Genomic DNA, 219,603 nt, shown 5'->3' with positions numbered 1-219,603 from the left:
TGGGGCGAGCGCACGCCCTCGGTGCGGCTGGAGTTCGACGAGGCGCGCCTCCGGCTGCTGGGTCTCAACCCCGCGAGCGTCTCCCAGCAGGTCGGCGCCCTGATGTCCGGCGTCACCGTGTCCCAGATGCGCACCGGCGACCGGACCGTAGACGTCGTGGTCCGAGCGGAGGAGGCGGATCGTCAGGGTCTTCAGGCCCTCGACAGTTTGGTCATCACCACGGCTGACGGCCGGCCTATCCCGCTCAGCGGCGTCGCCCGCCTTGTGCCGGTCTTCGAGGATCCGATCCTGCTGCGCCGGGATCGCCAGCCGACGATCACGGTGCGAGCGGATATAACGCCCGGCGTTCAACCGCCTGTCGTCACAGCCGCCATCCTGCCCAGGCTTGCTGAACTGAAGGCGAGCCTGCCATCCGGCTATGCGATCACCACCGCGGGATCGGTGGAGGAATCCGGCAAGGCGAACACTGCGCTGGCTCCGCTCTTCCCGCTCATGATCGTGCTGATGCTGACCGTCATCATGGTCCAGACGCGGTCGTTCAAGATGACGGGCCTGGTGTTTGCGACCGGACCGCTGGGACTGATCGGCGCCGTCCCGGCCCTGCTGATCACCGGCGCGCCCTTCGGCTTCAACGCCATCCTGGGCCTGATCGGTCTGGCGGGGATCCTGATGCGCAACACCCTGATCCTGGTCGATCAGATCGAGGCGGAGCGCGCGAGGGGGCTCGATGAGATCGACGCCGTGGTCGAGGCGACCGTCCGCAGGGCGCGACCCGTCTTGCTGACCGCCCTCGCCGCCGTGCTCGCCTTCCTGCCGCTGACGCTCTCGACCTTCTGGGGCGCGCTCGCGATCGTGCTCATTGGCGGCACCCTGGTCGGCACCTTGCTGACCCTGTTCTTCCTGCCGGCGCTCTACGTCCTCTGGTTGGTGGGCCGCAACGTCAAGACGCCGGTCGGCGCGGCGCCGACCCGTCAAGGGGCTTGATGATGATGATATGCTGGAAGCCTCCGCTTCGCTCATCTGACTCGGCAGCGTAGTGGCGGCGGGACGTTGTCAATACATGTCGAAAGGTGTCGTGATCACGCGGTTTTTATTGCTTCGAATTTCTCCAATACTTCCGTAGCTCGAAATGTATTCGGTAGGTGGATCGGCGCTGGCCGCAAGATCGCCGATAAAAACGCTCAAAAACAGTAACTTATGGATAGTTGTGCAATCGGGTGGGAATAGTCCGGGCCGGCTGCCCCGGAGAAACGCCCTGGCCGTTCGCCGGACCGCCGCGACGGAGAAGGGCGGGCGCGGCTGCCCCGCGTTAGCGCGCGGCCCGGCCGAGCAGCTCGATCAACTCTGTCGCCTTCGCCTTGCGCTCGGCCGGATCGTCGCCGGTCATCGCGCCCATGACGCAATGGTCCAGGTGATCCCTCAGGACCTCGCTCTCCACCCGCAGCAGCGCGGCCCGCACCGCCTGGAGCTGGGTCAGGACATCGACGCAGTAACGGTCGTCCTCGACCATGCGGGCGATGCCGCGCACCTGGCCTTCGATCCGGTTCAGGCGGTTGATGATCTTCGGCTTTGTCCGGGCCTGCATCCCAAATCCCCTTTCTGATGGCTCCATATACCCCGGGACGGTATCTTGCGCTATACCCCATGTGGGTATAAACGGCGGGGAAGATGAGAAGGAGAGGCGCCATGTCCGTGATCCCCGAGTCCCACGCGCCCGGCCACAGCGGCTCGACCAGGGCCGAGGCTGACGGCGGGGCGGCCGTCGATCCCGTCTGCGGCATGACTGTGGATCCTGCGACCGCCGAGCACCGCGCGGCGCATGACGGCGAGGACTATTTCTTCTGCTCGGCCGGATGCAGGACGCGGTTCGTCGCCGACCCCGACAGATTTCTCGGCTCGGCGCCTCCGCCCGAACCCGTGGTCCCCGGCGTGATCTACACCTGCCCGATGCATCCGGAGGTGCGCCAGGAAGGGCCGGGAGCGTGTCCCATCTGCGGCATGGCGCTGGAGCCCGAAACGGTCACGGCCGAGACCCCGGTCAATCATGAACTGATCGACTTCACCCGCCGCTTCCGGATCGGCCTGGTGCTGACCGTTCCGGTGCTGGCCCTGGAGATGGGCGGGCACCTCACCGGACTGACGATGCGGCTGCCGGGCCAGACCAACAACTGGATCCAGTTCGCCCTGGCGACGCCCGTCGTGCTTTGGGCCGGCTGGCCGTTTTTCCAGAGGGGCTGGGCCTCGATCCGCAACCGCAGCCTCAACATGTTCTCCCTGATCGCCCTGGGAGTCGGCGCGGCCTGGATCTACAGCATGGTCGCGGTTCTGGCCCCTGGCCTGTTTCCCGCGGCGGTCCGGCGCATCGACGGAAGCGCGCCCGTCTATTTCGAGGCGGCGGCCGTCATCATCGTCCTCGTCCTGGTGGGCCAGGTCCTCGAGCTGCGGGCGCGAGAGCGCACTTCCGGCGCGATCCGCGCCCTTCTGGACCTCTCGCCGAAGACCGCGCGACGCGTCCGGGACGACGGGACCGACGAGGACGTCACCCTGGATCTCGTCGCGGTCGGCGACCGGCTGCGCGTCCGGCCGGGCGAACAGGTGCCGGTCGATGGCGAAATCCTCGACGGAAGGGTGTCTATCGATGAGTCGATGGTGACCGGCGAGTCCATGCCGGTGACGAAGGAGGCCGGGTCAAACGTCGTTGGCGGGTCGCTGAACAAGACCGGCTCATTTGTCATGCGGGCCGACAAGGTCGGCGCCGACACCCTGCTGTCGCGGATCGTGCAGATGGTGGCCCAGGCGCAGCGCAGCCGCGCGCCGATCCAGCGGCTGGCCGACAGGGTGTCGGGCTGGTTCGTCCCGGCGGTCATCGTGATCGCCGTTCTGGCCGCTGTCGTCTGGGGCCTGGTCGGCCCCGAGCCGCGCCTGTCCTACGCCCTCGTCGCGGCCGTATCGGTTCTGATCATAGCCTGTCCCTGTGCGCTCGGCCTCGCGACGCCGATCTCCATCATGGTCGGGGTGGGACGCGGCGCCCAGGCCGGGGTCCTGATCCGGAACGCTGAAGCCCTGGAGCGCTTCGAAAAGGTCGACACCCTGGTGCTCGACAAGACCGGCACCCTGACCGAGGGAAGGCCTTCGGTCACGGCGGTCCGGCCCGCGGCTGGCTTCGGGGAGGGGGAGCTTCTGCGATTGTCCGCCAGCCTCGAACGCGGCAGCGAACACCCCCTGGCCGACGCGATCGTCCGCGCCGCGATGGAACGGAAGCTTGTCCTCTCCGAGGCGTCGGAGTTCGACAGTCCGGTTGGACGCGGCGTCGCCGGCGTGGTCGACGGGCGCCGCGTCGCGCTGGGCAACGGCCGCTACCTGAAGGAACTCGGCGTCGATGCCGCCGCCGCGGAGGTCGAGGCCGAAGGGCTTCGCCATGACGGCGCCACGGCCATCTTCGTCGCCGTGGACGGCGTGGCGGCCGGCGTCCTGGGCATCGCCGATCCGGTCAAGCCGACGACCGCCCAGGCCATCCGCGATCTGCAGGCGGCGGGAATGCGCCTTGTGATGATGACGGGTGACAATCGCACGACAGCGGAGGCGGTGGCGCGGGGGCTCGGCATTGACGACGTTCAGGCCGAGGTCTTGCCCCAGGACAAGGCCGCGGTGGTCGAACGCTTGCGGGCGGAAGGCCGGATCGTCGCCATGGCCGGAGACGGCGTCAACGACGCCCCGGCCCTCGCCGCGGCGGATGTCGGCGTGGCCATGGGCGCCGGCTCCGACGTCGCCATCGAGAGCGCCGGCGTGACCCTGCTCGGCGGCGATCTGCAGGGCCTCGTGCGGGCCCGCAAGCTGTCCCGGGCGGTGATGGGCAACATCCGTCAGAACCTGGTGTTCGCCTTCGGCTACAATGCTTTGGGCATCCCGATCGCGGCGGGCCTGCTGTATCCGGTTTCCGGTCAGCTGCTGTCGCCGGCTCTGGCGGCTCTGGCCATGGCGCTGTCGTCCGTCAGCGTCATCGGCAACGCGTTGCGGCTGAGGGCGGTGAAGCTTTGACCCCGGGCGCCGCGGGCAGGCGCTGGAGACCGGTGTCCGCCATACGTCACTACGTCGCGGGGAGCGGCTTTTCTCGCGAGTCCGGAGAGCCCCGGGCTTTATTGGACGGAGGCGGAACCGGGTCGCCGACACCGGATTACGCAGGCGGTCAGGGCAGGCGCCGGCAATTCACGGCCGGAACCGCACAGCGGACGTGGGCGCCGGGAGTGCGGGACCGCCCCGTGCTTGTGAAAGGATGCAGACATGCAGGAAGGGGCCAATCCACACGATACGAAGACCATGAAGGGGAGCTACCGATCCCTCGCGATCGAGCTGATCCTCGACTTCGTCATCATGTACCTGGTGATGTACACGATGATCGCGTCGTTCGATCACTTCCACTTCAATCTGAACAACGTCTACATGACCCTGATGATGGTCTCGCCAATGGCGATCCTCATGCTGGTGTTCATGCGGTCGATGTATCCGGCCAGGCGCGCCAATCTCCTGATCGGCGGGGCGGCGGCGCTGGTGTTTGCGTTCAGCTTCTACGGCATGCGGACCCAGGCGGCGGTTGGGGATGCCGAATTCCTCCGCTCGATGATCCCGCACCACTCCGGGGCGATCCTGATGTGCCGGGAGGCCTCGCTGACCGACCCGGAGGTTCTCGCGCTCTGCGACGAGATCATCAGTTCCCAGACACGGGAGATTGCCCGGATGAAGGCCATCCTGGCGCGCCGGTGATCGCGGACCGTGGGAGTCCCTCCGCGCCATCCCGTCGGAGCGGCCGCGCCCGGGCCTGCGGCGAGGGGCGCGCGCGCCGCCTGCGTAAACCCCTAGAGATCCCCGCTGCAGAGCGGCGGGGCGACCGCCAGCATTTCAGGAGTGTCCCATGAAGCTCGATCGTCGAGGACTGCTGCGCGGAGCTGTCGCCGGAGGCGGTCTCCTGGGACTGCAAGGACTGCTGCCCGCCTGGGCGCAGACTGGAACGGCGGGCCTGCGGTCGGACCTGCCGACGCTGACGGGACCGAACATCGACCTGACGGTCGGCCGGACCCCCTTCACCTTGAACGGACGGACGGCGCTGGCCACGACGATCAACGGCGTGCTCCCGGCGCCGGTCCTGCGGCTGCGCGAAGGCCAGAACGTGCGCCTGGCGGTCACAAACGGGCTGGATGAAGACACTTCGATCCATTGGCACGGCATCCTGCTGCCCTTCCAGATGGACGGAGTTCCCGGGATCAGCTTCCCCGGCATCCGGCCGCGCGAGACCTTCGTCTACGAGTTCCCGGTCCGCCAATCAGGCACCTTCTGGTACCACAGCCACTCAGGGCTGCAGGAGGCGCTTGGCCACTACGGCCCCATCGTCATCGATCCGGCGGGCGTGGACCCGATCGGCTACGATCGCGAGCATGTCCTGGTCCTCTCGGACTGGAGCTTCATGCATCCGCACGAGATCCTGACGAAGCTGAAGAAGAGCCCCGGCTATTTCAACCGCCAGCGCACCACCCTTGCCGGGCTGCTGGACGGCAGCGACCGGATGACGCTGGAGGAACGCCGCATGTGGGGCGGGATGCGGATGGATCCCCGCGACATCCTCGACGTCAACGGTTCGACCTACACCTATCTGATCAACGGCCACGGGCCGGCGGAGAACTGGACCGGCCTGTTCCGGCCGGGCGAACGGGTGCGGCTGCGCATCATCAACGCGTCGGCCATGTCGATCTTCAACGTCCGGATTCCCGGCCTGCCGATGACGGTGGTCCAGGCCGACGGCGAGAACGTACGCCCGGTCGAGACCGACGAGTTCCAGATCTCGGTCGCCGAAACCTATGACGTGATTGTCACCCCGACGGAGGACCGGGCCTACACCATCGTCTCCGAGGCGATCGACCGCTCCGGGATGGGGCGGGCCACCCTGGCGCCGCGCCCCGGGATGACGGCGGACGTCCCGCCGCTGCGCGAGGTTCCCAACCTGACCATGAAGGACATGGGCATGGGAAACATGGGCGGCATGGATCACGGTTCCATGGGGGCCCACCCGGCGGCGGGCATGGACCATGGCGCCATGGCCGGCATGAACATGCGGGATCCGGACAACGCTCCCCCTGACATGGCGGTGGGCGTGGGCGTGGACATGATCTCCATGGACCCGCAGAACCGCCTTGGCGAGCGGCCGACCGGCCTGACCGACGTCGATCATCGCGTCCTGGTCTACACCGACCTGGTGTCGCTTCAGCCCAACAGGGACCAGCGCGCGCCCTCGCGGATGATGGAAATCCATCTGACCGGCAACATGGAACGGTTCATGTGGGGTTTCGACGGCCGCAAGTTCAGCGACGGCGTGGAGCCGTTCCGGTTCGAACTCAACGAACGGGTGCGGGTGACCCTGGTCAACGACACCATGATGGCCCACCCCATCCACCTGCACGGCCACTTCTTCGAACTGGTGACCGGCGGGCCGGCCGGTCACCAGCCGTTGAAGCACACCGTGAACGTGCCGCCCGGAGGCAAGGTCACCTTCGATCTGACCGCCGACAACCCAGGGGACTGGGCCTTCCATTGCCACATGCTGATGCACATGCATGCCGGCATGTTCAACGTCGTCACCGTCCGCCCGATGGAAGGAGCGTCGTCATGATCCGCCTGTCCGTCGGTCTCATCCCGCTGCTTCTCGCCGCCTCGGCCGGCCCGGCGTTTGCGCAGAGCCACGCGGGGCACGCCCCCGCGCCCGTCACGGCCCGGCCCGCCGCCCCGCTGCCTGCCGGCTGTGTCCGGCGCGGCGCGCCCACGGCGGCCCCCGCCCGGGCCGGAACACCCGGCGCGCCAGCCTGTCCGGCGGGCTCCGTGCCGGAGCGGGCGCCGGCGGCGGATCCGCACGCCGGGCATGACATGTCCGCCATGGGCCAGGCCGCGCCCTCGCCGGCGGGACACGACATGTCGACGATGCAGGCCGGCCAACGGCCCGCGTCTACGACCGGGGCTGATCCTCACGCCGGACATGGCATGCCGACCATGGGCCAGAACAGGCCGACGCCGCCCGATCCCCATGCCGGCCACGACATGTCGACCATGCGAGCCGGCCCACAGTCTGCGCCAACGACCCCGGCCGATCCTCACGCCGGACATGGCATGCCGACCATGGGCCAGAACAGGCCGGCGCCGCCCGATCCCCATGCCGGCCACGACATGTCGACAATGCGCGCCGGCCCACAGTCTGCGCCAGCGACCCAGGCCGATCCTCACGCCGGCCACGACATGTCGGGCGCGGCCATGCCGCCTGAGGCGCCGACCAGCGCCGACAATCCCGGGCGGCCGCCGGAAGCCGCCCCTCCGCCCGGCGCGGCCCGCGGCCCGTCCCACGCGGCCGATCTGTTGTTCGACCCGGTCGAGATGGCGGCGGCCCGCGAGCAGTTGCGGGTGGAGAACGGCGATGTGCGCACCACCGCCGTGATCATCGACCAGCTGGAGGCGACGGCCGCGGAGGGCGAGGAAGGCTACGCCTGGGACGCCCAGGGATGGAGCGGGGGCGATATCAACCGGTTCTGGTGGAAGTCGGAAGGCGAGGGGGCCTTCGGCGACGAGGTGGAGGAGGCGGAGATTCAGGCGCTGTACAGCCGCGCCATCCGGCCCTTCTTCGACCTCCAGGCCGGCCTGCGACAGACCTGGCGGCCCGAAGGCGACCGGACGGATCTGGTGGTCGGCGTCCAGGGGCTGGCGCCCCACTGGTTCGAGGTGGATGCGGCGGCCTTCCTGTCCAGCGAAGGCGACCTTACGGCGCGGGGCGAGGCCGAATACGACCAGCGGATCACCCGGCGTTGGATCCTGCAGCCACGGGCGGAGGTGGTGCTGTCCGCGCAGGACGTTCCTGAACTTTCCATCGGCTCGGGGCTGTCGTCCCTCCAGATCGGCGCGCGACTGCGCTACGAGATCCGCAAGGAGTTCGCGCCCTATATCGGCGTCGAATGGACCAGGAGCTTCGGCGCCACGCGGGACTTTCTGGAAGCGGACGGCCGAAGCGCCGAGGATACCCGGTTGGTGGCGGGGATCCGGGCCTGGTTCTAGGCGATGCGACAGGGAAGATCATCGCCCGCGAGCGCCCGCGAGCGCCGGCAGGGCGGCCCGAGCGGCGAGGGTCGTACGGTTCATCGAAGAATTCCGGTGATTCAATCGCACTATTGCCCGGGCGGCATGGTCATGCCCTCCATCCCGGACATGTCGTGTCCGGCGTGGGGATCGGCGGGCGGAGGCGTCGGGGCCGGCTGCGGGTCCGGTTGCGGAGCCGGAGTAGTCGGCGCGGGCCGCGACGACGGGGGCGTCGAAGCCCGGGGAGGCGTCGCGGGGCCCGCCGGGGAGACCGGGCGGGCCGGAGCGGAATCGGGCGCCGCCGCCGGATCGGCTTCCACGGAGGCCGGCGTCTCGACCGCGGCCTCGACGGGCTGGGGCTCGGCGGCGGGCTGGCAGGCCGCCAGGGCGACCGCGCCGGCGAGCGCCGGAAGGATCGAAATTCTCATTTGACAAGCTCCTGAAAGGGGATCGAGGGCCGGTGCCGGATATGGCGTTGCCGGCGGAAACGGTCGGCCTCCGGCCGCCCGTCGAGAAACGCGACGTCTCAATACCGAATACGCAGGCAAGGCGCGGACCCCTCACGCCCGCCCGCGGGCAATGCTTGCGATTGCCGTCACTCCGGAGCGGGAGCCGCCGGGCGGTCGCCCAAGGCGTCGGACAGCTTGCGGCGCGCGCGAGCGACCCGGGTCTCGACCGCCTTGACCGAAACGCCGAGAATGCCCGCCGCCTCCGCCTGGCTGCGGCCCTCGATCGCGGTGAGCAGAAGCGGCGCCTTGAGGTGCGGCGGCAGGCGGCCGATCGCGTCATTGAGGCGGGCGAGCCGGCGGCTGGACTCCATCTGTTCGTCCGCAGGCTCGGCGCCGTCCGGCACGGCCAGGGCTTCGGGCGACGACAGCTCGACACCGCTCCGGACAAGCCGGCGGACGAACCGGCGCCGGCTCCAGTCCCGGCATTTGTTGAGGGCGATCGTCCGGATCCAGGCTTCGAACGGCCGGTGCGGATCGTACCGGCCGATGCTGATCCAGGCCGCCGCATAGGTGTCCTGCAACAGATCCCAAGCCTCCTGTTCGTCCCCGACATAGCGCCGGACCATGCGGAACAGGGCGGTCTTGCTCAGCCGCATCAGCTCGCCGAAGGCCGCACGATCACCCGCAGCGGCGCGGCTTGGCAAATCGTCGGGGTTCGCCACTCCGATGTTAGGTTTCGTCCGGGGCGAGGGCTGCGACGATGCGGTCGTCGAAGATCTCGGCCTGGGCGGGCGTCAGCACGGACCGCATTTCGAAGACGTGGGCGATCGTCTCCTTCTGCAGCGCGCCCATGGCGACGTGGAAATGATCCACCGCGGCCTGCACCTCGGGACTGTCGCCATCGCTTTGCTCGATGGCGCGGGCCAGTTCCAGGTTGGCCGCGCGGACGTCCGCCTCGAGCGCCGGCCGGCGGCCCGCGAAGCGGGCCTCGACCACCTCGATCCGGGTCAGTTGGTCGGGGGAAAGTTTCAGGTCGTCATGCACGATATCGTGCAGCGACGGCGGTTCGCGGCGGTCGAGCACCCAACTGGCGCTGATCCAGGTGCCCGCGCCGCTGGCCAGCGCGGCCAGCACAGCGGTCAGGGCGATGGCGCGCCAGCCGCGCATCATTGGCCAGTTTCCAGTCTCATGAGCGGCGACAGGTCCGCATCGAGCGAGAAAATCGCCATGTCGCCAGGCGGCGTCGGCGCGGCGACCGCGCCGACGCCGCCGACGGTCAGGCCGGTCGCGAGCGCCATCGCCACCGCCCCGAGGCGCAGTTGCGAGACGAGCCTGTCGCCGCGGAGGGCGTCGACCCGCCGCCAGACGAGGGGCTCCAGGCCGTCGAGCGGCCGGGTCGGGGACGCCGCCGCCGACCGCGCCAGAAGATCCTCCAGATCATGCGTCATCGAACACTCTCCTTGCCGCCCTGAACTCTAATACGCGATCGGGCCCGCAATCCCTCGCGCGAGGGGGCCGCCGCTCCGGTGCGTAGTTGACAGAAGGGCGGACTGGAGAGGGCGATGAGATTGCGGAAATGTCTACGGGGACTCGCCGTCGTTCTGGCCCTTCTGGTCAGCGCCCCGGCGTTTGCGCACGAAGATCACGACAAGGCCTCCGCCGCACGCACCCAGGTCGCCACCGGACCGAAGGCGGGAATGGCGGCCGCGCCGGGCCCGACCGGCACGGTCGAGGACATGGATCACGGGGCCAGGATGGCCGGTGCGGCGCCGGCTCCGATGCCCCGGCGCCTCTACCGCTGGTTCGGCGCGATGCATCCGGCGGCCGTGCATTTTCCCATCGCCCTGTTCCTGGTCGCCGCCGTGCTCGAGATCGCTGCGCTGACGCTGGGCCGTCCAGTGCTGACCCAGGGCGCGCGCGTCATCATCGCCCTGGCGGCCCTGTCCGCCGTCGTCGCGGTGATGCTGGGGTGGTTCGCCATGGGCCCTCCCGGCAAGGACGACGCAACCCACGCCTACCACCGGTGGCTCGGCACCTCGATCGCGGCGCTGGGGCTGCTGAGCTGGTGGGCCAAGGAGCACTGGGTCCGCAATCCCGGGCGTGGGCGCGAGCTGGTCTATATCTCCCTGTTGACGATCACCGCCGCCGCCGTCGTTCTCAATGGCCTGCTGGGCGGCATGCTGACCCACGGCCTGAGACATCTGATGCTCTGAACGCCCGGGCGGCTAAACCTGCCCCATCACCTCCAAGGACGCGGTCCGGGCGCCGATCGAGCGCCGCGGGGTCGCCACGAGCGTGCTGCGCAAACGGGATGACGAGTGGCGCATCGGCATCTATCACTCCTCAGCCCGGCCCTTCCGCCCCGCGTCCTGACCGCGCCGCGGCTCATCACAGGATACCGAGACCAATGCCTACCCCGTTTTCACGTCGGACGCTGCTCGCCGCGGGCGTTGGCGCGGCCGCTCTGGCGGCATGCGCGTCGGGCCGTTCGGCGACCGGGCTCGCTGTCTACAAGACCCCGGGCTGCGCCTGTTGCACGGCCTGGGTCGACCACATGCGCGCGGCCGGGTTCAAGGCGGAGGTCCATGAACTGCCCGACCTGGGGAGCCTGCGCACCAGTCGTGGGATATCCGACGACCTGGCCTCCTGCCATACGGCCCTGATCGGAGGCTATGTGCTGGAAGGGCATGTTCCCGCCGCGGACGTGCGCAGGCTGCTGGCCGAGCGGCCCGAGGCCGTCGGTCTGGCCGTGCCCTCGATGCCGTTGGGATCCCCCGGGATGGAGACCGCCGATGGCGCGCGCGAGGCCTATGAGACCCTGCTGGTGCTGAAGGGCGGCGGCACGCGCGTCTTCGCGCGTCACGGACAGGCGGCGTCGTGAAGATTCTCAAGCTTTCCACCCAACTGCACAAATGGATCGCCCTCGTGGTGGGCCTGCAGGTCCTCTTCTGGGTCGGCGGCGGTCTGGTGATGACGGCTATTCCGATCGAGACGGTGCGCAGCGAGCATCGCGCGGTCGAACTCAAACCGGCGCCTGTGGATCTCGGGAACTTGCCGGCGCTCGGCGAGATCGTCCGCCGGGCGAGGGTCGCGCCCGTCCAGGCGGAATTGCGCCCGACGCCGCGGGGTCCGGCGTGGATCCTGAAGCCGGTTGAGGGCGAGCCGGTCACGGTGTCGGCCCTCACCGGACGGCCCTTCGGGCCGCTGTCGGCCGCCGAGGCGTCGGCGCTCGCCAGGAGCGCCTACCGGGGCGAGGCCGGGGTTTCAGGCGCCGTCCTTCTGAAGACGGCGCCTGGGGAGACGGGCCGGACCGGACCCCTCTGGCGCGTCGACTTCGCCGATCGTGAGAAGACCAGCTTCTACCTCTCGCCGGCGACCGGCGAGGTGGTGACGCGCCGGTCCGGCGTCTGGCGGTTCTACGACTTTTTCTGGCGTCTCCATGTCATGGACTGGAACGACGGCGAGGACTTCAATCACCCCCTGATCATCATCACCACCGCGCTGACGTTGAGCATCGTGATCACCGGGTTCGTCCTGCTGTGGATCCGGCTGGCGCGGGATCTGAAGGGGTTCCGCGCGGCCAGGCGGGCGGCCCGGCCCGACTGACGTTCGCATCACCCTGGAGGACTTCCCGGCGCCGGCGACCGGTCAGGATCAGCGAAGTCCGGTAGCGCGGCGAAGGCGGCAAGGGACGGACCCGCGCCACGAATCCGGCCGAGCGGAGATCAATCGGGGCCAGGCGCGGCGTGACTCGTCTAACGGAACGCATTTCCCGGACGAACGCCGAGGCGACGGAACAGCTTCGCGGCCGGGCAGAAGCCGGTGATGGAGGCTTGCAGCAGGTTGGCCCCCACAAACACCGTCAGCCACACCCACGCCGGGTGGACCCAGTGGGTCAGCGCCAGGCTGAGAAGAACCATGAATCCGGCGAACATCATGACGGCGCGGTCGAGGTTCATGACTGCTTTTCCTGAACTGCGGATGGGGTCTGGCGCAGCTTGTGGGCGCCGATCAGATCAAGGGCCAGCTTCTCGTAGAGCGGCTCGGCCTGGCCCTTGCGGATCTTGTGGAGGAAATAGCTTTCGAAGGCGACCTTGGCCGTATGCACCCAGCGGCCGCTGGCCGACCAGTTGATGTTACGCGGTGGAATCTGCGGCTGGGCCATGAAGGCCACGCCGCCATCACCGAAATCGGCCAGGCAGATGGCGTTCCAACTGGCCTCGTTGGTCGGCGCCTGACCATCGAGAATCTGTTTCAGATTGGCCGCGATGGCCGTGACCATGCTTTCGATCATGAAGCCGGTCTTGGGCACGCCCACAGGCACCGGCGTCGGGCCGGTCGGGGGTATGGCGATGCAGACGCCCAGGGCGAAGATCTCTGGCCAGGCCGGATTGCGCTGGTGCTTGTCCACGAGGACGAAGCCGCGGGGATTGGTCAGGTGCTCAACGCCGCGCACCGCCTCCACGCCGCGGAAGGCCGGGAGCATCATCGACCAGGCGAAGGGCAGATCGTGGCTGGCCTTGACGGCGCCGTCCTCCGCGATCTCCTCGACGTGCATCAGGCCGGCCTCGACGCTCTTCACCTTCGCATTGGTGATCCATTTGATGTGGCGCTGGCGCATCTCGCTTTCCAGCAGACCCTTGGTGTCGCCGACGCCGTCGAGGCCGAGGTGGCCGATGTAGGGCTCGGAGGTGACGAAGGTCATCGGCACCTTGTCGCGCAGCTTGCGGCGGCGCAGCTCGGTGTCGAGAATCATGGCGAACTCATAGGCCGGCCCGAAGCAGGACGCGCCCTGGACCGCGCCAACCACGATCGGGCCGGGGTTCTTCACGAATTCGTCGAAGGACACGGCCGCGTGCACGGCGTGGTCGACATGGCAGATCGACACCGTATGGCCGTCGGGTCCCAGGCCCGGGATCTCGTCGAAGGCCAGGTCGGGGCCGGTGGCGATGACCAGATAATCGTAATGCAACGCCCGGCCGTCGGCGAGGTCGACGCCCTTTTCGGCGGGCCGGATGCGACTGGCGCCGACGTTGATGAACTCCACGCCCTTGCGCTTCATCACCTCCGGCAGGCTGACCTCGATCGCCTCGCGTTTGCGCCAGTGCACCGCCACCCATGGATTGGACGGGGTGAAGTGGAAGGTGTCGCCCTTCGACACCATGACGATCCGCGCGCGATCACCCAGGACGTGGCGCAGTTCATAGGCGGCGATGGCGCCGCCCAGGCCTGCGCCGAGGATGACGATGGTGGGCCGGTCCATGCGCGATCTCCATTCCAGAACGGTTTCCCGGAAGCCCGATCCTGCACCGCCCCGATCGCCGCGCCTTGATCCGTATCAAGGCCCGTCCGCCAGGCCGGGAGGACAGTCCTCAAGCTTGCATTCATATTAGCAGTACCTAATATTAGCGCAAGCTTACATAAGGACGCGCCCATGACGAAACCCACGGCCCTGTTCGCAGCCCTCGCCGCCGCCACGTTTCTGGTCGGCGGTCTGTCGGCCTGTGGCGGAGAGCCAGAGGTCGTGGCGACCGCGCCGGCCCGAGGCGAACGTCTCGCCGTGACCGAGGCCCTGATAGACGCGGTCAAACCAGCCTCGGCCGTCGTCTCCTCGCGCGATCTCGGCGAGGCGCGGGCCCGCATTCCGGGCACGCTCACGCAGTTGAACGTCCGCGAAGGCGACATGGTGCGCCAGGGCCAGGTCATCGGCATGGTCGTCGACAACCGGGTCGGTCTCGAGACGGCGGCCTACGGCGCCCAGGTCGCGGCGGCCGAAGCCGAGGCCGCGCGGGCCCGGGCCGACCTGTCGCGCATCCAGACCCTGTTCGACAAGGGCATCTACGCCCAGGCCCGGCTCGACCAGGCTCTCGCCGCCTCCCAGGCCGCCAACGCCCAGGTCCGGGCCGCCCGGGCCGTGCGCTCGGCCAGCGCCGAGACCGGCGCCCAAGGCCGGATTCTCGCCCCGACGTCAGGTCGGGTGCTCGCCGCCGACGTGCCGGCCGGCTCGGTTGTCAGCGCCGGGCAGTCGGTCGCCACCATCACCGCTGGCCCCCTGGTCCTGCGCCTTGAAGTGCCCGAAGCCCAGGGCCGGAACCTGCGTGTCGGCCAGACTGTCGCCCTGGAGGGCGACGATCTGCCCGGCGTGACCAGCGGCGCGATCGCCCAGATCTACCCGGCCTCCACCGCGGGACGGACGACCGCCGACATCGCCGTGGACGGCCTGGCCAGCGACCGGGTCGGACAGCGGGTCATCGTGCAGGTTCCGATCGGCCAGCGCCGCGCCCTGGTCCTGCCGCAACGCTTCGTCGCGACGCGCTTCGGCATCGATTTCGTCCGCACCGTCGACCGCGCCGGCCGCGTCAGCGAGGCGCCGGTCCAGTTGGGCGGCTCGGTGCCCGGCGATCGGGTGGAAGTGCTGTCGGGCCTGAGGGCGGGCGATGTTGTCCTCGCCCCCGCAGGCGCCCCGCCGGAGCGCGCCCGATGAACCTCGGCCTCTCCGGTCGCCTGACCCGCGCCACGCTCAATTCGCCGCTGACGCCCCTGATGCTGCTGGCGGCGATCGCCGTCGGCCTGATGGCGGTGCTGTCGATCCCTCGCGAGGAGGAGCCGCAGATCAGCGTCCCGATGGTCGACATCATGGTCGCGGCCCCTGGTCTGGGCGCCGCGGACGCTGCGGAACTGGCGGCCAAGCCGCTGGAAGCCATCGTACGCAGCATCGACGGCGTCGAGCACGTCTATACCCAGGTGCAGGACGACCAGGTCATGGTCACCGCCCGCTTCGTGGTCGGCTCGGACCCCGACGACGCGGCGGTTCGGGTGCATGAGAAGGTGCGCGCCAACTACAGCGCCATCCCCGTCGGCGTGTCCGAACCGCAGATCGTCACCCGCGGCATCAATGACGTGCCCGCCGTGGTCCTGACCCTGACGCCGCGCGCTGACGCGGCCGGTCGCTGGAGCGATCAGGCCCTGTACGACGTCGCCGCCCGACTGCGCACCGAGATCGGCAAGGTCGAGGACGTCGGCCTGACCTTCATCGTCGGCGGTCGCCCGTCCGAGATCCGGGTCGAGCCCGATCCGGCCCGTATGGCCGCGCGCGGCGTGGCCCTCTCCTCGGTGCTCGAAACCGTCGCCCAGGCCAACCGCAGCTTCCCCGCCGGCTCCTTCCGTGATCAGGGGCAGGCCGTAGCGCTGCGCTCGGGCGAGCGCCTTGCCACGCCCGAAGACGCTGCCCTACTGACCGTCAGCTCGATGGCGGGCGAGCCCGTCTATCTGCGCGACGTGGCGACGATCGTTCAGGCCCCGCGTGAGGATCAGGCCCGGGCCGCCCACTACGCCCGCGCCGGCGACGGCTGGAGCCGGACCCCGGCCGTCAGCCTGGCCGTCGCCAAACGCCAGGGCGCCAACGCTGTGGTCGTCTCTCACGGAGTGATGCAGCGGGTCGAGGCGCTGAAGGGGACGCTGATCCCTGACGGTCTCGAGGTCGTGGTCACCCGCGACTACGGCGAGACGGCCAACGAAAAGGCCAATGAGCTGCTGATGCACCTCGGTCTGGCGACCATCTCCATCGTCATCCTGATCGGCTTCGCCATCGGCTGGCGCGAGGCCGGCGTGACGGCGGTGGTGATTCCGACAACCATTCTGCTGACTCTCTTCGCCTCCAACCTGATGGGTTACACCATCAACCGCGTCAGCCTGTTCGCCCTGATCTTCTCGATCGGCATCCTCGTCGACGACGCCATCGTGATGATCGAGAACATCGCGAGGCACTGGGCCATGAACGACGGCCGCAGCCGGGCCCAGGCGACGGTCGAGGCCGTGGCCGAGGTCGGCAATCCGACGGTGGTCGCGACCTTGACCGTGGTCGCCGCCCTGCTGCCCATGCTGTTCGTGTCGGGCCTTATGGGCCCCTATATGGCGCCGATCCCGGTCAACGCCTCCGCGGCCATGGTCTTCTCCTTCTTCGTCGCCGTGGTCATCGCGCCATGGCTGATGATCCGCCTGGCGCGCAAGACGCTGGCGGGGGGACATGGACATGACGAGGGGGAGGGCGCCCTGGGCCGCCTCTATCGCAGGGTGGCCACGCCGGTGATCCACAGCCGCCGCAGCGCCTGGACCTTCCTGATCGTCGTCGGCCTGGCCACCCTGCTGGCCATGTCGATGTTCGGCTTCCGGGCGGTGCCGGTGAAGCTGCTGCCGTTCGACAACAAGTCCGAGCTGCAGGTCGTGCTGGACATGCCTGAAGGAACCAGCCTCGAGGCCACCGAGCGCACCCTGGCCGGCGCCGCCGCCGTGGCGGGAACTCTGGCCGAGGTCGAGTCGCTGGAGAGCTACGCCGGAACCGCCGCGCCGTTCAACTTCAACGGCCTGGTCCGCCATTATTTCCTGCGCTCCGGCGCCGAACAGGGCGATCTTGCGGTCATGCTGGCGCCCAAGGGCGAGCGCAGCCGCAGCAGCCACGCCGTCGCTCTCGATCTGCGCCGCCGTCTGGCCGAGCTGCCGCTGCCGGCGGGATCGTCGATCAAGGTGGTGGAGGCCCCGCCGGGTCCCCCGGTGCTGGCTACCCTGCTGGCCGAGGTCTACGGCCCGGATCCGGCGACCCGCCGCGCCGTGGCCGCCGAACTTGAGGCTCTGTTCCGCGCCGAGCCCTCGGTGGTCGACGTCGACAACAGCTATGGCGTCCGCCGACCGGTGCTGCGTTTGATCCCGGACCGCGAGAAGATCGAGCGCTTCGGCCTGTCCGAGCGCGAGGTGCACGACTCCATCGCCGCCATCATGGGCGGTCAGGTGCTCGGCTACGCCTTGCGCGACGACGAGCGGACCCCGGTGGAGATCGCCGTGCGTCTGCCCCAGTCAGCCCGGACCTGGAACGAACAGATGGCCGTCATGCCGGTGGCCGTGACCACGATCGACGGCGGCCGGCGGCTGGTCGAACTGGGCGAGGTCGTCGAGGCTCGCAACGAACTGGCGAGTTGGCCTGTCTACCGCCGCGACGGCCGCGCCGCTGAAATGGTCACCGCCGAGCTGGCCGGCCAGTTCGAGGCGCCGATCTACGGCATCCTGGCCATCGACGCGGCGATCAGGGCCCACGACTGGAAGAATCTACCGCGGCCCGAGGTCCGCCTCAACGGCCAGCCGACCGACGAGACCCGGCCCTCGGTGCTGTGGGACGGCGAATGGGAGATCACCTGGGTGACCTTCCGCGACATGGGCGCCGCCTTCGGCGTGGCCCTGCTGGGAATCTATGTTCTGGTCGTCGCCCAGTTCAAGGATTTCCGCATCCCGCTGGTGATCCTGACGCCCATCCCCCTGACGCTGATCGGGATCGTCATCGGCCACATGCTGTTCGGGGCGCCCTTCACCGCCACCTCGATGATCGGCTTCATCGCCCTGGCGGGGATCATCGTGCGAAACTCGATCCTGCTGGTCGACTTCATCCGCCACGCCCGCACCCCCGGCCGACCCTTGCGCGAGGTCCTGCTCGAGGCCGGAGCGATCCGCTTCAAGCCGATCCTGCTGACGGCGCTCGCGGCCATGATCGGGGCGGCGGTGATCCTGTTCGACCCCATCTTCCAGGGTCTGGCCATCTCCCTGCTGTTCGGCCTGATCTCCTCGACGATTCTGACGGTGCTGGTGATCCCGGCCATCTATATCGCGTTGAAGGACGACGGCCGGCCTCTTCCCGGGCCTGTCGCTGACGGAGACGCCCGATGACCCAACCCCTCCCGCTCCCGAGCCCGGCGGCCCTCGCCGGACTGGAGGCCCAGGCGGCGTCCGCCGCGGCGCTGATGCGCCTGTTCGCCAATGAGCAGAGGCTGATGTTGATGTGCCGGTTGAGCGAGGGCGATTGCGCGGTCGGTGAACTGGCGGCTTTCGCCGGCCTGTCCCAATCGGCCTGTTCCCAGCACCTCGCCCGGCTGCGGCAGGAGGGAGTCGTCGCGTCCAGACGCGAGGCACAGACCATCTACTACGGCGTGGCGGACCCGGCCGCCGCCCGAATCATCGCCCTGCTTTGCGAGATTTACCGGGAGAAGCCGAAGGAGCCCTCCCCATGACCTACTACCATGCCCGCGCCGTCGAAGGCGACTTCGAGGCCGTGCTCGAACGCACCCGCGCCGCCTTGCAGCAGCACGGCTTCGGCGTCCTGACGGAGATCGACGTGCAAGCGACGCTGAAGGCGAAGATCGGCCAGGATTTCCGGCCTTACCGGATACTCGGCGCCTGCAATCCCGTCATGGCGCATGAGGCCCTGCAGATGGAATCCCATGTCGGGGCGATGCTCCCCTGCAATGTCGTGGTGCAGCAGCTGGACAGCGGCGTGGAGGTGTTTTCGATCGATCCGGCCGCCTCGATGCGGGCCATCGACAACGCCGCCCTGCTTGAGCACGCCGGGACAGTCGGCGCCCGCCTTCGGGCGGCTGTCGACGCGATCTGATCCCCGTGACGGACAGCTTGATCCAGATCGCGCGCGCCTGAGTGATTCCGACATCCTTCCGATCTGCTCGCCGAGGAGCGCCGCGCCCGGCCGGAAAGTGCCCACCCCGGTGCTCCTCACTGTTCAAGGCGGGCGTCGGTCTATCTGTATGCGGCGAGCGTGGCAGGGCCTGCGGCCCCGTCATTGTCGATGACGGCCCCTCGCGCGGCTTCCGGGACGTGGGAGAGCAGCAGGGGATGACGCGCGGACGCCAGCAAGGATCGGGTGACGCCCCCGAACCACCGTTCGACGGAGGGCGAGCGGCTATAGCCGCCCAGAACGACCAGGTCCGCCCTCGCCGCGTTCGCCGCCGCGGTGATGGCCTCCGCCACGCCGTCTCCGTGCGAGTCCGCCCGCTGCACGGCGGTGCGAACGCCGGCCGCCCCAAGGGTCCCGGCCAGCTCGACCGCGCTTTCGGCCGCCGCCGCCTCATCGACGATCAGAATCGTCACGGCGGCGTCGGGCCCCATCAGCCCCAGGGCCTGATCGACCGCCTGTCTGGCCGCCGGGCTGCCGTTCCAGCCGATCAGCACCCGGCGGCCCAGATCCTCGTCCCAGTCCTCGGGGACCACCAGCACGGGCCGGGACGCCTTAAGGAGCAGGCGTTCGGCCGTCAGGGCCTCCGGCAGGCCCGGAAGGCGCGGGCGGCCGAGAACGACGAGGTCGCCGTCGGCGGCCCGTGCGATCGCCTGCGGGTCGTCGTTCCAGACGGGGCGAAATTCCGCCTCCACGCCGAAGGGCCGCACGACTGCGGCGAACGCGTTCCGGGCCGCCAGGACGAGGGCCTGCTCCTGCGCCGCCTGATGCTCCAGCACTTCGTGAATCGCGCCCGTTCCTCTTGCAAAGGTTTCCGGCGGGGACGGGGAGGGACGTTGCAGGCTGCGCAGGCCGATCAGTCCGGCGGGGAGTCGCCGCGCCAGGGCGGCGGCCTGTCGGACCAGCGCCTCTCCCTGAGGCGAGCCGTCCAGACAGACGGTGACCCGACGGACGGAACGAGGCATGGCGATCTCCCTGGATTCGCCGGCAGCCTGCCGTCTTCGTTCGTCCCCGGCATTGATCGAGCGCAAGGCGCCGGGAGCCGGATTCCGCCGCGCGTCCGGCCGCCGCCCCTTGAAGGCCGGTGGTCCTCGATCCGTCCCTCCAGGGACTCCGCCAGCCTTGCTTTGGATCAAGGCGACCGGATCGTCCCCGTGCAAGTCTGATGGCCTTCACTCCGGAGCATTTCATGGTCGCCTCAGTCCATCATCCCGCTCGGCCGTTTTCCCGGTTCTCCATCCTGATGCACTGGCTGATGCTGGCGCTGCTGGCCGCGGTCTATGCCTGCATGGAACTCCGGGAAATCTATCCGCGCGGCAGCGGGATCCGGGAAGGATTGAAGACCTGGCACTACATGCTCGGCCTCTCGGTTTTCGCCCTTGTATGGGTCCGGCTGGCGGCCCGCGCGCTCGCGCCTGCCGGACCTTCTCCCCGCACCTGGTCAGCCGTCCCGGCGGCGGTCGTGCACGGCGCCCTCTATCTCCTGATGGTCGCGATGCCGGTCATGGGCTGGGTGTTGCTGAGCGCGGAAGGCGACCCGGTTCCGTTTTTCGGTCTCACCCTTCCCCCGCTGGTCGCGCCCGATGAAGGGCTGGCCGGCCGGATCGAGGATATCCACGCGACCGTCGGCGTGGTTGGGTACTGGCTCATCGGCCTCCACGCCGCGGCGGCGCTGTTCCACCACTATGTGCTCAGGGATTCGACCCTTCGTCGCATGGCGCCGGGTTTTCCCCGATGAAGACGGTCCCGTTTCTTCGGCGTAGGTTGCGTCGCTTGCCCGGAGTCGCCGCATGAGCCGTCTCGCCCTGCATCCCGAGCGTCACCGCGTCGCCCGCATCGGCTGGTTGCGGGCCGCGGTCCTTGGCGCCAACGACGGACTGGTGTCGACCGCCAGCCTCGTGATGGGCGTTGCGGCGGCCCAGGTGACGCGCGAGGGGATACTGATCGCCGGCGTGGCGGGCCTTGTCGCCGGGGCGATGTCCATGGCGGCGGGAGAATATGTCTCCGTCAGCTCCCAATCCGACACCGAAAAGGCTGACCTTGCTCGCGAGACGGCGGAGCTGGCCGACGATCGCGAGGCGGAGGTCGCGGAACTGGCCGGGATCTACGCCGCTCGGGGCGTCGAGCCCGATCTGGCCCGGCAGGTGGCGCTCCAGCTCATGGCCAGGGACGCGCTCGGCTCGCATGCGCGGGACGAACTGGGGATTTCGGAGATCACGACGGCGCGTCCGGTTCAGGCGGCCTTGACCTCCGCCCTGACGTTCGCGTGCGGAGCCCTTGCACCGCTGGTTCTTGTCGCCCTGGCCCCGTTGCAGGGCCTGATCATCTGGGTTGGCGTCGGCGCCTTGGCGGGGCTGACGGGACTGGGCGGCCTCGGCGCCCTGGCGGGCGGAGCGAATGTCGGCCGGTCCGTTCTGCGGGTGGTCTTCTGGGGCGTGCTCGCGATGGGGGCCACGGTTGGCATCGGCCGGCTCTTTGGAACCGTCCTCTAGATGAAGGCGGCGCGACCCGGCCGGCCCGGGCCCGAAACCGTCACAGTTTCGCTGTTTGTTTTCGCCCACGGAGACCTGACATGACCCCGACGCCGGCGCCCGCCCTCAATCTTGGCACAGTTCAGAAGGTCCGGAAGGTCGCCGTCGGCGTCGCACTCCTGGGCTTGATCGCCCTGTCCGTGGTCAGCCAGTCCATCGGCGGCGTCGACGGGCCCTGGCACGAGTCGGTCGAGGCTGTCGGTCTTGGGGCGATCGTCGTCGCCATCGTCGGCCGCGCCTGGTGCACCCTCTATATCGGAGGACGGAAGAAGGCGGAGATCGTCGACCGGGGTCCCTATTCGATCAGCCGGAACCCGCTCTATGTCTTCAGCTTTATCGGGGCGTTCGGCATCGGCGCGCAAAGCGGCAGCCTCATTATCGGCGCTGCATTCCTGGGGGCCGCGGTCCTGGTGTTCCATTTTACGGTTCTCCGGGAAGAAGCCTTCCTGCTCCGGGAATTCGGCGAGAGCTATGCGAGGTATGTCGCCCGCACACCCCGGTTCTGGCCGCGGTTTTCGCTGTGGCGCGATGCGGAAGAAATAAGCGTCCGCCCGTCTCTCTTCTTGCTCACCATCCGGGACGGACTGGTGTTTCTGCTGGCTATCCCGCTGTTCGAACTGATCGATGCAGGCCAGGCGGTGCACTGGCTCGGAGTGGTGGCTCACCTTCCCTAGGGGGAACGGCGGCGGCCTACCGGCTGTCGCCCAGCGGTTCCGCCAGTCCGACGAGGATTCCCTCGGGCCCGCGGATGTAGCAGAGGCGGTACGCGGTTCCGTACTGAACCACCTCGCCGACCAGCTGAGCGCCATGCTTGCGCAATCTGGCGACGGTGTCGTCGATGTCGCTCACAGCGAACATGGCGCGCAGATAACCGAGGGCGTTCACCGGGGCGTTCCGGTGATCCGAGACGACGGACGGGACGAGGAAACGGCAGAGCTCAAGACGGCTGTGACCGTCAGGCGTGACCATCATGGCGATCTCCACGCGCTGATCGTGGAGTCCGGTGATGCGCCCGGCCCATTCCCCTTCGACCATGCCGCGCCCCTCCAGCGACAGGCCCAGTTCGGTGAAGAACGAGATGGCGTCATCGAGGGATTCCACCGCGATGCCGATATTGTCCATGCGCAGCAATTTGCTTTCGGTCATGATTTCGATCCTGTTCCGATGTGGCGTCGAGCAACCTAGGGAATCATGGCGTGGGAGTGAAAGGTCCAATCACGGTCGATCCCGACCACGTCCGCGAGTTCGCCGACGCCCGGGCCTTTTACGTCTGGCTCGGCAAGCACCACGCCAGCGAGAACGAGGTCTGGATAAAGATCCACAAGGTGGCCTCGGGCCTGCCGTCGATCACGCCGAAGGAGGCCATCGATGTCGCCCTGTGCTGGGGCTGGATCGACGCGGTGCGCAAGAGTTTCGACGAGACCAGCTATCTGCAGCGCTACACCCCGCGGACGAAGACCAGCATCTGGAGCCAGATCAACGTCGACAACGTCGCCCGCCTGATCGCCGGGGGGCGAATGACGGAGCACGGCCTGAAGGAGGTCGAGGCGGCCAAGGCCGACGGCCGATGGGCGCGGGCCTATGGCGGCAGCAAGGACATGGCCATCCCCGCCGATCTCCAGGCCGCCATAGACGCCGAGCCGAAGGCGAAGGAGATGTTCGGCAAGCTCAGCGCCCAGAACCGTTTCGCCCTGGCGTTCCGCACCCACAACATGAAGACCGAGGCCGGGCGAAGGAAGAAGATCGCGGACCTGGTCGAGATGCTGAAGCGCGGCGAGACCCCGCATCCCCAGAAAGAGCGCTGATGGCGTCGGCCCTGTCCGGAGACCTGTTCGGCGCGCCCGCCGCCGCGCGGATCGAGCGCCTGTTCGTCGGCCTCATGCTGCCGCCGGACCAGGCCGGGGCGGCGTCGAAGGCGCTGGAGGAGGCGCGCCTTGATCACGGGCTGAGGGGCTCTCCCATTCGCTCCGACCGGCTGCACATCACCCTGATCCACGTCGGCGACTATGAGAATTCGCTGCCGCGGAGCGTGATCACGGACATCCGGAACGCCATGGACGGCCTGTCCGAAGCCGCCTTCGACGTGACCTTCGACCGCGCCGCCAGTTTCGCGGGTGCGCCCGGAAAACACCCGTATGTCCTGCTGGGCGGGGAAGGTGTCGAGGCGCTGGGCGCCTTCCGGAGCCGGCTGTTCAGGGCGCTGTTGCGCGCGGGCGTCCGCACCCTGTCGCGAGAGGCCTTCACCCCGCACCTGACCCTGACATACGGGGACCGCCAACTGCCGGAGCGCATCATTGAACCGGTCGGCTGGCGCGCGGCCGACTTCCTGCTGATTCACAGTGAGGTCGGGCGATCGATCTATCACACACTCGGCCGCTGGCCCCTGCGCGGCTGAGTCCCTAGGCTTCGCCGGGAATCGCGCAGACGCGCGGTCAGAGGGAGAACGGCATGGCGCGCAAGCCGACGACATCCGGTACGCCGCGCAAGCGCTCGCCTCGCCCGGTGAAGATCGCGCCCGGCGTCGCGGTCGAGGCCGCGCCGCCTTCCGCACCCGCGAAGAAGCCGATCTGGAGCCACCTCTATTTCCAGGTCCTGACTGCCATCGCTCTCGGCGCCCTGATCGGCCATTTCTGGCCATCGTTCGGGGAAGGGCTGAAGCCGCTGGGGGACGCCTTCATCCGGCTGGTGAAGATGATCATCGCCCCGGTGATCTTCCTGACCGTGGCCACCGGCATCGCCCATCTGCGCGACCTGGGGAAGCTGGGAAAGGTGGTGAGCAAGGCCTTCGCCTATTTCCTGACCTTCTCGACCCTGGCGCTGATCGTCGGCCTGATCGTCGCCAATGTCGTGCGGCCCGGCGCGGGCATGAATGTGGATCCCGCGACGCTCGATCCGGCCGCGGTCGGGACCTATGTCCAGAAGGCGCACGAGACCGACATCGTCGCCTTCCTGATGAACATCATTCCCGAGACCGTGGTCGGCGCCTTCGCTGGCGGCGAGATCCTGCAGGTGCTTTTCTTCGCCATCCTGTTCGGGGTTTCGCTGGCGATCATCGGCGACCGGGCCCAGCCGGTAATGACGGTGCTGGAAAGCGTGTCCGAGGCCTTCTTCAAACTGGTCGCCATATTGATGAAGGCGGCGCCCATCGGGGCCTTCGGCGCCTTCGCGTTCACCATCGGCCGCTACGGCATCGGATCGGTGATCAATCTCGCGGCCCTGGTGGCGACCTTCTACCTGACCTCGGCCTTCTTCGTTGTGGTGGTGCTGGGCGCCGTGGCGAGGGTGAACGGCTTCTCGATCTTCAAGCTGATCCGCTATCTGAAGGAGGAACTGCTGCTCGTCCTCGGCACCTCCTCGTCCGAGGCGGCCCTGCCCAGCCTGATCGAGAAGATGGGCCGCGCCGGCTGCGACAGGTCGGTGGTCGGGCTGGTCGTGCCCACGGGCTATTCGTTCAATCTGGACGGCACCAACATCTACATGACCCTGGCCGCCCTGTTCATCGCCCAGGCCTGCGGCGTCGATCTGTCGCTCTGGGATCAGCTGCTTCTGCTGGCCGTGGCCATGCTCAGCTCCAAGGGAGCGGCGGGCGTGACGGGCGCCGGCTTCATCACCCTGGCCGCCACCCTGGCGGTCGTGCCCTCGGTGCCGGTCGCCGGCATGGCCCTGATCCTCGGAGTCGACCGGTTCATGAGCGAATGCCGGGCCCTGACCAATTTCACCGGCAACGCCGTGGCCACCATCGTCGTGGCGAAGTGGGAAAGGGGTCTGGACCGGGAGGCGCTGGACCGGGCGCTGTCTGGAACGTCCGGCCCGATAGCCGTCGGAGCCAGGCAGGCGGACGAGGACTGACCGGCGGTCAGGTCTTTCGCGCCGCCTGCTCGCGTCGATACTGATCGACCGGGAGTCCGCCGACGCCCCAGTCTTCCAGCGCGGTCTCGTCGATGACCACGAAGGTGGTGGCCGGGTTCTTGTCCAGCACCTCGACCAGCAGATCGGTGACGCCCTTGATCAGGCGGGCCTTCTGTTCGGGCGTCGCGCCCTCGCGTGTGATGCGGATGTTGACGTAGGGCATGGGGTCAGGACTCCTCGATGAGGTCGAAATGGAAGACCTTGGCGATGATCCGCCACTCGCCGTCCAGACGGATGAAGGTCAGAAAGTCCGTGAACCGCTTGGGTCCGATGGCGCATTCGGCGCGGACAAGGGCGGTGACCGGTCCGGCGAGTTCGATCGAGATGATCCGGTCGGCGCGTGGCTCCGACCGGCTGGCGGGGGAGGGGCGGGCGTCCACCATGGGAAAATACTCCTCCATCGACAGCCGCGTCAGCGTCCCGCCCGAGGCGCAAACGTACTGCGCCTCAGGATGGAAAACCCGCCCCAGCCGGACAGTGTCGCTCAGATACAGTCCGTCGAAATAGTCGGTCATCGCCGCCGCGATTTCAGCAAAGGGTGCTGGTCCGTTCATGGTGCGACCAGGCCTTCGGCCGCCATGGCCTCGCGGACGGCGGGGCGTCCCGCAATCCGGGCGCCGTGCGCCTCCAGCCGCGGCCAGCGATCCAGGCCGATGCCGGTCGGCTCGGCCCAGCCTGCGATGACGAACAGATGGGCGTCGGCCACCGAATAGGCCTCGCCCAGCACAAAGCTCCGGCCGTCGGCGAACAGGGTCTCGATATGATCCAGCTTTGCGGCGATCCGGGTTGCGGCCGCCTCGCGGTTCTGTGGCGAAGTAGCCGAATTGAACAGCGGGCTGAAGGCGCTGTGCAACTCCGAAGCGATGAAATTCAGCTGCTCCTGCAGCCGGGCGCGGGCCAGAAGATCGTCAGGAACCAGCCCCGCGTCCGGCTTCAGTCCGCCGACGTATTGCAGCAGTGCGGCGCTCTCGGTCAGGACCTGGCCATCGTCCAGCTGCAGGGCGGCGACCTGACCCTTGGGATTGATCGACCGGAAGTCCGCGCCTGTTTCCGTGCGTCCGGTCTTCGCATCGACCCGCTCCATCTCGAACGGAACGTCCAGTTCGCGCAGGACGATGTGGGTCGCCAGCGAGCAGGCGCCGGGGCTGTAGAAGAGTTTCATGGCAAGCGGCCTTTCGAACCGGAGGGGTGCGCCCCACAGCTAGCCACGGCGGTATCCATTGGAAACCCGGTAACTTGAGGTTACCTGCTGTTTGCGGTATCTGCGCGGTAACCCGCCGGACGAAACCATGCCGCTCAAGATCAGAAAGAACCGCTCCGGCGCGCCGCCCCCGGGCTGCCAGCTGGCGCAATGCATGTCCCTGATCAACGGCGCATGGACGCCGCATGTGATCTGGCATCTACGAGCCGGCCCGCGCCGGTTCAGCGAACTGCGAATCGACATCCCGGCCGTTTCGGCCAAGGTGCTGACCACCCGTCTGCGGGAACTGGAGGCGAAGGGCGTGCTCACCCGCGCGGTTCTGCCGACCTCGCCTCCATCCGTCGAATACGCCCTGACCGCGCTGGGCCGTGAACTGGGCCCCGTTATTCAGGCCATCGTCGATGTCAGCGACCGCCTGAAGGCGGCGGCCGACTGACGTCTGCGATCAGCCCCGCGCCGCGCGCTCAAGCTCGGCGACGTTCAGCCGCTTCATCTGCATCATCGCGTCGAACACGCGCTTCCGGACGCCCGCGTCGGGGTCGGCCAGCAGGCGGTTCAGGGCATAGGGCACGATCTGCCAGGACATGCCGTAGCGGTCCTTGACCCAGCCGCACTGCTCGGCCTCGGGCACCGCGGACAGGGCTTCGGTCAGGCGGTCGACCTCGGCCTGGTCCTCGCAGTCGATCTGCAGGGAAACGGCCTCGTTGAATTTGAAGATCGGGCCGCCATTCAGCGCCGTGTAGCGGCTGCCGGCCAAGGTGAACTCGACCAGCAGGACATCGCCGGCCTTGCCGTCAGGGTAGTCGCCCGGGGAGTGGACGACGGCGTCGATGCGCGAATCCGGAAGCAAAGAAACATAGAAGCGGGCGGCTTCCTCGCCCTGTTTGTCGAACCACAGGCAGGGAATGACCTTCTGGCGGGGAGGGAGGGCGGTCATGGGGCGTCTCCTTTTGCTGACAGGGCCTTATATTAAACTAATCGGTTAAATGCAAACGCCGGCGGCGGCTTGCGGTTCCGGCGCGGCGTCGCCACACAGGCGTCATGACCCCGACTCTCTACGGCATCCCCAACTGCGACACCGTCAAGAAGGCCCGTGTCTGGTTGGCGGAGCACGATGTCGCCTTTGACTTCCACGACTACAAGAAGGCCGGGATCGACCGCGCGCGCGTCGAGAGCTGGGTGGCGGAGCATGGCTGGGAGACGGTCCTGAACCGCGCCGGGACGACTTTCAAGGCGCTGCCGGCCGCCGCCAAGGCCGACCTCAATGCGGCCAAGGCCGTCCACCTGATGCTGACCCAGCCGTCGATGATCAAAAGGCCGGTGCTGGATCTGGGCGGCCGGACGCTGGTCGGTTTCAAGCCCGACCGCTACGCCGAAGCGGTGATCTAGCGGATCAGGGTGAAAGTCGCCGGCTGCCCGCTCTGGGCGTCGGCGCTCAGCCAGACGTCGAACAGGCCGGGCTCGGTCGTGGGGCGCAGGTCCGCACCGAGGAAGCTGAGCTCCGCGAACGTCAACGGCAGGGTGACCTCCAGCGAACCGCCCGCGGGTACGGTCACGCGGCGGAAGCCCTTCAACAGACGGATCGGCTGGGTGATCGAGGCGGCCTTGTCGCGAATGTAGAGCTGGACGACCTCGGACGCCGCCCGGGCGCCCGGATTGGTCAGGGTCACGCTCGCCGTGATCGTGCCGTTCCAGGCCATGGTCGGAGCGGAAAGGCGGACGGCCGAGTAGCTGACGGTCCCGTAGGTCAGACCATGTCCGAACGGGTAGAGGGCCAGATGCGGCGCCTCGCGGAATTTGGCGGTGAACTCGGTGTCGGTCGGCTGCGACGGCCGGCCGGTGGTCTTGTGTGCGTAGTAGAAGGGCGATTGTCCCGACCGGTACGGGAAGCTGACGGGCAGCCGGCCGGTCGGGGCGTGGTCGCCGAACAGGACGTCGGCCACGGAATTCCCCGTCTCCGAGCCGAGGAACCAGGTGACCAGGATGGCGGGGGCGTCCTTCACGGCGCCGGCCAGTTCCATGCCGCGGCCGTTGCGCAGCAGAACCACCACGGGCTTGCCGGTCGCCGCCACGGCCTGCGCCAGCGCCAGCTGCGGCGCGGGCACGCCGATGTCGACGCGCGACTTGGACTCGGCCGACATCGCCTGCGACTCGCCGACGGCCAGCAGCACGACGTCTGCCTGCGAGGCGGCCATCACCGCCGCCTCGATCCCGCCGGCGATCGGCGCCTCGACGTCCGAACCCTTGACCACGGTCAGGCTGGAGCCTTCGCCCAGCGCCGTCCGGAGCCCCTGTTCCAGCGACACCGCCAGCTTCGGATCCTTGAAGATCGACCACGGCCCGAACAGGTCGGTCGTATCCGCCCCGAACGGCCCGATCAGGGCGTAGCGTTTGCCCGTCTTCGGCAGGGGCAGCAGGCCGCCCTCGTTCTTCAGCATCACGATCGACTTGCGGCCCGCCTCGCGCGCGAGAGCCAGATGCTCACGGCTGCCGTGGACCCGGCGCTCCGTGCGCACGTCGGAGCCGCGGTACGGATTTTCGAACAGGCCCAGCGCGGCCTTGGTCATCAGCACCCGCCGCACGGCCTCGTCTACCCGCGCCATCGGCACGTCGCCGGACTGGACCAGTTCCGGGATGTGTTTGAGGTACAGTCCGCTCTTCATCGACATGTCGACGCCGGCCATCAGGGCCAGACGGGCGGCGTCGCGTCCGTCGGCGGCGTAGCCGTGAGCGATCAGCTCCTGCTCCGAGGTATAGTCCGAGACCACGAAGCCGGCGAAACCCCACTCGCCGCGCAGGATGTCGGTCAGCAGCCATTTGTTGCCGCTGGTCGGGACGCCGTTCAGGTCGTTGAAGGCGCTCATGGTCGACAGGGCGCCTGCGTCGAAGGCGGCCTTGAACGGCGGCAGATAGACCGAGCGGAGCTCCAGCTCGCTCATGTCGGTGGAGTTGTAGTCCATGCCCGCCTCGGCCGCGCCATAGGCGGCGAAATGCTTGGGACAGGCCAGTAGGGACGACCAGGCCTTCAGGTCGTCGCCCTGGAAGCCACGGGTCCGGGCGGCGGCGAACAGATTGCCCAGCAGCACGTCCTCGCCCGCGCCCTCGACCACCCGGCCCCAGCGCTGGTCGCGGCCTATGTCCACCATGGGGGCGTAGGTCTGGTGCACGCCCGCGGCCCCGCCCTCGACGGCCGCCGCCCGGGCCGTGCGCATGGCCAGATCCGTGTCCCAGCTGGCCGTCTCGCCCAACGGCACCGGGAAGGTGGTGCGCAGGCCGTGGACGATGTCGGCGGCGAACAGCAGGGGAATGCCCAGCCGGCTGTCGCGGACGGCCATGTCCTGCACCATCCGCGCGCCCTGCGCGCCGACGCCGTTGAACAGGGCGCCGACCCGTCCCGCGCGGATATCGGCGGCGACGGCGGCCTGGTCCGGATTGAAGTCGCCGGGATTCACGCCCTCGGGCCGCCAGCGGAAGGGGTCGTTCAGCAGGTTCAGCTGGCCCGCCTTCTCCTCGATCGTCATGCGGGCGATCAGGGCGTTGACCCGGTCCAGGTCCGCCGCAGCCTGCGCCGCCGCGATCCGCGGCGCCATGACCATTCCGGCCGCCATCGCGCCTCCGGCCAGAAGCGTGCGGCGGGTCGGGGCGGGGAAGGGGGCGTGACGCATGTGTAACCGGTTCCACTGGCAGACAGGTCAGACCTAACGGCCGGGCCGGTCCGCGCCTAGCCCGCGGCGATCACAACCGGTTGCGGGAGGCCTCGCTCGATCGGCGCAACCAGTCGATCAGCGCCCTTCTCTCCGCCGCCGAACCGCCCTGATAGGGCATGGTGGTGCCGGGCACGACGGCGTCAGGGTCGGCCAGGAACCGTTCCAGCGTGGCCGCGTCCCACACCAGACCCCGTTGGCCGGCGGCCTCCATGGCGTCGGAATAGGCGAAACTCCGGACGGCGCCCGCCCGCCGCCCCAGCACGTCGCCCAGCCGGGGCGCCGACTCCTCGTTCGACCGCAGGGAATGACAGGCCGCGCACCGCTGGAACGCGCGCGCGCCGGGGTCGGTCTGTGGCGGGGGCGGGGCGGCGAAGACCGCGAGCAGCAGCCAGATTGCGGTCACGCCTCAGCCGCCGTACCGGATGACGACCAGCCGGTCCGTGCCGGACTCCGCGCCCCAGACCTCTCCGGGACGGCCCAGCATCTGGCGCACATTGGCCCCGGGGCGGTCGCTCGGGAAGCTCTGGAACGTCTCGGTCGTCGGGTCGAAGCGGACGATGGCGTTGGCCGCGAAGTCGGTCAGCCAGACCTTGTCGGTCTCGTCGACATAGACCGAGTAGGTTTTCGGGGCCTCTCCGGGCAGTTTCCAGGTCCGCCAGCTGTTGTCGCGGGGATCGTGGACGCTGACGTTGCCGCTGTTCCATTCGCTGACCCAGATGCGGCCCTGACTGTCCGACCAGACGCGCCGCGCGCCCTGGTTCGGGGTCGGCGGCTCGACGATCGTGGCCTCGCCGGTGTCGAGGTCGATCTTCGCGATATGGCTGCCGGCCAGCGAGGCGTACCAGACGTCGCCCGAGGGCGTGGTGGTGATCCCGTAAGGCCCGCGGCCGCGAGGGGCGGCCCAGACCTTCATGTCGTCCGTCGCGGGATCGAGCCGGCCGTAGAAGCCCGTCTGGCCGGTGAACCAGATGCGGCCGCGGTGGTCGAAGGTCGCGGTGTTCATGTTCACCGGTCCGGTCTCCGCCGGCAGGGGCCAGACCCTGACCTCGCGTGTGGTCCGGTCGACCCGCACGATCGCGTTCTGGCCGCCGTCCGTGATCCAGGCGTTTCCGTCGGGCCCGACAATGACGCCATGGGGCGCCGAACCTTCGCCCAGCGGCACGATCGTGGTCTCGCCGGTGTCAGGATCGAGGATGCCGTGGGCGCCGCCGCGCTGGACTGTCCACCAGACCTCCTCGCCGTCGGCGGTGACGGCGATGTCATGAGCCCGCCCGCCCGGAGGCGCCTCATAGTACCGGACCTGCTGAGCCGTCGCGGGAGCGGGCAGGGTGCAGGCGACCATGGCGCAGGCGGCCATGGGGGCGGCAAGGGCGATCCAGAAACGGTTCATGGCGCTGACCTCCTCGGTTCGACGCGGGATCATAGCGCAATAGCGCGCGTTCAGCCCTCGACGTCGACCTCGGGTCGGTCGTGGCCGTCGGCGCGCTCTGTGATCCAGCGGCCCGAGGCGTCGGCGTATTCGATCAGCGTGTCCTCGTCCGGCACCTTCTGCTCGCGGGCCACGGCGACGGCGGCGGCCCGCGCCGCGTCATGGGTCGGATAGGTCTCGGAATAGGTGCCGCCCGACTGGTAGGCCCAGCCTCCGTCGTGTTCGACGATGCGATAGGTGATCTGGACCATGGGGAGGCTCCGGTGAGGGGCTGAGTGTCGGCCAGCGAACGCAAGGCCGCAAGATGGGTTGCGCCGCCGGTTCGGGGCGGGCCCGCAATTCGTTCGCCCGGCCGCATCCGCTGGCGCGGTTGGCGACGACTACCCTATGAAAGCGCGGGCAAGGCGTCCGCCGAATGGGGAGTGAAGACCATGGAAGACCTGTTCCGTTCGTACTGGTGGCTGCTGTTCCCGCTGGCCTGGTTCATCTACGGCGGCTTCAACAGCCTGCTGAACTACCGGCGGCAGAAGGATACGCTGGACCTGATCAAGACCTATGCGGCCAAGGGCCAGGAGCCCCCGGAGGCCCTGCTGAAGGTCTTGGAGCGTCCGATCGACGCTGATGACGATTCCTGGCATTCGCGGCGGGGCGAGGGCAGCCGCATGAACGACGGCAACTGGTTCTCGGTGGTGCTGTTCGGGGTCATGGGCGCGGGTTTCGCCTACGCCAGCTGGGCCGACATCTACGGCGCCGGAGAGGCCTTCCTGATCGTGGCCTTCGTCCTGGGCGCCCTGTGCCTGGCCAGTCTCGTTTCGGCCCTGATGGGACGCCGGCGGGGCTGATGCCCGACCGGGACCGGGGGCATGGACGGACTTGTGACAGACGCCGAACTGGTCAGCCGCGCGCTGAACGGCTCGGACTCCGCCTTCTCGCGGCTGGTCGAGCGGCATCAGGCGGCGGTTCGGGGCTTTCTGCGCCGGGCCCTGGGCGGGGGCTGGGCCGAGGCGGACGATGTGGCCCAGGACGCCTTTCTGGCCGCCTGGCGGTCGCTGCGGTCGCTCAGGGATCCCGGCGGCGTCCGCGCCTGGCTGTGCGGCATCGCCTGGCGCAAGGCCCAGGACCGGATCCGCAGCTCGCGCCGCGGCGCGGTTCGCGACAGCCTCTGGCTGGAGACGGCCGAAACGCCGGCGGGCGTTTCGCACGAGGACCGGCTGTCCATGATCGCGGCGATGGCCGAACTGCCGCCGGACGTACGGGCCTGCGTCGCCCTGTGTCTGGCCGACGGCTGGTCGCACGGCGAGGCGTCGGCGGCTCTGGGCTTGCCTCTCGGCACGGTGAAGTCGCATGTTGCGCGCGGTCGGGCGCGGTTGCTGAAAGCGCTCGGAGGGTCCGATGACGCCTGAACAGAAACTCCACGCCCTGTTCGCCGCGGAAACGCCGCCGGCGCGGGACTACGCCTTCCAGGCGCAGGTCGCGCAGCGCATCGCCCTGCGCCGCGCCTGGATGACGGTCGCGGCCCTCGTACCCTGGGGCGTGGCCGCTGTGGCCATCCTGTGGGCCCTGACGCCGGTCGTCGGCCCGCTGGGTCAGGATATCGCCGCCCTGATCCCCGCCGCCGGTATGCTGGCGGGCGTGGCGGTCAGCGCCGGCGCCGCCCTGTGGCTGTCGCGGCGGTTCAACGCAGCCTGACGGTCGCCGCCACGCCGAAGTGATCGGACGGATATTCCCCGCCAGTCGGCTCGGCGCCGATCACGGCGGCGCGCACCGGGGCGAACCGGGCCGCCTCGGCGAAGATATGATCGATGACGCGCGGGGGATGGTTCTTCGCCGGGTTCAGGGTCGTCGGGGCCGAGCCGCGGGGCAGGGCGCTGAAGAACCGTTCGCCCGTCAGCGCCGCCAGACCGGCGTCTTCCTGCACCGCATTGAAGTCGCCGGTGGCGATCAGCGGCGTTCCGTCCTTCGGCAGCCAGCCCATCAGATCCGCGATCTGGCGCGCCCGCACGGCCTGGGCGTCCGCCTGCCACGCCAGATGGGTGTTGACGATGTCGACGGCGCGGCCGCGCAGGTCGACGCGCACCCGTACGGCGGTCCGGTAGTCGTCCAGCGGCTCCAGCTTCTTCCAGTCGTGCGCCAGCACCGGCAAGCGGCTCAGGATCGCATTGCCGTACCGGCGCGGGGCGTCCTCGGGGTCGGTGGAGACGAAATGCATCTCATAGCCGCCCAGGGCGTCCGCCACGGTGCGCGCCTGGTTGGGCAGGCCGACGGCGGCGTCTTCCAGCACCTCCTGCAAGGCGATGACGTCGGGATTTTCGGCGCGAATCGCGGCGATCAGCAGCGGCTGCCGCGCGGCCCAGTCGCCCTGATTGTGCCAGATGTTGAACGTGACCAGCGTCAGCGTCGGCCCCGACGCACCGGTCGCCACGCCCGTTCCGGCCGCGCAGGCGGTCAGTGGTGCGGCGGCCAGTCCGGCCAGAAGGATGCGGCGGTCGATCATCGGCGGGTCTCCGGTCGGTTTGTTTCCCCGCCTTACGAAAGTTTCACCTCGCCGTCCGCATCCATGCGGTCTCTTCACAGCCTCTTGTCGTCAGAAGGCCGAGGCATCACGCTCCGGTCTGACAAGAGAAGGGGATACCCACATGGAAGATTTCATCCCGCTGGTGGCCATTCTGTCGGTCTTCGGCACCATCACCGCCATCGCCTTCGGGCCGAGCTACCTGAAGTTCCGCGAACGCCGCGAAATGCAGGAAACCGTCCGCCGCGCCATCGACAAGGGTCAGGACCTGCCGCCCGAGGTTATCGACGCGATGACCAAGGACGTCACCAAGAACCTGCCCTCGCGAACCCGCGACATTCGCCGCGGCATCATCTGGCTGGCGGTCGGCATCGGCATCGCAGCCTTCAGCCTGATCAACAACATGGGCTGGCAGGGCGGCGACGACTGGCACGGCAATGTCGGCGACGGCCTGCTGGGCATCGCGGCCATCCCGGCCACCATCGGCCTAGCCTATCTGGTCCTGAGCTTCTTCAACAAGAACAAGGACTGAGCCGGGTCGGACAGGGGGACTGATCATGACCCAACCTCTGATCGACCGACACGACGTCGAGCTCGCCGCCCTCGCGGCGGCGGGCGGACGGCGGGAGTTCGGCGAGCTGGTTCGCCGCCACGGTTCGGCGGTGCGCGGCCTGCTGAGGCGGATGGGGGCGCAAGCCTCGCTCGCCGACGACATCGCCCAGGACGCCTTCATCCAGGCGTTCGAGCGGTGCGCGGAGTTCCGCGGCGAAGGCACCTTCGCCGCCTGGGTCAAGCGGATCGCGGCGCGCCTCTATATCAAGCGTGTTGCGAAGGAAGCCCGCTACATCGCTGAGGTCGAACAGGAAGATGTCGCTCCCGCCGCCGATCAGGCGGGCCTGATGGATCTCGACGAAGCCCTCAAGGGCCTCAGCGAACCCGAACGACTGTGTGTCTCCCTTTGTCACGGGGCCGGCATGGCGCATCCCGAGATCGCCGCCGCCCTGAATTTGCCACTCGGCACGGTGAAGTCTCATGTCAAACGTGGTCTGGATAAACTCCGCGCGCGGCTACAACCGCAATCCGCGCAGCCCCTGGGAGGAACGCAGCATGTCGGCTGACGAGTTCGATCCCGAAATCGAGCGCCTGTTCGCGCGCTCCCCGCATCTGGCGGATGCGGCGCTGTTCACCGCCCAGGTCGAACAGCGCCTGCAGAAGGGCTCGCGCGTGCGCTTCTTCGCCCTTGGTCTCGCCGGCGTCATCGGCGGCGTCGTGGCCGTGCGCGAGACGATGAGCGTGAATTTCGGCGGCGGCGACGGTGTCGTCGCGGGCGACGCGCTGGGGCAGGGCATCCGCTCCACCTCGCTCAGCGTCCAGAGCACTGTGCAGGGCGGCCTCGACCAGTTCGGTCTCGGCAGCCTGGAGCTGGGCTCCATGGGCGGCATGCAGATGTTCTGGATCGCCGCGGGGGCCCTGATCGCCCTGGCGGCGGCCGGGGTGATGAAGCTGTCGCAGGAAATGTGAACCCGACCCCGTTGTCCTCAGGGATGGCGTCCCCAGGGATGACGGGGGCGGGCCTCATCGCTATCTAGGTCTCCGAACAGGAGGACCGCCATGTCCAGCCAGAAGCAGGAAACCGTCCGCCGCCTCGCCGCGCCGGATATCCGCAACCGCAAGGGTGGCGAGCCCATCGTCTGCCTGACGGCCTATGACGCCCCCACCGCCGCCCTGCTGGACGATCATTGCGACCTGCTGCTGGTCGGCGACAGCGTCGGCATGGTGGTGCACGGCCTGCCCAACACCGTTGGCGTGACCCTGGAGATGATGATCATGCATGGCCAAGCGGTCATGCGCGGCTCGAAAAAGGCCATGGTCGTCATCGACATGCCGTTCGGCAGCTACGAGGGCGGCAAGGAGCTGGCCTATGAAAACTGCGCCCGTGTGATGAAGGAGACGGGGGCCCAGGGCGTGAAGCTGGAAAGCGGTCCCACGGTCGCAGAAACCATCGCCTATCTGGTCCAGCGCGGCATTCCGGTCATGGGCCACGTCGGCCTGCGTCCGCAGGCCGTGCTGACGGACGGGGCCTTCAAGGCCAAGGGCCGAACCGACGAGGAGCGGCTGCGCGTCATGTCGGAAGCCGAGGCCACGGCGGACGCAGGGGCCTTTTCCATCGTCGTCGAAGGCGTGGCCGAGGGTCTGGCCCGCGACATCACCGCCGCCGTCGACAAGCCGACTATCGGCATCGGCGCCTCGTCCGCCTGCGACGGCCAGATCCTCGTGACGCCCGACATGCTGGGCCTGTTCGACTGGACGCCGAAATTCGTGCGCCGCTACGCCGACATGCGTGGCGAGATCGACCGCGCCGTCGCCGCCTACGCCGCCGACGTGAAAGCCCGCCGTTTTCCTGCCGAAGTCGAGACCTACTTCTCGAAAAAGCCCGTTACGCCCTAAGGGCTGCGTTGCGGCGGGCAGGCTGACCCTCTAGGGTCCGGCCGGATTGAAATTCAACGGCCTGAGCGCCGTTTTCCGGGGGCGACGTATTCGTGGTTGATGTTTTCGAGCAGGTCGAGGAGGAGCTCCGCTCCGACCGCTACAAGCGGCTCGCCCGCACCTGGCTGCCCGTCGCGGGCGGCGTGCTTCTGGTCGCCCTGATCGCCGCCCTGGCCTTCTGGGGCTGGGACAGCTGGCAGACGTCGAAGGCCGACAAGGCTTCCATCGCCTATGACCGCGGCATGCAATCGATGCAGGCCAACAACCCGGTCGGCGCCGACGCGGCCTTCACCCAGGCGGCCAAGGAAGGCAACGGGGCCTACAAGGCCCTGGCCCTGATGGCCCGCGCCGGCATCGCCGTCGACGCCAACCGCATTCCCGACGCCATCAGACTGTTCGACGAGGCGGCCAAGGCCTCGCGCGATCCGCTGTTCCGCGACGCCGCCGTCCTCAAGGCCGCGTGGCTGGCCATGGACAGCGAAACCCTGCCCCAGATCGAGGCGCGGCTGACGCCGATCGCCGAGGACGGTCGTCCGTTCAGCCCCTTCGCCCTTGAGGCCCTCGCCATGGCCCGGCTCCAGCATGGCCAGGCTCCGGCGGCCCGCGAGGCCCTGGTGTTGCTCAAGAATGGTCTGGATACCCCCGAGATCGTCAGCCAGCGCGCCGACCTCGCAATCGCCGCCATCGATTCCGGCGCCGCCGCCAACCTCTCCGCCATTGTTCGCGCCCAGGCCGCCCTTCCGGCGCCCTCGCCCGCCGCCGCCGCCACCCAGTCGGGCGCGCCGCCCGCCGCCGCTCCGGCCCGCCCGTGATCCCCGTTTCCAGGACGTCCGCCATGAATCGCGTGCTCAAAGTCGCCCTCCTGGGCGGTCTGGCCGTCTCCCTCGCTTCGTGCAGCACCGTGCGCAACGCCCTGCCGTTCGGTCTGGGCGGCGACAAGGAACCGCAGGCCACGGCGACGGCGGGTCAGCGGATCTCGGTTCTGGAGTTCGAACAACAGCTGACCCCGTCCGCCGCCCTGTCGGGCCGCGACTTCTTCATTCCCGGCCCGCAGGCCGCGACGGCCTGGACCCAGCCCGGCGGAAACGCCGAGAATTCCGTCGAGCATGTAATCGCCGCGCCCGAGTTCACGGTGGCCTGGCGTCGCGGCGTCGGCGCCGGCTCGTCGCGCACGCGTCAGGTCATGGCGCCGGTGGTGGCGGACAATGGCCGCGTCTTCGTGCTGGATGGCGAATCCACGGTGTCGGCGCTCGACGCCGGCACGGGCGCCCAGGCCTGGAAGGTCAATATCAAGCCGGATGAACGCGAAGGGGCGAACCGGGGCCTCTTCAGCTTCAGCCTCGGCGGCGGCGGAACGACCGGCGGCGGCTTCGGCGGCGGCGTCGCCGTGGGCGGCGGCAAGGTGTTCGTCTCGTCCGGTTATCGCACCATGACGGCCCTCGACCAGGCCACCGGCGCGGTCCTCTGGACCACGCCCGTCGACGTGCCGATCCACGGCGCCCCGACCGTCTCTGGCAGCCGGGTGTTCGTGGTCGACGTCGAGAACCAGATCCAGGCCTTCGACACCACCAGCGGCGCCCAGGTCTGGTCCTATCGCGGCATCCCCGAGCCGGCCCGGATCATGCGCGCCTCCAGCCCGGCGGTCATCGGCGACACCGTGATCGCGCCCTTCTCATCGGGCGAGGTCGTGGCCCTGCGCGCCTCCACCGGGCAAGCCGTCTGGCAGCAGGTCCTGTCGCGAACCAGCCGGACCAGCGCCCTGTCCGAAATCCGCGACATCGCCGGCCGCCCGGTGATCAGCCGCGGCACGGTCTACGCCGTCAGCCATTCGGGCGTCCTGTCGGCCATGGACATCCGTTCGGGCCAGCCCAAATGGGCTCCCCTGCCGATCGCCGGTGTCAATGCGCCCCTGCCGGTCGGCGACGTCATCTATGTCGTGTCCAAGGACGGCGAACTGACGGTCATCAACCGCGACACCGGCCAGATCTACTGGAGCCGCGACCTCAACGAGGGCCGCGTGCGTCAGGAGGGCGGCTATTTCGGCCTGTGGGACCGCACGGTGCGGCCGGAATGGTCGGGCCCGCTGCTGGCCTCGAACCGTCTGGTCCTGACCAATTCGGATGGCGAACTGGTGGCCTTCGATCCCAAGACCGGCGCCCAGACGGCCTCGCTCAGACTGGGCGGCGGCGCGGTTTACCTGGCCCCGGCCGCCTACAATGGCGCGCTGTATGTCCTCACCGACAACGGCGACCTCGTCAGCATTCGCTGACGCTGGACCTCAATCTGCGTTAGAAGGCCGACATGGCTCTCAAAGTCGCCATCGTCGGCCGCCCCAACGTGGGCAAGTCGACACTATTCAACCGTCTCGTCGGCAAGCGCCTCGCGCTCGTCGACGACCGTCCGGGCGTGACCCGCGACCGCCGCTATGCGGACGGCAATATCGGCGACATGGACCTGACGCTGATCGACACCGCCGGTTATGAGGACGTCACCGACGACAGCCTCGAATCCCGCATGCGCGAACAGACCGAGGCGGCGCTGGAAGACGGCGACCTGATCCTGTTCATGATGGACGCCCGCGAGGGCGTGACCTCGCTGGACAAGATCTTCGCCGACCGCCTGCGCAAACAGCACAAGCCCGTCATCCTGCTGGCCAACAAATCCGAGAGCCGCGAGAGCGGCGGCGGCATCGGCGAGGCCTATTCGCTGGGCTTCGGCGAGCCGGTCGCCATCTCGGCCGAGCACGGCGAGGGCATGGCCGATTTGTACGCCGCCATGGCCGCCGCCAGCGCCGACATCTTCGTTGAGGAGGTCGATGAGCCCGACAAGCCGATCCGCATCGCCATCATCGGCCGTCCCAACGCCGGCAAGTCGACCCTGATCAACCGCCTGATCGGCGAGGACCGCATGCTGACCGGCCCCGAGGCCGGCATCACCCGCGACTCCATCTCGGTCGACTGGGAATATGAAGGCCAGAACATCCGCCTGGTCGACACCGCCGGCATGCGCCGCAAGGCGCGGGTGCAGGAGAAGCTGGAGAAGCTGTCGGTCGCCGACACCATCCGCGCCATCACCTTCGCCGAGGTCGTCGTGCTGGTCATGGACAAGGACGACGCCTTCGACACCCAGGACCTTCAGCTGGCCGATCTGGTCGAGCGCGAGGGCCGGGCGCTGGTCTATGTCGCCGCCAAATGGGACCTGGAGACCGAGCCCCAGTCGAAACTGGCCAAGCTGACCCAGATGGCCGAGGACAAGCTGCCCCAGCTGAAGGGCTCGCCCTTCGTGGCCCTTTCCTCGCACAGCGGCCGCGGCGTGGAACGACTGATGCCCGCCGTGCTTCAGGCCCACGCGACCTGGTCGGTCAAGGTCAAGACCAAGGACCTGAACACCTGGCTGGCCATGGCGACCCAGAGGCATCCGCCCCCCGCCGTCGACGGCAAGCGGATCAAGCCCAAATACATGGCCCAGACCAAGGCCCGCCCGCCGACCTTCGTGCTGATGGCCAGCCGCGCCGAGGCCATGCCCGAGCAGTACAAACGCTATCTGGTCAACAATCTGCGCGAATCCTTCGATCTGCCGGGCACGCCGATCCGCCTGATCGTCAAGTCCGGCAGCGAGAACCCCTATGCGCCGGGCGGCTCCAAGTCGGGTCCGGAACGCTACAAGGGCGACGCCAAAACCGCCCCTCGCAAGGTCATCAGGAAGGCCGAACGCGAGGAGATGCTGTCCAACCTGCCCGGCAAGGCGCTGGAGCAGAAGAAGGCCGGCAAGACGAAGCTCAGGCCTCTGGCCGGGCTGAAAGCCAGCGCCAGCAAGAAGGCCGGCTCCTCCGTAGCGGTCCAGAAGGGCGCGCGGGGCGGCGCGCGGCAGGTCTCGCGGTCGGGCCGGGTGCGCACGGGTCAGAAACACCCGCCGAAGAAGTAGGGGGCCGCGTTCGAACGCGGTTCTTTGACGGGAAGCCGACTGCGCGGTTAGGCTCCGGAACCTCGGGAGGGTTCCAGATGCTCAGACCCATATTGTCCGTCGCCGGCGGCGTGATCATCGCCTTCGTCATCGTCATGGCCGGCGACATGATTTCACAATCGCTGGCGGCGTCTGCCGGGGCGGCGCCGACCGACATGAACGACCGCGCCGCGATGGAGGCCTATGTGGCGGGCCTGCCGACGGCGGTGCTCTTCGCCATGCTGGCGACATGGACGGTCGCCGCCTTCGCCGCCGCCTTCGTCGCCGGCCGCTTCGGCCGCCGCGGGGCATGGCCGGGCTGGGTCGCGAGCGGCCTGTTCCTTTGCGCGACCGCCGCCAATCTGCTGATGATCCCCCATCCCGGGTGGATGGCCGTCGCGGGCGTCGTGCTGGTCGTCGCTGCCGGATGGTTCGGCGCCAGGGTGGGATCGCGCGGCGTCGCTCGCGTCTAGATCAGCGCCGCCACGTTCGGCCCGCCGTTCCAGTCGCCGAGCTTCACCTCCAGCGCCGGCTCCAGATCGCCGCGCGGCAGTTCGGACCATCAGCGGGCCGATGGCGGACGGATGGATGACGTCGTCGGGATCCTCGCCCGGATGGGCCGGGCCCCGCATCCTGTGGTAAGTTCCTGATCTCCGCCTCCGGCCGCCAGCCAGCGGCACGGCGGATAAACGCGACCGTTTGGAATTTCATCCACCCGGCCCGGCCTCACCGGGCCCAGCAGGGACGTCTGAACCATGCCGACAGTCATCACCCGGGACGGGACCGAAATTTTCTACAAGGACTGGGGCTCCGGCCAGCCGATCGTCTTCTCGCACGGCTGGCCGCTGTCGGGAGACGACTGGGACGCCCAGATGATCTTCTTCCGGTCCCAGGGCTTTCGGGTCATCGCCCACGACCGCCGCGGCCACGGGCGGTCGGCCCAGACCGACGCCGGCAACGAGATGGACACCTACGCCGACGATCTGCAGGCGCTGTTCGAGGCCCTCGACCTGCGTGGCGCGGTCCTGATCGGTCACTCCACCGGCGGCGGCGAGGTCACCCGTTTCCTCGGCCGTCACGGGACCAGCCGGGTCGCCAAGGCCGTTCTGATCGGGGCCGTCCCGCCGGTCATGCTCAAGTCGGACAGCAATCCCGGCGGCCTTCCGATCGAGGTCTTCGACGGGATTCGGGCAGGCGTCGCCGCCAACCGGGCCCAGTTCTATCGCGATCTGCCCAGCGGCCCCTTCTACAGCTTCAACCGGCCGGGCGCGGCGGTCTCTCCCGGCGTCATCGACAACTGGTGGCGCCAAGGCATGATGGGCGGGATCAAAGCCCAGTACGACTGCATCAAGGCCTTCTCGGAGACCGACTTCACCGAGGATCTGAAGAAGATCGACATCCCGACCCTGGTGATGCACGGCGACGACGACCAGATCGTGCCCATTGACGACTCGGCCCGGATCTCCTCGACCCTGCTGCCGCAAGGAACGCTGAAGGTCTATCCGGGCCTCCCGCACGGCATGGCCACGACGCACGCGGACCAGATCAACGCCGACCTGCTGGCCTTCATCCGCGCCTGACGCCCACGGTCAGTTGAGCGCCGCGAGCGCGTGTTCGGTGATCAGGGCGTCCGCCAGTCCGTGCGGATTGCGCACGCGGTAGTTGGTGGTCGTGACCACGACGACGGCGTTCAGCTCAGGGACCACGACGACCTTGTTGCCGCCCGTGCCGGCCATGGACCAGGCCTTCAGCGGCCGGCCTCCGACCGTGTAGGTGGGCAGCCAGGTCAGATAGCCGTACTCGCCCCGCTGCTCGTCCACCCGGGCGTGGGGCGTCGTCATCGCCGTGACCCAGGCTTCGGGCAGAACGGCGCGCCCGTTCCAGCGCCCGCCGTCGAGCAGGAGCTGGCCCAGCTTCAGCAGGTCGCGGCTGCGCAGGCCCAGGCCGCCGCCGCCCTGCGCCAGCCCCGTCGGCGAAAACTGCCACTCCTCGCCCTCGATCTGCAGGGGACCGAACAAGGCCCCCCGCGCGAAGTCCTGCAGCGGCTCTCCCGCAGCCGACTGGATGGCGGCCCCCAGCGTCGTCACACCGGCCGTGCAGTAGCTGAAAGCGCGTCCGTAGGGCGACGCTTCAGGGCGGGGGATCCAGCCCGGGAAGCCGCGCACGGGCAGGTCGAAGGCGAAGCCGACCCAGTTCTCGACGAGATACATTCGCTCCTCGTTTCCGCGCGAGAACGAATTGTCGTCATCGCACTCAAGCAGCGAACTCATGGTCAGCAGGTCCTCGACCGTGATCGCGTCCTTGCGCGGATCGGGATTGTCGAACGGCCCCCAGGACGCGATCAGCGGCGCGACTGGCGTCGAAACGCCCCCGATGTCGCCGCGGGCGATGGCGGCGCCGGCCAGCATGGCGGTGACGGTCTTGGTCACCGAGCGGGTGTTGCGCCGCGCCTCGGCCCCGCCGTCGTCGAAATAGGCCTCGTGGATCAGTCGGCCGTTCCGGCTGATCAGCACGCTGGTGATCTGCTGGAACGTCCCGGCGCGCACGGCCGCGTCCATGGCCGCCAGGGCCTCGGCGGAAGCGTCCTCGGCCTCCGGCGCGGCGCGGCGCCAACCGTCCGCCTGACGGGCCTGCGCGGGCAGGGCGATGAGCAGCAGGGCGGACAGAACGGGAAGGACGATGCGCACGGTAAACCTCGCTTGGGGACAGGTCGCTCCAGATGTCTGAACTCCGCCGGGCCGTCTTGAACAGATGAAACCTGCTTTCAGGCCGCGGCGGCCCGGAAGGCGCCCGGTGTGAGGCCGAAGATGCGGACATACTCGCGCGTCATATGGCTCTGGTCCGCATAGCCCGCGCCGGCGGCGACCTCAGCCAGCGGGATCCCGCGCGCCATCCGGACCGCGGCCTGATCGGCCCGGCGGTGGCGGATGGCGGTTCCCGGCGACTGCCCGAGATGGCGCCGCCAGGCACGGGCCAGATGCACTGGATGAACCGCGACCCGGGCGGCGATCTCGCGGATTTCCAGGCCCGGCGTGGTCGCAAGATCGGCCACGATCTCGGACGCGACCTTCAGCCAGTCGGGCGCATGGCGGGACCGGTCGTTTCCGTCGACCACGGCTCCGGTCAGGGCCAGGGCCGCGTCCTCGACCTGAAGGCCTTCGCCTTCGCCGGCTGACAGACTCAGCCCGACCAGCCGGCGCATCGCCGTCTCGGCCGGACCGCGCAACAGGGACGGATGATCAAGCCCGCCCGGCAGGTCAACCGGCACGCTCACCGACAGGAACAGGCCGCCGGCGATGTCGAAACAGTCCCGGTGCACCACGCCCGGCGGGTTGTAGATGGCGCTGCCGGCCTCGAACACCTTGCGGGCCCTGGCCAGCGGATCACGGGCCAGGCTGCGATAGCCGTCAGCCAGCGGAAGGATGAAATGGGCGGCCTCGTGCGAATGTTCCTCGACCGCCTCGGGCGGCAGGGTCGCCACGCGCAGATCCACGTCGAAACCGCCGGCGCGGACCGACCGGTTCAGGGTCCCCAGGAACTCACCATGCAGGAACCGGCGGCTCATCGGACAGTCAGATCAGGGCCTGGACGGACGGACCTTCGCTCCAGTCGCTGAACTTCACCTCAAGCGCCGGCTCCAGATCGCCGCGCGCCAGTTCGACCATCAGCGGGCCGATGGCCGAGGGATGGGTGACGTCCTGCGGATCCTCGCCCGGATAGGCCTGGGCCCGCAACGCCGTGCGCATCCGGCCCGGATCGACGATGGAGACGCGCACGGGCGTCGATTCGATCTCGTCGGCCCAGCATTTGACCAGCGCCTCGGCGCCCGCCTTGGACGCGGCGTAGGCTCCCCAGAAGGCCTTGGGTGCGCTGGCCACGCTGGTGGTCACATAGATGGCCCGGCCGGCGTCCGACGCCTTCAGCAGCGGCTCCAGCGACCGGATCAGACGATAGACGGCGGTGAAATTGGTTTTCTCGACCTTGGCCCAGACGCGCGGGTCGGCGTGGCTGACCGGCGTCAGGCCCGAGGCCCCCATGGTCGCCGCCGCCTGCACCCAGACGTCCAGCCGTCCGAACCGCTCATAGATCGCCCCGCCCAGCCGGTCGATGGCGCCGCCATCGACGAGATCGAACGGGATCAGGGTCGCATGCTTGCCCGTGGCCGCATGGATGGCGTCGTCCAGCTCCTCGAGGCCCCCTTGCGTCCGCGCCGTGGCGATGACGTGCGCGCCGGCCTTCGCCAGCGCCAGGGCGGTCTCATAGCCGATGCCGCGCGAGGCTCCGACGACGAGGGCGATGCGGTCTTTGAGGGGAAGGTCGGTCATGCGGGGCTGATAGCCCGCCCGCCGGCCCGGCGAAAGTCAGAAGCCCGGGGCCGGTTGCCACAGGCTGAAGCTGACGCCCTGATCGTCGCTGACCACGACCGAGCGGCCGGTCGAGCCGTCCGCGGGAACCGCCGCCTTGCCGCCAAGCTCGACGACCTTGCGGCAAAGGGCGTCGACGTCATCGACCCGGAAATACATATGGGGAAACTGGCCCGGCCGCTCGGCCTTGGTGAAGCCGAACGCCGGCTTGCTGCCGGCGACATGGGCGTAGGTCGGGCCCGATTCCGCTTCGTTGAAGGTCCAGCCGAACAGGGCCGAATAGAAGGCTCGCGCCTTGGCGACATCATGGGTGTCGATGGTGAAATAGCCGAGCTGAACCATGCGACGCCTCTGAAACGGATCGTATGATCCCTAAGCGCTGACCAGCAGCGAAAGTTGCCGCGCCGCCACTTCGCGTCCGCCTTCCTCGATCTCGCGATCCAGCAGGCGGGTCGGGTATTCGCCAGTGAAATAGTGGTCGGTGAATTGTGGATTGTGCGGATCGCGCGGCCCCGCCTCCATGGCGTCGTACAGGCCGTCGACCGACAGGAAACCGAGCGAGTCGACCTCCAGATGGGCCCGCATCTCCTCCAGCGTCATGTTGGCGGCGATCAGCTGGTCCCGCTCGGGCATGTCGATGCCGTAGAAGTCAGGCCACAGGATCGGTGGCGAGGCCGAGCGCAGGTGCACTTCGGTCGCACCCGCGGCCCGTACGGCCCGCACCAGCTTTACCGATGTGGTGCCGCGCACGATGGAATCGTCGATCAGCACCACCCGCTTGCCCTCAAGCACCGACCGATTGGGGCTGTGCTTCATCCGCACGCCCTTCTGGCGGGCGCCCTGGCTGGGCTGGATGAAGGTGCGGCCCAGATAGTGGCTGCGGATGATCCCCATCTCATAGGGAATGCCGCTTTCCTGGGCGTAGCCCAGCGCCGCCGGCACGCCGGAATCGGGCACCGGCACGACCACGTCGGCCTCGACCCCATGCTCCCGGGCCAGCCCCATGCCCATCCGCTTGCGCACGCCATAGACGGAGCGGCCGTTCACGACGCTGTCGGGGCGCGAGAAATAGACGTATTCGAACAGGCAGGGCCGGGCCCCGCGGGTCGGGAAGGGCTTCAGCGACTTCAGCCCCTCGTGGTCGATCACCACCACCTCGCCATGCTCGATGTCGCGCTCGAAGGTCGCGCCGATGGTGTCGAGCGCGCAGGTCTCGGAGGCCAGCACCCAGGCGTCGCCCAGTCGGCCCAGAACCAGCGGCCGGATCCCCAGCGGGTCGCGCGCGCCGATCAGCTTGGAGCGGGTGGCGCAGACCAGGGCGTAGCCGCCCTCGATCCGGCCGATGGCGTCGATGAAGCGGTCGACGATCTTGGCCTTACGCGACCGCGCGATCAGGTGAAGGATGACCTCCGAGTCCGAGGTCGACTGGAAGATGGCGCCTTCGCCGACCAGTTGGTTCCGCAGATAGAGGAAATTGGTCAGGTTGCCGTTGTGGGCGATGGCGATGCCGCCCTGGTCCAGATCGGCGAACATGGGCTGGATGTTACGCAGGAAGCTGCCGCCGGCGGTGGAATAGCGGGTGTGGCCCACGGCCGCCGAGCCGGGCATCCGCGTCGACAGATCCGCGCCGCCAAAGGCTTCGCCGACCAGACCCATATGGCGTTCGGTGTGAAAGCGGGTGTCGTTGACGCTGGCCATTCCGCAGGCTTCCTGTCCGCGGTGCTGAAGGGCGTGCAGGCCCAGGGCGACGATGGACGAGGCGGCGTCCTTCTCGGCGCCCCAAACGCCGCACACGCCGCATTCCAGGCGCGGACGATCATCGTCGGCGTCGCGATAGTGCTCCCGGTGTACGACCGGGGCGGCGATGGAATGCTCAAGGCGGCTCATCGTGGGGCTCCGATGAAGCGGGGAACGCTAGCGTGCGGCGGACGGCGGCGAGGTATTGCTTGTTTGGGGCGAGGGCAAGGCTTTCTCTTCGGAAAACCCTTTGCGCACGGACGAACTGACGACAGGGGAGAGGGCGTCGGCCCCCCGGCCGATGCCGGGCAGGACGATCTGGATCATCCGCGCCGCGCCCGCCGTCACGGGCCGCAGGGCCGCCTCGCTGAGCCAGCGCGGCGTCTTCTCGCCCGGCATCGCGGCCACGATGACCAGATGGATGGCCCCCAGCAGCACCAGCGACCGCGCCGCGCCGACGAATATCCCCACGATCCGGTCGATGCTCCCCAGCTGTGGATGCGCCTGCGCCCGCTTCGAAAGGATCGAGCCGAAGATGCGGATGCCGAAATAGATCAGCAGGAAGGAGGCGATGGCCGCGGCGATGGTCCCCATCCAGTCCGGATTGACCAGCGCCCGCCCCAGCGGAGCGGTCAGCGGCAGCGCGACCAGGGCGATGAAGGCCGCCAGCACGAAGCTCAGCAGGGTGATGACCTCGCGCGTCCCTCCGCGCACCCAGCCGGCCGCGGCGGAGGCGAGGATGACCAGAATGGCGATAACGTCGAAACCGGTCATGCGCGCTCGAACTGAAGTCGGTCCGGTCTCAATAGCGGTTTTGCGAGATTCGTTCGACCGCTTCGGTCAAACGCGTGACGGAGGTCACCCGGACCCCCTTGTCCTTGACGGTCAGGGGAGGCGTCAGGGCCTGATCGAAGCCCAGCTTCTGCGCCTCTCGCAGCCGCGCCTCGGCGCGGCCGACGGCGCGCACCTCGCCCGACAGGCTGATCTCGCCGAACACGACGCAGCCCTGGGGCAGGGGAGTGTCGGTCGCCGAGCTGATCAGCGCCGCCGCCGCCGCCAGATCCGCCGCCGGCTCATTGATGCGCAGCCCGCCCGCCACATTCAGATAGACGTCCTGATCTCCGAAGCCGAAGCCGCACCGCGCCTCCAGCACGGCCAGCACCATGGCCAGCCGCCCTGTGTCCCATCCGACCACCGCCCGGCGGGGCGTGCCGTAGGCGGATTTCGACACCAGGGCCTGCATCTCCACCAGCACGGGCCGCGACCCCTCGATGCCCGCGAACACCGCCGCGCCCGGGGCCCGGTCGCGGCCCTCGCCGAGGAACAGGGCCGATGGGTTGGCCACCTCGCGCAGGCCGGCGTCGCCCATCTCGAACACCCCGATCTCGTCGGTGGCCCCGAAGCGGTTCTTGCCGGCGCGCAGGATGCGGAACGGATAGCCCCGCTCGCCCTCGAAGCTCAGGACGGCGTCGACCATATGCTCGACCACGCGCGGCCCGGCGACCTGACCGTCCTTGGTGACGTGCCCGACCAGCACCACGGCCACGCCTTGCGACTTGGCCAGCCGCACCATCTCCCCGGCACAGGCGCGCACCTGTGTCACCGAGCCCGGCCCGGCCTCGTGGGCGTCGGACCACAGGGTCTGGATCGAATCGACGATGACGATGTCGAATTTCTCGCGCTTCAGCGTGCCGAGGATGTCGCGCAGCGCCGTGGCCGAGGCCAGTTCGACCGGCGCCTTCTCCAGCCCCATCCGCCTGGCCCGCGCCCGGATCTGCTCGACCGCCTCCTCGCCCGAGATATAGGCCACCCGCCGCCCCGACAGCGCTGCCCGCCCGGCCACGTCCAGCAGCAGGGTCGACTTGCCGACGCCGGGATCGCCGCTCAACAGGATCGCCGAGCCCGGCACCACGCCGCCTCCGCAGACGCGGTCGAACTCGGCCACCCCCGTTATGATGCGCGGCGGCTCGGGCGTCTCGGACTGCAGGCCCTCGAACTGGACGCCCCGCCCGCGCGCCGCCGCGCTGGTCGCCGGCTTCATCGCTCCGGGCGGCGCGGCGCGGCTTTCCTCGACGATGGAGTTCCACTGGCCGCACGCCCCGCACTGGCCGGACCATTTGCCGTGGACCGCCCCGCAGGACTGACAAACATAGATCGCGCCGTCTCTCGCCATGGGGACCGGCTTACAGGAGTCGCGCACGGCGGGGCAGGGGGTGCGGAAGGGGGTACGTCCGGAAATGACGCATGCTTCACCGGCGGATGTCCGTTGCCCGCTACACCTCTCCGTGCCAGCTTCGCCTCCACAGGGGAGTTCCAATCATGCTGCACCGTCTGGCCGCCGCCGCCATCGCCCTCACGCTCGGCCTCGCCGCGCCCGCCCATGCCGACACCCTGGTGGTCACGGCCGCCCGCATGGTCGATGTCGAGCGCGGCCGCTATGTCGACAATCCCGTGGTCGTGGTCACCGACGGCCGCATCACGGCGGTCGGAACGGCGCTCCCGACCAACCTGCCCGCCGACGTGCGGCGCCTCGATCTTCCCGGCCTCACCCTGCTTCCCGGCCTGATCGACATGCACGTCCATCTGGCGGGCACCCCCTATGTCTCCGGCTTCAAGGTGCTGGAATACGCCGACGATTTCGAGACAGTGCTTCAGGTGCCCAACGCCCGCGCCAATCTGATGGCCGGCTTCACCACGGTGCGGAACCTCGGCGGTCCCGACTTCGCCGACGTCGCCCTACGTCAGGCCATCGACGCGGGCTTCATCGAGGGACCGCGCGTCATTCCGGCGGGCGTGTCGTTCGGCGCCACGGGCGGCCATTGCGACGCCACCGGCCTGCCGCGCTCCATGGCCCAGGCCAATGACTACAACGCAGACAGCGTCGACGCGGCGCGTCACAGCGTGCGCGAGGTGCGCAAATACGGGGCCCAGGTCATCAAGGTCTGCGCCACCGGCGGCGTCTTCTCGCGCAACACCGAGCCGGGCCAGCAGCAGATGACCCTGGCCGAACTGACCGCCGTCGCCGACGAGGCGCATATGTGGGGCCTGAAGGTCGCCGCCCACGCCCACGGCGCCTCGGGCATCGCCGACGCCATCCGCGCCGGGATCGACACCATCGAACACGCCTCGCTGATCGACGCCGAGGGCATCCGGCTGGCGGTCCAGCACGGGACCTGGCTGTCGATGGACATCTACAACACCGACTTCACCCAGGCGACGGGCACCGAGTTCGGCGTTACCGAGGACAATCTGCGCAAGGACCGCGAGATCGGCCAGTTGCAGCGCGACAATTTCCGCGCCGCCCATCGCGCCGGAGCCCGGATGGTGTTCGGCTCGGACGCCGCCATCTATCCGCACGGCCAGAATGCGAAACAGTTCGCCGTCATGGTCGAATACGGCATGACTCCCGCCGAGGCGATCCGCGCCGCCACCTGGAACGCCGCCCAGGCCCTGGGCCGGGAAGGGGACGTCGGCGCCATCGCGACCGGCCGCTACGGCGACCTGATCGCGGTGTCGGGCGACCCGCTGGCCGATGTGCGGATGCTGGAAACCGTGCCCGTGGTGATCAAGGGCGGGGCGGTGGTCCGGGACGCGCGCTGAGCCTCAGATATAGACGCGCGGAACCCGCGCCGTGACCGAGGTCAGCAGCTCATAGGCGATGGTTCCGGCCGCGGTCGCCGCATCGTCCAGCATCCGGCGGGCGCCGAACAGCTCGACCCGGTCCCCCACGGCGATCTCCACCCCGGTCACGTCGACGGCGCAGACATCCATCGACACCCGGCCCACGATCGGCCGCAACACGGCCCCGACGGCGACCAGCCCTTTCGGGCTGTAAGCCCGCAGCACGCCGTCGGCGTAGCCCGTGGCGCAGGTCGCGATCCGCGTCGGCCTGTCGGCGACGAAGCCGCGCGAATAGCCGACGCTCTCGCCGGCCGGAACCTCGCGCACCTGCAGCACCTCGGCGGACAGCGTCGCGACCGGCCGGATGCGGTCGTCGGGCCGCCCCTCCGGCCCGCCGCCGTACAGGCAGATGCCGGGCCTCAGGGCGTCAAAGGCGTAATCCGGCCCCAGGAAGGCGCCGCCCGAGTTGGCGAACGACCGCAACGTCCCCGGATACCGCGCCGCCGCGGCCGCAAAGGCGTCCCGCTGTCGCGCATTCATCGGCTCGGCCGGATCGTCGGCGCAGGCCAGATGGCTCAACACCAGATCCAGGCCGGCGAACGGCTCCGGCGCATCCTCCAGGCGGAAACCCAGCCGGTTCATCCCGGTGTCGATCTGCAGGCCGCAGGCGCCGCCTCCTGCCGCCTGCCACTCCGCCAGCTGTGCGCCTGTGTTCAGCACCGGCTTCAGCCCGGCGGCCCGCAGCCGCGCCGCCCGCCCGGCCAGACATCCGTCCAGCACGTAGATCGCTGCATCAGGGCCCAGCGCCGCGCGCAGCCGCTCGCCCTCGCCGGCGCGGGCCACGAAGAAGGTTCGCGCCCCCTCGACCATCAGCCGTTCGGCGCAGGCGGAAGCGCCCAGCCCGTAGCTGTCGGCCTTGACTACCGGATGCACCGGCGCGCCGCTGGCGGCTTCCAGCGTGTGGAAGTTCGCGGCGAGCGCTTTCAGGTCGATGGTCAGTGTGGCGGGCGACGGCATCCCGCCATCTATGGCGACCGGGTTGTGCGATGCAACACGAGAGCGGTTACAGCCGCGCGAACGCCTCGCCGTTGGCGTCGAACAGATGCGCCTGATCCGCCGGAACCTTCAGGCTCAGCGTCTCGCCGGCCGACGGCCGCGCGTCGCCCGGCAGCAGCACCGTCACGGGCGTCTCTCCGGCGCTCAGATAGGCGTAGGTGGCGTGGCCAAGCGTTTCCACGAAGACTGTCTTCGCGCCGATCGCGTCCCCCTTGCCCGCCGTGGTCAGATGCTCCGGCCGCACGCCGAGGGTGACCTTGTCCCCGGCCCTGGCCCGCGCTGCGTCGACCGCGACCTTCAGCGTCTCGCCGGCCGCCGTCCGAACCGTCGTACCACTCGCCGCCGCGGTGACGATCTCGGCCGCGAACAGGTTCATCTTCGGGCTGCCGATGAACTCGGCCACGAACAGGTTGCGGGGCCGTTCGTACAGCTCCATCGGCCTGCCGACCTGTTCGATCCGGCCGGCGTTCAGGACCACGATCCGGTCGGCCAGGGTCATGGCCTCGACCTGGTCGTGGGTGACATAGACCATGGTGGTCTTCAGCCGCTCGTGCAGGCTGGCGAACTCGTAGCGCATCCGTACCCGCAGGGCGGCGTCCAGGTTGGACAGCGGCTCGTCGAACAGGAAAACCTGCGGCTCGCGCACGATGGCCCGGCCGATGGCGACGCGCTGGCGCTGGCCGCCGGACAGGGCCTTGGGCTTGCGGTCCAGATAGTCGGTGATGTTCAGCGTCTCGGCGGCGCCGCGCACCCGGCGGTCGATCTCGGCCTTGTCGGCCTTCGCCAGCTTCAGCCCGAACGCCATGTTCTCGTAGACGCTCATGTGCGGATACAGGGCGTAGGACTGGAACACCATGGCGATGCCCCGGTCGGATGGGCTCAGGTCGGTGACCGACCGCCCGCCGATGGCGATGTCCCCGCCGGTCTCCTCTTCCAGACCGGCGATGGTCCTCAGCAGGGTGGACTTGCCGCACCCCGACGGGCCGACAAAGACCACGAACTCCCCGTCCGCGATCTCCAGATCGATACCCTTGAGGACCTCGGTGGTTCCGAAGCTCTTGGTCACGCCGGTCAGCCGGACGTCCGCCATATGTTTCCTGCCCGCAGCTCTTTTGTCAGCCTGCCGCGCTTCGCGCGGATCGAGGCCGATTTTGAGATCACCGTAAACGGTTACAGTCTGTCTGCAATCCTCCCGGGCGTCCCGCCGGCTAACGGCGCATCGGCGGAGGCGCCTGTTCGGCCTGCTGCGGGATTGCGGTCCTCAGGAGCCGCTGAAAGGTCGGGCACTCCATGTGGCTCGGGGCAGGGCAGGCCGCCGCGTGGCGGAGACCGTCCCGAAGGGCGCCGAGACGCCTGACGGTTCGATCCAGGTCGTCAGCCCTGGCGGAGAGCTGCGCCCGATCGAGGCGCGGCCGACCGTCTTCGCCGAACATGCCGCCGATCTCATCCAGCGAAAAACCCGCGGTCCGGGCCAGCGCGATCAATGACAGGCGTTCGAGCACGCCCGGGTCGAACAGACGCTTGAGTCCGCGCCGCCCGACCGAGGCGATCAGCCCCTTCTCCTCATAGAAACGGAGCTTCGACGCCGCCATGCCGGAGCGCCGCGCGACTTCGGCGATATCCAGAAATTTCACTGTTGACCTCAACTTGACTTGAAGTTGTAGCGTCGCCGTCACTGACACGGAAATCAAGGAGGATCAGCTGATGCCGTCAGTCCATGACGCCAATGAAGCGCAGGCCAGGCTTTGGAACGCCCGCGCCGGAGAGGTCTGGGCGGAACAGCAGGAGATGCTGGACCGCCTGCTCGGCCCCTTCGAACGGACGCTGGTCGGGGCCGTGGCGCAGTTCGGCGCGAACGAGGTGCTGGATGTCGGTTGCGGAGCCGGGGCGACGACGCTCGCGGCCGCCTGGCATCTCGGGAAACAGGGCCGATGCACGGGCGTGGACATCTCCGTCCCCCTGATCGAGGTCGCGCGGCGGCGCGCCGAAGTGACGGGTCTCGGAACATGCCGCTTCATCGCCGCCGACGCCCAGACGCACGCTTTCGAGCCTGCGGCCTTCGACGCAGTCATTTCGCGCTTCGGCGTGATGTTCTTCGCCGATCCCGTCGCCGCCTTCGTCAACCTCAGGTGCGCTGCGCGTCCGGACGCCGGACTGGCGTTCGTCGCCTGGCGCGGCGCGGAGGAAAATCCGTTCATGACGGCGGCGGAGCGGGCGGCGGCGCCGTTGCTGCCGGAGCTTCCGGCGCGCGATCCCGCCGGGCCCGGACAGTTCGCCTTCGCCGACGCGGACCGGGTCCGGGGGATTCTGGCCGCGGCGGGATGGCGGGACGTCGACATCCAGCCCCTGGACATCGTCTGCACGCTGTCCGGCGAGGATCTGGACGCCTACGCCGCCCGGATGGGCCCGGTCGGCGCGCTGCTGGCCGATCTGGATAAAGACCGCAGAGACCGGATCGTCACGGCGGTCAGACAGGCCTTTCAGGCCTGGGTGACGGCCGGGGTGGCGCAGATCACAGCCGCCTGCTGGCTGGTCCGGGCCCGTAACGCCGGGTGATGCTCACGTCCGGACGGGCGACAGGTCCGCTCAGCGCGGACCCTTCGCCTTGTAAGGCGGCCTCGTCCCGGCAGGTTTGCCGCGCGCGTCCTTGGCCGCCCACGGACGGTCGCCGCCCTTGGGCTTGCCCTTCCACGGCTTGTCGCCGGCGGCTGCCGGGACCTCGGCGTCGGAGCGCGGGGCCCAGGGGGTCTTGCCCTCGGCCGCGGGCTTCTTGACCCACGGCTTCTTGCCCGGAGGCGTCGGATCGTTCGGCGTGCGCTTGACCCAGGGCTTCTTGCCCTCGGCGGCCGGAGCAGCGGCGTCGTCGCGTTTCGCCCACGGCTTCTTGTCGGCCGTCGGGCGATCCTCGCGGGCCTTCCAGGCGGGCTTGTCGCCGCCTTCCTCGCGCTTGACCCAGGGCTTCTTGCCTTCAGCGGCCGGCGCCGCGTCATCGCGTTTCACCCAAGGCTTTTTCTCGCCTTGCGGACGGTCCTCGCGGGCTTTCCAGGCCGGCTTGTCGCCGCCTTCCTCACGGGCCTTCCAAGGCTTCTTGTCGGGGCGGTCGCCGCCGGCCGGCTTCTTGTCCCAGCGGCTGACCGGCTTCTCCTGCGGGCCCGGCTTCACGGCCGGATCGATCTTGACGCCTTCCTCGAGACCGAGGGCGATGGCGGCTTCGAACTTCGCCTTCATCTCCTGGGTGATCTCGAACTTGGTCTCGCGCTCGAAGATCTTGATCGAGCCGATGTCGCGCTTGGTGACATGGCCAAGGCGGCAGATGGTCGGCATCAGCCATTTCGGATCGGCGTTCTTGTCGCGGCCGATGTTGATCCGGTACCAGGCCATGTCGCCGCCGCGGGCGAAGTCCGTGTACGGAACGTCGGGCTGGCCCCTGTCGTTCTTGCCGCTCTCCTGCTGACGCTTCATGCGGTCGTCGTCATAGACGTCTTCCGGCGCCGGCAGCTTCTGCTGGTACAGGCGGATCAGGGCGGCGGCGATCTGCTCGGGCGTGCTCTTCTCCAGAAGTTGCTTGCCGAGGGCCAGCATGTCCTCGTCCTCGACGGGGGCGGTCAGGACGGGATCGGCCAGCATGCGCTTGCGGTCGTTCTCGAGGATCATTTCCGCCGAGGGCGGGCCCGACCATTCGGCCTTGATGCCGGCCGAAGCCAGCATGATCTCGACCTTGCGGCGCCGCGTGTAGCTGACCAGCAGGACGGAGACGCCCTTCTTGCCCGCGCGGCCCGTGCGGCCCGAACGGTGCAGCAGGCCGGCCTTGTTGACCGGGATCTCGGCGTGAATGACCAGACCCAGATCGGGCAGGTCCAGACCGCGTGCGGCGACGTCGGTGGCGACGCAGACGCGGGCGTGGCCGTCGCGCAGGGCCTGCAGCGCTTCCGAACGCTGGCTCTGGGTCAGTTCGCCGGACAGGCCGACGACCGAGAAGCCGCGCTCGCGCAGGCTCGAGGTCAGGTGCTTGACCCGCTCGCGGGTGTTGGCGAACACCAGGGCGCCGGGGGCCTCGAAATAGCGAAGCACATTGACGACGGCCAGTTCGACCTCGTTCGGGGCGACGCGGATGGCCTTGTATTCGATGTCGGCGTGCGAGCCCGCGCCGGCGACCGTGTCGATCCGCAGCGCGTCTTTCTGGTAGGTCTTGGCCAGTTGCACGATGTCCCGCGCCAGCGTCGCCGAGAACAGCAGGGTGCGGCGCTCGGCCGGGGCGGCGTCGAGGATGAAGGTCAGGTCTTCCTGGAAGCCCATGTCCAGCATCTCGTCGGCTTCATCCAGCACGACGGCCTGAAGCGTCGACAGGTCCAGGGAGCCGCGCTCGACGTGGTCGCGCAGACGGCCGGGGGTGCCGACGACGATGTGGCAGCCGCGGTTCAGGGCCTGACGCTCGACCTTGGGGTCCATGCCGCCGACGCAGGAGACGATGCGGGCGCCGGTCTGGGCGTAAAGCCATTGCAGTTCGTTCGAGACCTGCAGGGCCAGTTCGCGGGTCGGGGCGATGACCAGGGCCACCGGGGCGCCGTACTCGGCGAACTTCTGCGCCTCGCCCAGTAGGGTGGGGGCCAGGGCCAGGCCGAAGGCGACGGTCTTGCCCGAACCGGTCTGGGCGCTGACCAGCAGGTCGCGGCCAGAACCGTCCTCGTTCAGCGCGGCCTCGAGGACGGCCGACTGGACCGGCGTCGGCTCGGCGTAGCCGCGTTCGGAAAGGGCGCGATCGAGCGCGGGATGGCTGGCGGGGAAAGGCATGGGGCAGTCCGTAAGGCGCCAACGCGGCGCGCGCCAGCCTCGCCCCGGGGAAGGGGCGGCCGGCGAAGGGCGGGGCGTATGCGCCCGGAACAAGGCCGAAGGGTGGCCCCGCCGGCCTCAAACCCATGAGAATGACCGCTGACAGACTCTTGTTTCCCGGGCAGAGTGCGGTTTCGGGGGACCTCATGCTCAAAACCATACTCGCCGCCACCACTGCGCTGACGCTCGCCTCCCTGGTCGGCGGGGCCGTCGCGCAGGAGCTGACTCCGCCGCAGAGGCCGGTCGGCGCGCGGCCCTCCGCGCAACCGGCGGCGGCTCCGGCTGCCCAGGGCGCGGGCTCCCTGACCGCCGGACGGCCCGTTCGCGGCCAGCTGGCGCGGGGCGACGACACCCTGCAGAGCGGCGAATACGCCGACGAATTCACCTTCCCGGTCCGGCGCGGTCAGACCTATGAGCTGACCCTCTCGTCCTCGGCCTTCGACCCCTATCTGCTCGTGCGCGGCCCGGGCGGGCTGAGCGAGGACAATGACGACGATCCCGCCGCGCGGGGTTCGCGCGACAGCCGGATTCGTTTCACCGCCCCGGCCGACGGCCAGGTCGAGGTGTCGGCGACCAGCTATGAGCCCGGCGAGACGGGAGCCTACACCCTGACGCTGGGCGGGGCCGCGGCGCGACCCGCCGGATCTCCGGCCGCCGCAGCCGCCCCGGGCGCGATTCGCGTCGGCCAGACGCTGGACGGGCGGTTGGCCGCCGGGGACCCTCAGCTGGACAGTGGCGAATACACCGACAGCTATGTCTTGCGGGGACGGCGCGGCCAGACCCTGGACCTGCGGCTGACCTCGACGGCCTTCGACCCCTACGTCGCCATCGACGGTCCCGGCGACTTCTCGGCCTTCAACGACGACGATCCGGCGGTGACCGACGGGCGAAACAGCCGTCTGGTCGTCACCCTGCCGGCCGATGGCGAATACCGCATCACCGCCACCAGCTACGCCTCGGGCGAACAGGGAGGCTACCGGCTGGCGGTGCTCGACGGAACCGGGGCCGCGACGCCGCCTCCGCCCGCGGTGCGCCCGTCCGAACGCGCCTCGGCCGACGGCGGGATCGCCATCGGCCAGACCGTCAGCGGATCGCTGGACGCCGGCGACGATACCCTCGATTCCGGCGAATACGTCGACACCTTCCGCTTCGCCGGCCAGCGCGGCCAACGCGTGGCGGTCGAGCTGACCTCCTCGGCCTTCGACGCCTACACCATCCTGCGGACGCCCTCGGGCGAGCAGCAGGAGAATGACGACGCCCGCGACGGCGGCCACGACAGCCGTCTCGATACGGTGCTGGCCGAGGACGGCGAATACGAGGTCATGGTGACCTCCTACGCCCCCGGGGAAACGGGCTCATACCGTTTCAGCGTCAGCCCCAGCCAGGGCTCGCCGCGGCAGGCTTCGGTGCAGGGCGGCGCGCGGGTCTTCGCGGTCATGGTCGGGGTGTCCGACTACGGCGGGGCCCAGAGCAACCTCGAATTCACCGACGAGGACGCCCGCAAACTGGCCGAGACCCTGCGCGCCGACGGGTCGCTGAACGACGCCAGCCTGGTGCTGACAAACGCCGAGGCCACGGTCGCCGGCGTGCGCCGCGCCTTCGCCCGCGTCGCGGCCGAGGCGGGGCCGGAAGACACCTTCCTGTTCTTCTTCTCGGGCCATGGCGACCAGTCCGAAGTGGCGGTCAGCGGGCTGGAGCCGGACGGCAAGTCCGAATCCATCGTGCTGCGCGACGGCCAGATCAGCGACACCGAGATGGGCCGGCTGTTCGGCGCCCTGCGCACCCGGCTGTCTCTGCTGGTGATCGATTCCTGCTTCTCGGGCGGCTTCGCGCGCAATGTCGTGGACCGTCCGGGGGTGATGGGGCTGTTCAGCTCGGAGGAGGATCTGACCAGCGCCGTGGCCGACAAATTCCAGGCCGGCGGCTATCTGTCCCACTTCCTGCGCACGGGCATGGGCGGCGAGGCCGACGGCGATGGCGACCGGCTGGTCACCGCCGGCGAACTGGCCACTTATCTCCGCCGCCAGTTCCGGGAGCAGGTCGAGAACGTCGAATCCGAGACCCAGGACGGCCAGCGCAACTACCAGAACCTGATCGTCGACCGCGGCGGGGTGCAGGTCGATGACGTGATCGTGCGCCTGCCGGCGACGGCGGCGGGGGCTCAATAATCCGGAAGGGTGATGGTGGATGCGACAGGGATTGAACCTGTGACCCCCTCGGTGTGAATCGCCTCAAGGGCCTTTTCAGGGTGTTTCATTACTTTTCAAAACGCTTGTAATCTACTGAAAACGTTGTGCATCGAATTTTTTGGCATTTCAGCGGTTTTCAACGAGTACTGCATAAAATGCCCCACTGGTGCCCCACGAAAGGCTAGTCTAGCCAGCCTGTCCCACGATTTGCGAACAGGCGGAGGTGTCTTGGGAAGGTCCATTCAGCTTGCCACAGACCGGCAGGTTGCGGCGCTCAAGCCAGCGGCCAAGGCTTATGAGAAGACGGTCATCGGAACTCGTGGTCTCGCGGTTCGGGTCTTCCCTTCGTCATCCAAACAATTCGAGCTTCGCTACGTCACCGAAAGCGGCAAGCGCAGGCGTCTGGTGCTGGGCCTCTATCCCGGTCTCTCTCTCGCTGAGGCGAGGGCGAAGGCTGCAACGATGCGCGTCGCGGTCAACGATGGACTTGACCCGGTCGGCGAGAGGGAAGCGGCGCGCGAACGGATCCGCGAGCAGGCCAGCACCGGGGACACGCTCGACCAGCTCGCCGAAGCCTACTGGAGCGCCGCGGAGGTCGGATTGCATGGCGGCCGGCGAAAGCCGAAGCGGGCGGTGACCATCCAGAACGAGCGCAGCATCTGGAAAAACCATATCCAGGGTCCGCTGGGCGGTCGTGACTTCACCGAGATCCGGCGCGCCGACGTGAAGGCTTTCATGCGAACACTGATCACCGAAAAGGGACTGTCAGCGGCGAGCGTCGCGTCGATCGGAGGCGTCCTGCACGCCGTGCTCGGGTTCGGCGTGCTTGAGGAAAGGCTGGAATCGAACGTCGCTGCCGGTCTTGCCCGGCCGCTCGCCCTGACATCCCGCGAACGCATGTTTGACGATGCCGCACTCCAGGTGCTCTGGCAGGCGGCCGTGGAGGCCAGCTCGCCGAGAACTCCGGGCGAGAAGACCGCCGGGGTCCACGCCCGCCTCGAACCGGTGATGGGGCTGGCGATCCAGCTCCTGATGCTGACCCTGACCCGCCGCAACGAGGTGGCCGGCGCCCTCAAGACAGAGTTCGATCTCGCCGCCAAGGTCTGGATCATCCCGTCGGCGCGGGCCAAGGCGAAGCATCAACACGTCGTGCCCCTCGGTCCGGATTGCCTGACCGTTCTCGAGGAGGCTTTCGCGCTCGATCCGAAAAGTCCGTTTGTATTTCCGTCTGGACGGGCGCCTGACCAGCATCTGGACCCCCACGCCATCACGCGGGCCTTTGCGCGCACCTGCGCCCGCCGAAAGATCCCGGTCGGCTCTCCGCATGACGTACGGCGTTCGGGAGCGACCACCTTGACCGGCCGGTATGGTATCACCCGGTTCGTCGTCGGTCTGGTCTTGGGACATACACCCAGCGAGGGGGCCGCCGTCACCGGCGTTTACGACCGTCACACCTATCTGCCGGAAAAGCGATCGGCCTTGGCGGCGTGGGCCGGACATCTGACTGGATCAACAAAGCCCGTAGCCGAAAACGCGGGCGGATCCCTCGACACGCTGGCGGCTGCATCCGCATCAGAGATCGAGGCAGCCAAGGCCCGGGCTCTTCGACTGGTTGCGCAGGGTGACCTGCACCACGCCGTCGTCTCGCTATGCATGGATATGGCTCGTCGGCCCGAGGTCGCGTCGTCCCATATGGACATCCTTGCGAAGGCAGGCCTCGAGCTGGCGAGGGGTGGATTAAAGGTCGAAGTCGAGCGTTGGATCAGTGGGTTTCGGTGACGACACTCTTGGGTGGTGGAGCGCGTATTGCCGCTATTTGACGACTCGCAGAAGGTGACGAAGTCCGCTCTGCGGACCTGCGATCAAGCACCGTAAACACTAGACGAAACACCGTCGGCATTCGCCCCGTGTTCTCACAGGCTGCCGATCACCTGTTTCAGGATGTCGGCCGCCGGTCGGTCACGCGGCGAAGGCGGCGCCTGGGCGTCCTGCACCAGCGACAGCACCAGCGGCATCCAGCCGTCCCGGAGATCGGCGTTCAGCAGGGCCAGCGACGGCCGGGCCTCGAGGGTCACCTTCTCGATGCCTGGAGACAGGGCGGCGCACAGGTCCGGCGGCGAGGTGACCAGATATTCGCGGCATGAGAGCGGACGGTCGGCGTGGATCGAACACGCCTCGTCTTCCAGGAAGGGACAGGCGACGCCGGCGGCGAAATACTCCCGTGCGATCAGCAGGCGATCGTCGCGGTTCCGGTCCAGCCGCTCCATCAGACCCAGCGGCTCCAGGGTGTCGAGGGCCGCGTCGAAGCGGCGGCGCACCCGCTCGCGCCGGGGCTCGGGCATGGCCTCGACCAGCCGGGCCAGGGCGCGGGCCTCGGCGGGGGCGACCGGCACCAGCTGGCGGCAGCAGGCGCCGCAGCCGGCGCGGCAGGAAATCTCGCGCCCTTCGGCTTCGACCCGCGCCGTCGCGCGAGTCGCGAACAGGCTGCTCAGGCCGTGGACGATGGGCAGCAGGTCCTCGACCGTGACGGGGCCGGCCGGCACGGTCATCTCGACCGGAATCCGCTCTCTGCCCAACTCCAGAACCACCCGGCCGGTCGCGGTCGGCCCCCCGTCGGACGGGGCCGCCGACAGGCGCACGACCGCATCATCGTCCGGATCGACCCTTTGCGGCGGCGTCCCGCGGCGTACGTCGGCGCGACTGGAGCTCGTCTCGTCAGCCACTATCGTCGGCTGGGTCCGGCCCGGTTGTTCCCGGGGTCGGCCGGCAGGGCGCACTGTTGAACGCCGTCCCGCGTGACGACCTCACCCCGCTGGGCGATACAGGCGCGGGCCGTATAGTCGATGTCGATCTTCGTAAAGTTCAACGCGACACCCTGTTTGTGGATGTCGAGGTCTCCCGTCGCCGGCAGGCGGCACTGCTGAACCCCCTCATGCCTGACGACCGCGCCGCGCCGGGACGCACAGGCCCGGGCGGTGAAGTCGGCGCCGATCTTCAGGAACATGTCGACGGCTCTCGTCTGACTGGCGCGGCCCGATGGATCCGATGGGGTAGCCCGACATGCGCTGAGAGGGGCTTGTGGAATGTGTTTGCCGTTGGCGCAGGCCGTGAGCTGGGCGTCCTGGTCAATGTGATCCCGGTTCGCGGTCGCTCCCGGTGCCGTGACGACGGTCCCGGGCGCCGGGCGCAAGCTCTCCTGCGCCTGGACCGATACGACGACGACGCCGAGGTCGAATATGGCCGCGCCGGCCAGGATGATCGCTGCTTTCCGCATGGTGTTCAGTTCCTTCTTGAGGTCATTGGGACGGGCGGCCCGTCGGCGGGCCCGGTCGATCTATCGCGTGGTCGGTACTTGCCCCAGGGCCGAACCGGCCTCCTCGCGGCGGGCCGTCGCCGGCAGGCGGCATTGCTGGACGCCCTCATGCATCAGAACGACGCCGCGTCGCGCCGTGCAGGCCTCGGCCGTATTCAACCGGTCGATCCGCCCCCATGACCACGCCAAGATGTCGATGCGTCCGCCGGATGAGGCGACGGTCGCCGGCGTTTCTCCGTTCTCTGACTGACCCCTGTTCGACAGCCGGCCGCCGCCGGTTCCACCGATGCCGTTGACGGGGACCGCGGCCTCGGCGGCGATGACTCCGCCCGATGAGTTGACGGTCGCCCGCGGGTATCCGGTCTCTGACCGCGATGCGCCGCCCGGAGCCGGTGGCGCGGTGGTGCGGGAGGTCGCCTCGGTCAGGGTGACGCGGACGCGACCGCCGCCGCGCGGGACTACCGTCGTCAGGCGGCGGCCGGAAGAATCGACCGCATAGACCCGGCCCCGAACAGGACTGATCGGCGCGGAGGTCAGCGAGGGCGCGTCGGTGACTGGCGTGACTGTCACGACCGCCGCGGCCGAGGGGTCGGTCAGGAAGACCGAATAGCGGCCCGGTCCGACGGAAAAGACGACCTCGCCCCGGGCGTCCGTGCGGCCGGACGCGACGATCGGGTCGGGGTCTCCCTCGAGGCCGATGGGTATGCCTACGATCGGCGTGCCCACCGTGGCTTGCCCGAAGGCCGCGAGCAGCAGGCTGGCGGCGGCGATGGCGAGAAGGCGACGGATCATCGGCGGTCTTCCCGTGGTTGGGGAACTAGTGGGGTCCCGCGGCGCGGTCCAGCGGCGGGGCCAGCCCCGGTCAGGGGGCCGTCGATCCGACCATGATCGACCTGGCGGTGCACGATATCGGTATCATCCCAGACGCTCAGGGTGACACGAACGCGGCCGCCGCCGCGCGGGACGGTGGTCACCAGCCGGCGCCCCGCAGCGTCGACCGCAAAGACCCGGCCCCGGCCCGGCCTGATCGGCGCGGAGGTCATCGACGGCGCGTCGTTGACCGGCGTGACGGTCACGACCGTCGGGGCCGAGGGGTTGGTCAGGAAGACCGAATAGCGTCCGGGTCCGACGGAGAAGACGACCTCGCCCCGGGCATCGGTCCGGACGGGGGCGGCGATCGAGCCGGGGTCGCCCTCGAGGCCGACCTCCGTTCCCTGAATCGGCGTTCCCGCAGTGCCTTGCGCAAAGGCCGCGAGCAGCAGGCCGGCGGCGGCGAGGGCGATTCGTCTCATGTCGCTGGTCCTCATTCTACTCCACCCTCAGCACATCGCCGCGCATCGGCGGCTCGCCGTCGACGACGCTGGCGGTGGACAGTCGGGCGCGCACGGTCTCGACCCGGACCTGGCCGATGCGGGCCATCTCCACGTCCAGCACCTCGCCGGTGCCGGGGTCGGTCAGGGTGCGGCCGGGCCGCCAGACGCTGAGCGTCAGGCCGGACTGGACGTTGCGGTCGGCCCCGGCGTTCAGATAGACGCCGTTGTCGGCGACATCGACCACCAGCGCCGACCATTCCACCCGGCGCATTCCCCCGGCGATCTGATCCACCGCCTTCATGATGGCGTCCTGGCCCGCCTGGCCGATGGGGGTGGCGCGGAAGATTTCGCCGCCGAGGCGCGCGCCGCCCCAGTTGTCCACCAATCCGGCCGCCGAGGTGCGCGACGAGGCGCGCCCCTGGGCGCTGGAGGTCGAGACCACCTGGCCCGTGGCGGCGTCGACCAGGCGCAGCGCGATCTCCATCACCGCGGTCTGGCTGCGGGTGCTCGCCCGGCCGCCCAGCAGGCCGCCCAGCGGGCCGCCGCTGATGTTCAGTCCGCCGCCGCCCGCCGCCGCTTCATATTTGGTCACGGCTGCGCGCACGATGGCGCTGGGCGCGATCCCCCCGCCGGACCCCTCGACCACCAGGAAACGGCCGTCCTCGACCAGGGCCTGGGTCAGCATGGCGGTCATGCCCTCGGCCGTGACCGAGCCGCCGACGGCCTCGGTAGCCAGGAAGGTATCGACCGCGATGGTCTTTCTCAGTCCGTCAAAGGCCGCGCGGCTCTGGGGCCGGGCCTCGACGCGGGCGGCCCCGGCGACCAGGACCAGGGTCGCGCCGGTGAGGATCAGTCGTCTGTTCAAACGTGTGGAGGTCATGGTCATCGCACCAGGCGGACGGCGCCGGCGACGGCAACGGTTTGAGGCGCCGCGGCGCGCGCGGGGGCCGCCTGGGAGCCAGGCGGCGGGATGCGCGGATCGACCTGTCGGTCTGCGCGTCCGTCGCCGTTTATGTCGCCCACCGCCACCCGGACGCCGCCGGCGCGTCCACCATCGGCGGGCCCGGGGCCCGCATTGACGGTGTAGGGGAAACACAGGTCCCGAGCCACTGGCGAGGGGCCGCGTCGTCCGTCCTGGCCCGGCCCCGAAGCGGCGCCGGGAAGGGTCAGCTGCCGCTCACCAGATGCGGCCTGGACCGCCGGCAGCAGCAGTCCGATCAGGACGCCGATGATGCGGTCCTCACCCTGGCCGCCGCCGGAGCGGTCGATCGCCGACCTGAGGCCGGGTCCGTTGAGACAGACGTCGTAGTCGCCCGCGGGCAGTTCGAAGCGGAAGCCGCCCTGCCGGTCGGTACGGGTGGTGGCGACCGTGCGACCGCCGCGCATGGAGGAGATCAGGATGTCCGTAAAGATGTAGCCGCCGGTGCTGCGCGTCGTTTGGGCGTAGGCGGGGGATGTCGACAACGCCAGGCCCGCCAGACTGGCCAGCCCGATCAGACCCACTCGCGATGTCATGATGACAGTTCCAGTATCCGCTTGAATATCGGCGGTTTCTCAGGCTGGTCACGGTTAAGCCTGGCTGTCAATGCGGCTCGAACAGTCAGGACCCGGAGCACGGTTTCAGCGACAGTCGTCGTCTGGAGGCGCTGGCGGAACGCCAATCCAGGCTCGAAGAGGGCCCTCGTCAGGTTTGATCTGAATGCCCATCGGATCAGGGGAGACCACAGGCCGTATTGACAGCGAGGTCTCTCGGTGACCAGCGTTGTCCGACCGCAAACGGCGGCCGACATGGCCTTGCGGGAAACCCGGCATGACATCGAGATTCAGACTCATCGCCCTGAGTGGCCTTGCCCTGGCGGTCTCGGGGGCGGCGATCTACCCGGGCGACCCGATCCCCGGGGTCGATGTCAAACTGGGCAAGAATCCCGGTGGCTCGCCGATTGTGGTCGCGACCACGGATCGGGAAGGTCGCTTCTCGGCGCGTGTGGGGGTCGAGCGGGGTGAATACGCGGTCTCGACGGCCTGCTCACCCCGACAGACCTGCCCGCCAAACAGACAGTTGACGCTCACTGTCGATGGGCGGCCCGTCAGGCCCGACGCCCGAGGCGTCTACCTGTTTCCGGTCGGCGCGAGCCTGGGCACGGTGATGCTCAGCGGACGAGTTGAGATCTTCGACCGATGGGGACGTCAGAACGGCGCTCCCCGGTAACGCCGAACTCGTCGGAATCAGCCACGGGTTGAGTCGCCTATCGCAGACGCCGAAGCACATTTGACCATTTGACAGCCGTTGAAGGTGGCAAGACGTGTCCGCAATCTCGCGATGTTCAACTGCGCTCTCGAGCCAAGCTGCGAGCGTGTGGCCTCGTGCGACTTCGGGTAAGCGCCGTTGCTCGAGGCGACGCACGCCGACAGCGGGTCAGAGTGATTCAGCAGAAGACGCGGGGCGGTACCTTTCGAGCTTACCGAACCGGTGCGTGATGCACTTGCCTCCTGAATGCAGATTCGCGACCAGCGTGACGACGCTTACTGCTCAGTCGGCGGTTGCCGAGATCGATCCGTCGGAAACCTGAGCGTGGCCTGCAGCCTACGTCAATCCCTCGACACCATCGGCGCCTACTCCGGGCCCCTCATCGCCGTGGCGATGAGGTATCTCCGACGAGACGTCCATGAAAAGGGACACCACGCTGATTGCCAAGACGCTTCGCGGCGCCGTTGGCAGACCGGATTGAATGGCGAGGTCATGGGACGGGTCATGGCAGGATCCAGCTGTCCGGATAAGCAGCGGGTCCGGTCAACGGTTTTGAAAGCCCGACGGGTCAATCATAAGCGTCATGAGGACAAGATCGCCTTCTGCGGAGCCCGGCGCCGACCGCCGCACGGTTCAACGGGACCGGTGTGTGCTGCGATGCCAGATCATCCATGGTCCCTGGAACGAGGTTGCGAACGCGATCATCCGCGACCTTCACGAGGACGGCGCGCGGCTCCGCTTGATGGTGAGGGTCGCCTTGACCGGCCGCCTGCGCCTGCAGGTTCAGCCTTCCGGCGCTCGGCACCTCGCCGATATCGTTTGGCAGCGCGGGGATGAAGTCGGCGTCCGACTGATCGCCACGCTCGATGATCCGGTGGAGCGGCAGATCGAGGGATTGCGGCGCGCCGCCGCGGAGTTGCGTCAATCACGGCGCGGCATCGCGGAAGACGGCTACTAGCGGTCCGAAACGGATCTCGCAGTCATCAAGAGAGCGCCTCCCAGCATGGGCGTGTGTCACCGACGACACGATTATGTCCGAAAGCGTACGTTTCCAGGAGAGAGCAGGAACAGGGAGGCGGAACCGTCATTCACGGTTCGCCTCGCGCGTCGGCGAGTGCGGCGCTGTGGGGAAGTTGACCATGATCACAGAACGGATCGCCCCATGCCGCCCAACGCCGAGGCGAACTTTCGCGGATCGCCCTCGATATGACGCGGTCGCGAAAGATCGATCCGGGAGCCGGCCGTGATGTCCGCCGATCCGCGCGCCGGAGCGCTTCTCTATGTTGAGGACGAGGTGCTCATTCAGCAGCTTGTCGAGTGTGAGCTTCGAGACGCCGGCTTCGGCCTGGTTCTCGCGGCTGACGCCGAAGAGGCCTTGGAGATCCTCGATTCAGGTCGGTACCAAATCCAGGGCCTGATCACAGACGTCAATCTGGGCGCGGGCGCCGATGGCTGGGCGGTCGCGCGCCATGCCCGCGAGCTGATTTCCGGCTTGCCGGTCATCTATGTCAGCGGCAAGGACGGGCACGAATGGACGTCAAGCGGCGTCCCCAACAGCGTGATGATCACCAAACCCTTCGTGCCGACGCAGATTGTGGTGGCGATCTCTTCCCTGTTGAACGCTGCCGAGCCGCACAATTGACGGGCCGATGGCTGCACCCGGCCGTCCAGGCGCCCGGGCGGTTGGCGGGGGAGGTCGGGCGTCCGCAGTTCGTTCGCGAAGAGCGCGTCCCTCCTCGCCCAGCGTCGCGTCCGATGTTTGCGGTTTCCGTTGCGATCCCCCGTCGGCCTTCTTCTGGCGCGGGAAAACGCCTCGGGCCTTCGAAGACGCCACTCACCGGGCCACCAGAGTGAGCCTCGGCCTCGCGCGCGAGGGCGTCCAGCTTTCGGAGCTTTTGCAAATCGCGGCCCATTCCCTGGCGATGTCGGCCGCCAGCGCCGGACACGCTGACGGTCTTCCCGCGCTGCCGGTTTCCGAATGGGAGCGCGGACTGACCTGCGGCGAACAGATCGCCCTTCGGCGGCGCCTGGCCGGCGGCGCGGCCGTTGGCTGTTGTGATGAGCAACGACCGGGCCGCAGGCCTGCAGGATGGATTGAGCGAAGCGATGGCCTATACGTGGATGGGCTGCGGCGACCGCACCAGCGGAAGACACGGAGGATGCGATGGTCAGCGACGCTGTCGAACTGTTTGTGTTGAGAAACGGCGACCGCTGGACGGTGATGTCGGACGGGATCGTGCGGGGCAGGTTGGACTACAAGATCGACGCCGAAGAGGCGGCGATCCGGATGGCCAAGGGGGCGAGGGCCAAGGGGCGTCCGAGCGGCGTGATGTCGCCGGACGGCGGCAGTCAGATGCGCCAGGTTTGGCCGAACTGACGTCCCTGGCCCATCGCCGGCTGATGGGTTAGCCGATCCTCCCCGCAGGCTGCGGACAAACAGGGCGGCCACCCAGCCGCACGGGCGAGCCTGCAGACTGGGTTCGTCAGCGCCCGCTTCGCGGCCGGAGCCTTTGAAAAGTCGAACAACCAACCTGGAAGCCTCGCTTTACCTGAAGGCGAATGAGGAACTCCTTCAAGGGTCCTGTGTCAGGCGCCGCACAGCATCGCCAAGCTTTGCCTTGGAAGCGTGCAGCGACCGGCGGGATCAAACGGCAGGTGGCGGCCCCGCTCGCAACCCTCCTCCGTGAGGACGCGGCTTGACGGCGCCAGACAGAGGTCTCGGGTTTGGGGCACCGCATTCAGGCCTTCTTTGCGTTTCCCGCCTAGCATCGGCGTGTGGGCGAGGAGTATCGCAGGTGTTGCCAGGTCTCGGTGAGAGCTATTTCGCGGCGGTTGCTGAGGCCAGCCAGGATGTCATGCGGATTCTGGCTCTGGACGGTACGGTAGAGTATATGAACGCCAGAGGCCTTGAGCTTCTGGAGATCGCTGCCTTTGATCGCAACAGGGGGCGTCTCTGGTCCGATCTCTGGCCGGTCGAGAGCCGGCCGTTGCTCCTGGAGGCGCTGGAGGAGGCGCACCACGGTCGCGTCGGACGGTTCAGCGCCTTCTGTCCGACCGCGAAAGGCCGCCCACGCTGGTGGCTTACGGTCGTCTCCCCGGTGCGCGACGAGGCGGGAGCCGTGGTCCGGCTCCTGGCGACGTCGCGAGATATCTCCAAGGAGCATCATCGCGAACAGAGGCTGAAAAGAGCGTTTGCGCGGGCGCGGGAGGCCGCCGCAGCCGAGGCCTCCTATCTTGCATATTTGCGAGGGGCTCTGGAGGTGCTGCCCGCAGGGCTCGCATTCTACGACGCAGACGACCGCCTTGTGATCTGGAACCAGCCCTATGTCGTCGCGGGCGGTGCGGATGACGGCCACACCAATCTGCGTCAGGGCATGAGCTTCACCGACCTTTTGCGCGCGGACCTGGCGGACGGCCGACATCCGGAGGCGGAGGGCCGCGAGGAGACCTGGATCGCGGATCGGCTGGCGGCCCGGCGCGAGGCGGCGGAGCCACGTGAGCAGCAACTCTCCTGCGGTCGTTGGTATCGCTTCGAGGACCGGCGCTTGTCCGACGGTGGACTGGTCAGCGTCGCGATCGACATCACGGAACTGCGGGCGCGCGAGGAAGCCTCACGCCAGTCCGCCGAGGCCCTGGCCCTTGCCAAAAGCGCGGCCGAAGCCGCGAGTGAGGCCAAGAGCGAATTTCTCGCCAACATGAGCCACGAGATCCGCACGCCCCTGAACGGCGTCATCGCCGTGGCCGACCTGCTGTGCAGACGAGACCTGCGGCCCGAAGACCGGAGTCTGGCGGACCTCATCCGCTCGTCAGGGGAAACGCTGGAACGGCTGCTCTCCGACATTCTCGACCTCGCCAAGATCGAGTCCGGCGCCGTGGTCCTGGAGCAGGTGACATTCCACCTCGGCGATCTGGTCCGGGGTGTGGCGGGTCTCGCGCGATTGATGGCCGACGAGAAGGGCCTGCGTCTGACGCTCTCGGTCGATCCCGAGATGGACCGCATGGTCCGCGGCGATCCGACCAGGACCAAGCAAATCCTGGCCAATCTGGTCTCCAACGCGGTCAAATTCACCCGTACGGGTTCGGTTGATGTCCGCGTTATCGCCGGGGGTGATGGGGGACTGCGCGTGGAAGTTCAGGATACCGGCGTCGGCTTCGACCCGTCGCAGAAGGACCGCCTTTTTCGCCGCTTTGAACAGGCGGATGGGGCGATCACGCGTCAATACGGAGGCTCGGGCCTGGGGTTGTCGATCTGCCAGCAGCTCGTGGTCCTGATGGGCGGGGAACTGAACTGTAAAAGTACGCCCGGCCGAGGCTCCACCTTCTGGGTGAATCTTCCGCTCGATTTGTGCGACGCCGTTCCCCTGCCGGCCGATGAGTCGCTTCTCACCATGCCTGGGCAAGCCCTTCGGGTGCTCGTGGCGGACGATCATCCGACAAACCGGATCGTCGTCGACCTCATGCTCAAGGGTTTCGGCGCCGATACGCGATGTGTGGAAAACGGCCTTGAGGCCGTCGAGGCGTTTCGGAGCGAAGATTTCGATCTGGTGCTGATGGATATGCAGATGCCGATCCTCGACGGATTGTCCGCGGTCCGGGAGATCAGGACCTGGGAGCGAAACCATCAACGGCCACCGGTCCCCCTGCTCATGCTCACCGCGAACACCCTGCCGGAACATGTCGCCGCCGCGCTGGCGGCGGGCGCTGATGGCCACGTCGGAAAGCCGATCACGGTCGATCGCCTGAGCGCGGCGATCAGCGAGGCGTTCTCGTTGCTGCGGGGCGGAGCCGACGCCTCGAGCGCTGTTGCTCGGCGCGGTTAGTCCAGAACGCGCCGGCAAGGGGGCAGGGTCGCAACACCGTTCAATATGGCGCCGTTTGCGGCGTATCTGGAGGCGACGGCATGAAAACCTGTCCCGCGCCAACGGCTCGCGAACCACACCCGGAAGGTATGAGAGCCGCGTCGCTCTTCGACGTCACCGAGGACCCGTTCGTCAGGATACGGACGGAATGGGACGTGATCTTTCAGCTCCGGGCGATGCCTATATCGTCGATCCAGGTCAACATCCGCGCCTGCGAATTCCCGCCCGCCAAAGCCAACGGCGTCAGCTTCCTGAAGATCCCGGTAAAGCCGAACGCCGGCGACTAACGGCGAGCGCCGCTCAGGGGATATTCCGCCCTCCGCCTGGATGACGTGATGCCATGAACACGAGCCCCGCCGTCGCCAGCAGGGCGAACACGGCGCCGGCGATGAAGGTCGCCTGCGGTCCCATCCGGGACCACAGCAGGCCGGCGACGACGCTGGCCGCCAGCAAGGTCACGCCGCTGGCGAGGTTGAACAGGCCAAATGCCGTGCCGCGCATATGGGCCGGGGCCGTATCCACGACCAAAGCCGCCAACAATCCCTGGGTCAGGCCCATGTGCAGGCCCCACAGGGCGACCCCGATCAGAACGCCCTGAATAGTCGCCACAAAGGCGAGGACCAGGTCGGCGGCGATCAGGACCGCGAGGCCGATGATGAGCAGCCAGCGTCGATCGATCCTATCCGACAGACTCCCGGCCGGCGCGGCCACGACCGAATACACAACGTTCATCACCACCATCACTATGGGCACGAGAGCGATGGCGAGGCCGACATCCTGCGCCCTCAACACCAGGAAGGCTTCGCTGAACCTCGCCATGGTGAACACCACGCCCAGAGCGACGACAGACCAGAACGCTCCGCCCATCGCCAGCACATCGATCCATCGGATCGGCGGTCGCGGATGACGGACGCCATCGACGGAACGGGGCTCCTTGACCGCGAAGATGAGCACCGCGACGGCAAGCGCGGCTGGAACCACCGCCCAGGCGAACACCGCGCGGATATTGCCCGCGAGCACGAACATGAGAGCCATCGCGACGAGCGGTCCGGCGAATGCGCCGATGGTGTCGAGCGACTGACGCAGACCGAAGGCCGCGCCGCGGATCTCGGGCGGCGCGATGTCGGCTACCAAGGCGTCGCGCGGCGCGCCACGAATGCCCTTGCCGATCCGATCGGCGAACCGCGCGCCGAACACTTCGAACGGCGTCACCGCGAGCGGAAAGATCGGCTTGGTCAATGCGCCCAGGCCATAGCCTGCCACGGCCAGCCACTTGCGGTGGCCAAGGCGGTCGCTGAGCCAGCCCGAGAAGACCCTGGTGATCGACGCCGTGGCTTCGGCGATGCCTTCGAGCAGTCCCACCAACGCGACGCTCGCGCCCAGGCCCGTCACCAGAAAGACGGGCAGCAGACTGTGAATCATCTCCGACGAGACATCCATGAACATGGAGACGAACCCGATCGCCCAGACGCTTTTGGGCACCGCTCTCAGGCCGGTCTTAAGGGGCGCGGTCATACGTGCTCATAGCCCGGAACATACGGTTCGGACGAGTGATCTACAGGAGCTCAATGGTTCTGAAGGCTCCCTTGAGCAGCTAGTCCGGGTGTCGTCAGGATCGCAATCCCCAAGCGACGACCGCCGTTCCGCTCGACGGGAGGTGAAGCGCTCTGCGTCTGCCTCAACCAGTTCTACAGCCGTTACGGAAGCGCCAGGATGACACGGACCCAGCCGATATCCTGGACGTATTCCAGAGACTCGAACAGCGGATAGGCCAAGGCCATAACGGCCCCGTCCCGCAGCGTGCGGAGGAAGAAGATCGGGCGGACCTCAAGCGTATCCTGATCGCGCCATTTCGACGGATCCGGCCAGAAGCGCGGGGTGCGCGCCATATAGGCCGCATAGTCCGGGCCGAAGGCTTCGCTCAGCCACGCTTCTTCCCGCTTCACCGTGGCGGTGAAGACCACCACCGCGATCAGCAGGAACAGCATCGCGATAGTGAGGCTGCCGGTCAAAGCGCCCATCCCGAACGCGCCCATGAAACTGAAGACATAGAGCGGATTGCGCGAAATCGAATAGGGTCCGCGCTGGACGATCTCCGCCGTCTTGCGGCCGCCGATATAGAGCGAACACCAGGCCCGGCCGATGATGCAGACAGCGATCAACGCCAGACCCGCGACTTCCAGCAGTTCGTGAAAGAGACTCTCGTCTCCGAACGAACGGGAGACCGCCGCCAGGGCCAGAACGGCAAGGATGCCGATCAGCAGCACGCCCTTGCGGAGGCGTTGGGTCCTCTGAAGGCCCTGCGTCGAAATCGGAGTGGTCATGCGCTAAAGCTCACTTGGGTTAAACCTAGCTATGGCTTGTGGCTGGCGTCGTGCCAACTGCTTCAAGTCGGAGCCGCCGCGCCGGCCGGCTCGCGCGACAACAGGAACCAGCCGACAACCGCCCAGGTGGCTCCCAGCGCCCAGCCCGCCAGGACGTCGGTCGGCCAATGAACGCCGAGATACACGCGGCTGAAGCCGATCGACAGAATGAGGAGGGTCGCGACGGCGTGAATCATCGCTCGGGAGCGCCGACGTTGAACGAGACCGGCCAGAACGATCGCGAGCACGAGATAGGTGGCCACCGAAATGGTCGAATGTCCGCTCGGGAAGCTGTTCGAATAGACGTAGCTGCCATGGGGCACCAGGTCCGGTCGGGGGCGGGCATAGGCGAGCTTCAGGAGGTCACTCGACAGCTCCGCTCCGATCACCACCATGGCGACCACCCCGGCCTGACGGGCGCGACCGGCCCGAGCCAGCGCGACGACGGCCGTCACCGTGATCAGCGTGAGCACGGTGAATCCGCCGAGCGCGGTGACGTCGCGCATCGTCTCTTCCAACCAGCGCGGGCCGATCGGATTGCCTGGATCGCTCGCCACGCGAAGCATCAGAAGGAGGCGCTCGTCGAGCGATCGGGTCTCTCCTTCGGCCATTTCACCCGCGAGGGTGAGAAACGCCCAGAGACTGAACGCCGTCGCAAGGAAGCCAGCGATGATCCGGCCGGTCAGGCGGTCTCGAAACCGCGTCACGCGAGCGGGCAGCGTCCATCGGAATGTCATGGCGCGGCTCCCGGCTTCAACTGTCGATGAAGCCGAGCGACGGCTCCATATCCTCGAAGGTGACGGTCATGCCCCAGCCCTTGCCAAACGGCGCGGCGATGTGGCCATAGCGGAGGGACAGCTGGGCCTCGGCCGCACGCTCCCCAAGCCGCGAGACCGCAGCGACATAGAGCGCCGAGGCAAGGCCAGTCCGATCCGCCCCCGACTCGCAGTGGATCAGGAGCGGCTTGGGTGCGCGCCGCATGACCTCGATCAACCGCCAAGCCTCTTTTTTGGTGATCCCGCGCTTGGCCGAAATGCGGAAGTCGATGTGACTGATTCCCAGCCGCCGGGCCGTCGCAGTCTCGTCCTGATACCAGGCTTCCGAAGCGTTCTCGCCGCGCAGATTGATGACGGTGCGGATCCCGTGGTCTCTCTGATACCGCGAAAGCGTGTCGCCGGAGGGTTGCGCTGATCTGTAGACTTCTCCCGCGACGACCGAATGGAAATTGCCCGTCGCCGCCGCCCAGACGACATAGCCCAACAAGATCGCCAGGATGACCCCGGCGACCATGGACGCACAAGCCAGGAGGGGGAGGACCCGCCGACCGCGAGCGACAGCTGCCGGCTGCGGCGGCGGGGCCTCGTAGAGCGGGATCATTGAGCGCGCCCGCGAAGAGGCGTCGACAATCGCGCCAGGAGGGTGGGGGTGAAGATCAGGATCAGGGGGACCCCCGCGAGCAGACCGGTGATGATCGCTATGGCCAGGGGCTTCTGCATCGCCGAGCCCTCTCCGAGACCCAGGGCCAGGGGCGCCAGGGCCAGAACCGCGATAAGAGCTGACATCAGGATGGGCCGCAGCCGGGCCCGGCCCGCGGCAATCAGCGTGTCAGGATCCGGCCGTTCGCCTGTCGGCAGTTCCGCCAGATAGAAGACGCCCAGCTCGGCGACGATGCCGATCACCATGGTCAGTCCCATCATGGCCGAGATGTTCAACTCGGTGCCGGTTATCCAAAGGCCCAGGAAGACGCTCGACGCGGCCAGGATCAGGGTGGCGACGATGCTGCCGACCGCGGCCCAGTTCCGGAACAGATAAAGGAACAGCAGGCCGACCAGCAGCAGGGCCGAGACAAACACCACCGCCAGATCCCGGAACGACTTTTGCTGTTCGGCGTAGAGGCCGCCGTATTCGACCCGGACCCCGGCCGGCAGGTTGAGGCGCGACACCGTCTGCGACACCTCCCGCATGGCCGACCCCAGATCGCGACCCTCGAGACGGGCGGTTACCGCGACCAGAGGCTGCAGATTCTCTCGGGTGATCTGCGGCTGTCCAGGGGCGATCGACAAGGTCGCTATCCGCTTGAGTGGCAGGGCGTGACCGTCGGGCGCCCGCAGCGGCAGATCTTCAAGGGTGCGGACCCGGTCGCGCAGCGAGCCTTCGGTCCACACCCGGACTCCGACCAGCTTGTCGCCTTCCTGGATCTGGCCGATGACCGAGCCGCCGGTCAACATGTCCAGTTGACGGGTGATGGCCTCCGGATCGAGCCCTTCGAGCGCGGCGGCCGGCCGGTTGACGGTGATGACGATGGCGTCTCCGGCGATGCGCAGTCCCCCGTCCACCTCGATCACGCCGCGAATCTTGCCGATGGCCTCGACGACTTGAGGCGAGGCGGCCTTCAAGGCCGCTTCGTCCGCGCCCAGCAGCTTGACCTCGATCGGTTGCGGCACGGCGGTCAGGTCGCCGATCAGGTCCTCCATCAGCTGCGCCGTTGAGATCGTCAGACCCGGCACGGTCGCTTCGACGCGGCTCCGGACCTCCGCTGTGACCGCTTCGATCGGCCGCCGCCCCTTGGCCTTGAGGCGCACGAAGAAGTCACCCTCATTGGCCTCGGACAGACCGCCGCCGAGTTGCAGGCCCGTTCGGCGCGAATAGCTTTCGACGTCGGGCGTGTTCTGGAGAATGACCTCGACCTGTCTCAGCAGCCGGTCGGTCTCGGCCAGGGACGTTCCGGGCGCCGCGTAGTAGTCGAGGATGAAGCCACCCTCATCCATCTTGGGCATGAAGCCCGAGCCGACACGAGTATAGGCGAATCCGCCGACCAGAAGCATGACCAACCCGACGATCAAGGCGATCCGACCCGGCGCCTTGAGCAGGTGGCGCATCAGCGTCTCGTAGCGCCCCCCGAACCGATCCAGGATCGCGCCGCTCTTTTCGGCCTGTTGCACGTCCCGGTCCCGCACCCAACGGTCGGCCAGGAGCGGCGCGACAAACAGGGCGAAAAGAAGAGAAATAACCAGGGCGGCCGACATGGTGATGGCCAGGGCCTTGAAGAAGCCGCCGGTGACGCCGCCGAGGAAGGCCAGCGGGGCGAAGACGAGCACCGTCGCAAGCGTCGAACCGATCAGGGGGCGGATCATTTCGGTCGCGGCCTCCAGAACGCCGCCGCCCGCCGATGGATCGCGATGCCGTTCCTGTAGCCTTCGCATCAGGTGCTCGAGCATGACGACCGCGTCGTCGACCACCAGGCCGACGGCCGCCGCCATGCCGCCCAGCGTCATCATGTTGAAGCTCATCCCCATCAGGCCAAGCACGATGGTCGTGGCCGCCAAGGTGACGGGCAGCAGCAGGGCGACGATCAGCATGAAGCGCAGGCTGCGCAGGAAGACGAACAGCACGATCCCGGCCAGCAGGGCGCCCAGGAGAATGGAATCCCGTACGCTGCTGGCGGCCGCGGTCACCAATTGGGATTGATCGTAGTAGGTGACGATCTTCACGTCCGGCGGGGTCTGGGACGCGAACTCGGCGATCCGTTTGCGCACTTCCTTGACCAGGGCGACGCTGTTGGCGTCGGGGGTCTGGCGGATGTTCAGAAGGACCGCGTCGCGGCCTTGCGAGGTCACCCGGGTCCATTGCGGCGTCTGACGGGTGACGACCTGGGCGATGTCGTCCAGTTCCACGACGCCGCGCGTCCCGGTCTGAACCACGGTGCGGCGGATGTCGTCGATGCCGGTCAGGCGGTTGTCGGCCAGAACCAGATAGAGGCGATAGCGGTCTTCCAGCCGGCCCGTGGAGACGACCACATTGTTGGACGACAGGGTGCGCGCGAGGTCTTCGATCGACAGGCCGAGCGCCTGGAGCCGGGCCGGGTCGGCCAGAACCTGATACTCCTTCTCCTGACCGCCGAGGACGTTGACGCTGGCCACGCCGGGCACCGAGGAGAGCAGGGGCGCGAGCTGGAGGCGACCGAAGTCGCGCAGGGCGATAGGGTCGCGGCTGGACGACACCAAGGCCAGGCCCAGCACTGGAAAGACGGTCGGATCCATGCGCCGGACTTCGAACCGTGTGCCGGCAGGCAGATCCGGAACCACGGCGTTCACCGCGGATTCGGCCTGGAGGGTGGCGGCCACCATGTCGGCGCCCCAGGCGAAATTGACCGACAGCTCCGCTGATCCGCGACTGCTGGTCGAGCGGACGCCGACCACGCCCGGAACGGCGCGAAGCGCCTGTTCGACGGGGCGGGTCACCTGGTTGACCATCTGATCGACGGGACGATCTCCGGCGTCCAGCGCGACCACGACGCGCGGGAAGTCGATGTGCGGGAACAGGCTCACGGGCAGCCGCAGGGCGGAGGCGGACCCCGACAGCGCCAGCAATGCAAAGGCGAGAACGATGAAGCGGACCTGGCCGCTCAGCCAGCGACCCATCACCTGGCCGCCGGTGTTGAGGCGGAGGGCGGGGCTTCACGCGTCGTCATGCCGTCGGACAGGGCGGGACCGCCGTCGACGACCACCCGCTCTCCCGGTCGGACGCCGCTGGTCAACTGCACCACATCGGCCTGTTCCAGCCCGACCGTGACGGGTCGCCGGGAGGCCACGTTCCGGGTGATCACAAACACATAGGGTTGGTCCCCGTCATAGAGGACCGCCGCCCGCGGCGCGACGGTGGCGTTCGGCAGCGTGCCGAGGACGATCTGTCCCTTGAGCGCTTCGCCCGGCAGGAACGAGCCCCCGGGGGGCAGGGAGACGATGACGGCGGCCAGTCGTGTGGCGGGTTCCACCCGGCGATCGACCGAAGCCACGCGGGCCTCAACCGCGGCCCCGTTGTCGTGCAGACCGGTCAGGCGGATCGCCGCGCCGGGACGGACACGCTGCGCGTCTTCGACCTCGACGCCGAGGCGCGCGTTCAGCAGGCTGGTCGAACCGAGACCGGCCACCGCCCCGCCGGCGCCGACGAGCGCGCCGGGGCTCGTGGGCAGGCTGTCGATGACGCCGCTGACCGGCGCGCGGAGCGTGATCCGGCCCCCGCCGGTCAGGCGGCGCAGGTTGGCGCTGGCTTCCCGGGCGGTGGCCGCGGCGGCGGCGGCCACGGTGACTTCGGCGTCCGCGGCGAGCCCGTCGGCGCGAAGCCGCTGAAGCCGCGCGTGTTCAGCGGTCGTCACGCTGGCCTCACGGGCGAGTCGATCCAGATCGAGTCGGGTCGTTGGGCTGGCCATGAGGGTCACGATCGGCTGACCGGCCCGCACGGCCTCGCCGACGGTGACATGGATCTGGGCCACCTGGGCCTCGAAGGTCGCCGTCAGGGTCCTGACGGCGGCGGGATTGAACTCCACCTGGCCATAGGCGGTGACGGTCTCGTCGAGCATCCCGGTGGAGACCGCGGCTGTGCGCACGGTCGCCACCGGCGGGGCGGCCTTCTCCGCCGGCTTCGAGCAACCCGCCAGCGCCAGCGCCAGCGCCGCCGCGCCTGCCACGATCCGCATCATTCGGCATCTCCGATCAAGGCGCCCGACGCCAGTTCCAGCGCCACCCATTGTTCCGACAGGGCCTGATCCAGGACCGCGAGTGCGATCTCCTTGTCAGTGAGGGCCTGACGCGCCGTCTCGGCCGTGACGCGGGCGATGTCGCCGCGCGCGCCAGCCCGTTCGAAGGCTTCGACGGTTTGCTTCAACGGCGCGACCTGGGCCTCCAGCGCGTCGCGCTGCCGGAGGCCGATCCGGTAGGCGACGATCAGGGTGGTGATCTCAGATCGCGTCGAGAACAGGCGTGCTTCGTATTCCGCGCGGAGTTGCTCGCGCGTGGCGTCCTGCACCGCGATCGCGCCACGGTTCCGGTTCCACAGCGGCAGGTCGAAGCCGATCGCCACGCCGTTCGTCCTCACCGCGCCTGTGTCCCGCGCCGCGTTCAGCGACAGGTTCAGGCGAGGATATTGCTGAAGCAAGGCGAGGCGCAGATTGGCGTCCTGGACGTCATAGCCGGCGCTCAGGGCGGCCAGGTCGAGCCGCTGGCGATAGGCCCGTTCGACCAGATCCACCGGGTCCGGCGCCGGGAAATGGGACAGCGGCGGGTCGATCAGGGCAACGACGGCGTCGGGCGACAGACCGAGCGCGGCGTTCAGCGCGAACCGCGCCGCCTGCAGATCGCGCTCGGCGCTCCGGGCCCGGTCGCCGGCGTCGGCCGCCGCGATGCGCCGGGCTTCCAGATCGTTCGCCGACAGATCGCCGCGCGCCACCGCCCGAAGGGTTCTATCCAGGGCGTCGTCGGCGGCGCGAGCGGCTTCGGACGCCAGCCCCCGCACGGTTTCCAATCCGCCGATGCGGGCTGCCAGAAGCCGCGCCTGGCCCGCCGCCTGCCATTCCAGCCAGGCCACGTCGAGCCGCACCTGATCCCGGCTCGCCCTGGCCGTCCGCTGCCGGAGCGGGCGGGTGTACAGGCTGGAGGTATCGAACCCGAGGCCGCCGGCGATGGCGTCCACGAGGCCGGGGGCCGAAACGGGACGGTCCAGGCTGAAGGAAAACTGGGGGTCCGGCAGCAATCCGGCCTCGAACACCTGCGCCTCCGCGACGCCGAGCCGGGCCCGTTGGGCTCTCAGGTCGGGATTGGCGATGACGGCGATAACACCGAGCTGTCGTGCTGAAAGCGGTCCCGACAGGTCAATGTCCACGGGCCCGAGCCGGGGATGGTCCAGCCGGGCGGCCGCCAGGGCCAGTTCGGTCGTCGAGGGATCGGGACGCGGGCGGTCTGGCAGTTCCGCCGACCGATAGGAGACGCAACCGCCCAGGACGACGAACGCCAGACTCACGGCCGCCAGACCCGGCGTCCGCCGCCGCCGGGCGTCCGGAATCCGGCCGTCCGTCCCTCTTTCGGGCGAAGGGGTCAACACACTCACGCAAGGCCTCCAGCGACCGATTTTGCCCGTCCCGACCAGCGAGACGAAGGGACGGCGCTAGTTCGCCGGCTTGAAATGCTCTTCAAGCGCATCGACCAACGCCAGTTCGTTCGACACCGCGATCCCCGCGGCGACCGCGTTCTTCTGCGCGACGGCGGTTTCCATTCCCGACAGGGCGCTGTCGAACGCGCCGCTCAGGCCCTTGGCGGTGACGCGCGGAGAGATCCGTGCCCAGGTTTCGCGGGCGTAGGCCACGTCGGCGGTCATCTGATCCCAATTGATCGGCCGCGATTTGGCGTTGGCGTCATATCTGAAACCCGCATAGTCCAGCAGGCTGACCTCGACGGGAACCTGGGCCGAGGCGTCCTGGGCGCTCACCAGAACCCTGTAGGTTTCGACCGCCGCGATCGCGAGCGCCGAACGGTTCTGATCCCGCAAGGCGGCGTCGATCTCCGCGGCCAGCGTGTCGAGGCGCGCGGCCTGGTCAGGCGCGAGCAAGGCCCGAGCCTCCGAAGACTTCTGTCGAGCGGCGGTCAGCGAGGCGGCGAGCTCGGGCAACGTCTTGTCGAAAGCGGTTTCCGTCAGCGTCTCGTACCCTTCGGCCGCGGCCAGAAGCCAAACGTTGCGATCCGAGACAGCGGGCGAGGCCGCGGTCGCCGTGGCCGGCGAGTTCGTCTTGTCAGCCTGCGGATTGCATGCGGCCAGGGTGCCGGCGAGGACCGCGATCGCGGCGGCGCCTGTGAGGGATTGGGTGATGCGGATCATGGCTCTTGTGCTCCTGGGCTAGTATGCCGGCCAAGGCCGGCGGGGGAATCCGTGAGGCGGCGGGGGCGGACTTGCGGTCGGAACGCGGGTCTCGCCAAGGCGGGTCGGCGATTGACGGGGTCCCAGAGCGCCGGCCCTGGAAACCCATGGGCTCATAAGGGTGCAACCTGTCATTCGGGCGAGGCCCTGTCCACGACGTCTCGGCCAAAGGCGATCCGCGCGGTCAGTCCCGGACGGTTGGACCCCAGCACGAGGTCGGCGTCGTGAAGCGCAGCGATCGCCGCGACGAGGGCGAGTCCCAGACCCGAACCGGGCGAGTGACGGCTACTATCGAGGCGGAAGAAGCGCCGGGTCACCTTCGGCAGCGCCTCGTCCGGAATTCCCGATCCGGTATCCCTGACACAGAGGACGGTCCTCGTTCCCTCGTCGTAGACGTCGATGATGATGTGGATCGGACCTTCGGCGTGAACGATGGCGTTCTCAACGAGATTAGACAGCATCTGGATCAGCAAATCCTCGTCGCCCAGGATCATCCTGTCGCTGTCGGCCAGGAGCGCCATGGTGTGGCCGGCCTGGTCGGCGACCGGCTGGTAAGCCTCGAACACCCGCCGCACGAGCCCCGAGGCGGACACCGGAGCGAAGGTCTCCCGGCCCGTTCCCGCCTCGATCTGTGCGATCCGGAGCAGGGCCGCGAAAATGTCCAGCGCGCCGTCCAGGTCCGTCAGGGCCTGATCGATCGCCCCTTGCAGCCCCTTGGTCGTCCCAGTGTGTTCGCGCGCGTGCTCCAGGCGTTGGCGCATGCGGTTCAGCGGCGTGCGCAGGTCGTGGGCGATGTCGGACGAGACGTGCCGCATCGCGTCCATGGAGGCTTCAAGCCGTTCCAGCATGCGGTTGAGGTTATCCCGCAGCGTCGCGAATTCTGAGCCCAGACCGATGGGCGGCAGACGATCGCCGAGATGACCTTGCATGATCCGCGCGGTTGCGGCGTTCACCTTGTCGAGCCGCCGAGCCAGGATCAGGCCGGCCGCCAGACCGCCGACGGCGGCGAGCACCGCCATTCCAGCGGCTCCCCATAACGCGATCTCCGCCATCCATTCCTGCAGCTCGTGCACCGCATGGGTCGACTTGCCGACTACGAGCGTGCCATCCGGCAAGGATGTCGCGAGGGTGCGCAGGAGGACCGGTTCGTCGTGGATCGCGCCGTCGTCGGACGGCGCCGGCACGGAAACCTCGCTCAAGCCAGCGGCAACCGGGACCGGTATCGGTAGTTGGCCTCCCAGCCGACGGCCGGCGCCGTCAAACAGCGCATAGGCGAAGGGGCTGGCGATCCGCGCCCGGGCGGAGACCCGGCGCTGAAGCCCGACGAGGTCGGAGGCTGCCCCGTCGGCCAGCAGAACCCGGGTCTCGACTCCAAGGTCGTCCTCGAGCGAGTTGTTGGCGTACCCGGTCACGCCCCATTGGAACGCCCCGAACATCAAGGCTCCGCCCAAGGCGAAGATCAGGGCGAACGCGGCCGCGAGCCGCAGCGCGGAAGAGGCGAGAAATCTAGGCCCGGTCATCGATCATGTACCCGGCTCCACGGACTGTATGGATCAGCTCCCGGCCGAAAGGGCGATCGACCTTGGCCCTCAGCCGGCTCATGTGCGCGTCGACGAGATTGGTCCTGGGATCGAAATGAAAACCCCAGATCTTGTCCAGCAGCATGGCGCGGGTGACGACCTGTCCGCTGTGCCGGACCAGATATTCCAGCAGTTTGAACTCCTGGGGCGTCAGATCCAGCCGCGTCGTTTCCCGCCGGGCGGTTCGCCCGGCGAGGTCGAGCGACAGATCGCCGACCTCGAGCGTTGTTCTCAGGTCGATGGTGGGCGATCGGCGCCCGAGGGCCTGCACCCGCGCCAGCAGTTCGCTGAAGGCGTAGGGCTTGACCAGATAGTCGTCGCCGCCGGATTCGAAGCCTTCGACCCGATCCCGGACACCGCCGACGGCGGTCAAAAAGATAACCGGCGTGGCCTTGCCGGCCTCGCGGACCGCGCGGACGACGGCGAGCCCGTCGCCGCCCGGCACCATACGATCGATGATCAGAACGTCATGGGCGCCCTCGAGCGCCAGATGCAGTCCGTCGTCGGCGGTCGTGGCGAGATCGACCGTGTGGCCAGCCTCCACGAGCCCGCGTTGCACGAACTCGGCGGCCTCGGCGTCATCTTCGAGGAGGAGGAGTTTCATTTGGGCCACTCGGTGAGGAACCGCCGCCCCCGATGAGGGGACGGCGTCCTGGTCAATCGTTGTCTTCGGGACCTTCGTTGGCTTCGTCGGCTTCTTCGGCGACCGCGCTCACCGCCCCGCTGACGGCATCCACGGCATAGGTGGCGACGCGGTCGCCGCTTGCGATCTCGACTTCCCAGCTACGGCCGTTTTCGTCGTCGAACGAGGCTTCCATGGCCTTGCCCGATCCCTGGCGTTCCGCGATGGCTACGGCCTGGGCCAGCGAGACGCGCGCGCCGTTGACGGCGGCGATCTCATCGCGCTCGTCCTCCCCGGCGGACCCCGGACTGGCGGCGACCGCCACTCCGGCGATGGCCGCGGCCGAGATCAGCGCCGCCGCCGACAAACTGAAAAAGAGTTTCTTGCGGGTCATGTGACATCTCCATTCGCCCGGGATCGGGCGTGATCGGACCCTAGACCGGCCAACCTTCGCCAAAGCTCTCGCGCGCGTTACAAGTTGGAAACACCCTTGATCCAGGTTCAACGTGAGGGTCCCTGGTCGTCGCGACGCGTCGGAGTGTGGAATACAGGCCGAGGAACAATCATGCATCGTCCGACCCATTTGCTCGGCCTGAACGCGCTCAGACAGCGGCGGCCGACCCTTCGGAACATCAACGAACAGGCCAGAGAGCGGCTGTCTCCGCTCGACCGCTTCGCCATCACGATCACGACACGGGTCGGAACCATGGGGTTCTTCCTGATGATCGCCACATGGTCGGTTCTCTGGCTCGGCTGGAACTTGCTGGCCCCGGTTCATCTCCGGTTCGACCCCCCGATGGGGTTCGTGCTCTGGCTGTTCATCTCCAATCTCATCCAGATCCTCCTGATGCCGTTGATCATGGTGGGCCAGAATATTCAGGGGCGTCACGCGGAAGCCAGAGCCGACGAGGATTTCGCCGTCAATCAGAAGGCCGAGCTCGAGGTGGAGGAGATCATCCAGCATCTCGAAATCCAGACAGAGATCCTCCAGCGGCTGGACGCCGCGAGCAAAGGCCCTGCGTCAGCGTGACCAGAACATCTGTCGAAAAAGCCGGTGTCCGGCGATTTCGTGCAGGATCGCAAGACTGGCGTGACCGATCACATAGGCCCAGACGAGCTTGGATGACGCCTCGTGGACGCTCATGCCCGCGGTTCGGACGGATTCGGGAAGGACGGAGATGAGGCTCATCGTTCCCGTCACCGCCATGACGCTCATGACGATCAAGCCAAGACCGTGGACGGCGTGCGCGAAGGGATGAGAGTCGATGTCAGGCAGTCGTCCACGCCGCCAAGCGGACAGGTGAAGGCGAAAGTCCTGCCAGACGGCCAAAGTCGCCTTCGGAGAGAACCACGGAACCAGAAGACTGAAGCGGGCCTCGCCCCGACGGACCAGGGTCCACAACCAGTAGGCCAGCAGTAGGCCGAGGCTGGTCAGCCCAACCCATTCGTGGAGTTCAAACGCGAAATTCTCCGGCCGTCCGGGCTTGGGCGCGATCATGAAATTGATGATGACAAGCTGGTGGATCACCGCAACTGCCAGCAGTCCGTGAAGGGCCTTCGTCATCAGGCTTCGGTCGGTTGACATCAAGCGGTCTCCTGGGATCAGGCCAAGGTTTGTGTGCCGGTGTGACGGCGTCACTTCTCTATACGCAACCCACCTGCCAAACCCTCAAACAAAGTCTACTATAAAAATGAGAAGCATTATCGAAATACTGCCTGTCGTCAGGATCGGTTGTTGACCGGATTGACCCGCTCTACCTTTCAGCCTTGAAGAGGCGCGGATAAATCGGGAGCGCGGATGCCGTTGCACAGTGAAAGACACCTCGTAGAAAGGATCGGGTGGCTGCGGGCCGCCATCCTCGGGGCCAACGATGGGCTCGTATCAACCGCCAGCCTCATCGTCGGCGTGGCCGCGGCGGCGGCGCGGCCCAGCGACATTTTGCTCACGGGCGTCGCCGGCTTGGTCGCGGGCGCGATGTCGATGGCGGCGGGTGAATACGTCTCGGTCAGCTCGCAGGCGGATACCGAGGCGGCGGATCTGGAGCGCGAAGCGGGCGAGATCGCCGCCGACCCCGAGGCTGAGGTCGCCGAACTCACCGCCATCTACGTCCGACGCGGCCTCACCGACGAAACGGCCGCCGCCGTAGCCCGCCAATTGATGGCTCATGACGCGCTGGCCGCTCATGCCCATGACGAGCTTGGTCTGGTTCCCGGAATGAAGGCGCGGCCGGTGCAGGCGGCCCTGACGTCGGCCGTGACCTTCTCTGTCGGCGCCGCAGTGCCCCTCCTCATCGCTCTCGGAGCGCCCCCGACCTGGGTCGCGCCGGCCGTGGCTACCGGGGCGCTCGTCTCGCTCGCCGGACTTGGGGCCATCGGCGCCGCCGCCGGCGGGGCAGGAAGGTTGCGCGCGGCCGGGCGGGTGGCGATCTGGGGCGCTCTGGCCATGGCGGTCACCTCCGCGGTGGGAGCGGCGGTGGGCGCGTCGCTCTGAAGCCCGGCGACCGGAGGCGAGATCGCGACTCGCCCGACCCCCGGCGAGGCGTCCGCACCGTCCGGCGCACTCGACCCGTGGCGGAAACCGGGTGTGCTGTCCGGGCATGCGGGAATCATCTCTCCCGGATCTGGAACAGATCGGCGGGCGCGGCGGACGGTCGATCGTCTTGGGATCTTCCCTGATCCTTCAACCGTCGCAGACGTCGCGTGAGATCCTTGAGGATCAGCTGTCGGGCCCGTGGCTGCATTTTGCGCCAGGACCGGATCTCCGGAACCGAACGGCCGCAGCCCACGCACCAGCCGGTTCGACCATCGAAGCGACAGACGTCGATGCAAGGCGAATCGGCACTCACGGCATGACCGCCGCAGGACGGACGCCGATCGGTGTCGGCGCGGGGATCGCCTCATCCGTTCTGGCCACGGCGGGCAGGAGCCGGGCCGAGTTGAGAATGAAGGCGAGCTCCGACGCGACGTGGATGAAGGCGGCGAACAGCGGATTGAGAAAGCCCGCAGCCGCCAGACCGATCCCCAGGGCGTCGATGGCCAGGGTGCCGGCGAAATTCTGCCAGATGATCCGGCGGGTTCGCCGCGCGATCCGCAACGTATCGACGAGACGCACGAGATCATTTCCCAGAAGCACGACATCGGCGCTTTCCTGGGCGACATCCGTGCCCGAGCCCATGGCGATGCCGACGCTGGCGGCGGCCAGCGCGGGGGCGTCATTCACGCCGTCACCTACCATGGCGACGATCCGCTTCTGCCCCACGAGCGCCTGGATGCGGGCGAGTTTGTCTTCCGGGAGCAGGCCCGCTTCAATGTCCCGAATGCCGAGGCTGGCTCCTACGGCCTGGGCGACGGGAAGGGCGTCGCCGGTCAGCAGAAGGGTGCGGATGCCGAGGCCGTGCAGCGCTTCTATGGCGCGCTTGGCCTCCGGTCGTACGGTGTCGGCGACCGCGATCGCGCCCAGCAGGCATCCGTTCCGGGCGACGTACACCTCCGAAGCCGCTTCGACGCCGGCGCTGAGCGTGCCGGGGATCGACACCGCGTTGTCCTGCATCCAAGCCTGATTGCCGACAAGGATGACGGAGGAGCCCACCCTGGCGCCGATTCCCCGGCCTGGCCTGTAGGCGAAGTGTTCCGGCTCCGTCACCGTTCGCCCCCGGTTCAGGGCGTAGGCGACGATCGCCTTGCCCAGGGGGTGTTCGGATCGCAACTCGGCGGAAGCCGCCGCGTCGAGAAGGTCGTCCGGCGTTGCGCCGGCCACGGTCACGACCGCCTGGACCTCGGGCCGACCGAAAGTCAGCGTTCCCGTCTTGTCGAGCACCACGGTATCGACCTTGCCGAGCGTCTCCAGATGGACGCCGCCCTTGATGATCGCGCCGAGCCGGGCGGAGCGACCGATGCCGCCGAGGATGGCCAGGGGCGTGCCGGCGGCGATGCCGCAGGCCCCGGCGACGATGACCACGGAAATCGTGGAGTAGATGTTCTGGGTGATCAGATAGGTCAGGACGGCCGAGCCGAGGGCGAAATAGACGAGGTAGCCCGCCATGCGGTCCGCAAGCCGTTGAACCGGCGCTCGGGAGCGCTCCGCGCGCTCCACCGCTTCGATGATCTTGCCGTAGCTCGTGTCCCTGCCGATACGCTCGGCCTGGACTTCGAGCGCGCCGGACTGATTGATGGATCCGGCGAAGACAGCGGTCCCTTCCGTCTTCTCTACCGGCATGGATTCACCGGTGATGCGGGACTCATCGACGAACGAATGGCCTGACAAGACCGCGCCATCCACCGGAATACGTCCGCCTGGCGCGACGAGGATCGCGTCGCCGATGTTGAGGTCCTCGGCCGAAATGGTCCGGATGGCGCCCGTCCGGCGAACCGAGACCTCGCGGGGCAGGAATTCCAGCAGATCGCGGATGGCCCTGCGGCCGCGGCCGACCGTCAGACCCTCCAGCACCTCGGCCACCAGCACGAAAAGCGTGATGATCAGCGCCGTGAAGAACTCGCCGATCGCCGCCGCGGCCACGATGGCGATCGTCATCGACAGTTCCATGGTCATGCGACGCTGAAGGACGTTCTCGAAGGCTTCCTTCAGGATCGGCCAACCGCCCACCAGCAGACCGACGACTCCGATCAGGCTGATCGTTTCGAGCGGCTCCCAAACCCGGAACCATACGAGCGCTGCTGTCACCGCCACGAAACCGATGCGCACCGCCTCCGTCCACTCAAACGGATGCTCGTGATCGTGACTATCGTCCTCGTGGTCATGGTCGTGATCGTGGTGATCGCGGTCATGGCCGGCGTGAACGTGGCCCTGCCCGGAATGGTCCCCGGAATCCGGGCCGGCAGGAACGATGGTGCGGGCCTCCGCCTGGTCGGCGAGGGTGGGGAGGTTGCGGCCGGACTGATCGACCATCGGAGAGTCCATTTTCTGGCTGAATGCGGGAGAGGTCATGCCGACGACGCACAAGGCTTCAACGGTGGTGCGGTCCGGACTTTCCGGCCGCGGGGTCGATCATCGTCGTCCGTCATCGTCACGGGCCCGCTACTTTGAATAGCGACGGATTATGGCGATGAGTTCGTCGGCTCCGCTCCGGCGCTCGGCCTCGGTCAGATCGGGGCGGGCCACATGGTGGCGCAGGTGGTCCTCGATCAGTTCTTCCAGCAGCCCGCCCATGGCTCCCCGCGCCGCGGCGACCTGCTGCAAAATTTGCGAACAGCCTGCTTCGGACTCGATCGCCCGCTCGATCGCGCCCAGCTGGCCGGCGATGCGCCGGACCCGCGACACGAGCTTCTTCTTGTTGGTGACTGTGTGAGCCATGGATACTCCCCTATAGTATCTTGCCCCCTTATGCGAGACCCGATAAAGGACGACATCCTGTTGGGGAGTAGCTGCCGGTGTTGATCGCCGGGGTCGGGTCAACACACTCGCGCTTCGGCGCGTGGTCCGACCAGCGGAACCGCCGCCTAGCGAGACCAGCGTATTCCACCGCCGCACCGGCCGGAGTGGAAGCGCTGTTCATCGCCCGGTGGATGCCCGTCATGACGCCCGTCGCCATCGCCGTCCTGTCTCTCAGCATGTCCACAGACGCCTTCGCGGCAGCCGTCGGTCGCGGCGCTTCGCATCGACCGAGCCCCCTGAGCGCGATCAGGGCCGGGCTCGTGTTTGGCGTCATCGAGGCGATCACCCCGGTGATCGGCTGGTCTCTGGGCCTGGTCGCCGCAGGCCTCGTGGAGAGGATCGATCACTGGATCGCCTTCAGCCTGCTGGCGGCCGTCGGCGGAAAAATGATCCGGGAGGCCGTCCGCGCCGGGCCTGAAACCGGAGAGGGCGCCCCTCGTCGGTCCGGATCGTGGGGCCTGATCGCCACGGCGGTGGGGACCAGTATCGATGCGGCCGCAGTCGGCGTCGGCCTGGCCTTCATGGGCGCCAACATCTGGGTCATCGCCGGTTCGATCGGCGTCACGACCTTCCTGATGACCACGCTCGGTATGCTGATTGGCCGGGCGGTCGGCCGACGCTTCGGCAAGATCGTCGAACTCCTCGGAGGTCTGGCGCTGATCGCCCTCGGGTTGACGATCCTGCTCGAACATCTGGGTGTTCTCGGGGGCTGAACCGAGGGCCACGGGCGTCGCGTGGCTGGATCGGAAGACAGAGCGTGCCTTGAGCCTCAGTCGCGGCGATCCTGCAAGGCGCCGTCCTCTACCCGGATCCGCCAGGCGACGAGTAGCGCATTGGCGACGCTCCAGATCAGAGCGATCCAGACCTGGCCAAAGACCAGCGGCAGGACGAGAATCTCCAGCGATGCGACGATGTAGTTGGGGTGGCGCACAAACCGGTAGGGGCCGTGCATCTCTAGCGGCGCACCGGGCAGGGTGATGATCCGCGTGGTCCAGAACCGCCCCAGCGTCGAGATAACCCACAGCCGTCCAAACTGCAGGACGACGTACAGCGCCAGCCACCCCAGGTTCGGAGCCATCGTCCACGGCGTGAGGATGGCGATGGCCGCCAGCCAGCTGGCGTGCAGCACGATGAACAGCGGATAGTGACCGGACCCGACCTCGACTGCGCCTTCCGCCAGTAGCCGTCTGGTGTTGCGATCCGCCAGCCACAGCTCCCACAGCCGTTGCGCGGCCACCAGCCCGAGCACCAGCCACATCACGCGTGCACGATCATCAGTCCGGCGGTGAAGCCGGGCCCCAGGGTGGTCAGGAGGAGGGGGCCTTTCGCTTCGTCGTCCAGCATGGCCTTGAGCACGAACAGCACTGTCGCCGCGCTCATGTTGCCGTGGTCGCGCAGGACGTCGCGGGTGTGGGTCAGCGACCCTTCGGACAGCTCGAAACAGGCCTCCAGCGCCTCGATCACCTTGGCCCCGCCGGGATGACAGACGAACCCACCGACGTCCGCCGGAGTCATGCCTTGGCGGGCCAGGAAGTCGAGCGCCACGGGCCGGAAATCGTTCTGGACCAGGCTCGGAATATCGCGGCTGAACACGACCTTCAGGCCGTCGTCGGCGACGTCCCAGCCCATGACGTCGAGGCTGTCGGGCCAGGTGTGCTCGCGGCTGGCCCCCAACGCCGGGCCGGTGGCATCGTCGCGGCACGAGATCACCGCCGCCGCCGCGCCGTCGCCGAACAGGGCGGTGGCGACCAGATTGCTCTTGGACCGGTCCTGGGCCCGGAAGGTGAGGGCGCACAGCTCGACCACCAGCAGCAACACACGCTCGTCCGGGTGCGCCCGGGCGATGTCGGCGGCCCGCGCCAGCCCGACCACGCCCCCGGCGCAGCCCAGGCCGAAGATCGGCAGCCGCCGCACATCCGGCCGGAACGGCATCACCTGCATCAGCCGCGCGTCCAGACCCGGTGTCGCGATGCCGGTCGTGCAGACGACCACGATGGCGTCGATGTCCTCTGCTTCGAGTCCCGCCTCATTCAGCGCCTTGCCCGCAGCTTCGGCCAGCACCGTGACCGCATTCTCCAAGAACAGGTCGTTGCGTTCGGAAAAGCTGTGCGGCTTCAGATACCATTCGATGGGGACGCAGGAATGCCGCGTCTCGATCAGGGCGTTGCGATAGATGGGGGCCAGCCGCTCGAACCCGCCGTGGGTGGTGGCGAACATCTCCGCTCCGTTGGCCGCTACATCCTCCTGGCGCAGCACGTGGGGCGGCCAGGCCAACGCCAGAGCCTGTAGCCGCGGTGGGATGTCACTCACGCGATGCTCCGGGTCGTGCAACCAACACACATGCGCTTGGCGGACCGCAACCTAGCGCGACCGCGCGGGCTAGGTTCCCGCGAGCCGTCATGCCGACCTGCATGCATTCGACGATTCTGCCGGCGCAGGGGAAACTCGATGACGATGACGACGAGGTCGGGTCGTGGTCGATAGGAGGTTGGTGAGACTGCGTGGTCGGCCACCCGCGTCAGCGGAGGGGCGCGCGATCGGGCTTCGATGGAATCCTGAGTCGGTTTCGCGGGCGCCGACCGGGGCCGGTCAGTGAATGACTTCGCCCATGACCGGATCAACGCGGCGAAGCTGACCGGCGGAGTCCTGGATGAAGACTTCCACCTCCCGCCCCTGGTCCAGCAGTTGGCTCGCCCGAAGCAGGGCGGCGTCCAGGGCATCAACGCTGTAGTCATAGTGGCCCGCGTCCTGGCCGTCTCGCATCAGTCGCCATTCTCCGCCCGACCGAATGACCGTAACCTGGATCGGGGGAAGGCTCGTCGGCATGAGTGCGTCCTCGGTCGCGAGACGAGAGTCTAGAGTCGGATAGGCGCTACGGCAACGGCGCCGGAACGTGGCGGCCTGAACAGGCCATGCCGTGACTTCGCCAGTCTCGGCGCCACGGTTTTCCCAGACCGTGAGCTCGATGATCACGCCGGCCGGTCGAACGAGCGCGCGACCGCGTCTTTTCGGATACTGCTGACGGACCGAATTCGCGCCGCCTGGCCGCTGTCAGAGATATTTGGTGATCGCCTTGAACTCGGCGACCGCTTGTCGGGCCTCCGACGGATCACCGTCCGAAGCATGCGCCAGGCAATGGTCGATATGGTCGTGGATCAGGGTCTTCTTGGCCGCCGCCACCGCCTTTTCGATCGCATGAAGTTGCTGGGCCAGGTCGAGGCAGCTGCGTCCCGCCTCGATCATGCCGATGGTCTTGCGCAGATGCCCCTCGGCGCGTTTCAGCCGATTGACGATCTCGGGGTGGGATTCATGAGCGACGTGAGCCATGATCCAATGCTATCCCCCTGGAGGGGATATGGCTAGCGGCTTCATCCGCGCGTTTCAGACGGTTCCTGATGTTCTCTCCACTTCGCCACGCCGGCTATCGCCACCTCTTCATTGCCCAAGTCTCGGCCTTGCTGGGGACCGGGATGGCGACCGTGGCGCTCGGGCTGCTGGCTTACGACCTCGCGGGCGCGAACGCGGGCGAAATCCTCGGCGCGGCCCTGGCGATCAAGATGATCGCCTATATCGGCGTGGCGCCGTTCGCGAGCGCGCTTTCGGCCCGGCTGCCCAGGAAGGTGCTGCTGGTTTCACTGGACGTGGTGCGCGCCGGCGTGGCCGCCGCCCTGCCGTTCGTCGGCGAGGCCTGGCAGGTCTATGCCCTGATGACCGTGCTCTATGTGGCTTCAGCCGCCTTCACCCCGGCCTTCCAGGCGATGATCCCCGATCTGCTGCCGGACGAAGGGGAATACACCAAGGCCCTGTCTCTCTCGCGGCTCGCCGCCGACCTGGAGAGCGTCGCCAGTCCCGTGCTCGCGGCCCTGCTGCTGGCGGTAATGAGTTACAGCAACCTGTTCGCGGGCACTGCCGTGGGTTTCGTGGCGTCCGCTCTGTTCGTGGTCACCGCTGTCCTGCCCAAGCTCGGCACGGCGGCCCAGAAGCCCTTCCTGCAACGCCTCACCGGCGGCATGCGCCTGTTCGCCCTGACGCCGCGCCTGCGGGGCCTGCTGGCCATCAGCCTGGCGACCGCGGCGGGCGGAGCCATGGTGTTCGTCAATACCGTCGTTCTCGTTCAGTCGCGCTTTGGTCTCTCGGGCCAGGCGACGGCCTGGGCGCTGGCGGCGTTCGGCGGCGGCTCCATGACCGCGGCGGTGTTTCTGCCGCGCCTGCTCGGTCGGCTGACCGACCGCGCGGCGATGGTCCTCGGCGCGGCGACGATGACCGGCGTATTGCTGGCGGGAGCCTGGTTGGCCGTCAGCTACGTCGCGCTGTTGGCGCTGTGGGTGATCATGGGCTTCGGATATTCGCTGACGATCACCCCGGCGGGGAGAGCTCTGCGCCGGTCATCCAACGCGGAGGATCGGCCCGCGCTATTCGCGGCCCAGTTCGCCCTGTCCCACGCCTGCTGGCTGATCGCCTATCCCGTGGCGGGTCTGGTCAGCGCCGCGGTCGATCCGGGCGCGGCCTTCCTGGTGCTGGCGGGGCTATGCGCGACCGGAACTGTCCTGGGCCTGCTGATCTGGCCCGCCCATGATCCCGAGAACCTTCCCCACAGCCATGTGGATTTGCCGGCCGACGACCTTCACAGGCGTGAAGGCCGGGCGGGAGATGACGCGGACCACGCCCATCCCTTCGTCATCGACGAACGCCATGATCGTTGGCCGACGACGAAGGGGTGACCCGGTTGCCTAGACGACCCGTTTGATCTCGCTGTACGCGCCCTCGGTGACCAGGGTGATCGTCACGGGTTGGCCCGTGCGATTTCGCCAGAACCAGCCGTGACTGCCGGTGAAGGCGGCGGTCAGTTCATCCTCGACCCGCTCGGCCGAGCCCTTGTTGTAGCCGTGATAGTCGGTTCCGGGCCGGTCGGCGTGGGTGTCGTAGTTGATCCGCCCGCCGCTGCTGGTCCAGGTGAAGCGCGCCGTGGCCCCGGCTTGCATCACCAGCTTGATCTCGGCGCCCTGGTCGGGGGCGAGGGTCAGGACAGTCCGGTCGGAGCGCAGAGCCGCCGGGGCCGCCAAGTCAGCGCCCGCCGTCGTCGGCGCCGCCGCCGTCGCGACGGGAAACGAACCGCCTGTGGCGGCGGCCGTCGCTTCCGCGACGTCTTCGGCCTGGGCCTCGGCGGCGAGCGAGACCTTGATCCGGCCCATTTCGGTCAAGCCGAACAGTGAACCGACCCGGGTCGGATCGACGCCGTATTCGGCGGGGAGGACGACCGTGACGAGCAACCCCGTGGCGACCGCCACGGCGATGCCGGTGGACTTCAGCAGCTTGCGCGTCGAGGGCAGGTCCGCGTCGGTGGGTTTATTGGCGTTGTACATGATGAGGTCTCCGGTCAGACGACGAAGAAGCCGACGAGCTGATAGCCCGTCAGGATGAAGCCGAGAGTCATGAGGACGACGTTGGCGGCATAGGCGTGCCGCCAGAAACTGCCGGTCTTGCGCCAGAATCCCATGACGATGAGGATGGCGCCCAGGGCCAGAAGTTGGCCCGCCTCGACGCCGATGTTGAAGGCGACCAGATTGCCGATCAGTCCGTCCGGCGACAGGTTGAAGTCCTGCAGCTTGGTGGCGAGGCCGAAGCCGTGGAACAGGCCGAAAATCAGGGTCGCCCCCCTGGTGCTGGGCTGGAAGCCGAACCACCGCTGGAAGGCTCCGAGATTGTCGAGCGCCTTGTAGACCACCGACAGGCCGATGATGGCGTCGACCAGATAGCTGGACACGCTGATGTCGGTCAGCACGCCGAGCAGCAGGGTGGTGGAGTGGCCGATGGCGAACAGCGTCACATAGAGGCTGATGTCCTTCATCCGGTAGAGGAAGAAGATGACGCCGAGCAGGAACAGCAGGTGGTCGTAGCCGGTGACCATATGCTTGGCCCCCAGGTAGACGAACGGCCAGAACAGGAAGCCGGAGGTTTCCTGGATATAGCCCTTGTCGCCCTCGGCGACGCCATGGGCCAGCGCCTGACCCATGGCTCCGTCCATGAGGAAGAACAGCAGGACGGCGGCCAGCGCCATGGCCGGTGATTGAAGCCACGACCAGCGGTCGCGGCGATACGCAACTGTCATGAGAACCTTTCGAAGGTTTGGGGACGGAACGTGGAAGCCCTGGGTCCGCGGCGATCGCCGATCCCCGTCACTTCCGCCTGCCTTTGACGCGGAACGGCAGGTGGTCGAGCCAGGCGGGACGCGGGCGATCCTCGGGCCGGTCGCGGCCGTGCACCAGGCTGTAGAGGGCCGGGAGCACGAGCAGGGTTAGCAGGGTCGATGAGATGATCCCGCCGATGACCACAGTGGCCAGAGGCCGCTGCACCTCGGCCCCCGTTCCGACATTGAGCGCCATGGGCACGAAGCCCAGGCTGGCGACCAGGGCGGTCATCAACACCGGCCGCAGACGGGTCAGCGCGCCCTCGCGGATGGCTTCGGGAATCGGCTTGCCCTCCTCGATCAGGCCCCGGATGAAGCTGACCATGACGACGCCGTTGAGTACGGCGACGCCGGAGAGGGCGATGAAGCCGACGCCGGCCGAGATCGACAGCGGGAGATCGCGCATCATCAGGGCGGCCACCCCGCCGGTGAGCGCCAGGGGCACGCCGGAGAAGACGATCGCCGAGTCCTTCCACGAGCGGAACAGGGCGAACAGCAGGCCGAAGATCAGCAGCAGCACAGCCGGCACCACGACCTGAAGCCGTTTGGCTGCCGAGATCAGCTGTTCGAAGGTGCCGCCATAGGTGACCCAATAGCCGGCGGGGATTGTCACCTCGGTGTCGACCCGCTCCTGAACCTCCCCGATGAAGGAGCCCAGGTCGCGGTCGCGGACGTTGGACGTGACCACGATGCGGCGCTTGCCGTTCTCGCGACTGATCTGGTTGGGACCGACCGTGAGCTCGATCGTCGCCACTTCGGCGAGGGGCACGAACTGGCGCGCCTGCCCCTCGCTTGCCGGCAACGGGATCTGCAGGCGGCCGATGGCGTCGGTGTCGGCCCGCAGATCCTCGGGCAGTCGAACGACGACGTCGAAACGCCGGTCGCCCTCGAAGATCTGCCCCGCCGTCGTGCCGCCCATGGAGGTGGAGATGACCGACTGGACGTCGTTCACGCTCAGCCCCAGGCGCGCCATGGCGGCGCGGTTCGGGGTGATCTGGAGCACAGGCAGGCCGGTGATCTGTTCGGTCTGGGGATCGGCCGCGCCCTCGACGGTCGAGACGATGCCTTCGATCTCGGCGCCGAGCCTGAGCAGTTCGTCCAGATCGTCACCGAAGACCTTGATGGCGACGTCGGCGCGCACGCCCGAGAGCAGTTCGTTGAACCGCATCTGGATCGGCTGGGTGAACTCATATTTGCTGCCGGGTATTTCGTTCACGGCGGCTTCCATCTCCTCGACCAGCTGGCCGCGGGGCTTTCTCGGATCGGGCCAGTCGGAGCGGTCCTTCAGCATGATGAAGGTGTCGGCGACCGAGGGCGGCACCGGATCGGTGGCGACCTCGGCGGTCCCGATCTTGGCGACCACCCGCTCGACCTCGGGGAACTCGGCGATCCTGGCTTCCAGTGCGGTCTGCATCTGGATGGCCTGGCTCAGGCTGGTGCCGGGGATTCGCAGCGCATGCATGGCGATGTCCCCTTCGTCGAGATTGGGCACGAACTCCGAACCCATCCGTGAGGCGCCGAAGCCCGCCAGCAACACAAGCGCCACGGCGATGCCGATCATCAAACCCCGGGTCTTCAACGCGAAGTCCAGCGCCGGCTGATAGCCGACCCGGGCCCAGCGCATCACGAAGCTGTCCTTTTCCTCGACCTTGCCGGTGACAAACATGGCCACCGCCGCCGGCACGAAGGTCAACGACAGGAGCAGGGCCGCCGTCAGGGCGATGACGACGGTGATCGCCATCGGGTGGAACATCTTCCCCTCGACCCCGGTCAGGCCGAAGATCGGCACATAGACCAGGGTGATGATCATCACACCGAACAGCGAGGGCCGGATGACCTCGCTGGAGGCCGAGGCCGCCAGCTCGAAGCGTTCTTGTTTGGTCAGGATGCGACCCAGGCGGTGCTGGGCCTCGCCGAAGCGGCGCAGACAGTTTTCGACGATGATGACGGCCCCATCGACGATCAGGCCGAAGTCGAGTGCGCCGAGGCTCATCAGATTGCCGGACGTGCCGGTCTGCACCATCCCGGTGATGGTCATCAGCATGGTGATCGGAATGACCGCCGCCGTGATCAACGCCGCCCGAATGTTGCCGAGCAGCAGGAACAGCACGACGACGACCAGCAGGGCGCCTTCCAGCAGGTTCTTCTCGACCGTGTGGATGGCGCGCTCGACCAGGTCTGTCCGGTCATAGACCGGCGATGCCGTCACCCCCTCGGGCAACGCGCGCGCGGCCTCCTCCAGGCTGACGGCGGCGGCCCGGGCCACCACACGGCTGTTCTCGCCGGCCAGCATCAGAACCGTGGCGAGCACGGTCTCCTTGCCATCTTCAGTCGCGGCCCCGGTGCGCAGTTCTTCGCCCATGCCCACGTCTGCGACATCGGCGATGCGGATCGGAACCCCGCCCCGCGTGGCGATGACGACATTGCCCAGATCCTCGGTGGTCGAAGCCTGACCTGGCACGCGGATCAGATACTGCTCGCCGAAGCGTTCGACATAGCCGGCGCCGACGTTGGCGTTGTTGTTGTCCAGCGCATCGACCACCTCGGCCATGGTCACGCCATAGGCGGAAAGACGATCGGGCTGGGGCGTGACGTGATACTGACGCTCATATCCGCCAATCGTGTTGACCTCGGTCACGCCCTTGGTGTTGCGCAGCTGCGGTCGGATCACCCAGTCCTGCAGGGTTCTCAGATCCTCGGTCGTATAGGGCTGTCCGTCCGGGCGACGCGCGTTCGGCGCGGCGTCGATCGTGTACATGAAGATTTCGCCCAGGCCGGTGGCGATGGGGCCGAGTTCGGGCGTAACGCCTGGGGGGAGCTGGCCGAGCGCGTTCTGAAGCCGCTCGTTGACCAGTTGGCGCGCGAAATAGATGTCGGTGCCGTCGTCGAAGATGACGGTGACCTGGCTCAGCCCGTAGCGCGAGACCGACCGGGTGTATTGCAGGCCCGGTACGCCCGCGACCGCCGTCTCGACGGGGAAGGTGATGCGTTGTTCGGCCTCCAGCGGCGAGTAGCCGGGAGCCTCGGTGTTGATCTGGATCTGGACGTTGGTGATGTCCGGCGTGGCGTCGATCGGCAGGCGCTGGAAACTCCAGACGCCGACCGCGCAGGCCAGAAGGACGAGCGCCATGACCCCCCAGCGGAAGCGGATCGACAGCGCGATGATGCGTTCAAGCATGGTCTGCGCGCCCCCTAGTGGTCATGGCTCGCGCCGGACTTGTCGATGTCCGCGCGAATGAGAAAGGCGCCGTCGACGACGTATTCGGTTCCGGGTTCGAGACCGCCCAGCACCTCGGTCCATTCCGGCGTGCGGCGGCCGAGTTCCAGCATCCGCACTTCATAGGTGTTGCCGACCTTGGCGTAGACGACCTGGAAATCGCGGAACGGCTGAATGGCCTTGGTCTGGACCGCCAGCGCAACTTCGCCCTGACCGACCTGGACCGCGCCCCGGACCCCCAGTCCCGGCCGCCAGACGCCGCCCTGGTAGGGCAGCGCGACGTGGGCGACCAGGGTCTGGCTCATGGGGTCGCTGGACGGCAGGACCGCCTCGATGACGCCGAGCGCGCGATGCTCGCCCGCCAGGCTGGTGATCTCGACGCGCTGGCCGACCCGGACGCGTTCGGCGTCGCGGGGATAGAGGAAGAATTCGGCGTGCAGCCGGGTCGGATCGCCAATGGTCAGCATCGGCTCGCCATTGCCCGTGATGGCGCCGGGGTTGACGTTCTTGGCGGTGATCATCCCCGAGATCGGCGCCGTGACCGAATAGGTCTGCAGACTGTCGCTGGACTCGACGCGCGCCAGCACCTGACCGCGAGAGACGCGTTGGCCCAGCTGGACGTTCATCGCCACCACCCGTCCCGGATAGCGCGCGTGGACTTCACTCTGTCCCTCGGGCGTGATCTCGACCCGGCCGCTGAGCGGCAGGCTCTCGCCGAGCACCGCCCCGCCGGCTCTCTGCGTCGTGACCCCGCCCGCCCGTGCGGCGTCGGCGGTTATCACCGTGCGGCCTTCATATGATGGATAGGCCCAGGCCGACCGCTTGCCCGCATGGGTCGCCGCCACCGAGACGTCGAACGAATGCGGCTCGGCCACCACAGTGGGGCTCGCGAGATAGTCGGCGGTCGGCGTGAACGCGAAACGGTCGACCTTGGGCCCCAGCCGCGTCAGGGCGATGGAGGCCTGGACTTGTCGCGGATCCAGCGGCTTGTCCTTCAAGTAAGGGTAGAGGCGATAGAGCGGCTCGGGGCCCTCTTCAAAGATGGTGATCTCCAGGGAGAAGTCGCCGTCCCTGAGCAGGCGGCCGTTGTGCGGGCCCCGCTCATAGTCAGCGGCCTCCGCGGCCTCCGCGCCTTCGGCCTTTTCAGCCCCGCCCTGTCCGCAGGCTGAAACGCCGACCGCAAGGGCCAGCAATGACGCGGCGATCACGCGCCGCGAGGGAGTGTGACGGATCATGAGCGGATCTCCAGGCCGAGCAGGTCGGCGTGCGCGCCGGTCAGCCGGTCAAGGCGGGCGCGGTCGATGTGAAACTGTTTGAGAACCGCGACGCGGCGGGCCTTGGTAGCGAGAAGCGCGGTCTGGGCGGCGATGACGTCATTGTAGGTGAAACCGCCGCGCGCAAAGCCGTCGCGGACGAGGGCCACGGCGCGCTCGGCCTGAGGCAAGGTCTCGTTGGCGATGCGCTGCGCTTCCAGAGCCCGCGAGGCGAGAAGCACCTGTAGCCGGGCGATCTCGCGTTCCCGTTCCTGCCGGAGAGCCGCCATGTCGGCCTCGGCGGCGACGCCTTCGAACCTGGCGCGCTCAATGGCCCCCTCGTTTCGATCGTAGCGGCCGAGCGGGATGGACCCGCCGACCACCAGGCCAAGATCTTGCCCGTCCCAGAAGTGGCGGACGCCGACGCTGACCGTGGCGTCAGGGGTGGAGCGCGCCTGTTCCACGCGGACTCTGGCTTGAGCGACATCCCGCTGTGCGGCCAGAACCGCGAGGTCAATCCCGGAGGCCGGGCCTGCCATTTCTCGGGCGGCGCCCGTGTCCTCGAAGTCGGCCGGATCGAGAGAAAAATCCGGGGCGCCGATCCAGAACCGTCCGAGCGTGGCGCGGGCGAGCCGGGCCTGAATTCCGGCCTGGTCGAAGTCGATCTGGGCTTGAGCGAGTTCGGCCTCGGCGCGGGCGCCGGCGAACAGGGGATCGCGGGCCATGTCCACACGACGCTGCACTTCGATCTGGAAGCGTTCGGCCAGGGCGAGACGTTCACGAGCGATCTCAAGTTCGGCCTGGGCGAAAAGCGCTTCGGCCCAGGCGCGTTGCACCTGCTCTAGACGATCCAGTCGTCTGATCGCCGCTTCGGCCTGGACGACGGCGACTTCGCCCCGGGCCAGAGCCACCCGGGCCGGTCGATCGCCGCCCCGCTCAAACCGCTGCTCATAGGACAGGGTCGTCTCTGTGCGGTCGATGATGTTGCCGCCGCCCAGCGTCGGCAGGTTTTCGACCATCAAGCCCAGCGTCGGATTGGGCCGGACGTCGGCCTGGCGCACAGCGGCGTCGCCCGCGCGAACCCGCGCCTCCGCGCCGGGCAAGCCCGGATCGACGCCGGCGGCGCGCGCGAGCGCGCCCTCCAGGGTCAGGGCGGCCGCTTCCGTCGCGGCCGACGGCGGGGTCTGCGCGAGCGCAGGAAGAGACGGCAACGCCGCCAGTGGAAGCGCCAGCGCCGAAACGGCCGCCAGACGCGCCCACGATCCGGCCAGGCCGGTAATCGGGGTGTTCAAGGAAATCTCCGGAAAACGAGGTGCGCGCAGCCGAACGGCCGCGCCGGTTCAGACGACCGTGCGCATCCGTTTCGGAGGATATTCGGGCCCGTCCCGGCTCAGATCGCCCAAGGCCGGAGCCTCGCCGGGCGTACGGGCGGCAAGCCTGAAAGACAGGCCGTCATCTAGCGGATACTCGGCTCCCGGGAGCGCCCCGTGGCTGTCGCCGCCGACCTGGTGTCCGTGACCCAGGGGGCCTTCGTTATCGATGTCCTCGGGGGTGGCGTCGCCGGATTGATCGTCCGGCGCGACGTGGACATGATCCGCGATCTGGTCCGCCACCGTGTCGACTTCGACCAACGCTACGGCGGGCCAATCGGCGGCATGAGCCATGCCGTGCTGCGCATCCATCATGCCATGCAGCATCGTCACCGCCAGAAGAGCGGTGCACAGAAAGATGCAGAAGGAACGAATCGAATTTCGCAAACGGAATCCCCGACCGGCATCTACTCGCGGTGCGGCGCTCACGCAACCGAGGACTTCGGGACAGATCGACGCGCTGGCGGGCGTTCGCGCGACGCTCGCCCGGCCCACAGAGCATCAAGCCGCTCCGCCTTCTTTGCAACCGTCGCACCCCCGTCCTGCGACGTTGGCGCGATTGCGGTCGTGGCCGCCCGTGTTATAGGGCGGCACAAGACTCTCCTCGGTCAGGGATGGTTGGATGGCGGCGTTGCTTGCGTCGTTTCTGGCCCTGTTTGTCCTTGTGTCCGCCCTAGAGGCCGCGATTTGCGCCCCGAAGCGAGCGCTCACACCTCAGAGGCGGTCACCGAAGCCCCGACCGACCCCGTCGCCGCCGGTGATCCGGACAGCCACGCCATCTGCTCGCACGGCCATTGTCACCACGGTGGAGTCGCGACGACGCAGACCCCTTCTTCCCTGACGACGACGACCGATCAGGATGTCGCGCCTTGCGGCCTGCGGATTCTCTCGCATGGGGACCACACGCCTGCCGTGGCGGACGAAGGCCGTGCGAACCGCGCCCGTGCGGTGCCCGTCGACGCGGCGGTCAGCCCGTCAGTCCTTGTTCACCAACTTCACCGGCCGGGCGACGCGCTTGCGGACGTCGGGATGCGGCGCCCGCTGGATGGGATTTTCCCGCCGGAGCATGAGCCACGCTTCGATCTCGGCGAGATCCCAGACCACGCAGCGCGGCGTGAGCGCGAACCGCCGCGGAAACTGGCCGCGCTGTTCCATTTCCCAGATGGTGCTGTCCGCGAGCGGCACCATCTGGCGTAGTTCCGTCTTCTTGATCATGCGCCTGATGCGCGCTGCGCCTTGATCGGCCATTGTGATTTGATCCCCCCGAAAAGGCCGGTCGTAATCGAAAGTTGCGCATAGGACTAGCGGCGGGCCGGCGATCCGCGGCAGCCTTCTGGCGGACCGATTCCGACAACCGCGGGCTCTACGATCGCGCCTGCTGCGCCACCCGTCCGCTCTACTATCGCGATCAACCCTCCCGACGCCACTCCGCCGAGGATCGCCGAGCGGCAGTTCAGGGTTGAGAATCACGGGTTCTATGCGAAAACGCGCATAGAATAAAATTATGTCACGTTACGCATAATTCAATTCTATGCGCTAAGTCACATATTGCTATATTATGCGATTTCCCGCATAGTGATGGGAAGGAGACTCCCATGAACCGGATAGCTCGTTCCCCCGGCCAAGTTGGCAACCTCATACAGCGATTCAGAAAGCTGAAGGGGATGAGTCAGACAGAACTCGCCGAACGATCAGGCATGCGCCAAGAGCTGATTTCCAAGATCGAAAGCGGCCACAACGGCGCAAAAATCTCATCGATCTGCGATCTGCTCGCGGCGCTCGATCTGGAGATGACAATCGGTCCTCGATCGAAAAGCTCATCCACCGATATCGAGGACATCTTCTGATGGGGCGTCGCAAGACCCATGCGCCGCTCAATGTGCTCATCAACAATCGTCTGGTCGGGCGATTGGACAAAGAGCCGGGTGGCGCGATCGCGTTTCAGTACGATCAGAGCTGGCTGGACTGGCCGCCGCACTTCCCGATCTCGTTGTCGCTGCCGCCAAGGAAGGCCACCTTCCGGGGCGAGCGGGTTGTCGCGGTTTTCGACAACCTTCTGCCGGACAATCCGACGGTTCGCCGCCTCGTAGCTGAGAAGACGGGCGCGCAAGGCACGGATTCCTACAGTCTGTTGGAGCAGATCGGCCGCGACTGCGTGGGGGCCCTGCAGTTCCTGCCCGACGGAGTGGTGATCGACGCATTTCCGCCGATTGAAGGCGAGCCGGTCAGCGACGAAGAGATCGAGGCGATCCTGGCCAACCTCGCGCGCGCGCCGCTCGGCATCGATACCGAACAGGAGTTTCGGATTTCGGTGGCGGGCGCTCAGGAAAAAACGGCGCTGCTGTTTCATGAGGGCCGTTGGAAACGCCCAGTCGGCACGACGCCGACGACCCACATCCTCAAACCCCAGCTCGGAGAAATCCCGACGCCTTGGGGCATGATCGATCTGTCAAACAGCGTCGAGAATGAACACTACTGCTTGAAACTTCTCGAAGGGTTCGGCCTCCAGGTCGCTCAGACGGAAATGGCGACATTCGGCGCGCGCCGTGTTCTCGTCGTCGAGCGCTTTGATCGGCGCTGGCGAGGCGACAGCCAACTCCTGCGCCTTCCGCAGGAGGATTGCTGTCAGGCGCTGTCGATTCCTTCGAGCCGGAAGTATCAAAACCAGCAAGGGCCGAGCGCGGTCGATATCATGACGCTGCTTCAGGGAAGCGATGAGCCGCTCAGGGATCAGGCCGCCTTCCTCAAGAGTCAGATCATCTTCTGGCTGATCGGCGCCACCGACGGGCATGGCAAGAACTTCAGCGTCTTTATCCGTCCCGGCGGCCGCTTCGAGCTGACGCCGTTTTATGACGTTCTAAGTGCGCAGCCAGCCTTCGACGCAAAGCGAATCCCGCACAACAAATACACGCTGGCAATGTCGGTTGGAGCGAACCGCCATTACAAAATTCTCGACGTGCACGGTCGTCATTTTGTCGAGACAGCAAAGGAAGCCGGACTCGGTCAGGCGATCATCAGACAGGTTCTGGATGAAATCCGCCGTGATGCCCTCCCGGCGGCGGAACGTGCCCTTGGCCGCATGCCGGCAGACTTCCATGTCGACATCCACACATCGGTCGTGAACGCGATGACCGGACGCCTGCGGCAACTGGAAACGGCTTTAGAAGCGATATGAAGCGAAGGAGCCCGACATCATGACCGCGCGAACTGCTTGAGCTTCGCCGCATACCTGAGGGCGCAGTCGGCCGTCGAATAACATGGCCCTTCCTTCTCCTGTCGTAACCCCAACGCCAGCAGTTGAGGTCTCGAGGCTGCCAAGGCATGATCTCCCGAAGCTCACGTTACGACATTCGGCCGAATGAAGAGGGCTGGACCGTCCATGAGGTATGGACGGGCTGCCCAGCCGCCGTCGACGGCGCAGTCGAGAAGGGCTCGAGCTACAGACCGCCTATGCGTTGGCCGACGCACTGGCTTATCTGCCCGACCGTGGCGTGGGCGCCTAGTGATAGCCTCGGCGACCCCGCCCCCGCTGTCGGTTCGAATGATCCTGTCAGACTTACCGCTGAGGCTGCTCGAAGGTTACATCCCCTCCCAATGGGGCCCTCATGATGCGTCGGAGAGCGGTGGGCATGCGAGCTTTGGCCGAGCAGATCATGAAAAGCGTCGGAGCGCTGCCCGAAGGCTCGTCGATCACCACCGGATCGCTCCTGCACCTGGGAGGCCGTGCGGCGGTGCATAGGGCGCTATCGCGGCTGGCGCGCCGCAGCAGTTTGTTACGCGTCGGTCGAGGGCTCTACGTGTGCCCGTTGGAAACCCGCTTCGGCCTGAGAGCACCGTCGGTCGAGAAGGTCGCTCGCGCCATCAGCCAGCGACGAGGAGAGATCATCGTCACCCATGGCGCGGCGGCGGCGAACTCCCTGGGCCTAACAACCCAGGTGCCGATCCGCACAATCTATCTGACCAACGGGCCGAGCCGGCAACTCCGTGTCGACGGTCAGATCGTCGAGTTCAGGCATGCACCCGCATGGCAACTTTTACTCGCTGACCGGCCAGCCGGCGATGCAGTTCGGGCGCTGGCCTGGCTGGGTCCCGAGAAGGCTCAGACAGCAGTCGGGCCGCTGGAGCGAAAGCTGGGACCTTCGGCGTTCGGAGAACTGATTTTAGTCAGGCCGCATCTACCGGACTGGCTGGCCCGCGCGCTCAGTCAATTCCCTACTCGCGACTCACGCCCTGCCGAAGCGCCCTAAAGCGACTGCTTCGAGCGGTGAAAGACATCCGAGCGCCGGTCTTTTGAGGCAGGCGCGCTCGCAGATCGGCGGACGTTCCTTGCAGCGGGAGTTGCGGCGCGCGGGACGAACAGCAGGTCATCGCCGCGCGCAGCATTAACGGGGGGACGATGCGAGTATCAGGCGTCGGCGGACGGGCCGCTGGTGCTGGAGTTCGACGACCTTTGGTTCCGGTGCCCTTTCAAATCGCCGCCCGGCACCTGCCGGACTGAGGTCGCCGCCGGCCAGACGGGTGCCTTCGACGTTCACATGCGCCGCTGACCCTGTTCCGGCGGCCCGACTGGAGCAGCCGGAAAAGGCTTGCCGGGAATCACAATTCCATTAATTTGGAAATATGGAATCCGAAGACGCAATCCTGGCGCTCGCCGCCCTCGCCCAGTCCACCCGGCTGGAGACCTTCCGCCTGCTGGTGCGTCACGAGCCCGAGGGGCTGGCCGCCGGAGAGATCGCCAACCAGCTCGCCGTGCCGGCCAACACCATGTCGGCTCATCTCGGCGTCTTGTCGCGCTCAGGACTGATTACGTCCGAGCGCCACAGCCGGTGGATCGTCTATCGCGCCGATCTGGAGCGGATCGGCGGGATGGTGATGTTCCTGCTCAAGGATTGCTGCCAGGGCCGCTCGGAGTTGTGCGCGCCGCTCCTGGCCGAACTGGCGTGCTGCGACTGAGGCTCGATATGGACATCGTCATCTATCACAACCCCGCCTGCGGGACGTCGCGCAACGCGCTGGAGCTGATCCGCCACGTCGGTATCGAGCCGCATGTCGTTGAGTATCTGAAGACCCCGCCGTCGCGGACCATGGTCGCCTGGCTGGCCCAACGGTCCGGCAAGCCGCTGCGCGACCTGTTGCGCGAGAAGGGCACGCCCTTCGCCGAGCTGGGCCTAGCGGATCCCGGCCTGACGGACGATCAACTGCTCGACGCGATCGAGGCCCATCCGATCCTGCTCAATCGGCCCATCGTCGTCAGTCCTCTCGGTGTCGGCCTGTGCCGACCGTCCGAAGCCGTTCTGGACCTCCTGCCCGCCGATGATCTCAAGCCCTTCACCAAGGAGGACGGCGAGGTCATCATCGACGCCGCCGGACAGCGGGTGAAGCGATGATCGATACTCCCGTGGCGGACGCCTCGCCGCGTCGCCTGTCCTTTCTCGACCGCTGGCTGACGCTGTGGATCTTCGTGGCCATGGGTCTCGGCGTGGCTCTGGGGACGCTGGCTCCGGGCCTGCCGACCTGGGTCGACAGCCTCTCGATCGGCACGACCAACATCCCGATCGCCATCGGTCTGATCCTGATGATGTACCCGCCGCTGGCCAGGGTCCGGTACGAGGAGCTGCCGCGCGTCTTCGCCGACAGGCGGGTGCTGGCCCTGTCGCTGTTCCAGAACTGGGTGCTGGGCCCGGTGCTGATGTTCGCGCTGGCGGTGATCTTCCTGCGCGACCAGCCGGAATACATGACCGGCGTCATCTTGATCGGCCTGGCGCGCTGCATCGCCATGGTGCTGGTCTGGAACCAGCTGGCGCGGGGCGACAACCAGTATGTGGCCGGTCTCGTCGCCTTCAACTCGATCTTCCAAATCCTGTTCTTCAGCCTCTATGCCTGGGTGTTCCTCACGGTCCTGCCGCCCCTGCTCGGGCTGCAGGGCAGCGTGGTGGACGTCAGCGTCTGGACCATCGCCGGCGCGGTGCTGGTCTACCTCGGTCTTCCCTTCCTGGCCGGGTTCCTGACCCGGCGCAGCCTGATCGCCCGCCGGGGCGCGGACTGGTACGAGCGCCGCTTCCTGCCGCGCATCGGACCGATCACCCTGATCGCCCTGCTGTTCACGATCGTGGTGATGTTCAGCCTCAAGGGCGGCGAGGTGGTGGCCCTGCCGCTGGATGCGCTGCGCATCGCCATTCCGCTGACGATCTACTTCCTCGTCATGTTCGTGGTCAGCTTCCTCATGGGGCGGCTGATCGAGGCCGACTATCCGCGCACCACCGCCCTGGCCTTCACCGCGGCCTCGAACAATTTCGAGCTGGCCATCGCGGTGGCCATCGCGGCGTTCGGACTGACCTCGCCGGTCGCCTTCGCGGCCGTCATCGGCCCCCTGGTCGAGGTGCCGGTGCTGATCCTGCTGGTCTCGGTGGCGCTCTGGATGGGCCGGCGCTGGTTCCCGGACACGGCCCCGCCGAAGGACGCCGGCTGATGGTCAGTCTGCATCTCCTGGACGCCGATGACGCCGGCCTGCTCGCGACCCTGCGAGGCGCGGGCCTGCCGGAGCCGGGCGCCGGCCGCTACTTCAGCGCCGACCACTACGGCGCCCTGACGGGTTATGTGGGGCTGGAAGGTGAGGGGCGGGATCTGTTGCTTCGCTCCCTGGTCGTGCTCGCGGGCCGGAAGGGGGCGAGGTCTGGGAAGCCGGCTGCTGGCCGCCGCCGAGAGCGTCGCCCGGGACCTGGGCGGCGAACGTCTCCATCTGCTCACGACCACGGCCGAACCCTTCTTCACCCGACACGGCTTCCTCGCCGCCGATCGGGAAGCCGCGCGCCGCGATCCGGCGAACCCGCGAGTTCGCGGACCTCTGCCCGGCATCGGCCGCCTATCTGACCAAGGACCTGTGATGACCTTCGCCCGCCTGCGATCGCTGCCGGATCAGGAACATCTTCCGGCTCTGGACGCGGCCTATCTGTCCGCCGATCCGGCCCGCGGCCTGGGCCCGCACGACCACCCGCCGCGCATCCTGCTTCTCTACGGGTCGCTGCGCGAGCGGTCCTACTCGCGTCTCTGCGTCGAGGAAGCGGCCCGCCTGCTGCGACGGATGGGATGCGAAACCCGCATCTTCGACCCCTCCGACCTCCCCCTGCCGGGCGCGTCCGTCGACGACGACCACCCGGCGGTGCGCGAGTTGCGCGAGCACGCCTTCTGGTCGGAGGGCATGGTCTGGTGCAGTCCGGAACGGCACGGCCAGGTCTCCGGCGTCATGAAGCTGCAGATCGATCACCTGCCGTTGAGCCTGGGCGGGATGCGCCCGACCCAGGGCCGGACGCTCGCCGTCATGCAGGTGTCCGGCGGATCGCAGAGCTTCAACGCCGTCAACACCCTGCGCCTGCTCGGACGCTGGATGCGAATGATCACCATCCCGAACCAGTCGAGCGTGGCCAAGGCCTTCCAAGAGTTCGACGAGGCCGGCCGCATGAAGCCCTCGGCCTATTATGAGCGCATCGTCGACGTGATGGAGGAGTTGGTGCGCTTCACCGTCCTGACCCGGCCGCACGCCGTCCAGCTCGTGGACCGCTATTCGGAGCGCAAGGCGGCCGGGGTTCCGGTCGATGCCGCCTCAGATCTCTCCGCCATCGCCATCGCCCGTCAGGCCTGACGTCGCCTTGAGCACGACGAACAACCCCGCGCCTCGCGTTGATGTTCAGGGGCTTCCCAGCTTCCTACGGACGCTGACCTGGCGCCTCGGCGGCGCCTTGAGGCGTCGCAAGGTTTGCGAAGGTCGTAACTCGCCACTTCTGGCGAAATAAGCAGGTTTTCGGCGGTAACTCGCCAGAACTGGCGAGTTGCATCATCCCTGTCGAGACGCGCCCGCTCGGGCGGAGCCGCCCGATGTGGTGGCTCCGCCGACGCGATGTGGAGCCGCCTATCCTCGATCGACCAGGGAGTAGCTCGTGCTGCGTCCGCCGCCGTCATCCTTCACAAGGATTCCACGGTCCATCAGATCGTTGATGTCGCGCAAGGCCGTGTCGGGCGAGGACTTCGTCAGCACGGCCCATTTGGTCGAGGTGAGCTTGCCTTCGAAGCCGTCGAGCAGCCGGTTGATGACCGTGCTCTGGCGCTCGCTCAACGTCTGACCTGCGAGCGCCTCCCAGAAGCGCGCCTTGCGCATCACATGGGTCAGGGTGGCTTCCGCGCCGTCGAACGCGCGATCGAGGCAGCCGAGGAACCAGTCCAGCCAGAGGGTCACATCGAGCGCGCCTTTCTGGGTCGTCTCCAGGGTGGCGTAGTAGTCTTTGCGCTCCAGCCGGATCTGGGCGGACATGCTGTAGAAGCGCTGGGCGCTTTTCTCGGAGCGGGCGAGCGCCATGTCGGCGATCGCCCTCGCGATCCGGCCGTTCCCGTCGTCGAACGGGTGGATGGTCACGAACCACAGGTGGGCGATCGCGGCCTTGAGGACCGGGTCAGTCCGCGGCTCGCCGTTGAACCAGTCGAGGAACGCCCGCATCTCGTCCTGCAAACGGGCGGCGGGGGGCGCTTCATAGTGCACGCGCTCCCGTCCGAAAGGGCCTGAGACGACCTGCATCGGGCCGGAGCTCTCGTTGCGCCAGGCGCCTACGACTATCTTGGTCATGCCGCTGCGCCCGGTCGGAAACAGGGCGGCGTGCCAGGCGAACAGTCGTTCCTCGGTAAGCGGAGACGCAAAGTTCTGGGTCGCGTCGAGCATCATTTCGACGACGCCGTCGACGTTGCGGTCCGCGGGAGCGAGGGCCCCGATATCCATGCCGAGGCGGCGGGCGATCGAGGATCGCACCTGATCCTTGTCGAGCAGCTCGCCTTCGATCTCGCTGGATTTCAGGACGTCTTCGGTAAGGGTCTCGAGGACGGCTTCAGCGCGGAGATCGAAGCCGAGCGTGTGCATCCGGCCAAGCAGAAGGCCCTGGCGATGGCGGACGGCTGCGAGGCGATCGGCAAGCGCGTCAGCGCGCCAGTCCAGACGCGGCCAGCCATCGATCTCGTGGATGTATTGCGTCATTCCCCGCACTCCCTGCGGAGAATATGGGCGTTATTCGCCGCAAGAGCAAGGCTATTCTCCGCGCCAAGTGCGGAGAATAGGGCGCCTAATCTCCGCACCTGGGCATTCGCTCGAACGCCATTGGCTGCAGCCCCGCACCTTGGGTATCCGCGGACCGCACGGCTATCGGCGCCAAGCAGCTCTGAAACCCCGCCGGGCCGCAGTTAGGGCCTCGGACGGAGACGCCCGCTCAAGAAGCTGGGCGCGCGCGCCTCGGCGCCGCATGCCGGGAGAAGCCGACCACGAGGATAGCAATCGTCAGAAGCTGAACGGCCAGGCCTTCGACCGTGGGATAGAGGCCGAGAAGCTCGAGGCGGGGGACCCAGGCGACCGGGTGCACGTCGAGCCAGCCCGCTTCCTGCAGCGCCGCCACCCCCTTGCCGACGAGGACGACCGACAGGATGGCCATGAGGATCGAGCTCAGCGAGAAGAACCGGCCGATCGGGAGGCGCTTGCTGTAGGCCAGCAAGGCCCAGGCCACCACGGCCAGGATGGCCACCGCCGTAAGGGCGCCGGCCAGCATGCCGAGATGGCCGCCCTGGCTCCAGATCGCCGCATAGAACAGGATGGTCTCGAAGACCTCGCGGTAGACCACGACGAAGGCCAGCAGGAACAGGAACCAGGCCGATCGCTTCGACAGCGCTGCGGAGAGCTTGTCGCGGATATAGGTCTGCCAGGCGTCCGCGTGCGACTTGCCGTGCATCCAGATGCCGACCGAGACGAGCACCACGGCCGCCAGAAGCGAGCCGAAGCCTTCGGTCAGCTCCCGGCTGGCGCCGCTGATGGAGATGAAGAAGGTCGCGGCCGCCCAGGTGGCGCCGCCGGCGACCAGCGCGGCCACCCAGCCGCCGTGGACATAGCGCAGCACCTCGGGCCGCTCGGCCTTCCTCAGGAAGGCGATCATCGCCACCACGATGAGGAGGGCTTCCAGCCCTTCGCGCAGCAGGATGGTGAAGGCGCCGAGGAAGCTGGCGAGATTGTCCGCCTCCTGGGGCGCGAGGGCCCGCTCGGCCGTGTCCAGCAGGGCGTTCGCACGGGCGACCCGGTCCGCGACCTCCTGGGCGGGCGCGCCCCGGCCGATTGAGACGCGCAGCTCGGTCATGGCGGTCTCGACCCGGCGCAGCAGGGCGCCGTCCCGGGCGCCCAGGGCCGGCTCGATCGGCTCGACGCCATCGAGGTAGGCGGATAGCGCCAGGTCCGTCGCCGCCTTGCGGTCGCCCCGGCGATAGGCGGCCTCGCTTTCCGCAAGGCGCGTCCGCGCGAGGGTCAGCGTCGATCCGGTCGGGCGCGCCGCCGCCTCGGGATGACGTCGCAGATAGGCGGTCAGGGCCCGCGCGCGGGGTTCGCCGAGGCGGGTGGCCAGCTCGGCCGGCGTGGTCTGGGTGAGGGCGGCCAGGTCGGGGAAGGCCGCGCGGACCGCCGGATCGCCGTCCCACAGGCGCTTGCCCTCGGCCGCTTCGGCGTCGGTGAAGGCGAAGCGGCCGACATAGAAGGCCAGCGCCCAGCGGTCCTCGGCCGGCAGATGCGAGAAGCTGGCCATCGCCGTGCCCTCCAGCCCCTGGTCGATCACCTGGTAGAGGCCGAAGACGCTGCGCTGGCGCGCGCGCTCCACGTCGGCGAAGGCGATCGCCGGCGGATCGAGCCCCTCGGCGCCGGGGCCGTCGGCGCGTCCGGTCACGCCATGGCAGACCGCGCACTGCTCCGCATAGAGCGTCGCGCCGCGGGCCAGATCAGGCGGGAACGACGGCGCCAGCGGGCTCGGATAGGCCGTCAGCACCGCGCCGGCCAGGGCCTTGGCCTGGTCGCCGACGACCTGCGGATCGGCCTTGTCCCGGATAGCGGCCTGCAGGGTCTCGGCGTCGCGGATCAGGGCGGCCTTGGCCGGGTTGGCCGGCAGGGCGTCCAGACGCGTCCGGATCTGGGTGCTGAATTCGATCATCTCGCCGTATTCGGCCGGATTGGTCACCTGTCCGTTGGCCACCGCGCCGGCGTAGTCGACCGCCACATAGTCGAGCAGCCGCCAGGCGACCTGGGCTTCCGCGGCGGACGGGGCCTGGGCGAAGGCCGGGGCGGCCAGTCCCAGGGCGAACAGCAGGGCGAGGAGACGGAGCAGAGGACGCATGGTCAATCCAGATGTGAACGGCTCGCATTAGCATTCAGGCGGCGACGCTGTCGCCCTTTATTCGCGACGCGGCCGGGCTCGTAGGCGGCGCCGGGGCCCGCCCGCCGGGACGCCTCGGCGCCGCCTGGCCAGCCCGGGCAGATCACGCGGCTCGGTCGTTAAAGGTGGATCGTGCGGTCGGCCACAGCCAGGCATGCCTCGCGCAAGGCTTCCGGAAGCGTCGGATGCGCATGGCTCGTCCGCGCCACGTCTTCGGCCGCCGCGCCGAACTGCATGACGGCGACCGCTTCATGGATCAGACTGCCGGCGTCCGGCCCCAGGATGTGCACGCCGAGAATCTTGTCCGTCCTGGCGTCCGCCAACACCTTGACCAGCCCGTTCTTCTCCAGCCGCGCCTTGGCCATGGCGTTTGCCGAGAACGGAAAGCGCCCGACGCGATAGGCCACGCCGGCCGCCTTGAGGTCGTCCTCGGTGCGCCCGACTGAGGCCAGTTCCGGCCAAGTGTAGACGACGGCCGGGATCGTTCCGTAGTCGACATGGCCCGCGCCGCCGGCAAGGCGCTCGGCAAGGGCGATCCCTTCCTCTTCCGCCTTGTGGGCCAGCATGGCGCCGCCAATGACATCGCCGATGGCGTAGACCCCTTCGGCGCTGGTTCGAAAGCCGTCGTCGACCGGAATAAAGCCCTTGCGGTCGGGCTTGATGCCGACCGTCTCAAGGTCGAGCCCGGCGGTGGCGGGGCGTCGGCCAATCGAAACCAGCACGACATCGGCCTTGATGGTTCCGCGCGCGCCTTCGCCCATGGGCTCGACGTCAAGGACGACGTCGTCGCCCTCCATCCGCGATCCGACCACCTTGTGCCCGAGGCAGAACTCGAAGCCCTGGGCCTCGAGCACCTTGTGCAGCGCCGTCGACATCTCCGAATCGACGCCGGAGGCGATCCGGTCGAGCACCTCGATGACCGTGACCTCGCTGCCGAGCCGGCGCCAGACCGACCCCAGCTCCAGTCCGACATAGCCGCCGCCGATCACCGCCAGATGGCGCGGCGCCGCCGTGAGGCTCAGCGCGCCGGCCGAGGTGACGATCCGTTGCTCGTCGATGGGCAGATCGGGCAAGGTCGCCGCTTCCGATCCGCTGGCGATGACCACCGCCTTGCGGGCCTGCACCTCGAAGGGGCCGTCGGCGCCCATCACTTCCACGCGGTCGGGCGCCAGCAGGCGCCCGCGGCCCTGGAGCCGGACGACCTTGTTCTTGCGCAGGAGGTAGGCGACCCCTTCGCCCAGCTCGGTCACCACCTTGCTCTTGTGCCGCATCACGCCGGCGAGGTCGGCCCGCACATTGTCGACCATGACGCCGAAAGCTTCGAGGTTGCGCGCCATCTCGAGCCGCTCCGTGGCCTGGAGCAGCGCCTTCGATGGAATGCAGCCGATATTCAGGCAGGTACCCCCGAGAAGGTCCCGGTCGTCGATGACCGCCACCGACATGCCCAGCTGGCTCGCCCGGATCGCGCAGGGGTATCCGCCCGGGCCGCCGCCGATGATCACCAGGTCGTAGGACGTCGTCGAATCGCTCATGGCGTCAGCCTTTGCTGTGAGTTGACGAGGGGAGCGCGACGGGGCCGCGATCCACTCCAAAACGTCTCCGTGACCCGATGGCTCCTGCATCGTTCGCGCCTTCCCGGTCTTCAGAGGCCCGTCCTCCACGGCGGGGCCGGGCAGAGGTTCAGACCGGGCGAGCTCGCCTTCAACGCGGCGCCGCCGGCTCGTGCAGCGCTTCGATCACCTTGCAGGCGGAGACCCGGCCCCCGGCGCATTCCGCCGTCATTCGCGAAAGTTCGCGCTGGAGGGCCCGAAGCCGGGCGATCTTCTGCGTCACGTCAGCCAGGTGGCGTTCGGCGAGGATGCTGGCTTCGGCGCAGGGCCGATCGGGGTGATCGGACAGATCCAGCAGGGAGCGGATCGAGTCCAGATCAAACCCCAGTTGTCGCGCATGCCGAATGAACGACAGGCGGCGTTCCGCCGCGTCGTCGTACATCCGCCGGTCGCTGGCGGTGCGCGGCGGGGCGGCAAGCAGCCCGATCTCCTCATAGAAGCGGATGGTCGGAACCTTGACGCCGGTGGCGGCGGCGAGCTTGCCGATGGGACGCAGGCCGGACGAGGCGGGCGATGATCGGGTCATCGGCCAAGCCCCAGCAGAACGATGGCCATGGCGAAGGCTCCCAGGGTGGAGGCGCCGGTGAGGGCCATGCCGAAGGCGCGGGCGGCCGCGCCCCTGGCGTAGCCCAGGGCGAACAGCACGCGGCCGACCAGATACAGCGCCACCAGCACCGGAAGCACGATCATCTCCTCGCCGCGCAGGACGGTGGCGAGGACCAGGTGGGCGCCCACGGCCAGCACCGTCTGTTCGAGGGAGTTCTGCAGCACGGCGGCCGGGACGGCGAGCCTGGGGCTGGGCGCCCCGTAGGCGGAGCCTGGCCGGTCGGCGTCGGACCGGAACCGGATGCTGGCCACGGCCCTCAGACAGCCGGCGAGCCACAGCAAGACCAGCAGGTCCGCCTTCAGCGCATAGGCCAGCCGGTCGGCCGTGGACATGTCCGGCGCGGCCCCCAGGAGAGGCGGCGAAAGCCATAGCCGGGCCGACGCTATCGCCACGGCGGTCATCAGGATCGCCAGTCCCGAACGGACGGCGATCGCTCTCTGTTCGGCGGTAAAGGTCATCGCGCCGTCCGTCCCAGGCTCGATGCGGTCGGACGGCGGTCCGAGCCCCGGACGGTCAAAAGAAGCAGCGCCACGCCGCAAACGATGGTCGCATCGGCGAGGTTGAAGGTCGGCCAGTGTGCGTCGCGCCAGTGAAGGTCGATGAAATCGGTGACCGCGCCGAAGCGCAGCCGGTCGAGCAGGTTCCCGATCGCTCCGCCGGCGATCAGGCTGGCGGCTGTCGCCGTCATGACGCTCCGCGTCCGCCAGATCCACGCCAGCAGCACGCCGATGATCAACACCGCGACGCCGCTCAGCGCCCAGCGCCCCGCCTCGCCCGACCCGGCGAACATGCCGAAGGTGACGCCGGGATTGAATCCCAGACGCAGCGCCAGGAAGGGCGTGAGGTCCACTGCGGTGTCGAGTTGGGCGCGGGCTGCGGCCTTGGCGGCCTGATCCACAGCCGCGACCAGGGCGGCGAGCGCGAATGCGATCGCCTGGAGACGGCCGGGACCGCGTCGCGTCGGGTGCACTGTGGTCATGAGGCCTCCTGTGGATTTCGTCTGAGTGTGCGGCCTCTAGCTACTAGAGGATCAAGTCGGTTTCGGCCAACGGGCGCGCTTTCCGGCGAGGCCTGCATTCTCGTCTTGATCCTCGAGCGACTGGAGGATGCATCTTGGCCGTGAAAGGTGGAACTTGATGACTGAATCCCTCTCGGCCGGGGAACCGGCGGCGTCCAGCTGCAGTTGCGGCGCGGCCGTCAAATTCGACGGCTCCACTCCGGCCTACCGCCGGATCCTGACGTCGGTGATCGCCATCAACGGCGCCGCCTTCCTCGCCATCGCCGGCGGCGCGGCCCTGCAGGGCTCGGTCTCGCTGGGCGCCAACGCCCTCGACTTCCTGGCCGACGCCGCCACCTACGGCATCAGCCTGGCCGTGATCGGCCGCTCGGCCGCGGTGCGATCCAGCGCGGCCATGGTCAAGGGCGCCAGCCTCGCGGCTCTCGCGCTGTTCATCCTCGGCTATGCGATCTGGCGGGCCGCCTCCGGGGCGCCGCCGGAAGGGTTCGTCATCACCGGCCTAGGCGCCTTGGGTTTCTTCGCCAACGCCTTGGCCGCCCTCCTGCTGGTTCGCCATCGCCAAGGCGATGCCAACGTCCGCTCGGTGTGGCTGTGCACGCGCAACGACCTGATCCAGAGCCTGGTGGTCGCGGGGACGGGCGTGGCCGTCTGGCTGACCGCCTCGCGCTGGCCCGATCTGATCGCCGGGGCGGTCCTGGCGGTGGTCTTCCTGCAGTCGGCCTGGTCGATCCTGAAACAGTCGCGCGAAGAACGGAAGGCCGCGAAGTGACCGCAAACTTCACTCCCGCACTCGGCCACGCCGCCCTGAGCGGCCTCTACGATCCCGCCATCGCCCTGTTGACACGGGAGCGGGTGTGGCGCGCCCGGCTGCTTGACCAGGTGGACCCGCGTGCCGGCGAGACGATCGTCGATCTCGGTTGCGGGACCGGATCCTTCGCCGTGTCCCTGGCCCGGCGCGCGCCGGGCGCGCACATTGTCGGGCTCGATCCTGACGCCGACATACTCGCGCGCGCAGCCAGGAAGGCGGACGCCGCCGGCCAGAGCGTCCGCTTCGTCCAGGGATTCGCCCGCGATGCGGCCGCGCTCCTGGGCGAGGGGATCGTCGACACGGTCGTGTCCAGCCTGGTCTTTCATCAGCTGCCGATGAAGGAAAAGCGCCATGGCCTGGCGGCGAGCTGGCGGGTCCTCAAGGCCGGCGGGACGCTCCACATCGCCGACTACGGGCGCCAGAGGGGCGCGATGCGCGCCATGTTCCGCATCGTCCAGTCGCTCGACGGCTATGAGAACACCCAGCCCAACGCCGACGGCGTGCTTCCGGATCTGATCGCGGAGGCGGGCTTCGTCGATGTTTGCGAAGTCCATGTCCTGCCGACCCCGACCGGATCGATTTCGTTTTATCGAGCGGAGCGAGGGGCGATGCGACGATGAGCCGATCGATGTCGTAAACATGATCCGGATTGAAGCCGGGCCCCAGGCTCAACAGCGAAATCGACGGACCGGACGAGCGCGCCGGGCCCGGGCCTTGGCGGCCTGATCCAGCCCGGGAACCGCGCCGACCAGGACAAGGTCCGACCCTTTCAGGCCCGCGGACGGCGTGTCCGGACAGGAGCGAAAGGCGCGGGCGATTATCACGTCGTTCCGGTTCCCTCATCGGCCTCGCGGACGTCCCTGCGGACATCGCGGAGGATCTCGAGGCCGCCCTTTGCGGCGATCAGGGCGACCAGGGCCCCGACGACGATGTCGGGCCAAGCCCTGTCGAGCCACAAGACCAGGCCGCCGGCCACGAGGACGCCGCCGTTCGAGACGAAATCGTTGAGGCTGAACGTCTGGGCCGCCCGCATGTTGACGTCGTCGTCCTTGATCTTCCGCAGCAGGATGAGGCACCACAGGTTCACGCCTGCGGCGACCAGGGCCATGATCATCATGGCGGGGCCGAGCGGTTCGGCGCCCGCGAGCCATCGACGCGCGACATCGGCAAGCAAGCCGGCGGCGAACAGCAGCAGCAGGACGCCTGACGCTGTCGCCGCGCCAGCCTTCCACCTGTTCGATCGACCAATGGCCAGAAGACTGATCAGATAGACGGCGCCGTCCGCCCCGTTATCCAGCGCATTGGCCAACAGGGCGCTCGAATCAGCGAGCCAGCCGGCGAGCCCGAGCCCGGCGAACAGGACGAGATTGAGCAACAGGACGAGCCGCAGGATTCCACGCTGGCGTGCGTTCGTGGCGTTGACCGGTTCGGACATGAAGGCCTCCACGCGACCGGCGCTGAAGCGCGACGGTTCAAAAGCGCTTTTACATACTCTGGCAACTGGAGGATCAAGGGCCTGCCGGTTGCGTTGCGGCTTGACTCCCGGCGACCGCTAGCCCTCGCCGATCATGCCCCCCGAGCGGTCCGTGGACGCCGGTTCTTCCACCGACCCGCGGTCCGGTGCGGGCCGTTCGCCTTCCTCGACCATGGCGGACGGCTTGGCGGCTTCAGGGTCGGGCGGCCCGGGCGCGTCGGGCGTCTCCTCCCGGACGTCCGGTCCCGGACGCGGCGCGGCGACCTTTGGCGACGGCTCGCCCCCGGTCTCGTCGGCGCTTTCGGCTTCCCGGTCCTGCATGGTGTCCTCGCTTTCATTGAAAGAAGGCGCTCTCCCGGCGTCTGTTCCGCGGGCGGGACATCTGGCCGGGCGAGGCGCCCGCGGCGGGCGACCGCCGGACCGGGGCCGGCGTGCGCGGAGGCGCCGCTGCGACGTTACATTCCTTGCCAAGGGGTCGTTTCGTGGTAGAGGGCCGCATGGGCTCTCTTTCGGCCAGACACTGGATGATCACGGCGCTGTTCGCGCTGGTCGTCACCATGCTCGCCCTGACCCCTTCGGCCGAGGCGGCGACCTGTGATTTTCCCAGCGGCGGGCGTTGCGCCACCGTGGTGCTTTCGGAGCCCTCCCAGGATCACGGCGATCCCGTCAACGACGACGGTCAGGCGCTGTGCTCGCACGGCCATTGCCACCACAGCGGCGTGACCCTGCCGTCGACGCCGCAACCCCTCGTCGTCGGCCCTGTCGTGCAGGCCAGCCTTCTGCGGCCGTCGGCCGATCCCCTGGCGTCCTGCGCGCCCGGCGGTCTGGAACGCCCACCCCGAGCCTGACGGATCTCGCGCCGCCGCGCGCGTCATCGCCGTCTGGAACCTCTGGGACACCATTTCATGCCATCCACAAGATATCGTCTGCCGCGCTTCGCGGCGGGCTGCGCCGCAACCGCAGTTGCGTGCGCTTTGAGCGTACTGGCGACCGCCGCGGCGGCCGAACCCGTCACCCTCGCTGAAGCGCTGGCCCGCGCGGCCGCCTCCTCGCCGGCCCTGGCGGCCGCCGAGGCCGACGTCGCCGCCGCCCAGGGGCGGGCGCAACAGGCCGGCTTCCGGCCCAATCCCGAGCTGGGGGTGGAAGTCGAGAATTTCGCCGGCACCGGGGCCTTCACCGGCCTGCGCGACGCCGAGACCACCCTCTCCGTCGGCCAGCGGTTCGAACTGGGCGGCAAGCGGCCCGCGCGCCAAAGGGCCGCCGAGGCCGAAGTCGAGGCGGCGCGTCTGCGTCTCGCGGTCGCGCGCGCCGATCTTCTGAGGGAGGTGAGGGACGCCTACGCCGAAGCCTTCGCAGACGGCCGCCGGGTCGAGCTGGCTCGCGAGCAGTTTGTCCGGGCCGAAAATCTGCAGACCATCGCCACCGAGCTTGTCGACGCCGGCCGCGAGCCGCCCCTGCGGGCGCTGAGAGCCCGCACGGCGGCCCTGGCGGCCGTCGCCGGGGTCCGCGCCGCCGAGGCCGAATACGCCGAGGCCCAGCGCGCTTTGGCGGCCCTGTGGGGCGGAGCGGATGACCTGCCCGAACCGGTCGCGCCGACGGATGAGGCCGTCCCCGCCGCGACCGTGGATCCCGCCGAGGCCCTGGATGTCCGACTGGCGGAGGCCGAGGTCGCCTCATCCGTCGCCGTCGTGGCCCGGGAGCGCACCCTGTCCCGGCCGGACGTGACGGTCAGCGTCGGCGCCCGACAGTTCCAGGGCTCCGACGACACGGCGCTCGTGGTGGGCGCCTCGCTGCCGATCGGGATCTTCGACCGCAACCAGGGCAATATCGCCGCCGCCAACGCCGAGCGCACGGGGGCGGAAGCGCGCCGCAACGCGGCCCTCGCCGGCGCCATCCGGCGGACCCGGGACGCCCAGGCGGCGCTGCGGACCGCCGAGGCGCGCCTCGCCTTCCTGGAGACCCGGGCGGAGCCGGAAGCCATCGAGGCGGTCCGCATCGCCCGCGAGGGCTTCTCGGCCGGACGCTTCACGCTTCTGGACGTGCTGGACGCCGAAGAGGCGCTCAACACGGTCCAGTCAGAACTCATCACCGCACAACTGGATCGCGCCCAGGCCATCGCTGCCCTGACGCGCGCGACCGAGACCGAAGGATCGTCACAATGAGAATGCCACAAGACAGGAAACGGTTGATGATCGGCGGCGCAGTCGCGGCCGTGGTCATCGTCGGCGGCGGCCTGGCCGTCCTCAACATGACGCGCGCGCCGGAAGCGGCGCCGGAGGCCGAGGCCGAGGAAGCCCATGGCGCCGGCGAGGCGCTCGAGATGGACGCCGCCCGCATCCAGGCCGCCGGGATCATCCTCGCTCCGGTGGCGAGCGGATCGCTCAGTTCGGAGATCGTGGCCCAGGGAACGGTCGTCGGCACGCCCCAGGGCGAAGCGGTCCTCGCCGCTCGCGCCGACGGCGTCATCAGCCGCGTTTCGCTGAGGTTGGGCGACAGCGTTCGCGCCGGCCAGCTCGTGGCCCTGATCGAGAGCCGCGAAGCGTCGACCATCGCCGCCGAGCGCTCGGCAGCCCAGGCCCGGCTGACCGCCGCGCGTCAGGCGCTCGCCCGGGAACAACGCCTGTTCGACGCGCAGATCACGTCCCGTCAGGACCTTGAGGCGGCGCAGACCGTGTTCGCCGAGGCCCAGGCCGAATCGCGACGCACGACCTCTGCGGCGTCGGCGGCGCGCGTTTCCTCGGACGGTCGCAGCACCGGCGTGGTCAGCCCGATCAGCGGCCGGGTGACGGCCGCGGACGCCACCCTGGGCGCCTTCGTAACCGCCGGCACGGAACTCTTCCGCGTGGCCAACGCCAACCAGATCGAGATCGAGGCCTCGGTCTCCGCCGACGACGCGGCCCGGATCGTTCCGGGGGACCGCGCCAGCATCACCCTGCCCGAGGGCGAGGTCCAGACCACGGTGCGGTCGATCACCCCCGGCGTCGATGTCGAGAGCCGATCCGCCACCGTGCTCCTCAGCGTGTCGGGCACGGGCGGCCTGCGCCCCGGCCAGGCCGTATCGGCGCGGATCTACACCCGCGACGCCCGGACCGCCGGCGGCGTTTCGGTGCCGGAAGAGGCCATCCAGACGGTCGAAGGCCGCGACGTGGTCTTCGTGCGCACCGCGACCGGTTTCCAGGCGGCTCCCGTCATCGTGGGACAGCGGAGCGGCGGCCGGGCCCAGATCACCTCAGGCCTGCGCGCCGGACAGACCATCGCCACCCGCAACGCCTTCCTGTTGAAGGCCGCGCTCGGCGCCGGCGAAGTGGAGCACTAGTCCATGATCGCCAACCTCATGGCCCTGTCGGTGCGGGCGCGATGGATGATCATCGCCCTCGTGCTGATCGTCTCCACCTACGGCGCCTGGCAGCTTACGCGGCTGCCGATCGACGCCGTCCCCGACATCACCAACAACCAGGTCCAGATCAACACCCAGGACGCCTCGCTCTCCCCCGTCGAGATCGAGAAACGCGTCACCTTCCCGGTCGAGACCGCCATGGCCGGCATCCCCGGCCTCCAACAAACCCGATCGCTGTCCCGCAACGGTTTCTCGCAGGTCACGGTGATCTTCGAGGAGAACGTCGACCTCTATTTCGCGCGACAGCAGGTCAGCGAACGGCTGGTACAGGCTCAGGACAGCCTGCCCGAGGGCGTCCAGCCCCAGATCGGGCCCGTCACCACGGGCCTGGGCGAAGTCTTCATGTACGCCATCGACTATGAGAACCCCGGCGGCCGGGGCGCGACGGTGCGCAATGGCCAGCCCGGCTGGCAGTCCGACGGTTCGTTCCTCACGCCCGAGGGCGATCGGCTGGCGGACGACGTGTCCCGCGCCGCCTACCTAAGGACGGTGCAGGACTGGATTATCGCGCCGCAGCTGCGGACCGTGAACGGCGTCGCGGGCGTGGACACGATCGGGGGCTTCGAGAAGCAGTACGTCGTCGAGCCGGACCCGACCCGTCTGGCCCAGTACGGCGTCTCGTTCACCGAACTCGCCGAAGGTCTCGAGGCGGCCAACCTGTCGGTCGGCGCCAACTTCGTCGAACGCGGCGGCGAGGCCTATCTGGTGCGCGCCGACGCGCGCATCCGCAGCCTGTCGCAGATCGAGGAAGCCATCATCGCCACGCGCGGCGGCGTGCCCGTCGCCGTCCGTGACGTCGCCACTGTGCGTCTGGGCGGCGATCTTCGCACGGGCGCCGCAACCATGAACGGCCGCGAGGTCGTCATCGGCACCACCCTGATGCTGATCGGCGAGAACAGCCGGACCGTGGCGCGCGCCGTGGGCGAACAATTGGATGTTACGACCCGTTCCCTACCGCCGGGCATCAAGGTCACGCCGGTTCTGGATCGCTCCAAACTCGTCAACGCCACCATCTCGACCGTCGAACGCAACCTGATCGAGGGCGCCATCCTCGTCGCCATCGCCCTGTTCCTGCTGCTGGGGAACGTGCGGGCGGCGCTGATCGCCGTGGCGATCATTCCGATCTCCTTCTTCATGACCGCGATCGGCATGAATTATCTGGGGGTGTCGGGAAATCTGATGAGCCTCGGGGCCCTCGATTTCGGCCTCATCGTCGACGGCTCCGTCATCATCATCGAGAACTGCCTCAGACGCCTGTCCGAGCGCCAGCATCATGAGGGTCGTCTACTGACCCTTCGAGAGCGACTCGAGGAAACCACCATCGCCACCCAGGAGATGATCAAGCCGACCGTCTATGGCCAGGCCATCATCCTGTTGGTCTTCGCGCCCCTGCTGACCTTCCAGGGCGTAGAGGGCAAGACCTTCTCGCCCATGGCGATCACCCTCATGCTCGCCCTGGTGGCCGCCTTCATCCTGTCCATCACCTTTATTCCGGCGATGGTCGCGATCCTGATGCGGAACAAGGTTTCGGAAAAGGACGTCTTCGTCATCCGCTGGATCAAGGAAAAATACGAGCCCGTCCTTCGTCAGGCCGTGGCCCGGCCGTGGCCCTTCGTCGGCGGCGGCCTGGCCCTGTTCGCCGTGGCGGGCGTGGTGTTCACCATGCTCGGCCAGGAGTTCATTCCGACCCTGGACGAACGCAACCTCGCGATGGCCTCCCAGCGAGTGCCGTCTACGGCGGTGGAACAATCCCTGCGCATGCAGGTGGGAGTGGAGAGGGCCGTCACTCAACTGCCCGAGGTGGAGTTGATGTTCTCCAAGACGGGCACCGCCGAGGTGGCCACCGATCCCATGCCACCCAACATCTCGGACGGTTTCATCATCCTCAAACCGCAGGACGAGTGGCCGGACGGGGTCGATACCAAGGAAGACGTCATCGAACGGGTCGAGGCGGCCGCCAACGCCCAGGTCGGCCAGGGCTATGAGCTCAGCCAGCCGATCGAGCTGCGCTTCAACGAGCTGATTGCGGGCGTCCGCGGGGACGTGGCCATCAAGCTCTATGGCGACGATCTGGACAAGCTGACGGCGACCGCCAACCAGATCGCGGCGGCGCTGAACGCCACGCCGGGCGCGGCCGACGTCAAGGTCGAGCAGACGAGCGGCGCCCCGGCGCTGGACGTCACCTTCGACCGGGCCGCCATCGCGCGCTTCGGCCTCACCGTGGAGGAGGTGGCCGATACGGTCGCCGCCGCGATGGGCGGGCGCGAGGCCGGTCAGCTGTTCGAGGGTGACCGGCGTTTCGACGTCGTGGTGCGGGTGCCGGGCGCGAGCCGCAACGATCTGGACGCCCTGGGGGCCATCCCCGTGATGCTGCCGGAGCAGGAGGGGCGTGTCCGGGCCTCCGTGCCCCTGCGGCAGGTGGCCTCGTTCCGCTTCACCGAAGGACTGAACCAGATCAGCCGCGAGAACGGCAAGCGGCGCGTGGTCATTCAGTCCAACGTCCGCGGCCGCGATGTCGGCTCCTTCGTCACAGAAGCGACGCCCAAGGTCGAACGGGTTCCTCTTCCCGCAGGATCCTGGATTGAATGGGGCGGGCAATTCCAGAATCTCAAGGCGGCGTCCGACCGTCTGGCTCTGGTGGTCCCGATCTGCTTCCTGGCCATCTTCGCGGTGCTGTTCCTGGCCGTCGGGACATTGGGACGAGCCGTGGCGGTCTTCCTCACGGTGCCGCTCGGCCTCGCCGGCGGGGTCTTCGCCCTGGCCTTGACCGGCATCTCCTTCTCGGTGTCGGCGGCGGTGGGCTTCATCTGCCTCGCGGGCGTCGCCGTTCTGAACGGGCTGGTCGTCATGTCTTCGATCCGGCAACGGCTCGATGACGGCATGGAGCTGTCCCGGTCCATCATCGAGGGCTGTATGGAGCGGGTGCGGCCGGTCATCATGACCGGCCTGGTCCCGGCCATCGGCTTCGTGCCCATGGCCTTGGCTCATGGCACCGGAGCCGAGGTGCAGAAGCCTCTGGCCATGGTGGTGATCGGCGGACTGATCACGGCCACCATTCTGACGCTCCTCGTACTGCCGGCGATGAGCCGGCTCGTTCTGGGGCTGACGGAGAAGAAGACCCTTGCGCCCGTTGACGACACCCTGCCGGACCCCCTGCCGGCGGAGTGACGTCGAACCCGCGCCGCCGGCCTCCGGCGGCGCGGGTCTTTCTATTTCAGGAAAAGGAAAATCCCATGCCCGTCGCCATCAAAGTGCTGAAAATCTACACGGACGAAGCGGCCTACTTCGGGGATCACAAGGTGTTTGAGGTCGTTGCGACACGCGCCCGGGCGGCGAACGTCGCCGGGGCGACCATCCTCCAGGCCCTCGTCGGCTTCGGCCACACGCCGCACCAGCACCGCCGACACGTGCTCAACGACGACCGGTCCGTGGTGATTGAAATCGTCGACGAGGAAAGCAAGCTGCGCGCGTTTGTGGCCTCCCTGTCCGATCTGGAACATCTCGGGCCCATCACGCTTCAGGACATCGAGGTTCTGCACTGGCCCGCGGCCGCGGACACCGAGACGCTTCGCGGAGAGACCTGATGGGCCACGGACACGACCACGGCGCCGATGATCTGCCGGACGGCCGGCTGATCGCCGCGGTCGCGGTCAACGTCCTGCTCACGGTCGCGCAGATCATCGGCGGCGTGGTGTCCGGTTCGCTGTCCCTGATCGCCGACGCCCTGCACAATCTGAACGATGCGGCGTCCCTGGCCCTGGCCCTGTTCGCGCGCAAGATCGGCCGTCGGCCAGCCGACAAGCTTATGACGTTCGGCTATGGCCGCGCTGAAGTCGTCGCCGCCCTGATCAACCTCACCACCCTGGTGATCGTCGGGCTCTATCTGATCTATGAAGCGGTCGCCCGGTTCCTGAACCCGCAGCCCATCGACGGCTGGATCGTCATCGGGGTGGCCGGCGTCGCCCTGGTGATCGACGTGGTGACCGCGGTCATGGTTCACGCCGGCTCGAAGAACAGCCTGAACATCAAGGCGGCCTTCCTGCATAATGTGTCCGACGCCCTGGCGTCGGTCGGCGTGATCGTGGCGGGGATCCTGATCCTGCTTTACGATCTCTACGTCGCCGACCTGGTCATCACCCTGGTGATCTCCGCCTATGTGCTCTGGCAAGGCTTTTCGCTCCTGCCCCGCACCATCCGCATCCTGATGGGCGCGACGCCCGACGACCTGGAATATGATCGGATCGTTGCTGCTGTCGCCGCTGTTTCCGGCGTCAAGAGTCTCCACCATGTTCACGTCTGGAGCCTCGACGAACACACGCGGTCGCTGGAGGCGCACATCGTCCCCGACACGGGATCGATGAAGGCGTTCGAAGAGATCAAGACCCGCATTCGCGCGATGCTGAAAAGCGACTTCGCGATCGCCCACGCCACGCTTGAACCTTGCACAGGCGTCGCCAGCAGCGACCCCGCATCGGTCAGGGCCCACGCCGGGAAAACCCACGATCACAGCCATTCTCATGGAGACGAGGCATGAGCAAAGGTCACGAACATGGCGCAGGGGCCAGCAGCCGACGGCTGACCTGGGCCCTGGTCCTGACGGGGACGTTTCTTGTCGCCGAAGTGGTGGGCGCGGTGGTGTTCAAGAGCCTCGCCCTGCTCTCGGACGCAGCGCATATGCTCACCGACGTCGCTGCGCTGGCCATCGCGCTTGCCGCCATCAAGATCGGGGAGCGGCCAGCCGACGATCTTCGCACATTCGGATACCGTCGCTTCGAGATCCTCGCCGCTGCCTTCAACGCGGTGCTGCTGTTCCTCGTAGCGGGGTACGTCCTCTATGAAGGGGTGCTGCGTCTCCTGAACCCTGAGCCGGTGGGCTCTTTCGGGATGCTGGCGGTGGCGTCGCTCGGCCTTGTGGTGAACCTGATCTCCATGCGCCTGCTGGCGTCCGGCGCCGCGAAAAGCCTGAACATGAAAGGCGCCTATCTGGAGGTCTGGGCCGATATGCTGGGCTCCGTTGGCGTGATCGGGGGAGCCGTCCTGATCATGCTGATGGGCTGGACCTGGGTTGACCCTGTCGTGGCTATCGGGATCGGGCTGTGGGTCCTGCCGCGGACCTGGGTCCTGCTGAGAAACACGACGCATATCCTGCTTGAGGGCGTGCCCAAGGGACTGTCGCTTCCAGCCGTGCGAGCGACCATCGCCGGCGTGCCCGGGGTGGCCGAGGTTCACGACCTTCACCTGTGGGGAACCGGCAGCGACGATGTGAACGGGTCCGTCCACGTGTCGCTGACGGAGGGTCAGGTCTTTGAAACGGTGCGCCTGGGCGTTCTTGAACAGCTGAAGGCTGTCCATGGCATCGATCACGCCACAGTGCAGATCGAAGAAGGCGGGGCCAGGGATGCACGAGGAACGGGCGATGCCGAAAAAGGACATCGCTGATCGTCAGCGCAGGATCCTCATCGTGAGTTCTCTCCGGCGGCGCCAGGATGCGCGCTGCCGGGACGTCAGGCTTTCCCCACCGCCGCCGGCAGGGCCGATCCTGTCGCGGCCGCGCGGGTCCGCTGTTTGCACCGGTCGCGGAGAGCGTGAATTTCGACGTCCGTGCAGGCGCCATCGCAGTCGAGGGCGGGGTGGAAATCCTGCGAGATGCGCGCACCGAAGACAACGAGGAAGCGGTCCGATGAGTTCGTCCGATACTGATCATCAAGCCGGCGACGGCCATGACCATGCGAGTGAAAAGGCGGGGGCCGACGCCCATGCGCATGGCGGGGTGTTCGGGTCGAACACGGAGGTGATCTTCGCCCTGGCGAGCGGCGCGGCCCTGGCCCTGGGCTTCGGCCTCGAACAACTCGCGCCCGGCGTCCCGGTCTGGCTGGCCCTGGCTCTCTATGTGGTCGCCTATGGCTTCGGCGGCTTCTTCACGGTCCGTGAGGCTTTCGAAAACCTTCGCAACAGGCGTTTCGAGATCGACACGCTGATGCTCGTGGCCGCCGCCGGGGCCGCGGCTCTGGGCGCATGGGCGGAAGGCGCTCTGCTCCTCTTCCTGTTCAGCATCGGCCACGCCCTCGAACACTACGCCATGGGCCGCGCCAAACGCGCGATCGAAGCCCTGGCCGACCTTGCGCCTCGCACGGCCCACGTGCGTCGCGGCGACCAGGTCGTGGAGGTTCCGGTCGAGGCGGTCGAGGTCGGCGACACGGTCGTGGTCCGACCAAACGAACGGCTGCCGGCCGACGGCTTCGTCGTGGTCGGCGCGACCAGCATCAACCAGGCCCCGGTCACCGGCGAGAGCATGCCGGTCGACAAGCAGCCGGTTCCTGACGCCGCCACGGCCCGCGCCCGGCCGGCGCAGATCGGCTCCGCCTCCATCGTCTTCGCGGGCACCATCAACGGGGCCGGCGCGATCGAGATCGAGACGACGCGCAAATCCACCGACACGACCCTGGCCAAGGTCGTCCGCATGGTCAGCGAGGCCGAGACCCAGAAGTCTCCTACGCAGCGGTTCACCGACCGCTTCGAACGCATCTTCGTCCCCGTGGTGCTCGGCCTCGCCTTCGTCCTCCTCTTTGCGTGGGTCGTGGTCGACGAGCCGTTCCGCGACAGCTTCTATCGGGCCATGGCGGTCCTGGTGGCGGCCAGCCCCTGCGCCCTCGCCATCGCCACGCCCAGCGCCGTTCTCTCGGGCGTCGCGCGGGCGGCCCGGGCCGGCGTGCTGATCAAGGGGGGCGCGCCCCTGGAGAACCTCGGATCGCTCCACGCCATCGCGTTCGACAAGACCGGCACCCTGACGGAAGGACGCCCCCGCATCACCGACATCGTTCCCGTGGGCGGCGCGAAGGACATCGACCTCCTGACGACCGCCGTCGCCGTCGAGCGACTGAGCGACCATCCCCTGGCGGAGGCGATCGCGCGCGACGGTCTGGAACGGCTCAACGGTGCGGCGATCGCCGCGGCGTCTGATCTGAAGAGCCTGACCGGGAAGGGCGTCACCGCTCGGCTCGAGCGCGCGACGATCATTATAGGCAAGCCCGAGATGTTCGGCGTCGACGGCGTGGCTCCCCTCGGCAAGGAGGCGGAGGCGGCCGTGACGCGGCTCCGGCTGGAGGGCCGCACGTTGATGGTCGTGCGCCGGGGCGAACGCGACCTTGGCGTGATCGGCCTGCTGGACACGCCGAGAGCGGCAGCGCGCGCCACGCTGGAGGCCCTGCGCGCTCTGGGCGTGTCGCGGATGATCATGATCTCCGGAGACCACCAGAAGGCGGCCCAGGCGATCGCCGGCCAAGTCGGCCTGTCCGAAGCCTGGGGCGACCTCATGCCTGAGGACAAGGTGGAGGCGATCAAGCGACTGCGCGCCGAGGGCAAGATCGCCATGGTCGGGGACGGCGTGAACGACGCCCCCGCCATGGCCACCGCAACCGTGGGCATCGCCATGGGCGCGGCCGGTTCCGATGTCGCCCTGGAGACCGCCGACGTCGCCCTGATGTCCGACGATCTGGCGCAGTTGCCGTTCGCTGTGGGTCTGAGCCGCAGGACTCGCGGCATCATCCTGCAGAACCTCGTCGTCAGCCTCGGGGTGGTGGCCTTCCTCGTGCCCGCCACCATCTTCGGACTTGGCATCGGACCCGCTGTGGCCATGCACGAGGGCTCGACCCTTCTGGTCGTATTCAATGCCCTCAGGCTCCTCGGCTACCGCGACCCGACCCGCCGAGCAGGCTCCCCGGACGGCGTGGCGGCCGCCGCAAATCCAGACCCGAACGGAAAAACGTCATGAAGCGGATCGGATGGGTTTCCGTCATCGCACTCTTCCTCGCACTGTCGGCCTTCGCCTTTGGCATGTTGTCGGGACGGTCACGGCCTGCGTCAGAGGCGGCGCCCCCGTCATCGGCCCGGGATGTCGCTGCTCATCAGCCCCAGGGCGCGACGCCGGGCGAGGCTCCCTCCACGCAGGCCTATCGGGCAGCGAGCGACCGGATGCACCAGGGCATGGCCATCGCCTATACGGGCGATGCCGACGTTGATTTCCTTCGCGGCATGATCGCGCACCATGAAGGCGCCATCGCCATGGCGAAGATCGCTGTCGAGCACGGCGAGGCCGCGGACGTCCAGAACCTCGCCCGCGAGATCATCGCCGCCCAGGAGGCCGAGATCATCCGGATGAAAATCCTGCTGGCCCGCCACGAGGACGCCGCGCAGACCGACGTCAGGTCCTGACGCCGGTGGTCGGCAAACGCTCGGGGTCCGCCGCCGAGGACGCATGGTGCGACGATGTGGCCTCCGGCGCTGCACCCGCAAGTGCTTGAATGACAAGCGGTCCGCGGCAATATTGTTTGGGCTGGCTCGGGTCAAAGCCGCGATGACGGTCTGCTGATCGCTCGCGCTGCGCCGCGGAGCCCCGGCCCTGCAAGTTTCCGGACGCGTCGCCGCGTCGCCGCCGCCCTGGACTCCATGTCTCCGTTCGATCCCCGCACCCGGCCAGCGCGCTTCGCGCCGCATGTCCTGACCGCCGCGGCCGCCATGACCGTGGCGCTGTTGGCGGGACGGGTCCAGCCGCCAGTGACGGCCGAGGCCGGGGTCCCGGTCACACTGTCGCCGGCACAGGCAAGGGTTCTCGAGGCCAAGGCTCTGGCGAGCGCCGGTGCGCCGGCCGGGCTGACGATTCCGGAATCGGTTCCCGTGGAGATCCGCAAGGGGGAGACGTTCGAACAGGCGGTGCAGCGCACAGGGATCGGGGCGGGAGAAACGCGAACGCTGATCGACACCCTTGGGCGCGCGTTGGACGTCCGCGACCTCCGGCCCGGTCAACGCTTCGAGACGGCCATCTCGCGGCATCGCACCCCGCGCGGCGATCGCCACCTCATCGGTCTGACGCTTCGAACCGGCCCGGTGAGCCAACTGACGGTCTCGCGGACCTTCGACGGTGCGCTGCGCCTTCGGTCGCTCGACGAAACCGTCATGCAGGAGACACGGGTCGCCAGGGGCGAGGTCGAGGGATCCCTGGCGTCGTCCCTTCGGGCGACCGGCGCCGGTGCTCAGGTTTCTCGCGCCGTCGCCCAACTGATCGGGACCCCCGGCGGCGTGAAGGCCGGGGACCGCTTCGCTCTGGCGTTCGACCGGACGGTGACGGATGGCGGCCGCACGATCGAGACGGGCGAACTGCTGTATGTCGCGATGAAGGGCCGGGCCCTCTATCGGTTCAAGCCGGCGGGCGCGCGCGAGGCGGGCTATTTCGACCCCGCCGGCGTGAATGCGCGGACCGATGTCATGCGCGCGCCGCTGGACAGGATGCGGGTCAGTTCCGCCTTCGGACCGCGGCGCCATCCGATCTCGGGCATCGGCAAGAGACATGAAGGCGCCGATCTCGCCGCTGGCATGGGAACGCCCGTGCGCGCGCCCGCCGACGGTGTGGTGGTCGAGGCGCGGCGCTGGGGTGGTTACGGCAACTGGGTTCGCATCCGCCATCCCAGCGGCCTGGAGTCGGGCTATGCGCACCTGTCCCGTTTCGCGCCCGGCCTGCGCGCGGGACAGAGAGTGACCCAGGGCGAGGTGGTCGCCTACGTGGGCTCGACAGGCGCATCGACGGGGCCGCATCTACACTATGAAGTCTGGAAACGGGGCCGGCGGGTGGACCCGGCAGGGGTCACCACGAATCATTCTCCCGGTCTGGCCGCCTCCGACCTCGCCGCCTTCCGCGTCGAAAAAGCACGGATCGACCGCATCCTCGCCGCCGGCGGCGAGCGCCGTCCTGTCGCGACGCCCGGTCGCGCCGCCATATGACCCCGGCCGCGCGCCAGACGGTCGAACCGGGCAGGCGAGGCGGCGGAATGAGCGTAACATTTCGCGCGACGAGAGCGTATAGAGGCGGGATGAGCGTTCATCGCCGACTGGTCCTCTCCGGCGCCGTCCTCCTGGCGGTGTTCGCGGTGCTGTTCGCGTCCGGTGCGGCGACCGCGAGGGAGTCCGTTTCGGGCTGTGATCGGATCGGCGCGAGCGCGGAGGCGTCCGCTCCTGTCGCGCCGGCTCCGGAAGCCGCGGATCCACATTGCCTCCGATCCTGCGTCGTTCATTGCCAGACCCTCCCGCCGGCGGGCCCCGACCCTTTGATCCCTACCAAGCCGCACGAGACGCGCTACGGCCTGATCAATGACGCCCCCCTGGCGTCCCGAACCGACGCCGAGGACCCGCCGCCCCGTCTCTGACCCGCGGATAACGGACGCTCGCCCGCGAGGGCGGCCTCTTTCGGTCCGGACGCGGCTGCCGCGGCAGGCTCGCGGCGTCGGGCCAGGTTCCCATCATCGGGTCGTGCTGGATCGCCGGCCCTGACCCTGTCCTTAGGAGACAAACAATGCTCAAGCTGAAAGCCGTCCGGTCGTCGGGCCTCAGCCGGCGCACGCTCGGCCTGACTGCGGCCGCGGCCGCCCTGACCCTGCCTCTGTCCGCCTGCGGCGGTTCCGCCGGAGTCACGCCTGCGCAAGGCGACATGGCCCTCGGCGCCGCCGAGGGCGCCAAGGTCACCGTGGTCGAATATGCCTCGGTGACCTGCGGTCACTGCGCCGCCTGGCAGGCCGAGGTCTGGCCCCGGTTCAAGGCGAAATACGTCGACACCAACAAGGTCCGCTATGTCTTTCGCGAGTTCCCGACCGCGCCCCAGGCCGTCGCCGTCGCCGGCTTTCTGATCGCGCGCTGCGCCGGCGAGCGTCAGTATTTCGATGTGATCGACGACGTTATGGCCAGTCAGGCGGAGTGGCAGGCCGGCACGCCGCCCAGCCAGAGCCTCCAGCGGATCGCGACCTCCGCCGGTCTCAACGACCAGCAGTTCGAGGCCTGCCTCAGCGACCGCGAGGCCATCGCCGCCATGGACCAGCGCATCAAGGCCGGGCTCGACGCGGGCGTGACCGGCACGCCGACCTTCTTCGTCAATGGCGAGAAGCTCGCCGACTCGTCGCTGGAGGCGCTTTCCGCCGCCATTGACCCCCTGCTGGAGGGCTGAGCCCATGACCCCCCGTCCCCTTCTGATCGCGTTCGGCCTGCTGGCCTTCGCCGCTCCGGCCGCCTGGGCGCAAGCCGATCCTGACGGCGCGAGGGCGGCGCTTGGAGTCGTGCAGGTTCAGGACCGTGTCCTCGGCCGGACCGACGCCCCGGTCACGGTGATCGAGTATGCTTCGTTCACCTGCCCGCACTGCGCGGCCTGGCATCGGGACGTGCTCCCGGCCCTCAAGGCCCGCTTCATTGACACGGGCCAGGTGCGGCTGGTGTTCCGCGATTTACCGACGTCGCCCCAGGGGCTCTCTGTGCCCGCAGCGGCCATGGCCCGGTGTGCGGCGCCGGAGACCTATTTTGAGGTCGCCCAGGCCTTGATGGACGGCCAGGCGGCCTTGCGCGCGGGCGGCGACCCAAACGCCTGGATGAGCCAGGCTGCGGCCAGGGCGGGACGACCTGTGGCCGAGTTGCAGGCCTGTATGAACGACCCGGCAACCCAATCGACGTTGAACGCCGGCGTGGAAGCGGCGGTGGCGGGCGGCGTGACCGGAACACCGATGTTTCTCGTCAACGGCCGGCTTGCCGAGGACAGCAGCCTGGAAGGTTTGTCCAACATGATCGCCGGCGCCTTTCCGGCCGCGCGGTAGCCGTCTGCGGCCACAGTGACCGAGCCGTTCCTGACCGGGACGGCTCGCGAGGGCCGGTCGAGAAATCGGCTGGACCCGCGATCAGGGCAGTTGGATCAGGGCCGCAATCCAGCCGGCCGTCTGGGCGTATTCGATCGATTCAAAGACAGGGACGGCCAGCAGAAAGACGAGACCGTCGCGAAGCGTAGTCAGGAAAAAGCCGGGCCGAATGTCGAGGATTTCCGGGTCGCGCCACAGGGAGAAGTCGGGCCAGAAGCGCGGCGTGCGGGCCTCATAGGCTGCGTAGACATTCGTGAAGGTCGCCCTGAGCCAGCACTCTTCGCGGCTCACAGTCGCTCGAAACACGATCACCGCAATCAGCAGAAAGGCGCAGGCCAAGGCGATGCTGCCGGTTCTCGCGCCGATGCCGAATGCACCGATGAAGCTGAACAGGTAAAGCGGGTTGCGGCTGACGGAATAGGGACCGAGATCGACGATCTCCGCCTTCTTGCGGCCGCCGATATAAAGCGAGCACCACGCCCGGCCAACGATGCAAACGGCGATCATCGCCAAGCCGAAGTCCTCGAGATACTCGTGAAAGGGCGTGTGGCCGCCGATGGTCCGGCTGACCCCTGCGACCCCGACGGCCACGACGATCCCGATCAGCAAGACTCCCTTGCGGATTTGTTGCACGCGGAAGAGGTCGGGTGTGACGGCCTGATGCATGGATTGCTCCTCGGCGGCGAGTGTGAAACGTCACGATCGAACAGGCAACCATGCTCGCGGACACCCGCGCCTTAGCGGGCCGCGGTAACTATTTCTTGCCTGAAGCAAGCTAGGCTTCGGGCATGAGCCGCGCGCCGACCGCTTCGACCGGCCCCGCGCCGCCGCGCATCGCTCGCGGCGGCTGGCTCGACGCCCTGCGGTTCATCGTGGGAGCGATGATCATTCTCTACCATTTCCGCGAGGCGGCTCCGACGCCCCTGGGGCAGCTGCACCCGGTGTTCGACCGCGGCTATCTGCTGACGAACTTCTTCATTCTCGACTCCGGCTATGTCCTGGCCCGCATCTACGGGGATCGGCTGGCCGCCGGCCAGGCCTCGGTCCGCGCCTATTCACGCCAGCGTCTCCTGCGCGTCATTCCCGCCCATCTGGCGGTCAGCCTGGTCCTCGTGGCCATCGTCGGCGGGGCGGCGCTCGCCGGCGTCGCACCCAGCAATCCCCGGTGGTTCGACTGGTCCCAGCTGCCGGCGCAGGTGTTGCTTCTGCAGGCCTATGGCGTGCCGGGCGGACAGGGGTGGAACGCGCCGACATGGACCCTGTCGGCCCTGATCGGCTGCTACCTCCTGCTGCCCTGGATCTGCCGGGTCGTCTGGCGAATGACGCCGCTGGCGGCGCTGCTCGGCGCGATCGCACTGCTGGTGGTCGGCGATCAGGCCGCCGTCATGTGGCTGGGCGACCCCCTCTACCGGCTGCCGCTGTGGTTCGGGATCCTTCGGGCCCTGCCGCTGTTCCTGCTCGGGGTCGCGGCGGCCTATTTCGGATCAAGGGTCTATGTCGCGCCGCGCGCCGCCGGTCTGATCGGGGTCTCCGCCGCCCTGGCCCTGGCCGCCCTGCAGGCCTTCGGCCCCTTCAGCCTCGCGTCCCTCGGGCTGATGACGGTGATCATCTGGGCGGCGGGCGCCGTCCCGGTGGGCAGGCCTTCGCGCCTGGTCGAACAGCTCGCCCTGATGTCCTTCGCCATGTTCCTGACCAATGAAGTCAGCCGCATCGTCTGGTTCGGGCTCCTGGAGGCGGTCGGTCAGGACAACGCCCCGTCCGGGGTCCGCTGGACGCTGTGGACGATCGGCTTCGTCGGGGCCTTCGCCGCAGCGGCGGTGTTCCGCTACGGCTTCGACCGACCCGTCCAGACCTGGATCAATCCCTCCCGGACAGCGGTGGACAAGCCGCCGGTCGCCGGCTCCCCGGCGACTCCCGCCGCCGGCGCCATCCGCTTGGCGAACCCTTCGCGCCCGGACATCCCGGGAGAACAGAGGGCCTGCGGCCCGCCGGTCACGATCGGATCGCAAACGACTGTCATGGCCGCTCCGGGCGACAGGCCGCGCAGAGCCCCTGGGCTTCGACCGTGACCCGTTCGATCGCATAGCCCGTCGCTGTCGCGGCCGCCTTCAGGGAGGCCGTGCCCGGGGAGGATATCTCGCGACAGGCGCCGCAACAGTCGCAGAGGAGGAAGGCCGCGGGCGAGCCGAGCCGTTCGGGCTTGCACGCTACGTAGGCCTTGACGGTGGCAAGGCGCTGAACGAGGCCGGTCGTCTGGAGGAAGTGCAGCGCCCTGTAGACGGTGGCCGGTTTCGCGACCCGGCGATCAGGATGGAAACTCGCCACCAGGTCATAGGCCCCGACCGGGCCTCCGGCCGCGAGCAACAGCTCCAGCACCCGGCGCCGGGGCCGCGTCAGCCGTCCTCCGCCCCCGGTCACCCTGGCAGCCGCGGCGTCCATCATCCGTTCAATCTGCGCGGCCGTGGGGCGGCCGGTCTCCGGGTGGTGCGGACAGGCCGAGGTCACCGGTCGCTCTGGCCGGTGCGGGCTGCCGTGCCCCCGGGCGCCGCTCCGCCGAATGGCGAGACCCCTGTCATTTTTCGCTTGCATCTCCAGTCGCTGGAGGACCTAGCCTCGCGCGGTCGAGACGACAAGGAGCGGACATGACGGCGGAAACCTTTGAAAGCCGATACAGGGTCAGCGGCATGGACTGCGCCGGATGCGGCCGCAAGATCGACACCGCCGTCCGCAAACTGCCCGGCGTCGAGGATGTCTCTGTGGCGGTGCAGACCGGCGCGCTGAAAGTCCGGCATGGCGGCGGCCTCGCCGACGAGGCGGTGCTGCAGCAGCTCCGCAATCTCGGCTATGACGGCGAGCCGGTCGCCCCGGCGACAGGACCGGGCCGGCCGCCCGCCGGGCCGGCCGAGGCGGCCGCGGAGCACGCCGCGGGGCCGTGGTGGTGGACGCGAAAGGCGCGGCTCACCGCGCTATGCGGCCTGGCGCTGCTTGTCGCCTACGGGGTGGGCACGGTCTTTCCCGCGGTTGAACGTTACGCCTTCCTCGCGGCCCTCGCCGTGGGACTGATCCCGGTCGCGTCGCGCGCCGTGTCGGCGGCGCGTTACGGCACGCTCTTTTCCATCGAAATGTTGATGTCCATCGCCGCCGTCGGCGCCGTCTTCATCGGGGCCGAGGAGGAGGCCGCCGCCGTCGTCCTGCTGTTCCTGATCGGTGAAATGCTCGAGGGCGTGGCGGCCGGCCGCGCGCGCAGGAGCATCCAGGGCCTCGCAGCCCTCGTGCCCAAGACCGCCCGCGTGGAGGTCGACGGCGTGACGACGGAGGTGGCCGCCGACGCCCTCGAGATCGGCGCCGTCATTCTCGTCCGGCCGGGCGACCGGGTCCCGGCGGACGGCGAGATCATCGAAGGCGCGGGCGACCTGGACGAAGCCCCGGTGACCGGCGAGAGCGTGCCGCGCCGCAAGGTCGTGGGCGATGCGGTCTTCGCGGGCACCATCAACGGCGGCAGCGTCCTGCGCGTCCGGGTGACGGCCTCGGCGTCCGACAATACGATCGCCCGGGTGGTGCGGCTGGTCGAGGAGGCGCAGGAATCCAAGTCGCCGACGGAACGCTTCATCGACAGGTTCTCCAAAGTCTACACCCCCGGCGTGCTCGTCTTCGGCGCCCTGGTCGCGGTGGCGCCGCCGCTTCTGTTCGGCGGCGCGTGGAACGACTGGATCTACAAGGGGCTCGCCGTGTTGCTGATCGGCTGCCCCTGCGCCCTGGTCATTTCCACCCCGGCCGCCATCGCCGCCGGCCTTTCCGCGGGCGCCCGGCGCGGCCTGCTGATGAAGGGCGGCGCGGTGCTCGAGACGCTCGGCAAGATCACCGCGATCGCCTTCGACAAGACGGGAACCCTGACCGCCGGCAAACCGATCGTCACCGACGTCGTCGGCGGCGCCCGCGAGTCTGCCGTTTTGCTGTCGCTCGCGGCGGCGCTGGAGACGGGGTCGAGCCATCCGCTCGCCGTCGCCATCCTGGCGCGCGCCAAGGCTGATCGGATCGCGCCGCCGCCGGCGACCGCGACCCGCGCCATCGCGGGAGAGGGCGTCGAGGGCGAAGTCGCAGGCGAGGTGGCGTTCCTCGGCTCGCCCCAGGCGGCGGCCCGACGCGCATCGATCTCCCCATCGCAGGACGCCGCCATCGCGGCGTTCAACGCCGAGGGCAAGACCGTCGCCGTCCTCGTGGTCGCGGGCGAGGTGGCCGGCTTCCTCGCGATGCGCGACGAGCCTCGCCCGGACGCCGTTTCGGGTCTGGCCGACCTCAAGGCGCGGGGAATCCGCACCATCATGTTGACAGGCGACAACCGCCGCACGGCGGAAGCGGTCGCGGCCGGGCTGGGCATCGAACCCCGGGCCGAGCTTCTGCCGCAGGACAAGCTGGTGATCGTCAAGGGCTTGCAGGCGGAGGGGCTGGTGGTCGCCAAGGTCGGAGACGGCATCAACGACGCGCCGGCCCTCGCCCAGGCCGATGTCGGAATCGCCATGGGCGGCGGGACTGACGTCGCCCTGGAGACGGCGGACGCCGCCGTGCTTCACGGCCGGGTCCGGGACATCCCCGACATGATCGCCCTTTCGCAAGGGGTGATGGGCAATATCCGCCAGAACATCACCATCGCCTTGGGGCTGAAGGCCGTGTTTCTGGTCACGACGGTCCTCGGCGTCACCGGCCTGTGGCCCGCCATCCTGGCCGACACGGGGGCCACGGTGCTCGTCACGGCGAACGCCATGCGGTTGCTGCGCTGGACGCCCAGTCACAAGGCTCCGTGACGCACGCCGCATCGGACTTCGACGCTGTCGCTGGCTGCGTTGCGGCGGTTGGGCAAGGCCCCTGCGCCGCCTGGCAGGCAACCCGGACAGCGGCGGCGTATTGCCGGGAGGACGCGATCGACGCAGTGTCTGTTTTTCGGGAGCGGTCATGGACGACAGGACGGACGGTCCGCCGACGGAGCGGGCAGAATTGCCGAAGGGTCGCGCGCAGCGCTCTTCCGAAGACGCCCATACCCCGCCCCGCGGCGCGAAGCTCCATATGACCGGCAGGGGACTGAGCCCGGCGGCCTATCTCGCCCAGCACGGCGCGCACGATCATCAGGCGGATTTCTCCGACGACGGGGGCCTCGGCGGGCCCGAGAGGCAGGATGAGACGCCCGGGCGATCGAGCTCGGATCGAAAGCGGTGAGGCCGCGAAGCGACGTCAGGCGACGGGATTCCGCCCCGGACGCGCATGGGCCTTCTGCGCGGGGGGGGGGGGCAGCCGGGCGGCTGCGTCCGATCTCCCGGGATTCACAGGAAGGCGTTCGTCTGGCGGCCTGCCTGGTCTGGAGAGGGCGCCGGAGGAGCGAGCCGACTGTGAACAGGGGGGACTTTCAGCACGATATCGAAGTAAAGGCGGCCCCGCAGGCCGTGTGGGCGATCCTGAGCGACATCCACGGGTATCCGCGATGGAACCGGGCCCTGCAGCTGACCCTTGACGAGGAGGGACGCGACTTCGTCACCTTCAGCGTCGTTGTCGTCACCCGGGCGGGAACGCGACGTCAGTGGCGTCTGGCAGGACGACTGGGGCCGTTCGTGGACGCCCGCCAGATATCGTGGCGGCTCGGCGTTGGCGGCGTTCTTGGCCTCGACATGACGTTCGACCTCGAGCCCCGCGGCGCAGGGGCCGGAGTGCGTTTCGGCCTGCGGATCGACGGACTGGCCGCACCGTTTGCCCGGCGTCGTCTCATCCGTTTGCTGGCCGAACCGATGGCGGGGGCGTTGCGCGACCTCAAATGCGAAGTCGAGGGCGAAGCGCGGCCGGGAGCGAAAACGCCCGTGAGATCCAGGATCAACAAGCCCCGGCGCCGTTTCCGATGACAGGCATTGCGAAAGGAGCGCCAGGTTCGGCCTTGGACCGGCGGAGCCGTCGCCGCGCCTCAAGGAGCGGTCGCGATCCGTCACAGCACCGTGGAGGGCCGTATCGGACGCCGGGAACTTGCTCCGGGCGGCGCCGGTCGACCGGCGCGGCGATCGCCTGAGGCCGGGGATATGAGCGGAAAGAGATTGACTGTCAGGGGACGAAGCCCCGGCGGGTGACCGCCGCCGGCCTGGCGACCGCCCTCCTCGTCGGAATGGCGCTGCTCAATCCTGACGGGCCACCGTGGCCTGGGTGATCGCGGCCTCCGGCTTCAGGCGCCGTTGTGTCGGCCGAACACGCGGGTCGAGCCGTCGTTGAGGATCAGCACCGTCGTATAGGGTTCGCGGCCGGCGGCCTCCATGCCCGGCGAGCCCGCCGGCATGCCGGGCGCGCTCAAGGCCCTGGCGGCGGGGCGTTCGCTGAGCAGCCGATCGACATCGCCGGCGGGGACGTGGCCCTCGATGGCGTAGGCGCCGACGACCGCCGTATGGCAGGAGGCCAGCCGGTCCGGAACGCCATGCTGCGCCCGGATCGGGGCCAGGTCCTCGCGCTCGACGACCTCGACGGTCCAGCCGGCCTGGCGCATGTGCGCGATCCAGCCGCCGCAGCAGCCGCACCAGGGCGTCTTGTAGGCGGTCATGCGCTTCGGCGGCGCGGCGAGGGCCGGGCCGGCCAGGGCGAGGGCCGGAAGGGCCGTCAGAAGGGCGCGTCGGGAGGGGGAGGGCGAAGAGGCGGGCATGACGGCATCCTGGCGAGCGAGGCGACGATCCTAGCTGGGTCGCCGGCCGTTGACGATGCCGACGATGTCGCGGGCTGCCGCCAGGCCCGGCGCCCCCGGGATGCGAGCAGACCGCCCCGGCTCGAAGGCCAGACCGGCGGAGCGTCGCGCGCGGGCCAGGCTATGGGACATTGCGCGTCAGGTCGTCCAGCCAGACGCGGGCGCTCGCGTCCGAGGGCGCCCGCCAGTCGCTTCGCGGCGACAGGTTGCCGCCGGACATCACCTTGGGGCCGTTCGGCATGGCGGAGCGCTTGAACTGGCTGAGGGCGAAGAAGCGGGTGACGAACACCTCGAGCCATTGCTTGACCGTCGGCAGATCGTAGGCGCGGCGGGAGGGGGCGGGAAAGTGGGCCGGCCACGCCCCCGCCTCGGCGTCCCGCCAGGCATGCCAGGCCAGGAAGGCGACCTTGGAGGGACGCAGGCCGTAGCGCGTCAGGTAGAACAGGTTGAAATCCTGCAGTTCGTAGGGCCCGATCCTGGACTGCGTGCTCTGGAGCGCGCCCGCGGCGGACTGCGGCACCAGCTCTGGCGAGATCTCGGTGCCCAGCACGCCAAGCAAGGTCGCCGAGGCCGTCTCGTCGAACTGTCCGGTGGCCGCGACCCAGCGGATCAGGTGCTGGATGAGGGTCTTGGGGACAGAGCCGTTGACGTTGTAGTGGCTCATGTGGTCGCCGACGCCGTAGGTCTGCCAGCCCAGCGCCGACTCGGACAGGTTGCCTGTGCCGAGCACCAGGCCCTCGCGCTGGTTGGCGAGCCGGAACAGGAAGTCGCTCCTCAGCCCGGCCTGGACGTTTTCGAAGGTGACGTCGTAGACCGGTTCGCCGCGGGCGAACGGGTGGCCGATCGCCTCCAGCATCGTCCGCGCCGCAGGCTGGATGTCGATCTCCTCCCCCGTCACCCCGAGGCTTCGCATCAGGGCCCAGGCGTTGCGCCTGGTGCCCTCGCTGGTGGCGAAGCCGGGCATGGTGAAGCCCAGGATGTCGGTGCGTGGACGGCCCAGAGCGTCGAAGGCCTTCGCCGCGACGATCAGGGCGTGGGTGGAGTCGAGGCCGCCCGAAACGCCGACCACGACGCGCCGGACGCCCGCCGCGTCGAGGCGCTTGGCGAGACCCTGCACCTGGATGTTGAAGGCTTCGTAGCAATCCTGGTCCAGCCGCGCCGGATCGTCCGGCACGAACGGAAACCGGTCGTGCGCCCGCAGCAGCCCGATATCGACGTGCTCCGCCGCATGCTCGAAGGCGATCCGCCGGAAAGCGTGCTCGGGGTGGCCGGCGGCGACGGCGGCGTTGTTGAAGGTGGGGGTGCGCAGGCGCTCGAGGCGCATTCGTTCCACGTCCACGTCGGCCAGGGCCATCTGGGCCGCGTCCGGGAAGCGGCGGGTCGCCGCCAGGAGACGGCCGAGCTCGTGGATGGTCGCCTGCCCGTCCCAGGCGAGATCGGTGGTGCTCTCGCCGGGCCCGGCCGCGGCGTAGAGGTAGGCGGCCTGGCATCGCATCGACTGCGAGGCGCAGAGCAGCGCGCGCTCGTCGGCCTTGCCGACGACGATGTTGGACGCCGAGAGGTTGCAGAGGACCGTGGCCCCGGCCAGCGCCGCCAGGGTCGAGGGCGGCGTGGCGGCCCAGAAGTCCTCGCAGAGCTCCATGTGGAAGGCGAAGTCCGGGACGTCGCTGGCTTCGAAGATCAGGTCCGTCCCGAACGGGGCCGACTGGCCGGCCACGGCGATCTCCAGGCCACGCACGCCGGCGCCGGGGGCGAACCAGCGGTTCTCGTAATATTCCCGATAGTTCGGCAGGAAGCTCTTCGGCACGACCCCGAGGATGCGGCCGCGGGCCAAGGCGACGGCGCAATTGTAGAGCCGTCCGTTGCGGACGAGGGGCGCCCCGACCACCAGCACCGGCTGCAGGTCTCGGCTCGCCTGCACGAGCTCGGCGAGGGCGGCGTTCACCGCCTGAAGGAGGGCGTCCTGGAGCAGGAGGTCGTCGATCGCATAGGCGGACAGGCCCAGCTCCGGAAACAGCATGAGGTCGGCGCCGCCGGCGTGTCCCTCCCGCGCCAGTTTCAGGGTCTCGAGGAGGTTGGCCGCGGGATCGGCCACGGCGATGCGCGGCGTGCATACCGCCACACGCACGAACCCCTGCGCCCGGTTGGAATAGAAGTTCATGCGCTCGGCCTCCTTTGCGTCGACCGGTACAGGAGCGGCCCAGCGCCCGGCAAATTGCGCCCTCCGTCGCGCGCCGAGGCCGCCCGAGGTCCGGGCCCGCCGTCATGGCGGGCTTGGCGGACCTCGCCGTCGAGGGCGTCGCGGCGCCCCCGACGGCCGCTTACGGCCGCGCCGCGGCGTAGAGGGAGATCGACCCGGTCGGGGTGGGAAGATGACGCCTCGGCTCAGCCGGGCGTGTGACCCGCATGTCCGTCGCCCTGCGGCGTTTGCGGAGCGGGGGCCGGAGCCGGAGCCGGGGCGGGCGCGGCGTCCGGGCCCGGGGCGGGGGCGTTCATTTCGTCGCAGCAGTCCATGGCGGCGCCGGGGGCCATGTCCTTGCAGCAGGCGCAGGCGTCGGCCGCGAGCGCCGCGCCGGCGCTGAGGGCGAGGAAGGCGGCCGCAGCGGCGGCGATCTTGAGGGTCATCGCGGGTCTCCTTGAAACCGAGCCGCCTTGATCGGCTCGGCGGCGCCCGCCGTCAATGGGCGGCCCTGCGGCTAGTGGTCCGCCCGTTCGATGGCCACCCATCGCCCGGCGCGCTTCTCCACCACATAGCGGGCGGAGGGTTCCCCGAAGGACGGCACGTCGCCGTCCCGGAACCAGATCCACGGACGGGACCGGCTGCCGGGGCGCACGAAATAGGAGCGGCGGGGGCCGGCGTCCTGCCATTCGATGGTGACGGTCTTGCGGTAGGGCATGAAGAGAACAAAAGCGGAACCTGATGCGAGATCAAGCCGGTCCTTGCGCGCTCGTCGTCATCGTCCACAGGCGCACGCCGGAACGCCGCCGGTTTCTAAGGGCTCCGCCATCGCGCGGGCCAGGGTGAAGCGGCTCCGCCGCCGGACCGGCCGGTCTCCCCGACCTTCCGCGCCGGCGAAGGCTTTCATGAGCCGCAGCAGGGTCGGTCTTGTGCAGGTCGGGCGAGCCCCCTCCGGCCGGTCCGCCCTGGCCCTTGCTACCCTGGTCTCGCCGACGGGCAGGGTTTCAGGCGCGCAGTTCGCGTGCCTGCAACCCATGTCTTCGCCCTGCATGACGAAGGCCGGCACCCTCATGTCCATCTGACGGTGCGAAGGCTCGGGCGGGACGGCGAGCGGCTGAATCCGCGCAAGGCGGATCTGCAGGCCTGGCGAGAAGGGTTCGCGCGCGCTCCGCGACCGGTCCAGCGAGGCCGAGGCGACGCCGCGCCGGACCCGCGGGGTCACCCGCAGGCCGAACGCCTCCCGGTGCGCAAGATGCGGGAGCGGTTTGCAGCGGGGCAGGAGCCTCTACCCGAGGTGCTCGCCGTCGCCTGGCGGGCGGCGCTCGCCCCCGGCGGAGGTGAAGCGCCGTGGCTGGAGGCGATCCGGACGCGCGAGTTGGCCGTCCGGCGCGTCCTGGTGGTCGAGGCCCTGCGTCTGTCCCGGTCGGAGCGGGCCGGGGATCGCGCCCTTGCCGCTGTGGTGGAGCGGTTCGTGCGGGAGCGGCCGGCGCCGATGACACGGGATCAGGCGGTGCGACAAAGGGGCGAGGCCCAGCGCGACCCCGGTCGGGCCCGGGAGCGCTAGGCGTTTGCTTTCATAGACGCCGGTCATCGTCGCGTTTGCGAAGTGTCAGAAACTTTCCAATACTTCTGACACGGAGGTCGTCATGCAAGGTCTCGCCGATCAGATCATGGAGCGCGCCTCGACGTTGGCGGAAGGCGCGCCGATCGCCGCCAAGTCGCTGCTGCATCTGGGCACCCGCGCGGCGGTGGACCAGGCGCTGTCGCGGCTGGTTCGCCGGGGGCGGCTCATACGCGCCGGTCGGGGAGTCTACATGTGCTCGCTGGAAAGCCGTTTCGGCTCCCGCACGCCCTCGGTCGAGACCGTGGTGCGCGCGGTGAGCGAACAGCGCGGCGAGGTCGTCGCTTCCAACGGCGCGGCGGCGGCCAACGCCCTGGGTCTGACCACCCAGGCGCCGATCCGCATGGTCTATCTGACCAATGGGAGAAGCCGCACCTTCAGCGTCGGCAAACAGACGGTGGAGTTCCAGCACGCGCCCGCATGGCAGCTGCTCCTGGCCGATCGTCCGGCCGGGGAGGCGGCTCGGGCCCTGGCCTGGCTCGGGCCGGACAAGGCGGGAATGGCGCTCGAAACCCTGAAGCGAAAGCTCGGGCCCTCGGCATTCGGCGAGCTCGTGTCCATTGGGCCGCGTCTGCCGACCTGGCTGGCGCGCGCGGTCAGCCAAGCGGCGCAAGTCTGACGACCTCTCCACCAGAGATCGAACAAACCGACCATACGGTCTTCCGTGTGGAACAATCTTATACGCATTATCGTATTGTTTTTGGTTATACGCATAGCCGTATATTGACATATGATGCGGATTTACGTATATGGCGGGAGAAGGAGTTTCACATGGAGCCGATCGTCCGCAGTGAAAAGCAGCTCGCCGCCGCCATTCGCCGGTTCCGGAAACTGGCGAATCTGACCCAGGGTGATCTGGCGACTAGGGCGAACAAACGTCAGGCGACCATATCGAATCTGGAAAGCGGCTCCGGCACGCTCGAAACCCTGTTCGCCGCCTTGAGCGCGCTCGAACTGGAGATCGTCGTGCGGCGCAGAAGCCGGGATCGGGCGCCAGATATGGGGGATCTGTTCTGATGGCCCGCAGACGGCGCGCCGCGCCTCTCTTGGTCTATCTCAATGGCCGGCTCGTCGGCCGTCTTCGCCGCGAGACCAGCGGAGCCATCGACTTTCAGTACGATCCGTCCTGGCTGGCCTGGGAACACGCGATCCCGGTGTCGCTATCGCTGCCGCTTCGCGAGGACCGCTATATCGGCGCCCCCGTCGTCGCCGTGTTCGACAACCTCCTTCCCGACAATGAGACGATCCGCGGTCGGCTCGCCGCACGCGTCGGCGCCGACGGGATCGACGCCTACAGCCTGCTCGCCGCCATCGGTCGCGACTGCGTGGGGGCGCTGCAATTCCTCCCCGAAGACAGCGACCCGCCCCGGCCGGGCGAGATCGAGGGCGAGCCGGTCAGCGACCGGACCATCGCGAAGATACTGGACGACCTGACCACCCATCCCCTGGGGCTCGACGACAGCGAACACTTCCGGATCTCGCTGGCCGGCGTTCAGGACAAGACCGCCTTCCTTCGGCACGACGGCCAGTGGCTGAAGCCCGCCGGAACCACGCCGACCACCCACATCTTCAAACCGCAGATCGGCAAGGCGTCGGGCGGCGCCGTCGATTTTTCCAACAGCGTCGAGAATGAATATCTTTGCCTGACCTTCCTGCGCGCGCTCGGCTTCGACACCGCCAACGTCGAGATCCACACCTTCGGCCGGAAGCGGGTCCTCGTCGTCGAGAGGTTTGACCGCGTTTACGCCCGGGACGGACGCCTGTTGCGTCAGCCCCAGGAGGATTTCTGCCAGGCCCTCTCCGTGCCCTGGGCGAGGAAGTACGAGAACGACGGCGGGCCCGGGATCGCCGACTGTCTGGATCTGCTCGGGGCGAGCGACGAGGTCACCCTCGATCGGCAGGCCTTCATGAAGGCGGTGATCGCCTTCTGGCTGCTCGGCGCGACCGACGGGCACGCCAAGAACTTCAGCGTCTTTCTTTACCCGGGCGGCGGCTTCCGCCTGACGCCCCTCTATGACGTTCTTTCCGTGCAGCCCGTCGTCGACTCCCGCCAACTCACCCGCAACCGCTACCGCATGGCTATGGCGGTGGGCGATCGCCGGCACTACCCGGTCGAGAGCATCCTGCCCCGGCACTTCTATCAGACCGGGGCCCGGGCCGGGCTGGACGAAGGGACCGTTCGCGGGCTGTGCGCCCAGCTCGTCGCCGACGCCCCCGAGGCAATCCGCGTGACGAGGGCCAGCCTGCCGCGGTGGTTCCCCAAGGATCTGGCGAACTCGATCTTCGGGGGGGTCAGCGCCCGCCTGGGTGTGCTGGAGGGGGAACTGAGCCGCGTCGCGGACGAGGGCGACGGCGACTGACAGGGCGCGACCTTGGCTTCAGTCGATGAAGCTCTCATCCCTATGCGCCGCGGTCCTCGCCTTGGTTCGCGCTTCCGGCGACCGCCTGCGCCAATCCAGCCGGCCCGGATCAGCCGTTCTGAAGAGCCCCTTGCAGACGGCGCCCTGCTAGCGCCGCCGATGGCGTCCGCGCGCCGGTTCGCGCTGGAGAGAGGCGGTCGCCGCGAAGATCGCGCAGGTCGAAGTCCGGGACGGAGGTGGCGGCGTCGAGCCGCGGATTAAGCCACAGGCCCCTTCGGGTGGTGATCGAGTGACGCACGGAGACGAATGGGGTCTCGCTGGCGCTGGTGAGGCCGGTGAGCGGGGCCACAACCAAGTTCGGCCGCCCCGCCGGCCTGCCCGAATGCAGACACCCTGCGGACCGAGGGTCATCAAAGTCGGATCAGGCGAACGCAGCGAAGGGCGCATAAAGCGCCGCGGCGCGTCTGGCGTCGCAGGGCGGCGCGGCCTCACGGGCGTGACATCGTTGTCAGGCGGGGCGGTGCGTCTTCTCGGGCGGTCTGGCGCGGTTGGGCTGCCCGCAGACCTCATCCGGCAACAGCGCGCCCACCACATAGAAGCCGTAGCCGGCCAGTTCTCTGGCGATACGGGCGATCTCGGCTCGGCGACGCTCGGCGGTATTCCCTTCGATTTCCGCTTCCTCGATCATGGAAGTCCTCGCGTCAGAGCATGAAGAAAAGGCGCTGTGACGAAGGGTGGCGCAACTCAAAAGCACGTCATCGCAGTGCGGCGGTTGACTGCGCCATTCGTCCGCGGGCCCGCCGAAGGATCAGCGCCCCCGTTGACCAAGGGCAACCATGCCTCCGTCAGCCGGTTTCGTTGCGGCGGCAGCCATGCGGGGGTCAAGTGGACATGAGCGACAAAACGAGCCACTCGGCGGCGGCGAGAGGCGAAGCAGGGGCGTCCTGTGCGGCAAACGCTCTCGTCAACCCCGGCCCCGCGACACGCGGGACGCGTCAGCCATTCCGAAGTTCCATATGACGGCCAGAGGACTCGACCCGGCAACTATTCCGCCCGGCACGGCTTGCATGATCACCGGAAGAATTTCTTCTGAGATTCTCGCCAGGGAATCTGTACGAGGGAGAGACGCCGATGACCAAATACGCCCCTCTCGCCGCTCTTCTTCGGCGTCAGAAGCAGACCGAAGTGACCCTGAGCTTTCGCGACATTGAGCGGATCGTCAGCGGCATTCTTCCCAAGGCGTCGATGGCCGAAACATGGTGGAGACAGGAGCCACGCGGGCCCGCGATGCCGCAACACCGCGCCTTCGCGGACGCGGGATTCGTCGCCGAGCCCCACATCCGCGCCGAAACCGTGCGCTTCGTTCGCGCGGCCGTCGCCGGGCGCGACCGGGACACGAGCGGCTGAGCCGGGCGGCCGTCGTGGCGATCTCACATCCGGGCGCGAGGAGGCGACCCCATCAGCCTTGGACGGGCTATTGGATCCGCGGGGATCGACGTCGCGTCCTGGCCAGGAAGGCCCAGGCTCCGACCACGCCCAATCCGGCCATGGCCAGGCCGCTGAGCGCCGTCACCGCGTCGTAGAGCCAGCCGCCGACCGAACTGGCGTGCAGCGGATAGAAGGCGTTGTAGGCCCGGGCGCCGGCCGGCAGGGCGTTGGCGTCCGAGGTCGCGACCACCTGGCTGGCGGCGGGATCGATGGTCACCGTGGTGCGGCCGTTGGGGTGCCATTCGCCGGGCTGGCGCAGGCGGATCGTGGCGGGTTTGCCCGGCGCGGCGGGACGGCTGGCCATGCGGAGCGTCGCTTCGGGGAAGCGGGCCTGCGCCGCTGTCAGCGCGCGGGTCCAGTCGACGTCGCCCGTCCCGACGACCGGGGCCGGCGGGGTGGGCGCGCCGCCCAGCAGGGCCTGGGTCGTGCCGTGAAAGACGATGGCCGCCCCGGTCAGGCTGAAGACGGCCAGCGGAACGGCGAAGATCAGGCCGAGGTTGCGGTGGCTGCCGATCAGCTCGCGCCGGGCGCTGGAGCGGGGCCAGATCCGCCAGCCGGTGGCGCGCCAGGCCGGAACCCAGACGATCAGGCCGGTCAGGATCATCAGCACCAGGGCCAGGCCCGCGCCGCCGGCGACCAGCTTGCCGGTGTGGCCGGCCAGCAGTTCGTGGTGCAGGTCGAAGATCCAGGTCTCGGCCCGGGCCGCGCCCCGCCAGCGATCGACCACGGCGCCGTCGGCGTCGGCGTAGCCGAAGCCCCCGTCGGCCAGATAGAGCCGGTGCGCGCCGACGGCTCCGCCCGGCAGAACCACAGAGGTCAGGGTCGGCTCGGCCGCCTCCAGCCGGTCCAGCGCCGCGCCCAGACGGGCGGGGTCAAGGTCGACCTCGGCGCGTGCGGCGGGGACGGTGGCGCGGATCCAGTCGTTCTCGAACACCAGCAGCGTTCCGGTCAGGCCGAACAGCACGGCCAGAACCGCCAGCGCGGTCCCGGCCCAGGCGTGCAGCGTGCGAATCGCGGCCATCACCGGCTCAGAAGCTCCGCGTCAGCGTCAGGGTCGCCGCGCGCCCGCGCCCGGCGAAATAGCGCAGGTTGTCGGCCGGTCCCTGGGTGTCCGAGAAATAGGAGATGTACTGCTCGTCCAGCAGGTTCTGAACGCCCAGCGACACCGTGCCGAAGCCGGCCTCGTAGCGGGCCACGGCGTCCAGCACCGCATAGCCTTCGAAGCCGTTGGCGGCGGGCTCGCCGTCGAAGTCGCGCTCGAGGAAGGTTTGGGCCTGAAGGCGCAGGGCGACGGGACCGCTTTCATATTCGCCCCACAGCAGCAGCCGGTCGGGCGAGATATTGGCGCCGTTCAGGTCGCGGTCGATGGGACCGTCTTCTGCGCTGGCGGTGCGGCCCTCAAGCGCCGCGTAGCTGCCGCCGACGGTGAAGGCGTCCGTGGCCCGCCACAGCCCCTTCAGCTCCAGGCCGTCGATGCGCGTGGCCCGGCGTTGCACCTCGAAGATGCCCGAGGGCAGGCGGTTCAGCAGCGAGCCGCGCTCCGCCTCGGACCGGAACACGGCGGCGGACAACTCGACCCGGGCGCCGCGATACTCGATCCCGACCTCGGTGTTGTCCGACACCACCGGCTCGACGTTCAGGAAGGTGTCGACGTCCTGGTTGGGACGGTTGATGCCGCGCAGCACGCGTCCGACGTCCGGCATGGTGAAGCCTTGCGCGAACGAGCCATAGACCAGCAGGCCGGGCGCGACCTCGAACGCGGCGCCGACGTTGAACAGCGTCTCCTCGAAACCCGGCTCGCCGCCCGCCACCGCCTGCGGGCCGTAGGCGTACAGGGTGGTGAAGTCATCGACCTTCAGCTTCGCCGATTCATGGCGCACCCCGGCGGACAGGCTGAGCCGGTCGGCCAGCAGCGACTGGTTCAGCTGCAGGAAGGGCGACAGGCTCTCGTATGCGGTCTCGGGCACCCAGTTGCGTCCGGTGAGGACCAGTTCCTGATGAGTCTGGTCGCGCAGTCCGTCGACGCCGATCAAGGTCTTCAGCCCTGCCAGACCGGCAATTTCGCCCTGCCAATCGACCTTGAAGCCCAGCTTTTCGGAGTTGTTGGCGGACTGGTCGAACAGCGTCCCGGACGGGGCGATCCGGGGGTCCTGGAAGTCAGGGAAATTGCCGCCGCCGAAGACGCCCTGATAGTCGTGAGCGAAGATCTGGGCTCGCAACACGCCGCCGAACAGTTCGCGGTCGGTATAGCTGATGGCGGCTGAAGTCACCGAGTTGGAAGGCTGTTCGCCCGGCGCCTGTCCCCGCACAGCCGTGGTCGGGACGCCCGTCGTCCGGTTGCCCGTCACGGTGACATAGTCGCCGTCGCCTTCCAGATCGAAACGGTTGACCCAGCCCTCCAGCCGGCGGTCGTCGCCGAGGTCCCAGCCGGCGCGGGCGAAGAAGGACAGGGCCTGCGAATCCTGCACCTCGCCCTGGGCGCCGTCGAAGCCGATGCGGCTGCCGTCGGCGTCGTAATAGGCGCCGCGCGTCTCGAACGCCGCGCCGAGGCTGAGGTCGAAGACGCCGAAATCACGCCCGCCGATGGCGGCGATCTTGGCGCCGACGCCGTCGCCCTGGAGTTCGTCGTCGGTGGTGACCTGGGCCATCATCCGCCCGGTCAGGCCTTCGCCCTCGGACGGCTTGCGGGCGGTGACATAGTTGACCACTCCGCCCGTAGCGCCGATGCCCTGGATGGCGTTGGAGCCGAAGATGACCTCGACCCGGTCGATGAAGAAGGGATCGATGGTGTAGCCGTCGCGACTGTCGTCGCGCAGCGGCGTCGACTGCGGCACCCCGTCCACCAGATACAGCGGCGAACGGCCGCGCAGGGTCTCGCCGAAGCCCGACAGCTTCTGCCGCGTCGGCGAGAAGGACGGCACCAGGGCGGAGACTGTTTCCACGGCCGAGGCGGCGAGCGCGGTCTGCTGGACGATGGCCTCGGCGTCGAGGACCTCCACCGTGGCGGCGATGGCCGAACGCGGGGTCTCGATCCGCGAGGCGGTGACGACGACCTCGTCCAGGGTCGTGGCGTCGCGGGTCGCGGCTTCCTGGGCTTTGGCGGGAAGGGCTGCCAGCAGCAGCGGCAGAAGGGCGGCGGTGGCGAGGAGGCGAGGGGACATGAAGCACTTCAAACGCAGGCGAATGACAGCGGCGGTCTGACCACAGGCTTTCTTGCGAGTCAATCTCACTATCATTCTCAAATGAGTCGGTAACGCGCGGGCGATTTCAGTCGCTGTAGGGGCCAGCGCGGCGCCCGCCGGTCGGGATCGACGGACGCCATGGCCGCAGGAACGACTCGCGTGGCGGGGTCAGGGCGGCGCGGCGGGCCCGGCCCGCCGGCCTTCGAACCGGCGTCGGATCCAGGTTCGGCCGGGTTTCTCGACGAACACATGCAAGGCGGCCGCGATCAGCGCCGTGGCGACGAACAATCCCGCCAGTTCGACCGGCGTGATGCGGAAGGCGCTGTCGACGCCGCGGAGCTCAGCGACGACGCCCTTGAAGGCCACGATGACGGCCATATGCACGAGATAGAGGGCGAAGGACGCCTCGCCGGCGAAGACCAGGGCCGGGGCGGCGAGCGGCCCCTCGCAGTCCGCGCGCGCGAGCAGGGACCAAGTCAGGATCACGGGTGCGCAGAGGGCGACGATGATGCGATCATCCAGCGCCAGCTGCATGGCGCCGAGCAGGAGGACGGTGGCGAACAGGGCGGCGGCGGCGGCGACGGGCCGGCTCCAGCGCCAGCGGTGACCCAGGGCGTAAAGCGCCATGCCGATCAGGAACTCCGGAGCGATCCGCAGGATGCCGAGTGAATCCTCGGCCCGCGGCAGGACCTTGCCGAACGCCTGGCCGTAGAGGGCGTCGATCGCGACGAACGCCGCCGCACCGATCCCCAGCAGGACCCAGGGACGGCCCCGGAACCGCAGGGCCAGCCAAGCATAGGCGGGGAACAGCAGATAGGCGAACCACTCCGCCGAGAGCGACCAGCTCGGCCCGCTCCAGTTGAGGTCGGCGTTCGTCGGAAACCAGGCCTGGACGAGGAACAGGGTCTGGAAGAAGGCGAGCGGCGGATAGCTGTCGGCGTCGAACCGGACCCCGGCCGCGGTCGCGCCCAGGACCATGGTCAGCACCCCCGCCAGCACCGTCACATGGAGGGGGTAGAGCCGCGCCAGGCGGGCCGCGATGAAGCGCCTGTAGCTGAAGGTCCCGGCGGCGAAGGCCGGGCCGTAGACGTGGGCCAGAATGAACCCCGACAGCATGAAGAAGGCGTCCACCGCCAGCCGGCTTCGCTCGATGATCGGACTGAAGCCCAGGGCCGGGTCCCACTGGAGCTGGTAGTGGAACAGCACCACCCCCGCCGCCAGAAAGGCCCGTAGGCTGGTCAGGGCCCTCAGATCGGCGGGGTAGCCGTCGCGGGTCGGCGGCACGGACGTCATGAGCGATGGCCCCCCAAGGCAGGCGGGACAGGACCGGCCGCCTAATTGGATTACGCACCCGATGCGCGTAGCCCTCATCCGGGACACGGACGACCGGTCCGCTGCGCCGGGCCGGCGCGCGGACCAGCTGGCCGTGGCCCACGTCCCGATCCGCGGGGCCGTGGCCCGCTCCCGGCTTCGTCCGTCCGGCTCGACCGCCGGCGCGGGCTCCGTGCGGCCCGCCCGCTAGCGCGTCGCGCGCCCGAGAAGATCGATCAGTTCTGTGGCCTTGGCCTTGCGGTCGGCGAGATCGTCGCCGGTCATCGCCCCCATGACGCAATGGTCGAGGTGGTCTTTCAGCACCTCGCTCTCGACGCGCAGCAGGGCAGCGCGCACGGCCTGGAGCTGGGTGAGGACCTCCACGCAGTAGCGGTCCTCCTCGACCATCCGGGCGATGCCGCGCACCTGGCCCTCGATCCGGTTCAGGCGGTTCAACACCTTGGGTTTGGTTTCCGTCTGCATCCAATTCCTCGTTCTGACCGTTCGACCCTACCCCAGGACAGCGCCTTGCGCGATACCCCCATAGGGTATATTTGGCGTCCAGCTGTTTCAAGGAGCCCGCCATGTCCACGCCCTCCCATTCGCATCCGGCCGGTCACAGCTGCTGTTCGGCCAAACCGGCGGACAGCGGCGCGAAGACGGTCGATCCGGTCTGCGGCATGACCGTCGACCCGGCGACCGCGGCGCATCGGCACGCCCACGACGGCCAGGACTATTTCTTCTGTTCGGCGGGCTGCCGGACCAAATTCATCGCCGATCCGGACCGCTATCTCGGCGAGGCCCCGGAACCGGCGCCTGTCGTCCCGGGCGCGATCTACACCTGCCCGATGCATCCGGAGGTGCGACAGGAAGGCCCGGGCTCCTGCCCGATCTGCGGCATGGCGCTGGAACCGGAGACGGTGACCGCTGAAGCGCCGGTCAATCACGAGCTGATCGACTTCACCCGCCGCCTCTGGGTCGGCGCGGTCCTGACCCTGCCGGTCTTCGCGCTCGAAATGGGCGGCCATCTGACCGGACTGGCCATGCGGATTCCGGGCCAGACCTCCAACTGGATCCAGTTCGCCCTGGCGACGCCCGTGGTGCTGTGGGCCGGCTGGCCCTTCTTCCAGCGGGGCTGGGCTTCCCTCCGCAACCGCAGCCTCAACATGTTCACCCTGATCGCCATCGGCGTCGGCGCGGCCTGGGTCTACAGCGTGGTCGCAGTTCTCGCGCCGGGGCTGTTTCCGACTGCGGTGCGGCGGATGGACGGCAGCGCGCCGGTCTATTTCGAGGCGGCGGCCATCATCACCGTCCTGGTTCTGGTGGGCCAGATCCTGGAGCTGCGCGCGCGCGAACAGACGTCTGGCGCCATCCGGGCGCTGCTGGATCTGGCGCCGAAGACCGCGCGGCGGGTTCGTGACGACGGCGGCGACGAGGACGTCACGCTCGACCTGGTCGCCGTCGGAGACCGGCTGCGCGTCCGCCCCGGCGAGAAGGTGGCGGTCGACGGCGAGATTCTGGACGGTCGGGTGACCATCGACGAGTCCCTCGTCACGGGTGAATCCATGCCGGTGACCAAGGACGTCGGCGACAAGGTCGTCGCCGGATCGCTCAACAAGACCGGCTCGTTCGTGATGCGGGCCGACAAGGTGGGCGCCGACACCCTTCTGGCGCAGATCGTCCAGATGGTGGCCCAGGCCCAGCGCAGCCGCGCGCCGATCCAGCGGCTCGCCGACAAGGTGTCCGGCTGGTTCGTGCCGGCCGTGATCGGCATCGCGGTTCTCGCCGCCGTCGTCTGGGGCCTGATCGGTCCCGAACCGCGGCTGTCCTACGCGCTTGTCGCCGCGGTGTCGGTGCTGATCATCGCCTGTCCCTGCGCGCTGGGCCTGGCCACACCCATCTCCATCATGGTCGGGGTGGGGCGCGGCGCCCACGCCGGGGTGCTGATCAAGAACGCCGAGGCGCTGGAGCGTTTCGAAAAGGTCGACACCCTGGTGCTCGACAAGACTGGCACCCTGACCGAGGGGCGTCCGTCGGTCACGGCGATCCGGCCCGCCGCCGGTTTCGACGAGGTCGAGCTTTTACGGCTTTCCGCCAGCCTGGAGCGGAGCAGCGAGCACCCGCTGGCCGACGCCGTCGTCCGCGCCGCGAGCGACCGGGATCTGGTGCTGTCGGAGGCGTCGGAGTTCGACAGCCCGGTCGGGCGCGGCGTCACCGGGGTGATCGACGGCCGCCGCGTGGCGCTCGGCAACGGCCGCTACCTCAAGGAGATCGGCGTCGATATCGCAGGCATGGAGGCGGAGGCCGAGACGCTTCGCCAGGACGGCGCCACCGCCATCTTCGTGGCCGTGGACGGGGCTGCGGCCGGCGTCCTGGGCATTGCGGACCCGGTCAAGGCGACCACCGCCCAGGCCATCCGCGACCTGAAGTCGGCAGGCCTGCGCCTGGTGATGATGACGGGCGACAACCGGACCACGGCCGAGGCGGTGGCGCGCCGGCTTGGCATAGACGACGTCCAGGCCGAGGTCCTGCCGCAGGACAAGGCGGCGGTCGTCGAGCGGCTGCGGGCCGAGGGGCGGATCGTGGCCATGGCCGGCGACGGGGTCAACGACGCCCCGGCCCTGGCTGCCGCCGATGTCGGCGTGGCCATGGGCGCCGGCTCCGACGTGGCGATCGAGAGCGCCGGCGTCACCCTGCTGGGGGGCGATCTCCAGGGCATCGTGCGGGCGCGCAAGCTGTCGAAGGCCGTGATGAGCAACATTCGCCAGAATCTCGTCTTCGCCTTCGGGTACAACGCCCTGGGCATTCCGGTCGCCGCGGGGCTGCTGTATCCGATCTTCGGCCTGCTGTTGTCGCCGGCCCTGGCGGCCCTGGCGATGGCCCTGTCCTCGGTCAGCGTCATCGCCAACGCGCTGCGGCTCCGGGCGGTCCGGCTTTGACGGGGCGGGCGCCGGGACCGACGGTCGTGGAGAGGCAAGACCGTCGCCTTTACGCATCCCGGCAACCGATCCCTCGCCGGATCCGGCGGCGTCCCGGTATATTTAAACAAGGCGGAACCGTGGCGGCGGGTCTGGGTTAAGCCGGCGCAATGTCCGGCGTGGACAGGCGTCGGGGCGAGCACACTCGCCCGGACGCAGCGTCGCCGGTCGTACCCCATTGTCTGGCCGCCTGGCGATCCGCCGGCGCCGGCCCAAGCGGAGATCCACGATGTTCACCCCGACTGTCACGCGCCTGTCCCTCCTTGCGGCCGGCTGTTCCGTACTCGTCCTGGCGGCCTGCAGCCCCGCGGCCGAGCGGCCGGCGACGCCGGAGGCCGACGCCTCGGCGCCGGCCTCGGAACCCATGGCGATGGCTCAGACGCCGTTCTCCGCAGCGGAGGACAAGATGCATGAGGCCATGATGGCGGCGACGGGAGCCGACGCCGGCGAGACCTGGGCCCGCAAGATGATCCCCCATCACCAGGGCGCGCTCGACATGTCCCAGATCGTCCTGCGCGACACCCAGGACGCCGACATTCGCCGGATGGCCCAGAAGACCGTCGAGATGCAGACCACGGACATCGCCGAACTCCGGCGCTGGCTCGAGACGCGGGTCGGAGCCGCCGCCGGCGCGGCCGCTCCGGGCGGGGGCGGAGAACCGCCGTTCGCGCCGGCCGAAGCGAAGATGAAGGACGCCATGATGTCGGCGACCGGGGCGAACACGGACCGGATGTGGGCCAGCAAGATGATCGCGCACCACCAGGGCGCGCTCGACATGTCCCAGGTGGCGCTGCGCGAAAGCCAGGACGCCGGCATCCGGCGCATGGCGCAAAAGACAATCGAGATGCAGACGGCCGACATCGGCGAGCTGCGCGCCTGGCTGCAATCCCATCCCGCCAGCGCCGGCTGATGCGCGCCGCCGATCAGGCGCGGTGCGGATTGTGCGAGTGGAGGAAGGCTGACCGATGGAAAACATGAAGCCCATGCACCCCATGAAGGGGAGCTACCGGTCGTTCGCGATCGAGCTCACCCTGGATTTCATCATCATGTACCTGGTGATGTACACCATGATCGCGTCCCTCGATCACTTCTACTTCAATCTCAACAACGTCTACATGACCCTGATGATGGTCTCGCCGATGGCGATCCTCATGCTGATCTTCATGCGGTCGATGTATCCGTCGAAGCGGACCAATCTTCTGATCGGCGGCGGCGCCGCCCTGGTGTTCGCGGTCAGTTTCTGGGGCATGCGGACCCAGGCTGCGGTGGGCGACACGGAATTCCTGCGCTCGATGATCCCGCATCACTCCGGGGCCATCCTGATGTGTCAGCAGGCGTCGCTGACGGATCCGGAGGTGCTCGGTCTGTGCGAGGAGATCGTCAGCTCCCAGGAGCGGGAGATCGCCCAGATGAAGGCTCTTCTGGCGCGGCGGTAATCCGGCGGGCGGCCGCAAGGGCCGCCGGCGCGTTCGGCTCTGCGGCAGCGTGTCGCGAGGGCCGGCCGCGCCGCTTGCGTAAATCCCTATAGATCGCGCCTCAGGAGGCGCGTTGATGACTTTCAGGAGTATCCCATGAAGCTGGATCGTCGAGTGCTGCTGCGCGGCGCCGTCGCCGGAGGCGGTCTTGCGGCCCTGCAGGGCCTGATGCCCGCCTGGGCCCAGACGGGATCTCCGGGCCTGCGGGCCGACCTGCCGACCCTGTCCGGCCCGAACATCGACCTGACGGTCGGTCAGACGCCGTTCACCGTGAACGGACGCACCGCGACGGCGACGACGATCAACGGCGTGCTCCCGGCCCCGGTGCTTCGCCTTCGCGAAGGCCAGAACGTCCGTCTGGCGGTGACGAACCAGCTCGACGAGGACACCTCGATCCACTGGCACGGCATCCTGCTGCCGTTCCAGATGGACGGCGTCCCGGGCATCAGCTTCCCCGGCATTCGCCCGCGCGAAACCTTCGTCTATGAATTCCCGGTCCGGCAGTCGGGCACCTTCTGGTATCACAGCCACTCGGGCTTGCAGGAGGCGCTGGGCCACTACGGGCCGATCGTCATCGATCCGGCCGGGGTCGACCCGGTCGCCTACGACCGCGAGCATGTGCTGGTCCTGTCGGACTGGAGCTTCATGCACCCCCACGAAATCTTCGAGAAGCTCAAGAAGAGCCCCGGCTATTTCAACCGCCAGCGCACCACCCTGGCCGGCCTGCTGGACGGCAGCGACAGGATGAGCCTTGAAGAGCGCCGGATGTGGGGCGAGATGCGCATGGATCCGCGCGACATCCTCGACGTCAACGGCTCGACCTACACCTATCTGATCAACGGCCACGGCCCGCGGGAGAACTGGACCGGCCTGTTCCGGCCCGGCGAGCGGGTGCGGCTGCGCATCATCAACGCCTCGGCCATGTCGATCTTCAACGTGCGGATTCCGGGCCTGCCCATGACGGTGGTCCAGGCCGACGGCGAGAACGTGCGCCCGGTCGAGACCGACGAGTTCCAGATCGCGGCCGCTGAAACCTATGACGTCATCGTGCGGCCGACCGAGGACCGCGCCTACACCATCGTCTCCGAAGCCATCGACCGCTCCGGCATGGGACGGGCGACCCTGGCGCCGCGCATGGGCATGACCGCCGAGGTTCCGCCGCTGCGCGAGGTTCCCAACCTGACCATGAGGGACATGGGCATGGGGGACATGGGCGGCATGGGCGGAATGGACCACGGAGCCATGGGAGCCCAATCGGGCGGAGCCATGGCCGGAATGGATCACGGGGCAATGACGGGCGCGCCCGGCGCAGCCATGGCGGGCATGGATCACGGCGCCATGGCCCCACAGGCCCCCGCCGGGACGATGTCCGGAATGGACCACGGGTCGATGGCCGGGATGAACATGCGCGATCCCGAGAATGCGCCGCCCGACATGGCGGTGGGGGTGGGGGTCGACGCCGTCGCCATGGCGCCGGCCAATCGCATGGGCGAGCGGCCGATCGGGCTGCAGGACGTGCCGCATCGCGTCCTCGTCTACACCGACCTGGTGTCGCTCGCGCCCAACAAGGATCAGCGCGCCCCGTCCCGGACGATGGAGATTCACCTGACCGGCAACATGGAGCGGTTCATGTGGGGCTTCGACGGCCGCAAATTCAGCGAGCTGGTCGAACCGATCCGGTTCGAGCGGGACGAGCGGGTGCGCGTGACCCTGGTCAACGATTCCATGATGGCGCACCCGATCCATCTTCACGGCCATTTCTTCGAACTGGTCACCGGCGGCCCGGCCGGGCACCAGCCCCTGAAGCATACGGTCAACGTCCCGCCGGGCGGCAAGGTCAGCTTCGATCTGACCGCCGACAACCCCGGCGACTGGGCCTTCCACTGTCACCTGTTGCTGCACATGCATGCCGGGATGTTCAACGTGGTCACGGTCCGTCCGATGGAAGGAGCCGCATCGTGAAGACGTCGGTCGCGATCCTTCCCCTGATCCTCGCAGCGGCTTCCGCGACGGCGGGGACGCCGGCGCTGGCGCAGAGCCACGCCGGGCACGCGATGCCCGCGCCCGTTCGCCAGGCGCTTCCGGAGGGTTGCGTCGCGCGCGGCTCCCCCACCGCCGATGCATCCCGGATAGGTACGGTCGGAGCGCCGACGTGCCCGACGGGCGCGGTGCCCGTCCGTCTGCCGGCTCCGGCGATGCCGGCGGGGCACGACATGTCGACCATGGGTCAGACCCGGCCTCCTCCGGCCGCTGCGTCCACTCATGCCGGCCATGACATGTCGACCATGGGCCAGACCCAGCCCGCTCCGGCGATGCCGGCGGGGCACGACATGTCGACGATGGGCCAAACCCGGCCCGCGCCCGCGATGCCGGCGGGACATGACATGTCCACGATGCCCCAGACGCAGCCCGCTCCGGCCGCCGCGTCCCCCCATGCCGGCCATGACATGTCGACGATGGGCCAGACCCGGCCCGCGCCGGCCATGCCGGCGGGGCACGACATGTCCGCGATGCCGCAGACGCAGCCTGCTCCGGCCGCCGCGTCCCCGCATGCCGGCCATGACATGTCGACCATGGGCCAGACCCAGCCTGCTCCGGCGATGCCGGCAGGCCACGATATGTCGACGATGGGTCAGACGCCGACCCCGGCGATGCCGGCCGCTCACGACATGTCGACCATGGGCCAGACGCCAGCGGGCCACGACATGTCCGGAATGGCCATGCCGCCCGACGTTCCGACCAGCGCGGACAATCCGGGACGTCCGCCGGAAACCCCGGCGCCGTCGGCCGCGACAAGCGGGCCGACCCACGCCGCCGACCTGCTGTTCGACCCTGCCGAAATGGCGGCGGCCCGCGCCCAGCTGCGGATCGAGCACGGAGACGCCCGCACGACGGCCGTCGTCATCGACCAGCTGGAAGCGGCCTTCGGCGACGACGAAGAAGGCTATGCCTGGGACGCCCAGGGCTGGACCGGCGGCGACATCAATCGCTTCTGGTGGAAGTCGGAAGGTGAAGGTGACTTCGACGGCGAGGTCGAGGAGGCCGAGATCCAGGCCCTCTACAGCCGGGCCTTCCGACCCTTCTTCGACTTTCAGACCGGCCTGCGGCAGACCTACCGACCCGAAGGCGATCGGACCGACCTGGTCGTCGGGATACAAGGTCTGGCTCCCTACTGGTTCGAGGTCGATGCGGCGGCCTTCCTGTCCAACAAGGGCGAACTCACGGCGAGGGCGGAGGCCGAATACGATCAGCGCATCACCAATCGCTGGATCGTCCAGCCCCGGGCCGAGGTGGTGTTGTCGGCGGAGGACATCCCGGAACTCCGGATCGGGTCCGGCCTGTCGTCGCTCCAGATCGGGGCCCGGCTGCGGTACGAGTTCCGCAAGGAGTTCGCGCCCTATGTCGGCGTGGAGTGGACCAAGAGCTTCGGCAATACGGCGGACTTCCTGGAAGCCGACGGACGAAGCTCGGAAGACACCCGGCTGGTCGTCGGCATTCGAGCCTGGTTCTAGCGACGGGCAGCGGCGGCGGCGCGGGTCTCCGCCGTTTGCCGCGCTCCAGGGCGTGGGGCGCCTTCGCGGTACGACTCGGCCTCGCCTGGCGGCGCCGGACACCGTCAGGCGAGGCCGACCCCGCGGACCGAACCCTTGGCGAGCTCGGCGACCCCCACTGCCCAGACTGCAGGGCCATCTCGCAGACGATTGATCGCGCCGATCAGCACGGGAAACCGACCGTGCTCAAGGCGGATGGGAACCGTCGGCGGCCGACCCAGGAGACAGACGACGACGACGAAAAACGCCGCGCAGCAAGCTGCGCGGCGTTCCTCACGTCGGTTTCGGCCCCTCAGGAGGCGGGAGGCCGTCTCCTCAGTGAACCATGAAACGGACGACACCGTTCATCTGGTGGCCGTCGGCGCCCTTGGCGGTCCAGGCGGCGGAGTAGGACCCGGGGGCCAGGGCGGGGAGGGGCGCGCTGACCGTGGTGGCCGGCGGCGCGTCGGCGGATACAGCCACATCGACGGACTGCTCTCCTGGACCCGTCAGCCTGAGCGACGTCAGGACCATCGCGTGCGGAAAGGTCGCCGAGAAGGTGGTCGGGGCGGCGGCGAGCATGGCGTTGTCCGCCGGCGTCGTGACGACGCCGCTGGCCGGCGCCTGCCTGGCGGCGTGATCCTGCGCTGACATTCCCGCGTGTGAGTGACTCTGGGCCTGGGCGAGCGAGACGGGGGCCAGCGCCGCCAGAGCGGCGAGGCCGACGAGGATTGAACGGTTCATGGAAATACTCCTGATGCTTACGCGCACTATTGCTTGGGCGGCATGGTCATGCCGTCCATCTTCGACATGTCATGGCCGGCCATGGGATCGGCGGGCGGCGGCGGGGCGGGCGTGGGCGCCGGCGCGGGTCGGGTCGGTCGGGGCGCCGTGGCCCGGGGGGCCGTAGCCGGCGCGGGCGCGGCGGCCTGCGGCTGCGGGGTCGGCTCGGGCGCGACGACCGGCGCGGCCTCCATCGGGGCCGCCGCGGGGGCGTCCGGCGCCGTCTGGGCGTCGACAGGTTGAGGCTCTGCGGCCGGCTGACAGGCGCCGAGGGCGACAGCGGCGGCGGCGAGGATCAGGTATTTCATGGTGACAAGCTCCTGAAAGGAAAGGGCGACGCTCGGGTCGATGGCCAGCGACGCCTTCATACTAGATTACGCGCGCGCGCGCTGCAGCCCTCGCCGCCGGATGTCGATCGATGGGTCCGGCTGTGGCGCGAGCTGGGGCGGGGGGATGACAGTTCCGCAGGCCCCCCGAACCGTTCACTCCGGAACGGCCCGGACGGCGGTCGTGTCATCCAGCGCCTCGGACAGCTTGCGACGCGCCCGGGCCACGCGGGTCTCCACGGTCTTGATCGAGACTCCGAGCATCCCGGCCGTTTCCGCCTGACTGCGCCCCTCGATCGCCGTCAGCAGAAGCGGAGCCTTGAGGTGCGGCGGCAGACGGCTCATGGCCGCGTTCAACCGCGCGAGCCGGGCGCCGGCCTCCATCCGGTCATCCACCGCCTCGGCCCCGTCCGGCACGGACATGGCTTCCGGCGACGACAGGTCGACGCCGCCCCGGATGAGCCGCCGAACGAAGCGGCGACGGCTCCAGTCCCGGCATTTGTTGAGCGCGATGGTCCTGATCCAGGCCTCGAAGGGTCGAACCGGATCGTAGCGGCGGATGTTGATCCAGGCCGCCGCATAGGTGTCCTGCAGCAGATCCCAGGCGTCCTGTTCATCGCCGACATAACGCCGGACGAAGCGGAACAGGGGCGTCTTGGTCTGCCGCATCAGCTCGGCGAAGGCCGCGCGGTCGCCGCCGGCGGCGCGGGCTGACAGGTCGTTGGGGCTGTCCACCCGGAAGGCTAGCTTTCGTCGGAGGCGAGGGCCGCGACGATGCGATCGTCGAAGACCTCGGCCTGGGCCGGCGTCAGGACGGCCCGCATCTCGAAGACGTGGGCGATCGTCTCCTTCTGCAAGGCGCCCATGGCGACGTGGAAATGGTCCACCGCCGCCTGCACCTGGGGACCGTCGCCGTCGCTCTGTGCGATCGCGCGCGCCAGTTCCTGGTTGGCCGCGCGGACGTCCGCTTCGAGCGCCGGCCGACGCGTGGCGAACCGGGCTTCGACCGCGTCAATGCTGGTCAGTTGGTCGGGCGAGAGCTTCAGGTCGTGATGCACGATGTCGTGCAGGGACGGCGGTTCGCGCCGGCTCAGCACCCAGCTGGCGCTGATCCAGGTGCCCGCGCCGCTGGCGACCGCCGCCAGGACGGCCGTCAGGGCGATGGCCCGCCAGCCGCGCATCATCGGCCGGTTTCCAGTCTCACCAGACGCGACAGACCCGCATCGACCGTGAAGATGGCCATCTCCCCCGGCGGTCTGGGGGCGGCGATCGCGCCGACGCCGCCTGCCGTCAGGCCGGTGACCAGAGCCATGGCGACGGCGCCGAGACGCAGCTGCGAGGCCAGTCGTTCGCCGCGAAGCGCATCGACCCGGCTCCAGACGAGCGGTTCGAGCCCGTCGAGCGACCGGCCGAAGGGCGTCGCCGCCGATCCGGCCAAAAGATCATCCAGATTACGCGTCATCGAACACTCTCCTTGCGCCCCTAAACCCTATTACGCCGAAACGCGCCGAATCCCTCGGCCGAGGGGGCGGGCTTCGCGGTGCGTAGATAGCAGAAGGGACAGGATTGGAGAGGGCCATGGCGCTGCGTAGATTTCTGTCGGGGCTCGCCCTGGTGTTGGCCCTGTCTGTCAGCGCGCCCGCGTTCGCGCACGAGGATCATGACAAGCAGGCCGCGGCCCGCGCCCAGGCCGCCGCGCCGGCGGGCGCCGATCCGGAAGGCGGCATGATGGCCATGCCCGGCATGGCCATGGACATGGACCACGGGGCCATGATGGCGGACGAGGGTCCGAGGCCGATGCCCCAGCGCCTGTATCGCTGGCTCGGCGCCATGCATCCCGCCGCCGTCCATTTCCCCATCGCGCTGTTCCTCGTCGCGGCTCTTCTGGAGATCGCCGCCCTGACGCTGCGCCGGCCGGTGCTGACGCAGGGCACGCGCGTGATCATCGCCCTGGCGGCGATCTCCGCGGTCGCCGCGGTGGCGCTGGGGTGGTTCGCCATGGGGCTGCCCGGGAAGGACGACGTGACCCACCTCTACCATCGGTGGCTCGGCACCTCGATCGCCGCGCTGGGCCTGTTGAGCTGGTGGGCCAAGGAATATTGGGTCCGCCGGCCGGGGCGCGGGCGTGAGTTGATCTACATCGGCCTGTTGACCGTCACCGCCGCCGCCGTGGTCGTCAACGGCTTGCTGGGCGGGATGCTGACCCATGGCATGAGGCATCTGATGTTCTGACGCCGCCGGGACGGTCGTCGCCAAACCACTTCGTTTTCAATCCATTCCGCCGGACCGGACGCTACCGCCGCCGCGCGGCAAACCAGGAGACTTCACCATGATGCGTTCAGCATTCGCCGGACTGGCTTTCGCCGTCCTCGCGACCTCCGCCCAGGCTCAGGAGCCGGCCCACGCTCACGCCCCCGGCCCGGTGCACACGCGAGGCTCGGAACACGCCCCCGGCCATGCGCAATCCGCTGACGAGGCGCAGGTTCGAACCGTCGTCACCGCCTACAAGGACGCGATCGAGCGGATGGACGTGTCGCAGACGCCGGCCCTGTTCTGGGCCGACTCGGAAATCTTCGAGAACGGCGGCGTCGAGGGATCGTTCGCCTACTATCTCGAGCACCATCTCGGGCCCGAGTTCGCCGATCTGGCCGGCTTCGACTTCCGCGACCGCGAAATGAAGGTCGAGGTCGACGGCGACACCGCCTTCGTGAGCGAGACCTACACCTACCACATCACCTTCAAGGACAGCGCCCGGGCCCCCATAGAGCGCCGCGGCGCCGCCACCAGCGTCCTGCGCAAACGGGGTGACGAGTGGAGGTTCGACGTCTATCACTCCTCGGCGCGGCCTTTCCGACCCGCCGCCTGACCGCGGCCCCGGCCGTCAGTCGGCGGCCTTCAACACATCGCTCGCCCGAGGACCCATGGGATCCATGCTCACGCTTTCACGCCGCGGCCTTCTGGCCACGGGGACCGGCGCCCTCGCCGTCGCGGCCTGCGCTCCCGGCTCCCGAGCGTCGACCGAGCTCGCGGTCTACAAGACCCCGACGTGCGCCTGCTGCACGGCCTGGGTGGATCACATGCGCGCGGCGGGCTTCGAGGCGCGGGTCAACGAACTCCCGAGCCTGCGCTCAATACGCAGTAGCCAAGGCGTGCCGGAAGCGCTCGCCTCCTGCCACACGGCCCTGATCGGCGGCTATGTGCTGGAGGGTCATGTGCCGGCGGAGGATGTGCGCAAGCTTCTGGCCGATCGTCCCGAGGCCGTGGGTCTGGCGGTGCCGGCCATGCCGCTGGGGTCTCCCGGCATGGAGACGTCCGACGGCCAGCGGGAGCCTTATGAAACCCTTCTGATCCTCAAGGGCGGCGGCACGCGCGTCTTCGCGCGTCACGGCTAGGCGAGGCGCGGACATGAAGGTTCTCAAGCTCTCCACCCAGCTGCACAAATGGATCGCGCTCGTCGTCGGCCTTCAGGTCCTGTTCTGGGTCGGCGGCGGTCTGGTGATGGTGGCCATCCCGATCGAGACGGTCCGCAGCGAACATCGCGCGGTCGAACTCAAGACGGGTCCGCTGGAGCTCGGCGCCCTCCCGGCCCTCGGCGAAATAGCGCGCCGCGCGGGCGTCGCGCCCGTCCAGGCGGAGCTCCACGCGACGCCGCGTGGCCCGGCCTGGACCCTGAAGCCGGCTGCGGGGGAGCCGATCATCGTGTCCGCCGCGACCGGCCGGCCGTTCGGACCGATGTCGGCCGCCGAGGCCTCGGCCTTCGCCAAGGGCGCGTACAAGGGCGAAGCGGGGGTTTCCGGCGCAGTGCTCTTGGCGACGGCGCCTGAGGAGACGGGACGCACCGGACCGCTGTGGCGGGTGGATTTCGCCGACCGCGAAAAGACCTCCTTCTACCTGTCGCCGGCGACCGGCGAAGTGGTGACGCGCCGCTCGGGCGTCTGGCGGATCTTCGACTTCTTCTGGCGGCTGCACGTCATGGACTGGAACGACGGCGAGGACTTCAATCACCCCCTGATCATCATCACTACCGCCTTGACGCTGAGCATTGTGATCTCGGGCTTCATCCTGCTGTGGATACGGATCGCCCGCGACCTGAAAGTGGCGCGCGCGGGTCGCAAGCGGGGGCCATGAACCAGGCGACGGATCGACCACAGGAAAACGCTCCGCCAAGAGACGACAACGACCGGAATTCTCAACCGCGTCTCGCCGCCCTGGCCACCGCCTGGCCGCCGCACATACTGCGGCAGGAGGACGTAGCGGCCAACGGGGCCGAGATGTTCGCCACGACCCACGGCGGTTTCGAGCGGCTGGCGCCGATCTATCGCAACGCCTTGATCGACACACGGCATTCGTGCGTCCCGATCGACTGGTATCTGCAGCCGCACAGCTTTGCGGAGCGGAACGACCTGTTCCTGGAACACGCGGTCGCCCTGATGGCCGAGAGCGCGACGAGCGCGCTGGATCAAGCCGGGCTGGGTGCGGATCAGATCGATTGCATCGTCACCGTCTGTTCGACCGGCATCGCCACACCGTCTCTCGAGGCGCGGCTGATGCAGGTGATACCTTTCCGGCCCGACGTGCGGCGGGTTCCCCTGTTCGGTCTGGGCTGCGCTGGCGGCGTCATGGGGCTGGCGCGGGCGGCCGAGATGGCCAAGGCCTACCCAGACAGCCGCGTCCTTTTGCTCGTCGTCGAGCTGTGCGCCCTGACGTTCCGCTTTCAGGACCGTTCCAAATCCAACCTGGTCGCCACCGCCCTGTTCGGAGACGGGGCTGCGGCGGCCGTCGTTTCGTGTCGCGAAGACGCGATCGGGCCGGTCATCGGCGCGTCGCACGAGCACACTTGGCCCGACAGCCTGGACGTCATGGGATGGGACGTCGCCGACGACGGGCTGAAGGTGGTGTTCAGCCGCGACATTCCCAGCCTAGTTCAAGACGACTTCAAGCCCATCGCCGAGTCGTTCTTGGCCCGGAACGGATTAACCACGACCGACGTCGGCGGCTTCGTCTGCCACCCCGGCGGAGCTAAGGTCATCGAGGCGCTGGAGGATTGTTTCGCCCTGACCGCCGGCGCAATGGCCCACACTCGCGAGGTGTTGCGCCGCCATGGCAACATGAGTTCGGCCACGGTGCTGTTCGTGCTGAAGGCGGCGCTTGACGCCGACGAGCCCGGCCCCCTGCTGCTGACCACCCTGGGGCCCGGGTTCACCACCGCCCTGATGCTGATCCATCCATGATCTGGCTGGCGGCCGTCCTCGCCCTGGTGGTCGCCCAGCGGCTCGCCGAACTGTGGCTAGCGGCCCGCAACACCCGCCGCCTGAAGGCCGCCGGGGCCGTGGAGATCGGCGCGGGCCACTATCCGCTGTTCATCCTGCTGCACGGCGGCTGGCTGGCGGCCATCGCTATCTTCACGCCCTGGAACACCGCGCCGAACCTCTGGCTGCTGGGTCTGTATCTGCTGCTGCAGCTCGCCCGCGTCTGGGTCATCGCCACCCTAGGCCGGTTCTGGACTACCCGCATCGTCAGTCTGCCGGGCGCGCCTCTGGTTAAGACGGGACCCTACCGGTTCGTGCGTCACCCCAACTATTGGGTGGCGTCGCTTGAGATCGCCGTCCTGCCGCTCGCCTTCGGCCAGGTCGGCGTCGCCGTGGGGTTCAGCGTGCTCAACGCACTGCTGATTGCCTGGCGGGTGCGGATCGAGGAGCGGACCCTGTCCGGTCGGGAATAGAGTCCGGCGCGTCCCTCGGCGCAGAGTCCCTTGGTCGGACCCGCACCGGGTCGCGACCGAAGCTGAACGGCGTGGGAGCGCCACCGGTCCTGCGCAGACGACGTTTCGGCGGCCGGTGCTGGCGGGATCCGTGACGTTAGGTCCGCGCCCGCCGGTCCTTGCCTACATCGCCATGTCCATGGCCGAGACCGGGGCCAGGGTGCCCATGATCGCGACGAAGGCGAGGAGCGCCAGGGCGAGCAGCGTCTCCATCACCAGGCTGCGCTTCAAACGTCCCACGGCGACCCGCAGATCCTCGGGATCATCGAGGGCGCTGGCGAGATCCGGGGTCAGATGGAAGCGGTTTGCGGCGGCCAGAACCAGCATGAGCACGAAGATGACCAGCTTGCCCGTCAGCAGCAGGCCGTAGGGCGTGGTGAGAAGGCCGGAGACCCGGTCGGGTCCGACCATGAACCAGCTGTTGACCAGCCCGCTCAGCACAAGGACGGCGACCGACGCGGTCCCAACCCCGGAAAAGCCGTGAAGCGCCTGGTGGACGATCCGGTCAGCGGCCGGAGCGGCGCGGTGGCGGATCGTCAGGATCAGCAGGGCCGCGAGCGCGCCGAGCCAGACCGCGGCGCTCCAGCTGTGCAGTATGGCCGCCGTCAAATGGACGAGACGCCCGGGTCCCTCGGTGGCCGCGCCGTGCCCCGTCCAGGCGAAACTGGCGCTCACGACCAGCCCGGCCAAGGCGACGGCGATCCAGACTGTTCGGGAAGGCTTGGCCAGCACGAGGAGGAGCAGGGCCGCCGCGGCGACCAGGGCGCGGGCCAGGAAGGCCGGTCCCAGGCTCGTGCCGGTGATCATGAAGCCCAGGGAAGCAGGCTTGAGGCCCTCGGCGATCGAACCCGCCATCACCGAGGTCTGGGCCCCGAGCGCGGCGGCCGAGCTCAGGGCGACAAGTCCCGCAACGGCGATCAGAAGCGGCCTCGGCCAACCGAGCGCCACCCCGTCCGACACGCGCAGTCCATAGAGGAGGAACAGCGGTGTTCCCAGAAGGACGACCGCGCCGCCGTACTGCGCGAGACGGAGCAGGATAACCAGACCGTCGAGCACGAAGGCTCAGCGCACGGTGAAGGCGATGGCGCCGGTCATGCGGTGACCATCCGCCGAGGCCGCGCGCCAGTTGAGGCTGTAGGCGCCGGCGGCGAGCGGACGCGCCGTCCGACCCGAGACGGTCCTGCCGTCCTCCGAGACGGTGGTGGTCACGGCGAATTTGGCGCCGGCGGCGTTGACCACCTCCAGGCCAGAGAAGGCCGAGGCCACGCGTTCGCTGAAGGTCACCGTGAGCGCCCGTGGCGAGGCGACGGTCGCGGCCGCCGCCGGGGTGGAGGCGACGACGCGGGCATGGGCGTCGGCCTGGGTGGCGACCAGCAGCAGGGCACCGGCCGCGCCGACGAGGGAGAAGATCTTGCGAAGGGTCATTCTGAGGCTCCGAAACCAAAGGGTTCAATGAGGTATACGGGCGCCGGCGTTCAATCCCTCATTCGACCTTCGGCTGACGCACGCTCATCCGGTCGAGATCGTCCAAGGCGATCGATGATGGGTTGGCCGCGCGCGCCGGCCCGAGCCCGGCGAGATCGGTCCCTTGACACGGCGCGCCGACAAGCGTGGAATGAAAGGGCATGTGGAACATCGTCCGCACCCTTCTGTTCGCCTTGGCGGTGGCCGGCTTTGTCGGGCAGTCGTCGGCGCACGCCACCCCGTTTCAGGTGTTCGAATCGTCGGGCGGCATGGCGAAGATGGACTGCGCCGAGATGATGGTGATGGCGGACCAACCCTCCGGCGGGCCGATGAGCCCCTGCGATGAGATGACGCCGGATTGCATCGCCAAGATGGGCTGCGCCGCCGTCGGGGCTCTCCTGCGACCGGCGCAGACCGTTCAATGCCCGTCCGCGCCGCAGGGAATCAGGTTCGGCGCCGTCGATGTCGAGCGTGAGGGCGCAGGCCCGCCCCCCCTCAAGAACCCGCCGAAACGGCTGGCGTAGACCGCTTTCGCTGAACGGAAGACCGTGCGCGACGTTACGCCGCGGTAGCCGATCGATTGAGCCTTCGCCTGTGTCCTGCCTTCACGGCGGGGCCAATGGTTTCCAGGAATTTCATGATCATTCGTTTTAGGTCGGCGACACGCGCCCCTGCGTGTCCGCCGTACCGCGTCCGCTCTCCGCGCGTCGCGCGTCGAGCCGAGGCCTTGGCGCTGTCCCAGAACTGTGCGCCGACCGCAGCATGGGCAATTTTACCGGCTCTGGTTTGGCTCTTGAGCGTCTGGGCCGCGCCGGCCGAGGCTGACCCGCAGACGTTCGACGAGGCCCTCGCGCTCGCCGCCGTCAACGCGCCTGGCATCAGAGCCAGCGCCCTGGGCGTCGATGCCGCGCGTGCGGCGGCGCCGGCCGCGGGCCGACTACCGGACCCGCGCCTCACCTTCGGCCTCGACGGGTTCCCGGTGACCGGGCCGTCAGCAGGGCAGTTTGACGAAGACGATTTCACTATTCTCCGGATCGGCGTCGAGCAGGATGTGCCGAGCCGGGCGCGTCGGCGCGCCGAGCGCGAAATCGCCGAGGCGGCAATCGACGTCGCCGGCGCCGAGGCGTCGGTCACACGGCGAGAAGTCCAGGTCGCGACGGGTCTGGCGTGGGTCGACCTCTTCTACGCCAAACGCCGCCTCGCGGCTTTGGAGGACGTGCTGGGGACCCTTCAACCGTTGTGGAGCACTGCACCGGCCGGAGTTGCATCGGGTTCCTACCGGCCAGCGAATGCTCTCGGACCGGTCCAACTCAAGGCCGATCTGGATGATCGCCGCAGCAGTCTGGTCGCCGAAATCGAGAAGGCACGCGCTGAACTGGCGCGCTGGACGGGCGACAGCGACCCCGAAACGGCCGGCCCGCCGCCGCAACTCGACCTTGTCCTGACCACGTTGCAAGGCGGCCTCGCCGAACTACCGCGCCTGCGCGCCTATGGCGCCGCGGCGCGGCGCGCGGACGCCGAGGTCGACTTCGCGCGCGCGGGACGTCGGCCGGACTGGTCCTTTGAGGCCAGCTACGGTCGCCGCGATGAGCGGTTCGGCGACTTATTCTCTGTGGGCGCGAGCGTGCGGCTGCCGATCTTTTCGGGCCAGAGGCAGGATCCGATCATCGCGGCGCGCGCCGCTGATGCCCTGCGGGTGACCGCTGAACGCCAGGACGCCGAGCGCGTGCTGACCGCGTCGCTGCGGAGCGCTTTGGCCGAGCACGCGATGGCTCATGACCAATGGGTCAGGTCGCGCGACGTTGTTCTGCCCAATGTCCTTCAGCGTTCCGATCTCGAAACCGCGAGCTATGCGGCGGGCCGGGCGGGCATCGTTGAAGTGCTCGAAGCCTTCACCGCCGTGGCCAACGCCCGGCTCGACACGCTTGATCGCGAGGCCGCCGTGATGCGCCAAGTGGTCGAGATCACTCTCACCTATGGGAACGACGACCGATGAACGCCCTTCGCAACAAACGCCTGGGCATCGCCATGGGCGCGCTTCTTCTGGTCGGCATCGGCGTCGGTGGCGGCGTCGTCATCGCCCAGCGCATGGACGGCACCCCCGACATGGCCGCCGACGGGGGAGGGGAGCGCGAGATCCTCTACTGGTACGATCCCATGGTTCCAAACGAACGATACCCGGGGCCGGGGAAATCGTCGATGAACATGGAGACCATCCCCAAATATGCCGATGAGGGCGGAACTAGTGCCACCCCCGGTGTCCGGATCGATCCTGCGCTGACCCAGAATCTGGGCGTCCGGTACGCCACAGCGCGCCGCGGCGACCTCGAAGGCGATCTTAGCGCCACGGCGGTGGTCGATTACAATGAACGCGACATCGCCGTGGTCCAGTCGCGCGCGGATGGCTTCGTGCAGCGGGTCTACAACCGCGCGCCGGGCGACGTGATCGCCGCCGGCGCCCCCTTGGTCGATCTGCTCATCCCGTCCTGGGGCGGAGCCCAGACGGAATATCTGGCGGTTCGGCGTACCGGCAATACGCCCCTGATCCAGGCGTCGCGGCAGCGACTGGTGCTGATGGGCATGTCCGAAGCCCTGATCGCCTCGATTGAGCGCAGCGGGCGGGCGCGGAACACGATTACGATCTCGACGCCCACCGGCGGCGTGATCAAGACGCTGGGCGTGCGCTCCGGCATGAGCGTCGCCCAGGGCATGAACCTGGCCGAGATCAACGGCTTGTCCACCGTCTGGCTTAACGCCGCCATTCCTGAGGCCTTGGCAGGCAGGTTGAGGGTCGGCCAATCCGTCGAGGTGGCCCTGGCCGCGTTCCCGGGCGAACGGTTCACGGGTCGGTTGACCGCCCTGTTGCCGGAACTCGTCGGAGACAGCCGTACGGTCACCGGGCGGATCGAGATGGCCAATCGCGGGGGCCGTCTGCGCCCCGGCATGTTCGGCCAGATCACCTTCGGCGGCGGATCGACACCGGCCTTGCTCGTGCCGACTGAGGCGGTGATCCGAACCGGAGAGCGGGACATCGTCATGCTCGCCCTGCCGGAAGGACGCTATCAACCGGCCCAAGTCCGGATCGGACGGGAAGCCGGGGGACAGACCGAAATCCTCGCCGGTCTCAGAGAGGGCGAGCGGATCGTTGCGTCGGGTCAGTTCCTGATCGATTCCGAAGCCAGTCTGTCAGGAGTCGTGGCCCGGCCGATCGGCCAGGCTGCCGCGCCCGCGCCTGCGCCGCGCGGGAGGTCTGTGCAATGATCGCCGCCGTCATTCGCGCCTCGGTCAAGGGGCGGTTCCTCGTCGTTATGGCCGCGCTCGCCCTGCTCGCCGCCGGCCTGTTTGCGGTTCGCAGCACACCGGTCGACGCCCTGCCGGACCTGTCGGACGTGCAGGTCATCATCCGTACCAGCTACCCGGGGCAGGCCCCCCAGATCGTCGAGAACCAGGTCACCTATCCTCTGGCGACCACCATGCTGTCGGTGCCCGGCGCACGAACGGTTCGGGGCTATTCCTTCTTCGGCGACAGCTTCGTCTATGTGCTGTTCGAGGATGGGACGGACCTCTACTGGGCGCGCTCACGGGTTTTGGAATACCTCAGCCAGGTCCAGGCGCGGCTTCCCGCGACCGCCCAACCGGCGCTTGGTCCGGACGCCACCGGCGTGGGCTGGGTCTATGAATACGCTTTGGTCGACCGCACGGGCCGCACCGACCTGGCGCAGCTGCGAAGCCTGCAGGACTGGTTCCTCCGCTACGAGCTGAAGACCGTGCCGGGGGTGGCCGAGGTCGCCAGCCTCGGCGGCATGGTGCGGCAGTACCAGGTGGTGCTCGACCCCGTCAGGCTCGCGTCATACGGCGTCACCCATCAGGCGGTGGTGGAGGCCCTCCAGCGCGCCAACGGCGAGACGGGCGGCTCGGTGCTCCAGCTCGCCGAGGCCGAATACATGGTGCGCGCCAACGGCTATCTGACTGAGCTCGACGACTTCCGGGCCGTGCCGCTCCGCACAGCGGCTGGAGGCGTGCCGATCAGCCTCGGCGACGTCGCAACCATCCAGATCGGCCCCGAGATGCGACGCGGCATCGCCGAGCTGAACGGCGAGGGCGAGGTCGCCGGCGGCGTCGTCATCCTGCGATCCGGTGCAAACGCCCGCGCCACGATCGCGGCCGTCGCCAAGAAACTCCAGACGCTCAAAGCCGGATTGCCGCCGGGGGTCGAGGTGGTGACGACCTACGATCGGTCCCAGCTCATAGACCGGGCGATCGACAATCTGAGCGGCAAACTGATCGAGGAGTTCATTGTCGTCGCCTTGGTATGCGGCCTGTTTCTTTGGCACGCCCGGTCGGCGCTGGTCGCCATCCTGACCCTGCCGCTGGGCGTGCTGGCGGCCTTCCTGATTATGAATCTTCAAGGCGTGAACGCCAACATCATGTCGCTGGGCGGCATCGCCATCGCCATTGGGGCGATGGTCGATGCCGCCGTTGTTATGATCGAGAACGCACACAAACACATCGAGCGATGGGAACACGACCACCCGGACGAAAAGCTGGCGGGCGAGGATCGCTGGAAGGTCATCACTGAGGCGGCCGTGGAGGTCGGACCCGCGCTGTTCCTCAGCCTGTTGATCATCACCCTGTCGTTCATCCCGGTGTTCAGCCTGCAGGCCCAGGAGGGTCGGCTGTTCGCGCCGCTGGCCTTTACAAAGAGCTACGCGATGGCGGCGGCGGCGATCCTGTCGATCACTCTCGTGCCGGTTCTGATGGGCTATCTGATCCGCGGACGGATCCCGGCCGAACAGAGCAATCCGATCAATCGCTGGCTCACGCACATCTATCGCGGGCCACTGGACTGGGTGCTGCATCATCCCAGAAAGACCCTGGTGGCGGCCCTACTGGTCTTCGCCACCACAGCTTGGCCGCTCAGCCAGCTGGGCGGCGAGTTCATGCCGGCGATGGACGAGGGCGACCTGCTTTATATGCCTTCGGCCCAGCCAGGCCTCTCCCCGGCCAAGGCTGCGGAACTGTTGCAGCAGACGGACCGGATGATCCGCACCGTGCCCGAGGTGGCGACCGTGTTCGGCAAGGCGGGCCGGGCGGAGACCGCCACGGATCCGGCTCCGCTGGAGATGTTCGAGACCACCATTCAGTTCAAGCCTCGCGATGAATGGCGGCCCGGCATGACCCCTGAGAAGCTGATCGAAGAGCTCGATCGCGCGGTTCAGGTCCCCGGACTGTCCAACGTCTGGGTTCCTCCCATCCGCAATCGCATCGACATGCTGGCGACCGGCATCAAGAGCCCCGTCGGCGTCAAGGTGTCCGGCGCTGATCTGGCCGCGATGGACCGTATCGCGGCCCAGGTGGCCGAGGTCGCCAGGACCGTGCCGGGCGTGACCTCCGCCCTGGCGGAACGCCTGACCGGCGGGCGCTATGTCGACATCGACATCGACCGGCGCGCGGCGGCCCGTTACGGCCTCAACATCGCCGATGTCCAATCGATCGTCTCGGGCGCCGTGGGCGGGGAGACGATCGGTCAGACAGTCGAGGGACTCGCCCGCTATCCGATCAGCGTCCGTTATCCGAGAGAATTGCGCGACAGCCTGGAGCAACTGCGCGCCCTGCCTGTCCTGACGCCGTCGGGTCAGCAGATCACCTTGGGCACGGTCGCCGATCTCCAGATCGCGGACGGCCCTCCGATGCTCAAATCCGAGAACGGCAGGCTGACCACCTGGGTCTATGTCGACGTCCGGGGGCGCGACCTCGCTTCCGTCGTCGCCGATCTGCGTCGGGCGGTCGCCAGCGAGGTCGATCTCGCTCCGGGTGTCAGCATCGCCTACTCGGGCCAGTTCGAATATCTGGAACGGGCGGCCGAGCGGCTCAAGATCGTGGTTCCCGCCACGCTCGTGATCATCTTCATCTTGCTCTATCTGACCTTCGGTCGCTTCGACGAGGCCCTGCTCATCATGGGCACCCTGCCATTCGCCCTCACCGGCGGTTTCTGGCTGCTCTATCTGATGGGCTTCGACCAGTCGGTTGCGACCGGCGTGGGCTTCATCGCCTTGGCTGGCCTGTCGGCGGAGTTCGGCGTGGTGATGCTGATCTACCTTAAACACGCGCTGAAGGATCGAGGGCCTGATCCCAACCCGGAGCAGGTCGAAGAAGCCGTTCGCGAAGGCGCTCTGCTACGGGTCCGACCCAAGGCGATGACGGTCGCCGTGATCCTCGGCGGTCTGTTCCCGATCCTGATCGGCCACGGCGCGGGGTCGGAAATCATGACCCGGATCGCCGCTCCGGTTATCGGCGGCATGATCACCGCGCCCCTCCTGTCGATGCTTGTCATCCCAGCTGGCTATCTCCTCCTGAGACGCCGGAAATCACGTCCAACGCTAACCCCCACCCAAGGAGCTACCCTATGAAAAACCTGTTCGAGAAGTCGCGCACACTCGCCCTCGGCCTGAGCCTGTCAGCCGGGGCGGTCATCGCCCTGGCGGCCTGCAGTCAGCAGCCAGCAACGGAGACGGAAACCCCAGCCGCCACCAGTTCCGCCGCCCCCGCGCCTGCGGAGATGGACGCCATGGCGACGTCGGCGACCGGAGAGAGGTCCGCGACCGCGCAGGGCGTGATCTCGGCCATCGACGCGGAGGGCGGCAAGATCACGATTGAGCACGAGCCGATCGCGAGCCTGGAATGGCCCGCGATGACCATGGGCTTCGCGGCGTCACCCGCCCTGATCGACCAGGCGAAAGTCGGCGACCGGGTCGAATTCGATCTGGTCGTTACTGGCGGCGCGGGTGAAGTGAAGGCGATCCGGCCGCAATAATCGCCGCCTGATCCAGTCTGGCGCCGCAGGCCGCGCGGCGTCCGGTTCGCGACGCGGCGGAGGGCCGTTGGCTTCTCCGCCGCGTCGAGACTTTTTTGACTCACGAAGGTCCTCGCCCACCCGTCCCCAGTCGCGTGGGCGTCCTGCGAACAAGCTGAACCGCCGCCTGATGGAACGGAGCGTTGGAACTCGCCTTAAAGTATCTGAGTTCGATGATGAAGGAGATGGGTGATATGAGCGACACAAGCGGCCTGACATCGGGGTCAGGCGACATGTCCATGTCCATGTCCTGCCTGCCGAGGACCGTCGATCTGCCTCCTCAACGTCTGGCGGCCGCGTTGGAGCTTCGTGGGCGGTCCCGTCGGTGAACGCCCCGCCCGACGAGCGCGAGACGGTCATCATCACCGGCTCCAGCGGCTTCATCGGCTCGGCCCTCGTCAGGCATCTGTCCGCAAGATATCAGGTGATCGGGTTCGATCGCGATTTGCCGCCACACCCTCCCGCCGAAGCCGAATGCGTCTGCGTTGATCTGACGGACGACGCCAGCGTCGAAGCGGCGTTCCGACGGGTCCGCGTCGCCTATGGCGCGCGGATCGCCTCCGTCATCCATCTGGCGGGCTATTTCGACCTGACGGGCGAGCCCAACAGCAAATATGAAGAGGTCACGGTCAAGGGGACCGAGCGGCTGCTGCGCGCCTTGCAGTCCTTCGAGAGCGAACAGTTCGTCTTCGTCAGCACGATGCTGATCCATGCCTCCACGACGCCGGGCGTTCCGATCAACGAGCAGTCGCCGCTCGACGGGTCGCTGCCGTATCGAGACAGCAAGATCCGAACCGAACAGTTGATCCGCGAGCAGCGCGGCGCGATTCCGGCCGTCTACCTGCGTCCGGCCGGCGTCTATGACGATGGCGGTCACTCCGCCTTTCTGGCCCAGCAGATCGCGAGGATCAACGAGAGGCGTCTGAGTTCTCACGTTTATCCGGGAAGTCTGGCCACCGGCCAGCCCTCGCTTCATCTCGACGATCTGCTCGACGCCGTCGAGCGCGTCATAGACCGGCGGGCCGCGCTCCCGCCTGATCTGCCCGTGCTGTTGGGCGAGATCGACGCGATGAGCTACGACGATCTGCAGCGCGCTCTGGGACGCCTCATCCATGACGAAGCCTGGGAAACCCATTCTATTCCCAAGGCCGCGGCGAAGGCGGGGGCCTGGGCCCAGAACACGGTTCTGGACGAAGACACCTTCATCCGTCCCTGGATGGTCGATATTTCAGACGACCACTACGCGCTCGATCTGACCCTGGCGCGCCAGTTGCTGGACTGGTCGCCTCGACGCTCGCTTCGCGAGAGCCTTCCCGTCATCGTTCAAGGCCTGAAGGACGACCCATATGCCTGGTATCGCGCCAATGGCTTGAACGCGGCCCGCGTCGCGGACGACAAGGCCGAGAAAGCGGCCGCCCGGCCGCACGACGTGGCGCCGGCCGAACATCAGCAGATGATCCACGACCATGCCAAGGGCATGCGCGGCATGCATTTCGACATGCTCTGGGTTCACTGGCTGACCATGGGACTGGGACTGTGGCTCGCCACGGTCCCGTTCGTGTTCGGAACCTTTACCCAAACGGAGTTCTCGGCCGCGATCCTCAACGTCACGGAGGAACGTGGCCTTTGGGATCCAGCGCTGCGGAATGCGTTGACGGGCTGGAACGACCTGATCTGCGGCGTGCTGATCATGATGTTCGCGACCTTGTCCATGTCGCCCAGAAACGGCTGGGCCCAATGGGCCAACGGCGCCCTCGGGGTCTGGCTTCTCGGCGCTTCGCTCCTCTTCTGGGCGCCGAGCGCCGCGGTCTACGCCAACGACATGCTGGTCGGAGCGCTGGTGATCGCCCTGACCCTGCTCATCCCCATGATGCCGGGAATGAGCATGGAGGGGATGATGGACGATACCGACACTCCGCCGGGCTGGAGCTACTGCCCATCGACCTATCTTCAGCGCATGCCGATCATCGTCATGGGCGCGATTGGCCTGGTGCTTTCGCGGATGCTCACCGCCTACCAGCTCGGACATATCGACGGTGCCTGGGACCCGTTCTTCAACGTCCCCGGCGGGCTGAACGGCGCCGAATACATCATCACCTCGGACATGTCGAAAGCCTGGCCGGTGGCCGACGGGGGCGTGGGCACCATGATCTACATGATCGAGATTCTGATGGGGGCCATGGGCGGTCGGGCGCGGTGGCGCACCATGCCATGGATGGTTCTGCTGTTCGGCGTCATCGTGGTGCCGTTGGGCGTCGTCAGCATCTATTTCATCATCATGCAGCCGATCGCCATCGGCACCTACTGCACACTCTGCCTGGCCGCGGGCTTGGCCATGCTGATCATGATTCCCTATTCACTCGACGAGCTGGTCGCGATGGGGCAGTTCCTCGTGCTCAACAAACGGCGGGGCAGACCCCTCTGGTCGGCCTTTTTCCGGGGCGACGCCTTGCCCGGCGGGACCATCGACAGACATCCCGGTTTTGGCGATCCCCTGCCGGCGGCTTTCGCCTCGTCGATCCGGGGGGTCAACCTTCCCTGGACCCTCGTGGCGAGCGCGTTGCTCGGGGTCTGGCTGATGTTCTCCCGGGCGTCGCTCGGATCGGTTCCACCCATCGCCGACAGCGATCATCTCGTCGGCGCCCTGGTCGTCACGGTCGCCATCATCGCGATGGCCGAGGTCGCGCGACCGTTGAGGTTCGTGAACGTGCTTTTCGGGCTCTGGCTGATCGTCGCGCCATGGCTGCTGCAGGGATCGAATGTCATCGGCGATGTCGCGGGCATGGCCGCCGGTTTGGCGCTGATCGCCTTGAGCTTGCCGCGCGGGCGTCGCAGCCAGGAGCACTACGGAAGTTGGGATCGGCTTATCGTTTGAGCGGTCGTCTCATCGACGGGCCATGACGCCGGGCTCATAAGCCCCACCCGGGTGAATCTTTGTCGGCGACCGGACAGATACCGCTGCTGAGCGAGGACCAAAGGACCAGGGGATGGGGGGTTCCCTATTCAACCTGAGCCTATTGGGTGCTTTTACGCCGCAGCAACGAGCGGCGTCGTATCATCCTGGCTAGGGGCGCGAGCACGAAAATGCCGCCAAGGGCCGCGCCAAAACCAGCAGGGGCTTCGACTGGCTTAACCAACCCAAAGCAGCCACCACTCCCGTGACGAGCGCAGCGGGACCCAAACAGCAAACCACCGTTAGCGGACACACGAACAGGAACGCTACGAACGCTGCTACGGTTTTGTCACTCACGCCACTTCTCCGGATCTGAGCTCGCGTAACCATGCGGCTGCATCGCTTCGAAACGGAGATGGGGTCTGTAGGCCCTACAGATTCAAGGGCATTGGCTCAGCGAACTGAGTCTCCTCGCCCGCGGGTCCGGTTCTGACGAAAGGTGAGGTGACAGCGGGTGCGAGCCTGAGAGGCCCGGTACTCATTGCCCGTCGTACCGGAGAGAAGGGAACTCAAGCCGCGCCGCCGAGTCTCCTTTTCGGCGGGGACGCCAGATCCCAGATCGACACGGCGATCATCAGCGTGAGGCCTGGGTAAAGAAGCCATGCCGTCGGCCAACCAAAGCTCGCCATCAGCAAGGCGGCGGCCAATGCCAACAGAGGTCCGACCATGCCCAGGATCATTCTTGACCATCGCCGATGACGCAGTCCGCCGGCCACGTTGGCCGTCAACGCGATAACCGCGAACAGAGGGAGCAGGTAGCGGATGAAGACCCCTTCATACTGACTCAAAAAGCCCAGACCCAAGGCGGCGGCCAAGCTGCCGAGGGCCGGAAAGCACGCCGCGCAGCCCATGGCCGCGACAATCGCGCCGACGACGCCCGCTTTGTCAGCCGTGCGGGTGATGGGTTCTTGGAGCGACATAGTTATTCCTCGGATTACTGGAGTATGGCGATCTAAGCTCAGCGGACGCGCGCGTGTCAGCCGTGATGAACCACCCGAATGAGGTCTGTAGTCCCTACAGATACAAGAGCGTTCTCGTCTTTTCGAAGTTTGTTGAGTCGATTGCGCGGCGAGGCACGACGCGTTGTCTGCGAACGCTGCCAGAGCTCAAGCCGCGGCTTCCCGGATGTGTCGGACCAGCCGACGGCGGGCAGAAGCCTGTTCACGGCGCCGGCGGGTTTTCGACCCGGGAATCAAACAGAGCCTCCAGGATCGGGCAATCCGGCGTGGCGCCGTCGGCGCAGCGAGCGACCATCTCGACGAGCACCTTTTCCATTTTCCGCAGGGCAGCTAGCTTGGCCCGAACATCGCCCAGATGGGCGGCGGCGACCACGCGCGCTTCCGCGCACGGAAGATCGCGCTGTTCGGCCAGTTCGAGTAGATCCCTGATTTCATTCAGCGTGAACCCTAGGTCCCGGGCCCGGCGGACGAAATTGAGCCGCAGCAGATGGCCGCGGCCATAGAGGCGGTGTCCACCCTCGCTGCGAGCCGGGGCGGGCATCAGGCCGATCTTCTCGTAGTAGCGCACGGTCTCGATGTTGACCCCGGTCCGCCTCGACAGTTCGCCGATGGGGAGGCGTGGGGCCGTATCGCGCAGGGCCAATTTGTCCATCATGGATTTTGCCTCTTGTATCTGTAGTGACTACAGACCCTACCTTGTGTCCATCGACCCGTGAAGGCGTGAGGAGTGTCCATGGCGGACGGCAAGGAAGATATCAGCGGACCCCCGGCGCCGGCCGGCGAACCGACCGGTCGCGCGTGGCTTGTCGTCGGAGGACTTGCCGCCGCGATCGGGGCGACCTCTTGCTGCGTGTTGCCCCTTGCGTTGTTCGCGCTCGGGATCAGCGGGGCATGGATCGGCAACGTCACGGCGCTGGCCCCCTACCATCTCTATTTCATAGCCGCCGCCGTGGTCTTTCTGAGCCTCGGCTTCTTCAGGGTCTACCGCCGGCCCCGGGCCGCATGTGCTGAAGACGTCACTTGCGCCCGGCCGACTTCGACGCGTCTCGTCAAGATCGCGCTCTGGACGGCGACCCTGCTCGTCGCCCTCGCTCTCGCATTCCCCTATGTCGCGCCGCTGCTGATCGGCGCCTGATTTTTCCCCCGGAGACTTCGATCATGACCCTTTCGATCCGCGCCGCCCTCGTTTTCGCGGCGACTCTCTTCACCGCGGATGCCGCCCTGGCCGCCGAACGCACCGTGAGGCTCGACGTCAACAATGTGTCCTGCGTGACGTGCGCGCCCATCGTCCGGCGCACGATCTCGCGCATCCCCGGCGTTGAATCGGTGACCGTCACCGTGACGCCGGGCGGGAATGGACAGGCCGTGGCGACGGTAACCTACGATGACGCCCGAGTGACGCCGTCCGCCTTGGCCCTCGCGTCGACCAGGGCCGGCTATCCGGCTCGTGTTCAGGCGCGCCGATAGGCATTATCGGCTTGGAAGACGGCATTCGATCAGCTGTCGCGGGGTCGAATCCCCTCAGCAGACGCTTGTGACGGCATCCTGCTCTCGCCGCGACTTGACGCAGGCCAGGATGTCGGTTGGACGCCGCTTCGTCGGCGGCAGAGTCTATTCAGAAAGATCCAGACAGTATGAGTGATTGTTGCACGCCCTCACAGGATATCACCAAGACCTACGATCTCGTCGTGGTCGGCGCCGGCTCGGCCGGCTTCTCGGCCGCCATCACCGCAGCGGAACAGGGCGCCCGGGTAGCGCTCGTCGGCGCCGGAACGATCGGTGGGACCTGCGTGAACGTCGGCTGCGTCCCGTCCAAGGCTTTGATCCGGGCGGTCGAACCGCTTCACCAGGCCCGGGCCGCGAGCCGTTTCGACGGCGTTCAGGCCTCGGCCGCCATCACGGACTGGTCTGAGACGGTTCGCCAGAAGGACCGGCTGGTCGATGACCTCCGCCAGGCCAAGTACGAGGATGTTCTGCAAGGCTACGACGCCATCACCTACCATGAAGGCGCGGCGCGTCTCGTCGAGGGCGGCGTGGAAGTCGACGGCGTCCGGCTCATCGCCGGCAAGGTCATTATCGCGACCGGTTCACGGCCGGGGATCCCGGCGATCCCCGGCATCGAGTCCGTGCCCTATCTGACCAGCACGACCGCGCTCGAACTGGAGGCGTTGCCCCGATCGATGCTGGTGATCGGCGGCGGCTATATCGGGGCGGAACTGGCCCAGATGTTCAGTCGGGCGGGCGTCAAAGTCACCATCGTCTGCCGGTCCCGCCTACTGCCCGAGGGCGAACCCGAAATCAGCGAGGCGCTGCAACGCTATCTCGCGGACGAGGGCGTCACGGTCGTGGCGGGCGCCGTCTACGGGTCCATCAACGCGTCCGACGAGGGGGTGTCACTCAGCCTCACGCGATCCGGCGTCCCGGAAGTGATCACCGCCGAGCGCGTTCTGATCACGACGGGCCGGGTTCCCAACTCGGACGGGCTGGGGCTCGCCGAGATGAGGATTGAGATCGCACCAACGGGAGGCATCATCATCGACGACCGGATGCGCACGACACGGGCGGGCGTCTATGCCGCAGGCGATGTCACCGGGACGGACCAGTTTGTCTATATGGCCGCTTATGGCGCGCGACTGGCCGCTAGGAATGCTTTGGACGGCGACACCCACGTCTACGACAACCGCGCCATGCCGGCGGTTGTCTTCACCGATCCGCAGGTGGCGACGGTGGGGCTCACGGAAGCCGCCGCGCGGGCGGCCGGACATGATGTCCAGACTTCGATGATCACCCTGGACCACGTGCCTCGCGCGCTCGCGGCCAGGGACACGCGCGGGCTCGTCAAGCTGGTGGCGGATCGCGGCACGCGGCTACTTCTAGGCGCGCACATTCTTGCGCCGGAAGGGGCCGACAGCATCCAGACCGCGGCGGTGGCCATCAAATGCGGCATGACGGTGGAGCAGTTGGGCGACACGATCTTCCCCTATCTCACGACCGTCGAGGGCCTGAAACTGGCCGCGCTGACGTTCAACAAGGACGTCAGCAAACTGTCTTGCTGCGCCGGTTGAGCGGCAAGACGCGATGCTTCCGCTGTGACACCCATCGGCTGCTGTGCGCCTGATCCGATGATTTTCGGCGTCCTGGGACTCATGCTCGTCATCACGGTTGGGGCGGGTTGGCTGATCACGCGCCTCGTCAGGATCGGCGTCACGCGTCGCGGGTTCGTCGGGCGTACCTCTAAGACCCATCGACAATCGCAAGCATCTTCGCCGCCCAGGGGGAACCTGAAGCAACTCCAGCTTCGTTGCCCTCCCGAGAGGTCATGTCTCGGCTGTCGCACCGCGCCACCGTCGGGCGATGGACCTTCTGGAGCGTCAGGAAGCCGAGCAATGCGCGACTCATCGAGAACGCTGGCGGCGGACATCGTCATCGGCGTCGTAGCCGGCCTTGTCGCCACCAAGGTGACCGACTGGGCGCAGACGGCGCTCTACAGCGTGACGCCCGCACCGGTCGGAGAAAAAGAGGAACGTGTTCGACCCGGCCCCCCGGCGGAAATCGCGGCCCAGGACATGGCGAACCGGCTGGGCGTTCGACTGGATGAGAAGGCGCGGGCCCGCGCCGGCAATGCGGTTCACTACGCCTTGGGCGCGCTTTGGGGACCCATCTACGGGCGACTTCGGCGCAACACCCGCATAGGCGCTTCCGGCGCCGCGTTCGTCAGCGGCGCGACCATGTCGCTGATGATCGACGAAGGCCTGACGCCTGCGTTGGGCTACAGCGCGCCCAACCGTGACTACCCCGTGCTCACCCATGTTCGAGGGTTCGCGGGGCACCTTGTGTTCGGCGCCGTCAATGCGGCCGTGGCGGAAGCGCTCTACCGCCTGGTGGATGCGAGGGATCGCCGGCCAGTCCAGCGATTGTGGATCGAGGGCGACGGATTCAATCGAGCGCGGGGTCTGCGTCGATGACCAAGGAATACGATCTCGTCGTGATCGGGTCAGGAACCGCCGCGATGGTGGGCGCCATGCGCGTTCGGGCGGCCGGCCGCAGCGTCGTGGTCATCGACTTTCGCCCCTACGGCGGTACATGCGCGCTCCGTGGGTGTGATCCAAAGAAGATGTTGATCAGCGGAGCGAGCGCCGCCGATCACGCGCGGCGGATGCGCGGCAAGGGCGTCGCCGGCGATACCCATATCGCCTGGGCCGACCTGATCGCCTTCAAGCGGAGTTTCACCGATCCCGTCCCGGAAAAGCACGAGGAACGATATCTCGAAAAAGGCATCGACACCTTCCATGGACGGGCGCGTCTCACTGGTCCGAACAGCCTTGAAGTGGACGGGGAGACACTGACGTTCCGGAACCTGCTCATCGCAACCGGGGCCGAACCCGTGAAGCTCGACATCCCCGGCGAGGCGCATCTGGTCACCAATGAAGGCTTCCTCGAGCTGGATGAGATGCCGAAGCGCCTCGTTCTGGTCGGCGGTGGCTATATCGCCGCCGAGTTCTCCCACATCGCCGCGCGGGCTGGAGCCGAAGTCGTCATCCTCCAGCGCAGCGAGCGGCTGCTTCCCCAGTTCGATCCCGACGTGGTCGGCTGGCTCATGGACAGCTTTCGCCAACTCGGCGTGGATGTGCGCCTCGAAACGATGGTCGAGAGCATCGAGCGGACGAGCGACGGCTTTCGGGTGCATGCCCGCGCCAATGAGCAATCGCTCACTTTCGACGCCGACCTGGTGATCCACGCCGCTGGTCGGGCGCCCGCATTAGGCGACCTCGGCCTCGACGCGGCCGGGGTCGAGCACGACATGGGTCGCCTAAAACTCAACGAATTTCTCCAGAGCGTTTCCAATCCGGCCGTCTATGCAGCGGGTGACGCGGCCCAGGTCGGACCGCCCCTCACGCCGGTGTCCAGTCACGACGCCAAGGTCGTCGCGGCCAACATTCTGAACGGCAATACGGAGCGGCCGAACTACATTGGTGTCCCCAGCGTGGTCTTTACCATCCCGCCCATGGCGGCGGTCGGGCTGACGGAACAGGAGGCCAAGGACCAGGGCCTTTCCTACCGCGTCAAAAGCCAGAAGGCGTCGGACTGGTTCACCGCGCGCGCTGCGGCTGAACCCACCTACGGCTTCAAGGTGTTGGTCGAGGAAGGATCCGAGCGGGTGCTGGGGGCTCATCTCGTGGGACCGAATGTGGACGAGGCGATCAACCTGTTCGCCCTGGCGATCCGTCATGGGCTGACCGCCGATGACTTGAAGTCGACGATGTTCGCCTATCCGACCGGGGCCTCCGACATCGGCTACATGCTGTGATCGGCCGCGACGCGATTGCCGACGTCGGGCCAGCCGGGCAACGTCCGGCCGGCGCTGTGCCCGCGCCCGCGGTCCCGGTGAGCGGCCATGATCGCGGTGTCCTTGTTGGCGATGCTGTGCATCGCAAGCGGGATCGGTTTCACGCCCGCCATTCGGGGTTCGATGTGTCGCTGGCCGGCGGAAGGTCAGGTCGGACGGCCGAAGACGCCTAACGCCCGCCTTCACGGCCACCGGCCGCGCGGAGGACGTCGCCGACGCGACGTCCGTTCATCCGGCATGAAGCGATGACCCGGTCATGGACGATGACCCGGCCGTTCCGGCCCCGAACCGCGACGCAATCGATCCGGCGGCGGCCCACCAGACGGATCAGGCGGTCGCGGTCGGCCCGGCCGGTGGGGCTGCGCAGTTCGGCGGCGTCGAAATCCGAAAGCCGCACTTCGATCCAGGCGGCGGGGTCCGCAGTGTTTCCCAGGCACAGGCTGTCGCCGTCGCCGACGTAGCGCACCATGCCCGCGAAGGCCTCGCCGGCGCGCTCGGGCAGCCGTCCCTCGCACGGGTCGGCCTGCGCGACCGCCGGAAGCAGCAGCAGTCCGGCGCTGATCAGAAGCCATTTCATCGGCCCAGGGTGGCGCGGCGCCGGGCCGGGGACAAGCCCGGCGGGGAGAGAAAGGAAGGCCGGACGGCCGGCGCTCCGTGGTGGAGCGGAGAAGGAAACCGCCATGAGACCGACCCCAACCCCGACCCTGATCCGGGCGCCGGCCCCCGAACCAGGCGGGCGCCGTCCAGCGGCGGCCCTCGTCCCTGCGGCGCTGGACGATCAGACCTTGCTGGCCCTGATATTGGAGCGGATGGACCCGGAAACGGATTCAGCGAGACTCGCCGCCGCCTTGCTCGCACGGTTCGGGAGCCTCGGCGGCGTCGCCGGCGCGGCGCCCGGTGAACTGGCCCAGGCGTCCAGCGCCGGGTCCGCCCTCCGGGCCGAGCTGACGCTTCTGCGCGAGTTCGCGGTCCGGCTTGCGCGCGCCGAAGCCTGCCGCCGCCCGGTCATCACGTCCTGGACCGCGCTGGTGGCCTATGCGCGGGCGGCGCTCGCCCATGAGCCGCGCGAGCAGTTTCGGACCCTTTTTCTGGATCGGCGGAATATCCTGCTCCGGGATGAAATGACCGCGGACGGAACTGTTGATCACGCCCCGGTCTATCCGAGGGAGGTGATCCGCCGGGCGCTGGAGTTGTCGGCTTCCGCCTTGATCCTGGTCCACAATCACCCCTCCGGCGACCCGGCCCCATCGCGCGCGGACATCGACATGACGCGCCAGATCGTCGAGGCGGCGCGTGTCTTCAACATCCAGGTCCATGACCACCTCATCGTCGGACGGGAAGGCACGGCCAGCTTCAAGGCCCTCGGCCTGATCTGAGGCGGCTATGACCTTGCATCGCATCGTCGCCGCCTTGGGCGGCGATCTCTATTCCGGCGGACGGCGCGCCAACGTTCCCGCGCCCGGTCATAGCGCGCAGGATCGCTCGGTCTCGCTGCTGCTGACCGAAGACCGGATCGTCATTCACGGCTTCGGCGGGGCGGACTGGAGGACCGTACGCGATCATCTGCGTGACCGGGGCTTCATCGACGTCGCCGGCCGATTGACCGGCGGTGGGCGAGCGAGCCCGTCGGCTCCAAGGCCCGATCCCCGCCTTCGTCTCCGGACGGCCTCGGATCTCTGGGCCGGTTGTCAGGGCCTGGACGGCGGGGATCCCGCCGATCGCCACCTGCGTCGTCGCGCCGTTCAAGGCGCCGCCGCCGCGTCGAACCTCGGCTTCCATCCGGAAACGCCGATCTCCGTCTACCGACCCAGCGGCCGGGGTCGCCCCGCCCTGATCGCGCGGATCAGCGACAGCGAGGACCGGCTGACGGCGGTGGAGCTGACCTATCTGGACCGGAACGGGCGTCTCGCCTCGGGCCTGCGACTGACGCGAAAGACGGTCGGTCTGGTTCCGGCCGGCGCCGCCGTTCGCCTGGCTTCGGCGGCTGCGGAGATGCTGGTCGGCGAAGGCGTGGTCACGACCCTGTGCGCCATGGACCGCTTCCAACTTCCGGGTTGGGCCCTGATGGCGGCGAACAACCTCGCGGCCTGGACGCCGCCCGCGCGGGTGCGCCGCGTGCTGATCGCCGCCGACCGGGGAGCCGCGGGCGAGGGCGCCGCGGCGCGGCTTCGACGCCGCCTCGCGCCCGGCGGTCTGGAGGTTCGCGTCGTCCTTCCAGACCCGCCGTTCGGCGACTGGAACGAGGCGGCGGTCGCCGCGGCGAAAGGAGGGAAGCGAGGGTCCTGATGGGCGCCGGAGCGGCGGGGATGGGCCCCGATGCCCGGCAGGAGAGTCCCCATGACCGACCTTGTTCCTGTCAGCATGCCCGCGGTCGTCGTCGCGCGCGACGAACGCACCGTCCGCCTCGGCGACATCGGCATCGCCCGCGAGAATCTGCGATTCAATGAGCCGCCGGATGACGACATCCCGACCCTGGCCGCCACGATGAAGGCCGCCGGCCAGCTGCAGCGCCTCACCGTCCGCCCCGGCCGCGGCAGAAAAGAGGAGCCCTGGATGGCATTGGACGGCCGCCGTCGTCGCCTGGCCCTGGGCTTGCTGCTGGACGCGGGGGAGATCGACGAGACCTACCCGGTCACGGTCTATGTCGAGACCGATCCGGCCCGCCAGGCGGCGGCCGTCCTGTTGACCAACACGGCCGTGCCCGTTCATGTCGCCGATATCATCGCCGCCATCGGCCGGATGCTGAAATCCAGGCTGACGGTGTCCGTGATCTCCCGGGCTCTCGGTTACGCCGAGATCGACGTAAAGCGCCTGGCCGCCCTGGCCGGGCTGCCGCCGGCCGCCCTCGCGGCCCTGAAAGCCGGGCGCATAACCCTCAAACAGGCCCGGCTGCTGGCCCGTCTGCCGGACAAGGCGGAGCAGGCCGAGCTCGCCGAGGCGGCGCTGGACGGGCATGGATTTCAGGATTGGCGCATCACGGAACGGCTCGACGAAGGGCGGGTCACCGCCCGGGACCGCCGCTGCGCCCTGGTGGATTCGGTCCGCTATGGAGAAGCCGGCGGCCGCACCGAGGCGGATCTGTTCGGGGAGCTGGCGCCCGTATTGCTCGATCCCGACATCCTGACCGACCTGTGGATCCGACGGGCGCGCGCCATCGCCGCCGTCTTCGAGGCCGAGGGGATCGCGGTGCATGTCACCGCCGGACCCGAGCCTGAATTGCCCGACGACCTGGAAGCGCTGGGCTATGTCTACGGCGGCCAGCTTCCGGCTGAAGACATGGCGCGTTACCGGGCCCAGCGCGAGGTGTTCAATGAGCGGGCGGAGACGGCCCGGCGGGCTCTCTCGGAGGCCGGCGACCCCGAGACCGAGGACGCCGCCATCGTCGCCATGATCCGCGCGCGTGTGACGGCGGACCAGACCGGCTGCGGCGGGCGGGTGGTGACGACGATGGTGATGTGGCCCGCCGCCGGCACGGGCGTCGATGTGCGCTGCTACACGCCCGAGGAACCCGAGATCGAGGAGGACGGTTCGACCGGGAGCGGTTCACCGGACCAGGCGTCCGCGCCGCCGGCCTATGTTCCTCCCGAAGTGGCGGCGCCCGCGCCGGAGATCGACGGCGTCAACCATGCCCTGCACGGCGTGCGCACCGACGTCGCGACGCGGGGACTGATCCGCGCCCTGGCCGATGACCCGGGCGCCGCCCTGACCGCCTTGATCGCGCGCCTGTTCACCGTTCTGGTGCTGCGCACCCATGTGGCGCGCCCGGACTCGGCTCTGGCCATCCTCGCCACCGGCTTCAATCCGGCCGGCGGGCGGGTGATCGAACCCCTGGACGGAGAGGTGCGCCAGCGGCTCGACGATCGCCGCGCGACCTGGCAGGCTTCGGGCGAGACTGTCATCGCCTGGGTTCATGCGCTGCCGCATGGCGAGAAGATGGGTCTGCTGGCCGAACTGACCGCGATCAGCCTCGACGTCCGCGAGGAACGCACGACCCTGATCCGGCGCAGCGCCCGCGCGGAAGCGGCTGAACTGGCCGCACTCTGCGCGGCGGACGTCACCCTGCACTGGACGCCTGACGCGCCCTTCCTTCAGCTTCACTCGAAGGGGCTGCTGCTGGGGATGCTCGAGGCCATGGGGGCCGAAGACGACCGCGCCAGGTCGCTGAAGAAGGCCGAACTGGTCGACTGGGTCGCCGAACAGGCGGCGTCGCGGACCTGGGCGCCGGCCGGCCTGTCCTGGGCGGGCTCGCCGCAGGACGATGCCGACGAAGCTGACGACCGGTCCATCGACGAGCAAGACCCTGCGTTCGACGACGACGGGGTTGGGGCGTTCGCCGTCACCCCGGCCGGTGAGGCCGCGCTCGATCCCGCCGCCGCCTGACCGCCAGTCTTCCTGACGGACGCCGCCCCGGCTCAGCCGGGGCGGCGTAGTCGTGCGAATCCCTGGCGCGGAAAAGGCGAGGAAAGGGCGGGGCGAGGCGAGCCTGCAGGACCGGGAGGGAGGCGCCCTCCGCTCCAGGCTGCCGGAGCCTTCGCCATGTCCTCGACCCCCAACCTGTCCTTGTTCGCCGATCCGGCCGCCGGCGATGCCGCCGCCATTATCCTCGCTGCCGCCCGGGCGCTGGCGGCGCATCTGGCGCGGTCCCGTCCGCTCGACCGCAAGCTCGTCGCCGCCATCATGACGACCGCGTTCGGCGGGTCGGACGCCGAGGGCGTCTGGGCCTGGCGCGACGCCTATGACGCGATAGAGGCGGCGACGGTCCTGCAGGTCCGGCGTCTCGCGCCCCAGGTCGGTCGTCTGGAAGACGCGCCGGCGGAGATCACCGCCCTGCTGGCGGCCGTCTCGGCGCTCGGGCTGACCCAGTCCCGGCGCAGCGAGGCGCAGGTCGCGTTCGATCAATTCTCGACGCCGCCGCATCTGGCCGCGCTCGCCGTCCTGGCCGCCCAGGTGCGTCCCGGCGACCGCGTCCTCGAGCCCTCGGCTGGAACGGGCCTCATCGCCTCGGTCGCGGAGGCCTGCGGCGGGGTGCTGAGCCTGAATGAGCTCGCGACCGGTCGGGCCGACCTCCTCGACGGGCTCTTTCCGGGCGCGGACCGGACGCGCCACGACGGACGCCATATCCATGACCTGTCCGCGGGCTCGGGCGAATTCGACGTGGCGGTGTGCAATCCGCCGTTCTCGAACCTGGCCGCCCATCTGACGGCGGCCCTGAAGGCCCTGGCCGACCATGGCCGGTTGGCCGCGATCGTCCCCCTGAACGCCCTGACGGACGCCGCGCTGCTTCGCCGCCTCTGCGAGGTCGGCGCCGTCGTGAGCCGCATCGCCTTGCCGTCCGGCGGTTTCGCCAAACATGGGACCTCCGTTGAGACCGGTCTGCTGGTGATCGACCGCGCCGAAGGTCCCGCGGGCGCCGCGCCGCTCCAGAGCGCTGATGACCTGCAGAGCGCGGCGCGGATGACAGGGGCGATTTCGCCGCGGATCGGCGCCAGGCCGCGAACGCGCCTGCCGGTGACGATAGACGCCCTGCTGGGACCACGCGCGCGAGGCCTGGCCTTGCCCTCCGGCCGGCTGGCCTTTCTGGGTGGGGCTGGGGCCCTGACCTATGAGGTTCGCGCCTGGACGGGGGAGGGTCGCGATGTCGGGCTATACCAGGCCCACGCCCTGGGGCGGATCGTTCTGCCCGAGCCCCGCCTGCATCCGTCGCCTCTGGTCGAGTCCGGGCCCATGGCCTCGGTGGCGCCGCCGGCGCCGACCTATCGACCGGTCCTCCCTCCGGCCATGCGCGACCAGGGCTGGATCTCGGACGCCCAGACCGAGATGGTCATCTACGCCGGCGAGGCCCACGCCGCGCATCTGCCCGGACAGTGGCGGCTGGACACGGCGCCCCACCATATGGTGCTCGCGCCCGAGGACCAGGAGGACGCCGTCCAGCTGCGGCGCGGCTTCTTCCTGGGCGATGGCACCGGCTGCGGCAAAGGCCGCCAGATCGCCGCCGTCATCGCCGACAACATGAGCCAGGGCCGGGTGCGCGCGCTATGGCTGTCACGGAACGACGCCTTGCTGGAGGACGCGCGGCGCGACTGGGCGGCGATCGGCGGCGGCGCTCATGACATCGTGCCCCTTTCGAGCTGGAAACAGGGGGACGCCATCCGGCTCGACCGGGGCATTCTGTTCACGACCTATGCGACGCTTCGCCAACCGGCGCGGGGCGCCCGTCAATCGCGGCTCGACCAGATCATCGCCTGGCTCGGCGCGGATTTCGACGGCGTCATCGCCTTCGACGAGGCCCATGCGATGGCCAACGCCGCGGGTGGCGGCAAGGGCGCGCGGGGAACGAAGAAGGCGTCGCTGCAGGGGATGGCCGGTCTGGCGCTGCAGAACCGACTGCCCGATGCGCGGGTCCTCTATGTCTCGGCGACCGGCGCCACCACCGCCGAGAACCTGGCCTATGCCGCCCGGCTGGGCCTGTGGGGCGGGCCGGAGGCGCCCTTCATGTCGCGGGCGGATTTCCTGGACGCCATGGACCGGGGCGGGGTGGCGGCGATGGAGCTGGTGGCGCGCGAACTCAAGGCGCTCGGCCTCTATGTGGCGCGGAGCCTGTCGTTCGAAGGGGTCGAATACCAGCCGCTGGTCCATCCCCTGACGTCCGACGACATCGCGATCTGGGACGCCTGGGCCGACGCCTTCCAGCTGATCCACGCCAATCTCGCCGAGGCCTTGAAGGCCGTCGGCGTCAACGACGAGACGGGCAAGCCCAGGAGCGGCCAGGCCGCGTCGGCGGCCCATTCCGCCTTCGAGGGCGCCAAGCTGCGCTTCTTCGGCCATCTGCTCGCGGGGCTGAAGGCGCCGAGCCTGGTGGCGTCGATCCGGGAGGATCTGGGCCACGATCGCTCGGCCGTGGTCCAGATCGTCTCGACCAATGAGGCGGTGATGGAGCGGCGGCTGGCGTCCGTCCCGCCCGAGGAATGGAACAACCTTTCGATAGACATGACCCCGCGTGAATATGTCCTCGACTACCTGCGCGAGGCATTCCCGATCCACCTGATGGAGGCGGTCGAGGGGGAGAGCGGCGAGGTCACCCTGGTTCCGGTCATGGACGACGGCCGTCCGGCCGTCAGCCAGGAGGCGCTGGCCCGGCGCGAGAGCCTGATCGAACAGATGGCCTGCCTGCCCGCCGTGCCGGGGGTGCTCGACGCCCTGTTGGAGGCCCTCGGCGCGGACGCCGTCGCCGAGATCACCGGGCGGTCCCGGCGGGTGGTCGTGCGCGACGGACGCAGGCTGGTGGAACGGCGCGGCGCCTCGGCGGCGCGCGCCGAGACCGACGCCTTCATGAGCGGCCGCAAGCGGGTGCTGATCTTCTCCGACGCCGGAGGCACCGGACGCAGCTATCACGCGGACCTGTCGGCGGCGAACCGGCAGCGCCGGGTCCACTATCTGGTCGAACCGGGCTGGCGGGCCGACGCCGCCATCCAGGGGCTGGGTCGCAGCCACCGCACCCACCAGGCCTCGGCCCCGCTGTTCCGGCCGGTCACGACGGACATCCAGGGCGAAAAACGCTTCACCTCGACCATCGCCCGCCGTCTGGACACGCTCGGCGCGCTCACGCGCGGCGAGCGCCGAACGGCCGGGGCGGGCCTCTTCCGGGCCGAGGACAATCTGGAAAGCCCATGGGCGCGCCGGGCCCTGCTGGTCTTCTACGGGGCCCTGGCGTTCGGTGAACTCGCTGCGATGACGCTCCAGACCTTCATGACCAGGACGGGTCTCAAGCTGCTCGACGCCGACGGCGGACTCAAGCCGTCCGACGACCTGCCGCCGATCCACACCTTCCTCAACCGCCTGCTGGCGCTCAGGATCGCCGACCAGAACGCCTTGTTCGAGGACTTCGACCGCATTCTCTCGGGCATCCTTGAGCGCGCCGCCGCGTCGGGGGATCTGGACCGTGGACTTGAAGACATCGAGGCGGAGGAACTGGCGGTTCTGCACCAGGAAACCATCCGGACCGATGTCTCGACCGGCGCTGAAACCGCCCTGGTCACCTTCTCGCTCAGGGTTCGTCGCGACATCCTGCTCTCCCATGACGCGCTGGCCCGGGCCGCCGACGTCGCCCATCAGCTGGTCGTAAACGCCAAATCCGGCCGGGCGGCGGTCGCCGAACTCGGCCTGACCACCGCCACGGACGAGGACCGGCTGGTCGCCGCCGTTCGCCTGGTCCGGCCGGATGGACGTCAGACCCTGCCGGAGAGGACCTTCGAGGAATCGGCCTGGAAGCCCGCGGCGACCGACGAATGGCGCCGCGTCTGGGATGAGGAGGTGGCGGGAGCCGACCCCTGGCGGACGCGCGAGCTCACGCTCGCGACCGGTCTGCTGCTGCCGATCTGGGGTCGGATGCCCGCGCGCGGCTGTTCTGTGCGTCGGGTCAGGGCGCCGGACGGCCGGCGCTGGCTGGGGCGTGTGCTGGACCAGGTCCAGGCCCGGAGCCTCAAGGCGAGCCTCGGCCTGACCGATGTCGGCGAGGCGTGGTCGGACGGGGCGAGGACCGCCGCCACCTTGCTGGATCGCAACGTCCAGCTCTCGCTGGAAGGCGGCCTGTGGCTCAAGCGGTCGCGGGTCATGGACCGCTGGCGGATCGAGGTGGTCGGTGGGCGGACGGACCGCGACGCCCTGGTCGCGCTCGGGTGCTTCGTCGAGATCATCGCCTTTACGCCCCGGGTGTTCGCGCCGACGGATCGGCCTGAGGTGGTGGAGGCGGTGCTGCGCCGCCATCCCGTCCAGACCGTCCTCGACGGAGCGGCCGCCTGAGACATGCGCCGGGCGGGGCGGAGGCCCCGTCCGGGCAGGAGAGGACGGAGGAAGGGAGGTCCCGGGTGAAGCGGCATTGGGGAGATCGGCTCCCCGGCGCTTCGGATCAACAGGAGACTGACATGCAGACCATGGTGTTCACCGGCCGGTTGGCGGCCGACCCCCAGATCAGCCCGGACTTCGCCAAGGCGGTGTTCCGGCTGCTCGAAAAGCGCGGCGTCGATGGCGCCGGCAAGGACCGGCTCGTCGGGGTCAACTGCGTCAGCTGGTCGAAGGGGCTGAACGAGAAGGTTATCGCCCGCGGACTTGCCCAAGGCTGCGAAGCCGTCGTCGTCGGCGCCTTCATCGACACGGCCTACGCCGCCAAGGACGGGACCGAACGCACCGCCAAGGAACTGGTGGTGAACCGGCTGACCGTCCTCGACTGGGCCGAGGCCCGCGACCCCGACACCGTCGACGCCCGCGAAACCGATCGCGCCGCCGCCTGATCCTCAACCGAATCCCATCTTCAGGAGACTGACCATGCAGACCCTCACCCTCGAAGGCTATCTGGCCGCCGACCCGTCCATCCTGTCGGCCCAGGGCTCGGGCAAGAAGCGCGCGAGCTTCCGCGTGCTGGAGACCACCCGCTTCCGGCGCGCCGACGGCACGCCGGGCGAGCGCACCACCGGCTTCAACTGCATCTGCTTCAACGAGGCCACGGCCGGGAAATATATCGAGGCCTTCGCCCGCAAGGGCAGCCGGGTCGTGATCCAGGGCCATGTCGAGAACGACACCTGGACCGGCAAGGACGGGGTCGAACACTACGATCTGCGTCTGATCGTCGGCGACATTCGTCTGAAGAACCGGCGCGACCGGCCGTCGGCGGACGACGGCGCCGCCGACCGGCAGGTGCAGGAGCCGGCGAGCGGATACGATCTGAACGACGACATCCCGTTCTGATCCGTCGGCGAAAGGCGGAACGGCCCGGCGCGCGAGCGTCGGGCCGTTTCTGTGTGGGGACCGGGAGGATGAAGCGAGGCCGGGCGCGGGCGAGCCGATTGGGCTCGCTGACACCGGAGTTCCGCCATGACCGCCTCCGCCTGGACCGACGACCGCGTCGGTCGTCTCAAGACCCTCTGGCTCGAAGGCCGTAGCGCCGCACAGATCGCGCGCGATCTGGATCACGGCCTCACAAGAAGCGCGGTCCTGGGCAAGGTCTATCGCCTGGGCCTGTCGGCCGCTCGGCCGCCGGCCTCAAGGTCCGCCGGCCTCGCCGCGCCCCCGGTCGCGCGTCGACCCTGGCCGGCCCGGCCCGCGCCGCCGCCGGGTCCGGCGTCGTGCCCACCGCGCCGGGTGGATGCGCCGTCTCATGGGACGGCGACCATCCTGTCCGTGCGTCGGCGCGATTGCCGCTGGCCCTACGGCGATCCCGGAGACCCCGGCTTCGCCCTGTGCGGCAGGCGGATCGCGAGGGGGGCCTTCTGCGCCGCGCATGCGGAGATCGGCTACCGTCCCGTCCGCCAGAGCGCCGAGAGTCTGATGGCCCTCGCGGGTCTGGACTGAGACGCCGCGTTGCTGAACTCCCCAGTCCGGCGCCATCACGGCGGCCTCGACACCCGAGGCCGCCGTTGGTCTGCTTTCGGCGCCCCCGCGAAGGCAGGGACGAGCTTCAAGAGCCGGGGACTCGTCCACGTGCGCGGCGGATGGGGTCCGCCGCCTTCCAGCACCCCGGTCCCGGATGGGCGACGGCGCGCCGTCGCCGGCAAGCGAACCGATGCGTCTTTGTCCGTATCGGCGCGTCGGCGCCGAGTTGTGTCCTCGCCCGAAGGCGGGCGAGGACTTGCCCCCACACAACGCCCTCCGATTTTGTCACAGCACCCCGGAAGTCAACGGCTGCGCCGTTCCCCTCCACGGACGGCCAAGCGGCCGCCCGCTCCGGTGACTGCCGGGGACCCCGCTGTGGCCAAAACCGGGGTCGTTGCGCATGGGGCGCTCGACAGTCTCAAGGAATGGTCCAATGACCCGCTTCAACACCTCATCCTCCGCCTTCACCCCGATCTCCGACTCCGCCCTGGGCAACCTGTCAGCCTCCATCGAGGAAGGCGGTCCGCTTCCGACGGAAGACGCCCTGGCCCAGCTCGGGCGCGCGCTCATGACCGAGCTTCTGGACGTGATCTCCGACACAGCCTTGGAGGACTTCCAGACGATCCTCGGAGAAGCCCTGATCGGCGCCTTCCATTCGGCCGCCGGGCGGATCGAACGCGACGCGGATAGGGCGCGCGATACGATGCGATCGCTCGACCGGGACTTCGACGGATCGGAAGCGGCCGACGTCGAACTGCAGGACGCCACGGCCAAAGCCCGGGCAGGCGATGCGGCGACGCAGGCCTGCGAACTGATCCGGGACGCGGCGTCGCAAACCTGGACGGTCGCGACCGGAGAGGTCTGGACGGCCTGGCGCGGCAGCCGGCGCGGCACGCATCTGACGGCCGCCCAGCTGGAGGCGAAACAGGCGATCCGGGCGATCCGCAACCGGCGTGCGGGGGAGGCGGATCCGGGCGGTCCGGTCATCGCCTTCAGAGGGGCTCCGACGGCGGATACCCCGGAAGACGCCGGGCGGATCTTCGACGCCCTGAACTGGGCGAAACAGGAGTGGCCCGACATGGCCCTGGCGACGACCGGGGCGAAGGGCTCCGAGAAGCTGGCGATCAAATGGGCCCAGCAGAAGGGGGTGAAGCTGATCCTCGCCCGGGCGGATTTCGACACCCACGGCAAGGCGGCTCCCTTCCGGGCGAACGACGAACTGATCGCGCTCGAGCCTGAGGTCTGCCTCACCCTGGTGCATTCGGTGGATCGGGCGCGGGCGGACCAGCGGCCGTTCGGACCGGCGCTCAACCTCGGACAGAAGGCAATGGAATCCGGGCTGCGGCATGTCCCCATCCGGGCGCGCGCGGCCTGATCGATCGAGACTGCCATCAACGACCCGCTCGGCTTCGGCCGGGCGGGTTTTTGTTTGTCGTCCGGGGCGTTCGAGCGATCGAAGACGACGCCCCAGGGACGACCAGGCGATGGACCGGCGATGCGATGATGAGGTTTGGTCCGACGTGCGAACGTATGACGGCGGTGTCCGGAAATCTGCGAAAAGGGGCTTAGGGCAAGATAAAAGAGGGTGTTGGGCGGTCCGGGTTTTTCGTAGTCTGTCAGCAGGTTAGCGGCGCGCTTGAGGGTGTTGGACGACTTGCGGTGAGTTGTCGGTCCTGGGCGGCGTCGGCGGCCTGGTGGGAGGCGTCGAATGCTGATCCGTGAAGCCATCCAGTCGCGTCTGTCGGCCGGCGCCGGTCAGGACCCGGAGGCGGTCCAGGTCCGACTTCCGCTGTCCCTCAAACCCGATCGGGTGAACGTCCGCACCGGGCTGTTGCGACGACTGGCCAGCTCGCGGGCGTTCGCGCTGGGGGATCGGTCAGGGGTGCTCAGGGCGGCGCAGGGACGCTCGGGCCGGGCCTTTCGTCTGGACGTTCGTCAGCGGGTCATCGTCAAGGCGCTGGTGTCCCGGCACATCGGCAAGGGCGCCGAGCGGGCGGCGGCCCTGGCGGCGCATGTGAGCTATCTCGGACGCTCGGGAGCCGGGGTCGAAGGCGCGCGGCCGGAGTTCTTCGACCGGGAGACGGACGATGTTCGGCCGGTGGTCGAGACCGGGGGCTGGAGCGAGGACCGGCACCATTTCCGCTTCATCATCTCGCCGGAGCACGGCGACCGGATCGGGGATCTGAAGGGCTATGCCCGCGAGGTCATGGGGCGGGTGTCGGCGGACCTGGGGGAGCCGAATCTGAAATGGGTGGCGACCTGCCATTACGACACCGACCAGCCGCACGCCCATGTGTTGGTGCGGGGTCGGCGAGGCGACGGGCGGGACCTGGTCATCCCGCGCGACTACATCGGCTACGGCTTCCGGGCGCGGGCGCAGGAGGTGGCGCAGGAGCGGCTCGGCGACCTGTCCCGGGTGGAGGCGGAACTGCGTATCTGGAAGGAGACCGGGGCGGACCGGTTCACCGGCTTCGACCGGCGGCTGCTGGCGGCGGCGGATGCGAACGGGACGGTCGAGGATGGCGTGGGCGTCAATGACGCCTGGGCGGCGCTGACCCGGGGGCGGCTGCGCCATCTGGAGGGGCTGGGTTTCGCGGTGAGGACGGGACGGCGTTACCAGCTCGACGGAGAGATGGAGACGAAGCTGCGGACGCTACAGGCGCGGCGCGACATTATCCGGACGCTGAACCAGCGACGGCTGGAGGGGGCGAGGGAGGTGCGGCCGCTCGGGACGGAGCGAGTGCGCGGGGTGGTGGTGAAGAGCGGGTTTCACGACGAGGCGGGTGCGGCGCCGTTCGTGGTGGTGAAGGATGCGGGCGGGGTCGAGCACTATGCGCGGGTGAGGGCGGGAGACGCCGCGAGGATGGGGAGCAGGATCGCGCTGGAGCCGATGGCGAACGGGTTGGCGCAGGTCGTGGCGGGACGGGGAGCGGACCTGGGTCGTTAGGGCGCTTTTTGACTCAAAGCAGTCGTCGGTTAGGACTGGTTTAGGGGTTGGACCGCGCGGTCTGGCTGGTCCCCTCTCCAACGGGCCGGCGCCAGGGCCAAGGAAGTCGCGTCATCACGGCCGTCGCGGGGGTGAGTCGGTTCAGTCCGCGATCAGCGCATAGCCCGCCTGTTGACGGTGGACCACGGTCATCAGGGCGGCGAGGTCGACGGTGACCCCGGGCGCGAGGTCCTCCTCGACCACTCGATTGCCGACCATGGCCTGACCGCAGATGCGAACTTCGACACCGGCGGCGATCAGGGCCCGGATCAAGGCGCTGTTGGGATTGGCCGTGCCCTTGCCCCGTGCGGCCCAGGCCGGGTCCGACAACACCGACAGGGTGGCCGCGCCGTGCACCACGACCACGACCTGGCGGTGGTCGGCGTCGACCCCGCCGGCGGCCAGCATGTTGATCAGACGCGCAACGCGATCGAGGCCCCGATTCGGGCCATCATCGGGGCCGCCCTGGGAGACGTCGAAAACCACCTTGTAGACCCGGTCGGGATCGGGCTGTTCGCCCGCTTCGGGCAGGGGCGTAAAGCCGCCGTATCCGGGAACGACCTGGGCGAAGGCGGGGGAGACGGTCACGGCCGCGGCAAAGGCGAGGGCGAGAAGCAGTGCTTTCATCGGGGGGCTCCGGGGCGAAGGAATATCGACTCTCAGACAATGAGAACGCTGGACGGCAGGTCGGTCTCGCCCGGCACATGATCGACGAACCATTGCTGGAGGGCGGAGACGCTATCGACGTCCAGGGTTCGCCGGTCCCGCCCATAGCGTCTGGGCACGCCTTGGCTGGTGACGAAGGCGACCGGGTAGTCAGCTTGCGGATCGACGGGGCGATCTCCGACCAGCAGCCGGTCGATGCGCGCGCCCTTCGGATTCTCAAGCTTGGCGAAGACGGTCAGGCCGCGGCATCGTTTGATGTAACCCCCCATCTGTTCAAACGGGTCCGCGGCGAAGGTGCGCTCCAGGTTGTCTTCCATCATGGCGATGAGCTCGCCGCCGGTGAGGGTGACGCGGGAGATGGACGGGTTCATGGGCACGATGTTGTAGAGGTCACCCAGGGTCACCGGTCCAGGCGCCACCGGCGCGCCGTATCGCCAGCCGTTGGAAAAGGCGATCTCCGTCCCCGCCGTCCCGGCCACCGCGGCCAGGAGCACATCGTCCATCGGCGCGCTGGCCATGGCGTAGCGATGCAGGGGGATGGCGGTGCGGCCGACCACGCGCGCCATGGCTTTGCGCTCGGGCGCCAGAGCCGCGCGGACGAGCGTTTCGAGGCTGGCGTCTGTGGGTCCGTCATCAACCGGGATCAGGTGGTGGCGGTTCAGCGAGACCCGTCCATCGGCGACGTCCAAGTCCAGCCGACCGACATAGGCTCCGTGACAACCCGACTGGATGATCAGGGTGTCGCCGACCCGCGCCGGCTCATGCAGCCGGTTGTGGGTATGGCCGCTGAGGATCACGTCGAGGCCCAGAAGCTCCGACGCCAGCTTGAGGTCCTGCGGGAGTCCCAGGTGGGACAGCAGGACCACGAGATCGACCTGCTCCCGCCGCAGGATCGCCAGCTGCTCGCGCGCCTGGGCCGCGCCCAGTTCGAAGCGCATGCCCTCCGAGAAGGCCGGCGGCATGGTCTTATCGACGATCGGACAGGCCAGGCCGATCACCCCGATCCGCAACCCGCCCCGCTCGAAGACCCGGCGGCCCTCAAACAGGAGATCGCCGGTGGCCTTGCGGAACACATTGGCAGCCAGCACGGGGTAGTCGAGCCGGCGCGCGAGGGCCTTGAAGTCCGCGGGTCCATAGGCGAACTCCCAGTGCGCCGTCATGGCGTCGATTTGGAGGGCGTTCATGATCGGGATCAGGGCCTCGCCCCGGCTGGCGACCGCCACCCGCGTGCCGTGGAAGGTGTCGCCGTTGTCGAGCGTCAGACACGGTCCTTCGGCGCGCGCCTCGGCGAACAGGCGGGCGATACGGGCGACCCCGCCGAGCCGCTCGAACCGCCAGCCACCGGCGGTCGGGACCAGTTCGGGGTGCGGCTCCAGATAGCCATGCAGATCGTTCAGCTGGAGCAGGGTCAGGCGGGCCATGGCTTACTGCGCCGGCTGGCCCGCGCGGATGCGCTGGACCAACGCCTTGAGCTGGCCGGGCGGAAGGGCGCCGGGGATTAGTTGCCCATTGATGCTGAAGGCGGGCGTGCCGCGCAGGGCCATGGCCGAGGCCTCGGCGCTGACCCGTTGCAGCACGGCGTCGATGTCGGCGGCGTGCTCGGTCAGGTCGCGTTCGAGCTGGGCCATGTCCACGCCTGCCGACAGCGCCAGGCGCTGAACGTCGGCCGCCCCGGCGATGGGCGTGGGCGATCCCATGAAGGCGTTGTGAACGGCCTCGTACTTGCCTTGGTACTGGGCGGCGATCGCCGTGCGCGAGGCCAGTTCGGACGCATCGCCGAAGATGGGCCATTCCTTGGTAAGGATCCGCACCTTGGGATCGCTCGCGACGAGAGCGGTCAGTTCGGGCTGCATCTGCTTACAGTACGGGCAGTTGTAGTCGACGAAGCTGATGATGGTGACGTCGGCTGCTTCCGAGCCGATGAACGGCACGCCTGGATCGCGCAGCAGGTCGTTGAACCCGGTTTGGACGATCAAGGGCATAGTCTGCGTCGTGCCGCCGCCGGCCGGCGGCGACGTCGTCGAATTATCGGCGTCGGCCGGTCCACAGGCCGCGAGCGCAAGAGCCGCGACGAACACGGGCGTGAGTTGGCGAAGGGTCATGGAAGTCTCCTGGGTGAAAGATTTCAGCGATCGAGGCGGCGGATTTCCGCGTCGATCTGTTCGGGCGCGATCTCGCCCATGTGCGCCTTGGCCAGGGAGCCGTCGGCGTGGAGGAACAGGGTCACCGGAATACCGGCCGTGCCGTAGTGGCGAGGAAGCGCCATGGCCTCGTCGAAGAGCACATGCTCCAGCTGCAAGTTCTCGGCGGCGAGGAAGCGGCGGACCGTATCGGGACCTTCGCCCTGATTGACGAACAGGAACCGAACGTCGGGGTGCGCCGCCTCGGCCTGCGCAAGGGCCGGCATCTCGCGGCGGCAGGGCGGGCACCAGGTAGCCCAGACGTTGATAACGGTGGGGCGATCAACGGGCTGCGCCATGTCGACCGGCGAGCCGGAGAGCGAGGCCAAGGTCAGGGGCGCGGGCGCCAAGGCGTCGGTCTGCGATGACAGCTGATAGGCCACATTCCAGACCATCGCCGCAGCGGCGACCGGCGCCACGGCCCAGACGATCAGGCGGCGGTCGCGCAGAAGCAGGACGGAGGCGAGGACCACCACCAGCAGCGTCCAGGGCCAGACAAATCCGCCTTGCCAGACCGCGAAGGCGCGCCAGGGATCGCCGCTGAAGAACTCCCAGTGGGCGATGACATGGGCCAATCGCGCGATAACCAGGCCCCCGACCACGACCGCCGTACTCCAGGCGTTGAACCGGGGGCTGACCCGGCTGGCCAGCCAGCCGGAGCCGATCATGAAGACGAGGACCCCGAGCAGGATGGCGAAGCGCTCGCCGGACAGGACCAGGGGGCCGAGCTCGATGGCGTTCATCCCGGGGCTCCCGCGCGGCCAAGGGATTCGATCACGTCGCGCGCGCCCATTTCCCCGACCAGGCGGCTTCGGTCCGGCTCGGTCGCCGTGGCGTCGAGGAAGATCATGGTGGGCGGGCCGACCACCGCGAAATCCTTGAGCAGGGCGCGGGTCTCCGGCGTGGTGCGTGTGACGTCGACCTCAATCAGCCGCGCGCCTGTCAGCGCGGCCTGGACGCCGGGATCGGCGAAGACGGTGCGGTCGATGACCTTGCAGCTGACGCACCAGTCGGCGGTGAAATAGACCAGCGACGGCGTCTGCGCCGCGCCAGCGGCCGCGACCGCTTGGGTGAGAGCGGCGGTGTCAGTCACCACGGTAGGCGCGGCGGCGTTCGTCGCAATCGCGCCGGCCCGTGCCGGTGATCCGAACACCCCCGTCAAGGGACGCCATGGGTCCTGGGCCCCGGATGCGGCGCCGACCAGCAGCAGAACGCTCCAGGCGGCGGCGGCCAGACCCCCGGCACGCGCGGCTCCGCCCCAAAGTCCGCTGCCGGCGGCCGGACGGAACAGACCCAGCAGCACCGCGATCAGCAGCATCAGCCCGGCGCCGAGCAGTAGACTGGCCTCGGCCGGCAGGACGCGCGACGATAGCCACCAGGCCGTGACGAGGAACAGGACCCCGAACGCCGCCTTGACCCGGTCCATCCAGGGCCCGGCGCGCGGCAGCACCTTCGACCCGAGGGCGCCGAAGGCGATCAGGGGCGCCCCTTTGCCCAGACCGAGTGCAAACAGGGCGGCGGCGCCGAGCAGGAGGTCTCCCGTCTGGGCGATATAGAGCAGGGCGCCGGCCAGGGGCGCGGTCACGCACGGCCCGACGATCAGGGCGGAGACAAAGCCCATCCCGGCCGCCGAGCCCAGCGAGCGGCGGCCCTGGACCTTGCCCGGGCCGGATAGACGGGAGGTCCATGACGAGGGCAGCTGCAGCTCGTAGAGCCCGAACATCGACAGGGCCAGGGCCACAAAGATCAGGCTGAGCGCGCCCACAGCCCAGGGTGACTGCAGCGCCATCTGGAGATTCTGCCCGGACCAGGCGGCCGCCACGCCCAGCAGAGCGAAGGCGACGGCGAGGCCCAGCACATAGGCCACCGACAGCTGGAAGCCCCGCCGCCCGCCGGGCGCATCGACGCCGCGACCGATCACGCCGGCCAGGATGGGGTACATGGGGAAGACGCACGGGGTGAAGGCAAGCAGGACGCCGAAGCCGAAGAAGGCCAGCAGCACCCACAGCACGCCGCCGCGGAGCGCCAGCCGCTCGACCATGCCGCCGCCGGACTGAAGCGCGATTCCGCTGGACGACGATCCGGCCGACGCCTGGGTGCTGCTCTTGCCGTCGGACGCGCTGAACGTCGCCGGGTCCGCTGGCGTCGAGGCCGATGCCTGGAGCGCCAGCGCGGAGGCGGCGACCGCGGTCTCCACGTCGGCCTCACGCGCCGCCAACGCCGTGTCGCCCGGAGCGGCCGCGGCCGCTTTCGGCAGAGCGACCGTCTCGGTCATGGGCGGGTAGCAGATCGAGTCCTCAAGACACCCCTGGTAGGTGATGTTGACGACGGTCGGCCCGCCTGCGGACTCGAGGTCGGCGGCGCTGAGCCGGGCTTCGCCGCGGCCGTGCCAGACCTCCACGTCGCCGAAAGCCGGGTCGGTCTTGGCCTCGCCCTCGGCCAGCGCCAGCGGCAAGGCGGTTTCGCCGCCCTCAAGGGTGGCCACCGTGTGCTTACGGTAGAGGTAGTGTCCGTCGGCGATGGTCCAGTCGAAGATGATGTCGCCGGCACCCGAGCGGCGGACCTCGAGCTGGAAGGCTTCCTCCGGCGGCATCGGCTGGGCCACCGCCGCGCCGGCCCAGACCGCGGTCAGGGCGAAGGTCGCCAGCAGCGCGGCGCGCAGGTAGAAGAACAGCTTGATCATGGCCGCTCCGTCGCCGGGCCACCTTAAGTCACGCTTAAGCCGAAAGGCGCACGCCGCCGCCATGCGATTGCTCGTCGTCGAAGATGATCCGGTGCTGAGGGACGGCCTGCAGGTGGGTTTGGCGGCCTGCGGCTGGACCGTGGACGTCGTCGGCCGGGTCGAGGACGCTTTGGCCGCGCTCGAGTCCTCGGCCTTCGACGCCGTTGTGCTGGACCTCGGGCTGCCGGATGGCGACGGGCTGGAGGTGCTGCGGCAGGTCCGCGCCCGCAACATGGACGTCGGCGTCCTCATCCTGTCGGCCCGCGATGCAGTGGTCGACCGCATCCAGGGTCTCGATTCCGGCGCCGACGACTATCTCGGCAAACCTTTCGATCTTGACGAGGTCAGCGCCCGCCTTCGCGCCATACGGCGACGCCTCCTCGGCCGGGCGACGCCGGCGCTGCGCCACGGTGACCTGCTCCTCGATCCCAAGGCGCGACTGGCGTGGCTGGGCGACCAGGACCTGCCCCTCTCGCGGCGCGAGTTCGCGGTCCTGGAGTTTCTGGTCGAGCGGCCGAACCAGGTCATCTCGCGCAGCCAGCTCGAGGAGCGCCTCTATGGCTGGCAGGAGGAGATCGGCAGCAACGCCGTGGAGGTGCACATCCACCACCTCAGGGCCAAGCTGGGGGCCGCGAGGATCCGCACCGTCAGAGGTCTGGGATACACCCTGTCATGAGGTCGATCCGCGTCCGCCTGTTTGTCATTCTGGCCCTGGTCACCGCCGTGGTGTGGGGAACCTCGGCCGTATGGATTCAGGTCCGGACACAGGCCGAAATCCATCGGGTTCTGGACCGAAGGCTGATGGAGTCCGCGCGCATGGTCTCCAGCCTGCTCGACCAGGGCGACTTGGCCGCTGGCGCAGGGGCGGCGCGAGTGGCCGCCGCCCCTGCGACAACAGCCGGCCCCGGCTACGAACGCCAGCTGTCGTGCCAGATCTGGTCGTTGCGGGGCGAGCTGGTCAGCCGCTCGGACGGGGCGCCACTCGAACGGCTGGCCGTCGCGGATGGTTTTTCCGAGCGGACCATCGGCGACGAACGCTGGCGCGTCTACACCGTCCACAATCGCCTGGCGGGGGTGCAGGTCATGGTCGGCGACCGGCTAGCCATGCGGGAGGGGATCGTCGGTTCAATCATCACAAGTCTGGCGGCACCGACCTTGGTCGGCTTGGCGGCCTTGGGTCTTCTGATCTGGTGGTCGGTCGGGCGGGGGCTGAGACCAATGCGCCAACTGGCCGACACGCTCGGAGCTCGCCGCGTTCAGGACCTGAGCCCCCTGACAACCCCCGGGGGCGTCGAAGAGCTACGGCCCATGCTCGACGCCCTCAATGGACTGATTGATCGACTGGCCGCGGCGCGGCGTCGCCAGGCCGAGTTCACCGCCGCCGCGGCCCACGAACTGCGCACCCCGCTGGCCGGCTTGCGCGTTCAGGCCCAGGTCGCCGCGAACGCGACCGATCCAGAGACACAGGCCCGAGCGCTCCAGCACATCGTCGCCTCCGTCGATCGTACTTCGTCGCTGGTCAGCCGACTTCTGGAAATGGCCCGCGCGGACGACGCGGCCGAGCCGGCGCTAGTAAGACGCTGGACGCCGCTCGCCCAGCTTGTCCGCACGGACATCATGGGCTGTCGGGTCCGGGTCGAAGTCAGCGAGGCGGCTTCCGCGATGGAACTCAACGTTGATCCGGATCGCGTCTCCGCCCTGTTCGGCAATGTGCTGTCCAACGCCTGCGCCCACGCCCGCAGCCTCGTCCGTATCGACCTGGATGACACCGGCCCCTCGCCAACCCTCACCATCGATGACGACGGCCCGGGCGTGCCTCAGGCCGACCTGACCAAGCTCGGCCGTCGGTTCTACCGCGGTCCAGACGCTAAGCCCGGGGGCAGCGGGCTGGGCCTTTCCATCGTCGAGGCGACGGCCACAGCGCATAGCTTGACCGTAGTCTATGGCCCATCGCCCCTCGGCGGATTGCGGGTGACGCTAGCGTTCGTTTCACCGGACACGATCCGAACCAAAACCGAAAATAAAGTCTGACCGCCCGCACAGGACTCTGTTCAATCCGCTGGCGTCCCCATGCCAAGCCCAAAGCTGATCAGGTACCGCTATCGGTTGGCTCGAACCGATTGGCCGGAATGCGGAAGAAGACGCGGCCGCTTGCCTCCGGCTCGGGCAGCCGGCCGCCGCGAATGTTCACCTGCAGGGCATAGAGCATCAGATTGGGGAGTGGCAGGGTGGCGTCGCGCCTCGCGCGCAGGGCGACGAAGTCGGCTTCGGATCGTTCTCCGCCGACGTGGATGTTGTCGGCCTTCTGCTCCGCCACCGTGCTGAAGCAAGCCGGGTCTCGGCCGCCAGGACCGTAGTCATGGCCGACGAAAACACCCGTGTCCTCCGGCAACGCGAGAATGCCTTCGATGCTTCGATATAGGGCGTGTGCGTCGCCGCCAGGGAAGTCCGCTCGCGACGTGCCCGCATCGGGCATCATCAGGGTGTCGTGGACGAAGGCGTTGGCCCCGATCACATAGGTTATGGAGGCCAGGGTGTGCCCTGGCGAGAACATCACGCGGCCCGGCAGGTCGCCGACCCGGAAGGTGTCGCCCGTCCTGAACAGCCGGTCCCACTGCCGGCCGTCGGTGGGGAAGTCGTCCGGCAGGCCATAGAGGTCTTTCCACAGCGCCTGGACCTCCGTCACCTTGTCGCCAATGGCAGTCGGCGCGCCCAGCCGCTCCTTCAGCCACGGCGCGGCCGAAAAGTGGTCGGCGTGAGGATGGGTGTCGAGGATCCATTCCACTTTGAGCGCCCGCTCCCGGACGAAGGCGAGGATGGCCTCCGCGTTGCCGGTCGAGGTCGCCGCGGCCTTCTCGTCGAAGTCCCAGACCGGATCGATGATCGCCGCCGCCTGCGTCGAGGGATCGATGACGACATACTGCCAGCTGCCGGTCTTCGCATCGTGGAAGGCGGCGATCTCGGCGCCGCCGTGGGTGTGGGTTTGCATCGTCTCGCTCCGGGGAGTTTGGAGGACGCGCGCCGTCCTCCTGCAGGAGTCATCATCGGAAGCAGTCAGCGGCGGACTGGTTCCGTGTGGGACTGGTCGAACGGTCGCTCGCGTCATGACGACTGCCCACGGCCGGCGGCTGGGCTACGGGCGCTCGCTTCTCGGTGGCCTCCGGGTCATCGTGCAGAGGGATGCGGTCTTTCCGCGGCGTCTGATGGCGCAATCCTGCACAGGGGCGTCCCTCGACGCGGTGTAATCGCCTCCTTCCGGCAGAGCCGGGGTCGACTGCGGGCTCACGGTCTGCACGACGGCTTGCAACGTCCGCGCGGCCAAACGGTTTTCAGGACGGAAGGAGTCCTGCATGGCTTATTATTACAGCAAGATCACCAAGCTCCCGTTCGCGGACGCCGTCGCCCGGACGCGGGAGGCGCTGAAGGACGAAGGCTTTGGCATCATCACCGAAATCGATGTGACCGAAACCTTCAAGCAGAAGCTCGACGTCGCATTCCGGCCCTACATCATTCTGGGGGCCTGCAATCCTAAGGCTGCCCACGAGGCGCTGCTCCATGAGGACAAGGTCGGGGTGATGCTGCCCTGTAATGTCATAGTTCAGCAAAGGGAAAACGGCGGCGGCAGCGAGATCGCCGCTGTCGACCCGGTGGCCTCGATGTCAGCCATCGACAATCCCGGCCTGAAGGCGAAGGCCGAGGAGATCGGTGGCAAACTCCGCCAGGCGCTGGATGCGATCTAGGGGAGCGGTATGCGACCGGCCGGGACGCCGTCGAAGACCCCGTCCAGCGGGTCAGCAAATCGCCGGCCGGGGCTTCGACTGGAGCCGGGCCTAGAGCGATCCTTCACGTTCCTTGACCGGGATCATCAGATACCGAACCCCGTTGGCTTCTGCGGGAGGGAGGCGACCAGCTCTCATGTTCACCTGGATCGACGGCAACAGCAGTTTGGGCGCGGACAGGGTCGCGTCGCGCGCCGTCCGCATGGCGACGAATTCGTCCTCCGTCACCCGATCGCTGACATGTACGCTGTTGAGCATCTGGTCGGCCACCGTGGACTCCCAAGCGTAGTCGTCGCGGCCCGGGGCCTTGTAGTCGTGGCACATGAACAGCCGGGTTTCCGCCGGAAGGGCGAGCAGCCGGCGGATGGACCGGTAGAGCTGACGGGCGTCGCCGCCGGGGAAGTCGGTCCGCGCCGTTCCGTAGTCGGGCATGAAAAGCGTGTCGCCGACGAAAACTGCGTCGCCGATCCTGTAACTCACGTCGGCGGGTGTGTGGCCGGGGGTATGGAGCACCTCTATCTCCAGCTCGCCCAGCGGCAGCCGGTCGCCGTCCGCGAACAGCCGATCGAAGTCCCCGCCGTCCGCCGCCAGATCAGCTGCGTTGAAGATCGGGCGGAAAATGCGCTGCACACCTGTGATGTTCTCGCCAATGCCGATCTGCGCCCCGGTCTTCGCCTTGATGTATGGGGCGCCGCTGAGGTGATCGGCATGGACGTGGGTCTCCAGCGCCCAACGGACGTTCAGCGCCAGGCGCGCAGCCTCGGCAAGCACCGCGGCCACCGACCGGGTGTCGACTTCGCCGGATGCGGGGTCGTAGTCTAGCACCGGATCAATGACGGCGGCTTGGCGGGTTTCGGGGTCGAACACCAGATAGGTGATGGTGTTAGTCGGCTCGTCGAAAAAGGGGCGAATTTCAGCGGAGAGGCTCACTGGAGGGCTCCATGTGTCAGTGGTGTTGACACATATATTAGCATTGCCTAAATTAGACAAGTCTAATAGAAAGCCCTGATGATACCTTCCACCGTCGCATCTCTGGACGCGCTCGCCGCCAAGGCCGGCGAAGCCGCTCGCCTGCTCCGCAGCCTGTCGAACGAGCATCGGCTGCTGATCCTCTGTCACCTGTCGGCGCAAACAGAGCTGTCCGTCGGCGCCTTGGTGGAAGAGGTCGGACTGAGCCAGTCGGCGCTGTCGCAGCATCTGGCGCGACTGCGGGCGGACGGACTGCTCGCCTATCGGCGGGATGCCCAGAGCCTGCACTACCGCATCGCCGACCCGGACGTTGTTCGCGTGCTCTCCGTGCTGAGCGACATCTATTGCCCCGAACTCTCCCCCGCCTCGCGCGGGCAAGCCTGAGGAACTCCCCATGACTGCCAAACCCATCACACCGGAAGCCGCCGCCCTCCTCATCACCGACGGCGCCCTCCTCGTCGACATTCGTGAAGCCCAGGAGTGCGCCGAGGTCATCGAGGGCGCGCAGAACGCCCCGATGTCATCCGGCGCCGCCGGGATCGCGGCGCGCCCCGGACAACCCGTGATCTTTCACTGCCGCACCGGCCGGCGCACCGAAATGAACGCCGAGGCGCTTGCCGCCTCCGTCCCGACCGGCGACGTCTACCTCCTGCAGGGCGGCATCGAAGGCTGGCAGGCGGCGGGCCTGCCGGTCTCCCCCGTGAACGACCGCAGCTAATCGAGCAAACAGCATGAACACCATCAGCCCTGTTGAGGCCGCGCGCCTCTGCGCCCAAGGCGGCGCCATCCTTGTCGACGTCCGCGAACCGGACGAACACGCCCGCGAGAAGATCGACGGGGCGGTGTCGCTGCCGCTCTCGTCCTGGGACAACGGCCAGCTCAGCACCGGCCCGGTCATCTTTCACTGCCGCAGCGGTGCCCGCACCGAGGTACAAGCCCCTCGGCTGAAGCAGAAGGCCGGGGACAGTGAATGGTTCATCCTCGAAGGCGGGTTGGACGGTTGGCGGGGCGCCGGCCTGCCTGTCGCCAAAGACGCCCGGCAGCCGCTTGAGCTGCAGCGCCAGGTGCAGCTTGCGGCGGGATCGATGGTGGCGCTGGGCACCTTGGCTGGCCTGCTTGTGTCGCTGTGGTTCCTTGCGGTTCCGCTGTTCGTCGGGTCCGGACTGACGTTCGCCGGCGCGAGCGGCTTCTGCGGCCTGGCCCGCCTGTTGGGTCGTGCACCGTGGAACCGGCGCCTGAGCCATGCCGGGGCAGCCTGATGGAGGCGCTGCAGGCGGCGCTGGCGCTTGGTTCCGGCTCTGTGGTGGGCTTCACCCTCGGTCTCGTCGGGGGCGGCGGGTCGGTGCTGGCCGTACCTCTGCTCGTTTATCTTGTCGGGGTGACCAATCCCCACGTGGCGATCGGCACAAGCGCTGTGGCCGTGGCGGCGAATGCGCTTCTCAACCTCGGAAACCACGCCCGGAGCGGGAACGTGAAGTGGCGCTGCGCGGCCGTGTTCACGGTCGCAGGAGTCCTCGGCGCGGTCGTGGGGGCCTGGTTCGGCCGGCAAATGGATGGAGAAAGGCTGCTCGCGCTTTTCGCGGTGCTGATGATGGTGGTCGGCGTGCTGATGCTGCGCAACCGCAAGGGGGTAGGCCTGCCGCACGTCACCCTGGGCCGCGACAACTTCCCCAAGCTCGTCGGCTTCGGCCTCGCCACCGGCCTGCTCTCCGGCTTCTTCGGCATCGGCGGCGGCTTCCTGATCGTGCCTGGACTCGTCGCCGCAACGGGCATGCCGATCATGAACGCGATGGCGTCGTCGCTGCTCGCTGTGACCGGCTTCGGCGTGGCGACGTCGGCAAGCTACGCTCTTGCAGGACTGGTCGACTGGACCATCGCCGGCCTGTTCGTGGCCGGCGGGTTCGCGGGTGGACTGCTCGGGACCCGCGTGGCCCGCCGCGTCGGACAGAGACGGGGAGCGCTGAACGTCCTGTTCGCGGGCCTGATATTCGTGGTCGCGACCTACATGCTCACCCGATCCATGCTGGCGCTCTGACAAAACCCGGCCGAGCACGGGCTTCGCCGAGGTGAAGAGCCGTTCCGTCGCGCGCGATAGCCCTCGCCGAGATGTCGAGGGTGATCAAGGCTGGCCGCTCTACTTGTAGCGGCTGTTCTCAGCGTCGCGCTGAAGCGGGTTCGACGTCTCACTCCACCCGACAAAAGCAATACATAAACTGCTGAGGCGTGCCCCAAGGGGTCTCGTGCACTTGCGTGACGCTGTCCAGGAGACGGAACTTCGGCCCGAACTCGCCGTGAAGGTGTTCGGCGTCGTAGCGGACAACGTCCAGTCCGCTGCACTTCTGCGGACCCTCGGGCCCGAACGTCGCGACGATCACATGGCCGCCAGGCCTGACCGCGGAAGCGACCTGCCGGACGTATGCGGCTCTGTCCTCCGCGGTTGTCAGGAAATGGAAGACGGCCCGGTCGTGCCAGACATCGTACCGAGCCGGTTCCAGTGCGACTGCCGTGATGTCGCCGGTGATCCAATGCGCGGCTGCGCCCGATGCACCGAGCCGAGCCTTGGCCACTTCGATCGCCGCTTGGGAAATATCGAGCACCGTGACGTCGCTGTACCCCCGTGCGACCAGATCATCGACGAGCGTCGCTTCCCCGCCGCCTACGTCAATAATCGCGCTGCCAAGGTCCGGCGCAGCGTTGGCTATGAGCCGCAGTGAAACCTCCAGGTGCGGCCGATACCAGCTCACGTCATCCACTGCCTTGGTCTGATAGACGTTTTCCCAATGCGCCTTGATCGTCATTGCGGCCGCTCCTGAGTCAGGCTCGAAAGCTAGGGATTTGCCCGTCCCAGCGCCATAGGAGACCAAGTCTCCAATCCGTCGGAGTCTGCACGGGCGGTCCCAAATAAACCGCTGTCCCGGTGTCGGCGGATGTCCGCTTCTGACGCATGGCCGCCTTGAGCAACGCGTAGAACGCCGCAATTGGAGCTTCGCAGAGATCTTGGAGAACCCGATTTCAAGCCGACAACTGATGTTCGATGTTTGCGCTAACCAGAAGCCGCCGAAGTTCCGAAGGCAAGCCAGCCGAATGCCAAGGTGATAGCGCCGAAAATGCCGGCCAAGAGCGACGCTTGGACAGGCAGTGCGCCTTGCAGAGCAGCGCGGCCGACGGTGATCGCCAATACCCCTGAAAACATCAAGTTGGCCAAACCAATCGGACGGCCGTAGATGCCGCCGACCCGACTCCTTCGGTTGAACCAGTTCAATAACGCGAAACCGAGCAGTGCGCCTCCGATGATCTGAAGGGCGGGCGCAAGCGCCGAAGAGGGCGATGTTGAGGAAAGCGACGCCAACTCATCGGAGGCGAAAAGGCTCGCAAGTCCGCAGATCGCGAAAGTCAAACCGGCGATTGAAAGAATGAGACGTGAGGACATGGCTTCTCAGTTACACCGGGTCCTGGCTTGGGCAACGTGTTGCCTCCATTGAGAGACCCAGTATCCCGCGACGAACCAAGGTCCGCTGATGGCGCTTCAGCGACAGCGGGGGGAGCTCGAGCCGACACCCAAGAGATCGCACCATCCCAATCGCGCTATGGGATACCAGCGATATGGAGGGCTTCCAATGCTGCTGTTCAGACTGGTCATTTTTCTGTTGCTGGTGTGCACCAGCCCTTCAAGGGCCCACGCGGACGTTCTTGAGGACTGGCTGAGGGTGGCGGATCGAGGCCCCAATGGCGCGCCCTTGCCTCCACCGCTTCAGGGCCGGCTGGAGCGAACAGCGCCCCCGCTCGTCTCACTCGCTATGTTCGAGGCGACCAACGCCGTTGATCCTCGCTACCGTAGCTACTTAGGCATCGCCAAGTCAGAACAGCCAGCTAGCGGAGAAGCCGCCGCCGCAGTCGCAGCGCATACTGTGCTGGTTGGGCTCTACCCTGAACGGCGCGCACAGCTGGACGGCGCACTTGCGCTATCGCTGTCGGGACTGCCTGCCGGGGCAAGGCTGGAACATGGACTCGAGGTCGGTCGGCGTGCGGGAGCCGCGGCCTTGGCGCGATCCCTTTTCGACGCACCGGCGGGCGAGCCCTATCGGCCGGCGGGTGAGATCGGCCGCTTCACGCCGCCGAATCTGCCCGCTTTCGCGCCGTGGTTCATGCGCGCCCAGCCGTTCTTCCTCACATCTTGGGACGAGGTGATGTCCCCGCCGCCGCCGCCGACCGCAGGCGAGCGCTACGCCCGAGACTTTGAGGAGGTCCGCCTGCTGGGCGGTGTCGGGCAAGCCAACGCTACCGGTGACAGCTTGCGGCGCGCCCAGTTCATGGCGCAGTTCAATGTCGACCCCACCGTCAGCCGCGAAGCTGCCCGCCGTGAGCGCTTGGTAGATAGGGCTCGACTATGGGCTCTCGTCCGGATGGCGTCTCTGGACGCGAACGCAGCCGTGGCTCAGGCGAAGATGAAGTACATGACTTGGCGACCATTGGGCGCCATCCGGAATGCTGATCGCGACGACAATCCGGCGACCGTCCGAGACCCGCTTTGGGAGCCGGTGATGGCGACCCCAAACCATCCGGAGTACCCCTGCGGCCATTGCGCCTTCTCAGGTTTGTTCGCCGCCCTGCTCGAGCCTGAAACAGCGAAGGGCCCGATCGAAGTTGCAAGCGAAAGCGCACCCCTGCCGGTCAACGTCAGATTTGCGGATTGGAGCGCCTTCCTGGACGCTACGAGCTTGGCGCGCATTCAGGGCGGCATGCACTTCCGTTTCTCCAATGAAGAAGGTCAGGCGCTCGGGCGGCGGGTGGGCCTCATCGCTCGCGAACGCTTCGCACCACCTCTAGAACCGTAACGCCATCCAGCCCGCGGAGATGAGCAGGGAATGTCTGCTCCGCGGCTGCGAGCTAATGCCCGCTTCTGGCGCTATGCTGCCAGTGGGCGCGCGAGGGCGGTCTAGACCGCAGGAGCGACTGATGTGACTGGCGGCCTTCCGAGGAAGGCAACAGTGCGGGCCAGCCGGGCTTTGAGCCAGACCTGATATTCGACCAGCAGTCCGTCCGGATCTTCCCCGCCAACGGCCAACGCCTCTTCCACCAGAAACAGGGCCTGCGGCAGGGTCAGGCCCGCGCCCCGCTCGTCGACCAAGCTCTCAGCCAATGCGCTGTCAGCCTCGCGCCGTTCTGTCTCGTTCAGCGCGGATCGGTGTTCACAATAGATCACTCGACGGCCGAAAACCTTGACGCGCGGGTCCTCAAGACGCTCGACGATTTCAACGCGGCGGCGCTTGCCCTCCTCATGGAAGTCGACCATCAGCGCCTCGTCAGAAGGGCCAGGAAAAACGCCGTTGTAGAGCTGTTGCTCGGGGTGGACCGCCGGTGGCGCCTCGGCCCACCGGTCCGTGTAGGCTGCCATCGCGCGGCCGCAGAATCCGGGGTTCTCGCGCAGCCACGCCGCGCGCCCCTCGGCGGTCACGGCGTCGATCCCGAACCAAGCGTCAGGAGCCTCCCAACTGGCGCACAGGGCGGGCGCTGCGTTGGTTCGAAGCCGTTTCACCGGTCCGCCCTTGCGCAGCACGGCCTCCGTCAGAGCATCCGCGGGTGCGTCATTGAGCAAGGCTGGATCCTCGGCCAGATCCCAGCACAGGTGGCCGTTGGCGTCGCCGGCCGAGCTGCCAAGCCGCGCCACCAGGCTGTGGTTAGCCTCCCCGCCGAAGAAGCGAGTGAGGAAAAACATCTCCTCGGCCTCGACGAAGTCGCGGACCACGGCCTTGTTGGAGAAGCGGATGAAGCGGTGCCAGACCTCTGGCGAGCCGGTGCGGATACGCCGGCATAGCTCCAGCGTCGTCGCGGCGTCCACCAAGGCGTCGTGAGCCGGACCCAGGGTCAGGCCGTTCGCCTCGGCGACGGCCGCCAGCCTGAAGGTCGTGCGGCCGGTCGGGCCGATCGGCAAGGTGAGGCAGGTTTCGGGTTCTGCGCAGGCCGCGAGCAGAAGGTTCATCGCATCAGTGCGGCCGTTGCCGGGGGCCGACGTGAGATAGGCGGGAAACAGCGACTGGAAAAAGGCGTGCCGAAGCATCTCTTCGTCGAAGCGGATCGAGTTGTAACCGATGAATATCCCCGGCCCCCACGCCGCCAACCGCCGGCGAATGGCGCAGACCATTTCGTAATGCGAGGGCTGGGACGCCTCGGTCAGGCGGGCGATCGAAATCCGGTTGGCGCGCAGCGCCGAGGGGTGGGGGATGACGTGCGGCTGGAGGCGGCAGCGGATCTCAAACCGGTCCAGTTCGACCAGGTCCGCGTCGGTTCGGATAGCCGCGAACTGCACGATCTGGTCGAAGCCCGGTTTAAGGCCTGTGGTCTCCGTATCGTAGAAAACGAAGCTCAAGCGAGCCTCCCTAGTCCCAGGAGCCGAGCCGGTAGCGCATCGCCGAGGGGCTGACCCGGAACTTGCGAGCCAGCGACTCGATCTTCTCGTCGTCGTCGACGTCCAGGGCGCGGGGGTCCACGAGATCCTCCAGGAACGACCGGGGCATCAGGAGTTCGGCGGCGAAGGCGTTCGCCTCGATCTCTTTCGGATCGATCCCGAGGGTGGTCATGGTGTCACGCCAAAGGACGCGGAACACCTTGTCCACATGGACCTCGTTGCGGATGTGCTCCGGGTGAAGTTCGTGATGGGCGAGTTCGTGCGCGGCCGTGAACCGCTGACGATTGGGGTGGTGGAGGGCGTTCACGCCTATGATGCCCACGCCGTCGCGGATGTAGGCCATGCCGGAGAGGTCGTCGGCGAGCGGCGCATACTGAAGGATGATGCCTCGCAACTTGATGATCCGCTCGATCGGCACCGGCGCCGATCGCACCCCCGCCTTGCCGAGCAACGTACGCGCCGCTTCCTGCGCATGGGCCGTATCGGCGAAGCTCACGATTTGACCCCGGCATTGGCGATTGCGTTCGCGATCAGGTCCTGGATCTGTGCGTGCGCTCTGGCGCTCACCGGATCGGAGACGGTCAGCGCCCGTTCCTCCACCGTCGGCCTGGCCTGGACCGGCAACAGATCCGTCACCTGGGAAAGACCGAGCGCCGCGGCGATGTCGCAGGCGTGGTGCAGGAGTACATTCTGCCGCCCGCGTTCGATGTTGGCGATGGAAGCACGCGAGAGTCCGACGCGGCGCGACAGCTCGGCTTGAGTCATCTTGAGTTGCTCGCGGCGCAAGGCGATCGCTTCGCCGAAAGCTGGATAACGGGGATCGGCGGCCATTTGCATTGTTTGATCCGCGCCGCGGGTCGTGTCAACGCGGCAAACATTATGTGATTATCACAAACACATTAATGTTTCCCTTGACCACAAACACGCTTTCGGGAATCATTGGTCGACGGGTCTCGACCCGCCGAGTCCCGGATGAACCCCTCTGGTGTTCACCCTCCCCACACACAGAGGTCGAAATGTCGAACAACAAGCCTGAAAAGCCCGATCATCCGGACAAGCCCGGCCGTCCCGACGAGCCCGGCGGTCCCGACCGTCCGCAGCACCCCGAGCACCCCACCCATCCGGACGTGCCCGGCGGTCCTCCGAGCCACACTCCGGGGCGGCCCGACGGCCCGCCCACGCCCAGCAACCCGCCGCCGCACCGCCCGGTCGGCTGAGATGCACGGGACAGCGCAGCTCCGGTCGGAGCCGATCGACTGGTGGCTGCGCTGGCCCGCGCTGTACCAAGCGGAACTGCGCGCCTTCGAACGCCGGGGCGCGGATGTCGCCGTCGTCCACGATAAGGCCGGCCAGCTGATCCTCGACATTTATTGGCGCGAGGGCGTCGAAGCCCGCCTTCGCGTTGGCTATTCGCCATGCCACCCGTTCGCCCGCGCCAATGTGTCCGCGCCCGAACTGACCCTCGCACGTCACCAGGATCCCTCAAGCCGCACGCTGTGCCTGCTGACGCAGGACGCGGGCCAGTGGGACCCCTGCGAGCGAGTCGCCGATCTGATCGCCGCGCAGCTGCCCAATGTGCTCAAGGCCGCGCAGGCCCACGCCGCGGCGCGGCCTACCGAGGCCGCCGCCGTGGAGGAGAATGCCCCCGATCCGCTCAGCACCTACTTCATACGCCAGGCGGAGCCGGACTCGATCATCGTCTTTGACGCCGGGCAGCCCGTGCCCGGGACGACGGCCGGGATCGCCGGTTTCAATGTGAGAGGGCGAGCGTTCGGCCCGAACCGCTTCGAAGGTCTGCTGCGCTCGATGGAGCCCCTGACGGGCCAATGGCTTGCGCCCCGGTTCACGCCGTGGGCCGGCATCGACCGCGAACCGCTCGTCCAGGGACGCTGGGTCAGGATGAAGCCGCGGCCGACCGACACCCCCGCCGAGATGCTCGCGGCAGCGGACAGAATCATAGAGCGGGCTGTCGCCGCCCAGCCCCAGGCGCGCGCTCGGATGGCCAGACTGGCTCAAGGCGATATGGCGTTGACTGTCATCGTGTTCGACGAGGAGATCGAATACGGACGTGTCGGCGTCGGCTTCCTGTTCCTCGCCAGCCGCCGGATCGGAAAGGGTCGTGAAACCGGGCTGGTCACAGGGGCCCGGTTCGCCCACGACGTCCTCGGCCGCGTTCCCGTCGCGAAAGCCCTGCGAGCGAAATCCGCGCTCCTGGTAGGGGCCGGGGCGATCGGCGGTTTCGTGGCCCAGGACCTCGTTCGCGCCGGTCTCGGCCGGCTGGCGATCGTCGATTCGGACAGCGTCGAGCCCGGCAACGGCGTCCGGTGGGCTCTCGCCCGGGAGTTCTGGGGTCTGCCCAAATCGCATGCGCTCTACCACCATCTGACACGGAACTACCCCGCCACCGAGGTCGTCCCCCATGTCGCCAAGATCGGCGTCGCCGTCTCCGATCCGGCCGCCGCAGCCGAGGCGAACCAGCATCAGATGGAATGGATCCGGGCGCGGGTGGCCGAAGCAGACGTGGTGATCGACGCGTCCGCCTCGACGGAGTGCCAGCGGTCCCTCGCTTCGGTCTGCCGCGACATGGGTAAGCCCTTCATCATGGGATACGCGACCGAAGGCGCCGCGGGCGGCGCCGTGGCGCGCTTCGCGCCCTCAGGAGGCGGGTGCCCGGCCTGCCTGGACGAACACTGGCACGACCAAACCCTGCCCCGACCGCCTGTCGATTCGTCCGGCACGATTACGCCCGTCGGTTGCAACACGCCGACCTTCACGGGCGGAGCGTTCGAGCTGCAGGAGGTTTCTCTTGAACTTGTCCGAAGCGCGATCGGGACGCTGGCTCCGGACGATTACGACGTCGGCGACTGGCCCTTGGCCGTCCTCTCGCTGAAGCACGGTCCCCGCCGGATCCTGCCGCGCTGGGAGACGGCCGCCGCGATCGGGCGCCATGACCGATGCTGGAGTTGCGGCGGCGCATGAAGGTTTGGATCGGGCGGGATGTATTCGAAGACCTTCTGGAACAGGCGAGGACGCTGGCACCGCTGGAGACTGGCGGTGTTCTCATGGGCTGGCGACGTGGGGGAGATCGCATCGTGATGGGGACGATCGGGCCGGGTCCCAAGGCTCTGCACGGTCGACACATGTTCCTGCCGGACCACGCCTGGCAGGTCGCCCGCATCAACGAGGCCTTTGCCGCCAGCGGGGGCGACCTTGACTACCTCGGGGACTGGCACACCCATCCAGAGAGTGAAGCCGAACTGAGCGGGCTGGACCGGCGCACACTGCAGAAGCTCGGTCGCAAGATTGCAGACTCGCTGATGCTCATTGCGGCGCCGGCGGGGGGCTGGCACGCCAACGCCTGGACCCAGCCACGGGGTCGGCTGTTTCACCCCGCACCGGCGGAACGGTGCGAACTTGCGGTGTTCGACGTTCCTTCGGACTGGCCACGCCTGATTTCGACACCGCGAGCTTGAGCCGAGCTGTGGTTCATAGCTCCGAGCGCGAACCGCTGTCCGATGTCCAAGACTGATCGCCGCCGACGCGGACCGCTGCACGAACAGCCACGGGGCCGAACGTCCGGTTCTGGCATCGGCCCGAGCGTCCGCTCTTGGCGCTTCCGAGACCTTGAGGCTCCGCTTCCGTTCGTGACTCGAAGCTGAACTTGGGAGGATCCGCTTCGCGCAGTGGCGCGCTAGGGAACTCCTTCGTTGGATGAACGCCGAGGCGCGCAGCGTCTCCGCGTCCATCAACATTCTGCGAGAACATTGCGCGAACTGTAGGTTTGGAGGGATGATGGCTTGGAACGATCACAAGAGGGTCCCATGCGTCCGACTGTTTGGTACGGCACCGCCGAATTGATCGCCGATGACTTTCGGGCCGGCACCGCCGATCGTGAGCGAGACGCCCTTTGGTGGGCGGCGGAGGGCGAGCCGTTCTCCGAGGTGCTCGACCGGGCGGGGCGGGCCCGCATGGCGAATGGAAAGCGACACCCCCATCAAAGGCGACTCACGCTCCGGGCCATCGATGCCTGCGTTGATGCGCTGTCCGCCATCTCAGGCGATCTGGAGAAGGCGACCAGATTCCACGAGGTGTTCGACCTAGTACAGAAGGCGTTCAAGCCCATACGTGGAGCCGGCGAGCTGGCTGTCTATGACGCTGCAGACCGAATCTGCGAGCGACTGGGCCATGTCTCAGAGCATGTGATCTATCTGCACGCGGGAGCGCGCGTGGGCGCCCGCCGCCTGTTGGGCGGCCGGCTTCCGAACGGTGATGCGTGGGGCATCATGTATCATCAGGTCCCCGACAGCTTTCGGGTGTTCTCGACCCACGAGATCGAGGACATCCTGTGCCGTTACAAGGATGATTTCTCTCTGGAGCCCGAGGCTCTTCGCGCGAAGTGGACAGCCGCGTCGACCGCAATGTGCGGGTCGGGAAAAGGCGTCCAACCGTCCTGCTAGACCTGCGCGTGGAGTGATTCAGTGCGACGTCGGCGTTATGGGCTTCGGGGTTCCCTGAACGAACGAGTGAGCGTCCGGGGATCGTAGAAGCGCATACAGCAGCTGCCGGGAAATGGGCTTGAGGCCGTCCGGTCCGGCCCCCTTTGGTTCGCCGTCTTCGACGAACCCAGCGAAGAAGAAGTACGAGCCCCAGTCGTCGCGGGGGTCGAGATACATCAAGCCGCCGACACGATCATTGGGACGTCGCCGGAAGATCCAGCAGGCTTTCACGAAGGGGACGCCGAGGGGTTCTGGCAACGGCAGGCCATCTCGCGCGAAAAGGTCTGCGATCCGCGCGGCCTTCGGTTCAGACTTCAGCACCTGGGCGATCGTGTCCTGGCAATCGGTGATCAGGACATAGAACGGAGCCAGGGCAGACGAGTATCCGACGAGGTCTGCCTTTGAGGTGGCGAACGCCTCGACGACCGCATCGATCTCGTTGGTGAGGGGAGAGGTTATCGCTCCGGATACCCGTTCCATCGGTGCAACGGGCAGGCCGAAGAAGGCCATCAGGACAGCGGCGTCCACACCTGATGCGAAGTCGAACGCGTCGTAGACTTCGCCGCTCTCGCCGACGAGACGCTGGACGGCGTCGCTCAGATCGGATCGGAAAATGCCGTCGAGCACCCGGCTCAGCATCGCGAGATCGACACCGGGCACGTGGACCGCGGTTTCCATCACGGCCTCGCGGTAAAGCTGCTCCTGGATATCCGGGGACACCGCCGCCAGGTCGGTCAAACCTCGGGCCGAAAGTCTGCGGCCAAGGGCCTCACCCGCCCGCTTCAACATCTCCTCGCCGGCCATCACAGCGAAGGCGTCGAAATCGGATTGGTCCATGCACGCTCCACAGGTTCTGCGATGTATCGATCGGTGCCCTAGTGACACCGATCCTGGTGGTTGAAACAAGTCGGACATCGAACTCAGGGGCGAACCGTCCACCGGTATCGTCGGCGCCGAGGCCGATTCCGCGAGGGACGGGAGGCGAGAGGCATGGGAGAGATCGCGATGGATGTCAGCGCTGAGCTCTTGGCGGCGATCTTACAGGCGCTTGAGACGCCCGCGCGAACGCGGTCGCCGTCAGCGGCCTCGTCACTCCTCGCAAGGGTGGTGAAGGAGGGATTTTTCGCGACCTGGCAGTTCGAGGACTACCTGCTCCTGACCGATCCGAGGCTGGCCGAGAACCTCGACACCACCCATCTCGAAGCGCTCTCGGCGGTCGCGGGGGCGCCGTTGCGCGACACCGTTCATCGGCCGAACGCTCGCAGCCTCGGCGTCGTTTACACACCTGCGTGGGCAGCGGATGACGCCGCCAGCCTGCTGATCCTCCTGGAAAGCCTCGGGTTTGAGATCGACCCCTCGCCCCTCGTCGAGCTTCTCCTTCCGCGGTTGCCCAGGCGCGGTCTGATCACGTCCTCTCAACTGGACATCTTCTGGTACGCCCGGACCCGGCGGAAAGCGAAGGTCAGCCTTTCGGCGGAGCCCAGACTGGCGCACTGCGACGTCCGCGAATGGGTCTTGCGCAATGGCTACAAGGTGGAGACTTGGGTCACGAAGGACGGTGCGCCAACCCATTGCGAGGTGACGGGGCCCGGCTTTCGCAACCGCAAGTCCCCGGTGAAGACGGTTTGCAGCGACTGCGGCCTGACTTGGTATCGCGGCGATCCTGACTCCAGCGCCTCACACCGAAAAGAACATCGGAAGCGGATGGTCTATCTGGACCCGGCGCCGGATCCGAACATGGTCGCCGCCATGGCTGCGGAAGCGGATCCCGAGCGAGTGACGTCACGATCGCCGCGGTGGAAGCAGGATGCGCTTGATGAGCGAGCTCTGCTCTTCAGGCAGGAGACCCACTACAGCTTCGTGGGTTGGGGCGCTCAGTACGAGAAGGACCATAGCGCGCGCGGCTTCCTGATGACCCGCGCCGACGGTGCCATTGTCGGCTGTGTCGTGTTCCGGTGGCGGGAGTATTCGAACGCCCCGGCGGCCTGGGC

225 protein-coding genes, 1 pseudogene and 1 riboswitch (2 of these 227 cut by a window edge) are annotated in these 219,603 nt (G+C 68.3%); of the genes and pseudogenes, 121 read left to right on the top strand and 105 right to left on the bottom strand.

The annotated features are described in order from the left end of the window. A protein-coding gene (locus BrevBR_RS01980) for an efflux RND transporter permease subunit (protein WP_339999759.1) crosses the window boundary here: on the top strand, positions 1-984 show its end. Its footprint begins 2,109 nt before the window's first position; the window shows 984 of its 3,093 coding nt (coding positions 2,110-3,093); its start codon lies off the left edge, out of view; its stop codon occupies positions 982-984. 325 nt (positions 985-1,309) lie between these two features. Here BrevBR_RS01980 and BrevBR_RS01975 read toward each other — a convergent pair whose 3' ends face one another. Then, positions 1,310-1,585 (bottom strand): metal-sensitive transcriptional regulator, encoded by a 276-nt coding sequence (locus BrevBR_RS01975; protein WP_332640761.1) that lies wholly within the window; start codon positions 1,583-1,585, stop codon positions 1,310-1,312. A gap of 101 nt (positions 1,586-1,686) precedes the next feature. Here BrevBR_RS01975 and BrevBR_RS01970 point away from each other — a divergent pair, with 101 nt between their 5' ends. From BrevBR_RS01970 to BrevBR_RS01955, 4 genes are all read left to right on the top strand, one after another. After that, on the top strand, positions 1,687-4,038 hold the full coding sequence (locus BrevBR_RS01970) for a heavy metal translocating P-type ATPase (RefSeq protein ID WP_339999758.1): 2,352 nt from the start codon (positions 1,687-1,689) through the stop codon (positions 4,036-4,038). A 243-nt stretch (positions 4,039-4,281) separates the two neighbouring features. Further along, positions 4,282-4,761 (top strand): DUF305 domain-containing protein, encoded by a 480-nt coding sequence (locus tag BrevBR_RS01965; RefSeq protein ID WP_339999757.1) that lies wholly within the window; start codon positions 4,282-4,284, stop codon positions 4,759-4,761. 148 nt (positions 4,762-4,909) lie between these two features. Then, complete coding sequence (locus tag BrevBR_RS01960) at positions 4,910-6,658, top strand: copper resistance system multicopper oxidase (protein ID WP_339999756.1); 1,749 nt, start codon at positions 4,910-4,912, stop codon at positions 6,656-6,658. Further along, positions 6,655-8,082, top strand: coding sequence for a copper resistance protein B (locus BrevBR_RS01955; RefSeq protein WP_339999755.1), 1,428 nt, complete (start codon positions 6,655-6,657; stop codon positions 8,080-8,082). Before BrevBR_RS01960 ends, BrevBR_RS01955 begins: the two co-directional genes overlap by 4 nt. Positions 8,083-8,192: 110 nt before the next feature. On the opposite strand, the gene BrevBR_RS01950 is transcribed toward BrevBR_RS01955, so the two are convergent. The 4 genes from BrevBR_RS01950 to BrevBR_RS01935 form a co-directional block, all read right to left on the bottom strand. Further along, a complete protein-coding gene (locus BrevBR_RS01950; protein WP_339999754.1) occupies positions 8,193-8,531 on the bottom strand; it encodes a hypothetical protein in 339 nt (112 codons plus the stop codon). A gap of 167 nt (positions 8,532-8,698) precedes the next feature. Continuing rightward, complete coding sequence (locus BrevBR_RS01945) at positions 8,699-9,274, bottom strand: RNA polymerase sigma factor (RefSeq protein WP_339999753.1); 576 nt, start codon at positions 9,272-9,274, stop codon at positions 8,699-8,701. A 7-nt stretch (positions 9,275-9,281) separates the two neighbouring features. After that, positions 9,282-9,722, bottom strand: coding sequence for a Spy/CpxP family protein refolding chaperone (locus BrevBR_RS01940; protein WP_332640754.1), 441 nt, complete (start codon positions 9,720-9,722; stop codon positions 9,282-9,284). Further along, positions 9,719-10,000, bottom strand: coding sequence for a hypothetical protein (locus BrevBR_RS01935; protein WP_332640753.1), 282 nt, complete (start codon positions 9,998-10,000; stop codon positions 9,719-9,721). The genes BrevBR_RS01940 and BrevBR_RS01935 overlap by 4 nt, the downstream gene beginning before the upstream one ends. Before the next feature lie 114 nt (positions 10,001-10,114). On the opposite strand from BrevBR_RS01935, the gene BrevBR_RS01930 reads away from it, so the two are divergent. From BrevBR_RS01930 to BrevBR_RS01920, 3 genes are all read left to right on the top strand, one after another. Beyond that, positions 10,115-10,765 carry a DUF2231 domain-containing protein gene (locus tag BrevBR_RS01930; protein ID WP_339999752.1) on the top strand — a complete coding sequence of 217 codons (651 nt, stop codon included), beginning with the start codon at positions 10,115-10,117 and terminating at the stop codon, positions 10,763-10,765. Positions 10,766-10,959: 194 nt separating this feature from the next. Next, entirely contained in the window at positions 10,960-11,433 is a 474-nt protein-coding gene (locus BrevBR_RS01925) for a DUF411 domain-containing protein (protein ID WP_339999751.1), read from the top strand. Next, positions 11,430-12,158 (top strand): PepSY domain-containing protein, encoded by a 729-nt coding sequence (locus BrevBR_RS01920; RefSeq protein ID WP_339999750.1) that lies wholly within the window; start codon positions 11,430-11,432, stop codon positions 12,156-12,158. Before BrevBR_RS01925 ends, BrevBR_RS01920 begins: the two co-directional genes overlap by 4 nt. A 149-nt stretch (positions 12,159-12,307) precedes the next feature. On the opposite strand, the gene BrevBR_RS01915 is transcribed toward BrevBR_RS01920, so the two are convergent. Further along, positions 12,308-12,511 carry a YgaP family membrane protein gene (locus BrevBR_RS01915; protein ID WP_339999749.1) on the bottom strand — a complete coding sequence of 68 codons (204 nt, stop codon included), beginning with the start codon at positions 12,509-12,511 and terminating at the stop codon, positions 12,308-12,310. Continuing rightward, positions 12,508-13,815, bottom strand: a complete 1,308-nt coding sequence (locus tag BrevBR_RS01910; RefSeq protein ID WP_339999748.1) for an NAD(P)/FAD-dependent oxidoreductase — start codon at positions 13,813-13,815, stop codon at positions 12,508-12,510. The genes BrevBR_RS01915 and BrevBR_RS01910 overlap by 4 nt, the downstream gene beginning before the upstream one ends. Positions 13,816-13,986: 171 nt before the next feature. Between BrevBR_RS01910 and BrevBR_RS01905 the strand changes: the two genes are divergently transcribed. From BrevBR_RS01905 to BrevBR_RS01890, 4 genes are read left to right on the top strand one after another with little or no spacing between them, the layout of a single operon-like run. Next, positions 13,987-15,036: an efflux RND transporter periplasmic adaptor subunit gene (locus BrevBR_RS01905; RefSeq protein ID WP_339999747.1), complete on the top strand. Its 1,050-nt coding sequence runs from the start codon at positions 13,987-13,989 to the stop codon at positions 15,034-15,036. Beyond that, positions 15,033-18,263, top strand: a complete 3,231-nt coding sequence (locus tag BrevBR_RS01900; protein WP_339999746.1) for an efflux RND transporter permease subunit — start codon at positions 15,033-15,035, stop codon at positions 18,261-18,263. The genes BrevBR_RS01905 and BrevBR_RS01900 overlap by 4 nt, the downstream gene beginning before the upstream one ends. Next, entirely contained in the window at positions 18,260-18,604 is a 345-nt protein-coding gene (locus tag BrevBR_RS01895) for an ArsR/SmtB family transcription factor (protein ID WP_332640744.1), read from the top strand. The genes BrevBR_RS01900 and BrevBR_RS01895 overlap by 4 nt, the downstream gene beginning before the upstream one ends. Then, complete coding sequence (locus tag BrevBR_RS01890; protein ID WP_339999745.1) at positions 18,601-18,984, top strand: DUF302 domain-containing protein; 384 nt, start codon at positions 18,601-18,603, stop codon at positions 18,982-18,984. The genes BrevBR_RS01895 and BrevBR_RS01890 overlap by 4 nt, the downstream gene beginning before the upstream one ends. Before the next feature lie 140 nt (positions 18,985-19,124). Here the strand turns inward: BrevBR_RS01890 and BrevBR_RS01885 are convergent, their stop codons facing one another. Beyond that, entirely contained in the window at positions 19,125-20,024 is a 900-nt protein-coding gene (locus BrevBR_RS01885) for a universal stress protein (protein WP_339999744.1), read from the bottom strand. A gap of 224 nt (positions 20,025-20,248) precedes the next feature. Here BrevBR_RS01885 and BrevBR_RS01880 point away from each other — a divergent pair, with 224 nt between their 5' ends. The 3 genes from BrevBR_RS01880 (at position 20,249) to BrevBR_RS01870 (ending at position 22,264) form a co-directional block, all read left to right on the top strand. Then, a complete protein-coding gene (locus BrevBR_RS01880; RefSeq protein ID WP_339999743.1) occupies positions 20,249-20,797 on the top strand; it encodes a cytochrome b in 549 nt (182 codons plus the stop codon). Positions 20,798-20,849: 52 nt separating this feature from the next. Further along, positions 20,850-21,551, top strand: a complete 702-nt coding sequence (locus BrevBR_RS01875; RefSeq protein ID WP_332640740.1) for a VIT1/CCC1 transporter family protein — start codon at positions 20,850-20,852, stop codon at positions 21,549-21,551. 80 nt (positions 21,552-21,631) lie between these two features. Further along, entirely contained in the window at positions 21,632-22,264 is a 633-nt protein-coding gene (locus BrevBR_RS01870) for a methyltransferase family protein (RefSeq protein WP_332640738.1), read from the top strand. A 16-nt stretch (positions 22,265-22,280) separates the two neighbouring features. Here BrevBR_RS01870 and BrevBR_RS01865 read toward each other — a convergent pair whose 3' ends face one another. Further along, the gene (locus BrevBR_RS01865; protein ID WP_332640737.1) at positions 22,281-22,736 is read right to left on the bottom strand and encodes a VOC family protein; all 456 of its coding nucleotides are present in this window, start codon (positions 22,734-22,736) and stop codon (positions 22,281-22,283) included. A gap of 56 nt (positions 22,737-22,792) precedes the next feature. Here BrevBR_RS01865 and BrevBR_RS01860 point away from each other — a divergent pair, with 56 nt between their 5' ends. From BrevBR_RS01860 to BrevBR_RS01850, 3 genes are read left to right on the top strand one after another with little or no spacing between them, the layout of a single operon-like run. Continuing rightward, positions 22,793-23,395, top strand: a complete 603-nt coding sequence (locus tag BrevBR_RS01860; protein ID WP_339999742.1) for a YdeI/OmpD-associated family protein — start codon at positions 22,793-22,795, stop codon at positions 23,393-23,395. Continuing rightward, positions 23,395-23,985, top strand: a complete 591-nt coding sequence (locus BrevBR_RS01855; RefSeq protein WP_339999741.1) for a 2'-5' RNA ligase family protein — start codon at positions 23,395-23,397, stop codon at positions 23,983-23,985. The genes BrevBR_RS01860 and BrevBR_RS01855 overlap by 1 nt, the downstream gene beginning before the upstream one ends. Positions 23,986-24,038: 53 nt before the next feature. After that, on the top strand, positions 24,039-25,439 hold the full coding sequence (locus tag BrevBR_RS01850) for a dicarboxylate/amino acid:cation symporter (RefSeq protein ID WP_339999740.1): 1,401 nt from the start codon (positions 24,039-24,041) through the stop codon (positions 25,437-25,439). Between the two features lie 7 nt (positions 25,440-25,446). On the opposite strand, the gene BrevBR_RS01845 is transcribed toward BrevBR_RS01850, so the two are convergent. From BrevBR_RS01845 to gstA, 3 genes are read right to left on the bottom strand one after another with little or no spacing between them, the layout of a single operon-like run. Further along, complete coding sequence (locus BrevBR_RS01845) at positions 25,447-25,662, bottom strand: tautomerase family protein (protein ID WP_332640733.1); 216 nt, start codon at positions 25,660-25,662, stop codon at positions 25,447-25,449. 4 nt (positions 25,663-25,666) lie between these two features. Next, positions 25,667-26,053 (bottom strand): nuclear transport factor 2 family protein, encoded by a 387-nt coding sequence (locus tag BrevBR_RS01840; RefSeq protein ID WP_332640732.1) that lies wholly within the window; start codon positions 26,051-26,053, stop codon positions 25,667-25,669. After that, positions 26,050-26,661: a glutathione transferase GstA gene (gene gstA / locus BrevBR_RS01835; RefSeq protein WP_339999739.1), complete on the bottom strand. Its 612-nt coding sequence runs from the start codon at positions 26,659-26,661 to the stop codon at positions 26,050-26,052. The genes BrevBR_RS01840 and gstA overlap by 4 nt, the downstream gene beginning before the upstream one ends. A 127-nt stretch (positions 26,662-26,788) precedes the next feature. Here gstA and BrevBR_RS01830 point away from each other — a divergent pair, with 127 nt between their 5' ends. Next, positions 26,789-27,136: a winged helix-turn-helix transcriptional regulator gene (locus tag BrevBR_RS01830; protein ID WP_332640730.1), complete on the top strand. Its 348-nt coding sequence runs from the start codon at positions 26,789-26,791 to the stop codon at positions 27,134-27,136. Between the two features lie 9 nt (positions 27,137-27,145). Here the strand turns inward: BrevBR_RS01830 and BrevBR_RS01825 are convergent, their stop codons facing one another. Further along, a complete protein-coding gene (locus tag BrevBR_RS01825; protein ID WP_332640729.1) occupies positions 27,146-27,637 on the bottom strand; it encodes a VOC family protein in 492 nt (163 codons plus the stop codon). 104 nt (positions 27,638-27,741) lie between these two features. Here BrevBR_RS01825 and BrevBR_RS01820 point away from each other — a divergent pair, with 104 nt between their 5' ends. Beyond that, positions 27,742-28,089, top strand: coding sequence for an arsenate reductase (locus BrevBR_RS01820; protein WP_339999738.1), 348 nt, complete (start codon positions 27,742-27,744; stop codon positions 28,087-28,089). Here the strand turns inward: BrevBR_RS01820 and BrevBR_RS01815 are convergent. The 4 genes from BrevBR_RS01815 to BrevBR_RS01800 form a co-directional block, all read right to left on the bottom strand. Next, positions 28,086-30,365, bottom strand: a complete 2,280-nt coding sequence (locus tag BrevBR_RS01815) for a glycoside hydrolase family 3 N-terminal domain-containing protein (protein ID WP_339999737.1) — start codon at positions 30,363-30,365, stop codon at positions 28,086-28,088. The genes BrevBR_RS01820 and BrevBR_RS01815 overlap by 4 nt on opposite strands. A 70-nt stretch (positions 30,366-30,435) precedes the next feature. Further along, positions 30,436-30,810, bottom strand: coding sequence for a c-type cytochrome (locus BrevBR_RS01810; RefSeq protein WP_332640725.1), 375 nt, complete (start codon positions 30,808-30,810; stop codon positions 30,436-30,438). Between the two features lie 3 nt (positions 30,811-30,813). Then, positions 30,814-31,797: a Vgb family protein gene (locus BrevBR_RS01805; RefSeq protein ID WP_339999736.1), complete on the bottom strand. Its 984-nt coding sequence runs from the start codon at positions 31,795-31,797 to the stop codon at positions 30,814-30,816. A gap of 50 nt (positions 31,798-31,847) precedes the next feature. Then, positions 31,848-32,087 carry a DUF2188 domain-containing protein gene (locus BrevBR_RS01800; protein ID WP_332640723.1) on the bottom strand — a complete coding sequence of 80 codons (240 nt, stop codon included), beginning with the start codon at positions 32,085-32,087 and terminating at the stop codon, positions 31,848-31,850. A 180-nt stretch (positions 32,088-32,267) separates the two neighbouring features. On the opposite strand from BrevBR_RS01800, the gene BrevBR_RS01795 reads away from it, so the two are divergent. Genes BrevBR_RS01795 through BrevBR_RS01785 form a run of 3 tightly spaced genes read left to right on the top strand, consistent with a single transcriptional unit; the run spans position 32,268 to position 33,525 of the window. After that, the gene (locus BrevBR_RS01795; protein WP_339999735.1) at positions 32,268-32,678 is read left to right on the top strand and encodes a hypothetical protein; all 411 of its coding nucleotides are present in this window, start codon (positions 32,268-32,270) and stop codon (positions 32,676-32,678) included. A gap of 21 nt (positions 32,679-32,699) precedes the next feature. Further along, the gene (locus BrevBR_RS01790; RefSeq protein ID WP_339999734.1) at positions 32,700-33,239 is read left to right on the top strand and encodes an RNA polymerase sigma factor; all 540 of its coding nucleotides are present in this window, start codon (positions 32,700-32,702) and stop codon (positions 33,237-33,239) included. Next, on the top strand, positions 33,229-33,525 hold the full coding sequence (locus tag BrevBR_RS01785) for a hypothetical protein (protein WP_332640720.1): 297 nt from the start codon (positions 33,229-33,231) through the stop codon (positions 33,523-33,525). Before BrevBR_RS01790 ends, BrevBR_RS01785 begins: the two co-directional genes overlap by 11 nt. Here BrevBR_RS01785 and BrevBR_RS01780 read toward each other — a convergent pair. After that, entirely contained in the window at positions 33,512-34,330 is an 819-nt protein-coding gene (locus BrevBR_RS01780) for an endonuclease/exonuclease/phosphatase family protein (RefSeq protein ID WP_332640719.1), read from the bottom strand. The genes BrevBR_RS01785 and BrevBR_RS01780 overlap by 14 nt on opposite strands. Before the next feature lie 142 nt (positions 34,331-34,472). Between BrevBR_RS01780 and BrevBR_RS01775 the strand changes: the two genes are divergently transcribed. From BrevBR_RS01775 to BrevBR_RS01735, 9 genes are all read left to right on the top strand, one after another. Further along, positions 34,473-34,880, top strand: coding sequence for a DUF6249 domain-containing protein (locus tag BrevBR_RS01775; protein ID WP_332640718.1), 408 nt, complete (start codon positions 34,473-34,475; stop codon positions 34,878-34,880). 25 nt (positions 34,881-34,905) lie between these two features. After that, complete coding sequence (locus BrevBR_RS01770; protein ID WP_332678422.1) at positions 34,906-35,466, top strand: RNA polymerase sigma factor; 561 nt, start codon at positions 34,906-34,908, stop codon at positions 35,464-35,466. Further along, complete coding sequence (locus BrevBR_RS01765) at positions 35,456-35,869, top strand: hypothetical protein (RefSeq protein ID WP_332640716.1); 414 nt, start codon at positions 35,456-35,458, stop codon at positions 35,867-35,869. The genes BrevBR_RS01770 and BrevBR_RS01765 overlap by 11 nt, the downstream gene beginning before the upstream one ends. A 90-nt stretch (positions 35,870-35,959) precedes the next feature. Next, the gene (gene panB / locus BrevBR_RS01760; protein WP_332640714.1) at positions 35,960-36,796 is read left to right on the top strand and encodes a 3-methyl-2-oxobutanoate hydroxymethyltransferase; all 837 of its coding nucleotides are present in this window, start codon (positions 35,960-35,962) and stop codon (positions 36,794-36,796) included. Positions 36,797-36,888: 92 nt separating this feature from the next. Continuing rightward, the gene (locus BrevBR_RS01755; protein ID WP_332640713.1) at positions 36,889-37,647 is read left to right on the top strand and encodes a tetratricopeptide repeat protein; all 759 of its coding nucleotides are present in this window, start codon (positions 36,889-36,891) and stop codon (positions 37,645-37,647) included. Positions 37,648-37,670: 23 nt separating this feature from the next. Further along, the gene (locus tag BrevBR_RS01750; RefSeq protein ID WP_339999733.1) at positions 37,671-39,104 is read left to right on the top strand and encodes a PQQ-like beta-propeller repeat protein; all 1,434 of its coding nucleotides are present in this window, start codon (positions 37,671-37,673) and stop codon (positions 39,102-39,104) included. A 32-nt stretch (positions 39,105-39,136) separates the two neighbouring features. Continuing rightward, positions 39,137-40,759, top strand: a complete 1,623-nt coding sequence (gene der, locus BrevBR_RS01745) for a ribosome biogenesis GTPase Der (RefSeq protein ID WP_339999732.1) — start codon at positions 39,137-39,139, stop codon at positions 40,757-40,759. 77 nt (positions 40,760-40,836) lie between these two features. Beyond that, positions 40,837-41,250, top strand: a complete 414-nt coding sequence (locus BrevBR_RS01740; protein WP_339999731.1) for a hypothetical protein — start codon at positions 40,837-40,839, stop codon at positions 41,248-41,250. Between the two features lie 282 nt (positions 41,251-41,532). Further along, a complete protein-coding gene (locus tag BrevBR_RS01735; protein WP_332639970.1) occupies positions 41,533-42,357 on the top strand; it encodes an alpha/beta fold hydrolase in 825 nt (274 codons plus the stop codon). A gap of 9 nt (positions 42,358-42,366) precedes the next feature. Here the strand turns inward: BrevBR_RS01735 and BrevBR_RS01730 are convergent, their stop codons facing one another. The 7 genes from BrevBR_RS01730 to radA all read right to left on the bottom strand — a co-directional run bounded on the left by BrevBR_RS01730 (position 42,367) and on the right by radA (position 49,051). Then, the gene (locus BrevBR_RS01730; protein ID WP_339999730.1) at positions 42,367-43,464 is read right to left on the bottom strand and encodes a serine hydrolase domain-containing protein; all 1,098 of its coding nucleotides are present in this window, start codon (positions 43,462-43,464) and stop codon (positions 42,367-42,369) included. Between the two features lie 77 nt (positions 43,465-43,541). Continuing rightward, positions 43,542-44,342, bottom strand: a complete 801-nt coding sequence (locus BrevBR_RS01725; RefSeq protein ID WP_332639968.1) for an AraC family transcriptional regulator — start codon at positions 44,340-44,342, stop codon at positions 43,542-43,544. A 7-nt stretch (positions 44,343-44,349) separates the two neighbouring features. Next, entirely contained in the window at positions 44,350-45,102 is a 753-nt protein-coding gene (locus BrevBR_RS01720; protein ID WP_332639967.1) for an SDR family NAD(P)-dependent oxidoreductase, read from the bottom strand. Between the two features lie 36 nt (positions 45,103-45,138). Then, positions 45,139-45,483, bottom strand: a complete 345-nt coding sequence (locus BrevBR_RS01715; protein ID WP_332639966.1) for a VOC family protein — start codon at positions 45,481-45,483, stop codon at positions 45,139-45,141. A gap of 30 nt (positions 45,484-45,513) precedes the next feature. After that, complete coding sequence (purF, locus tag BrevBR_RS01710) at positions 45,514-47,028, bottom strand: amidophosphoribosyltransferase (protein ID WP_339999729.1); 1,515 nt, start codon at positions 47,026-47,028, stop codon at positions 45,514-45,516. Between the two features lie 27 nt (positions 47,029-47,055). Then, complete coding sequence (locus BrevBR_RS01705; protein ID WP_332639964.1) at positions 47,056-47,652, bottom strand: CvpA family protein; 597 nt, start codon at positions 47,650-47,652, stop codon at positions 47,056-47,058. 28 nt (positions 47,653-47,680) lie between these two features. After that, a complete protein-coding gene (radA, locus tag BrevBR_RS01700; protein ID WP_339999728.1) occupies positions 47,681-49,051 on the bottom strand; it encodes a DNA repair protein RadA in 1,371 nt (456 codons plus the stop codon). Positions 49,052-49,197: 146 nt separating this feature from the next. Here radA and BrevBR_RS01695 point away from each other — a divergent pair, with 146 nt between their 5' ends. Then, a complete protein-coding gene (locus tag BrevBR_RS01695) occupies positions 49,198-50,478 on the top strand; it encodes a Xaa-Pro dipeptidase (protein WP_332639962.1) in 1,281 nt (426 codons plus the stop codon). A gap of 3 nt (positions 50,479-50,481) precedes the next feature. Here the strand turns inward: BrevBR_RS01695 and alr are convergent, their stop codons facing one another. The 3 genes from alr to BrevBR_RS01680 all read right to left on the bottom strand — a co-directional run bounded on the left by alr (position 50,482) and on the right by BrevBR_RS01680 (position 53,237). Further along, complete coding sequence (gene alr / locus BrevBR_RS01690; RefSeq protein ID WP_339999727.1) at positions 50,482-51,516, bottom strand: alanine racemase; 1,035 nt, start codon at positions 51,514-51,516, stop codon at positions 50,482-50,484. A 46-nt stretch (positions 51,517-51,562) separates the two neighbouring features. Next, positions 51,563-52,645, bottom strand: a complete 1,083-nt coding sequence (locus tag BrevBR_RS01685) for an ABC transporter ATP-binding protein (protein WP_339999726.1) — start codon at positions 52,643-52,645, stop codon at positions 51,563-51,565. Between the two features lie 118 nt (positions 52,646-52,763). Beyond that, on the bottom strand, positions 52,764-53,237 hold the full coding sequence (locus BrevBR_RS01680; protein WP_340000748.1) for a helix-turn-helix domain-containing protein: 474 nt from the start codon (positions 53,235-53,237) through the stop codon (positions 52,764-52,766). 22 nt (positions 53,238-53,259) lie between these two features. On the opposite strand from BrevBR_RS01680, the gene BrevBR_RS01675 reads away from it, so the two are divergent. After that, on the top strand, positions 53,260-54,111 hold the full coding sequence (locus BrevBR_RS01675; RefSeq protein WP_339999725.1) for a class I SAM-dependent methyltransferase: 852 nt from the start codon (positions 53,260-53,262) through the stop codon (positions 54,109-54,111). A gap of 30 nt (positions 54,112-54,141) precedes the next feature. Here BrevBR_RS01675 and BrevBR_RS01670 read toward each other — a convergent pair whose 3' ends face one another. After that, positions 54,142-56,346: a DEAD/DEAH box helicase gene (locus BrevBR_RS01670; RefSeq protein ID WP_339999724.1), complete on the bottom strand. Its 2,205-nt coding sequence runs from the start codon at positions 56,344-56,346 to the stop codon at positions 54,142-54,144. A gap of 185 nt (positions 56,347-56,531) precedes the next feature. Here BrevBR_RS01670 and BrevBR_RS01665 point away from each other — a divergent pair, with 185 nt between their 5' ends. Next, complete coding sequence (locus BrevBR_RS01665) at positions 56,532-58,553, top strand: pre-peptidase C-terminal domain-containing protein (protein ID WP_339999723.1); 2,022 nt, start codon at positions 56,532-56,534, stop codon at positions 58,551-58,553. A gap of 249 nt (positions 58,554-58,802) precedes the next feature. Next, on the top strand, positions 58,803-60,353 hold the full coding sequence (locus BrevBR_RS01660) for a tyrosine-type recombinase/integrase (RefSeq protein WP_339999722.1): 1,551 nt from the start codon (positions 58,803-58,805) through the stop codon (positions 60,351-60,353). Between the two features lie 134 nt (positions 60,354-60,487). On the opposite strand, the gene BrevBR_RS01655 is transcribed toward BrevBR_RS01660, so the two are convergent. From BrevBR_RS01655 to BrevBR_RS01630, 6 genes are read right to left on the bottom strand one after another with little or no spacing between them, the layout of a single operon-like run. Further along, complete coding sequence (locus BrevBR_RS01655) at positions 60,488-61,297, bottom strand: YkgJ family cysteine cluster protein (RefSeq protein WP_339999721.1); 810 nt, start codon at positions 61,295-61,297, stop codon at positions 60,488-60,490. Further along, a complete protein-coding gene (locus tag BrevBR_RS01650) occupies positions 61,297-61,848 on the bottom strand; it encodes a hypothetical protein (RefSeq protein ID WP_339999720.1) in 552 nt (183 codons plus the stop codon). The genes BrevBR_RS01655 and BrevBR_RS01650 overlap by 1 nt, the downstream gene beginning before the upstream one ends. A gap of 60 nt (positions 61,849-61,908) precedes the next feature. Then, complete coding sequence (locus BrevBR_RS01645) at positions 61,909-62,679, bottom strand: hypothetical protein (RefSeq protein WP_339999719.1); 771 nt, start codon at positions 62,677-62,679, stop codon at positions 61,909-61,911. Next, positions 62,676-63,179, bottom strand: a complete 504-nt coding sequence (locus BrevBR_RS01640; RefSeq protein ID WP_339999718.1) for a hypothetical protein — start codon at positions 63,177-63,179, stop codon at positions 62,676-62,678. Before BrevBR_RS01640 ends, BrevBR_RS01645 begins: the two co-directional genes overlap by 4 nt. A gap of 16 nt (positions 63,180-63,195) precedes the next feature. Next, positions 63,196-64,080 carry a CsgG/HfaB family protein gene (locus tag BrevBR_RS01635; protein WP_339999717.1) on the bottom strand — a complete coding sequence of 295 codons (885 nt, stop codon included), beginning with the start codon at positions 64,078-64,080 and terminating at the stop codon, positions 63,196-63,198. Positions 64,081-64,082: 2 nt separating this feature from the next. Next, positions 64,083-64,715, bottom strand: coding sequence for a hypothetical protein (locus tag BrevBR_RS01630; protein WP_339999716.1), 633 nt, complete (start codon positions 64,713-64,715; stop codon positions 64,083-64,085). A gap of 295 nt (positions 64,716-65,010) precedes the next feature. Between BrevBR_RS01630 and BrevBR_RS01625 the strand changes: the two genes are divergently transcribed. The 6 genes from BrevBR_RS01625 (at position 65,011) to BrevBR_RS01600 (ending at position 70,594) form a co-directional block, all read left to right on the top strand. Beyond that, on the top strand, positions 65,011-65,409 hold the full coding sequence (locus BrevBR_RS01625; RefSeq protein WP_339999715.1) for a hypothetical protein: 399 nt from the start codon (positions 65,011-65,013) through the stop codon (positions 65,407-65,409). A 622-nt stretch (positions 65,410-66,031) separates the two neighbouring features. Then, positions 66,032-66,406 (top strand): PilZ domain-containing protein, encoded by a 375-nt coding sequence (locus tag BrevBR_RS01620; protein ID WP_339999714.1) that lies wholly within the window; start codon positions 66,032-66,034, stop codon positions 66,404-66,406. A gap of 288 nt (positions 66,407-66,694) precedes the next feature. Beyond that, the gene (locus tag BrevBR_RS01615) at positions 66,695-67,090 is read left to right on the top strand and encodes a response regulator (protein WP_292099925.1); all 396 of its coding nucleotides are present in this window, start codon (positions 66,695-66,697) and stop codon (positions 67,088-67,090) included. Between the two features lie 522 nt (positions 67,091-67,612). Then, on the top strand, positions 67,613-67,825 hold the full coding sequence (locus BrevBR_RS01610; protein ID WP_339999713.1) for a hypothetical protein: 213 nt from the start codon (positions 67,613-67,615) through the stop codon (positions 67,823-67,825). A gap of 418 nt (positions 67,826-68,243) precedes the next feature. After that, entirely contained in the window at positions 68,244-70,268 is a 2,025-nt protein-coding gene (locus tag BrevBR_RS01605) for an ATP-binding protein (RefSeq protein ID WP_339999712.1), read from the top strand. Between the two features lie 80 nt (positions 70,269-70,348). Continuing rightward, positions 70,349-70,594: a hypothetical protein gene (locus BrevBR_RS01600; RefSeq protein ID WP_339999711.1), complete on the top strand. Its 246-nt coding sequence runs from the start codon at positions 70,349-70,351 to the stop codon at positions 70,592-70,594. A 13-nt stretch (positions 70,595-70,607) separates the two neighbouring features. Here the strand turns inward: BrevBR_RS01600 and BrevBR_RS01595 are convergent, their stop codons facing one another. From BrevBR_RS01595 to BrevBR_RS01545, 11 genes are all read right to left on the bottom strand, one after another. Continuing rightward, positions 70,608-71,753, bottom strand: coding sequence for an MFS transporter (locus BrevBR_RS01595; protein ID WP_339999710.1), 1,146 nt, complete (start codon positions 71,751-71,753; stop codon positions 70,608-70,610). A gap of 251 nt (positions 71,754-72,004) precedes the next feature. After that, positions 72,005-72,631, bottom strand: a complete 627-nt coding sequence (locus BrevBR_RS01590; RefSeq protein WP_339999709.1) for a methyltransferase family protein — start codon at positions 72,629-72,631, stop codon at positions 72,005-72,007. 62 nt (positions 72,632-72,693) lie between these two features. Continuing rightward, positions 72,694-73,407 carry a phosphatase PAP2 family protein gene (locus tag BrevBR_RS01585; protein WP_339999708.1) on the bottom strand — a complete coding sequence of 238 codons (714 nt, stop codon included), beginning with the start codon at positions 73,405-73,407 and terminating at the stop codon, positions 72,694-72,696. 16 nt (positions 73,408-73,423) lie between these two features. Beyond that, the gene (locus BrevBR_RS01580; RefSeq protein ID WP_291839289.1) at positions 73,424-73,960 is read right to left on the bottom strand and encodes a dual specificity protein phosphatase family protein; all 537 of its coding nucleotides are present in this window, start codon (positions 73,958-73,960) and stop codon (positions 73,424-73,426) included. Between the two features lie 83 nt (positions 73,961-74,043). Next, on the bottom strand, positions 74,044-77,091 hold the full coding sequence (locus tag BrevBR_RS01575; protein WP_339999707.1) for an efflux RND transporter permease subunit: 3,048 nt from the start codon (positions 77,089-77,091) through the stop codon (positions 74,044-74,046). Beyond that, positions 77,091-78,149, bottom strand: coding sequence for an efflux RND transporter periplasmic adaptor subunit (locus BrevBR_RS01570; RefSeq protein WP_339999706.1), 1,059 nt, complete (start codon positions 78,147-78,149; stop codon positions 77,091-77,093). The genes BrevBR_RS01575 and BrevBR_RS01570 overlap by 1 nt, the downstream gene beginning before the upstream one ends. Beyond that, a complete protein-coding gene (locus BrevBR_RS01565; RefSeq protein ID WP_339999705.1) occupies positions 78,146-79,552 on the bottom strand; it encodes a TolC family protein in 1,407 nt (468 codons plus the stop codon). The genes BrevBR_RS01570 and BrevBR_RS01565 overlap by 4 nt, the downstream gene beginning before the upstream one ends. A gap of 57 nt (positions 79,553-79,609) precedes the next feature. Beyond that, positions 79,610-80,317 carry a hypothetical protein gene (locus tag BrevBR_RS01560; protein WP_339999704.1) on the bottom strand — a complete coding sequence of 236 codons (708 nt, stop codon included), beginning with the start codon at positions 80,315-80,317 and terminating at the stop codon, positions 79,610-79,612. A gap of 170 nt (positions 80,318-80,487) precedes the next feature. Next, on the bottom strand, positions 80,488-81,876 hold the full coding sequence (locus BrevBR_RS01555; RefSeq protein ID WP_339999703.1) for a sensor histidine kinase: 1,389 nt from the start codon (positions 81,874-81,876) through the stop codon (positions 80,488-80,490). Then, on the bottom strand, positions 81,863-82,540 hold the full coding sequence (locus BrevBR_RS01550; protein WP_339999702.1) for a winged helix-turn-helix domain-containing protein: 678 nt from the start codon (positions 82,538-82,540) through the stop codon (positions 81,863-81,865). Before BrevBR_RS01550 ends, BrevBR_RS01555 begins: the two co-directional genes overlap by 14 nt. Before the next feature lie 52 nt (positions 82,541-82,592). Further along, positions 82,593-82,952 (bottom strand): PepSY domain-containing protein, encoded by a 360-nt coding sequence (locus BrevBR_RS01545; RefSeq protein ID WP_339999701.1) that lies wholly within the window; start codon positions 82,950-82,952, stop codon positions 82,593-82,595. Positions 82,953-83,123: 171 nt separating this feature from the next. Here BrevBR_RS01545 and BrevBR_RS01540 point away from each other — a divergent pair, with 171 nt between their 5' ends. Then, complete coding sequence (locus BrevBR_RS01540; RefSeq protein ID WP_339999700.1) at positions 83,124-83,588, top strand: DUF1003 domain-containing protein; 465 nt, start codon at positions 83,124-83,126, stop codon at positions 83,586-83,588. Here BrevBR_RS01540 and BrevBR_RS01535 read toward each other — a convergent pair. Then, the gene (locus BrevBR_RS01535) at positions 83,580-84,122 is read right to left on the bottom strand and encodes a cytochrome b/b6 domain-containing protein (RefSeq protein WP_339999699.1); all 543 of its coding nucleotides are present in this window, start codon (positions 84,120-84,122) and stop codon (positions 83,580-83,582) included. The two genes, BrevBR_RS01540 and BrevBR_RS01535, sit on opposite strands and share 9 nt — an antisense overlap. A 234-nt stretch (positions 84,123-84,356) precedes the next feature. Between BrevBR_RS01535 and BrevBR_RS01530 the strand changes: the two genes are divergently transcribed. Then, complete coding sequence (locus tag BrevBR_RS01530; protein WP_339999698.1) at positions 84,357-85,049, top strand: VIT1/CCC1 transporter family protein; 693 nt, start codon at positions 84,357-84,359, stop codon at positions 85,047-85,049. 115 nt (positions 85,050-85,164) lie between these two features. Here BrevBR_RS01530 and BrevBR_RS16540 read toward each other — a convergent pair whose 3' ends face one another. The 3 genes from BrevBR_RS16540 to BrevBR_RS01520 form a co-directional block, all read right to left on the bottom strand. Then, positions 85,165-85,404 carry a DUF1289 domain-containing protein gene (locus tag BrevBR_RS16540; RefSeq protein ID WP_445214735.1) on the bottom strand — a complete coding sequence of 80 codons (240 nt, stop codon included), beginning with the start codon at positions 85,402-85,404 and terminating at the stop codon, positions 85,165-85,167. After that, a complete protein-coding gene (locus BrevBR_RS01525) occupies positions 85,401-87,464 on the bottom strand; it encodes a heavy metal translocating P-type ATPase (RefSeq protein WP_339999697.1) in 2,064 nt (687 codons plus the stop codon). The genes BrevBR_RS16540 and BrevBR_RS01525 overlap by 4 nt, the downstream gene beginning before the upstream one ends. Positions 87,465-87,593: 129 nt before the next feature. After that, positions 87,594-87,869 carry a metal/formaldehyde-sensitive transcriptional repressor gene (locus tag BrevBR_RS01520; RefSeq protein WP_339999696.1) on the bottom strand — a complete coding sequence of 92 codons (276 nt, stop codon included), beginning with the start codon at positions 87,867-87,869 and terminating at the stop codon, positions 87,594-87,596. A 53-nt stretch (positions 87,870-87,922) separates the two neighbouring features. Further along, positions 87,923-88,090: riboswitch (yybP-ykoY riboswitch) on the top strand. Here BrevBR_RS01520 and BrevBR_RS01515 point away from each other — a divergent pair. Continuing rightward, complete coding sequence (locus BrevBR_RS01515) at positions 88,091-88,663, top strand: manganese efflux pump MntP (RefSeq protein ID WP_339999695.1); 573 nt, start codon at positions 88,091-88,093, stop codon at positions 88,661-88,663. Positions 88,664-88,719: 56 nt separating this feature from the next. On the opposite strand, the gene BrevBR_RS01510 is transcribed toward BrevBR_RS01515, so the two are convergent. The 4 genes from BrevBR_RS01510 to BrevBR_RS01495 all read right to left on the bottom strand — a co-directional run bounded on the left by BrevBR_RS01510 (position 88,720) and on the right by BrevBR_RS01495 (position 91,277). Continuing rightward, the gene (locus tag BrevBR_RS01510; protein ID WP_339999694.1) at positions 88,720-89,208 is read right to left on the bottom strand and encodes an isoprenylcysteine carboxyl methyltransferase family protein; all 489 of its coding nucleotides are present in this window, start codon (positions 89,206-89,208) and stop codon (positions 88,720-88,722) included. After that, the gene (locus tag BrevBR_RS01505) at positions 89,208-90,260 is read right to left on the bottom strand and encodes a type III polyketide synthase (protein ID WP_339999693.1); all 1,053 of its coding nucleotides are present in this window, start codon (positions 90,258-90,260) and stop codon (positions 89,208-89,210) included. The genes BrevBR_RS01510 and BrevBR_RS01505 overlap by 1 nt, the downstream gene beginning before the upstream one ends. A gap of 279 nt (positions 90,261-90,539) precedes the next feature. Next, entirely contained in the window at positions 90,540-90,776 is a 237-nt protein-coding gene (locus tag BrevBR_RS01500; RefSeq protein WP_339999692.1) for a hypothetical protein, read from the bottom strand. 225 nt (positions 90,777-91,001) lie between these two features. After that, positions 91,002-91,277 carry a metal-sensing transcriptional repressor gene (locus tag BrevBR_RS01495; protein WP_339999691.1) on the bottom strand — a complete coding sequence of 92 codons (276 nt, stop codon included), beginning with the start codon at positions 91,275-91,277 and terminating at the stop codon, positions 91,002-91,004. Between the two features lie 68 nt (positions 91,278-91,345). Between BrevBR_RS01495 and BrevBR_RS01490 the strand changes: the two genes are divergently transcribed. Continuing rightward, entirely contained in the window at positions 91,346-92,671 is a 1,326-nt protein-coding gene (locus tag BrevBR_RS01490) for an MFS transporter (protein WP_339999690.1), read from the top strand. A 9-nt stretch (positions 92,672-92,680) separates the two neighbouring features. Here BrevBR_RS01490 and BrevBR_RS01485 read toward each other — a convergent pair whose 3' ends face one another. The 7 genes from BrevBR_RS01485 to BrevBR_RS01455 form a co-directional block, all read right to left on the bottom strand. Further along, complete coding sequence (locus BrevBR_RS01485) at positions 92,681-93,313, bottom strand: transmembrane anchor protein (protein WP_339999689.1); 633 nt, start codon at positions 93,311-93,313, stop codon at positions 92,681-92,683. A gap of 14 nt (positions 93,314-93,327) precedes the next feature. Then, on the bottom strand, positions 93,328-94,059 hold the full coding sequence (locus BrevBR_RS01480; protein WP_305758954.1) for a HupE/UreJ family protein: 732 nt from the start codon (positions 94,057-94,059) through the stop codon (positions 93,328-93,330). 67 nt (positions 94,060-94,126) lie between these two features. After that, on the bottom strand, positions 94,127-97,315 hold the full coding sequence (locus tag BrevBR_RS01475; RefSeq protein ID WP_339999688.1) for an efflux RND transporter permease subunit: 3,189 nt from the start codon (positions 97,313-97,315) through the stop codon (positions 94,127-94,129). 14 nt (positions 97,316-97,329) lie between these two features. Further along, positions 97,330-98,589: an efflux RND transporter periplasmic adaptor subunit gene (locus BrevBR_RS01470; protein ID WP_339999687.1), complete on the bottom strand. Its 1,260-nt coding sequence runs from the start codon at positions 98,587-98,589 to the stop codon at positions 97,330-97,332. After that, positions 98,586-99,899: a TolC family protein gene (locus tag BrevBR_RS01465; protein ID WP_291838478.1), complete on the bottom strand. Its 1,314-nt coding sequence runs from the start codon at positions 99,897-99,899 to the stop codon at positions 98,586-98,588. The genes BrevBR_RS01470 and BrevBR_RS01465 overlap by 4 nt, the downstream gene beginning before the upstream one ends. A gap of 48 nt (positions 99,900-99,947) precedes the next feature. Continuing rightward, the gene (locus BrevBR_RS01460) at positions 99,948-100,364 is read right to left on the bottom strand and encodes a hypothetical protein (RefSeq protein WP_305758956.1); all 417 of its coding nucleotides are present in this window, start codon (positions 100,362-100,364) and stop codon (positions 99,948-99,950) included. A gap of 588 nt (positions 100,365-100,952) precedes the next feature. Beyond that, on the bottom strand, positions 100,953-101,225 hold the full coding sequence (locus BrevBR_RS01455; RefSeq protein ID WP_291838472.1) for a helix-turn-helix transcriptional regulator: 273 nt from the start codon (positions 101,223-101,225) through the stop codon (positions 100,953-100,955). Positions 101,226-101,572: 347 nt separating this feature from the next. On the opposite strand from BrevBR_RS01455, the gene BrevBR_RS01450 reads away from it, so the two are divergent. From BrevBR_RS01450 to arsH, 8 genes and pseudogenes are all read left to right on the top strand, one after another. Then, entirely contained in the window at positions 101,573-101,824 is a 252-nt protein-coding gene (locus tag BrevBR_RS01450; protein ID WP_291838469.1) for a helix-turn-helix domain-containing protein, read from the top strand. Continuing rightward, entirely contained in the window at positions 101,824-103,152 is a 1,329-nt protein-coding gene (locus tag BrevBR_RS01445; RefSeq protein ID WP_291838466.1) for a type II toxin-antitoxin system HipA family toxin, read from the top strand. The genes BrevBR_RS01450 and BrevBR_RS01445 overlap by 1 nt, the downstream gene beginning before the upstream one ends. 454 nt (positions 103,153-103,606) lie before the next feature. Next, positions 103,607-104,224, top strand: coding sequence for a DUF6088 family protein (locus BrevBR_RS01440; protein ID WP_291838464.1), 618 nt, complete (start codon positions 103,607-103,609; stop codon positions 104,222-104,224). A 373-nt stretch (positions 104,225-104,597) separates the two neighbouring features. Further along, the gene (locus tag BrevBR_RS01435; RefSeq protein WP_291838461.1) at positions 104,598-104,930 is read left to right on the top strand and encodes an ArsR/SmtB family transcription factor; all 333 of its coding nucleotides are present in this window, start codon (positions 104,598-104,600) and stop codon (positions 104,928-104,930) included. A gap of 8 nt (positions 104,931-104,938) precedes the next feature. After that, positions 104,939-105,364, top strand: coding sequence for an arsenate reductase (glutaredoxin) (arsC, locus tag BrevBR_RS01430; protein WP_291837125.1), 426 nt, complete (start codon positions 104,939-104,941; stop codon positions 105,362-105,364). After that, positions 105,361-106,446, top strand: a complete 1,086-nt coding sequence (gene arsB / locus BrevBR_RS01425) for an ACR3 family arsenite efflux transporter (RefSeq protein ID WP_291837122.1) — start codon at positions 105,361-105,363, stop codon at positions 106,444-106,446. Before arsC ends, arsB begins: the two co-directional genes overlap by 4 nt. A gap of 126 nt (positions 106,447-106,572) precedes the next feature. Beyond that, positions 106,573-106,701 (top strand): annotated as a pseudogene (locus tag BrevBR_RS01420) (hypothetical protein); the annotation flags it as partial. Positions 106,702-106,860: 159 nt separating this feature from the next. Then, positions 106,861-107,616: an arsenical resistance protein ArsH gene (gene arsH, locus BrevBR_RS01415; protein WP_305759020.1), complete on the top strand. Its 756-nt coding sequence runs from the start codon at positions 106,861-106,863 to the stop codon at positions 107,614-107,616. Between the two features lie 267 nt (positions 107,617-107,883). On the opposite strand, the gene BrevBR_RS01410 is transcribed toward arsH, so the two are convergent. The 6 genes from BrevBR_RS01410 to lspA form a co-directional block, all read right to left on the bottom strand. Then, entirely contained in the window at positions 107,884-108,993 is a 1,110-nt protein-coding gene (locus tag BrevBR_RS01410) for a Fic family protein (protein ID WP_291837120.1), read from the bottom strand. Between the two features lie 229 nt (positions 108,994-109,222). Beyond that, entirely contained in the window at positions 109,223-111,154 is a 1,932-nt protein-coding gene (locus BrevBR_RS01405) for a cytochrome c/FTR1 family iron permease (RefSeq protein ID WP_291837118.1), read from the bottom strand. A gap of 158 nt (positions 111,155-111,312) precedes the next feature. Then, a complete protein-coding gene (gene lpdA / locus BrevBR_RS01400; RefSeq protein ID WP_291837116.1) occupies positions 111,313-112,725 on the bottom strand; it encodes a dihydrolipoyl dehydrogenase in 1,413 nt (470 codons plus the stop codon). A gap of 169 nt (positions 112,726-112,894) precedes the next feature. Further along, positions 112,895-113,329 carry a MerR family transcriptional regulator gene (locus tag BrevBR_RS01395; protein WP_291837114.1) on the bottom strand — a complete coding sequence of 145 codons (435 nt, stop codon included), beginning with the start codon at positions 113,327-113,329 and terminating at the stop codon, positions 112,895-112,897. Then, the gene (locus tag BrevBR_RS01390; RefSeq protein WP_291837113.1) at positions 113,326-113,868 is read right to left on the bottom strand and encodes an MAPEG family protein; all 543 of its coding nucleotides are present in this window, start codon (positions 113,866-113,868) and stop codon (positions 113,326-113,328) included. Before BrevBR_RS01390 ends, BrevBR_RS01395 begins: the two co-directional genes overlap by 4 nt. Next, on the bottom strand, positions 113,865-114,389 hold the full coding sequence (lspA, locus tag BrevBR_RS01385; protein ID WP_291837111.1) for a signal peptidase II: 525 nt from the start codon (positions 114,387-114,389) through the stop codon (positions 113,865-113,867). The genes BrevBR_RS01390 and lspA overlap by 4 nt, the downstream gene beginning before the upstream one ends. Before the next feature lie 157 nt (positions 114,390-114,546). Between lspA and BrevBR_RS01380 the strand changes: the two genes are divergently transcribed. Continuing rightward, the gene (locus tag BrevBR_RS01380) at positions 114,547-115,197 is read left to right on the top strand and encodes a cation transporter (protein ID WP_291837109.1); all 651 of its coding nucleotides are present in this window, start codon (positions 114,547-114,549) and stop codon (positions 115,195-115,197) included. Continuing rightward, positions 115,194-115,856: a class I SAM-dependent methyltransferase gene (locus tag BrevBR_RS01375; RefSeq protein WP_339999686.1), complete on the top strand. Its 663-nt coding sequence runs from the start codon at positions 115,194-115,196 to the stop codon at positions 115,854-115,856. Before BrevBR_RS01380 ends, BrevBR_RS01375 begins: the two co-directional genes overlap by 4 nt. A 200-nt stretch (positions 115,857-116,056) precedes the next feature. Here the strand turns inward: BrevBR_RS01375 and BrevBR_RS01370 are convergent, their stop codons facing one another. Both BrevBR_RS01370 and BrevBR_RS01365 read right to left on the bottom strand, forming a co-directional pair. Next, positions 116,057-116,671 (bottom strand): cation transporter, encoded by a 615-nt coding sequence (locus BrevBR_RS01370; protein ID WP_339999685.1) that lies wholly within the window; start codon positions 116,669-116,671, stop codon positions 116,057-116,059. 117 nt (positions 116,672-116,788) lie between these two features. Continuing rightward, the gene (locus tag BrevBR_RS01365; protein WP_339999684.1) at positions 116,789-117,031 is read right to left on the bottom strand and encodes a hypothetical protein; all 243 of its coding nucleotides are present in this window, start codon (positions 117,029-117,031) and stop codon (positions 116,789-116,791) included. A gap of 176 nt (positions 117,032-117,207) precedes the next feature. Here BrevBR_RS01365 and BrevBR_RS01360 point away from each other — a divergent pair, with 176 nt between their 5' ends. The 12 genes from BrevBR_RS01360 to BrevBR_RS01305 all read left to right on the top strand — a co-directional run bounded on the left by BrevBR_RS01360 (position 117,208) and on the right by BrevBR_RS01305 (position 131,731). After that, complete coding sequence (locus BrevBR_RS01360; protein WP_339999683.1) at positions 117,208-117,558, top strand: hypothetical protein; 351 nt, start codon at positions 117,208-117,210, stop codon at positions 117,556-117,558. A gap of 57 nt (positions 117,559-117,615) precedes the next feature. Then, positions 117,616-118,872, top strand: coding sequence for a TolC family protein (locus BrevBR_RS01355; RefSeq protein ID WP_339999682.1), 1,257 nt, complete (start codon positions 117,616-117,618; stop codon positions 118,870-118,872). A 26-nt stretch (positions 118,873-118,898) separates the two neighbouring features. Beyond that, positions 118,899-120,026 (top strand): efflux RND transporter periplasmic adaptor subunit, encoded by a 1,128-nt coding sequence (locus tag BrevBR_RS01350; protein ID WP_339999681.1) that lies wholly within the window; start codon positions 118,899-118,901, stop codon positions 120,024-120,026. Positions 120,027-120,029: 3 nt separating this feature from the next. Then, positions 120,030-123,275, top strand: coding sequence for an efflux RND transporter permease subunit (locus BrevBR_RS01345; protein ID WP_339999680.1), 3,246 nt, complete (start codon positions 120,030-120,032; stop codon positions 123,273-123,275). Positions 123,276-123,340: 65 nt separating this feature from the next. Then, complete coding sequence (locus tag BrevBR_RS01340) at positions 123,341-123,691, top strand: DUF190 domain-containing protein (protein WP_339999679.1); 351 nt, start codon at positions 123,341-123,343, stop codon at positions 123,689-123,691. Continuing rightward, a complete protein-coding gene (locus BrevBR_RS01335) occupies positions 123,691-124,641 on the top strand; it encodes a cation diffusion facilitator family transporter (RefSeq protein WP_339999678.1) in 951 nt (316 codons plus the stop codon). Before BrevBR_RS01340 ends, BrevBR_RS01335 begins: the two co-directional genes overlap by 1 nt. After that, on the top strand, positions 124,638-125,546 hold the full coding sequence (locus tag BrevBR_RS01330; protein WP_291837314.1) for a cation diffusion facilitator family transporter: 909 nt from the start codon (positions 124,638-124,640) through the stop codon (positions 125,544-125,546). Before BrevBR_RS01335 ends, BrevBR_RS01330 begins: the two co-directional genes overlap by 4 nt. Before the next feature lie 241 nt (positions 125,547-125,787). Next, entirely contained in the window at positions 125,788-127,878 is a 2,091-nt protein-coding gene (locus tag BrevBR_RS01325; protein WP_339999677.1) for a heavy metal translocating P-type ATPase, read from the top strand. Further along, positions 127,875-128,318 (top strand): CopM family metallochaperone, encoded by a 444-nt coding sequence (copM, locus tag BrevBR_RS01320; RefSeq protein ID WP_339999676.1) that lies wholly within the window; start codon positions 127,875-127,877, stop codon positions 128,316-128,318. The genes BrevBR_RS01325 and copM overlap by 4 nt, the downstream gene beginning before the upstream one ends. Before the next feature lie 234 nt (positions 128,319-128,552). Further along, a complete protein-coding gene (locus BrevBR_RS01315) occupies positions 128,553-129,881 on the top strand; it encodes a peptidoglycan DD-metalloendopeptidase family protein (protein ID WP_339999675.1) in 1,329 nt (442 codons plus the stop codon). Positions 129,882-130,449: 568 nt separating this feature from the next. Next, positions 130,450-131,094, top strand: coding sequence for a DsbA family protein (locus BrevBR_RS01310; RefSeq protein ID WP_339999674.1), 645 nt, complete (start codon positions 130,450-130,452; stop codon positions 131,092-131,094). 4 nt (positions 131,095-131,098) lie between these two features. Continuing rightward, complete coding sequence (locus BrevBR_RS01305; RefSeq protein WP_339999673.1) at positions 131,099-131,731, top strand: thioredoxin domain-containing protein; 633 nt, start codon at positions 131,099-131,101, stop codon at positions 131,729-131,731. Positions 131,732-131,812: 81 nt separating this feature from the next. Here the strand turns inward: BrevBR_RS01305 and BrevBR_RS01300 are convergent, their stop codons facing one another. Further along, on the bottom strand, positions 131,813-132,436 hold the full coding sequence (locus BrevBR_RS01300) for a methyltransferase family protein (protein ID WP_339999672.1): 624 nt from the start codon (positions 132,434-132,436) through the stop codon (positions 131,813-131,815). A gap of 122 nt (positions 132,437-132,558) precedes the next feature. Here BrevBR_RS01300 and BrevBR_RS01295 point away from each other — a divergent pair, with 122 nt between their 5' ends. Then, positions 132,559-133,839 (top strand): acyltransferase family protein, encoded by a 1,281-nt coding sequence (locus tag BrevBR_RS01295; protein ID WP_339999671.1) that lies wholly within the window; start codon positions 132,559-132,561, stop codon positions 133,837-133,839. Here the strand turns inward: BrevBR_RS01295 and BrevBR_RS01290 are convergent. Beyond that, a complete protein-coding gene (locus BrevBR_RS01290) occupies positions 133,787-134,275 on the bottom strand; it encodes a Fur family transcriptional regulator (RefSeq protein WP_339999670.1) in 489 nt (162 codons plus the stop codon). The genes BrevBR_RS01295 and BrevBR_RS01290 overlap by 53 nt on opposite strands. Before the next feature lie 137 nt (positions 134,276-134,412). Here BrevBR_RS01290 and BrevBR_RS01285 point away from each other — a divergent pair, with 137 nt between their 5' ends. Together BrevBR_RS01285 and BrevBR_RS01280 are read left to right on the top strand one after the other, a co-directional pair. Next, positions 134,413-136,572, top strand: a complete 2,160-nt coding sequence (locus tag BrevBR_RS01285; protein ID WP_339999669.1) for a heavy metal translocating P-type ATPase — start codon at positions 134,413-134,415, stop codon at positions 136,570-136,572. Positions 136,573-136,977: 405 nt separating this feature from the next. Beyond that, positions 136,978-137,655 carry an SRPBCC family protein gene (locus tag BrevBR_RS01280; RefSeq protein WP_339999668.1) on the top strand — a complete coding sequence of 226 codons (678 nt, stop codon included), beginning with the start codon at positions 136,978-136,980 and terminating at the stop codon, positions 137,653-137,655. 311 nt (positions 137,656-137,966) lie between these two features. Here the strand turns inward: BrevBR_RS01280 and BrevBR_RS01275 are convergent, their stop codons facing one another. The 4 genes from BrevBR_RS01275 to BrevBR_RS01260 all read right to left on the bottom strand — a co-directional run bounded on the left by BrevBR_RS01275 (position 137,967) and on the right by BrevBR_RS01260 (position 141,370). Further along, positions 137,967-138,434, bottom strand: a complete 468-nt coding sequence (locus tag BrevBR_RS01275; protein WP_339999667.1) for a DUF411 domain-containing protein — start codon at positions 138,432-138,434, stop codon at positions 137,967-137,969. 160 nt (positions 138,435-138,594) lie between these two features. Next, complete coding sequence (locus tag BrevBR_RS01270; RefSeq protein ID WP_339999666.1) at positions 138,595-140,634, bottom strand: NAD(+) synthase; 2,040 nt, start codon at positions 140,632-140,634, stop codon at positions 138,595-138,597. Between the two features lie 224 nt (positions 140,635-140,858). Continuing rightward, positions 140,859-141,098: an ammonium transporter family protein gene (locus tag BrevBR_RS01265; protein WP_339999665.1), complete on the bottom strand. Its 240-nt coding sequence runs from the start codon at positions 141,096-141,098 to the stop codon at positions 140,859-140,861. Positions 141,099-141,169: 71 nt separating this feature from the next. Next, complete coding sequence (locus tag BrevBR_RS01260) at positions 141,170-141,370, bottom strand: hypothetical protein (protein ID WP_339999664.1); 201 nt, start codon at positions 141,368-141,370, stop codon at positions 141,170-141,172. Positions 141,371-141,673: 303 nt separating this feature from the next. Here BrevBR_RS01260 and BrevBR_RS01255 point away from each other — a divergent pair, with 303 nt between their 5' ends. The 4 genes from BrevBR_RS01255 to BrevBR_RS01240 all read left to right on the top strand — a co-directional run bounded on the left by BrevBR_RS01255 (position 141,674) and on the right by BrevBR_RS01240 (position 144,633). Continuing rightward, the gene (locus BrevBR_RS01255; protein WP_339999663.1) at positions 141,674-142,216 is read left to right on the top strand and encodes a hypothetical protein; all 543 of its coding nucleotides are present in this window, start codon (positions 141,674-141,676) and stop codon (positions 142,214-142,216) included. Positions 142,217-142,298: 82 nt separating this feature from the next. Further along, positions 142,299-142,892 (top strand): DUF6088 family protein, encoded by a 594-nt coding sequence (locus tag BrevBR_RS01250; RefSeq protein WP_339999662.1) that lies wholly within the window; start codon positions 142,299-142,301, stop codon positions 142,890-142,892. Between the two features lie 152 nt (positions 142,893-143,044). Next, positions 143,045-143,290, top strand: coding sequence for a helix-turn-helix domain-containing protein (locus BrevBR_RS01245; protein ID WP_339999661.1), 246 nt, complete (start codon positions 143,045-143,047; stop codon positions 143,288-143,290). Beyond that, positions 143,290-144,633 carry a type II toxin-antitoxin system HipA family toxin gene (locus BrevBR_RS01240; protein WP_339999660.1) on the top strand — a complete coding sequence of 448 codons (1,344 nt, stop codon included), beginning with the start codon at positions 143,290-143,292 and terminating at the stop codon, positions 144,631-144,633. The genes BrevBR_RS01245 and BrevBR_RS01240 overlap by 1 nt, the downstream gene beginning before the upstream one ends. Positions 144,634-145,141: 508 nt before the next feature. On the opposite strand, the gene BrevBR_RS01235 is transcribed toward BrevBR_RS01240, so the two are convergent. After that, a complete protein-coding gene (locus BrevBR_RS01235) occupies positions 145,142-145,321 on the bottom strand; it encodes a hypothetical protein (RefSeq protein ID WP_339999659.1) in 180 nt (59 codons plus the stop codon). Between the two features lie 443 nt (positions 145,322-145,764). Here BrevBR_RS01235 and BrevBR_RS01230 point away from each other — a divergent pair, with 443 nt between their 5' ends. Then, on the top strand, positions 145,765-146,040 hold the full coding sequence (locus tag BrevBR_RS01230; protein WP_339999658.1) for a DUF7662 domain-containing protein: 276 nt from the start codon (positions 145,765-145,767) through the stop codon (positions 146,038-146,040). Between the two features lie 67 nt (positions 146,041-146,107). Here the strand turns inward: BrevBR_RS01230 and BrevBR_RS01225 are convergent, their stop codons facing one another. The 3 genes from BrevBR_RS01225 to BrevBR_RS01215 all read right to left on the bottom strand — a co-directional run bounded on the left by BrevBR_RS01225 (position 146,108) and on the right by BrevBR_RS01215 (position 150,596). After that, entirely contained in the window at positions 146,108-147,142 is a 1,035-nt protein-coding gene (locus BrevBR_RS01225; protein WP_339999657.1) for a PepSY-associated TM helix domain-containing protein, read from the bottom strand. Positions 147,143-147,149: 7 nt separating this feature from the next. After that, positions 147,150-149,282 (bottom strand): TonB-dependent receptor, encoded by a 2,133-nt coding sequence (locus BrevBR_RS01220; protein ID WP_339999656.1) that lies wholly within the window; start codon positions 149,280-149,282, stop codon positions 147,150-147,152. A gap of 189 nt (positions 149,283-149,471) precedes the next feature. Next, on the bottom strand, positions 149,472-150,596 hold the full coding sequence (locus tag BrevBR_RS01215; protein WP_339999655.1) for an acyltransferase family protein: 1,125 nt from the start codon (positions 150,594-150,596) through the stop codon (positions 149,472-149,474). Positions 150,597-150,657: 61 nt separating this feature from the next. On the opposite strand from BrevBR_RS01215, the gene BrevBR_RS01210 reads away from it, so the two are divergent. Then, a complete protein-coding gene (locus tag BrevBR_RS01210; protein WP_339999654.1) occupies positions 150,658-150,825 on the top strand; it encodes a hypothetical protein in 168 nt (55 codons plus the stop codon). Here BrevBR_RS01210 and BrevBR_RS01205 read toward each other — a convergent pair. Next, a complete protein-coding gene (locus tag BrevBR_RS01205) occupies positions 150,822-151,097 on the bottom strand; it encodes a metal-sensitive transcriptional regulator (RefSeq protein ID WP_339999653.1) in 276 nt (91 codons plus the stop codon). The two genes, BrevBR_RS01210 and BrevBR_RS01205, sit on opposite strands and share 4 nt — an antisense overlap. Before the next feature lie 101 nt (positions 151,098-151,198). Here BrevBR_RS01205 and BrevBR_RS01200 point away from each other — a divergent pair, with 101 nt between their 5' ends. From BrevBR_RS01200 to BrevBR_RS01180, 5 genes are all read left to right on the top strand, one after another. Then, a complete protein-coding gene (locus tag BrevBR_RS01200) occupies positions 151,199-153,553 on the top strand; it encodes a heavy metal translocating P-type ATPase (protein ID WP_339999652.1) in 2,355 nt (784 codons plus the stop codon). Between the two features lie 268 nt (positions 153,554-153,821). Further along, the gene (locus BrevBR_RS01195; protein WP_292067825.1) at positions 153,822-154,502 is read left to right on the top strand and encodes a DUF305 domain-containing protein; all 681 of its coding nucleotides are present in this window, start codon (positions 153,822-153,824) and stop codon (positions 154,500-154,502) included. A 55-nt stretch (positions 154,503-154,557) separates the two neighbouring features. Further along, a complete protein-coding gene (locus BrevBR_RS01190) occupies positions 154,558-155,028 on the top strand; it encodes a DUF305 domain-containing protein (protein ID WP_339999651.1) in 471 nt (156 codons plus the stop codon). A gap of 135 nt (positions 155,029-155,163) precedes the next feature. Then, the gene (locus BrevBR_RS01185; protein ID WP_292067821.1) at positions 155,164-157,029 is read left to right on the top strand and encodes a copper resistance system multicopper oxidase; all 1,866 of its coding nucleotides are present in this window, start codon (positions 155,164-155,166) and stop codon (positions 157,027-157,029) included. Continuing rightward, entirely contained in the window at positions 157,026-158,579 is a 1,554-nt protein-coding gene (locus BrevBR_RS01180) for a copper resistance protein B (protein WP_292067820.1), read from the top strand. The genes BrevBR_RS01185 and BrevBR_RS01180 overlap by 4 nt, the downstream gene beginning before the upstream one ends. Before the next feature lie 354 nt (positions 158,580-158,933). On the opposite strand, the gene BrevBR_RS01175 is transcribed toward BrevBR_RS01180, so the two are convergent. The 5 genes from BrevBR_RS01175 to BrevBR_RS01155 all read right to left on the bottom strand — a co-directional run bounded on the left by BrevBR_RS01175 (position 158,934) and on the right by BrevBR_RS01155 (position 161,168). Next, positions 158,934-159,341: a copper resistance CopC family protein gene (locus tag BrevBR_RS01175; RefSeq protein ID WP_292067818.1), complete on the bottom strand. Its 408-nt coding sequence runs from the start codon at positions 159,339-159,341 to the stop codon at positions 158,934-158,936. A 26-nt stretch (positions 159,342-159,367) separates the two neighbouring features. Beyond that, positions 159,368-159,688: a hypothetical protein gene (locus BrevBR_RS01170; protein WP_339999650.1), complete on the bottom strand. Its 321-nt coding sequence runs from the start codon at positions 159,686-159,688 to the stop codon at positions 159,368-159,370. Between the two features lie 174 nt (positions 159,689-159,862). Then, positions 159,863-160,441, bottom strand: coding sequence for an RNA polymerase sigma factor (locus tag BrevBR_RS01165; protein ID WP_339999649.1), 579 nt, complete (start codon positions 160,439-160,441; stop codon positions 159,863-159,865). 8 nt (positions 160,442-160,449) lie between these two features. Continuing rightward, positions 160,450-160,890, bottom strand: coding sequence for a Spy/CpxP family protein refolding chaperone (locus BrevBR_RS01160; RefSeq protein ID WP_292062269.1), 441 nt, complete (start codon positions 160,888-160,890; stop codon positions 160,450-160,452). Beyond that, a complete protein-coding gene (locus BrevBR_RS01155) occupies positions 160,887-161,168 on the bottom strand; it encodes a hypothetical protein (RefSeq protein WP_292062268.1) in 282 nt (93 codons plus the stop codon). The genes BrevBR_RS01160 and BrevBR_RS01155 overlap by 4 nt, the downstream gene beginning before the upstream one ends. Positions 161,169-161,284: 116 nt before the next feature. Here BrevBR_RS01155 and BrevBR_RS01150 point away from each other — a divergent pair, with 116 nt between their 5' ends. The 6 genes from BrevBR_RS01150 to BrevBR_RS01125 all read left to right on the top strand — a co-directional run bounded on the left by BrevBR_RS01150 (position 161,285) and on the right by BrevBR_RS01125 (position 165,428). Further along, a complete protein-coding gene (locus tag BrevBR_RS01150; RefSeq protein ID WP_292062267.1) occupies positions 161,285-161,938 on the top strand; it encodes a DUF2231 domain-containing protein in 654 nt (217 codons plus the stop codon). Positions 161,939-162,035: 97 nt separating this feature from the next. Next, positions 162,036-162,572: a YybH family protein gene (locus tag BrevBR_RS01145; protein ID WP_292062265.1), complete on the top strand. Its 537-nt coding sequence runs from the start codon at positions 162,036-162,038 to the stop codon at positions 162,570-162,572. 64 nt (positions 162,573-162,636) lie between these two features. Beyond that, a complete protein-coding gene (locus BrevBR_RS01140; protein ID WP_292062263.1) occupies positions 162,637-163,098 on the top strand; it encodes a DUF411 domain-containing protein in 462 nt (153 codons plus the stop codon). A gap of 13 nt (positions 163,099-163,111) precedes the next feature. Then, entirely contained in the window at positions 163,112-163,834 is a 723-nt protein-coding gene (locus BrevBR_RS01135; RefSeq protein WP_292062261.1) for a PepSY domain-containing protein, read from the top strand. Next, positions 163,831-164,937, top strand: coding sequence for a type III polyketide synthase (locus BrevBR_RS01130; protein WP_339999648.1), 1,107 nt, complete (start codon positions 163,831-163,833; stop codon positions 164,935-164,937). The genes BrevBR_RS01135 and BrevBR_RS01130 overlap by 4 nt, the downstream gene beginning before the upstream one ends. Next, positions 164,934-165,428: an isoprenylcysteine carboxyl methyltransferase family protein gene (locus BrevBR_RS01125; protein ID WP_292062257.1), complete on the top strand. Its 495-nt coding sequence runs from the start codon at positions 164,934-164,936 to the stop codon at positions 165,426-165,428. Before BrevBR_RS01130 ends, BrevBR_RS01125 begins: the two co-directional genes overlap by 4 nt. Positions 165,429-165,590: 162 nt before the next feature. On the opposite strand, the gene copD is transcribed toward BrevBR_RS01125, so the two are convergent. The 3 genes from copD to BrevBR_RS01110 are packed head-to-tail and all read right to left on the bottom strand — an operon-like array spanning position 165,591 to position 167,094. Further along, positions 165,591-166,523, bottom strand: coding sequence for a copper homeostasis membrane protein CopD (gene copD, locus BrevBR_RS01120; RefSeq protein ID WP_292062256.1), 933 nt, complete (start codon positions 166,521-166,523; stop codon positions 165,591-165,593). 6 nt (positions 166,524-166,529) lie between these two features. Then, a complete protein-coding gene (copC, locus tag BrevBR_RS01115; RefSeq protein ID WP_292062254.1) occupies positions 166,530-166,892 on the bottom strand; it encodes a copper homeostasis periplasmic binding protein CopC in 363 nt (120 codons plus the stop codon). A gap of 58 nt (positions 166,893-166,950) precedes the next feature. Next, positions 166,951-167,094 (bottom strand): hypothetical protein, encoded by a 144-nt coding sequence (locus tag BrevBR_RS01110; protein ID WP_292062252.1) that lies wholly within the window; start codon positions 167,092-167,094, stop codon positions 166,951-166,953. On the opposite strand from BrevBR_RS01110, the gene BrevBR_RS01105 reads away from it, so the two are divergent. From BrevBR_RS01105 to BrevBR_RS01080, 6 genes are all read left to right on the top strand, one after another. Beyond that, positions 167,093-167,455: a hypothetical protein gene (locus BrevBR_RS01105; protein WP_292062251.1), complete on the top strand. Its 363-nt coding sequence runs from the start codon at positions 167,093-167,095 to the stop codon at positions 167,453-167,455. The genes BrevBR_RS01110 and BrevBR_RS01105 overlap by 2 nt on opposite strands. Positions 167,456-167,724: 269 nt before the next feature. Further along, positions 167,725-168,927 (top strand): TolC family protein, encoded by a 1,203-nt coding sequence (locus BrevBR_RS01100; protein WP_339999647.1) that lies wholly within the window; start codon positions 167,725-167,727, stop codon positions 168,925-168,927. Further along, positions 168,924-170,192: an efflux RND transporter periplasmic adaptor subunit gene (locus BrevBR_RS01095; protein ID WP_292062248.1), complete on the top strand. Its 1,269-nt coding sequence runs from the start codon at positions 168,924-168,926 to the stop codon at positions 170,190-170,192. The genes BrevBR_RS01100 and BrevBR_RS01095 overlap by 4 nt, the downstream gene beginning before the upstream one ends. Further along, positions 170,189-173,341, top strand: a complete 3,153-nt coding sequence (locus BrevBR_RS01090; protein ID WP_292062247.1) for an efflux RND transporter permease subunit — start codon at positions 170,189-170,191, stop codon at positions 173,339-173,341. Before BrevBR_RS01095 ends, BrevBR_RS01090 begins: the two co-directional genes overlap by 4 nt. Further along, positions 173,338-173,745 carry a copper-binding protein gene (locus BrevBR_RS01085; protein ID WP_292062246.1) on the top strand — a complete coding sequence of 136 codons (408 nt, stop codon included), beginning with the start codon at positions 173,338-173,340 and terminating at the stop codon, positions 173,743-173,745. Before BrevBR_RS01090 ends, BrevBR_RS01085 begins: the two co-directional genes overlap by 4 nt. 364 nt (positions 173,746-174,109) lie before the next feature. After that, positions 174,110-176,659 carry an NAD-dependent epimerase/dehydratase family protein gene (locus BrevBR_RS01080; RefSeq protein ID WP_339999646.1) on the top strand — a complete coding sequence of 850 codons (2,550 nt, stop codon included), beginning with the start codon at positions 174,110-174,112 and terminating at the stop codon, positions 176,657-176,659. A gap of 587 nt (positions 176,660-177,246) precedes the next feature. Here BrevBR_RS01080 and merC read toward each other — a convergent pair. Together merC and BrevBR_RS01070 are read right to left on the bottom strand one after the other, a co-directional pair. Further along, positions 177,247-177,657, bottom strand: coding sequence for an organomercurial transporter MerC (merC, locus tag BrevBR_RS01075; protein WP_292062244.1), 411 nt, complete (start codon positions 177,655-177,657; stop codon positions 177,247-177,249). 241 nt (positions 177,658-177,898) lie between these two features. Further along, a complete protein-coding gene (locus BrevBR_RS01070) occupies positions 177,899-178,348 on the bottom strand; it encodes a MerR family transcriptional regulator (RefSeq protein WP_292062274.1) in 450 nt (149 codons plus the stop codon). 81 nt (positions 178,349-178,429) lie between these two features. On the opposite strand from BrevBR_RS01070, the gene BrevBR_RS01065 reads away from it, so the two are divergent. The 5 genes from BrevBR_RS01065 (at position 178,430) to BrevBR_RS01045 (ending at position 183,004) form a co-directional block, all read left to right on the top strand. Continuing rightward, positions 178,430-178,831, top strand: a complete 402-nt coding sequence (locus BrevBR_RS01065; RefSeq protein WP_292062243.1) for a mercuric transporter MerT family protein — start codon at positions 178,430-178,432, stop codon at positions 178,829-178,831. Between the two features lie 23 nt (positions 178,832-178,854). Beyond that, positions 178,855-179,163, top strand: a complete 309-nt coding sequence (locus tag BrevBR_RS01060) for a heavy-metal-associated domain-containing protein (RefSeq protein ID WP_292062242.1) — start codon at positions 178,855-178,857, stop codon at positions 179,161-179,163. A gap of 116 nt (positions 179,164-179,279) precedes the next feature. Continuing rightward, positions 179,280-180,761 (top strand): mercury(II) reductase, encoded by a 1,482-nt coding sequence (gene merA, locus BrevBR_RS01055; RefSeq protein ID WP_339999645.1) that lies wholly within the window; start codon positions 179,280-179,282, stop codon positions 180,759-180,761. Between the two features lie 321 nt (positions 180,762-181,082). Continuing rightward, positions 181,083-181,661, top strand: coding sequence for a hypothetical protein (locus BrevBR_RS01050; RefSeq protein ID WP_292062240.1), 579 nt, complete (start codon positions 181,083-181,085; stop codon positions 181,659-181,661). After that, on the top strand, positions 181,658-183,004 hold the full coding sequence (locus tag BrevBR_RS01045) for a dihydrolipoyl dehydrogenase family protein (RefSeq protein WP_292062239.1): 1,347 nt from the start codon (positions 181,658-181,660) through the stop codon (positions 183,002-183,004). Before BrevBR_RS01050 ends, BrevBR_RS01045 begins: the two co-directional genes overlap by 4 nt. Here BrevBR_RS01045 and BrevBR_RS01040 read toward each other — a convergent pair. Then, positions 182,992-183,156, bottom strand: a complete 165-nt coding sequence (locus BrevBR_RS01040; protein ID WP_292062238.1) for a hypothetical protein — start codon at positions 183,154-183,156, stop codon at positions 182,992-182,994. The two genes, BrevBR_RS01045 and BrevBR_RS01040, sit on opposite strands and share 13 nt — an antisense overlap. Positions 183,157-183,212: 56 nt before the next feature. Next, a complete protein-coding gene (locus BrevBR_RS01035) occupies positions 183,213-183,620 on the bottom strand; it encodes a nuclease (RefSeq protein ID WP_292062237.1) in 408 nt (135 codons plus the stop codon). Between the two features lie 103 nt (positions 183,621-183,723). On the opposite strand from BrevBR_RS01035, the gene radC reads away from it, so the two are divergent. From radC to BrevBR_RS00990, 9 genes are all read left to right on the top strand, one after another. After that, on the top strand, positions 183,724-184,419 hold the full coding sequence (radC, locus tag BrevBR_RS01030; RefSeq protein WP_292062236.1) for a RadC family protein: 696 nt from the start codon (positions 183,724-183,726) through the stop codon (positions 184,417-184,419). Between the two features lie 7 nt (positions 184,420-184,426). Continuing rightward, positions 184,427-185,329, top strand: coding sequence for a toprim domain-containing protein (locus tag BrevBR_RS01025; protein WP_292062235.1), 903 nt, complete (start codon positions 184,427-184,429; stop codon positions 185,327-185,329). Between the two features lie 51 nt (positions 185,330-185,380). Then, on the top strand, positions 185,381-187,423 hold the full coding sequence (locus BrevBR_RS01020; protein ID WP_292062234.1) for a ParB N-terminal domain-containing protein: 2,043 nt from the start codon (positions 185,381-185,383) through the stop codon (positions 187,421-187,423). A gap of 156 nt (positions 187,424-187,579) precedes the next feature. Next, positions 187,580-191,842, top strand: a complete 4,263-nt coding sequence (locus BrevBR_RS01015) for a strawberry notch family protein (RefSeq protein WP_292062233.1) — start codon at positions 187,580-187,582, stop codon at positions 191,840-191,842. 122 nt (positions 191,843-191,964) lie between these two features. Continuing rightward, positions 191,965-192,330 carry a single-stranded DNA-binding protein gene (locus tag BrevBR_RS01010; RefSeq protein ID WP_292062232.1) on the top strand — a complete coding sequence of 122 codons (366 nt, stop codon included), beginning with the start codon at positions 191,965-191,967 and terminating at the stop codon, positions 192,328-192,330. A 34-nt stretch (positions 192,331-192,364) separates the two neighbouring features. Next, a complete protein-coding gene (locus BrevBR_RS01005) occupies positions 192,365-192,784 on the top strand; it encodes a single-stranded DNA-binding protein (RefSeq protein ID WP_292062230.1) in 420 nt (139 codons plus the stop codon). A 126-nt stretch (positions 192,785-192,910) separates the two neighbouring features. Continuing rightward, on the top strand, positions 192,911-193,387 hold the full coding sequence (locus BrevBR_RS01000) for a GcrA family cell cycle regulator (RefSeq protein WP_292062229.1): 477 nt from the start codon (positions 192,911-192,913) through the stop codon (positions 193,385-193,387). Positions 193,388-193,841: 454 nt separating this feature from the next. Further along, complete coding sequence (locus BrevBR_RS00995) at positions 193,842-194,783, top strand: DUF2493 domain-containing protein (protein WP_292062228.1); 942 nt, start codon at positions 193,842-193,844, stop codon at positions 194,781-194,783. A 333-nt stretch (positions 194,784-195,116) separates the two neighbouring features. Next, positions 195,117-196,355, top strand: coding sequence for a DUF3363 domain-containing protein (locus BrevBR_RS00990; RefSeq protein ID WP_292062226.1), 1,239 nt, complete (start codon positions 195,117-195,119; stop codon positions 196,353-196,355). A 141-nt stretch (positions 196,356-196,496) separates the two neighbouring features. Here the strand turns inward: BrevBR_RS00990 and BrevBR_RS00985 are convergent, their stop codons facing one another. From BrevBR_RS00985 to dsbD, 5 genes are read right to left on the bottom strand one after another with little or no spacing between them, the layout of a single operon-like run. Beyond that, positions 196,497-197,021: a DsrE family protein gene (locus BrevBR_RS00985; protein ID WP_292062225.1), complete on the bottom strand. Its 525-nt coding sequence runs from the start codon at positions 197,019-197,021 to the stop codon at positions 196,497-196,499. Between the two features lie 32 nt (positions 197,022-197,053). Beyond that, positions 197,054-198,481: a bifunctional metallophosphatase/5'-nucleotidase gene (locus tag BrevBR_RS00980; RefSeq protein WP_292062224.1), complete on the bottom strand. Its 1,428-nt coding sequence runs from the start codon at positions 198,479-198,481 to the stop codon at positions 197,054-197,056. Between the two features lie 3 nt (positions 198,482-198,484). Beyond that, on the bottom strand, positions 198,485-199,162 hold the full coding sequence (locus BrevBR_RS00975) for a DsbA family protein (protein WP_292062223.1): 678 nt from the start codon (positions 199,160-199,162) through the stop codon (positions 198,485-198,487). Between the two features lie 23 nt (positions 199,163-199,185). Further along, positions 199,186-199,983 (bottom strand): TlpA disulfide reductase family protein, encoded by a 798-nt coding sequence (locus BrevBR_RS00970; protein ID WP_292062222.1) that lies wholly within the window; start codon positions 199,981-199,983, stop codon positions 199,186-199,188. After that, a complete protein-coding gene (gene dsbD / locus BrevBR_RS00965; RefSeq protein WP_292062220.1) occupies positions 199,980-201,923 on the bottom strand; it encodes a protein-disulfide reductase DsbD in 1,944 nt (647 codons plus the stop codon). Before dsbD ends, BrevBR_RS00970 begins: the two co-directional genes overlap by 4 nt. 61 nt (positions 201,924-201,984) lie before the next feature. On the opposite strand from dsbD, the gene BrevBR_RS00960 reads away from it, so the two are divergent. Continuing rightward, on the top strand, positions 201,985-202,638 hold the full coding sequence (locus BrevBR_RS00960) for a response regulator (RefSeq protein ID WP_292062219.1): 654 nt from the start codon (positions 201,985-201,987) through the stop codon (positions 202,636-202,638). Beyond that, positions 202,635-203,993 carry an ATP-binding protein gene (locus tag BrevBR_RS00955; protein ID WP_292062215.1) on the top strand — a complete coding sequence of 453 codons (1,359 nt, stop codon included), beginning with the start codon at positions 202,635-202,637 and terminating at the stop codon, positions 203,991-203,993. The genes BrevBR_RS00960 and BrevBR_RS00955 overlap by 4 nt, the downstream gene beginning before the upstream one ends. Before the next feature lie 58 nt (positions 203,994-204,051). Here the strand turns inward: BrevBR_RS00955 and BrevBR_RS00950 are convergent, their stop codons facing one another. Continuing rightward, the gene (locus BrevBR_RS00950) at positions 204,052-204,951 is read right to left on the bottom strand and encodes an MBL fold metallo-hydrolase (RefSeq protein WP_292062214.1); all 900 of its coding nucleotides are present in this window, start codon (positions 204,949-204,951) and stop codon (positions 204,052-204,054) included. A gap of 361 nt (positions 204,952-205,312) precedes the next feature. Between BrevBR_RS00950 and BrevBR_RS00945 the strand changes: the two genes are divergently transcribed. Continuing rightward, positions 205,313-205,702 (top strand): DUF302 domain-containing protein, encoded by a 390-nt coding sequence (locus tag BrevBR_RS00945; RefSeq protein WP_292062212.1) that lies wholly within the window; start codon positions 205,313-205,315, stop codon positions 205,700-205,702. Between the two features lie 90 nt (positions 205,703-205,792). Here BrevBR_RS00945 and BrevBR_RS00940 read toward each other — a convergent pair whose 3' ends face one another. After that, positions 205,793-206,671 (bottom strand): MBL fold metallo-hydrolase, encoded by an 879-nt coding sequence (locus BrevBR_RS00940; protein ID WP_292062210.1) that lies wholly within the window; start codon positions 206,669-206,671, stop codon positions 205,793-205,795. A 78-nt stretch (positions 206,672-206,749) separates the two neighbouring features. Between BrevBR_RS00940 and BrevBR_RS00935 the strand changes: the two genes are divergently transcribed. From BrevBR_RS00935 to BrevBR_RS00920, 4 genes are read left to right on the top strand one after another with little or no spacing between them, the layout of a single operon-like run. Next, a complete protein-coding gene (locus BrevBR_RS00935; RefSeq protein ID WP_292062209.1) occupies positions 206,750-207,094 on the top strand; it encodes an ArsR/SmtB family transcription factor in 345 nt (114 codons plus the stop codon). Positions 207,095-207,104: 10 nt separating this feature from the next. Then, positions 207,105-207,428, top strand: coding sequence for a rhodanese-like domain-containing protein (locus BrevBR_RS00930; protein ID WP_292062207.1), 324 nt, complete (start codon positions 207,105-207,107; stop codon positions 207,426-207,428). Positions 207,429-207,441: 13 nt separating this feature from the next. Continuing rightward, positions 207,442-207,969: a rhodanese family protein gene (locus BrevBR_RS00925; RefSeq protein ID WP_292062205.1), complete on the top strand. Its 528-nt coding sequence runs from the start codon at positions 207,442-207,444 to the stop codon at positions 207,967-207,969. After that, on the top strand, positions 207,969-208,745 hold the full coding sequence (locus BrevBR_RS00920; protein ID WP_292062203.1) for a sulfite exporter TauE/SafE family protein: 777 nt from the start codon (positions 207,969-207,971) through the stop codon (positions 208,743-208,745). Before BrevBR_RS00925 ends, BrevBR_RS00920 begins: the two co-directional genes overlap by 1 nt. Positions 208,746-208,893: 148 nt before the next feature. Here the strand turns inward: BrevBR_RS00920 and BrevBR_RS00915 are convergent, their stop codons facing one another. Together BrevBR_RS00915 and BrevBR_RS00910 are read right to left on the bottom strand one after the other, a co-directional pair. After that, a complete protein-coding gene (locus BrevBR_RS00915) occupies positions 208,894-209,508 on the bottom strand; it encodes a class I SAM-dependent methyltransferase (RefSeq protein ID WP_292062200.1) in 615 nt (204 codons plus the stop codon). A gap of 245 nt (positions 209,509-209,753) precedes the next feature. Beyond that, positions 209,754-210,140, bottom strand: a complete 387-nt coding sequence (locus tag BrevBR_RS00910; RefSeq protein WP_292062199.1) for a hypothetical protein — start codon at positions 210,138-210,140, stop codon at positions 209,754-209,756. Positions 210,141-210,327: 187 nt separating this feature from the next. Between BrevBR_RS00910 and BrevBR_RS00905 the strand changes: the two genes are divergently transcribed. Further along, positions 210,328-211,545 carry a vanadium-dependent haloperoxidase gene (locus tag BrevBR_RS00905; RefSeq protein WP_292062197.1) on the top strand — a complete coding sequence of 406 codons (1,218 nt, stop codon included), beginning with the start codon at positions 210,328-210,330 and terminating at the stop codon, positions 211,543-211,545. Between the two features lie 101 nt (positions 211,546-211,646). Here BrevBR_RS00905 and BrevBR_RS00900 read toward each other — a convergent pair whose 3' ends face one another. Genes BrevBR_RS00900 through BrevBR_RS00890 form a run of 3 tightly spaced genes read right to left on the bottom strand, consistent with a single transcriptional unit; the run spans position 211,647 to position 213,953 of the window. Beyond that, positions 211,647-213,077, bottom strand: a complete 1,431-nt coding sequence (locus tag BrevBR_RS00900; protein WP_292062195.1) for an exonuclease domain-containing protein — start codon at positions 213,075-213,077, stop codon at positions 211,647-211,649. 10 nt (positions 213,078-213,087) lie between these two features. Beyond that, positions 213,088-213,612, bottom strand: a complete 525-nt coding sequence (locus tag BrevBR_RS00895) for an ImmA/IrrE family metallo-endopeptidase (RefSeq protein ID WP_292062192.1) — start codon at positions 213,610-213,612, stop codon at positions 213,088-213,090. Continuing rightward, positions 213,609-213,953 carry a helix-turn-helix transcriptional regulator gene (locus BrevBR_RS00890; RefSeq protein WP_292062190.1) on the bottom strand — a complete coding sequence of 115 codons (345 nt, stop codon included), beginning with the start codon at positions 213,951-213,953 and terminating at the stop codon, positions 213,609-213,611. Before BrevBR_RS00890 ends, BrevBR_RS00895 begins: the two co-directional genes overlap by 4 nt. Before the next feature lie 179 nt (positions 213,954-214,132). Between BrevBR_RS00890 and BrevBR_RS00885 the strand changes: the two genes are divergently transcribed. The 4 genes from BrevBR_RS00885 to BrevBR_RS00870 all read left to right on the top strand — a co-directional run bounded on the left by BrevBR_RS00885 (position 214,133) and on the right by BrevBR_RS00870 (position 217,573). Further along, positions 214,133-214,333, top strand: a complete 201-nt coding sequence (locus BrevBR_RS00885; RefSeq protein ID WP_292062188.1) for a hypothetical protein — start codon at positions 214,133-214,135, stop codon at positions 214,331-214,333. Between the two features lie 223 nt (positions 214,334-214,556). Beyond that, on the top strand, positions 214,557-216,095 hold the full coding sequence (locus tag BrevBR_RS00880; protein ID WP_339999644.1) for a HesA/MoeB/ThiF family protein: 1,539 nt from the start codon (positions 214,557-214,559) through the stop codon (positions 216,093-216,095). After that, on the top strand, positions 216,092-216,589 hold the full coding sequence (locus tag BrevBR_RS00875) for a Mov34/MPN/PAD-1 family protein (RefSeq protein ID WP_339999643.1): 498 nt from the start codon (positions 216,092-216,094) through the stop codon (positions 216,587-216,589). The genes BrevBR_RS00880 and BrevBR_RS00875 overlap by 4 nt, the downstream gene beginning before the upstream one ends. 348 nt (positions 216,590-216,937) lie before the next feature. Further along, on the top strand, positions 216,938-217,573 hold the full coding sequence (locus BrevBR_RS00870) for a hypothetical protein (protein ID WP_292062183.1): 636 nt from the start codon (positions 216,938-216,940) through the stop codon (positions 217,571-217,573). An 18-nt stretch (positions 217,574-217,591) separates the two neighbouring features. Here BrevBR_RS00870 and BrevBR_RS00865 read toward each other — a convergent pair whose 3' ends face one another. Continuing rightward, a complete protein-coding gene (locus BrevBR_RS00865) occupies positions 217,592-218,449 on the bottom strand; it encodes a hypothetical protein (protein ID WP_292062181.1) in 858 nt (285 codons plus the stop codon). Between the two features lie 153 nt (positions 218,450-218,602). Here BrevBR_RS00865 and BrevBR_RS00860 point away from each other — a divergent pair, with 153 nt between their 5' ends. Beyond that, a protein-coding gene (locus tag BrevBR_RS00860; RefSeq protein ID WP_292062178.1) for a hypothetical protein crosses the window boundary here: on the top strand, positions 218,603-219,603 show its 5' portion. The gene runs 178 nt beyond the window's last position; only the first 1,001 of its 1,179 coding nucleotides appear in the window; the start codon lies at positions 218,603-218,605; its stop codon lies off the right edge, out of view.

Source organism: Brevundimonas sp. BR2-1, assembly GCF_037626195.1.
In the GTDB taxonomy this organism is placed as follows: Bacteria; Pseudomonadota; Alphaproteobacteria; order Caulobacterales; family Caulobacteraceae; genus Brevundimonas.
The sequence above is the reverse complement of the archived record's forward strand: the minus strand, read 5'-3'. Positions and strand labels throughout refer to the sequence as shown.

Excerpts from the sequence above, each read along its gene's own strand:
- BrevBR_RS01210 (WP_339999654.1), top strand. The coding sequence starts at position 150,658 with ATGCGCGTAGCCCTCATCCGGGACACGGACGACCGGTCCGCTGCGCCG.
- BrevBR_RS01490 (WP_339999690.1), top strand. The coding sequence starts at position 91,346 with ATGTTCTCTCCACTTCGCCACGCCGGCTATCGCCACCTCTTCATTGCC.
- BrevBR_RS00875 (WP_339999643.1), top strand. The coding sequence starts at position 216,092 with ATGAAGGTTTGGATCGGGCGGGATGTATTCGAAGACCTTCTGGAACAG.
- copC (WP_292062254.1), bottom strand. The coding sequence starts at position 166,892 with ATGACCCTTCGCAAGATCTTCTCCCTCGTCGGCGCGGCCGGTGCCCTG.
- BrevBR_RS01555 (WP_339999703.1), bottom strand. The coding sequence starts at position 81,876 with ATGACCGGGCCTAGATTTCTCGCCTCTTCCGCGCTGCGGCTCGCGGCC.
- BrevBR_RS01535 (WP_339999699.1), bottom strand. The coding sequence starts at position 84,122 with ATGACGAAGGCCCTTCACGGACTGCTGGCAGTTGCGGTGATCCACCAG.
- BrevBR_RS01815 (WP_339999737.1), bottom strand. The coding sequence starts at position 30,365 with ATGCGTCACGCCCCCTTCCCCGCCCCGACCCGCCGCACGCTTCTGGCC.
- BrevBR_RS01960 (WP_339999756.1), top strand. The coding sequence starts at position 4,910 with ATGAAGCTCGATCGTCGAGGACTGCTGCGCGGAGCTGTCGCCGGAGGC.
- BrevBR_RS01205 (WP_339999653.1), bottom strand. The coding sequence starts at position 151,097 with ATGCAGACGGAAACCAAACCCAAGGTGTTGAACCGCCTGAACCGGATC.
- BrevBR_RS01570 (WP_339999706.1), bottom strand. The coding sequence starts at position 78,149 with ATGATGCGGATCGTGGCAGGCGCGGCGGCGCTGGCGCTGGCGCTGGCG.
- BrevBR_RS01855 (WP_339999741.1), top strand. The coding sequence starts at position 23,395 with ATGGCGTCGGCCCTGTCCGGAGACCTGTTCGGCGCGCCCGCCGCCGCG.
- arsH (WP_305759020.1), top strand. The coding sequence starts at position 106,861 with ATGACCTTCGCCCGCCTGCGATCGCTGCCGGATCAGGAACATCTTCCG.
- BrevBR_RS01520 (WP_339999696.1), bottom strand. The coding sequence starts at position 87,869 with ATGGCTCACACAGTCACCAACAAGAAGAAGCTCGTGTCGCGGGTCCGG.
- arsB (WP_291837122.1), top strand. The coding sequence starts at position 105,361 with ATGATCGATACTCCCGTGGCGGACGCCTCGCCGCGTCGCCTGTCCTTT.
- BrevBR_RS01365 (WP_339999684.1), bottom strand. The coding sequence starts at position 117,031 with ATGCAGGACCGGGAAGCCGAAAGCGCCGACGAGACCGGGGGCGAGCCG.
- lspA (WP_291837111.1), bottom strand. The coding sequence starts at position 114,389 with ATGACCACAGTGCACCCGACGCGACGCGGTCCCGGCCGTCTCCAGGCG.
- BrevBR_RS01410 (WP_291837120.1), bottom strand. The coding sequence starts at position 108,993 with ATGACGCAATACATCCACGAGATCGATGGCTGGCCGCGTCTGGACTGG.
- BrevBR_RS01610 (WP_339999713.1), top strand. The coding sequence starts at position 67,613 with ATGGTCAGCGACGCTGTCGAACTGTTTGTGTTGAGAAACGGCGACCGC.
- BrevBR_RS01485 (WP_339999689.1), bottom strand. The coding sequence starts at position 93,313 with ATGTACAACGCCAATAAACCCACCGACGCGGACCTGCCCTCGACGCGC.
- der (WP_339999732.1), top strand. The coding sequence starts at position 39,137 with ATGGCTCTCAAAGTCGCCATCGTCGGCCGCCCCAACGTGGGCAAGTCG.
- BrevBR_RS01930 (WP_339999752.1), top strand. The coding sequence starts at position 10,115 with ATGAGATTGCGGAAATGTCTACGGGGACTCGCCGTCGTTCTGGCCCTT.
- purF (WP_339999729.1), bottom strand. The coding sequence starts at position 47,028 with ATGAGCCGCCTTGAGCATTCCATCGCCGCCCCGGTCGTACACCGGGAG.
- BrevBR_RS01515 (WP_339999695.1), top strand. The coding sequence starts at position 88,091 with ATGACGCCCGTCGCCATCGCCGTCCTGTCTCTCAGCATGTCCACAGAC.
- BrevBR_RS01645 (WP_339999719.1), bottom strand. The coding sequence starts at position 62,679 with ATGATCCGTCGCCTTCTCGCCATCGCCGCCGCCAGCCTGCTGCTCGCG.
- BrevBR_RS01190 (WP_339999651.1), top strand. The coding sequence starts at position 154,558 with ATGGAAAACATGAAGCCCATGCACCCCATGAAGGGGAGCTACCGGTCG.
- BrevBR_RS01765 (WP_332640716.1), top strand. The coding sequence starts at position 35,456 with ATGTCGGCTGACGAGTTCGATCCCGAAATCGAGCGCCTGTTCGCGCGC.
- BrevBR_RS00915 (WP_292062200.1), bottom strand. The coding sequence starts at position 209,508 with ATGACGATCAAGGCGCATTGGGAAAACGTCTATCAGACCAAGGCAGTG.
- BrevBR_RS01070 (WP_292062274.1), bottom strand. The coding sequence starts at position 178,348 with ATGGACAAATTGGCCCTGCGCGATACGGCCCCACGCCTCCCCATCGGC.
- BrevBR_RS01620 (WP_339999714.1), top strand. The coding sequence starts at position 66,032 with ATGAGGACAAGATCGCCTTCTGCGGAGCCCGGCGCCGACCGCCGCACG.
- BrevBR_RS01840 (WP_332640732.1), bottom strand. The coding sequence starts at position 26,053 with ATGAACGGACCAGCACCCTTTGCTGAAATCGCGGCGGCGATGACCGAC.
- BrevBR_RS00905 (WP_292062197.1), top strand. The coding sequence starts at position 210,328 with ATGCTGCTGTTCAGACTGGTCATTTTTCTGTTGCTGGTGTGCACCAGC.
- BrevBR_RS01965 (WP_339999757.1), top strand. The coding sequence starts at position 4,282 with ATGCAGGAAGGGGCCAATCCACACGATACGAAGACCATGAAGGGGAGC.
- BrevBR_RS01950 (WP_339999754.1), bottom strand. The coding sequence starts at position 8,531 with ATGAGAATTTCGATCCTTCCGGCGCTCGCCGGCGCGGTCGCCCTGGCG.
- BrevBR_RS01005 (WP_292062230.1), top strand. The coding sequence starts at position 192,365 with ATGCAGACCCTCACCCTCGAAGGCTATCTGGCCGCCGACCCGTCCATC.
- BrevBR_RS00930 (WP_292062207.1), top strand. The coding sequence starts at position 207,105 with ATGACTGCCAAACCCATCACACCGGAAGCCGCCGCCCTCCTCATCACC.
- BrevBR_RS01345 (WP_339999680.1), top strand. The coding sequence starts at position 120,030 with ATGATCGCCAACCTCATGGCCCTGTCGGTGCGGGCGCGATGGATGATC.
- BrevBR_RS00920 (WP_292062203.1), top strand. The coding sequence starts at position 207,969 with ATGGAGGCGCTGCAGGCGGCGCTGGCGCTTGGTTCCGGCTCTGTGGTG.
- BrevBR_RS01305 (WP_339999673.1), top strand. The coding sequence starts at position 131,099 with ATGACCCCCCGTCCCCTTCTGATCGCGTTCGGCCTGCTGGCCTTCGCC.
- BrevBR_RS01160 (WP_292062269.1), bottom strand. The coding sequence starts at position 160,890 with ATGATGCGCGGCTGGCGGGCCATCGCCCTGACGGCCGTCCTGGCGGCG.
- BrevBR_RS01035 (WP_292062237.1), bottom strand. The coding sequence starts at position 183,620 with ATGAAATGGCTTCTGATCAGCGCCGGACTGCTGCTGCTTCCGGCGGTC.
- BrevBR_RS01895 (WP_332640744.1), top strand. The coding sequence starts at position 18,260 with ATGACCCAACCCCTCCCGCTCCCGAGCCCGGCGGCCCTCGCCGGACTG.
- BrevBR_RS01820 (WP_339999738.1), top strand. The coding sequence starts at position 27,742 with ATGACCCCGACTCTCTACGGCATCCCCAACTGCGACACCGTCAAGAAG.
- BrevBR_RS01125 (WP_292062257.1), top strand. The coding sequence starts at position 164,934 with ATGATCTGGCTGGCGGCCGTCCTCGCCCTGGTGGTCGCCCAGCGGCTC.
- BrevBR_RS01910 (WP_339999748.1), bottom strand. The coding sequence starts at position 13,815 with ATGGACCGGCCCACCATCGTCATCCTCGGCGCAGGCCTGGGCGGCGCC.
- BrevBR_RS01110 (WP_292062252.1), bottom strand. The coding sequence starts at position 167,094 with ATGCCCTTTCATTCCACGCTTGTCGGCGCGCCGTGTCAAGGGACCGAT.
- BrevBR_RS01090 (WP_292062247.1), top strand. The coding sequence starts at position 170,189 with ATGATCGCCGCCGTCATTCGCGCCTCGGTCAAGGGGCGGTTCCTCGTC.
- BrevBR_RS01370 (WP_339999685.1), bottom strand. The coding sequence starts at position 116,671 with ATGTCCGAACCGGTCAACGCCACGAACGCACGCCAGCGTGGAATCCTG.
- BrevBR_RS01800 (WP_332640723.1), bottom strand. The coding sequence starts at position 32,087 with ATGGTCCAGATCACCTATCGCATCGTCGAACACGACGGAGGCTGGGCC.
- BrevBR_RS01545 (WP_339999701.1), bottom strand. The coding sequence starts at position 82,952 with ATGACCCGCAAGAAACTCTTTTTCAGTTTGTCGGCGGCGGCGCTGATC.
- BrevBR_RS01270 (WP_339999666.1), bottom strand. The coding sequence starts at position 140,634 with ATGAACTTCTATTCCAACCGGGCGCAGGGGTTCGTGCGTGTGGCGGTA.
- BrevBR_RS01455 (WP_291838472.1), bottom strand. The coding sequence starts at position 101,225 with ATGGCCGATCAAGGCGCAGCGCGCATCAGGCGCATGATCAAGAAGACG.
- BrevBR_RS00925 (WP_292062205.1), top strand. The coding sequence starts at position 207,442 with ATGAACACCATCAGCCCTGTTGAGGCCGCGCGCCTCTGCGCCCAAGGC.
- BrevBR_RS01335 (WP_339999678.1), top strand. The coding sequence starts at position 123,691 with ATGGGCCACGGACACGACCACGGCGCCGATGATCTGCCGGACGGCCGG.
- BrevBR_RS00865 (WP_292062181.1), bottom strand. The coding sequence starts at position 218,449 with ATGGACCAATCCGATTTCGACGCCTTCGCTGTGATGGCCGGCGAGGAG.
- BrevBR_RS01540 (WP_339999700.1), top strand. The coding sequence starts at position 83,124 with ATGCATCGTCCGACCCATTTGCTCGGCCTGAACGCGCTCAGACAGCGG.
- BrevBR_RS01040 (WP_292062238.1), bottom strand. The coding sequence starts at position 183,156 with ATGGCGGGCGTGAAACCGATCCCGCTTGCGATGCACAGCATCGCCAAC.
- BrevBR_RS01330 (WP_291837314.1), top strand. The coding sequence starts at position 124,638 with ATGAGCAAAGGTCACGAACATGGCGCAGGGGCCAGCAGCCGACGGCTG.
- BrevBR_RS01675 (WP_339999725.1), top strand. The coding sequence starts at position 53,260 with ATGCCGTCAGTCCATGACGCCAATGAAGCGCAGGCCAGGCTTTGGAAC.
- BrevBR_RS01025 (WP_292062235.1), top strand. The coding sequence starts at position 184,427 with ATGACCTTGCATCGCATCGTCGCCGCCTTGGGCGGCGATCTCTATTCC.
- BrevBR_RS01085 (WP_292062246.1), top strand. The coding sequence starts at position 173,338 with ATGAAAAACCTGTTCGAGAAGTCGCGCACACTCGCCCTCGGCCTGAGC.
- BrevBR_RS01560 (WP_339999704.1), bottom strand. The coding sequence starts at position 80,317 with ATGATCCGCATCACCCAATCCCTCACAGGCGCCGCCGCGATCGCGGTC.
- BrevBR_RS01145 (WP_292062265.1), top strand. The coding sequence starts at position 162,036 with ATGATGCGTTCAGCATTCGCCGGACTGGCTTTCGCCGTCCTCGCGACC.
- BrevBR_RS01940 (WP_332640754.1), bottom strand. The coding sequence starts at position 9,722 with ATGATGCGCGGCTGGCGCGCCATCGCCCTGACCGCTGTGCTGGCCGCG.
- BrevBR_RS01355 (WP_339999682.1), top strand. The coding sequence starts at position 117,616 with ATGCCATCCACAAGATATCGTCTGCCGCGCTTCGCGGCGGGCTGCGCC.
- BrevBR_RS01295 (WP_339999671.1), top strand. The coding sequence starts at position 132,559 with ATGAGCCGCGCGCCGACCGCTTCGACCGGCCCCGCGCCGCCGCGCATC.
- BrevBR_RS00950 (WP_292062214.1), bottom strand. The coding sequence starts at position 204,951 with ATGCAAACCCACACCCACGGCGGCGCCGAGATCGCCGCCTTCCACGAT.
- BrevBR_RS01705 (WP_332639964.1), bottom strand. The coding sequence starts at position 47,652 with ATGACCGGTTTCGACGTTATCGCCATTCTGGTCATCCTCGCCTCCGCC.
- BrevBR_RS01215 (WP_339999655.1), bottom strand. The coding sequence starts at position 150,596 with ATGACGTCCGTGCCGCCGACCCGCGACGGCTACCCCGCCGATCTGAGG.
- BrevBR_RS01600 (WP_339999711.1), top strand. The coding sequence starts at position 70,349 with ATGAAAACCTGTCCCGCGCCAACGGCTCGCGAACCACACCCGGAAGGT.
- BrevBR_RS01695 (WP_332639962.1), top strand. The coding sequence starts at position 49,198 with ATGCTGCACCGTCTGGCCGCCGCCGCCATCGCCCTCACGCTCGGCCTC.
- gstA (WP_339999739.1), bottom strand. The coding sequence starts at position 26,661 with ATGAAACTCTTCTACAGCCCCGGCGCCTGCTCGCTGGCGACCCACATC.
- BrevBR_RS01340 (WP_339999679.1), top strand. The coding sequence starts at position 123,341 with ATGCCCGTCGCCATCAAAGTGCTGAAAATCTACACGGACGAAGCGGCC.
- BrevBR_RS01235 (WP_339999659.1), bottom strand. The coding sequence starts at position 145,321 with ATGATCGAGGAAGCGGAAATCGAAGGGAATACCGCCGAGCGTCGCCGA.
- BrevBR_RS00955 (WP_292062215.1), top strand. The coding sequence starts at position 202,635 with ATGAGGTCGATCCGCGTCCGCCTGTTTGTCATTCTGGCCCTGGTCACC.
- copM (WP_339999676.1), top strand. The coding sequence starts at position 127,875 with ATGAAGCGGATCGGATGGGTTTCCGTCATCGCACTCTTCCTCGCACTG.
- BrevBR_RS01915 (WP_339999749.1), bottom strand. The coding sequence starts at position 12,511 with ATGAACCTCGACCGCGCCGTCATGATGTTCGCCGGATTCATGGTTCTT.
- BrevBR_RS01435 (WP_291838461.1), top strand. The coding sequence starts at position 104,598 with ATGGAATCCGAAGACGCAATCCTGGCGCTCGCCGCCCTCGCCCAGTCC.
- BrevBR_RS01200 (WP_339999652.1), top strand. The coding sequence starts at position 151,199 with ATGTCCACGCCCTCCCATTCGCATCCGGCCGGTCACAGCTGCTGTTCG.
- BrevBR_RS01095 (WP_292062248.1), top strand. The coding sequence starts at position 168,924 with ATGAACGCCCTTCGCAACAAACGCCTGGGCATCGCCATGGGCGCGCTT.
- BrevBR_RS01925 (WP_339999751.1), top strand. The coding sequence starts at position 10,960 with ATGCCTACCCCGTTTTCACGTCGGACGCTGCTCGCCGCGGGCGTTGGC.
- BrevBR_RS01665 (WP_339999723.1), top strand. The coding sequence starts at position 56,532 with ATGCTCAAAACCATACTCGCCGCCACCACTGCGCTGACGCTCGCCTCC.
- BrevBR_RS00885 (WP_292062188.1), top strand. The coding sequence starts at position 214,133 with ATGTCGAACAACAAGCCTGAAAAGCCCGATCATCCGGACAAGCCCGGC.
- BrevBR_RS01495 (WP_339999691.1), bottom strand. The coding sequence starts at position 91,277 with ATGGCTCACGTCGCTCATGAATCCCACCCCGAGATCGTCAATCGGCTG.
- BrevBR_RS01105 (WP_292062251.1), top strand. The coding sequence starts at position 167,093 with ATGTGGAACATCGTCCGCACCCTTCTGTTCGCCTTGGCGGTGGCCGGC.
- dsbD (WP_292062220.1), bottom strand. The coding sequence starts at position 201,923 with ATGATCAAGCTGTTCTTCTACCTGCGCGCCGCGCTGCTGGCGACCTTC.
- BrevBR_RS01260 (WP_339999664.1), bottom strand. The coding sequence starts at position 141,370 with ATGCCCTACCGCAAGACCGTCACCATCGAATGGCAGGACGCCGGCCCC.
- BrevBR_RS01935 (WP_332640753.1), bottom strand. The coding sequence starts at position 10,000 with ATGACGCATGATCTGGAGGATCTTCTGGCGCGGTCGGCGGCGGCGTCC.
- BrevBR_RS01875 (WP_332640740.1), top strand. The coding sequence starts at position 20,850 with ATGAGCCGTCTCGCCCTGCATCCCGAGCGTCACCGCGTCGCCCGCATC.
- BrevBR_RS01525 (WP_339999697.1), bottom strand. The coding sequence starts at position 87,464 with ATGGTCGATCAGTCCGGCCGCAACCTCCCCACCCTCGCCGACCAGGCG.
- BrevBR_RS01845 (WP_332640733.1), bottom strand. The coding sequence starts at position 25,662 with ATGCCCTACGTCAACATCCGCATCACACGCGAGGGCGCGACGCCCGAA.
- BrevBR_RS01470 (WP_339999687.1), bottom strand. The coding sequence starts at position 98,589 with ATGATCCGTCACACTCCCTCGCGGCGCGTGATCGCCGCGTCATTGCTG.
- BrevBR_RS01685 (WP_339999726.1), bottom strand. The coding sequence starts at position 52,645 with ATGGCGGACGTCCGGCTGACCGGCGTGACCAAGAGCTTCGGAACCACC.
- BrevBR_RS00970 (WP_292062222.1), bottom strand. The coding sequence starts at position 199,983 with ATGAACGCCATCGAGCTCGGCCCCCTGGTCCTGTCCGGCGAGCGCTTC.
- BrevBR_RS01630 (WP_339999716.1), bottom strand. The coding sequence starts at position 64,715 with ATGACATCGCGAGTGGGTCTGATCGGGCTGGCCAGTCTGGCGGGCCTG.
- BrevBR_RS01500 (WP_339999692.1), bottom strand. The coding sequence starts at position 90,776 with ATGCCGACGAGCCTTCCCCCGATCCAGGTTACGGTCATTCGGTCGGGC.
- BrevBR_RS01130 (WP_339999648.1), top strand. The coding sequence starts at position 163,831 with ATGAACCAGGCGACGGATCGACCACAGGAAAACGCTCCGCCAAGAGAC.
- BrevBR_RS01300 (WP_339999672.1), bottom strand. The coding sequence starts at position 132,436 with ATGCATCAGGCCGTCACACCCGACCTCTTCCGCGTGCAACAAATCCGC.
- BrevBR_RS00975 (WP_292062223.1), bottom strand. The coding sequence starts at position 199,162 with ATGACCCTTCGCCAACTCACGCCCGTGTTCGTCGCGGCTCTTGCGCTC.
- BrevBR_RS00870 (WP_292062183.1), top strand. The coding sequence starts at position 216,938 with ATGCGTCCGACTGTTTGGTACGGCACCGCCGAATTGATCGCCGATGAC.
- BrevBR_RS00960 (WP_292062219.1), top strand. The coding sequence starts at position 201,985 with ATGCGATTGCTCGTCGTCGAAGATGATCCGGTGCTGAGGGACGGCCTG.
- BrevBR_RS01785 (WP_332640720.1), top strand. The coding sequence starts at position 33,229 with ATGACGCCTGAACAGAAACTCCACGCCCTGTTCGCCGCGGAAACGCCG.
- BrevBR_RS01475 (WP_339999688.1), bottom strand. The coding sequence starts at position 97,315 with ATGCTTGAACGCATCATCGCGCTGTCGATCCGCTTCCGCTGGGGGGTC.
- alr (WP_339999727.1), bottom strand. The coding sequence starts at position 51,516 with ATGCCGTCGCCCGCCACACTGACCATCGACCTGAAAGCGCTCGCCGCG.
- BrevBR_RS01060 (WP_292062242.1), top strand. The coding sequence starts at position 178,855 with ATGACCCTTTCGATCCGCGCCGCCCTCGTTTTCGCGGCGACTCTCTTC.
- BrevBR_RS01905 (WP_339999747.1), top strand. The coding sequence starts at position 13,987 with ATGACGAAACCCACGGCCCTGTTCGCAGCCCTCGCCGCCGCCACGTTT.
- BrevBR_RS01735 (WP_332639970.1), top strand. The coding sequence starts at position 41,533 with ATGCCGACAGTCATCACCCGGGACGGGACCGAAATTTTCTACAAGGAC.
- BrevBR_RS01230 (WP_339999658.1), top strand. The coding sequence starts at position 145,765 with ATGACCAAATACGCCCCTCTCGCCGCTCTTCTTCGGCGTCAGAAGCAG.
- BrevBR_RS01015 (WP_292062233.1), top strand. The coding sequence starts at position 187,580 with ATGTCCTCGACCCCCAACCTGTCCTTGTTCGCCGATCCGGCCGCCGGC.
- BrevBR_RS01135 (WP_292062261.1), top strand. The coding sequence starts at position 163,112 with ATGAAGGTTCTCAAGCTCTCCACCCAGCTGCACAAATGGATCGCGCTC.
- arsC (WP_291837125.1), top strand. The coding sequence starts at position 104,939 with ATGGACATCGTCATCTATCACAACCCCGCCTGCGGGACGTCGCGCAAC.
- panB (WP_332640714.1), top strand. The coding sequence starts at position 35,960 with ATGTCCAGCCAGAAGCAGGAAACCGTCCGCCGCCTCGCCGCGCCGGAT.
- BrevBR_RS01170 (WP_339999650.1), bottom strand. The coding sequence starts at position 159,688 with ATGAAATACCTGATCCTCGCCGCCGCCGCTGTCGCCCTCGGCGCCTGT.
- BrevBR_RS01195 (WP_292067825.1), top strand. The coding sequence starts at position 153,822 with ATGTTCACCCCGACTGTCACGCGCCTGTCCCTCCTTGCGGCCGGCTGT.
- BrevBR_RS01880 (WP_339999743.1), top strand. The coding sequence starts at position 20,249 with ATGGTCGCCTCAGTCCATCATCCCGCTCGGCCGTTTTCCCGGTTCTCC.
- BrevBR_RS01670 (WP_339999724.1), bottom strand. The coding sequence starts at position 56,346 with ATGCCTTTCCCCGCCAGCCATCCCGCGCTCGATCGCGCCCTTTCCGAA.
- BrevBR_RS01530 (WP_339999698.1), top strand. The coding sequence starts at position 84,357 with ATGCCGTTGCACAGTGAAAGACACCTCGTAGAAAGGATCGGGTGGCTG.
- BrevBR_RS01155 (WP_292062268.1), bottom strand. The coding sequence starts at position 161,168 with ATGACGCGTAATCTGGATGATCTTTTGGCCGGATCGGCGGCGACGCCC.
- BrevBR_RS01640 (WP_339999718.1), bottom strand. The coding sequence starts at position 63,179 with ATGAGACGAATCGCCCTCGCCGCCGCCGGCCTGCTGCTCGCGGCCTTT.
- BrevBR_RS01510 (WP_339999694.1), bottom strand. The coding sequence starts at position 89,208 with ATGTGGCTGGTGCTCGGGCTGGTGGCCGCGCAACGGCTGTGGGAGCTG.
- BrevBR_RS01240 (WP_339999660.1), top strand. The coding sequence starts at position 143,290 with ATGGCCCGCAGACGGCGCGCCGCGCCTCTCTTGGTCTATCTCAATGGC.
- BrevBR_RS01350 (WP_339999681.1), top strand. The coding sequence starts at position 118,899 with ATGATCGGCGGCGCAGTCGCGGCCGTGGTCATCGTCGGCGGCGGCCTG.
- BrevBR_RS01390 (WP_291837113.1), bottom strand. The coding sequence starts at position 113,868 with ATGACCTTTACCGCCGAACAGAGAGCGATCGCCGTCCGTTCGGGACTG.
- BrevBR_RS01750 (WP_339999733.1), top strand. The coding sequence starts at position 37,671 with ATGAATCGCGTGCTCAAAGTCGCCCTCCTGGGCGGTCTGGCCGTCTCC.
- BrevBR_RS00980 (WP_292062224.1), bottom strand. The coding sequence starts at position 198,481 with ATGGCCCGCCTGACCCTGCTCCAGCTGAACGATCTGCATGGCTATCTG.
- BrevBR_RS01890 (WP_339999745.1), top strand. The coding sequence starts at position 18,601 with ATGACCTACTACCATGCCCGCGCCGTCGAAGGCGACTTCGAGGCCGTG.
- BrevBR_RS01625 (WP_339999715.1), top strand. The coding sequence starts at position 65,011 with ATGACATCGAGATTCAGACTCATCGCCCTGAGTGGCCTTGCCCTGGCG.
- BrevBR_RS01575 (WP_339999707.1), bottom strand. The coding sequence starts at position 77,091 with ATGGGTCGCTGGCTGAGCGGCCAGGTCCGCTTCATCGTTCTCGCCTTT.
- BrevBR_RS01225 (WP_339999657.1), bottom strand. The coding sequence starts at position 147,142 with ATGGCCGCGATTCGCACGCTGCACGCCTGGGCCGGGACCGCGCTGGCG.
- BrevBR_RS01010 (WP_292062232.1), top strand. The coding sequence starts at position 191,965 with ATGCAGACCATGGTGTTCACCGGCCGGTTGGCGGCCGACCCCCAGATC.
- BrevBR_RS01595 (WP_339999710.1), bottom strand. The coding sequence starts at position 71,753 with ATGTTCATGGATGTCTCGTCGGAGATGATTCACAGTCTGCTGCCCGTC.
- BrevBR_RS00985 (WP_292062225.1), bottom strand. The coding sequence starts at position 197,021 with ATGAAAGCACTGCTTCTCGCCCTCGCCTTTGCCGCGGCCGTGACCGTC.
- BrevBR_RS01250 (WP_339999662.1), top strand. The coding sequence starts at position 142,299 with ATGCAAGGTCTCGCCGATCAGATCATGGAGCGCGCCTCGACGTTGGCG.
- BrevBR_RS01440 (WP_291838464.1), top strand. The coding sequence starts at position 103,607 with ATGCGAGCTTTGGCCGAGCAGATCATGAAAAGCGTCGGAGCGCTGCCC.
- BrevBR_RS01585 (WP_339999708.1), bottom strand. The coding sequence starts at position 73,407 with ATGACATTCCGATGGACGCTGCCCGCTCGCGTGACGCGGTTTCGAGAC.
- BrevBR_RS00945 (WP_292062212.1), top strand. The coding sequence starts at position 205,313 with ATGGCTTATTATTACAGCAAGATCACCAAGCTCCCGTTCGCGGACGCC.
- BrevBR_RS01590 (WP_339999709.1), bottom strand. The coding sequence starts at position 72,631 with ATGACCACTCCGATTTCGACGCAGGGCCTTCAGAGGACCCAACGCCTC.
- BrevBR_RS01150 (WP_292062267.1), top strand. The coding sequence starts at position 161,285 with ATGGCGCTGCGTAGATTTCTGTCGGGGCTCGCCCTGGTGTTGGCCCTG.
- BrevBR_RS01870 (WP_332640738.1), top strand. The coding sequence starts at position 21,632 with ATGACCCCGACGCCGGCGCCCGCCCTCAATCTTGGCACAGTTCAGAAG.
- BrevBR_RS01615 (WP_292099925.1), top strand. The coding sequence starts at position 66,695 with ATGTCCGCCGATCCGCGCGCCGGAGCGCTTCTCTATGTTGAGGACGAG.
- BrevBR_RS01045 (WP_292062239.1), top strand. The coding sequence starts at position 181,658 with ATGACCAAGGAATACGATCTCGTCGTGATCGGGTCAGGAACCGCCGCG.
- BrevBR_RS01405 (WP_291837118.1), bottom strand. The coding sequence starts at position 111,154 with ATGCGTCCTCTGCTCCGTCTCCTCGCCCTGCTGTTCGCCCTGGGACTG.
- BrevBR_RS01000 (WP_292062229.1), top strand. The coding sequence starts at position 192,911 with ATGACCGCCTCCGCCTGGACCGACGACCGCGTCGGTCGTCTCAAGACC.
- BrevBR_RS01380 (WP_291837109.1), top strand. The coding sequence starts at position 114,547 with ATGACTGAATCCCTCTCGGCCGGGGAACCGGCGGCGTCCAGCTGCAGT.
- BrevBR_RS01805 (WP_339999736.1), bottom strand. The coding sequence starts at position 31,797 with ATGAACCGTTTCTGGATCGCCCTTGCCGCCCCCATGGCCGCCTGCGCC.
- BrevBR_RS01185 (WP_292067821.1), top strand. The coding sequence starts at position 155,164 with ATGAAGCTGGATCGTCGAGTGCTGCTGCGCGGCGCCGTCGCCGGAGGC.
- BrevBR_RS01715 (WP_332639966.1), bottom strand. The coding sequence starts at position 45,483 with ATGGTTCAGCTCGGCTATTTCACCATCGACACCCATGATGTCGCCAAG.
- BrevBR_RS01310 (WP_339999674.1), top strand. The coding sequence starts at position 130,450 with ATGCTCAAGCTGAAAGCCGTCCGGTCGTCGGGCCTCAGCCGGCGCACG.
- BrevBR_RS01360 (WP_339999683.1), top strand. The coding sequence starts at position 117,208 with ATGGGCTCTCTTTCGGCCAGACACTGGATGATCACGGCGCTGTTCGCG.
- BrevBR_RS01825 (WP_332640729.1), bottom strand. The coding sequence starts at position 27,637 with ATGACCGCCCTCCCTCCCCGCCAGAAGGTCATTCCCTGCCTGTGGTTC.
- BrevBR_RS01050 (WP_292062240.1), top strand. The coding sequence starts at position 181,083 with ATGCGCGACTCATCGAGAACGCTGGCGGCGGACATCGTCATCGGCGTC.
- BrevBR_RS00935 (WP_292062209.1), top strand. The coding sequence starts at position 206,750 with ATGATACCTTCCACCGTCGCATCTCTGGACGCGCTCGCCGCCAAGGCC.
- BrevBR_RS01885 (WP_339999744.1), bottom strand. The coding sequence starts at position 20,024 with ATGCCTCGTTCCGTCCGTCGGGTCACCGTCTGTCTGGACGGCTCGCCT.
- BrevBR_RS01900 (WP_339999746.1), top strand. The coding sequence starts at position 15,033 with ATGAACCTCGGCCTCTCCGGTCGCCTGACCCGCGCCACGCTCAATTCG.
- BrevBR_RS01315 (WP_339999675.1), top strand. The coding sequence starts at position 128,553 with ATGTCTCCGTTCGATCCCCGCACCCGGCCAGCGCGCTTCGCGCCGCAT.
- BrevBR_RS00995 (WP_292062228.1), top strand. The coding sequence starts at position 193,842 with ATGACCCGCTTCAACACCTCATCCTCCGCCTTCACCCCGATCTCCGAC.
- BrevBR_RS01955 (WP_339999755.1), top strand. The coding sequence starts at position 6,655 with ATGATCCGCCTGTCCGTCGGTCTCATCCCGCTGCTTCTCGCCGCCTCG.
- BrevBR_RS01720 (WP_332639967.1), bottom strand. The coding sequence starts at position 45,102 with ATGACCGACCTTCCCCTCAAAGACCGCATCGCCCTCGTCGTCGGAGCC.
- BrevBR_RS01780 (WP_332640719.1), bottom strand. The coding sequence starts at position 34,330 with ATGATCGACCGCCGCATCCTTCTGGCCGGACTGGCCGCCGCACCACTG.
- BrevBR_RS01220 (WP_339999656.1), bottom strand. The coding sequence starts at position 149,282 with ATGTCCCCTCGCCTCCTCGCCACCGCCGCCCTTCTGCCGCTGCTGCTG.
- BrevBR_RS01445 (WP_291838466.1), top strand. The coding sequence starts at position 101,824 with ATGGGGCGTCGCAAGACCCATGCGCCGCTCAATGTGCTCATCAACAAT.
- BrevBR_RS01740 (WP_339999731.1), top strand. The coding sequence starts at position 40,837 with ATGCTCAGACCCATATTGTCCGTCGCCGGCGGCGTGATCATCGCCTTC.
- BrevBR_RS01140 (WP_292062263.1), top strand. The coding sequence starts at position 162,637 with ATGCTCACGCTTTCACGCCGCGGCCTTCTGGCCACGGGGACCGGCGCC.
- BrevBR_RS01970 (WP_339999758.1), top strand. The coding sequence starts at position 1,687 with ATGTCCGTGATCCCCGAGTCCCACGCGCCCGGCCACAGCGGCTCGACC.
- BrevBR_RS01175 (WP_292067818.1), bottom strand. The coding sequence starts at position 159,341 with ATGAACCGTTCAATCCTCGTCGGCCTCGCCGCTCTGGCGGCGCTGGCC.
- BrevBR_RS00990 (WP_292062226.1), top strand. The coding sequence starts at position 195,117 with ATGCTGATCCGTGAAGCCATCCAGTCGCGTCTGTCGGCCGGCGCCGGT.
- BrevBR_RS01770 (WP_332678422.1), top strand. The coding sequence starts at position 34,906 with ATGACCCAACCTCTGATCGACCGACACGACGTCGAGCTCGCCGCCCTC.
- BrevBR_RS01395 (WP_291837114.1), bottom strand. The coding sequence starts at position 113,329 with ATGACCCGATCATCGCCCGCCTCGTCCGGCCTGCGTCCCATCGGCAAG.
- BrevBR_RS01550 (WP_339999702.1), bottom strand. The coding sequence starts at position 82,540 with ATGAAACTCCTCCTCCTCGAAGATGACGCCGAGGCCGCCGAGTTCGTG.
- lpdA (WP_291837116.1), bottom strand. The coding sequence starts at position 112,725 with ATGAGCGATTCGACGACGTCCTACGACCTGGTGATCATCGGCGGCGGC.
- BrevBR_RS01850 (WP_339999740.1), top strand. The coding sequence starts at position 24,039 with ATGGCGCGCAAGCCGACGACATCCGGTACGCCGCGCAAGCGCTCGCCT.
- BrevBR_RS01975 (WP_332640761.1), bottom strand. The coding sequence starts at position 1,585 with ATGCAGGCCCGGACAAAGCCGAAGATCATCAACCGCCTGAACCGGATC.
- BrevBR_RS01635 (WP_339999717.1), bottom strand. The coding sequence starts at position 64,080 with ATGACCTCCACACGTTTGAACAGACGACTGATCCTCACCGGCGCGACC.
- BrevBR_RS01790 (WP_339999734.1), top strand. The coding sequence starts at position 32,700 with ATGGACGGACTTGTGACAGACGCCGAACTGGTCAGCCGCGCGCTGAAC.
- radC (WP_292062236.1), top strand. The coding sequence starts at position 183,724 with ATGAGACCGACCCCAACCCCGACCCTGATCCGGGCGCCGGCCCCCGAA.
- BrevBR_RS01020 (WP_292062234.1), top strand. The coding sequence starts at position 185,381 with ATGACCGACCTTGTTCCTGTCAGCATGCCCGCGGTCGTCGTCGCGCGC.
- BrevBR_RS00890 (WP_292062190.1), bottom strand. The coding sequence starts at position 213,953 with ATGCAAATGGCCGCCGATCCCCGTTATCCAGCTTTCGGCGAAGCGATC.
- BrevBR_RS01865 (WP_332640737.1), bottom strand. The coding sequence starts at position 22,736 with ATGACCGAAAGCAAATTGCTGCGCATGGACAATATCGGCATCGCGGTG.
- radA (WP_339999728.1), bottom strand. The coding sequence starts at position 49,051 with ATGGCGAGAGACGGCGCGATCTATGTTTGTCAGTCCTGCGGGGCGGTC.
- BrevBR_RS01480 (WP_305758954.1), bottom strand. The coding sequence starts at position 94,059 with ATGACAGTTGCGTATCGCCGCGACCGCTGGTCGTGGCTTCAATCACCG.
- BrevBR_RS00910 (WP_292062199.1), bottom strand. The coding sequence starts at position 210,140 with ATGTCCTCACGTCTCATTCTTTCAATCGCCGGTTTGACTTTCGCGATC.
- BrevBR_RS01065 (WP_292062243.1), top strand. The coding sequence starts at position 178,430 with ATGGCGGACGGCAAGGAAGATATCAGCGGACCCCCGGCGCCGGCCGGC.
- BrevBR_RS01580 (WP_291839289.1), bottom strand. The coding sequence starts at position 73,960 with ATGGTCGCCGGGGTCATCCTGGCGATCTTGTTGGGCTATGTCGTCTGG.
- BrevBR_RS01275 (WP_339999667.1), bottom strand. The coding sequence starts at position 138,434 with ATGCCCGCCTCTTCGCCCTCCCCCTCCCGACGCGCCCTTCTGACGGCC.
- BrevBR_RS01725 (WP_332639968.1), bottom strand. The coding sequence starts at position 44,342 with ATGAGCCGCCGGTTCCTGCATGGTGAGTTCCTGGGGACCCTGAACCGG.
- BrevBR_RS01650 (WP_339999720.1), bottom strand. The coding sequence starts at position 61,848 with ATGCGGAAAGCAGCGATCATCCTGGCCGGCGCGGCCATATTCGACCTC.
- BrevBR_RS01450 (WP_291838469.1), top strand. The coding sequence starts at position 101,573 with ATGAACCGGATAGCTCGTTCCCCCGGCCAAGTTGGCAACCTCATACAG.
- BrevBR_RS01245 (WP_339999661.1), top strand. The coding sequence starts at position 143,045 with ATGGAGCCGATCGTCCGCAGTGAAAAGCAGCTCGCCGCCGCCATTCGC.
- BrevBR_RS01265 (WP_339999665.1), bottom strand. The coding sequence starts at position 141,098 with ATGACCCTCAAGATCGCCGCCGCTGCGGCCGCCTTCCTCGCCCTCAGC.
- BrevBR_RS01775 (WP_332640718.1), top strand. The coding sequence starts at position 34,473 with ATGGAAGATTTCATCCCGCTGGTGGCCATTCTGTCGGTCTTCGGCACC.
- BrevBR_RS01285 (WP_339999669.1), top strand. The coding sequence starts at position 134,413 with ATGACGGCGGAAACCTTTGAAAGCCGATACAGGGTCAGCGGCATGGAC.
- BrevBR_RS01325 (WP_339999677.1), top strand. The coding sequence starts at position 125,788 with ATGAGTTCGTCCGATACTGATCATCAAGCCGGCGACGGCCATGACCAT.
- merC (WP_292062244.1), bottom strand. The coding sequence starts at position 177,657 with ATGTCGCTCCAAGAACCCATCACCCGCACGGCTGACAAAGCGGGCGTC.
- BrevBR_RS01830 (WP_332640730.1), top strand. The coding sequence starts at position 26,789 with ATGCCGCTCAAGATCAGAAAGAACCGCTCCGGCGCGCCGCCCCCGGGC.
- BrevBR_RS01795 (WP_339999735.1), top strand. The coding sequence starts at position 32,268 with ATGGAAGACCTGTTCCGTTCGTACTGGTGGCTGCTGTTCCCGCTGGCC.